The following is a 230686-nucleotide window of genomic DNA, read 5'->3' as shown; positions in this document are numbered from 1 at the left end:
AAAGAGGGAGCTGAAAAGTCTCCCTCTTTTTTTATGCTTTTAACGAAAGCGCCTTATTTTGTTGCCATCCTAATTTCTTTTCATTAATACCCATGCTCAAAGTGTTAAGGTAAAGTTGTTGATGAAACCAATCAGCCACACGCAATGAGCCGGCGAAAAGACCAGTTATCTTAACTGTTATAATTCGGATCAAACTCTACAATCCATTCAATTCCATATTTGTCCCTGAACATGCCGGCATAGGTACCCCATGGGCTATCATCAATTGGTCCTTCTACTTCTCCACCTGCTGATAATCCGTTAAATATTTGATCGGCTTCTTCACGGCTTTCGGCATTCACGTGTATTTTAGACCGGTTTTCATTTTCGCTTACTCGTCCCAAAAATCCCGGAACATCGTTGGCTATTAACACATTGTTTTTGCCAAGCGGCAAACCGATATACATGATTTTATTGGCCTCCTCTTCGGCTACCTGAAAATCGGGACCTGATAAGTCTTTAAAACGGGTAATTTTTGTAAACTCGCCGCCAAAAACTGATTGGTAAAAAGTAAACGCTTCTTCGGCATTGCCATTGAAGTTGATCCAGGGATTAATTGCTCTCATGGTTTTTATTTTTAGTTTATTTTATTGCTTAGCCAATAGTATATAACAGTATATCCTTTAATAGCCTGTAATTCTAATGGGGATGCATAAGCTCCTCAATTAAGGCTTCTGATAAAGGAGATCGTTATTCATTATTAAGCCATTATAAATCAGAAATCAGCTTCATAACCATGACCTCTTTGGCCATAAAAAATCAGCCATCTGGCTAGGGAATAAATAATATGAAGTTGAGATTCGATACTTTCCTCATCGAAAGTCTCAGGTAACTCCCGTTGTACCTTTAGGTATTCCATCCGATTTTCGATCGCAATGGCATCTGCAGCTGCCATAAGCCTATTTCCATAGTCAAGAGCATCTTCTGCAAATTTAGTTTCCCAAGCTTCACCCGCAAGCTCCTCTCCAATCAACGCAAAACAATCTCGCATGAACTCGCCTCTAAAAACATTTCGGTCGTAAGAATTGGAGATGTATTTTGCAATCCCGTCACAATCATCAATAAGATCAAGAACATAATGACCATCCAACTCTTTCCTAAAATCCTCAGCGCTGGATTTTTTTTCACTCTCCTCATACTTCTGAGCGGCCCAAAAATCAGCACTTTTATCTCTACCTACCATTGGTGCACCCAAGCTTTCAAATGAAGAAATCTGTAAATCAAGCCATTGCTGATACAACACAGCTTTGGCATCTACTTTCTTTCCTTTAAACTTATCCAACCAAGAAACTTTCGGCTCCTTAAAATTAATAAGTTCCAAGAAGATTCTTTTAAAATCAGCTTCACGACCAGGCATTGGTTTGCCCATTGGTATCATATCTAAACCCATTTTGTTGCATTATGCTTTGTACAGCTAAAATAATTAATTGAATCGCAGGTTTTATGAAAAAATCAGACAAATATTAAAAAGGTACTTTCAAGAAATTTCGGGCAACAAAACTTTAAGTTATCCTTAAACTCGGATTATCTTCTATTTTATTAAATAACCTGACACTTTTTTCATCGCATTCTCGAAGCCATTTTTCTTTAAGATCATTCGTTTTTATGTGATTAAGATAAATATGGCTGCATCTTTTTAATAGCTTCCATCGTTGCTACAATAACTTGCCGTTCATTGGCATTGTCTTTTGGTATTCTCATCGACAACCGATCATGAGGATCGATTTTACTGAATATTACTAATAATTCTTCGCCATCTACCTTTACGGATTTTGTGAGCCCATTATTTTCTGCATTGTTTGATTCTTCAACTAAAAAAAATTCAAGAGGAGCTATAGAGAGATCTGAATTTAGTGCTCTTTTATCAATCCCCCCATTTCTAACAATTTTCTCTGCATTTAAAGTATTCTCTAATAAGCCCTCAAGCGCGCGTGATAGCCCGGCAGGTATAATGCGATTGAGTAGCATTGTCAAATTGAAAATCGAAAACTCATCAAGGAAACCGTTAAAAACCCCCACGTGATCATCATTTCTAATTGATAGTTGATGGATCCCTTGGTACTTGATTAACTCCCTAAGTGAGAGGGCTCCAGATTTAATCATAGCACATAAAATATAATTATAATACCTAATAACAGAAGCAGACTTGTTTTCATAAATATGAAATTCTTTAGCTGAATCAAGATATTTAAACTTGATACCCGAAATGATTTCGACCATCTGAAAATATAGTTCTTGATCCGGATCAAAGTTAAATGGAGATTTTGAACACAATTTAGATATATAGGCGTTGTAGTTATTTTGAATACCGTATCTATGGAAAAACATCGATCTAAAATTTTCATTGTCTCCTACAAAAATGATATTATCAAAACCGAACTTATTTGTTTGTGTATCCATATCGATATGGGAACTAAATATCGATATGATGCGAAATAAGTGTTCAGGATCTATTCTATCCATATCATCAACGATTAGGACATTTTTTGCTTTTGCTTTATTCGTTAATAGTGTCAGTTTTTCTTGTATGACGGAGGTAATGTAATCGTTGTGGGCGTACTTTTTATACTTTTTTATGGTATTTAAGAATGCCTGTACTGATAGCAATGGATCACTCAATTGGGCATAGACACTCTGGTTTTTCTCAATACTTTTCTCCATTACTTCGGCGACCTCGACTACAGATTTGCCGGTATCACTGAATAAATTGATCATTTTGCCTAATGCCTGATCAATGCTTTGGGATATCGAGAAGACATATTTGGTAAGTTTATCTATATCCGGTTCTTTAAATGCTCCTTTATTTACAAGCTCTAGTATGATGTCATATTTTAGAATCTCAAAAATATCTGAGTTCTCATGCAATACATAGTTTACAGGAAAGACTCTAAATACATTATATTCTTTTCTTGTCTCAAAATAATTTTTCAGGAATGTAGTTTTCCCACTTCCAAAGGTCCTGAAAATAAGATTTGATTGTTGTTCGAATCTTGGAGACTATGTTCGAATTTAGATTCAAGTTTTTTGTAAACAAGAGATTCTTTTAATTGCATTCTAAGATAATTTTGATTTTCAATTTGTTAAAAGTGTTAAATGAAAAACTATTTTACTTTCATTTTTTAAACGGTTGCTTACCATTGGGCTCAGTTTAATGGATATGGTAGAACAGAGAAGATGATTGAAAAAACGATCAAGAGGGGCTATGAAACCAGACTAAAAGTATAATCTGCTTCCCTTTTTAATAGATATATCGAACTGAAGACCTACCTCACCTGCTGCACTTTCGATAACATCATTATCATCAAGCTGAATAGACAATATTTTGGCAACCTGAATAGTATCGTTATATATAACTATAAGCTCAGCATTAACTTTTACTTTAGGTTCATCTTCCATATCGAGAATTACCACTGTATTATTTTTAAAATATTCTTTTGGATGACCTAAGTATTTCTTACACCCTGAGATAAATTCAATGTATCCTGTCTGATAGAAACAAGCGCGCACCTCCTCTTTTGTAAGTATCTCTTTCTTCACCAGCGTAAATACATTAAACAACTGCCAAGTGGTTAACATCCCTCGCTGTTCATTCACCGCATCATTCATCTGATTGGAATTGAAGGGGGGATTTAGCCGTTTATCTGCTGGAAGATGCCGCTGATGATTAACAATATAAAGTGGAAACACGTTAAAATCATTGCGTTGTTTAGCTCTGCGAAATCTTACTTTACTGATCTGACTGCATTCAGAGTCCGTAGAAGTCCCACCTATTCCCTTCACCTCTATAATGATAAGTCCTTTATCAGTTTCAATCTGGATATCCTCTTCCAAAACCCCGGCTTCTGATTCGAGTGTATCTGCATCAATGGCAGTATCAAAACCCAACCAGTGTAGAAATTTTATTACCGCGGCTACCAATGCCTTATCCGTTCCAGTGAGTAAGTCTTTTAGAAACCCATATTCCAAATTATTATGCTCGATTTCCAAATCTTTTTCCTTAAGCTTTTCTTCGAACTGTTCAACAATCTCTAGACGTTCAGTGAGTAGCTTTTCTTGGTTAGGCAAATTATAGCGTTTATTTTCCAACCATTTATCTTTTATCTCATTGGGAAAAAGACTCGGTAACAACTCAGGAGCAGCCTGGGTAAAAAATTCCTTTAAAAAAAGACCTTTATTTTCAATATCCGGAAAAAAGAAAATTCCGGATTTACCATCAAGAATAAAAAAACTCACAACCTCATCATCATGTGAATACATCAGAGGAAAATAATTATCTACAAGTTTCGGTTTGCCATCATTGTAAGTCTGTGGCAAATCGAACGTGACATGATATTTAGCCCCAGATGTATATCTTCTCACAAGATTATAAACCTCATTTTTACCTAATTCTGGCTTCAGTATTTCCCCTTGGCGATTATCGATATTAGGAAAGTTTGGGAGAAAGGAATATATATGCCTTTCATAGCGAGATCCCTGCTCACCATTCAAATGATATTCAATCAGTTCATTCTTTCCACAAAAAACTATTAATAATGCACCCTGCTGCAAAGCATTGTTCAACTTATTTTGAAGAAGACTGAGTACTGCAGCTGTCGGATCGAAAATCGACTGAGGCTCATAACACTCTAAGTATGTTTCACGGTGGGACTTCTGATCTTTTATTTTGTGATCTTCGGATCTATAATCTACGATAGTCTCTGTAGTCAGGTCAATAATGATCTTACTATATTCGTGCAGATTCTTTGGTATATCAGCTTGCGGATTTACCCTTAAGCTTCGAACATAATGCGGATATTTCATTCGCACCTGTTTTCCCAGGCTACCGGGATAAATGCTGATGCTTTCTTGATTCAAGTACTCGATTGTACCGCCTGACAAATTCAAACCACATATTTTGTTTTCTCTCATTAATTGAAATTGGAGCGTAAACTGCTAATATAAATCATTTCCCAATAAGAAGTAAAATACTACCTGAAAAATCCCCTTACTTTTTTAAAGCAAAAAATCATATGGAAAATAAAACCTAAGAAATCTATCAAAATCTTAAAACACTCGTAAAATTTTTCACAAAAAATAGGGACGATAAAATAATCTTATCAGACTCTTGATTTGACAGTTATCGGAATAGTTCTTGGTTGTATTCTTTATCTTACAGGCAAAAGATATTTCTGACATAAGAAAAGCAAAGAAGGATTTAAAAAACACGGAAAAAGCAGAAAGAGGCTGAAGAAGTGTCGCATTTCTATAAAAAGTTTGTCAAACTATATCCCAGCCAAATATTTGGATTATCAAAATAGCAGTTTTGTAAATAAGGGTAAGCATTGATGAACAGGCTGAGAAGTTATCTGGGTTTAACAACTTCACGATAAGAAAGTTCATAAATAAAGCCTATCCTACAAAAAGCCGTTAAATTTAAATAGCTCAAACAACATTTAGAGGCACTTGAAACAAAAATTCCGGCTCCAACAAAAAACCCCTTCAAGTTATTCTTAAAGGGGTTTAAAGCAGTGGGCCCACCTGGGCGTTTCTCGAACTATTTCCTATCTGATTTGCATTTAATCGAAGATTTAGCAAAAAATATAGTATAGTATTCAACACTTATTTATTGCTCTATTTCTGCTTAATGATTTGCTGTATAGTTTCAAAATACTATACAGTATTGTTGATCAGGTTTGTGTGTTAATTAAATAGTATCTTTTTATTTTCAGAATGGCAAAAGAAATCATCAGACAGCCCACACTTGCCCACACTACATTTTGGATACCGTAGGATGCAATAACTTGTCCGCACAGAAGAGCTCCCACTGTAACGGCAAAAATTTCAGCAGGAGGTGAAGATACTATTTATAAATCCGGGAGAATCTGGTGTCGAAGAATTTCACTGATGGCTTAAATGGAAAAGGATTTAATTTTGTAAATCCTAATGTCAGCTGTGGTTGTGGTGAAAGTTTTTCAGTATAAATTTAACAGCAAAAAGAAAGCGGCTTGGGAGATTTTCCTAGCCGCTTTCTTTTTTATTTGAATTGGGATGCTTTACTGCTAATGCTATTTCTTTCGGTAATCATAGCTGTTTTGCTATTAAAATCTGTAGGTACAGAAATATAATCGCCATCAAAGGCAACTCTGCCTTGCCCCTCTGCAATGGTATTAGGTCCGGTGTGAGAATCATCGATGTTTATGATACCTGCAATTCCGTTTTTAATATTATTGCCATCTTTTTCTCCAGACATTAAAAAAGCGTAAAAATTATAACCACCGTTTCTGTACGCTTTTACCTTTCCGTAAACGGTAAATTTATTTCCACTTCCACTAATGGCGGTTACTACACTGGTATCTGCTGTACCAATAAAGTTTTTGCCCAACATTTTTATGCTGAAATCGCTGGTACTTTGCTCATAAAGTTTAACTACGCCGTCAATAAGCACATAACCAGGCTGATAGCTATCGTATGGTATATTACTGCTTTTTATGGTGAAAGGCTTAAATAAATAAGAACCATCGATATTTGGGGGCGTAGTACCCTTATTTATAGTAAAACCCAGTTTGGTCAAGCTATCTACATACTGTTGCGGAATAATATCTTCTATTTTCTTACTCAAGATTTCTTCATCGGTCGGATTAATATCTTTGTTTTTAGAGCAAGCCGCAAATTGCAGCACGACACCTACTATTAATGCAAATGTACATCCTTTGACTACCATAGTTAAGTTTGTTGTTGTTTTTTTCATTATGCAATTTTTAATTCTAAATTTTAAAATACCCAGATGCAACTGCAGTGCCAATATCCAATAATTTGGCTCAAATAGATTAAAACAACTATAAACCACTATATAGATCTACCTAAAACCAGGTATTTCCATTAATTTTTAAACAAAACTGCTGTCCTTTTTTCTTACGGTCTTTTTGTAATTGCTTAAATTTTTGAAAAGCAGACTTTATTGATTTTGATAAGGTCTGAAAATGTTATCCAAGTGGATATAGGAGGGAATATATATAAGTGAGTAGCAGTTCTACTATTGCAGAAAACAGCCTTTAAATAACCTGTAGCATAGTTTCCTGCGCAACAAAAAACCCCTTCAAGTTATCCTTAAAGGGGTTTAAAGCAGTGGGCCCACCTGGGCTCGAACCAGGGACCAAAAGATTATGAGTCTTCTACTCTAACCAGCTGAGCTATAGGCCCGGAAAAAAGGTTATCCTTTTTTGCGAGTGCAATGTTACAAATTTGAATTGAATTTTCGAAAATGTTTTCGGCATTTTTTCATAAAAAGGAAGAATATAAACTCATTTTCAAGCGCTTAATTTTACTTTTCATTTTACCGAGCTTCTTTTCAGATTAAAATTGTGGATAAAACGCCTGTTTATCTATCCTCAAATCCATTTCGAATAGGTTAATTTTGTAATTGATATGAATACGCCCGATCCGGACAACCAGCTTCTTTTAGATTTTTTAGCCACCACCAACCAGCCAGTTTTTTTAACCGGTAAAGCCGGAACGGGTAAAACTACCCTCCTGCGCAAGATTAGGGATACCACCAAAAAGAATTTCGCTATTGTTGCCCCTACAGCTGTTGCGGCAATAAATGCCGGAGGTGTAACGCTTCACTCCTTTTTTCAGATTCCTTTCGGCCCTTTGGTTCCGGTTGTTGATGAAAATGCGGAAACGAACTTTAAATACTCTGACGAAAAAACAAGGTTATTACGCTGCCTCGATTTATTGATTATTGATGAGATTAGTATGGTTAGGGTTGATCTGATTGATTTTATCGACCGTACTTTAAAGCGTGTTAAAGGCTCTAACCGCCCCTTTGGTGGCGTGCAGGTGTTAATGATTGGCGATCTCTACCAGCTCTCTCCTATTTTTCATGATGCCTGGCATATACTGGGCAGTTATTATTCCAGTCCCTATTTTTTCGACAGCCTGATTTTCAGGTCTACGCCAATGCTTACGTTTATCTTAGATAAAGTTTATCGCCAGTCAGACCCCATATTTCTGGATATTTTGAACGGCATGCGCGAAAACAGTCTTGATGCGGGTTTACTAGCGAAACTGAATGAGCGTTACGATCCATCTTTAGATCAGGAATGGAAAGATGATTACATTACTTTAACCACACACAACCAGCTGGTTAACGAAATTAACCAGGGCTGTTTAGAAAAATTACCTGGAGAAATTTTCGAATTTAATGCGGAAGTAAGTGGCGATTTCCCGAAGGATGCCTATCCTACCGACGAAAAACTCCAGTTAAAACTGGGTGCGCAGGTCATCTTTATCAAAAATGATTCTTCGGGCAAAAGGCAATTTTACAACGGAAAAGCGGCAAAAATAACGGCTATTAATCAGGATTCGATAAAAGTAACCTTCACCAATGGCGGCAGGGAAATTGAAGTGGAAAAAGAAATCTGGCAAAATGTTAAATATAGCCTGAGTGACGAAGAAAATAAAATCGACGAAACCAGTACCGGATCATTTTCACAATACCCTTTTAAACTGGCCTGGGCCATTACCGTACATAAAAGCCAGGGATTAACCTTCGACCAGGCGATCGTGGATGTAAGCACTGCATTTACCCACGGACAGGCGTACGTAGCACTCAGCCGTTGCAGAAGCTTAGAGGGGCTCATCCTAAAATCGCCTGTGGTTGCCGAAAACATCATTACCGATGCCAAAGTAATCAGTTTTACAAAAGCCACTCACCAGGATAAACCTACGGCTGAACTGCTGGCACGTTATACGCAGCAATATGCCTGGGGATTGATCCATGAATTGCTGGATTTCTCGTTGGTTGCCAAAGACTGGGAAAAACTGGGCCAGTCTAAACTGATCGACAAAGATGAAAAGAATGCCTTTTTATCCATTTATGAGCAAGGCAATCAGATCCTTCAGCACGAAATCTTTAAAGTGGCCAGGAATTTTATCGCCAAGGAGTTTTCGAAGATAAGCACCGACGAAAATCCGGCAAATGAAAGTGCTTTTATGGAACGTTTACAGAAAGCATCTGATTATTTCGTTCCAAAACTCGAACAGCTCATTAGCTTAATGACAAGAATTGTGGCCATCAACTTTTATAATGATACCCACTCTGACAAACTGCTTACGGTATTAAACGACTGTAAAGATGCACTGCAGATAAAACTGGCCTTATTTAAAATTTCGTGGAATCCATTTTCGATCAAAGATTATATCCATACTTTGCACGCGGCAGGCAATAAACAACCGGAGAAAAAATCAGTTAAATCGAGCATCAAGCCAAAGGAGATTTCCAATCCACAGGTTTATAAAAACCTGGTCGAATGGCGCAAAACAATCGCGCTGCAACGCGGTACGCAAGATTATGCTGTACTTTCAGATTTAGCACTGCTTTCCATTGCAGAAAAAATGCCCAGAACTACCGATCAGCTGGCAGCACTAAAAAGCGTAGGAATTGGCAATGCAAAAGAACTTGGCCAACAGATTACCCGCATTGTAAACGCCCATTTGGGTACAAGTGAGTTATTTTAATCTTCGGCTAAGCATTTATAGCTTTTACAATAAAGAAAATATTTAAAAGAAGGTAAACGGTTAAAAGCGAGATGGAGAAAAACCGATCAAACCTTTCCGCTTTTTTCTCCTCTCCTCTTTTGATCATTTTTAAGGAAAAGGCTGTTAGTACAATCACGATCAAAATAAATACCAGGGTAATTCCGTGTAAGGTATCTACCAATGTAAAAGTGGTCGATTCGGGGAGCGAACCATCTATAATGTATTTATTACCGATTACGGCAAAAAGAGAACCTACACTTAGTCCAAAGCGCGAATCGATGCTATCGGCGTGGATATAAAAGCACATATAAGCGATAAAAAAAGCAACATACATACCTAAAAACATTTTCCAGAATAGTCCAAAAGCATCTCTGCTAATCCCGATCCTCACCTTATAACTACTGTATTCGGTTCTTGGCACTTTTATACCTGGATCGCCAAAAGCTGTTTCATAAATTTTATTGGCTGCAGAAGTTTTTAAACTGTCGATATTCCATCCGCGAAGGGTAAACCGCGGATCAAATTGTTTGCCCAGGGTATCAGGAACAAATACCAAAGCTGCTGAATCAAATTGAGAATTTTCTACAGAAAGCCTCAGCAACTGGTGATCGAACGGAAAATTATTGATCGACCACGAATCTTTCATTACACATTGCAGCTTCATGAGCATATACACTTCATTACCACTGCTATCGATCGTAGAAAATGATTTGCTAACCGTTTTGGCCTGCGGTATCTCCAGGTTATCGGCAAAATTAAATTCCTTGTTTTTATATTTTAGCCATAGCCAAAAATTAACGGTGTATTCTTTGTCTTTAAAATCTATATCGTGGATGCTCGTTACATAAATTCCTGTCTTTACAGTATCAGGTATATTTTTTTGAGCGAAAGAAACAGGATTGATGCAAAAAAGCTGGAAAATTAAGCCCAGTAAAAAGAGTATAGTAGTTTTCAACTGTGATTTAATTTAAAGCGTGAATGTTTTTTAAATATAGTGAATAAGGTTTTATATACAAGGTATATTTTAAGCTTAAAAAGCTTTCAGGCCTCGCTTTTTTTTAATACTTTCGCAACCCCATTTTAGCCCCCAACCACAACATACCCGGCCATGAGTAAGTTTTTATACGGAATCGATTTTGGAACAACCAATTCGGCACTTTCTATTTATGATGAAGAAAAGAAAGAAATTGTAGATACGATTTCTATCCCTTCGTTGATCTATTTTACCGAAGTAAAAAGCATGGTTGATGGTGAAAGCCATATTGTTGGCGAAAAAGCAATAGATGCTTACCTGAATGACGGCATGAAAGGCCGCTTTATCAAATCCATTAAACAGATCCTTTCGAGAACTACTTTTACCGAAACCCGTATTCACAATAAAAGATATACAGCATCTGATCTGGTTACGCTCATTCTTAAAGACCTGAAAGAAAAAGCGGATCTGATTACGGGCGAAGATTGCCACAAAGCCATTATCGGCCGGCCGGTTTTCTTTGACGATGATAATACCATGAAAGATACCCTGGCGCAGACCAGGTTAAAAAAAGCCGCTGAAAGTGCAGGCTTTAATGATGTGCGTTTTCAATTCGAACCTATCGGGGCGGCCTTTGCCTACGAAAAAACAATCAAGAAAAAAGAACGCGTATTAGTAGCCGATTTAGGTGGGGGTACAACAGATTTCACCTACCTGATCCTCGATCCGGATAAAGTTGGCAGCAAAGACCGTAAAAATGATATGATAGCCTCGGGCGGTATATACATTGGTGGCGATAGTCTGGATTCCGCTTTCATGTGGGATAAAGGCACACCATATTTTGGGAAGAACACCATGTATGAGGCTACCCCTGGCAAAGTTTTAAATGTGCCGAAATCGCTTTTTGCCAATATATGCACCTGGGATAAAATGAACTTTTTTAATGGTTTAAAAATCCAGAAAGAGATTGAGGAGTATTATTATTACTCTGGAAACGATCCGAAATTTAAAAACCTGATCACCTTGATCGAAAATAATCTCGGTTATTCCTTGTTCAGATCGATTGAGAAAACGAAAATCGAACTTTCTGACCAACCTGTTTCTAAATTTGCCTATAGCAATATGGGGATCGAGATTGATGAAAATATTTCGCTCGGACAATACAATGCGATTATAGAAAAAGACATCAACAAAATCGATGCTTACCTGGATCAGTTTATGGAAACCTATAAAATCAAGCCAGCGGAAATTGACTGTTTATTTTTAACCGGAGGAACATCGATGGTTTCGGCCGTACAAAATCTGTTTAAATCCAAATTCCCACACATTCCATTAAACTCTGGCGATAATTTTAAAAGTGTAGCCAAAGGATTGGCATATAGCGGCTATCTATTTGAGGATTAAAAATAAATCTTCAACATAACAGCACTGTCTGCGTACCTCATAGGCCCAGGAGAAGAAAAACTGATTTGGATTTGTAGCGCAATGCCTTTGCAAACATTCTTTCTTCCCGTTTTCCGCTTCGCTTCCTCCTATCTCGTTGCTGCAGGGCAACGCTCAATGTCATTAAGTTAAGCATAGTGGTCGTCAGTCTGTCCAAAGGACTCCTGTGGAGAGCGTAGTCGAAGACTTCCTGAGATCGATAAAACGCAAATAAATGCCCTTCGACTACGCTCAGGGTGACATCTTTTTTATAATTTATCTCTTAACTTAATGACATTGGAGTAACGCTTCAACCGGGGCTAGTGGACAAAAACAGTATTTCTTTTTTACGGTTGCAAGGTGCAGCCCCCTGTTCCTAAACCCGATTGCAATGAATCCCGACGTTAAGTCGGGAGTAATGTAAAGCGGGGCTGCAAACCGCCAAGAACCACAAACCACTCATTTTCTGTTAATTAATGAAAATAACTACCCCTCCACTATACTACCCATATCAGATAAAAAAAAGGTTGGTGAGACACCAACCTTGGAATTCATTTTACAATGATTTTTTAATCTGTTTATCGCCGAATGGGCTAACGTTACCCGTCGCTTTTATACCAAAGCGTGATGGCAGATTAGACGAACAACACGCCGCGGGCTTATATTTCACTTTCACTTGAGTATTCTGCTTCAACGTACCATTTTTACAGGCAAAAATCAAAGTACAGCTCAAAACCAGCATTGGCTTAATCCTCTTCATCTATTTTTCAATTTCCGACCAATCAAAACGTGGATTTTCTGAAGGTGTTTTAGCCTGTTTCATTAAAGCATAAAGCGCCTTTACCGTATCAGGGTTTTTGGCTGCTATATTATTTTTTTCACCAATATCAGCTTTTAGGTTATACAGCTCCAGCTTTTCGGCCGTGCCTTTATTTTTAAACCGGATCAATTTCCAGTCGCCTTTGGTTACAGCTTCTTTTAGACCGTCTTCGTTAAACTGCCAGTAGAAATATTCATGTTCTTTAACTGCTTTTTTTCCACTTAACAATGGAGAGAACGACAGTCCATCAATATTTTTTGGCGTTGCTGTTCCGCTAAGTTCGCCAAGGGTTGGCAATACATCCCAAAATGCCCATGGTGTTGGATTAACCTGCCCGGCTGCAATTTTACCCGGTGCCCTTACAATTAACGGCACGCGGATCCCACCTTCATACAGATCTCTTTTTACTCCCCTAAACTCGCCACTGCTGTTAAAAAACACGGGGTCGGCACCACCTTCTTTGTGCGGACCATTGTCACTGGTAAAGAAAATGTAGGTATCGTTATCCAAACCTAACTTTTTGATCAGGGCTACAATAGTACCCACATCAGTATCAAGTTTATTTACCATGGCAGCAAAAGCAGCATGTGGCTGCGCCTGACTATCGTAGTTTCCTTTTTTCTCAAAAGGAGTTTCAGGTGGAAATTTACTCGAACCATCTGCATGCTGGAATTTCTTCAATAGTTCTGCAGGTACTTTCAGTTCCGCATGTGGAACCGTTAAAGGCAGATATAAAAAGAAAGGCTGATCTTTATTGGCATTGATAAAATCTACTGCTTTATTTACAATCAGGTCTTCGGTATATTTTGTGGTATCAACAGGCACCTCAACTGTTTTACCGCCAACAATTTCGTACAAACGATTGGTATAATAATCATGCGCATGCGATTGATCCAGATAACCGTAAAAACTATCAAACCCTTTTAAATGTGGTGCACCTTTGCTGTCTTCATCGCCTAAACCCCATTTACCAAACATACCTGTTTTATAACCGTTTCCTTTTAAACGTTCAGCCAAAGTAGTATCCTGTGCACGTAAAGCCGCAAGTCCGTCTTTTGCTTTTGCATTACCTCTAACCCAGGCATGGCCCATGGTGTAACCCGTCATCAAAGCACATCTTGAAGGGGCGCATACCGTGTTTCCGGAATAGAAACGGGTAAACTTAATACCTTCTTCAGTGAGCCTATCCAGGTTCGGTGTGGGGATTTTAGAATTCGGGTTAAAACTGTGTACATTACCATAGCCAAGATCATCAGCCAGGATAAAAATAATATTGGGTTTCTTTTTGCTTTGTGCCTGTGCCACAGCTACACTGCCCATCATTGTAGCAAAAGCTATAAATTTTAATACATTTTTCATTTCTATTTATTATAGTTGGGATTCTGTTTTAATGCTGGATTATTCTGGATTGCTATTGAAGGCACGGGCCATAAATAATCTTTATTGGCATCGAACAGGCGGCTATCAATCCTTGCACCTGCACTGTTGGTAATATTTCCATTTAATAACTGGTCGGCAATTCTCCACCTGCGTATATCGTAATAATATAAACCTTCTCCTGCCAGCTCTACTCTCCGCTCATGCCTAATCTCCGCCCTCAGTTCTTCCTGACCTAAGGTAGATGAAATATTTGGCATCTTAGCTCTTGCTCTTATTAAATTCAAAGCATCAAAAACCGATTGATCTGGCCCAGTATCTTCATTTTTTGCTTCAGCATACATCAAGAGCACATCAGCATACCGAAGTAAAATTAAATTCAATTCAGAGGTTCCGCTGGTTGGTGCCGCTACAGGTTTTTCATTGTCTTTAAAAATAGTATATTTTTTTAATCCATAACCTGTACTCGGGTATTGAATAGCGGTTACCGTAGCCCCTTTAAATGTTGTACCGGGTAAAATTACCGTTGCCTGCAATCTGCTATCGCGGTTTTCGAAAGGTTTTGCGGCATTGTAAACGGCCGAATTGCTGATTGGCTTACCATCAGTTGCATAATAAGTATTGACCAGATCGGGCAAGGGTGCTGAACCCAATTGTTGATCTAAACTGATATCGAGCGAATGGGTAAACTCGGGGTATTTATATTGCACATCAAAAATGACTTCGGCATTGCCTTCGTTTTCCAGATAGAACAAACCGCGGTAATCGGGAAACAAGCTATATGTTTTTAAATCGATAACTGCTTTTGCAGCTTCTGCAGCTTCTTTCCAACGTTTGGCATATAATAAAACCCTTGCTTTTAACGCTAGGGCCGCGCCGCGTGTTGCTCTTCCTTTATCAGCACCAGAGTAGGTTAAAGGCAATGCAGTTCCTGATGAGGCTTCGGTTAAATCTTTTAAAATCTGCGCCAGCAATTCATCGGCCGTGTTTCTTGGCAAATTGGCCTGGGTTTCGTAATTGGTGGCATCGGTAATTAATGGCGCCCCACCAAATAAGTTCCATAGGGGAATATAATATAAGGCACGCAGGTATTTAGCTTCAGCTTTATACCTTTCTTTTAAGGCGCCATCCATACTCACTTTATCGATATTGGCCAATACATTATTGGCCCTGCCTATACCTTTATAACTCCCATTCCAGGTTTCGTTAAAATAAGCAGTTGCCGCATTGTGCAAGCCTCTCGAAATGATGTTATAATCGTTATTGTACTGGTAAGTATTCGGACTTAAGGCATCCAAATAGATGGAATTGGCAGCATAAACATTATAGTAAATTGCGGCATAGGTTCCGTTCAGCGCCGCTTCTGCCTGAACTTTTGTATTCCAATAGGTGTCTTGCGTAAAACGATCGGTTGGTGTTACATCCAGATAATCTTTACAGCTAAACAAGAACACCGAAATTGATATAAATAGAATATATTTTCTCATGACCTGTTATTTAAATGATACATTAATTCCCGCACTGATTGTTTTCGCATTCGGATATTCGATTAGATCGGCTCGGGTTAAATTCCTTTCCGGGTCGCTAAACTTGAAGTTTGAAAAGGTTAAATAGTTTTGCGCATTAACAAATACCTTTAACACGTCAATTCCGGCTTTATTTAACCATTTATTAGGGAACGAATAACTGATCTGAACATTTTTGAGCCTGAGATAAGAAGCGTCCCTTACCCAAAAGCTCGAAGTCTGGAAGTTTTGCGGATAGCCATTTGATGTAGTTAAACGCGGTAAAGATGCGCTGGTATTGGTTGGAGTCCACGAATCGGTGAGCCAATCGTTGGTTACTCCTGCACCATTTTTAAACGGCTGCGCTAAATTTCCGGTTAAATAAGTATCCACATCCTGCAGGCCCTGGAAGATGAAACTGAAATCCCATCTTTTATAGCCAAAACCACCAGAAAAACCATACACGAATTTCGGAATACTGTTACCGATTACCACACGATCGTTATTATCAATCACACCATTACCATCTACATCTTTATATTTCAAATCGCCGGCAACCGTACCTGCATTTTGAAAAGCATGCGCTTTCACCTCGTCTGCAGTTTGGAAAATTCCTTCCGCTTGTAATCCAAAAAAGCTATCAATTGGCGATCCTTCCTGAATAATGGTATTACCGCTATAATATTTCTGACCGTTTACATTGGTTACTTTATTTTTTACATAGGTAAGGTTCGCATCGATGTTGTAGCGAAAATCTTTTACCGAATCTTTAAAGCCAAGCGTGATTTCGAAACCACGGTTGTTTACTGCCCCAATGTTTTTTACAGGTCCGGCTAAATTACCCACCTGCCCGGGTACACTGATCTGTCTTAAGATTTTCGAAGTCTGTTTATCAAAAAAATCGACTTCAAAAGTTAACTTGCTTCTAAAAAAGCTACCTTCTAAACCGATATCGCTCATGGTAGTTGTTTCCCAGGTAATGTTTGGATCGCTTAACTGCGTAATGGCCGCTCCACTAACAATGGTTCCATTAAAATTATAATTCTGTCCCAGTGCGATGGCATCTACATAACTGAATAACGACACATTTTGGTTACCCAACTTGCCGTATGATGCCCTAAGTTTTAAATTACTAAAAACATTTAAGTCTTTAACAAAATCTTCTTCACTGGCTCTCCATCCGGCAGAGAATGAAGGAAAAAAGCCCCACCTCTTATCTTTGGCAAAGCGCGACGAACCATCATACCTAAAATTGGCCTCGAACAGGTATTTTTCGTTGTAATTATAGTTGAAACGGCCAAAGTACGATTGTAACCTCGAAGCCCCCGAAGTACCCGTAACCTGAGGTGATGTACTTCCCGCATTAAGTTCTGTTAAATCGTTGCCCAGATAGCCCTCGTTATAAGCAGAAAAGTTACCATCGTCAAAACGTTCTAAACTAAAGCCCGCCAAAACACTAAAATGATGTTTATCCAGCGAACCTTCCCAGTTTAACGTATGAAAGTTGGTAATATTGATATTGTTCTGACTGATTTGCCGAACCCCTCGCGCAGGTGTATTGCCAATTGGACTTACTACGCCAGTTTTTGGATTGGTTAAGTTAATGGCCGGATAAGAATATTTGTTGATACCATAAAGCAGGTTTGCCCCCAAAGTGGTTTTATATTTGATATTGAATGGCAGTTGATATTCTAAAAACACATTGGCCAGGGTGCGGTACTGGTTATTTTTGTTAAAACCTTCGTTTGCCAAGGCAACAGTATTTCTGAAAAAGTTATGCCCAGGTACCCGAATCCACTGATCGGCATAGGTACCATCTTGTGCATATGGTGTTTGAAAAGGCAAACCACGATAGGTTAAACCCATTAAACCACCTTCGCCATTACCATCATCTGCACTATAGGCACTTTCTTTACTGTTCCAAAAATTAGCGGTTAAACTTGCACCTACCCTTAGTTTTCTGGTAATATCGGAGCTGACATTCAAATTTAAGGAGTAACGTTTACCAGATGAAGCAATTAAAATACCATCCTGATCTAAATAACCCAGCGAGATAGAAAAAGCTGTTTTTTCCGAACCACCAGAAATACGGAGATTATGTTCCTGTATGGCTGCATTTCGGAACATAATATCGAACCAATTGGTATTTGGATAAATAAAGGGATCAGTACCGTTTCTAAATTCGTTAATCAGTGCTTCACTACTTTCAGCGGGTTTGCCCTCATTAGCCAGGGCCCGGTTTTTACCGATCATGTAATCAACCGTATTGCTTACCACATCAGGAAACTTTGTAGCCTTTTGTACGCCTGCATAAAAGTTATAATCAATAGAAAATGTTCCTCTTTTGCCAGTCTTCGTTTTTACTAAAATCACGCCATTTGCTGCTCTGTTACCATAAATGGCCGCAGAAGCTGCATCTTTTAAAACGGTTACACTCTCAATATCGTTTGGGTTAACATCGCCCAAGGGAAATTCAATCCCATCAACCAATACCAAAGGGTTGTTGTTATTTAAGGTACCTGCCCCGCGGATGCGGATGGTAGCTGCATCGGCACCAGGCCTGCCTTTGGTTTGATTGGTAAAAACACCCGGCACATTTTGAAGTGCCTGAGTAGCATTGGTAATCGGTCTGTTGGCCAATGTTTTGGCATCTACTGTGGCCAACGATCCGGTAAGGTTAACCTTTTTCTGTGTGCCATAACCTACCACAACCACATCATCCAGTGGATTGTAGTCTTCTACAAGTTCAACCGTAATCTGACTTTGCGTTACCACCACTTCGGTTTGTTTATACCCGACGAAATTAACCAGTAAAGTAAAAGGGAACTTTTGCCCGGTAATTAAACGGAATTTGCCTTCCCTATCAGTTGATGAGCCATTGGTTGTCCCTTGAATTTTAACTGACGCGCCAATTAAGGTTTCTTTGGTTTTTGCATCGATTACAGTTCCTGATAAAGTAGCATTGATTGTAGGTTCTGTTGGGGTTTGTGCCTGCAACAGCAGCGGTAAGTATAAAAATAATGCAGGTAATAAAATGCGGCATGTTTGCCAGAGGTACAACCGAAAATTGAACGTAATACTTCGTAAAGCCAAAGCCCCTTGTACAGGATTGACTTTCTCAAAATTTTGCATAACTTTGAAATAGGTGATTTGAACTGATCTGAAACAGGTGCAACGCCAATTGAATTCCTGTTTCGTTAATTTTGCCTAGGGAAAATACTTTTGTATTTTCCTTTTTTTTGCCTACTGCACCAGCAGAAACAAACTATTCTTTTTAGATCAACAGCAACAGTACATCCTATTTAACGCTATAAATAATGGGCCCTGTACGAGAAAAAATTTCGTAAACTCTTGTTTCATAATGATTATATTTTTGGCAAATATAATTTTTTTTGAATAGACTACAAATTCACTAGACTTTTTATTTTACCCGCTCAGAATTAACGTAGATGCAGGGTTGTAAGCGCTTAAATACAGCTATGTAACATTATTAAGAATATTTTTTTTCTTTAGACCAAGATTTTATAATTTAGCCAATGCAAAATTGGTGCGGCTGATAAAATAGATGCAGTAAGCAAAACTTTACGCGTTAGGCGTGCAAGCAATTAATGTAGTGAGGTCTGGAAACCTGTTTTCTAGAAGAGATGAAATCGAACTGACGGACATTTCTTTGGCAGAAGCACCAATTTTTCAGTCAATTTAAGTTAGGCGGCTAAATTGAAGTACAGACATGCCTTTATGCCGTTTAAAACTGGTGCTAAAATTAGTGGTTTGTTCAAACCCCAAGAGTTCGGCTATTTCATCAACTGTATAATCGCTATGTAGTAACAATTCTTCCGCTTCGCGCATAATCCGATCTTTTATTAGTACTGTTAAGCTTTTTCCAAGTACACGGTCTAAAAACTTATTCAATTTGCCGGTGCTCATCCCCATGCCCTCCGCATAAAACTGAATGGACCTTTCTCGCTTATAAAATTGCTCCAAAATGGCCCTAAACCGTAATACCTGCTGTAAATCATCTAAGGTTAAAGCGGCAAGATAACCATCTAACCCAGCCGTAAAACCTAGAAACAATGATAAGTATTGCGCTAAAAAGGGCATATCTTTTTTGATATTGATTTCTTTTTTTAGCTGATCGAGTAAACTATAAGTTTTAGTTGATTTGTGCGAATCGAGATCCCTGAAAGACAAATTTAAGAAGAGATTCTTAGCTTGGGGATCTAAGTGCTGAAGTAAAAATTCGGCATATAATAAACTGCTAAAACTGAGCCAATAACCTGAGGTTATTTCTCCTTCGAGCCTAACCAGACCTTCTTCCGGAATAAAAAATACCCTGCCATTTAACAAGGGGTAATCGCCAGAATTCATGCACAAAAAACCATTCCCCTCACGTACAATCAACATACGCATAGGGTATATTGCCTGCAACGCACGTTCTCTTTTAAAAAAACCGGTAATTGGCTCGAGCTGTATCATACACTTAAGAATAAACAACAGTAAGACCAAAGTTATCAGATTTGGTTACAAGTTGCTAAAATAATCTATCATAATGATTAAATTCTATCTGTAATACAGGCTATAAGAATCAAAAACATTGAACAATTATTAATCTTTTGGTTCAATAATCAGCACATTCATTGCAATTGATAATATTTGATGCAATTCGAAAGAAACCTTTAAACCCTTTTTTAAATCAGCTCCATTTATTGGGCCGCTTTGATAAAACAGAACTTCTTCTCCAATATCGCTCCTGATTTTCCCAAAGCCTTCAGTTTCACTATAATAATCTATTGTTCCCATTTCTTTTGTCACCATTTTGATCCTTTTGCGTTAACTAATATATAGCTAAGCCAAAAAACTGTGCCAAATATTAACAGATCGGTAATACGATACAAAAAGAACTTTCTTTAAATGGCCTAACTATGCAGATAGCACCATCACCTTAATGGCCTCGATGCCACCTTGTGTAAATTCAATATCAAACTGAACAATATTATTGGGCTTTATCGGATCGATTACACCGCGGGCAAAAACACTCACTTCGCGCCCACCATTTGATGGTGTAATACTGCCAACACCTTCTTTAGGGTTATAAAACTTTACTGTACCTAATCTCATTGCAGCGTTAAATCAGTTTAACATTAACAGCATTGGGACCTTTTTTTCCTTGAGCGATTTCGAACTCTACCCGATCGTTCTGGCTTATTTTATCAACCAAGCCTGTAACATGAACAAAAAGTTCTTCGCCGTCTTCTGTTATAATGAAGCCAAAACCTTTAGATTCATTGTAAAATTTCACTGTTCCTTGCATTTAATTTAGATTTAATACAACAAACATACAAAAACTCAAAAAGTTTTGGCAATTAAATAGATTTCGATACTCAATCTATAGATTAAGCGACAATTAATGATGATTTTGACATCTGAGCAAACAAAGCACCTCTAAATAAAAAAAGTCGCGAACTGAATCAGTAATTTCTCTATTTTATTGCGTTACACTAAGCGTAAAGCTGACGAAAGCAAGTACGCTTTACCAGCATCGATATTGCAATTGGCACAATAAGGTAATACAAGGCCTTAACAGAATAAATTTTGTAAAAACTGCTCCTATTAATAAGCACTCAGCTTACATTTTATTTTTGCACATTCCAAACAACCCTAAATACTACAAGGCTGTCGTAAATAACAGAAAATGAATTCTTTTTTTTTATTCGGATACCGAATTTTGCCGCATCATCAAAATAAACCATTCGAAGAGAAAAATTTCTCTTGAAAAAAGTATTTGAAAATTGAACTAACCCTTTTTTCCGCTAAAAATCACAAAGAAAACACTAAAACCACCCAAAAGGAAAACTATTCCAAGAATCAAATTTACTTTATCGCCCATTCTGTAAGTTACAGATTAAAATCAGAATGACAATAGGCTGACACAAAATAATTCAAAAAACAACTTGAAGTTGTATGATTTTTAATTTTTGTAGCTTTTTACACTGATTGAGATAAGGCCGGCCGATTTTAAATCGAATCTTTATATTAAACTTTTTGGCCTCACTTTAAGTTTAGTTATCCCCATTATATTCTTAGCGACTACTCCTCTTTTCGCAATAACAGTATCAAATTCGACAGTACTTCCAACATACAAACCTTTCGCTTTGCAGTCTACTATATCAAAATAGATGCTTTCTAAAACCAAATATTGAGAGATTAAACCAAAACCTCTTTCTTTATTGTAAGCTGTTATTACTCCGGTCACGGTAATATTTTTAGAGTTTATACCTATATAAAACTAACATTACCAGCACAATACCTATTGAACAGTAGAGATTCTTAAACAAAAAATAGATCATCTCAATAAATTTGTTGATGTATGAATTTTGGCCGAAAACTTCTTATCATTTCATTTTGAACCTATTCAATATACAACTCGATCATCCAATCCTATTTCGACCTGATTCGCATAAATTTTGATACAATACTGCAGGCTATAAAACTATATCCTATATTTATTCAAAATACTTTAATCAAATAAATGAAAACAACTTTTACCCTGCTGTTATCTGCGATAGCATTTGTATTAATATCGGCAACAACACTAAACAAAAACATTTACGAAAGCAATGCTTTCGAATTTTTCCCTAAAAATACAATAGATACACCAGATCAGGACCGTTTTGTAAAAGTTACACTTGCGCAAGGCGAATTTACAGAGCCTACCGAAATGACCATCCTCCCTAACCTGGATATTTTGGTAGCACAGCGCAGAGGTGAAGTATTGATTTATAAAAACCAGACAAAAAAAATTAAAGAAGCTGGTAAACTTGATGTTTATTTTAAAACCAGCAACCCTAATGTTAATGCAGAAGAAGGTTTATTGGGTATGGCCACCGACCCAAAATTTGCAGTTAATAAATATATTTATCTTTTCTATAGCCCTTTTGATAAATCGGTAAACCGATTATCCAGATTTAAGTTAATTAACGACCAGATTGTAAAAGAATCAGAAAAAATCATTTTAGAATTTTATTCTCAACGCGAAATCTGTTGCCATACCGGAGGATCTATCGCCTTTGGATCTGATAATTTATTGTATGTTTCGACAGGTGACAACTCTACTCCTTTTGATGTACCCAAAGAACAATATGTGAACAAAGGTTATGCCCCGCTCGACAACAGAAAAGGTTTAGAACAATACGATGCCAGAAGATCTGCAGGAAATACCAATGATTTAAGGGGTAAAATTTTAAGGATCAAAGTAAATGAAGATGGAACTTACAGCATCCCAGAGGGTAACCTTTTTCCGAAAAATGATCCAAAATCTAAACCCGAAATTTATGTAATGGGTAATAGAAATCCTTACCGCATTTCGGTAGATCAAAAAAACAACTTTTTATATTGGGGAGAAGTTGGCCCCGATGCCAGTAACGACGATGCTTTAAGGGGCCCCAGGGGATATGATGAAGTAAACCAGGCCCGCAAGGCCGGTAACTTTGGCTGGCCGCTATTTATAGGTAATAACTATCCATATAAAGCTTACGATTATACCAACGGAGCCAATGGCAATGCTTTTGATCCTGAAAAGCCAATTAACAATTCGCCAAACAATACAGGTTTAGAACAACTTCCACCTGCACAACCTGCTTATATCTGGTATCCGTATGGCGAATCGGCAGAATTTCCACAGGTAGGTTCAGGTGGGCGTACCGCAATGGCTGGACCAGTTTATTATGCAACTGCAAACTCACCTTACCCTGCTTATTACAACGGAAAACTGATTATTTACGAATGGGTACGTGGATGGGTTAAAGCCGTAACCATGAATGCACAGGGTGATTACCTGAGCATGGAACCCTTTATGTCTAATGTTTCTTTGGCTGCACCTATTGATATGGAATTGGGGCCTGATGGGAAATTATACATCCTCGAGTATGGTAAAGGTTGGTTTACTAAAAACCCTGATGCCGCAATTACGAGGATTGATTATTTAAAAGGAAATCGACCTCCATCAATTGAAAGTTTAAATATTGCGAAAACAAGTGGATTACTCCCTTACAAATTAACCGCAACTGTTACGGCTAAAGATCCAGACGGAGATGCCTTGACTTACATTTGGAACCTGGGAAAAGGAATTACTAAAACTACTACCACACCAAATTTACAATACACCTTTACTAAAGCAGGCGAATATCCGGTAAGTGTTACCGTAATGGATAAAAGTAAAACTTCGGCGAAGAGCCAGGTAGTATCGGTTTTTGCTGGTAATGAACACCCTAATGTAAGTATAGATTTAGCAGGCAATAAAAGTTTTTATTTCCCGAATAAACCGGTTGATTACAAAGTTTTAGTGAGCGATAAGGGTGCAAAAGTGAATAATAGCCGCATTTATATTTCCAATACCTACACCGAAGGAACCGATTTAGCAGGCGCGCAATTGGGCCACCAGCAAGCAGCACAAACCCTTGTAGGCAAAACATTAATGCTAAAATCTGACTGTAGCACTTGCCATAAAGAAGCAGCTGCTTCCATTGGTCCTGCGTTTAACAAAATTGCTGTTAAATATAAAAACGATAGCAAAGCGGTTGATTACCTGGCCTCGAAAGTGATTGGCGGGAGCCATGGCGTGTGGGGAGAAGTACCGATGCCGGCGCATACCGCAATGAAAGAAGCCGAAGTGAAAAAAATTACAGAATGGATTATGACTTTGGGCAACAAGGAAGCCGTTAAAGCATCACTTCCAACAACCGGAAAAATTGTTCCTCCTGCAACTACTGATAAAAAGAAATCGGTGTTAACCTTAAAGGCCACTTATACTGATGCAGGTGGTACAGGTTTAAAACCTTTAACTACAACCAACGCCATCAATCTTAAAAGCAGTATAATTGATGCTGATGACATTAAAGTTTTTGAAGGTTTTCAGCGAAAAGATATTTACGGCGGTGAAAAACTTGTCCTATCCAAAGAAAGTGGCTGGATAGCAATTAAAAATGTTGATTTAACTGGTATTTCAGGATTTGGTTTTTCATTTTTAAATCTTGATCCTGGATCAGATGGCGAAATCGAGATCAGGTTAGATGATAGCAAAGGCATTATGATAGGCAAATCTACCTTTAGGAAAAGTATCCCGATCAACATGCTTTCAGATGGAAAATTCCATTCCATTTATTTTGTGTTCAAAGAGTTAAAAACAAGTGATAAAAAAAATAGACCAATTATTCAATCGATAACGGTGGAACCTAAATAGGTCTATAAATAAAATCATTTTGATGTTGCATCATTCCCACGAAGGCGAAGATGCAATATCATGGAGTTAAGCACAGTTGCTGTCAGTCTGAGCTTGTCGAAGACCTTTTGGTAGCGAAAACAAAAAACATTTGTCCTTCGACAGGCTCAGGATGACAATGTTTTTTGTTTTCTCCTTCATTTAATGACATTGAGCGGAAATCTTAATGCAAATAGAAAATACCACTAAAGCATTAAGATTATCTTTGATGAACACTTCGTGGTTCCCAATCACCCCGATAGCTATCGGGGTGGGAATGGCCACATCGCAAGATATTATGCCCGAAACTTACTTACAATAGGTTTCGGGTTTTTTATTGTAAAAAAATGCCGTTTAATACCCGCCATTAAATCAGCAATAATATCTTTGCAGCAAATGCTAAAGGATTTCCATGCAAAACATTAAAAACATTATTTTCGATTACGGAAACGTAATATTTGATATCGATTTCAGAATTGCGCAAGCATCTTTTCAAAAGTTGGGCATTACCGACATCGAAAATTTCTTTGCCCATAAAGCTCATAACCGATTATTTGATGACTTTGAAACCGGGGCAATCTCTCCTGCCGAATTTAGAGCAGGAATTAGGAAAGCCGCTAATAAACCCGAATTAACCGACCAGCAGATTGATGATGCATGGAACAGTTTATTAATTGGCACCATACAGGAAAATCACGACTTACTGCTTCAGGTAAAAGAAAAATACCGTACATTTTTACTGAGCAACAACAACGAAATCCACTACGACTGGATCATTGATTACCTGAAAGCAACCTTCCAGATCAATAATTACGATGCTTATTTTGAGAAAGCCTATTTCTCTCAGCATATGAAACTGCGCAAACCCAACACCAATATCTTCGAACAGGTATTAAAAGACAATAATTTAAACCCTGCTGAAACTTTATTTATTGACGATAGTCCGCAACATATTGAAGGCGCAAAAAAAGTAGGATTAAATGCATTATTAATGACCGAAAAACCAGCGCAATTGGGTACCTTTTTAAAAGCGAACGGAATTTTGTAAATTAGTGTATGTCAGAAAAAAAGTTTAAGTCGCTTAAAGAGTTCTACCCTTTTTACTTGTCAGAACACACCAATACCACATCACGTATTTTACACTTTATTGGTACGGGATTGGTTTGTCTTGCTTTTTTCACAGGATTTTTGTTTCACAACTGGCATTTCTTTTTGGCAATTCCAATACTTGGATATGGTTTTGCGTGGGTTGGTCACTTTTTCTTTGAAAAAAACAAACCTGCAACTTTTCAATACCCCGGTTATAGTTTAGTAAGCGATTTTATATTGTTCTACGATCTCTTGACCGGGAAACAGTCTTTTGTAGTGAAGAAATAATGCTGCGTGATTAAAAACAACCGCTCAACCTAAACTCGATCCGATAACTATCGGATGAAGCGGCATCCTTTTTGGCTGTCACCCTGAGGGGTAATTTATTTTATAAAAATCAATATAAATGACGTTTAAATTTCAAGTGGTATATATTCCCCTCTTTTAGAGTGGTGTCCGCAGGACGGGGTGTTTTATTAGTCCTAGCCGGACAGGCTTCTTTCTTTTTGATGTCGAAAAGAAACAAAAAACACCGGCTGAAAATTTATTCATTTGTTGTTTATAACTTTCAGCTGCATTCATGAGGGCTTCGCCGTTTTCTTTCGAAGCTAGTAGATTGGCTTGGGCAGTGCAGCCCGAAAAATTTGTTAGGCCGGATTTATTAGAACGGGGATATGGTGCTACGGCCTAGTTGGGTGGAAATACGAAATCGATATAAATTATTCATATTTAATCGATTACAAAATAACGTCAATGGTAGCGAAGCCGAAGGGCAGCCAAAAAGAGATAGCGTAAAGCGAGACTGCATGCCCCGAAAAGCTACTGCATGATCATTTCAAAAAAAATAACGGATCAATTATAAACCGTGATAGATGCTGAAATAAATTCAGCATGACGCACAAGAAGAAAAAAACAGTTGACAATTTTCAGTCGGCAGTATCAATCACCATCCAAAACTGAAAATTACCAACTGTTAACCGAAAAACAACTACAGTTTCCTTCTTTTTAATTCTCTTTCAATCAAACCCAGCTCACGGCCTGTTTGCCCGGCAACAGATGTATTTTCCTGTGCTCTTCTGAACAAATAAGGCATTACCGCTTTAATAGGCCCGTAAGGAACATATTTTGCTACATTATAATTCGAATCGGCAAGGTTAAAGCTCAAGTTATCACTCATCCCTAACAACTGGGCAAAATATACATGAGGGTGATTATGTGTAATATTTTTTTCCTCCAAAAGATAAGTCAATAAACGGCTGCTATCTTCATTGTGCGTTCCGGCAACGATGGCTATTTCTTCGATGTGATCTACACAATAACGTAAAGATTCGTTATAATCACGATCAGACGCTGCTTTATCTGGCTGAATTGGAGATGGGTAACCCATTTCTGCAGCGCGTTTACGTTCTTTTTCCATATAAGCACCACGAACCATTTTCACGCCCAAAATAAAGCCATCAGCTTTGGCAATTAAATGGTCGGCTTTCATATCAGCCAGTTTATCATGGCGGTACATTTGGTAGGTATTGTAAACAATAATACGTTCGCGGTTAAATTTACGCATCATATCCAAAGCCAGTTCATCAATGGTATCCTGGATCCAGGTTTCTTCTGCGTCGATCATAATCGGCACACCTTTATCGAAAGCCGTTTTACAGATCATTTCGCAACGAAGTTTTACTTTATTGTATTCTGCCTGTTCTGTTTCCGTTAAAACTTCTTTGGCATCAAGCTTCTGCAATAAAGCAAAACGGCCAATACCCGTTATTTTGAAAACCGTGATCGGAATTTTGGTATCACCATCAGCACGAACAATTGTACGGATAATTTCTGCACAGGTTTCATCAAAAACCTGTTCTTCCTCTTCCCCCTCAACCGAATAATCTAAAATGGTACCTACACCGCCTTTATGTAATTGTTCAATGGCTTTATCACATTCGGCAATGGTTTCGCCTCCACAAAATTGTTGAAATATAGTGGCTTTTATTGCACCTTGAATTGGCAAACCGATATTTAAAAAGAAATTGGTAATGGCTGGACCAACTTTGGTAAGGAAATTACTGCCAATCATTTTAAAAAGCCAATATGCTTTTTTTAGTTCGTTGTTAGATTTTTGACGGAAAGCAATTTCCGTATTATCGAAATTTGGTTGTTTGTTGGGGGATAAATCCATTTTTATTTATTAATAAGTCAGATTGGTGCAAAATTATAAAAAGCATTGGTTGTTAAAACTAAAAACCTCTAAATAATCGTATTTTTGCACAAAATGATACAATTCAAATTAGAGGGCGAATTTATTCCATTAATCCAGCTGTTAAAAGCAAGCGGATTAGTTGGGAGTGGCGGCGATGCCCAAACCGTGGTAGAAGATGGTTTAGTAAAAACTAACGGCGAGGTTGAATTTCGTAAACGTTATAAGGTTAGGGTTGGCGATATTATTACTTTTGGCGAAAACAAAATAGAAGTTATTTAATGGAACCACTAACAAGCGCAGGTCACACCTTATATTTCGAAAGTAATTTAAAAGCGCTAAAAACACTTTTGGAAAGCAACAAATACAGCAAAGTTTTTGTACTTGCAGATGAACATACCAGCGAAATCTGCTTACCGCTTTTTCAATCATTTTTAGATGATTACGCTGAATTTGACCTGATCGAAACTTCGGCAGGTGAAGAAAACAAAAACATCGATTTTTGTATCGGAATCTGGAAAACGCTTTTGGATTTTGAAGCAGACCGCAAAAGTTTAATGATCAATTTAGGCGGCGGTGTAATTACCGATATGGGCGGATTTATTGCCTCTACCTATAAAAGAGGAATCGATTTTATCAATGTACCCACTACCCTTTTATCGCAGGTTGATGCCTCGGTAGGCGGCAAAACAGGGATCGATATCGACAATGTAAAAAACATGGTAGGTACCTTTACCTTACCACAAATGGTTTTTATCGAAACTGCATTCTTAAAAACATTACCACAGCGCGAGCTTTTATCAGGCTTTGCCGAAATGATCAAACATGGCTTGATTTATGATAAGCCATATTACGAAAAATTAAAAGAAAGCAATTACCTAACCCCTTCGGCACAAGATATTTACCGATCAGTAGAAATTAAAAACGAGGTGGTTACCATCGATCCGCATGAAAAAAACCTGCGTAAGATTTTAAACTTTGGGCATACCATTGGACATGCTATAGAGGGGTATTCTCTGGCGAATGACGAAAATCCGTTAACACATGGTGAGGCCATTGCCATCGGTTTTATTTGTGAGGCTGCATTATCAATCAAAAACAGCACCTTAACTCAGGAGGAATTGAAGGATATTAGTGGATATATTTTATCCTTATACCCTAAATACCACATTAAAAAAGAAAGTTTCGATACACTTTTGGAACTGATGCAAAGTGATAAAAAGAATGAAGATGGAAACATTCTCTTTTCACTTTTAGAAACAACAGGTAAATGCACATTTAACTGCCGTGTAAGTACCGCCGATATTTTGAGCAGTTTAGATTATTACAATAGTTTATAAAATGAATTTTACCGGAAGCGATATTTCTGTTGTAGGCCTATTTGGTTTCGTAATCGTTTTAACCCTGGTTGAAATGTATTTCAGCTATGCGCACGACAGAAAATTATATACCAAACGCGATACGTGGACCAATATCTACCTGATGACGGCCGCTATTGTGATTAATTTAGCAACAAAAACAGGTACTTTTTTTCTGTTGCAATACTGTTATCAATTCCGTTTGTTCCAAATCCCTAATATTTGGCTTTATTGGTTTGTTTTGATTTTAGCGCAGGATTTTCTGTATTGGTTTTTACATACTGTTGGCCATTATGTACGCTTTTTCTGGGCGATGCATGTTACACATCACTCATCTGAACACTTTAACCTAACTACTGGTTTCCGTTCAACCGTTTTTGAACCACTATACCGTGTTTTCTTTTATCTGCCCTTAGCATTTATGGGTTTCACCGCTGTTGATATTCTTTTTGCTTACCTGGTAACCCAAATTTACGGCAACCTGGTGCACACACAATACGACATTAAACTTCCAAAATGGTACGGGTATATTTTCGTAACGCCATCACACCATCGGGTGCACCATGCCAGCAATGTACGTTACTTAGACAAAAACATGGGTATGGTTTTAATTCTTTGGGATAGATGGTTCGGCACTTTTCAAGAGGAATTACCAGAAGACGTAGTTAAATACGGTTTAACTACTCAACCAGAAGATACTGGTGCGGTTAACATTATTTTCCATGAGTTTATTGCATTGAGTGCTGACGTTAAAAAAGCACCAACTTTTACAGATAAAGTGAAATACATTTTTAACCCGCCGGGATGGAGCCATGATGGAAGCACCAAAATTGCTAAAATTATGCAACAGGAATTGCGCGAGGAGGAACAGAAAAGATATGAAACCTTACAACAGGATAAAGTAAAAGGGCTTAACGATAGAGGTGAATTAAGTTCTACAGGATAAAAAATATTAATTTGTTTAATCTAAAGGTCTGTGTCTCCACAGACCTTTTTTTTGTTAACATTTCATATACTTTTTTAACCACAGATGCACACAGATAAACACTGATGAAGTTTTCATATTCGAGTATCGTCATTGCGAGAAGGCTTTTTCAGCCGACGAAGCAATCTTTAGCGCAAGGATCACTGGCATGAAAGATTGCTTCGTCGTTCCTCCTCGCAATGACGACTTTTCTTTTGGAATCTTCATGCCCAATCATTTTTTGGTGCCTCACCAAACAATATTTTTAATCAAGATATAATCCGCCCTTCAAAATAAAATTTATTTAAAATGAGAGATTAATAACCAAGTGCTACATAAACTACCTGACACAAAAACCATGTTACAACAATCTTTTCTACTAGCTTTATCTAACCGACTCAAACATTACATACTCACTTCAAAAACAGTCCAAATCAAACAAAATTAAATTTTATTAAAAATATTTTCAATTTCCTATTGACAAATAAAATTTTGTTACTACATTTGGCTCAACAAAAAAAGAAATGCAAACTACAAACACATATTACTTTGGTTACTTTTACTATTTTAGTGAGAGCCGGGGCTAATATGCAAAAAGATATATAACAATATTAAAATGTATAAAAAAGTCCCGGCAAACAGCCGGGACTTTTTTGTTTTAACGCAAAAATGGAAACGACAAAACGAGTAGCAATTCAGGGTATTAAAGCATCTTTCCACGAGGAGGCCGCCTACAAATTCTTTGGTAAAGACATTGAAACTGTTGAGTGTAATTCTTTTAAAGAAACCTGCGACAAGCTAGAGAAAAACGATGCCGACTTCGTAGTAATGGCGATCGAAAACTCTATTGCAGGCAGTTTATTGCCAAATTACACACTGATCAGAGATTTTGGCTTTTCGGTTGTAGGCGAAGTTTACCTGCCTATCCAATTGCACTTAATGGCGCTACCAGGCGTAAAGTTTGAAGACATTAAAGTGGTTACTTCTCACCCTATTGCCATCCGCCAGTGTATCGATTTCTTTTACGATTATCCACAAATTAAAATCGTGGAGAGCAACGATACTGCTGCTTGTGCAAAACGCATCCAGGAAGAGCAATTAACGGATACCATGGCCATTGCAAACAGTCTAGCTGCTGAGCTTTACGGCTTAAACATTTTAGAACGCCGGGTAGAATCGAACAAGAAAAACTATACCCGTTTTCTGATCCTTAAAAAAGACAAAACGGATGAAGGAAAAAAAATAAACAAAGCATCAATCTGTTTTCAGGTTGGGCACAAAGCAGGCTCGCTGGCCACAGTGTTAAACATTTTCGCCGAACAGGATGTAAGCTTAACAAAAATACAATCTATGCCGGTTTTAGGTAAGAGAAATGAGTATTACTTTTACGTCGATTTAGAATGGCCAAGTACAGAAAAATACGATAAAGCCATTAGAAAGGCATTAAAATATACATCGAACTTTAACATATTAGGAGAATATCAGAAGAACGATAAAGTATAAAGAGTCGGGAATACGAAGTCAGGAGTCCGCAGGCAAAGTGAACATTCAAACTTGTAAATAAAATAATTAAAATATAACTCCGGACTTCCGACTGCGGACTAAGGACTTAAACACCCCCATCATCATGAAACTTAATTTAAACATCCAACCCTTAAACACCTGGTTAAACGTAAACAACGAACCATTAATCATTTCTGGTCCTTGTAGCGCAGAAACTGAAGAACAATTATTAACTACAGCACATTTATTGGCTGCTACCGGTAAAGTATCGGTATTGAGAGCTGGTATCTGGAAACCACGTACCCGTCCGGGAGAATTTGAAGGTATCGGAAGTATTGGTTTAGAGTGGTTAAAACGTGCTAAAGCAGAAACTGGTTTACCAACGGCAGTAGAGGTTGCAAATGCAAAACACGTTGAAGAGGCTTTAGCAGCTGGTGTAGATATCCTTTGGATCGGTGCACGTTCTACTGTGAACCCTTTCACTGTTCAGGAAATTGCTGATGCTTTAAAAGGCCATGATGTTCCGGTATTGATCAAAAACCCGGTTAACCCAGATTTACAGTTATGGATCGGTGCAATTGAGCGTATCAATGGCGCGGGAATTACTAAAATCGGTGCTATTCACCGCGGTTTCTCATCATTCGAGAAAAGTTCTTTCCGTAACGAACCAATGTGGGAACTTGCTATCCAATTAAAAACACTTTGCCCTGAATTACCGATCATCAACGATCCAAGTCACATTTGCGGTAACCGTGAGTTAATCCCTTACATCTCTCAAAAAGCATTAGATTTAGATATGCAAGGTTTAATGATCGAATCTCACGTAGATCCTTCAGTTGCCTGGACAGATGCTAAACAACAAGTTACACCAGCTGCTTTAGCTGAATTGGTAGATCGTTTAACTGTTCGTGAACCAGAGGTTGCAAACGAAGCTTCTGCTGATAAATTAGCTGAATTACGTAAATCAATCGATAAAATTGACGATATCTTATTGCAGAAACTAGGCGAACGCATGTCTATTGTAGCAAAAATCGGTGAATTTAAACGCGACAACCAGGTAACTATTTTACAGGTTAACCGTTGGGATGCCATCATCCAAAAAGGTCAGGCTTTTGCAAAAGCTTTAAAACTAGACCTAAACTTTACTGAGAAATTCTTAGAATTGGTACATGGAGAATCAATCCGTAAACAAACTGAAATTATGAATGCCGGCAAAGCTGAACAAGGTATTGCTGCTGAACAACATAATGAAGTTAAAGCGTAATAAAGGTGGAGGGTTTAAAGGTTTAGGGTGGAGGGTAAAACCGAAACGCTTAATCAAGCTTAACGCTGAAAAGAGTAAAGCTTAGTGCAACCTCTAATAGCGATGTCATCCTGAGCCTGTCGAAGGACTTATGATAGTTTTCGATAACTCAATATGATATTAAAAAACAAATATAATGTGGTGTCAGGTGTTTCATCTGACACTTACATTTAAGAATAAAAACAGAATAAAATGTCGAAAAATGCCTTAGTTTCTTTTAAAGGAACCAAGAATATTAATACGGAAATCCAATTAACAGGCTCGAAAAGCGAATGCAACAGGGCTTTAATTATTAGCGCTTTAAGCAAGAAACTGATTAAAGTTGAAAACCTTTCCAATGCTGCCGATACGGTAACCTTAAATGGCATCCTTAATAATCTTGAAGAAGAATTAGAAGTAGAAATCCAGGAATCAAAAACAGTTGATGTTGGCCCTGCCGGAACCGCTATGCGTTTCTTATCGGCCTATCTTTCGGCTAAAAACGGCAATTTCTTACTTACCGGAACCGAGCGGATGAAACAGCGCCCTATTGGTATCTTGGCAGAGGCTTTAAAAACCATCGGCGCTGATATTTCTTATGCAGAAGCTGAAGGTTTCCCGCCATTAAATATTGTTGGCCCCTTAAATCAAAAAACAGCTGAAGTTAAAATAAAAGGCGATATCAGCAGCCAATATATTTCTGCCTTGCTGATGATTGCCCCTATCCTACCTCAGGGTTTAACTTTAGAAATTGAAGGCGAGCTTACCTCTAAACCGTATGTAGATATGACTTTAGATATGCTGGCTGAAGTTGGCATTGCGCATTCTTGGAACGGAAATTCAATTTCCATCAAACCACAGGTATTTAAAGCTGGTACTTTGGTTGTTGAGCCCGACTGGAGCGCAGCATCATATTGGTATAGTATTGCAGCATTAGCTGATGAAGCAGAAATTAGTTTACCCGCTTTAAAAGAAAAAAGTTTGCAGGGCGATAGTCAGATCAAAAATATCATGAAGGTTTTTGGTATCGCTACCAGTAAAACCAATAATGGAATAGCTATTAGCAACTTAGGCCTTTCTTTAGATACAAAAGAAGTTTTAGACTTAAAAACCTGTCCGGATTTAGCACAAACTATTGTGGTTATTGCAGCTGCACTAGGTAAAAACATGGCTTTTACTGGCCTAGAAACGTTAAAAATTAAAGAAACAGACCGTATTGCAGCGCTTCAGAAAGAATTGGCTAAAATTGGCGTTACTTTCACAGAAGATAATCTGGTTTATACTTTAAACACAGACAACCTTCATTTTCCGGATAAAGTTACTTTCGCAACCTACGAGGACCACCGTATGGCGATGGCTTTTGCACCACTTGCTTTATTGATTAACGAAGTTGAAATTGAAGAAATGCAGGTAGTAGAAAAATCTTATCCGTATTATTGGGAAGATTTGAAGAAAGCAGGGTTTGATGTTAGTATCAAGTAGCGAGAAGAAAGTATCAAGAACCAAGTATCAAGAACCAAGTATCAAGTATCAAGAACCAAGTATCAAGATTGAGTGTTAAAATCCATTCAATAATTTAATCAATCTATAATTCAATCACTAAATAATGGCAGGCAACTCATTCGGACAACTATTTCGCATCACAACCTTTGGCGAATCTCATGGCGTAGCCATTGGGGTCATTATTGATGGCTGTCCGGCACAATTGGATATCGATATGGATTTTATCCAGTCAGAACTTGACAAACGTAAACCTGGTCAATCCAAAATCACCACTCAAAGAAAAGAAAGCGATACCGTTCAGATTTTATCGGGTGTATTTGAAGGAAAGAGTACAGGTACACCAATTGCACTTTTAATTCCGAACGAGGATCAACGATCAAAAGATTACGGACATAATGTGGATGTTTACCGTCCCAGCCATGCCGATTATGTTTATGATGCAAAATATGGCATCCGCGATCACCGTGGCGGAGGTCGCTCTTCTGCCCGCGAAACTGCTGCCCGTGTAGCTGCCGGTGCTATTGCAAAGCTATTTTTAAAGCAACAGGGCATTGAAATTTTCGCACATGTAACTTCAGTAGGTACAATAGAAGCCCCTAATTTGGAAAGCAATGATTTATCAGCTTTATTACAAATTAGAGAAGAAAATATTGTGCGTTGCGCTGATCCTGCAACTGCACACGAAATGATTGAGTTTATTGATGCGGTTCGCAAAGATGGCGATACCGTTGGGGGAAAAATAGGTTGTGTAGTAAAAGGCTGTCCGGCAGGCCTAGGTGAGCCTGTTTTTGATAAATTACATGCCGATTTAGGTAAAGCGATGCTCAGTATTAATGCTGTTCATGGTTTCGAATATGGTTCTGGTTTTGCCGGAAGTGAATTAAGAGGATCGCAACACAACGATATTCCACAGCCAAAAGCAGCCGATTCAAAAGTTTTTAAAACGACAACCAATTATGCCGGCGGTATTTTGGGCGGCATTTCTAACGGGATGGATATTACCTTCAAGGTAGCTTTTAAACCTGTTGCTACCATTATGCATAATCAACAAACCATCAATGCTGCTGGCGAAGCCTCAGAGATTAAAGGTAAAGGCCGCCATGATCCTTGTGTGGTACCCAGAGCGGTAGTTATTGTTGAGGCCATGGCTGCATTGGTTTTAGCCGATCAGTTTTTAAGAAACAAAGCAAGTATTATTTAATTTTTTGTTAATGAGAATCATCACCTTCTTATTACTATTGATCAGCATAAATAGCTTTGCACAAAGTTATGCTGAACAGATTGCAAAACATCGTGAAACCTATAAACAGGATTTCATTAAAGACGAAAGGTCTCCACTTAAGAAAAACGACCTGCAAAACCTTCACTTTTATGAGGCTGACAGTGCCTATAAAATTTTGGCTGATGTAGAAATCCTGAAAAATGAAAAAGTTTTCAAAATGCCTACTTTTAATGGCTCCAGTAGCGATTACTATAAATATGCACATGTAAACTTCGTTCTGAATGACAAAAAAATTCAAATGACTTTATATAGAAGTGTTGCTTTATCAACCAACCCGGTTTATAAAGATCACCTCTTTCTTCCTTTTACTGACGAGACCAACAATAAGGAAACTTACGGCGGTGGCAGGTACATCGATCTGGATGCAAAAGAAATTATAGCGAACCACATCGAAATCGATTTTAATAAAGCCTATAATCCTTATTGTGCCTATAGTGACGGCTACCGTTGCCCTGTGCCACCAGAAGAAAACGACCTGCCATTGGCCGTAAAAGCAGGCGAGAAATTATATACTGGAGAAAAGAAACACCAGAAATAAAAGTTAATGTTACGTTTATCCATAAAATGATACCTGGATTGTATTATAATCCACATTTTAACGTAAATTACAAACATTAAGTAATAATAAGTGTTCTCTAAATAAATTATATAACCTATCCCTAAATGACCTACAGCTGTTTAATTGTTGATGATAATGAAATTGAAAGAGATGCCATAGAAATGCATCTAAAAAAAATCCCGTCATTAAATATTATCGCAGTCTGTAGTAACGGTATAGAAGCTTCGCAAATTTTATCGAGCACTTCAGTAGATATTGTTTATTCTGATATTGATATGCCAGAGCTTTCTGGTATGGATTTATTAAAAAGCCTAAAAAAACAACCGCTATTTATCTTTATCACTTCATTTAGTGAGTACGCGGCAGAGAGCTTTAATCTGGATGCATTGGATTTTATTGTTAAGCCTGCAACCTTCGAACGCATATTAAAAGCCACCAACAAAGCGATTGAGTATATTGAATTAAGGAAACAGGTAAATAAACTTCCGGTCGAAAACCTAAACACCGACGATAAAAAAGACGACGATTATTTCTTTTTTAGAGAGACCAAAGGCATTACCAAGCTGAAATATAATGATGTGATTTATATTGAAAGTATGGGCGATTTTTCAAAGCTGTTTACCAGTATCGATAAACACGTTATTTTAGTAAGCTTAAAAAATCTAGAAAAACAACTGCCTTCAAAAATTTTCTCAAGGGTACATAAACAGTACATTATTAATGTCAACCACATTGTAACCTTAACCAATCATGAGGTTCATTTAGACCATAGCTTTCTGGTTCCGATAAGTGCTTCTAACAGGCAGGAATTACTGGAAAAATCAATTGACAAGAAAATCCTGTCGAGGTTTTTAAAATAAGTTATTTTTTCAGGATTATTTTAAAATAACTTCCTCCTGCAGGATTAATATCGGCACTAATTTTACCATCCATCAAGCTAATAAAGGTTCTGCAGAGCAATAAACCTAAACCTGTGCCTTTTTCTTTATTGGTGCCTAATGTGCTCACGCCCGCGCCTAAATAACCTGGCTTATTAAAATGCTCAATCTGTACAGGAGTTAAACCGATCCCTGTATCTGAAATTTTAATCTCCAGTACATTTCCGTTATGAGCGGCACTAGTGGTGATTGTACCACCATTTGGTGTAAATTTAATGGCATTACTGATGATATTTCGAATAACCAGCATGAACATATTCGAATCTGCTTTGCAAAATGTTTTGGCTGGCACTAAATTCTGAATAACTAAGCTTTTTTCGTTGGCATTATCCTGCAAAGAAAGAATAACTTCATTAATCAGCCCATGAATATCCAACGATTCTAAATATGGGTTAAAACCCTGCATCTGGCTGGCCGCCCAATTAAGGAGATTCTCCATCATTGTGGAAGTATAGGTGAGGTTGTTTTTTAGTGCCGCGGCATATCTGTTTAATTTATCCTGTTCAATATTCGACCCTTCTAACAACTGCATAAAGGAAATTAATGAATTTACAGGGGTACGCATATCGTGACTTACCACACTAAAAATACGGTCTTTAACCTTACTTAACTGCTCTAACTCCCGTTTTTGGGTATTGATAATTATATTCAGCCTTGTTGTTTTCCGTTGATTAAAAAATATAACAACAGCAATGATCAGAATCAGTGTAGCGGCTATGGTGAGGAATAATTTTACACGTTCATCAAATTTAATCTGTTGTACCTGTTTACTAATCTGCTTATCCTTTATCCCCGCGGCTAACTTTGCCTCAAATTTAGCATTAGCAAATTTACTATCCTGAGCCAAACGCTGAATATCGAGATCAGCTTTTGCCTTTTGAAAAGTTAAGAGATCCAATGCTTTTTCTTTATCACTCAACACTAATTGCTGCCTTTTTAGCTCAAGTTCTTGCTGTTGTCTTTTTAACTCGCCTTCTGTAAGTTTTTGCTTCAATAAATAGTTCCGTTCTTTAATGCCAAAATCAAGCTGCATCTGCCTTCGGGTAATTTCCTTTTCCTTTTCCTGGTCGAAAATCTTATCTCTAACGGCAATATATTGCCTGTAATAGGCTAACGATTTGTTATAGTCCTTTTGTTTTTCATATACCGTACTCAACCCTAAACTAGATTGTTTTTCTATATCTAATAACCTGTTTTCTTCTGCAATTTTTAAACTATTATTGAGTAATGGGATGGCATTTTCAAAATCATTTTCTTTTTGGTAAAAGTTCCCCAATGCGTATAAACTTGCGGCATAGGCTTCTTTATCTTCTCCCGACTTATTTAACTCAACAGATTTTTGATACGATTTTAATGCTGCATCCTTTTGTCCTATTGAACTGTATAAGCCGGCAAGATCTCGTTTAACAGTAGCTATTAAACCTATATCTCCAATGGCTTCCGATACCCGCAACGATTTATTGTAATACGCTAAGGCCAGTTTAATTTTCTGGTTAGGCAATACATTCATCTCGGTTAATTCGCGATCTGAAGCCTCAAAATAATTAGTCCCAATTAAGCCATAAACAACAGCTACACCTCTGCTATTTTCGCCTTCTTTAGCAAAAACCTTCAACGCCATGTTCAAATAAACCAATGCCTGGCTCTGGTTACCCAAACGCTGGTAAATAGCAGAAATATTAGTATAACAACTTGCCATATCGGTTTCGTTACCCATTTTTTCGTAGATAGCTATAGCCTTTTGGTTAACTTCTAATGATTTTACATAATCCGGAATACTGCCATATAAAGCACCCAAATTGAGGTAAGTTCCGGCAACCATATCTAAATTACCCACTGAAGAAAATTCGGCAGCTGCATTTTGATAATTTTCTTCTGCCTTTTGATAATTAGACCTTCCGTGATACATTAAGCCTCTACGGTAATAAGCCATTGCAGAGAATTTTTTCAGATTTTTCTCATGTGAAAGCTGAATGGTTCTATCCACATACTCTTCCGCTTTATCTACATTTTTCATCCTCATGTATTGGCGGTAAACTTCCGTCAATATTTTGATTTTGGTTGAATCTGTTTTTAAATTCTTTTGATTTAAACTCAAAAGGCTATCCAGTTTTTGCTGTGGTGCACTCACCTGGCTAAAAACAGCCATGCATAAAAATGAGAAAAAGAGAAACAGCATGCCTTTCTTAGAAAAACACGCTTTACTAACGAACCGGGCATTTACAAGATAGCGCTTCATTTTCAGATCAAATCAATGATTTGTTTCTTCTAGACGATGAGCATAAAAAACCTTGAGAATGACACCGTTTCATGTCTGGGATGAGATAAAACATACTGAAATAACAAAATAGAGTTTGGTGCATAAAAGTAGTTAAAAAACTAATTAATATGTAACCATTTTTTTACCTTTTCATCAAGAATCCCACTTCATTTAGGCATAAACAAAATAAGAAACTGATTGTAAACCTTTTAAACTATTCAGGCAGTTAAATCTTATGCCCCAGCGGTTGCTTTATTAAAAAAATGAGGGGTACTTAGTTGGATTTGCATCGTGCATCATCTGATAAATGGTTTCAATAACATCATCAACCGATGGTTTACTGAAATAATCACCATCAGAACCAAATGGCGGACGGTGTGCTTTAGCCGATAATGTTTTCGGCTGACCATCTAAGTGGAAATAGCCTTTTTGTTCTTCGAGTACCTTTTGCAGGATATATGCAGATGCACCTCCAGGAACGTCCTCATCTACAACCAGTAATTTATTGGTTTTGGCAAGGGAGTTTACACAAACCTGGGTGGTATCGAAAGGTAATAAGGTTTGTGGATCTATAATTTCTACAGAAATGCCCAATAGGCTCAATTCTTCTGCGGCTTCCTGAACAATTCTTAACGAAGACCCGTAAGATACTACGGTTATATCCGTTCCTTCTTCTAAAACTTCTGCTTTGCCCAAAGGAACCGTAAAATCACCAACATTACTGGGTAATTTTTCTTTAAGTCGGTAACCATTTAAACACTCAATTACTATGGCAGGCTCATCGGCCCTAAATAGGGTGTTGTACATGCCGGCAGCTTGAGTCATATTTCTTGGTACGCATAAATGCATTCCCCTTAAAGCACCTAAAATCATGCTGATTGGTGAACCTGAGTGCCAGATTCCTTCCAATCGATGACCACGGGTACGCACAATAACTGGTGCTTTTTGAATCCCTTTGGTTCGGTATGATAGTGATGCTAAATCGTCGCTAAGTACATTTAGTGCAAAAATTAAATAATCAAGATACTGTATTTCGGCAATCGGTTTTAAGCCCCTCATGGCCAAGCCAATACCTTGCCCCATAATGGTCATTTCTCTAATTCCGGTATCGGTAATCCTCAACTCACCATATTTGGCCTGTAAACCGGCAAAACCTTGATTTACATCGCCAATATTCCCTAAATCTTCTCCGAAAGCCACTAAACGTGGATCGCGGGCAAAGTTTTCGTTAAAACAGGCATTAAGCACTTCCCTACCGTCGACCATTTTCGATTGTTCATCATATGCCGCGGTAACTACTGCAATCATATCCGGACTTTCTTTGCCATCAGTATGCAGTTTAGAATTATAACGGTCGTGATTAAACTTGGCCTGCTGTTTATACCAGGTTAACAGTTCATTGCGTTCCGGAGAATTAAAACCAGCTGATAAACGGATTGCCTTCCTTACAGCCGTAAATACCTCCCTGCGTTGTGCATCGGCAGTTGAGGCCAGATTTGCGGCAATTTTAGCCAGTTCAGGTTGATGTTTAGCTACGCCTCCAATTAGATCAACCACTTGTTTTTGTTCGGGTTTAATGCTATCCAAAAACTCATTCCAAGCCTCTTTTTGTGCATTACGGACAAAAACTTTTGCGTCTTTTTCGACCGCTGCAATTTCCTCTTCGGTTGCTACTGCAGAATCGAGCATCCAGGCACGCATTTTCAGAATGCAATCGTGTTCGGTTTCCCAAGCTAAACGATCTTTTGATTTATACCTTTCGTGCGAGCCAGAGGTAGAATGCCCCTGAGGCTGAGTAAGTTCGGTAACGTGAATTAAAACAGGTACATGTTCGTCTCTACAAACATTTATTGCTTTTTCATACACCTCGCATAAAGCTGGATAGTCCCAGCCTTTTACTTTATAAATTTCATATCCCGGTTGATCAGGCTCACGCTGAAAGCCTTTTAAAACTTCAGAAATATCTTCTTTTGTAGTTTGATATTTTGCCGGAACTGAAATGCCATAAGCATCATCCCAAATCGAGATGGCCATGGGTATCTGTAAAACACCTGCAGCATTAATGGCTTCAAAAAACACCCCTTCAGAAGTTGATGCATTACCAATGGTGCCAAAAGCAACTTCATTTCCGTTAACCGAAAAGTGCTTTAAGTAATCCAGTTCCTTATTTTGCCTAAATAATTTAGAAGCATAGGCTAAGCCAACCAAACGGGCCATTTGGCCGCCGGTTGGAGAAATATCTGATGAACAGTTTTTAATCTGCGTTAAATCGTTCCAGCTTCCATCTTCATTAACTGATTTTGTTGCAAAATGGCAGTTCATTTGCCTTCCGCCTGAAAACGGATCAGCTCCATCGGTGGGATTGGCATAAAGCTGTGCAAAAAATTCTTTAATGGTGGAAATACCGGTAGCAAAAGCAAAAGTTTGATCGCGGTAATAGCCCGAGCGCCAATCGCCGTTTTTAAAAGCTTTCGCCATAGCCACCTGAGGCACCTCTTTCCCATCGCCAAAAATACCAAATTTAGCCTTCCCTGTTAATACTTCTCTACGGCCTAAAACACTGGCCTGCCTACTTTCAAAGGCTATTTTATAGTCGTTTATAACGATAGATTTAAAATCGTTAAAACTGAGTTCAGAAGCATCAATAGTGTTGGTCATCAATTTTTCATTCGGCATAGTAATCAAAGATTGGTTGCGGCAAATATATACAAAATTAAAAGTTTGCCTTTATCCTCCATTGTAAAATTATATATGGATTTGTAAAATATATTTGGAATAGTTTTTGTTTTAATATGAAAACATTAAATTTGTTTTAGAATTTAAAAAATAAATTACAACCACATAACATGAAAAAGATCTTAGTATTATTCGCTTTTGTTTTAGGTTTAGGTATTGCTGTAAATGCACAAACTAAACCTGCAGAGTTTAAATTTGAATCGGAAACGCACGATTTCGGTAAAATCGTTTTAAACAAACCAGTAACTTACGATTTCAAATACACCAATATTGGCGAAGAGCCATTAATTATTACCAAAGCTGAAGCAAGTTGTGGATGTACAGTACCTAAATACACTTCTACTCCATTGAAAAAAGGTGAAACTGGTGTAATTTCGGTAACATTTAATGCTGCTGCTGGTCCATCAACTTTTTCAAAAGCAGTAACCATTACTTCAAATGCTAAAACACCAATTAAAGTGCTTTACATTAAAGGTGAAACGGTTGCCGCAGCTTCGAAATAATTATTTAAACGATAATATTTAAAAAGTCCCGATTTTCATCGGGACTTTTTTATTTTTGTGCCATGCCAAAAATTTCACAAAAAGGTGTGCAGATGCCTGCATCGCCAATCAGAAAGTTAACTCCATTTGCAGATCAAGCTAAAAAAGATGGTAAAAAAGTTTTCCATTTAAATATTGGTCAACCAGATATTGAAACACCTGAAGGAATGTTAAATGCCATCAAAAACATTGATTTTAATGTTTGGGCCTATACGCCATCAGAAGGTACACTTGCATACCGCTTAAAACTTACTGAATACTACAATAAACTGGGTTACAATATTACACCAGAAAATATATTGGTAACAGTTGGTGGTTCTGAGGCCATCACCATTGCCATGCAGACCTGCGTAAACGAGGGCGATGAAATTATCATTCCAGAACCTTTTTATGCCAATTATAATGGCTTTGCCTGCATGAGCAACGTGGTGGTAAAGCCCATCCTTTCTTACATTGAAAATGGTTTTGCTTTGCCTCCGATTGCCGAATTCGAAAAACTGATTACCGAAAAAACGAAAGCAATCATTATTTGTAATCCCAATAACCCTACTGGTTATTTATATTCAAGAGCAGAATTAGAGGCATTAAAAACACTTTGCGTTAAATACGATCTATTTTTATTCTCTGACGAAGCTTATCGCGAATTCTGTTATGATGGAAGAGAATTTATTTCTCCAATGCATTTAGATGGTTTAGATGAAAATGTAGTGATTATGGACACCGTTTCTAAACGTTACAGTGCTTGTGGTGCACGTTTAGGTTGTTTAATTACCAAAAACAAAGAAGTTATTGCATCAGGATTAAAATTTGCACAAGCAAGATTAAGCCCGGGCATGGTTGAACAAATTGCCGGTGCAGCGGCTGTAGATACGCCTGATAGCTATTTTGAAAAAGTAAATACCGAATATACTTTGCGCCGTGATACTTTGGTTAATCGGTTAAATAATATCGAAGGCGTTTTCTGCCCTAATCCGGGCGGCGCATTTTACGTGGTTGCAAAATTCCCGATTGATGATGCGGATAAATTCTGTCAGTGGATTTTAGAAGATTTTACACACAATAACCAAACGGTAATGATGGCACCTGCAACGGGCTTCTATTCTACCCCGGGTTCTGGTAAAAACGAAGTGCGTATGGCCTACGTGTTAAATACTGATGATTTAAACGCCGCGATGGACTGTTTAGAAGTAGCATTGCAACAATATCCGGGAAGAACGGTATAGTTTGCAGTTTACAATTCCGGTTTCCAATTTTAGATGCCAAATAACAGTTTAAGGCTATTATTTGGCATTTTATTTGTATATTTGCATCCGGTTTACAAACTGATTACTCAAACTGTAAACTGAAAAGGGGCCGTTCTTGGATTTGACAGGGTGGCGAAGGTTATGTTAGCATGCAGTGCGTTGTACGGAGAGCACTTAAAGTGAACGTTCACATTTTAGTTGGCGAAAATACTTACGCCTTAGCTGCTTAGTTTAGAACTAACTAGCTTTTGTCCCTCTAACTGCTGCATTGTTGGGTTAGAATCTGGGGCATCGAAACAACAAAGCTGGCTTTAAGGAGATACGACTTAAGGTGAGACAAAGTATCTAAGGATTTAAATAAGGTCGGTTTTCAGCCCGTTTATTTCCCTAAAATCAATTGAAAAATAAGCATGTAGAAGGTATAATTTATCTCACAACTGGACAAGGGTTCGACTCCCTTCGGCTCCACTGGAATCAGTAACAGAAATCACCAAAAAACACTAAAAGCCTGCAAATCAACAATTTGCAGGCTTTTGTTTTTTGGCATTTAGTCGCTTTTTTGACCAAATAACGCATATGCGAGGTGCGTCAAGAGGTGCGTCAAACGAAAAAAATTCTGACGCATCGAATTTGATTATAACTACCTGTAATACAGCTAGTTTACCACGTAAACATCTTGACTTTTTTTGACTGCAATCTTAACTTTATTCACCTTTTAAGATTAATTTATGAAAAGAAATTTCAGTTTACTCTTCTTTCTAAAGAGAAGAAACACAGACCAAAATGGTAGTACATCAGTTTACTTAAGGATAACTGTTGACAAAAAGCGTTCTGAAGCTGCCACTAGCAAACAATGTAGAGAAACAGACTGTGACAATGGTAAATTCAAGGCCGAACGATGACGGCAAAAACATTGAACTTGTATTTATGCCAGCTAGAGCCCAAGGTACACGAGGTACATCGACATCTTTTACTATTGAATGAAGACCTCACGGCACAAAATTTAATGGATGAATTCCTTGGTAGAGGTCAAAAGGTCCAAAAACTTAAGGAGGTATTTACAATGCATAATGAAGAAATGGCTACACTTGTAGGTGTAGAATATACGCCTATGACACTCCTCCGTTATCAAACCGCACTCCGACACATCACTCAATACCTAAAAGAAATATAAAGTCTAAGACATTGAAACCAAGGTGTTGTAAACAAAAAAGGTCGGAACAAAATCTTCCGACCTTTACCAGACAACCCTTGAACGACTATTCAAGAAATCCTTCTTTTGTTATTAACCACAGCAACGGCAAGTAAGTTGTATTATTTCAGTTCAACCTGGGCCAATACCGGAAAATGATCTGAAGGAAATTTACCAAAATAAGTATCAGTCAAAATGCCCCATCTGGTTGCTGTAAATTGTTTGCTCATAAAGATATGATCAATTACAGCTTGCCCACGTGGCGTGCGAAACCCATTTGAAGATGAATTATTCGCATACGGGAACTTAACTTTTGAATGCGTATCTGATAATACACCTGAAGTTGCAATTCTTTGATACCATTCGCTGTCTCTCCCCCCATTCAAATCGCCGGTTAATAAGGCGGGTACAGTGCCAGCAATTTCAGCAATCTTTTTCAAGATCAGTTTACTGCTCTCCCTGCGGGCAACAACTCCCTGGTGATCATAATGCACATTAAAGGTGTAAAATTTCTTTTTGGTTTTTACGTCTTCAAGGAACACCCATGAGCAGATTCTATTGCAGCAGGTGGCGTCCCATCCTTTCCCAGGTTGATCAGGAGTTTCAGATAGCCAAAAATCACCACTTTTAAGCAGTTTAAAACGGTCTTTACGATAAAAAATAGCAGAATGCTCGCCTCCATCTTTACCATCATCTCTTCCCTTGCCGTATCGCGCGTATTCTGGAAGGGCATTAGATATATCATCCAACTGACTCTTTAAACCCTCCTGAATTCCAAGTACATCGAAACCATGAAAGCGGATGAGGTTAGAAACGACAGGTGCCCTATTTACCCATAAATTACCTGAATCAGCAGGGTTATCATAACGGATATTAAATGTACCAATGGTAATCTGCTGCGCTTTCACCATCAATGTGGTAAAGGATAATAAGGTTGCAGCTAATAATAATTTTATTTTCATCTTTATTTATCTGTAAAATCAGTAATTATTCCCAACCTGGATTTTGTTTCAGATTAGGGTTCCGTTGAAGATCGCTTAGGGGAATCGGATAATAATAATTTCGCTCATTCCATTTTCGTGGAATTTCTTTCATCCAGGTAAGTTCGCCAGAACTCCCATTCTTTAATAATTGCGAATTGGCCGCACTACCAATAGTTGCAGAAACATCTACATAAGTTACTCCAGCCACTCCAGGTGTTGGACGGGTACCCTGATAAAATGCAACATCCAGAATACCATCCTCATTTAAATCCATGGGGGTATTTAAAGCTGGCACATAGAATCCATTCCATTCTTGTTCCATTAAAGGGCCTCTTTTCCACCTCAATAAATCAGCATAACGCAGTCCTTCCAGGCTCAGTTCAATACCCCGTTCTCTCCTGATTTCCAATAAAGTGGCATCGGTAATCCCTGGAAAATAATTGGTTGTTAAATAAGGATCGGCAAGGGTTGGTTTGATAACTAAACCTCCGGTAATTCCCGCTCTCGATCGTAGCGCACCAATAGTTAAAGCCCATTCTGCGTCTGTTAAGGTACCTAGCTCAGCTTTTGCCTCTGCGTAATTTAGCAGCACTTCTGCATAACGAAATAATGGAATTGCATTGGTGTTTAGGGCACCTGCATCAAAGTATGTATCATCAAGTGTATATTTGATTGGTTGGTAACCTGTAAAGGTATAAGAGAAAACAGGCGGCGCAGGTACCTGTTGCCCACTACTTACCCTTTTATAATCGCCTAAACGGATGGTTTGTTTTAATCTTAAATCACGATTTTTTACCTCATCTTTAAAAAGCATTGTACTATAACCCGGATCGTTGGTATACGGTGTACCATCCAGTTTCAGGAAAGTATTAATAAAGGTGCGGGTAAAGCTTGCTTTTGCACCATAGGTACCACTGGTCCACCACCAATTGGCCTCGTTTAATACGCCAAGGTTAACATCAGCAACAGCCGCCTGAAGCACTTCGTTTATCAATGGTGCATTGCTGGTAAATACCTGACGGTATGAAATCCCTGCACCTCCGCCCATATTGAGTGAATAACCACCCTTTTTGATAATCTCATCGGCAGCTGAGGCAGCATCTTCCAGCCATTTGTTTGCAGTTGCACCTAAACTTAGCTCGGTATGATATTTCCTATAGGTACCTTCAAAAAGGCAGATCCGCGATTTGTAAGCATAGGCTACCCATTTGGTAATCGTGGTGCGACTGGCATCATTGGTAGCCAGAATGTTTGCACAGGCAAAATTGATATCTGCGAGTACTGAATCCATCACCAGCTCTCTTTTATTTCTCCCTGCATTTAATGCCGGATCATCAATATCTAAGGGCTTGTTGATCCAGGGAACATCACCAAAACGCTTTACCTTTTCCATATAAAAATAGGCACGGAAATAACGTGCTATCCCCAGGTAGTTATTGCGGACTGTTGGAGATACGGCAGGATCGTTACAGTTTTCAATAAAATAATTAATATTCCTTAAATCTCTCCAGGTCCAGCCAGAGCTATTATTAGCGGCAAAACCACCCTGCCGGATAAAATCGGGTACAGATTTAACCGCAAGATAATCGGACATTGCATCCTGACTGGTTGAGTTTTTGGGAAGAAAATCCATACCATAAAAGGAATTGGTATATAATTTAAGTCCGTTCTCTGTACCGAACACCGCTTTTTTAGTTGCTGTGGATTCTGGTTGCTGATCTAACTTTTTGCAGGCTGCGAAAACCAGGCTGGCCAAAAGAATCCAGATATATTGTTTTTTCATCATCTCTATTATTAATAATCAAAAGCTTAAAAACCAATGTTTAAGCCAAAAGAATAAGACTTCATTAAAGGATAGTTATAACCATCACCATTTGTACTATTTGGATTCAAGTCCTGATCCGAAGGCACTGCATTTTCTACATCGATGGTATGTTTTACAATCTTGTACATCGGCGAGTAGGTAAATAGATTTTCACCTGAGAAAAATACCTTCGCACTGCGTGCACCAATCTTATTTATCCATTTTGTTGGCAGGTTATATCCAACCTGAAGGTTTTTCATCCTCAGGTAAGCAACATTCTGCAGATATCTCGTTTGAGCCACGCCAAGTGTACGGTTGGTATTACTCGATGCAGCCCTCGACATTGTTCTTGGGAAATAGGCATCAGTATTCTGTGGTGTCCACATATTGCCCAAATGAAATGTTGGTATATTGTTATATGGCCTGTTATACTGCCCCCAGAACATTTCTGTTTCTGTGCTTGGGTACCATTGTTGTTTGCCTACCCCTTGGAAGAATACAGAAAATGAGATATTATGCCAATCTGCACCGAGATTAATCCCGTAAAGGTATCTCGGTGCCGAATTACCGATTATTTTTCTATCTCCTGATTTCCCCACTTTGTTCTCACCTACGTTGATAAAACCATCTCCATTCAGGTCTTTAAGTTTGATATCGCCGGCGAACCATTTACCCGTTGGAGATGCCCTCATCTGTGGATCCTGTTTGGCATGAGCTGCGATATCAGCATCATCAATAAAGAAACCTTCGGTTTCATAACCCCAGATTTCTCCCAAAGTTTGTCCCTCGTAATAATCGCTCAATAACTTATCCGGATTGTTGTACTTATCGATCTTGGTCTTGTTATCAGAAAGGGTCAGCCTCACATTATATCTAAAGGGCTTGTCCGACCTTCCAATCCGATCATTCCAACCTACCGAAACTTCCCATCCTCTGGTTGTTAAGTCTGCATAGTTGCCTTTGGGAACATCGGCCCCAAACACTGCCGGTGGGGTAAGGCCAAAAGTAAACATGTCTGTAGTTTTACGGATATAAGCATCTCCAGTGAAAGTCAAACGTCCTGAAAGCATGGTCAGATCTAAACCAAAGTTGGTAGTTGTAGAAGTTTCCCAGGTCAAACCGTCTGGCAATACCGCCGGAATTTTGGTTGTTTGTGGCTTTACACCATTCAGAATAACATTAGATTGGCTGATATTGAAGATTTCCTGAAATGCATAAGAGGCAATATTTCCATTTCCAAGAGATCCATATGAAGCCCTTAATTTTAAATCGGAAATAAATTTATCAGATACTTTCCAGAAAGGCTCTTTATTGATCCTCCATCCTGCGGAAACTGAAGGGAAAAACCCATAACGTTGATCTGAAGGGAATTTTGAAGATCCATCATAACGTGCATTCACCTCTACCAGGTAACGATCTTTAAAAGCGTAATTTAATCTGGAGAAACCACCCAAAATTGCCCACTGCTCGTAACCTCCGCCTGTATTAATTGATTGGCCTAAAGCAAGGTTAAGGTCTGTGGCATCTTCAAAAATAATCCCATTGCGCTGGATGGCCACTCTGTTATAAGTAGACTGCTCATAGTTGTAACCTGCCATTACTTTTAGATAATGATCAGCCCCGAAACGATTTTCGAACTCAGCATAAATATTAGTGGCAAGGTAATTGGTTTCACGCTTATCAAACAACAGATCGTTAGTGGTTGTACCCACGTAAGCCGTTACCCCGCGTACATTGCTATAAGGCACTTGCACTCTTTTCTGTTCGATATCGTTATTGGTATTGCGGAAGGTAAAATCGGCATTCACCCTTAATTTATTGTTTAAAAAATTGCTCCTTAAGCCTGTAATATTCCTAAAAACCTGGCGTCGGGTATCAATGCCGTTCTTCCCATAGATAAAATCACCTATGGTATAGGCAGATGCAAAAGTTAATGATCCATCCGGATTAAATAAAGGCATTGTTGGTTTTCCTTCATCGGCAATGTTCCGCCATATACCACCACCCTCACCAACGTTAATTGGATTATGATAATTCATTACAGAATAATCTGCATTGTTTTCAATACTCAGCCAGGGAAAAACCTGAACAGAACCTCTTGCCCGGATATTTTTCATATCATAATCATCGCTGTTATATCTAAACAAACCACCTTGATTTAAAAAACGGCCTGAAACCAGAAACGAAGCTTTATCACCACCGCCACTTACCGACAGGTTATTTTCAAAAGCAGCAGTATTATTTTTATACAGTTCGGCATAATAATCGGTGCTACCATAATAAGTATATTCTCCGGTAGTTGGGTTAACCTCAATCTGATTGTAAGGTTGACCAGATTCTGCTCTTTTCTTAAATTCATCAAGGTATGCCTGCGAGAATTTCTGGGTTTTGTTTGCATTTTGAGGAAAGGCACCGTCTCCATTTACAAAGGCTTCGGCAAACATTTTTGCCCAGGTATAACCGTCAGTTACATAATCTGGAACCTGCAATGGACTTTTTATAGCATAGTTGGATGAATATGAAACACTGGTACGTCCTTTTTCAGCTTTTTTAGTTGTGATCAGTACAACCCCAAAAACGCCTCTTGCACCATAAATGGCCGCGGAGGCAGCATCCTTTAAGATAGATACACTTTCAACATCGTTAGGGTTAAGCAGACTCGGATCTCCCTCAAAACCATCAATAAGGATCAGTGCATTCCCACCCTGGCCGATGGAAGTTGTACCCCTGATATTATAGCTTGGTGACTGTGTGGGCTTACCGTCCATCATTTTCAGGTTTAGGTTAGGAAGAAGTCCCTGAAGCCCCTGTGTAAGGTTGGTAATCGGTCTGTTCTCAATGCTCTTAGATGTAATCTGGTCAACAGCACCAGTTGCATTTTCTCTCTTCTGTGTGCCATATCCCACAACAATCACCTCGTTTAAACTTCCGGTCTCACCTTTAAGGGTAACATTTAGCACTGCTGTTTCGTTACTTTTCACCACAACTTTATTTAGGGTTACTGCAGTATAGGAAATGAAACTTACCTGAATATTATATGTTCCGTCAGGAACGTTTATGCTAAAACTGCCATCGGGTTTGCTCTGCACAACTTTATTTAATTCCTTGATCAGTATGCTTGCACCTGGAAGCGGGTCGCCCTTTTCATCAACGATCTTGCCACTGATGGTCCCTGTGCCTTGTTTTTTTATCGAATGGGCTGCACTAGCATAATAAGCCATAGCATTTACAGGTACGATTGCGCAGGACAAAATACCCGACAATGACACGCATAGCAAAAACTTCCGCTTAAGCAGTAAAGGTTTTTTCATGTTAATTAAAAATTAGAAATCGGCTATAAACCGTTTTAGTTTATATTCTTGGGTCCCTTAGAATGCTGGCAAAGCTACTCAAGCTATGTAAACACTATATTAAATTACCTTGATTTTTAAAGCCGAAACGAATGAGTTGCAAAAGGAGGAAATGTGAGTTATCGCCGATTATTGCAAACGTTTGGAGGGCTATGCATTGACTACAACATGCTAATTAATGAAATTGCGCAGAATTGTAATCCATGAAATTGACAATAGCAGCGAAGAGCACCTGATCAAAATACCGTTAAGCAAACTCAGAAAGGACGTCCTATCGGCGTTAGGTATTTTGAAGTCCCGAGCAAGCACTTAAGCATGTAATAGATATAGGAGGTCTTTTTTTTTACAGAAGATGATCTCCCCTTTTCCTGCCTGAAAAAGTAAGCTACTTTCGCTTGTTTGGATCAAACGCATCTTCAATCTTCTTAACAAGACCATCCCTCAAAGCGTCCTAGACCATATCTGCTACAAAACGCTTTAGGGTTTTTAGATTACCATACGCATTCCCCATGGTATTATTAAAATAAACAAAAACTTCTTTTTTTTCAGATAGCCATTCAGCGATATAACTGGCATATTCTGCAAGCACATCTTCAGGATAACTTCCCCGATAATTCCCGCCTGGCCCATGAAACCTCAGGTAGCGAAAATTGAGATCTGTATTGTCCATGGGGCTCGCTCCAGCCCCCTTATCATGAGTAACCACGCCAAACCCAACTTCCTCCATTAGCTCCATAACCTCTTCGACATAGAGCGAAGCATGCCTGAACTCCAATGCAATCTTCCACTTGTTTTCCGGATCATGTCCGCGCAGGATGCCCATTAAACGGGAGAGCTGGGGAAAATCGGCTATCCTGATACTTGGCGGAAACTGGACCAAAATACATCCTTTTTTATCTCTGGCATTATCAATTACTTCCATAAACTTAGCAATATCTGCAGGATCAAATCCCAATTTTGGAGAATGGGTAATGCCCTTAAAAAGCTTAAAGGTAAAACGGAAACTATCCGGAACCTGTTCGCTCCATTTTCTCACTGTTGACGCTAACGGAATTTTATAAAACGAGCTATTGATTTCAATGCTGTTCATCAGCGAGCCGTAGTAACACAGCCTGGAGCGTTCTTTAAATTCCTCGGGATAATGCAGTTTATTTGGTACAGGCAATATTAGCCCACTCGTACCCAAATAATAACCATCAATTTCTTTTTCCATTATTATGAAGAAAACATCATGATAGGCTAAATTGTTGTATTTAATACATTTTAATAGGCTATTTCGGTAGTATATAGGATACCTATCTACAGGTATCAATTACCAAAGAGATGCTGGCAGGTAAAAATACGTAGCATGCGAAATCTACCTGTTTCGCTCGATATCGATAAGAACCGGACATTCCGGTGGTATGGCTTTTGTAATTTATGACTACACGCTAAAACAAAAACCTATGACACAGAAAGAATTCAGCGACACCATCAGTTTTCACTCGCATTCGCTTAGATCGCACGCGCTCAATTTCACCAAAGATCAGGAAGATGCCAATGATCTGTTACAGGAAACCTTGCTCAAGGCCACACGCTTTGTTTCCAAGTTTGAAGACGGCACCAACATTAAAGGATGGCTTTTCGTGATCATGAAGAATACCTTTATCAACAATTACAAAAAAAACCAAAAAACACGCGACCGCACCGTTCAGGAGGAAGAGATTACTTCTGCCAATCTTCATTATAGCGCAACTACAAATGGTTCGGTAGGTAGTTTTGCCATGCAGGACATCAATCTTGCGCTGTCCATGCTGCCCGAAAAATATGCTGCTCCATTTATCCGCTACTTTGAAGGCTATAAATACCATGAAATCGCCGATGAGATGCAGCTGCCACTAGGAACCGTTAAAACCTATATACATGAGGCCCGGATACTTCTGAAAAAATACCTCAAGCAGTACCAACCATAAACAAAAAGAGGAAAGCAGTCCAAGTAACTGTTTTCCTCTTTTTTATACACCGTGTCAAAAAAAATGAAACAACAATCCCCTTCAAGTGGTAGTGGTAAATACGCATTTTACAGTGACTAATACCTTTATTTCTATCTTTTGTAAGGTCAATAAAGCATAGCCCTGTACTTCTTAACTAATTGGATCTAATTTTTCTTCAGTGCAGTTCTACAATATCCTTAAATTGTCAATTCATTCTACATCAACTAAGGATTCCATTGGTGTATGCAAACCGCATCAGGACTGCGGTATTTTTAGCACCTGTTTTATCTATGAGGCTTTGACGGTGGCCTTCCACAGTCCTACGGGAAATGAAAAGTTTATCTGCAATTTCAGCATTGGTCAACCCCTGACCGATAAGCTCAAGAATTTCAATTTCCCTTGAAGAAAATTCAGATCCATGAATGCCGATAGACGCTGGAAGTGATTTTTCAATCATCTTATCAACCAGCTTAATCGAAAGGCACGAACAGACATAGCGTTCGCCCGAAAAAACTTTTGAAAGTGCGAAAAACAGTTCATTTGAATTTACAGATTTGGTAAGGAAGCCCATTGCTCCCCCGCTCATGGCCTGATATAAATGTGATTCATCTTCAAGCATAGAAACAAACAATACAGGAACGTTAAAACCTTTTTCTTTAATTATCCGTACCATTGTTATTCCATCAACAATGGGCATTCCAATATCAGAAACGATCAGATCTGCCTGGCAGCCCTGATCCAGCGCATCGAGTACCTCCTGTCCGTTCCCTGCGGTAAAAACAATTTGGTATTCGCCTGTAGATTCCAGAAGCATTTTAAGTCCGTCCCTGATGACTTTGTGATCTTCTGCTAAAATAATTTTTTTCATTATGAATTGACGCAATCGGGACAAAGCTGTTTTGTGTTGTCGGAATAGTCATATTCTAAATAACACACTATATTCCATAAAGTTTTAGATCGCGCTGTTCAATTTGCCGAAATTAGAGGCCGTATGCAATAAAGGCCAAACGTTATGATAACGTTTGGCCTAATGGATCCGTTCCGGGAATATTAATCTTTATTGTATTCGCTCCATTGGGCAATACCTTCAGGTTCTGAAGATTTGACTTCGGCACTTTTTTCTTTACTCATTTTAATATTCATCGCCTCTGTTGCCTCAAGTTCTTCTGCCTTACGTTCGGGAAGATCGGTAAGTCCTTCGGTCTCTTTGACAAATGCGACTGGATCTGCTATCAATTCCCATTCTTTACCCATTCCCGGCATTTCACCCTTATTCCAGGTACCTGTAAATGAATTTTCTGGGGAAAGGTTAAAATATTGTTGAGTGAACCGTGGGTCGGCCTGCAGTACACCTGGGGGAAAGTTCGGTTGAATGGTATCCAATGCTGCCTCGAACATCTTAAAATGGGCAACTTCCCTGGTCATCAGAAAGGAAAGGGTTTCCTTCACATATGTGTCATCGGTAAATTTCATCAGGTGTTCATAAACCAGTTTGGCCCGCGACTCAGATGCCAGATTTGATCTCAGGTCAACAGTTAGATCGCCATTTGAATGGATATAAGATGCACACCATGGGATACCCTGGCTGTTTGCCAGTCTGGGCCCACCGCTGCTGAGCATTACAAAATGCGGGTTGGCAGTAAGCGCTGAATGGATGATGTTTTCCTTTGCTGCCTTGCCATCAAGTACCTGCATGATCTCCGAGGAATCTGCAGCATCCTTAAGCTCCCCATTTACGCCCTTTAGTAACATCTGGATGGTTGCACCGACAATTTCCAAATGGGAGAACTCTTCGGTAGCGATATCCATCAGCATATCATATTTATCGGGATGGGGCTGCTTGGCACCAAACGCCTGCGTAAAATATTGCATGGCCGCTGCCAGCTCGCCGTTCTCGCCGCCGAACTGTTCTAATAAAATATTGGCAAAAACCGGGTCAGGCCTGGAAACCCTTGCATTAAACTGTAGGTCTTTTGAATGATGAAACATAAGCTTGCTGTTTTGTTAACTGTTTAAGAAGCCGTTATAATTTCAGCTTCCGCATTAAACACATCAAAAAAAGCAATCTGGTTTGCACTTTTAATAAAACGGGTAGTCTGGCACAGAGCAGGTATCTAACTACCGTAAATACCCGTTTGTGCAATCTAAACCGCTCCTACTCAAGAAAGCAAAACAATACAATAGAAAAATAGGTTTTGTAGGTCAAACAAAACAATTAGGCAATGAAAGGATTATCTCCCTGGGCAATCTCCACGATGGCAGAATTCGAAAACGCTATCCAGATAGGTAAAACAATTATAGGATCAACAATATTCAAGGTATTGCAGACCACCGGTTCGGTATGGATCTCGGTCAGTCGTGGATCTAATGATCCAATATATTTCAGCCCTTGCCCGATAGAAACCGGTGGGATTACAGGCATCAGATCCAAAATACAGGATAGCGCCTTCCATATCAATTTAGTAACAATGATCGGCATTATCGAAATTGATATTAATACCGGAGAAGATGCTTTCCCATTTTTGACTTTTAAAGCTGTACTTACACCAAAAACAGATCTTTATTTTCCTTTCTGCGCACGTGACATCTTAACTGCACAATCTGCATCCGATAGCAGGAAATCATGGGGAGAACTCCACCTAAGCCAAATCGGCACGCGTTCCGGGATAGCCTATTTTAGCAAAGAAAAGAGTATGTTTAGGGTACTCTATCTTCAGAACCTTACTGCGCTATCCCCTTACGCGGAGCAGACTGGAACAACACTCTCAGGGGTTGTTTCCGGGCAATTGCCAGAAATCGGGCTGTCACTTCCCGCGACTACCGAAAAACCATTAAAAAAAGGCCAAAAGGTTGTCATTTCGGATGCCTATATCTGTTTAAAACCGATGGAAGCAAGACAAAGCGACCTCAGCCTTGATTATCTTGATCTACTGGCAGCGGCATATCTCTTAATGCCCCGGCCGGATACCCATTACTTAGAGTGGCCGGAGATCCTGAAAAAAGGGCTGAAAGACCTGATTGAAAATCCAGGCTGCTGGTCGATGGTAGGCGGCAACAGTTACTTCAATGCCTATGTAAGCGACTATGAAACCCCACCTGAGATTATGGTACAGCTTGCCGTTCTTTTGCCACTTATTGATTATGTGGAATGGAGCGGCGAGGACCTTGGAATAATTAAAAGGATCAAAAATGGCCTGCCTGCTTTTTATAGCAAAAAACTTAAAACAATTGTGCGCTGGCATCCCGCAGCAGAGGATAAACTCAAAGGAGATGAAGAGCAAAAGATGCCAATGGTTATGGATTCCTGGTACCTGCACCATCCCCTGCTCAACCTCTCCAGATTAGCACTAAAGGGTGATCACACTACAGAAGGGCTCTTCCTTGATTCCATTGGCTACGCAATTAAGGTTGCCCATAAATTCAAATACGAATGGCCGGTTTTTTATAAAATGGATACACTGGAAATTATCAAAGCAGAAACTGCCGATGGTGAAGGCGGGGAACAGGACGTTCCGGGACTTTACGCCCATGTGATGCTACAGGCTTATGAACTCACTGATGACAAAAAATACCTCAGAGAGGCAGAAAAATCTGCGAAAAAACTTGAAGCTATTGGTATGAAGATTATGTACCAGGCTAATAATACTGCTTTTGCTGCAGGTGCACTCTTAAGATTATATAAGATTACCGGAAATCAACGCTACCTAACCTCAAGTTACAGGTGCCTGGCTTCAATTTTTCAGAATGTGCAGCTCTGGGATTGCAATTATGGTTTTGGAAAACATGTACCCACATTTTTTGCATTATTTCCACTTGCCGACGCACCATATACTGCCGCTTATGAAGAACAGGAAGTTTTCTGCGCCATGCACAATTACTTAAAACATGCGGAAGGCATTGAGATCATGCCAAGTATCAGGCTCCTCTGCACTGAATTTATCCGCTATCTGGTAGAACGTGCACCATATTATTACCCACCGATGCTGCCAAAGGAAATGATATCAGAAAAGGTAAAGACCGGCGAGATTGATCACAAACTCTGGATTGCCCTTGAAGATATCCAGGATGGGAACATGCAGAGCGGCACCATAGGCCAGGAAGTGTACGGGGCGGGAAATGCGTTTGGCATATTGCCACGTCACTTTATCCGCTTGGACAAAGAGGACTTTCTCATCTTTGCCGACTACCCGATAACAGCATTGAGGCACGGGAAGCAGTCGGTCAGTTTCAGGCTGCAGGGTGATGGGCGCATCAGTTGTAGGACGAGGATCGTTCCGGTAAACGGGACAAAGAATTTAAGCGGCATGGATTTTACTTTAGTGGCAGAAGGCAAGGAACTCAAAGCCATTAGAGGCAAAAAGGGAGAACTGGAAAGCTTTGTTCGCGGAAACGCAAAGGTGGGTATTTCCTGGATAAAATAAATTCACAAAAAATGGAGAGGTTATAAATACCTATATGCGAGTGCCAACTACCTGTTTACGCAATTTCTCAAACCATTTCTCTGCTCATCAGGTTCATACTATACAAAATAACTAAACATAAGAATATATGGCAACTCCAACAAAAGCGGCAGCCGCTCAGACAAACGGCAAAACGGCAACAAAAAAAAACAGTGGCAATACCACAGGTAAAATTGAACCTGGTGAATTCCACGAATTCTTCATTGACGAATTAAAGGATATATATTGGGCGGAGAAACACCTGGTAAAAGCGCTTCCAAAAATGAAAAAAGCTGCGACAAGTCCAGAATTGGCCACAGCGTTTGAAAAACATACCCAGGAAACCCAAACTCACATTGATACATTGGAACAGGTATTCGAATTGCTTGATGAGAAACCTGCAGCAAAAAAATGTGATGCGATGGCAGGGTTACTTGAAGAAGCAAACGGCATCATCGAAGATACTGACGCAGGAACGATGATCCGTGATGCTGGTCTGATCCTCGCAGCACAAAAGGTAGAGCATTATGAAATTGCCACTTACGGAACCTTAAAAGTGTTCGCTGAAAATATGGACCGTTCGGACATAGCTGATTTATTGGAACAAACCTTAGAGAACGAAAAAGCAACAGACGTAGCACTTACCGAAATTGCAGTAAGCGCAATAAATGCTGAGGCGGCAGCTGAATAAAAAAATATTGCTGCCACAAAATTTTATTAATACTCTGATATCAGAGCTTTATAATACTTTAACATTATTACATTTGAAGCCGCGAAACTGAAAGTCGCGGCTTTCTATTTGGCTTTTATTTTTTGGTATTAGTGTTTTTTTTGACCAAATAACGCATATGCGAGGCTGTCCGCAACAGCCAATTTACGGAAATTCAAGAAAGTATACCGGCACTGACGCCAAAAGTATTAGCAAAAGAACTTAAGGAACTTGAACAGCATCAATTAATCAAGAAGGTAATAATTGAAGATTACCCCTATAGAAATTGCTTACTATATTGAGCCTTATGCAAATACATTGACACCCATTAATTATGTGAAAGATTGGGGTGTTAACCATCGTGAGAAAATTTTTAAAAATAAAATTACTGGTGGGCGGGTATTTCCCAAGTAGCGGCTCTTCCCCACTTTGGTTGTGAAGGATAATCTTAACTAAAAACTTTAAAGTGAATACTTCCTAAAACACTTCTAACGACCATTCTATTTCCTGAATTTTGCTTTTGAATACGATAGATGCGGAGAGTAAAGGAGATTACCTGAACCTTGCGGCAGTTTTCTATTGACAATTAACAAAATTATACTGATGCAACGGTCTTTCTGTGATTTTTAAATTATTTTAACTTTTTTTCATTTTCTATACCCCCAAAATCATCTTTGGGGGATTATTATCAAAAAAGGGAACTATCTCCAGGTGCCGGTAATAATCCAAAAAAAATAAAACCATGAAAAAAAAACATTTAAATTGGCGTTGCTCTTCATCTTCACATCGGTAGCAATAGCTGGCTGCAAAAAACAAGATCAAGATTCAATGATAGAAAGGCCGGTAAATGAAGTTATTTCAGCAGCCTAAAGATTACACAAACCGGACTTTTGATGAATTAGATATGGAAAGCTTAATAAAGAGTTTCAGGATTTTGATATTTACTATATCAGTCATCTTCTCAGGATGTATATCCAAGAAAAATATTGAGTGTGGTGGATATCGTTATACTTCACTCGAAAAAGTACCCAGAGGAAAAATGGGTATACTTACAGGAAAGGCATATTGGAATCTTCCTCATCATATTGCCGGGCCAACAGCCGATTCATTTTACGTTTATGGTCATTTTGACAGTATCCTTTTCAAAGGTCCAGCTTCGTCAAGCATGTACAGAAAAACCGATATCCGGGCAGCGTCCTGGAAAGCTAAACCCAGCTATGGCAACCTGAATTTTGTTGGCAATTTTAAAGCAGCGCATCTTCCCGGGTTATACGTAAGTTATTATTTTTCAAAAGATAGACGCAATATACTTCAGGCGCTCTACACTAATCCAGGAACATTGGTTGACGCGGCGTTATTTCATAAAGACAGTGTGAACGTTTTGAAAAAACAAGGCATTGTCGTTGAACCTTCACAATAGCCTGATTTCTGGTTAGAAAGGAAAAGCTTATTATTTATCAGCGAACGCTGTGTTGGCTCAAATCGACTTTGGTACATGTGAGCATACCGTTTCGGTAGGGACGCATAGGAAACGGACAAAAAAGCCCGGTTTTCTATGTATTTTCTCGTTTCAGTATCCCTGTAGCGCGCTAAAAATGTGCCGAACTAAGCAATATTCTCCAAATATTTCACAACCTCTTCTTTTTTTCGGCTCGAAACCAATATCCGCTCGTTATTTTGCATCAGTAAATAACCTTCCCGGTAAAACTTTTTAACGTATTTGAAATTTACCATATAAGATTGATGGCATCTCAAAAATCCGAATGGTGTTAATAAATTTTCATATTCCTTTAGGCCTTTAGAAACCAGAATCTCTCTTCCATCTATTAAATGGAAGGTGGTATATCCTTTATCACTCTTGCAAACCACTATATCATCTATCGCAATGATTTCAATGTATTCGAAGGTTTTTAGCGCAATACGCCTGGTAGCACTCAATCCTTGCGCAAGGTAATGGGCTTTGGCAATGGCCAACTGCTGTTGACTAAACTGCTCCTGTTCCTGATGATGATAACATTTATTAATAATTGCGCTCAAAGAAATTTCATCTATGGGCTTCAGCAAGTAACCAAAAGCGCCTAAATTTAACGCCTGAATAGCATACTGATCATAAGCAGTTAGAAAAATAACCTGAAAATCTTTCATTCCAATTTCATCGAAAAGCTGAAAGCTATCGCCATCTTTCAACCGGATATCCGCAAGGATAATATCGGGCACCATACTGGGTATCTCAACTAAAGCTGTTGATACCCTATCGGTGAAACCTACTATTTCAAGATAACTGATTTTCTTTACAATCTGCAAAATATGTTGCATAATTCGCACTTCATCTTCAAGGATATATAACTTCATTTTGTTTTATTCTATTCTTCAATTAAAGGTATGGTGATTTCAGCAATTACGCCCTGCTCCTCTTTTTTATCATTAACGGTAAATGCTGCATGCTGCTCTTCTGACGAAAAAAGTAATGCCAATCGCTCTTTAAGTATAATCTGCGCCAAAGACTGCTTATTTTGGTTTTCTTTATTATGATTAACAATTCCGCTGCCGTTGTCATCCACCTTAATCAACAACATCTTATCTACCTTACTAAATGAGATCTTCAACATACCTTTATGACTGATAAGCCTTAAACCGTGTTCTATGGCATTTTCGACAAAAGGTTGTATCAGCATTGGGGGGATAAGTGTACATTGAGGGCTTAAATCTTCATCTACAATTATCTGGTAATCGAATTCCCCCTCATAACGCATTTGCTGAAGCCTGATATAGTTGGTCAAGGTATTTAATTCTTCACTTAGCTCAATAAAATCCTTTCGGTTTTGCTCTAAAACGCCACGAAGTAAACTCGAAAATGAATTGAGATAACAAACCGGTTCATCCACATGGCCTGAGGTGATTAAACTCTGAAGGTTAGCAATTGCATTGAATATAAAATGTGGGTTTAATTGGGTTTGCAATAGCTTTTGTTCGATGTTTAACCTTTGATTCTCAGACTGCAGCAATCTGTTTTTCTCTTTTAAACGTTGTTGACGGTAAATAAAGTAAAAGAATAAAAAAATAGCCAGAAAAACCAAGGTAAGTAAAATAAGTGTCCAGCGCTGCTGCTTTATAGCGGCCTTATTTGACTTATTAAGCTCATTCAGTTTCTGAATGCTTTGATCCTTTTTCTCCGTTTCGTATTTCTCCTGGAGATCAGCAATCTTAACTGCTTCAATCGCTTGATAATTCCTGAGTTCTATGGTATAAGCAGAATCTGCGGCCTCCATAGCATGTACAAAATCTCCCTTATACTGATAAGCCTCCTTAAGCCCCTGGTAATACAGTCCGTTTTGTTTCTTAAACTGATTCTTCTTTTCGCGCGCAATCCCTTCCCGATAATATTTGATCGCCGAATCGGCCTGTTTATTCCGCATAAAAGCCGTTGCCAAATTGTTGTAAGCGATATCGTTCAGGTTATCATGTTTTTTGAGATAATTGAAATATAACCTACTAAACTCCACCGCTTTTTCATTCTGATGCTGTCTGGCATAAATCTGAGATTCGTTATTGTAACAACGGGCTATGGCAAGGCTGTCGCCAACTTTAACAGCCAGTTCGTGAGCCTTACCATTATAAAATTTCATTTTTTGATCATCATTTAGTCTGGCTGCCAGCAGAAAAGAAATATCATAATAGCGTTGTTTAACAACTGCATGAGTTTTGTATGGATGATTTTCATAATAGAGCACCGAGTATCTGAGCGATTCCTTCTCATTGTTGTTTTGAAAATATGCCTTAGCCAACAAATCGTAAAAACGGTAAGTGATAGGGCTATGAACTCGCTCCGCAATCTTCATGGCAGAAATTATTTTCTCCATTACGCTTGATTCGACGAGTAACCCGTCCCCAAAACTCTGACTTAGAATGCTGTAAGTTTTCAAAAGTTCTACCGCATCATTAGGCGTTTTGCCTTTCATCTGCTTAAATTCAAGCAGAGCACTGTCTGGTTTCCTTTCCAGCAGATATTTTCTTGCCTTAAAATAGTGAAGATAGGAACTAACAGGACCTTGGTCAGCTTTAATAAGATTGTTTTCCTGATTAACTGCGCTTTTGAAGGCCTCATTAGATAAGGTATCCAAGGCTAAAATCGCCCCCAAAGAATCCTTCGCTACACTTGCCCTCTGGCTGTTCTTATGCTGTAATTTAGCCCTTCCCTCTTTATTTTTGCATGCACTGCATACCAGGATTCCACAAAACAGAAGATGAACATATATGGTTAATCTACTACTCATTAATCAAATTATTTTATTTAATATCCTCTAATTCTAATCAACCTGATACCTTAAAAGTTTTCTGAACTGATAAAACACCCTTTCAATTAACCTTAAATCATGTGTTACAATTTCCGCTTTGCCTTTTAACTCCTTGTCAAAAATCAAACTTTCATGATGAGAAGTTTTCAACCCATTAGGGAGCATAACATCTACATAATAATTTCCTTCGGCATCAGTGGTCAAAGATATGTTTTGCACCCTTCCTTCTACAATACCATATTCCTGAAAAGGATAATTTTCTAATTTGATCAGCACTTTGGCGCCTGGATGAATCTTCCCTGAATTGGTGGCTGAAACCAACATCTTCCCGATCAGCTTTTTGTTATTATTGGGCAAAATAGATAAAATCGCATCCCCCTTTTTCACAAATTGATTTTCTCCCCAAAACTGCTGAAAACTTGCCATCCCATCTGTTGAAGAAATAAGGAGATAATCCTGTTCCCATTGTTTTAATGACTTTCTTAATTGTTCAAACAGTTGCAGCGTTTGAGAAGCATAACCGATTTTGTCTTTTTCGGTGTTTATTATAGCACTACTTTTTGTTTTATTAAAATTTGAGATACCTTCTTCTGCCTGAGATATTGAAATATTGATATTTTCTAAACCTTGTTGTGCCTGTAAAAATTTAATTCTTTCGCCTTCGAATTCCATGGCTGAGATAACTTTCAGGCCAAAGAGTTTTTGTGCGCGCTGATAATTTTTTGTCGTGAGCTCGAACCTAGCCCGTTCCAAATCCTTTTGTTGCTTTAACGATACAATTCTTCCTTTATATTCAACTATATTTTGGTCCGCAGCGATATGCTCGGGGGTGTATGGGCGCAGTTTTGTAAACAATTTTTCATCCTGAAATGCTTTTGCAAAGGCATTGTAGTCGCCCTGTAGTTCTCCTAAATTAAAACCTGAGGTCTTTTGAAGGGGAAATGAAAATAGTCGGGATGATGATGTAGCATCCACAATTTTCTTTAATTCAAGCATGTTTTTATAATCGGCTGTAGATTGTAAAACCATTAATACCTCATTTTTGCGCACCTTCTGGTGATCTCTGATGAAAATTTTTTCAACTTTGGAATCCGTTCTTGCCTGAAGCCGCTCTGGTGGATGGTGTGAGGTTACAATAATGGTAGCGGGTACAAATTCAGGATATCTGATCACATAACTCATCATTAAGATCATCAAAATTGCGCAAAATACGATCACATTTCCCCAACGAACCATCCAGTGAGGAGGTTCAGCCAGTACGTCCTGAACACTTTCTGAGCGCAGTTCTATATCGTCTAGCAGGTCTTTTTTAGTTTCCAAGTTCCAGTTGATTTTTGATTAATCGGTAATACTCCCCCTTTTTAGAGACCAGTTCGTTATGATTGCCTTCTTCCACGACCATTCCTTTATCCAATACGATAATTTTATCGGCATGTTTTACGGTAGATAATCTGTGCGCAATGACAATCGCAGTCTTTCCTTTGAAAAACTGCTCCAGGTTTTCTATAATAATCTTTTCGTTATTGGCATCTAATGCACTTGTAGCTTCATCAAAAAAGATATAATCTGGTGATTTATACACTGCTCTTGCAATAAAAAGCCGTTGTTTTTGACCACCGCTTACGCCTAAGCCTTCGTTTCCAATTTTGGTATTATAACTCAAGGGCAAGCTTTCTATAAAGTCTTTAATATTGGCAATATTGATTGCCGTGCGTAACTTTTCTTTATCTATAACATCCTCACCAATACCGATGTTATTGGCAATGGTATCATCAAACACATAACTTTCCTGCATTACAACACCACAGTGGTGGCGCCAAAACCTGGGCGAAATGTTTTTCATGTTGGTATTTCCTATTTTAATTTCACCAGAACTTGGTTCATAAAACTTGGTCAATAGCTTTAGCAGCGTTGTTTTTCCACTCCCACTTGCCCCAACAATAGCCGTTGTTTTTTGGAATGGGATGGTGAGGTTTAAATCTTGAAATACGAAGGAATTTGAACCTGTATACCTGAAAGAGAGGTTATTTAGTTCAATATTTTGTTGCGGTATTTCTGTAGCATATTGCTCACTTGCATGCTCTTCATCTTCCTTATCATGAATCTCTCCCAAACGTTCTAACGATATTCTGGCATCTTGGGCCTGCCTGATAAAATCAATCAATTGCAATAATGGCGCATTGAGCTGGCCAATAATATATTGCACAGAGAGCATCATACCCAAGGTCAGGTTTCCACTTAGCACCAGTTTTGCAGCCAGAAAGCTGACCAGAATATCTTTGATCTGGTTGATAAAACCACCCCCAACAGATTGCCATTGTTCCAGCGAAAGAGACTTTATCTGTACTTTAAACAGTTTGACCTGTAGAAATTCCCAATCCCATCGTTTTTGCTTCTCCGCATTGTGCAGTTTTATTTCCTGCATGCCATTAATGAGTTCAATTACCTTACTTTGTTCACGCGCAGTTTGAGAGAACTTTTTATAATCTAATTCCTTTCTCTTTTTAAGGAAAAAGCTGATCCAGCCGATATATAAAATTGCTCCGATTAGGTAAACGATAAACAACCGGTAATCGTAAATCAACAAAATAACACTAAAAATGATGAGGTTAACCATCGAGAACAGGGTATTGAGCGAGGAATTGGTCAGCAACTGCTCAATTCTGTGGTGATCGTTAATTCTTTGCATGATATCACCTGTCATACGGGTATCGAAAAAGCTGATAGGCAGCCTCATGAGCTTAATGAAAAAATCTGAGATGATCGATATATTGATCCGTGCAGACAGATGTAACATGATCCAGCTCCTAATAATTTCTATGCCCATTTTACCCAGAAAGAGCATAAGCTGAGCGAGCAAGACCAGGTATATAAAATTGATATCCTGGTTCTGAATACCTACATCGACAATACTTTGAGTCAAAAAAGGAAAAATCAGGGACAATATACTTCCTGCCAAAAGACCAATAATCAGTTGGATAATAAGTGATTTATATTTGAACAGATATTTGGATAAAAAAGAAAAGCTTGCCTTCTTTTCTTCGTCGTCAAATTCACTTTTATAAAATGCTGGTGTAGTTTCCAGAATTAACGCAATACCTTCCTCGGTGTGTTCGTCGGCATTTTCACCAATCCAGCTTTTTATAAATTCGGCCCTGGTATATTTAATTAAGCCGTAACTGGGGTCTGATATATAGACGTTTTTTGCTTTATCAATTTTGTAAACTACAACATAGTGATTTTTATTCCAGTGCACAATGCATGGCAAAGGAGCCTCTGCAAGCAGCGTATTAAAATCTATTTTAACACCCAGTGTCCTAAACCCTAAATTTTCTGCTGCATTGCTGAGGCCAAACAAACCACTTCCTTCTCTGGTAGTCTCCGAAAGGGTTCTGATTTGCTGTAAGGGAATGCTTCTCTTGTAGTATTTAGCTATAATCCGCAAGCAGGTAGGACCGCAATCTTTACTGTCGGGCTGTTTATAAAATGGGAAGGACTTCATATTAGATAGACCAGGCTTTTTCAAATTCCTCAGTTAATTTCTCTTGATCAATCGCAATTCCGGATGCAGAAATGGCCACTCCAACATCGCTTAAAGTTCGGTAGCCTGTTTCATCATCCCACTTAGACAGATATGGATTATACCGACATTCGATGTCATGATACCATTTTTCATCACCCTTAAGGGGAACACGACTATCTACACACATATACCTAAACTCACAGTCCGTGCAAACTATAGTATCGTTTTTTTTGATGCTACCTAGTTCCTGAAATGCATCTGAAGAGATGATGGTTAAAAATTGTGCTTTGGTAAGGGAGGGCATGTGGCCATAACTCGTTGCATTCTTTAATCCATTTTTAATATGGCCGGTAGCATCGATGTAGATCTTTCCAAAATAATAGGAATGGTAATTATATGCCTCAAAAAAATGCTCACTATTAATATCGAGTTTATCATAAGTTAGTTTGCTGCTGTAATCCTCAAAGCTTTCTTCAAAAAAATTATAGTAAATATTGTGAATCAATTTTGTTTTCTCAGTTACATCCGTACTGAAAAAATTAACTGAAAAAACCAGCTGATTGTAGCTGAATGCCTCGCAATATTCTTCAAAAAGCTCAGCGTTAAAATTTTCGATGTATAGGTAAATGCCGTCGATTTCTAGTGTAGCTATTTTTTTAACCAACTTTAACAGATCTGCGTTCAATTCATGTGCGATAATGGAAATATTCATTAAATATTTATCGGCCATAAAATCCAGGAGATTTTCATCGATATTGGCATGAACCACCAGGTTGCTGAACTGATTTGGTGTATGTAGATTTCTGTCAAGGGGGATAAACCGTTTCCGCTGGCGGGGATCAGAAAGTTCAAATATGATTTCTTCCTGCATTAAAAAACTAATCAGCTCCTGTCTTTCCCCGGCATCCTTAATTTTAGAAAACTGAATAAAGTCGTTAGTATCCAAAATGGCATGATACTCGTTTGGGATAAAAAAATAATCTTTTCTGAGTAGGTCATAAATAATTGCCCTATTGTAGCCCTTAACGGGAATACACAATTGGTTTCTCAAAAATAGTTTGTTCATAAGGGCGATTTGTAGAAAAGATCCAATTGTAAGTGAGTGGTGTTGAATAAATTTGAGCACCTGGTTTTAATCAGATATTTAGGTTTCTCCTTTTTCAGTAAAGATTTCAGATGCACAGGTGCGGTGCCGTTTTGAATTTCAAGTTTTATTTTCTCCATGTTATAACAATGATGCAATCTCCTTTTCCAGCTGGTAGTTGCAAGGATTTGAAACCATTCCAAATTGACCTATGGGGTTCAGATCCAAAAAATAGTATTGCTGATCTTCCATAGCACAAACCACATCAAATGAAGCACAGTTCAGTCCGATCGCGTCTAATAATTTTTGTATTTTACGTTCATAAGATCTCGGAAACTGATAGGGAGTCAAGCGGTTGGGCTTCGTGTAATCATAGTTCCTAAAATCTACATTGGTATTTTTATTGTTCTGAGAAAAAATAGCCATTGCGTAAAAATGGCCATTGAGATAGAAGGCCCTAATCTCATAAGCCTTAGTGATGTTTTTCTGGAAAAATGTAGGGACAAATTGGTCTGGCAAATCATTGATATCCGCTAAAGTGACTTCTGCGGTATAGGACAAATGAGCAAAATCATCCTCATCAACGATACTGAATGGAGCACTTAAGGGTTTAGAAATCAGTTGTTTTTCCTGATGAAAGAAATTTAATAAAGTATTTTTACAACTGGTAACCAGAAAATTAGGTGCCGGAATAGCATATTTTTTGCAGAGGTTCATCAAATGAAGTTTGTTGATGTCTCGGGTCCTGAAATTGTTTATAGCCGGTATTTTATCCAGCACATAATAAAAGTACTGCACCAAACTGGCAATTTCACTCGACAAGTAGTCTTTGATCAGCGCACTACTGAAGTCTTTCATCAAATATAGTCCACCTCTGCGATACCATATTTTCGTGATTTGTGTACTGCTCACCCTATCACCATCAATTCTTAGTATAAAATCATCTTCCGTAAGTGAAATAATTTCTACATCAGCATTTTCATTTAGCCGAATGAATGCTTTTTTCATATGTATTAACCAATTGATTACCCTACTGGTTGAATAATCATCGTTGACCGAGAAAATTAATATCATAATTGGGTTAGATTATTAGCGGCTGTTTGCATTTTGATTATACCAAATGGAGGACATTGGTCCCCCATTCTGGTTGATAGAGATTTACCAGGTACTTGTGGTTTGGCTCAGCACTTTACCCTCATCGTTGGTCATAGTTGTGACACTGTCACTACAACAATTGCTTGAAGTGTAAGTAGAACATGAGCTAAAAGTTCTGGCCAATTTGCCACCATTGATTTGAGCGTCTTTTAAATCAATTCTTTTTGCGAATAGTGCTTTGTTGTTTTTCATAAGTCTTTTCTTAATTTATAGCTAAGTTTATACGGTTTATTTACAAACGTAATCTGTGCAGGCGCTGATTGGTTCTCCACAGTCGTTTTTAGTCACATACTGGGTGTCGGTACAGCCACCACCGCTAGTCGCTGTTGAGGTTACTGTGCTGGATTCAGCAAGTCTTCCGCCATTAATCTGGCAGTTTTTTAGCTCAATCCGTTTTTCGAATAATCGGTTACTTTTCATAATTGTTTTAAATAAATTTTGATAGATAATTCGCCAACTTACCCTGGCGTATGGGTTGTTGCTAGCAAATTCGGCATACATAGTGACTAGCACAAGGAACAATTTATATCTGAGCGCTTTAAAGCGATATCCGTAGGCAACCAATAAATATTCGTTTTATAAAAACTGACCAGGTACAATCGATTGCTAACTGTTATGAGAAAAGGAGCTATCAACGTAATAGCTGAATAGTTATTTAGCTGCCTCAGCCGCTTGATACTTATCAAAAATTACTGAAATAAATAGAGGCCTAGGAAAAAATCACGAACCAATAGGAAAACAGTAAGATGAACCTTACAACTTCTACGACTATCTTTATAAGAAACCGTCATAATGCAGTAAATTGCAAACAAATTAATGAGCGTCGTTATTCTTTATTAATGCTTTCAACTTTATTATAAAAATTAACTAAAGCATTAAAAGAAAATCATGAACAGTTTGAAGTTCAAAATAAGCCTATTTTTTTTAAGCATGATGACTTTGTTGTCATTAATAGCCCAAGCTCAAACCTATACAGGCTGTGTAATATATGAAGCTTCAGGAGATCCACGTGTTAGTGACGGCATCTATACAACATCATTGGGAACCACTTCCAGTTGCAACGGCTATACTGTTCAAAATTATTCTTCAACACCAGCAACTTCAGCACTATCCAGCTATTGTTATACCCCAGCTTTAGATAATGCTTCTCCTGCATTATTCAGGAATTGCGTAACAGCTGGCAGATGCGGAATTATTAAGACAATTACGATAGTTAACTGCCCAGTAGATGATTATATCATATACCTAACACTTGCATTATCTGCATTGGCCATAAATATGTTGAGAAAGCAGTATTAGGCGATTTCTTTTCTAAAAAGATTACAGACACAGCACAAGATCTGCATCTATAAGTACACCCTATAATTTTTCTAATATCTTGATCATCTTCCAGTACAAAAACCTTAACCATAGCAATAATAAGCCGTAAAGATGATCATGATAGAGAAAACCTGTGCCTACTTTACCTAAAAAATAAGGATTGCTATGGTTAATTCAGGAAAAGAAATTTCATTTACTTTTTTCTTTCTAAAGAAAAGGAAAACAGACCAGGGAGGTAATTCCTCTATCTACATGACGATTACAATAGAAAAGAAAGCGTCGATTCTTGCAACTGGCAAACAGCGTGCAGAACCGACTGGTTTAATGGCAAGATAGTGCGAAGTTCTACCGGGACCATACCGCAAGCTCGTAGCCATCCGGATCAAGGAAATCTACTAACATTATAGAATTCTGTGAACTGCATACCTTGTTTAGCTATGCGATCAAGGTTTGGCGTATTGATTTCCCCTCCATAGCAACCCAAATCAGAATAACCAAGATCATCAGCCTTACCAACACAAAGTTTGGTTTTTTATTTGCTTTCTTTTGAGCAGATGCACCTTTTGGGGATGATAGCGTAAAGCCGGCCAAAAGCCCAAAAACAAATATTAAATTTTTATTAACGCTTATTTTCATCTCTTAAATAATAGGATGGCAAATTACTTTTTTATCCTGTTCTCTTTGTTAACTTTTTGAATACATCAGTCTCTTTCTGATCTATTTAATAAATTGCCGTAGCAGGTAAATCGTTAGGCCAAATAGCCAAGGCTGCTTGGCATACCATGGGTTTACTTTTTCTTTAGACCATTAACTGCTTACATTTTTAGCGCAATCAACTTCCTGAGTGTTCAATGTCCCTGCGCAAATAAACAAGGCAAAAAGCCCGCATAGCATTTCTCAGATCGTTTGATTAATTTTTGAGTTTAGGCAGAGATTCCCACCAGGCAAGCAGTTCGGTTTTTAATTGATTGGTTATTTTAACCTGCTTGGCGCTTAACTCGAGAGTTTCATTTTTATCTTTTACAATATTATAAAGCTGTACGTCAGAGCCATCACTATTCATAAGCAACTTCCACTCGCCAGCGCGCACAGCCAGATTTGGACTTCTATTGGGCTTGGCAGGATATTTAAAAGCTATATCATTTCTGCCGTACTCCCAAAACATATTTTTTTTCCTCAATGATGATTTTCCAGCGAAAACCTTACTCCTGTCTAACCCGTCTCCCTGATAACCTTCAGGTAATTTTACCCCGGCCATATTGGCTAACGATGGCAATAAGTCTATTGCACTTACTTCCGAGTCCACATCTGTTTTTCCCTGAGGAATATGCCCTGGCCAACTAATTAAAAACGGCATTCTGGTCCCCCCCTCATATAAAGATAATTTGCTGCCTCTTAATCCACCAGTCCTGCTCCCTTTAAAGCTAGGCAAAGGGCCGTTATCGCTGGTGAAGATGATGATGGTATTTTTGTCTTCGCCCATTTTTTGCAAACCGTCCATTAATCTTCCAACCTGTTCATCAAGTTCTTTCAGCACCAGTTTAAATGCCTGCTCAGATTCTTGTCCTAAAGGAAACTTACCTGTATATTCATCTCCAACATTGGGTACCCATGGCGTATGAACATCATCTGGCCAAAGATTTACAAAACGTGGCTTATCTTTATTTTCTTTAAAAAATTCAAGTGTTTTATCCACAAAATATTTTGTCCTGTCCCAGCGTTTTATGCTGTCTCTATCCGACCAGATCCAATTTGTGGCAGTTAACAGCGGGTCTGGCTCAGGACTTTCATAGGTACTGGCATGGGCATCGTAACCATATTTTTCAAAACCTGGTGCATCCTTTACATCTCGCCCACCGCCCATGTGCCATTTACCAAAATGACCGGTTGCATATCCGGCAGATTGAAAAATACGGGCAATAGATGGCGCTTTGGGATTTAAGTAATCTGCTTGTTGCGCATTTTTATTATGTTTTTTATTATCCAGATAAGTACTAAAATTCCACCTTCCCGGATACATACCGGTAAGCAGGCTGGTTCTGGATGGCGAACAGATTGGTGCGCCACTGTAATATTGGTTCAGCATTAAACCATTTTTAGCCAAACGATCAATATTAGGTGTGGGCACAAAATTTCCACCAAAGGTGCTTACATCGCTAAACCCCATATCATCAACAAGAATGATAATGATATTTGGGTTTTTGTTTTGGGCGAAACCCGAACAGCTTAATACAAGCAAAAAAAAAGCAACTAACAACTTAAAATATTTCATATTAATCTTTTGATTTATAAATTTTTCAGCATCAGATAGCCTTTGGTTAAGTGAGCAGCCTAATACTTACGCTCACGTTATGGCTCAAAACTGCTGTTGGGGTTCTGGCTGATACCCAGCTTATCAGCGATCTCTTTTGTAGCCCCTCGGTTATTAAATAAATCTATAGTCATTGTCCTAAAAGATCATCAAACACTCGTTTGCTCATCTATTCAAATTTAAAAGTTTCTGCTCAAATCTGACAACTAAATCCCTCTAGTCAAATACAGCAACTCCAGGCCTCTTGATGCAGCGCGCAACAAAACCTCGATCTTTCAACATATGTATCAGAAAAAAAGCCATATGTAGTACCCGCTAACACTTGATTTATTTAAAATTGATTAATTAAATCACTAACCAAATCTACTTATGAGAAACAAAATTTCATGCGTGCTCACTGCAGCACTATTATTTGCTGGTTGTTCAAAAAATGAAATCAACAAAGCAGAACTGTTAATTCCGCAAAAAAAGGTCACAGCGCTGAGATCGGACTCCGTTAAGGGAACCCTGGCAGCTCTCGCCGTACAGGGTACCGCCGAAATTAACGCCTCGACCGTGCAACAGTCTATAAAAGGGTTCGGTGGAGCCAATATTTTAGCATGGACAGGGGACTTAACAAGTGCTCAAAGAAGTACAGCATTTTCACCGACAAACGGCATCGGTTTAAGCATAGTCCGCGTACGTGTCCCTAATTCCTCCACAGAATTTCCTGCCGAAAAAGCAACTATCGACGCATGCAAATCATATGGAGGTTCAGCCATCGCCTCAGCATGGTCAGCACCCGCATCAATGAAGACCAATGGAAGTATAATAGGTGGCAAAATCAAAACAACTTCTTATTCTGCCTATGCCGCACATTTAAGTGCGTTCAATAGTGCAGTTGGCGGCCTTGCCGCCATTAGTCCCACGAATGAGCCTGATTATCAGGTCAACTATGAATCTATGGAACTTACAGCTTCGGAAGTAGCCGACTTTGTTGCTGCACAGGGCAGCAGTTGCGGCGCACCAATTATGGCACCAGAACCATTCCAAATGAACCAGACTTATATTAATACCTATCTCAGCAATGCAACTGCAAAATCAAAAACCAGTTTTGTATGCGGCCACATTTACGGTAAAACACCTTATAACCTGGGGAATATTGGCAAACCGGTATGGATGACCGAACATTATACCAATTCCAGCATAAGTGGGGAAGATTGGCCAAATGCGATGACAGCAGCCAAAGAGATCCACGACTGCATGAACGCAGGATGGAGTGCATATGTATGGTGGTACATCAGAAGAAGTTATGGGCCAATCAGCGAAAGCGGCAATATTCAAAAATTAGGTTATATCATGGCCCATTATGCCAGATATGTGCGCCCGGGATATACCAAAATCAGCTGTACTTCAAATCCAAGTACTGGTGTTTATGTTACCGCATACAAAAGCGGAACAAAATTAGTGCTCGTTATCATAAACCAAAATACATCCGTTACTTATCAGCCCTTTAGCTATACCGGAATTTCAGTCAATGGATTCGACCGCTATTTTACAACAAGCACAACAAATCTTAGCTCAAATAGCTTCACGGTTTCGGGCGGAAGCTTTGGCATCAACCTTTCTGCATCAAGCATTACAACACTTGTATCTTATTAAAATTGCGTTTCCCTGGCCAAATGGTCAGGGAAATTCCCAGTCATTTATTAAATCAGTTCAAGATATTTAACAAGGAACTGTAAGAAATTACGGTTTCACTAACACATGTCCCAATATAATATATTAAAAAAACTAAAGAACCTATACTGAAATGCCCATTCCCATGCAGGTTTCCAAGGAACGATCGAGCTTCATGTTCCAGATACGGGTGTAAGCCCTTTCAAGAACAGGTTCAAAAAGGCTAAAATAGACAGCCCATGAAGGGATACATTTTTATATTCTTAAAACTATTATCGGTCAGGGTTGTTAATTTAGATCGGGTATTAATGTGAATGTACCTTCTTTATTTAAATAATTGCCGCCCAGTATGGACTTAACTTCCCAAAATCAACTGTTTACCTTTAAGTCGATTTTTGAAAGCTTGGAAGACGCAGTAATCTGCCACGACATTGATTTTAACATTACAGCTATAAACCCAGCGGCAGAGCAACTGTTTGGTTTTACCAGGGAGCAGATCGGAAAGCCAGTTTCCGGAACAATGGAAAATGCCGTTTTTGAAGAGTATGAGCGCTTAGTAAATACTGTGCGGAGCGGTGCTAAGATCAATGATATCCGTACCGTACGCCGATCGGTAACCGGGGAATACCTGCATGTTTCTATCACCATCTCAACAATTACTGATGCTGGGCAAAAATTGATCGGCTTTTCCCAAATGATCCGTGACCTTTCAGAGGAGTATGCCGCTGAAGAGCAGCAAGCTACACTGGCAGCCATTATTGAAGGATCCGAAGATGCAATCGTCTCTAAAACGCTGGAAGGTTTTATCACCAGCTGGAACAAGGGAGCACAAGGAATTTTTGGTTATTCTGCATCAGAGGTAATGGGGAAGCATATTACTATCCTCATCCCTCAGGACCGGATACATGAAGAAGATTACATTATCAATAAGGTAAGGGCAGGCCAAAGAATAGAACATTACAAGACAGTACGTTTGGCTAAAGACGGAACTGAAATACCAATATCGCTTACCGTATCGCCCATAAGGAATAGGCAGGGCCGCATTATTGGGGTAAGTAAGATTGCACGTAACATTACAGCCCAAAAACTCGCCGATGAGAAGCAGGCCGCATTGGCTGCTATAGTGGAGAGTTCTGATGACGCCATCGTAAGCAAAACACTCTCCGGCATAATCACCACATGGAATAAAGGAGCTGAAAATATTTTCGGCTATAGCGAAAACGAAGCCGTTGGCCAACACATCTCTATATTGATCCCACCAGACCGTCTTGATGAGGAAGAACGCATTATCAGCAGTATCAAAAGAGGTATAAAGATAGATCACTTCCAAACCATCAGGATAAGCAAGGAAAACAGGGAAATCCAGGTCTCCTTAACAGTTTCTCCAATAAAGAACAGTGATGGAATAATCATTGGCGCCTCAAAAGTAGCCAGGGATATCACTGCCCAGAGAGAAGCAGAAAACGCCTTAAAGAGCAACTCCCAAAAGCTCATGATCCTGAATTCGATAGGCAAGAGCATCAGTGAACAGTTGGATGTTGATGTGATTTTACAGAAAGTGACCGATGCGACAACAGAACTTACCGGGGCTGCATTTGGCGCTTTCTTTTACAATAAAATTAATGAGGAAGGTGAATCTTACATGCTCTATACGCTCTCAGGCGCCCCCCGTGAGGCGTTTGAAAAATTTGGTATGCCCCGTAATACAGCTGTATTCCACACCACATTCAGCGGTGAGGGCGTTGTACGTGTAGACAACATCAGAAAAGATGAACGTTATGGCAAAATGGCTCCCCATTTTGGAATGCCCGACGGGCACCTGCCTGTGGTCAGTTATCTGGCTGTGCCCGTTATTTCCTCATCAGGGACGGTAATCGGCGGGCTTTTCTTTGGTCACCCAGAACCCGGCATATTTGTGCAGGACCATGAAGACCTGGTGGTTGGGGTTGCTTCTCAGGCAGCCATAGCACTCGATAACTCAAAACTTTTTGAAGAGGTTAAAACCCTCAGCCTTAAAAAAGATGAATTTATAGCTTTGGCTTCCCATGAACTCAAAACACCACTTACCTCTATGAGCGGCTTTCTTCAGGTGCTTCAAAAAACAGCTTCAGATGGACTGAACAAAGTTTTTTTAGACAAGGCGATCAAACAGGTGGACAAACTCAATATCCTTATCAACGACTTGTTTGACATTTCCAAGGTTCAGGCTGGCAAATTACAGTTCAATTTTGAACAGTTGGATCTTGGTGCACTGATCGGTGATATCTGCGAAACATTTGAGCAGACCGTTCCCGGACACAATTATATTTATGTACGCGAGGGAGACCTTGTTTTGCTGGGGGATAAAATGAGGATGGAGCAGGTAATTACAAATCTGATTGGCAATGCAGTAAAGTACGCGCCCCACTCCCGGGATATTAATATAACAGCTGTAAACCAAGACCATGAAATAATTATTTCCGTAATAGATTATGGCGCTGGTATTCCTGCCGCCGAACAGGCCCATATATTCAGCCAGTTTTACAGGGTAAGAGAAAAAGACCGGAATATATCCGGACTTGGACTGGGCCTTTATATTACCAAGGAGATTATTGAACGCCATGGAGGGCGGATATGGGTGGAAAGCGAACCCGGTAAAGGTGCTACATTTAAATTTGCGGTTCCCCACCTGCAACACACACATTAAAATCTAATATAACAAAGACAAACACAAATGAGCAAAAAATTAGTTTATGTCCTGGAAGACGATGCGGATATCAGTGAAGTGGTCAGTTATATCCTGTCTGAAGAAGGTTATGAGGTAAATGGCTTCCCTACTGTTGCAGCGTTCAACCAAATGATCTTGCAGAAATTGCCTGATATAGTGATACTCGATATCATGTTACCCGACGGTAACGGACTCGATATCTGCAGACAATTGCGCATGGATGAGCGTACCTCAGTTGTTAATATCATTATGATGTCTGCCAACACAACCAAGACCGAAATTATGGGCTCGGGCTGTGGCGCAGAATTTATAGCCAAACCCTTTAATATCGACCATTTCGTTGCCCGGGTAAACCGGTATGCTTAAATCGGTTTAACTCCATACCTATAACCATCAGGCCAGCGAACTGAAAATTTTTCAGTCTAAAGCTGAAAAAAGTTCAGAATTTATGAAAAATTTTCAGCCAGGGTTTCTAAAAAAGTATTTGAATATGCTTAAAAGCATCATTGGCACAGCACTTGACGTTGACTTTTCAAAACCACTTAGAAGGTTTTAGCGAAAATTAATTAATTAATAGTCCATTTTTTTAAACCATTAAAAAGGAGAACATACTATGACATTGGTTAAATTCAATCCAGAAAAGAAAAACAGTACATTATTGCCAGGCTTTAATGACATTTTCGAATCCGTACTGGGCGACACATTTTTTTCAGACCGCAGAATCAACAGCCTTCCTGCTGTAAATATCTCAGAGTCTAGTGAAGAATATCATATCGAGCTTGCGGCTCCCGGTCTGAAAAAAGAAGATTTTAAAGTTTCGATAGAGCGAGATATGCTTACTATTTCTACCGCACAGTCTGGTGAAAACAACACATCGGAAAAAACCTACAACAGACGTGAATTCAGCTACTCGGCTTTCACCAGGGCATTCACACTTCCTGAAAGCGCCGACGTGGAGCGTATCCAGGCAAGTTATAGCGACGGGATCCTTAAACTCACACTTCCAAAAAAAGAAGAAGCAAAGGCAGTTTCAAGACAGATCGAGATTCGCTAATAAATTTGAAAATGCCGCGCCAAGCGGCATTTTTTTTAATTCCGAAGTATACAGATTATAGAACCTAAACGAAATGGAATCTACATTAGCAATAATGGTGGTGCTTCATTTAAAGGGCACTAAAATTACCTATGGAAAATTTACGCTTGGAACAGACCGGGACACTGCATTTGAAACCTTTAACATGCTCAAAGGAGAAAAGGAATCTTTAGGTGCCTGTATGATCCAGATGGAACTTATCCAGGAAATAGCAGGTCTTCCGGTGCCTTTAGGAACAATATTTTGCAACCTGGAGCAACTAAAGGAAAATGCAGGGATTATTTCGAAAGAAATCTTCCGGATCGCGCAACTCGATGACCTGGAAATCAAGCCGTTGCAATAGGTAAAAAAAGAGGAACTTATTTGCGGGTATGCGCACATATCCGGACGGTGATTGAAGGATTTTCGAAAATATAAGATGTAACAACGAGCAGATTATGGAAACAAAAAAAATATTTATTGTAGAGGACGACCTGATGTTACTGGAAACATTGCAAGAAATTCTTAAGTTGTACGGTTATCAATGCCAAGGCTGTCACGATCCGGAGAAAGCGGTTAAACAGATTGAGCATTACCGCCCAGATCTGTTGATTTTGGACTACATGCTGCCCGAATGGAACGGAGGAGCGCTTTGCAGCGCCATCCGCGCCATCGATGGATTTGAGTACGTCCCCATCATCATTATTTCTGCCTATACTAAAATACTGTTTTCACTCTCTGATTATGGTTGCGATGCGATATTGGAAAAACCATTTTCGATCCAGGAAATCACTGGTCTCATCAGCACCCTACTTTCAGAAAAACGCAGCGACAGCGGTCTTCTTCCAAAGATCAAAACCGTAATAAAAAATATGCTGCAAGAGGTAAAGGCCAAAAGCATTTAGTGGCTTTATTGATTTGCAGAAGCAGGATAAATTAACAAATTGTTAAAAAGCAATGCAGCAAAACAGTGCCGTTTAAATGTGTTCTGTTGAAAAAGATCAAACAACTTACTGCCAAATACTTTAAAGGCAAAGATAAAAACATCAGGCCGGTAGCTGCCCTGCTAATAGGAGGCATATATTACATTACCTAAATTGCTCATACGAATAACGGTCTGATCTGTTGAGTTGATATCAGGAAAGCACAGGCCGAAATAAAGAAGACCGTTAAACAAATCATTGAATGGGCATACCGTTGAATCTTCTATTGTCCGATACAGTAATTCAGTAATTGGAGACTATCAAAGTTTTATATCTCTTCAAGCAAAAAATGTAGTATAAAGCAGTATAAATTTATTCCAAAAATAATTGCAGGTTCGATGCTGGGATTTACATACTATTTATCAATCTTCTTTAGTTACCTTAACATCAGTAAAGTGGCCTAACGTTCCAGGACCTATCCATAACCCGATACTTCCCCGAATATCTTTACCCTGCTTTAAGTCATTTACAATTAAAGTAGGCTGAGCAGCACCGTTAACATACAGCCTGGCAGTTTCATCCTTCACTACAATTTTTATTTTGATCCATTCTGCAGGCAATATATCCACATACGCTTCATACTGTCCTGGTGTTTCCTTTCTTAATTTTTCCCAGGGATATCCCGGAATAGAAATATACTGGGTGGAATGGTTTCTGCGCAATTGATCATTTGCCCGGCCATTGGTAGGGCGTAAATAAAAAACCTCCATTTTTGATGCGTCTAAAGCCGACCTGAACGCAATACCTACAAAGCCACGGGCAGATTCTCCGGCATTTGCAAGTGGTTGTCCACAAATTGTAGCTTCAATTACGCCGTTATGAAATTCGATATCCTTCAAAATTGCAAGCGTATTGTCTCCATTAGCTTCACCTTTTATCTGCATGGCTAAGGCATTTTTACCTTTATAGATAGATTTTTCGACAGTTACCTGAAACGGAATTACATCAGATGGAATTATTGATTTGTGCTGCGCTTTAGATTTCGAACTAAATACTAAGCTTAACACCAAAATAAATAAAAGCTTTCTAGTCATATGGAAAATAATTTTCAGTATTCTAATCAATCTAAAATAAGAAAAATAATGTTTTTCAAATCCATAAAGGCCGATATATCCGCTGCGATGGCCGGTTAATGATATGACTGTAGCTGAAGGAACCTGGCTGGCACAGTTATATTTTTTTGAATAGGTTGCCATAATTTTTGTTTTTTAGTGAGAAAATGTTTGTTCAAAAAAGGATTGCTGTTTATACCGCTATGTTTAAATCCATGCTCCAAACCTAGCAGCTTTATGGCATTGCCACCCCATTTTGAGCTAAAATAAGCTAAATTGGACCAATTTACACGGATAATGAACTAAAATGGACCATTAAGGTTGGCCCGCGCTGCCACAGCCAGACCACTTGTGGCAGCCAGCTTAAGGGCAACATGACCATAAGCGGTGTGCCGGATCGGCCAAAACAGGCATTTGCTTTACCTTTTTGGTAACCAAAAGGTAAAGAATAGGTAAGCCTGGGGTAACCCTGGGGTTAACTTGGTAGCAAGAAAGGGTAAACAACAGGTAAAGAAGGGGTAATCAGAAACAGTCCTTTTCGCTGACTTTCCAGCTAGGCAGTCAGCAAATCTTTCAGATAAAAACGATCGCTACCAGATGGTTTTACGGGCTTAAAAAAGAAAGCTATTAAAAAAAAATTAAATATTACGTAACGTCCTCTACCGGATTAAAAATTACCTGAACTACAGTCTGTAAGAGCGCACATTCAAAAAGAAACAGACCGTAAAAGTCTCTGATGAATATTTCTCCACTTTGCTTCACTTCATAAAAAAACTAATATACTTTCTTGAAATTAAAGGTTTTGACGGTGAACTGCCTAAGCAGATTTCGGCACGATCTAAATCAAAAATAAACGTAAAAAAGACGCTTATAAAAAGCTGCTTTTTCTTATTTAGCTTAACACCTTGTAATAAAACAGGAAAACGAAGAATTTACCCCCTAATTTAGATTAGATTACCCCTCACTACAAGCACATTTTTTATGGTTAATTTGTTTCAACCAAGTATAAAAATCTGGTGAACTGCCAGAAGTATCTTTTACAATTCTTTTAATCGTTACCGCTGTTTAGGCAGCAGCAGTAAGGAACGGGCATTTGATTACAGGATAAACCAAAAGCGTTATAAACCAGCCATTTTAAAAAGCTGAACCTTTTAAAACAAGGTGATTACTATAGTTTATTGATCATAAAAAGAGGGACTCACCTCAAACGAGTAGCATATGTCCTCTTTAAATAACCAAACGAACATGTTCATATGCCTGTTCATTCATTCTTACCTAATTTTATGAAAACAAAATCATTTACTTTACCCTCAGCCAGCATATTGATGCTCGGATTTGTTTTATTTTTTGGCAGTTGCAAAAAAAACGATCTTCCTGATCCAGACAGCACGGATAAACTTTCGTTGAAAGCAAAACTAGGTGCAATACCGCCAAATGAAACCCCATTATCTGTAACCAACGGCACCTTTTATATCGTGAACCGAAAAAGCGGAAAAGTACTCGATGTTGGTGGTTTTCAGACTGCTGACGGCTCGAATGTTTCTCAATATGGCGGTACAGGCGGCACAAATCAAAAATGGAACTTAACCCTGCTTTCCGGTGGTTACTATTCGATTATTGGGGTGCATAGTTCTAAAGGGCTTCAGGTAGACCAGGCGGGAACAGCTGATGGGGATAACGTGAATATATCTACCTATTCGGGCGCTACAAACCAGCAATGGCTATTTACTTCATTAGGCAACGGATATTACCGTATCATTAACCGAAACAGTGGTAAGGACCTCGAGGTTACCAGCCAGTCAATCGCTGATGGTGCCAATGTTGCCCAATGGACTTACAACGGCGGAGAAAACCAGCAATGGTCTTTATTGACGGTCAATGCAAGCGGTCAACTGAATTGGGTGCTTAATAGTACAGATGTACCGGCTGATGTAGTTGCGCGGATTACCAGTGCGATGAATGATGCCTGTGCAAGATATAACGCGGGTGCCAATTGGCCCGCCCGCACACTTACTGTACAATATAACACTGGTGTGGCCACAGCCGATGGCAGTACAAACGGGAATATACGTTTTGGTGCAAATGCCAGTTACCAGAATGTGCGTACGGCAATGCACGAAATTGCCCACACCTATGGCGTTGGCATAAGCACCGGATGGACATCAAATACCAGTACTGGCGATTTCCTTGGCACAAACACAGTTGCACTTGTCAAAATTTTTGATGGCACTAGTGGTGCAATACACACAGGAGGTGGGCATTTTTGGCCTTACGGTTTAAATTATGACAATGAATGGAGTGAAACAAATGCCTTTAGACATGTAAAATTAGTTTTTGCAATGCGATCAGACGGGATGTAGAGCAGCAGATCTGTAGCTAATATTGAATTGAAGAGGGTGTATCATAAATGAAATTTCACCTCAGATTGCTGTCATGTTGAGCCTGTTGAAACACCTTAAAGCGTATTTAAACAGGTCCTTCGACAGGCTCAGGATGACAAATCTATATTTATGATACAACCTCTTTTTAAAAAGATATTGACCATAAAGAACGTTGATATTTTTTCATTTCCCTATGAGTTGGTTAATAACACTCGCTCACTTCAATTCGGGTATTTGTTCTGTTTTTAATTTAAAGGCCTTTATCTTATTGGCCTTCCCTTTTCTGCCCTATATTCAGAGGGCGATACCTTATATTTTGCTTTACACGACTTAGCAAAATAATTACAGGCACATTGACAGACTCCAATAGAGTGGTCGTCTTTCCCGTGCGGGCGGGAACCACGCAGAGCTCAGCGAAGCTAATCTTAAAGTGCATGCTAGTAGCGATAGTTGTAAGATTGCTTCCCCGAAATGTAGGGACAGGCTTTCGGCTGAAAAAAGCCTTCCCAGCAATAACGATTCCTAAGAAAGGTCGCCATCTCCACTACAGAAGATGACGATACTTCGAGATCATTTAACGTGGTTTTATTTGATTTCTACAGCTCAAATACGGTAAAAGAATAAGGTTTTAGTTCGAAAGATTTAAGATTCGAAAAATCCATAGCTGTTTTTACAGGTTGGATTTTGTAATCACCAGGAAGACCGGATATTTCTTTTTTAATTACTTGTTTGTTCACAGCACTTAACTTGGAAAGATCAATATTAGTCTTAACTGCGACTGGAAGCATATTTACAATTTTGATGAATAATTTTCCTGATTTTTGGTCACGCGTAATGGAGTACGCCACACGCTTAATTGCATCTTCTCTCTTCACTGAAAAATCAACCCGTGCAGGAATGAATTCATCTCCTACGTTTTGACCGTAAAGCTGTTGCACATAATATCCGATGGTGGGCTTAACTTCTGTATTATTAAAATAGATCAGATCAGGATTCCACTGCGTATGTTTTTCCTTTGCCAACAGTGGTGCATAAGAGGCCATAGATACCACATCCCCATTGCGCTCCAGGGAGGTGAGATACAAGGCTTCAGCTAAAGCAGTTTCCAGGTTTGTCCTGCCCCCCCCTGGAAGGCTTGCCGCATACTCGCCCAGATAAACTTTCGATTTACTTCGGTCGTATTTGTCATAAAAATCCTGATTGTTTATAAACCAGCCTGGTGGACGATAATAATGTTCATCTATCATGTCAACCTTCATTTCGTTGGCCAGGGCCCAGCCTTCCTCATAATCTGTTCCTTCAAAAAATGGTCCTGAAGTTCCAATAATGGTTATTTCAGGGTGTGCTTTTTTAAGTACTTTATAGATCATGGAAAAATGCTCACGAAAAACGTCTGTTATCTGGTCTTCATTGCCAATACCGATATACTTTAAATTAAATGGTTTCGGATGTCCTGCCGCAGCACGTTCTTTCCCCCACTTTGTATTGGTGGCTCCGTTGCAATATTCAACCAAATCGATGATATCCTGAATATATGCAGGCATATCTGCCATCGGGATTCCGCCCTGCTGCCCGCCCCCATTGGCTCCTGAGTTTTGACAAGGCACTCCAGCGGCAATAACAGGTACTGGCGTTGCGCCGATATCTTCGCAAAACTGAAGGTACTCAAAGTAGCCCAGCCCCACGCTCTGGTGATAGCCCCACAAATTGCGGTCAGGAACCCGGGCCTGTAAGGGCCCGATGGTATTTTTCCATCTGTAAATATTATGGATCCCATCTCCATGGGCCACACATCCACCTGGAAAACGTACAAATCGCGGTTTTATCGCTGCAATTGTATCTGCAAGGTCTTCTCTAAGGCCATTTCGTCGATTTTTGAAGGTGTTTTCGGGAAATAGTGAAATCATGTCGAGATCAATACGGCCATTTTGCAATGGCCACAATTGCAAGCTCACATCAGAGGCTGAAACCGATGATTTGAGCGTTGTTTTTATTTCCTTCCAGGACTTTGAACTGCAACTGATCAATCCTTTCGAAAGCAAACCATATTTTTCACTAACAAGCCTTACTTCAAACGATTTCTTTCCTTCTACAACCCGGATAAAACTGGAGAACAGGTAATTTTCCCCTTTCTTGACCGCAATTCCGTCATAACCAGCATTCGATAATGAACTCCCTTCGACTGTTAAATTTAGTGCCGCATAATGTGGGTTATTCGGGTGTAGTGGCTGCGCTGTTCGAATTGCAAAATCCCCTTCTTTGCCTTTGAATGTCCAGGAATGATTGCTGTTCCATTTTGCATCATGGTTTTCTTTATCTGATGGCTGATATTCGAAATCACGATTTTGAATCAGTTCACCATAAAGCCCGCCATCCGCTGCATAGTTGATATCTTCGAAAAATATCCCTGTTAACAGCTTACTTATGGCTTTAGCTTTTTCAGGCGCTGCCGAAATATACAGCTCGGGCTTTGTTAAGTTTGCAAAACGTACCGGATCTTCTTTGGTTGTCTCCGCGTCTTGCCGTGCTTTGAAATTCCTCAGCTCCGCAGCTTTATTCAACGCTTCAACCACTGCCCATTTAACTCGGTGCAACTGTCCGCTTACCGTATTGTTTTGAATCGTAGTGGTGATGGTATTGCTTTTATAGGCAGAGAGGGGTACCTCCTTTGCTGGACTATAGGTTTTGAAGTCTTTTGTTTCTGTCTGAAAATAGGCGCCCTCGTTATCCGTGTATACAATCTGATAAATGTCGAGATTTTTATGGTAACTAATTACAGGACGAAGGATATTCTTACCTTTTTCAAAAAAGGGGTAACCTTGCGGTCCCCAATCAATCAGATTTCCTGTTTGAGCATGAGCAAATTGCTTTACCCGATCATTTAAGCTCCATACACATTGCCAAACTCCCCCGCGCCCCTGAATCACATATGGAGTAAACATTTTTTTATCTGATCCCCAGCGGCCAAAGTCCGAGCGAAGATAAACCTGTCCTGTTCCAACAGGTGTCCAGTTATTTCGGTCATCGCTCCATGCAAACCGTAATCCATCATTCCCGTATGAAAAAAGGTAAACAGAATCAGCCGCAGCATGTTGCTTTGGTTCTGATGCAAATGAGTTTCTGCTAAATAGCAAAAGCACCAGCACCATAGATAGCTTACTTAATTTCATACAAAACGCAGCTATGTGGTTTAAGATTTACGGTTATCTGTTTTCCATCATTCTGAACAATTTTTCCTGTCCAGCTATCAGTAACTTTGGCTGCTTTAGCTATCCCTAAATCCGAAAGTTTTACCGAAATTTCCTTTAGATCTGGTTCATCAGAAAGATTGAACAGGGCGAGATAATGCTGGCCGGTTTTAGCATTCGTTGATGTTACCGCAACTTTCTTGCGATCGTTAAAGAGAAATTTTACATCGGTACTTTCTCTATGCATCTTAAGTACAGCTTTATTGGTAAGTAGCGAAGTGGTAAAGGGATCTAAACTCGGCATATCACCACCAAACATCAAGGGCGAGCGGAATATGGTGAAGAAGGTCATCAGCACTTGCTGCTCATCCTTGGTCAATCTGCTTGCACGGTCGCCACCTCTTTCTCCGCGAATGGAAATTCTACCCAATGGAATCATATCGCAATCAGGCCAGGTTCCGGGCTTAATATAAGGCGCCCATGGTTGAGCAACATTAATCAGGTGCGTAATATGCGGCCAGGTATCCCATACATCATCCACCATTCTCCACATATTTGCATGTTGCTGAACGTGTTCTGCTTTTTCTATCGGCGTTTCGCCTGGTGAAGTGCTCAGCACAATCGGGCGACCGGTTTTATCGATTGCTTTTCTGATGAGTTCTATTTCTCCCTGATGATAAGGACGGGAGAGATCATCTACTTTAATAAAGTCGACACCCCAGCTGGCGTAAAGTTCCATTATTGAATCATAATATTCCTGTGCACCGGGTTTTGTAGCATCTATCGTGTAATTGTCAGTAAGCCATTTACATTGCAAAGCAGTACTATAGATCTGATCGGCAGTATATTTTGTACCCTTAATGGGCATCTTTTCTTTAACGGCAAGCGTAGGGATGCCGCGCATAATATGAATACCAAATTTTAATCCCTTGGCATGTATATATTTTGCCAGGTTTTTAAAGCCCTGTCCATCTGCTGCCGACGGGAACCGGTTCAGGGCAGGCAGATAACGGCCAAATTTGTCAATTACATATTTTGGATCCGTTTGGTTATATCCCCCTGCTTTATCATTTTCCACAAACCAGCGGATATCTACAACGATATATTCCCACCCAAAAGATTTCAAATTGGAAGCCATATAGTCTGTATTGGCTTTTACTTCAGCTTCTGTAACAGAAGAGCCGTAACAGTCCCAGCTATTCCAGCCCATTGGAGGAGTTTTCGCCCAATTCTTAAAATTCTGTTGTGCGTAAGTTTGCTCAATTGTGAACATTGAACAAAGTAAAATCAATACTAATGTTATTCTTTTCATGCTTTGATATTTGGTCTTTAACAAATATAAATAATAAACGTTAAATCAACGATTATTATTTAGTCATTTAGTGTTTATCAAAATAATATTGCTCAATTCGCAACACCAATGTCGTTAAGTTAAGGGCTTTTAACCTGAGCTCGATACTTAAAAGTCGTCTCCCTGACCTATAGCGCAGCGGAAAGCTACGCAGTAAATTTATTTTATTAGCAGTTTTTATATTATTAAAGGCCTAATAGCTACTTGTAAAACAAGTTCAGCATGATGATGAGATTAGGAATAAACCTTGTCTTATTTTAGCTCGAATCCCTTTTATTGCGCTGTATTCTAAAGGAAGTACCTGGTATTTTTCCCTGAATGCCTTTGCAAAATAGTTAGGGGTGCTAAAACAGACCATATAACAGATTTCAGAAATGGTTTTGCTGCTTTTCTCCAATAAAACCGCCGCTTTCTCGAGCTTAACAGAATGACGATACTTCTAATCGACTCAACTCTTTAAAATTCTCCTGTCATTTATATTGATTTTTATACCCTATATTATTCCTCAGGATGACAAATCTATATTTATAATACAACCTCTTTTTTCACATAACCTCGAGTCAATAGTTTTTAAAAAGAACGATACAATGTGCGAGAATGGAAGGTAAATCTGCTTTCGCACTAAAGGCGCTTAGCAGGATTAATTAATGGTAAACTGAAATAAAAAACCGAGCCCTTTGTTAACTTACTTTCCGCCCATATCTTTCCGCCGTGTCTCTGGATAATCTCGGCAGATAGATAAAGTCCTATTCCAAAACCGGCAACAGTACTCATCCGATTGTTTTCTACCCTGTAAAACCGCTCGAATAGTTTTGGGATATCGTTTTCATCTATCCCCATCCCTTTATCCATTATGCGGAATACCGCCATACCGTCCTCAAGATAACTGTCGATAGTTATTTCACTATCGGCCGGCGAATATTTCACCGCATTGCTGATCAGATTATTGACCACATGCCCAAGTTTGTCCCTGTCTGCGTTCACAAAAAAACCTGGCTGGAATGCAAATTTGATGTTATGGTTGTTTACCGTTGCAATATATTCCTCTACCACTTCCTTAAGCAAGGCAGACATTTCTACGGGCTGGAAATCCATCAGCATTTTTCCCGATTCCAAACGAGAGAGGTTCAGAAAACCATTGATCATGCCGGTCATTTTATTGATCTGACGCTCAGCGCCCTGGAGGGCCTTATCTGCAAAGCCGTTCGGCGTACCCTTGGCTTTCAGCTGCATCACCTGAATATAACCTTTCATGGAAGTAAGCGGTGTCTTGAGTTCGTGACTGACCATCGCAATAAAATCGTTCTTCCGCTGTTCGTCCCTTTTCTGATCTGTCACATCCATCAGAACAGCATAAAAGCTATCAAAATCGCCATAACTGCCCTTTTTTAACTTACCTACTATCCTCATCCAACGGTGCTCACCAGAAATAAGATGTCCGATCGGATAGGTATAATCCAGGGGCTTTCCGAGATTAATGCAGTCGTGAAGAACCCCTTGAAGCGCTGATAGGTATTCAGGACTAACACAGCTCAGCACCATTGTCCAGCTTACCTCCCCCTCCAAGGGCAAACCGCAAAGTTTCCTGAACCGCTCTGATACTTCAACCCGTCCTGTTTTGATATCCAGGTTACAACTGCCAAGCTCTGCGGCATCGAAGGCCGACTGTAAGTTATCTTCGCTCTCCCTCAGCGCATCGAGTGCATCTTTAAGCTGAGCGTTTACTTCTTTCTGAAGATCGTTGACTGCTGCGAGTTTTTCATTGATGGTCTCGAGCTCCTGTGTTCTTAACCTGACTGTATTTTCAAGATTTTCATTGAGTACATCTGCATTTTTTCTTGCGGCTTCAAGTTCCCTGTTCCTGGTTTCCAAAAGCAACTGGTTTTTCTTCAGCTCGCTCAGATCGGTAATAATGACACTTAGTGAAGTGCCTTCATCAAGGTTAAGGGCCTTTAGAGAGAGCTGAACCGCCGAGTAAGTTCCCGAACTGTTGATGATATCTACTTCTGCCCTAGTATCTACTTCCCAGGCTCCATCAATTGTCTCTTTAACAAAGGCCTGATCTTCTGTTGAAAAAAATGTCAAAAAGTTTAGACCGATAACTTTTTCTAAAGGTAAGCCTAAAAGCCTTGCAAATTGTGAGTTGCAATACAGTACCCTATATGATTCATCGAGGGTAAGTGCGCTTTCAGTCATCTGTTCGATAAAGATTCTGTAGGTATGATCAGCACTCTTAAGTGTAAAAAGCTGATGACCATCCTGACCATTAACAATCAGGGCATCAACTTCTCCAGAGCGGATTGCATGGATAATATCGTTGGCCTCCTCGAGCTGGATACGAAGTTCTTCATAGGCCCGCTCGAGCCTGATATGTTCACTTGACTTCTGCATAACTTAATAACTGATACCCAAACCTTTCAATACTTTTTCCTTGTCAGAACAGTCTCCGATCAGCTTTTTGATAGGAACCGGCGATTTTTTGATCAACATCGGGATGGCCGTCACATCTTCCTGCTGCACTAACAAGGGCTGCTGATGTGCATCAATGATATCCAGCTCGTACCTGCCGGCAATAAATTCCTCGCATATTGCGCGGATGTTGACAACTGCCCTTGCGGAAACTGGTGATGCACCTGCAATAAAAAGCCTAAGCGAAAAAAAATCTGCGCTTTGGGTACTATCTGGATGATCCGGGTTTCCTGTCTGCATAACTAATTTTTAATCTTTGCACGTATATCCAGTCCCACCAGAACCTTTTCCTCATTTGAAAGGTCACCTATAATTTTGCGGACCGGTTCAGGCACTTTTTTTACCAGTGTTGGAATGGCAAATATCTGATCACCTTCAGCCAGCTGTGGTTTTTCCAAAAGATCGATCACTTCAATACTATATTTTCCTTTCAGATGCTCCTCGCAGAGCTTTTTCAGGTTTTCCAGTGCAACTACCGATTTATTGGTTTTACCGGCCACATATAGCCGGAGTTCATATGCTTTACCCACTATTTATTTGTTTTTGTGTACATTTTTTTCTTCCCGCCATCATCCCCTCTGCGCAGATTGGCAATTTTGCTTATCGTTTCGCCCATAATCTGTTTTTTTAAAGCCTCTTCAACATAAACTTTATTCAGCTCCTCTTCCGCTGATTCATATTCGGATCGTAGGCTTTCGATTTTTGATTCTAAGATTTTCCGTTTGCGCTCAAGTTCACGGTCCTTGCGGCTGACAGCCTGGGCGTGGATAACCTCGCCGGTCTGCTCCATAAGCATTCTTGCTTCCCTCGCCGAGCCGGTAAGTACGCCTTCTTCAGTAAGATATACATCCACCAGATCCAATCCCTTATCTGTAATCACAAATTCGCGTATCTGGTTTGAATGTTTCATTCCTCTAGACTTCATGATATACAATCCGCGGTTCCGCTCACCGTTACTCTCAATATCACGGATTAAAAGCCAGGCATCAACAAGCGAAGAAACCCCTTCGTCGGTTTGTTCATTGACGATATTATTAAGGGTGAGAGCTGTAAACATTACCGTAATCTGTTCAGCCTGCAGAAAATCGATCAGGCGCACAAGCATTGTTTTCACATCGCTAACCGATCCTATCGTGATCAGGTTGGTGATCGGATCAAGTACAACAACGGATGGCTTAGACTTTTTAATTGCCTTATGGATCGCTACCAGATGCATCTCCAGTCCGTACAGAGTAGGGCGTGAGGCGTAAAATTCAAGCGTTCCTTCCTTAAGGTGTTTTTGAAGATCTATGCCTATAGAACGCATATTTCTGATAATCTGTTTTGGGGATTCTTCGAAAGCAAAAAAAAGGCATTTCTCTCCCCTCAGGCTGGCCGCATTGGCAAATGTTGCTGCGATACTGGTCTTACCCGTGCCGGCCGTGCCTGAAACCAGGATACTGCTCCCTTTATAAAAGCCAGAATTTCCCAGCATTTTGTCCAGCGCGGCAATACCTGAGGGCAAGCTTTTTGTGGAAACCTCATGATTCAGCTCCAGGGAGGTAACGGGAAGCACCGAGATACCCTCATCATCGATCAGAAAGGGATATTCATTGGTTCCATGAACCGATCCCCGGTATTTTACAACCCTGAGCCTCCTGGTAGAGATCTGGTTGATAATCCTGTGGTCGAGTAAAATAACACAGTCTGACACGTACTCTTCTAGGCCCTGACGGGTAAGGCCATTGCCTCCACGCTCACCTGTTATGACCGCCGTAACGCCTTTCGATTTTAAAAACTGAAAAAGTCTCCTGATCTCTGCCCGCAGTACTGCTGTATTATTTAGGCCTGCAAAAAGGTTTTCGATGGTATCAAGTGCCACCCTTTTAGCGCCTATACTGTCAATTGCGTATCCCAGCCGGATAAAAAGCCCCTCCAGGTCATACTCGCCGGTCTCCTCAATCTCTGAGCGGTCAATATGCACATAATCCAACCTTATCTTCTTATCCTTTTCTAACTGTTCCAGATCAAATCCAAGTGATGCTACGTTCGCTTTAAGTTCCTCGGCCTTTTCTTCAAAAGCCATAAATACTCCTGGTTCACCATATTCCATGGCCCCTTTTACAATGAACTCTATGGAAAAAAGTGTTTTCCCAGACCCAGCCTCACCACAAACGAGTGTAGGTCGTCCCGAGGGCAGCCCGCCTAATGTAATCTCATCAAGTCCAGAAATACCAGTGAGTGTTTTAGGAATTGTACCAGTTGAGTGCGTTCCCAGTTGATTTTTTGATTTAGCCATTTATTTTTTAACGCTTAAATCTATTAGATAATAGTAATATTGATTAGTTCTTTTCAAAAACAAACAGGGAATATTAAAAAATGTTTGTAATAAGCGAATATATCGACGCAGGGAAATATTTTGCTTAAATGGATAATAGCTATACATCCGTTACAGGCCAATAATCAAAGCAGTGGAAATATTATACCAGTCTGTTCATCCGACATTACAGGTTATTCCGCAGCTACCCGGCAGGACATATTAAAAGCGGGCATCCATACCGGATGTCCGCTTTTAAGGTGCTAGGCATTTCCGCCCGCATTCCCGGCAAGATCTCCTCCAACATCATCTTCATCATCAATTTCACCGGTAAGCCCCCGTTGAACCTCGTTATCATCAGCTTCTTTTTCTTCGTTGGGACTTATTCGCGACTGTTCATTGCCGTTTTCATCTTCGTTGTCTTCCTCCTTTGGATCGATGTAATTTTTCATAGTATCTGTTTTATTGTAAAACAGATACTTTATAACTATAGTTTCAAAAAATTAGCAAATTGGCACCAGTGCGTTGGCCTGCCCAAAAGCTGGTCGGGATAGGAAGATTCGAACTTCCGACCTCCAGCACCCCATGCTGGCGCGATACCTGGCTACGCTATATCCCGTTTGGTGAATTCCCTTTAGGAAACACGAAAATTGATACAAAGATATATCACATTGCGCTTTTGACAGAAAAATTTTAAAAAAAAGCTGAGGCATTCTTCAATTTTCAACAAAAAATGAGCAGTGCTTTACCTTAAACTTTTTAACAACGCGAATGTTATATAAAAATGGAAAACATAGAACAACTCATTATACCTGCCGCAAGAAAAGGCGATACGGAGGTTTTAAAAGAACTATTGCGCAACGGAGTGAACATAAATTTTCAGGACGATAAAGGTTATACTGCTCTGATTATTGCCTGCTATAACAACCAGCCGGAAGCCGCAGCATACCTGATTGCTTCGGGAGCAGACTTGAATCTTGGAGATCAGGGAGGCAACACCGCTTTAATGGGTGCGGCATTTAAAGGCTATACCGATATTGCAAAATTATTGATTGAAAGCGGAGCAGACCTTAATCTTCAGCATGGAAACGGTGGCACTGCACTGATGTTTGCTGCAATGTTTGGCCGCAATGAGGTATTAAAATTACTTTTAGCGCATGGTGCAAAAACGGGGCTTCAGGATATCAGGGGGCAGCATGCATTAGATCTGGCCATTTTGCAGGGGAACGAAGCCGGAGCAGAACTGCTTGAATTATACAGCAAAAATGCTAATCTTGCAAAAGCGCCTTAACCAGGCCTTTCCACTGCGGATATGAAAAGCCCAGCTTGGCCGCCATACCCACCATAAAATTCCTTCCCTTATCATAAAGGGTGCCATTATCTGTATTTGGCACTTCATTTCTGCCATGTTCTTCCGCAGTTACATATTGTCCGGTTTGTGTAATGATAAAACTTGATGTGGCTTCACTTTTTAAAAAGTGGGCAGTTTCCTTTTTTTGTGACAAAGGATGTGCACAGGGTCTTACCCTCATGCACAAGGTTTGCTTCTTACCGTCGCTTTCTGTTGTGATTTCCTCGATTTGAACCCAGTCATAGCCCATTCCGGCCTGCGTTCCGGGACCGGGAATATCGATCCTGATATAGTCATTTAACTGAGCCTGCCTTTCTGCACGGATGCCTTGCGGATCGATTAATTGGAAAGCGGAGATGCCTGCATAACGGCCCCAATCGTTTACGGACAGTAATTTAGTGCAGGCCCGTTCAAAAACCTCCAACGCTTCTGCAAGGGTGCTGCAGTTTTTGCGTTCTATTACATCCATCTCGCTACCTGTATATTGAGCAGGCACGGTTTCTAAGTTATTTTTATTTTCCATAGCCAATAAATTTGGTGAAGGCTGTTCGCCTTCACCCGGTTTGTTTCTGAAATTATGCAGGTATTTTTCTTTTAACTTCACGCTCCCAAAAGCGGTGCAAGGCAATCATTTCTGCAAAAGTCTTGGTAAGGACATCAATATTCTCAGTAATCAAAATCCCTTCGCGTAATGCATTATCGCTGGTATATTCTGCTGGTAGCTTTTTAGCGAAATAAGTAGATTCCAAAACCTGGAGTGCCTGTTTGTCGGCAGCAATTGCCTTACAATGTTTAAACGCCTCATTTAAGAAATGAATGGCATTGGCCTCTCCACTAAGTGCATGAACTGAATTAGTGCCCCCAGGTACATATACTGCATCGTAAAGGACAGATGCTGCTGTTAGAAGACTTTCATCCACTGCAATATTTTTACCACCTGCCGAAATAATTTCGCCCAATCTTGGTGCTATAATGTGCACCACCGCTCCCTGTGCAACAAGGAAATCTTTAACTTTGCTCAGTGTTTGCTCATTTACTCCATCTGCGGCAAGAATTGCAATTTTTCTTGACTTGATGGTATCTTTGATCGTTGTGGCCATACTTAGCGCTGTGGACCTTGCAAGGCTTCCTTTAGGATTTACAGAAGCATAATCCTTCCTTTTGCCATCAGCTGGCAGGCTATTGTTAAGGTCTGCCAAAGGGATTTTTGGAATCTGCAGGCCAAGTGCCTGCGCAACGGCCCCAGCCAGGTCCTTATCTATCTGGATTAATACAGCCAGCATACGTTCCCGGACAGGAATTGCTTTTACTTTACCGAGTTCAAAGCTAAAGGCATCAATAATGTGGTTCTTTTCGGCATTGCTCTGTGAATTGAGGAATAAGCGGGCCTGCGAAAAATGATCAAAAAAACTCCTGCTCCTTGCACGGATCTTTCTGGCATCAATTGCCTCATTATGACTTACAAAGCCACCTTGGGCAGCAGGTACCTGCCTTGGGTCGTTTGCGGCGAGTCCGTTCGGACCATAGCTGGTTTTACCCCTGTTTATCGTTTGGCGCATATGGCCATCGCGTTGGTTATTATGCACGGGAATTACAGGCCTGTTAATCGGGATTTCATGAAAATTTGGTCCTCCCAATCGGATTAACTGGGTATCGGTATAAGAAAACAATCTGCCCTGCAATAGCGGGTCATTGGTAAAATCGATACCTGGTACAACATGGCCAACGTGGAAAGCGACTTGTTCAGTTTCCGCGAAAAAGTTATCGGGGTTTCTGTTCAGTGTCATCTTACCAATGCGCTGCACAGGAACAAGTTCTTCAGGGATCAGTTTAGTGGGATCCAAAAGATCAAATTCAAACTTAAACTCATCTGCTTCAGGCACGATCTGCACACCAAGTTCCCATTCGGGAAAGGCACCAGCCTCAATCGCATCCCAAAGATCCCTTCTATGAAAATCGGGGTCCTTGCCCGAAATATTCTGTGCCTCATCCCAGGCCACCGAATGTACGCCCAGAAGTGGCTTCCAGTGGAATTTCACAAAACTGGCTTCCCCATTGGCATTTACAAATCTAAAAGTATGTACGCCAAAGCCCTCCATCATGCGGTAGCTCCTTGGTATGGCGCGATCACTCATTAGCCACATAATCATATGCGACGACTCCGGCATTTGAGAAATAAAATCCCAAAAAGTATCGTGAGCCGAAGCGGCCTGTGGCATTTCATTATCAGGCTCTGGTTTTACTGCATGAACAAGGTCTGGAAATTTAACCGCATCCTGAATAAAAAATACCGGCATATTATTGCCTACAAGGTCAAAATTCCCCTCCTGGGTATAAAATTTTACGGCAAAACCCCTTACGTCACGTGCCAGATCTGTCGATCCCCTGGAGCCTGCAACGGTTGAAAACCTGACAAACACCGGAGTTTCTGCTCCCGGATCGCATAAAAATGCGGCCCTGGTTAACTTAGATAGGTCTTCGTATACCTTAAAAACACCATGTGCAGCAGAACCTCTGGCATGCACTACGCGTTCGGGTATGCGTTCATGATCGAAATGTGTAATTTTCTCCCGGAGGATAAAATCCTCTAAAAGTGTTGCTCCTCTTTCTCCTGCTTTGAGTGAATTCTGATCATCGTTAATACCGACCCCATGGTTGGTTGTTAAAAATTCGCCTGTCGAATCTGCTACAAAAGATTCCAGTTTGGCCGTCTTACCATTTTCTGGCTGAGCAGGTTTATTTTTTCTTTTTGATGTTTTCTTGTCCATATTTTTTTTAGCTTACGCCTCTTTTTGGGCTGTTAACAATTATTTTTTCTGCGATTTATTCATTATTGGTTGAGGGAAAAACTATCGGCCAATGTGCCGTTGGCACGGACAAAGTTTATCTTTGCCAATGTATTTTCATCAACAATCTCTGTAATATGGTTCCGCAGTTCCGATGCAAGGGGTTCTAAGGGCTGCTCGTCATCAATCAGAATATCAACTTCCGCTGGTCCCTTTATCGTTAGATCCATAATTCTGTTTCCTAAAAATGCTTTAAGCTGTTCAATGAGTTTTTCCATGTTGTTTAAGGATAGATGCGTAGCTGGATGAAAAATTTAAGTTTCTAAATAGCAATTAAGGTTTTAAAACAACCTTTACACAATCCTCCTCCTTTTCGTCGAAGATCTTATAGCCGTGTGCTGCCTGATCAAGGGGAAGGGTATGCGTAATAATGTCATCAAGCACTACCTTTCCATCATTTACCAAACCAACAAGTTTATCTATATAGTTAAGTACGGGTGCCTGGCCCTGTTTGATGGTAATACCCTTGTCGAAAATTCGAAAGAGCGGAAAGTTATCGTAAGGCGAACCATAAACACCCATAATAGATACGGTTCCCATTCTACGAACAGCTTCAAAGCACATTTCGAGCACTTTTATAGAGCCTTTTTCAAAATTGAAGGTTGCCTTAACCTTATCCATAAAGCTACGTTCGGGCTCAAATCCTACCGCATCTACACATACATCAGCTCCCCGTCCGCCTGTCATTTCCCTTATTGCTTCCACTACATCCACTTTATGTGGGTTCAGCGTATCAACTTTATTTACCGCCTTTGCCTTTTCGAGCCTATAATCTAAGGGATCAATTGCAATTACCCGGCTGGCACCATTTATCCAAGCTGCTTTTTGTGCCATTAACCCAACCGGTCCTGATCCAAAGATGGCCACTACTTCTCCTCCTTTTAACTGCGCCCAATCAATGGCCGACCAACCGGTTGGAAAAATATCGGTAAGGAACAGTGCCTGTTCATCGCTTAAATGATCGGGAACAATACGCGGACTAATATCGGCATATGGTACCCTCACATATTGCGCCTGGCCACCAGAGTAGCCACCATAAAGATCGGTATAACCAAAGAGTGCACCACCCTTCTGGCTCATCATATCACCATTTGGTCCATAGTTTTTAAAGTTCGAATTCTCGCAGGCAGGTGAAGCTTCATGAGTACAGAAAAAACACTTACCACATGCAATGGGAAAAGGAACTACTACCCTGTCGCCTCTTTTCAGGTTCGTAATGGAGGCGCCAACCTCCTCCACTATCCCCATAAATTCATGCCCCATAACCAAAGGTTCTTTTTGCGGAACTGCACCGCTTAAGATATGCAGATCGGAGCCACAGATTGCGGTTGAGGTTACTTTAAGGATTACATCCCTGGGATCAAGAATTTCCGGATCGGGTACATTGTCTACCCGGATATCGCCAGGTTTGTGGAATACTGCTGCTTTCATAATTTAAATTTTATGTAGATAATGAATAAAGCCTTCATAAACAGCCTATGGTACAATAAACAACAATGAAAAATCTGTTAAAGTTTAGCTAATTTGAATTAAAGAATAACAAAAAACATTTTTCGGGCATAATGGGTTGTACAATAATGATGAAGGAAAAAAGAACGGTTGTAATTACAGGCGCTTCAAGTGGCGCTGGCAGAGCAATGGCTACGGTATTTGCTCAGAATGGAGATAAATTGGTAATCTCTTCCCGCAATATGGATGAACTTACAGCACTGGCTAAAGAATGTGAATTATTCGGTGCAGAAGTGTTAACAGTTGAAGCAGATGTATCCGATTATAAACAGGTAATTAATCTGGCAGCGGCTGCCGACAATTTTGGACCTGGAATAGATATCTGGATAAATAATGCCGGCGTACTTGCTATCGGCGAATTTGATGTTACACCAATGGAAGTTTCGGAGCAGGTGTTGCGCACCAATCTGCTTGGCTATATGAACGGAGCTCATGCCGTACTCCCATATTTTAAAGAACAGGGATCAGGTATCATCATCAACAATATCTCCATCGGTGGCTTTCTTCCTGTGCCTTACGGCGTGGCCTATTCTGCAAGCAAATTTGGTTTGAAAGGTTTTAGTGCTGCCCTTCAAACAGAATTATCCAGGTACCCCAATATTTATATCTGTGACACCTTTCCAGCGTTTTTAGATACACCAGGGATCCAGCACGCGGCAAATTATACCGGAAAAAGTTTAAAACCTGCACCACCGGTATACGATCCGATGCGTATAGCACTAAGCATACTTAAACTTTCTAAGCAACCGAAACCGCAAACGATGATTGGAAGCACTTCGATACTGCTTCGCTTATCTTATGCCGTTTTTCCGGCAATTACAAGGGGCATAGCCGGAGCGGTGATCCGTAATTACTTAAAAAATGCCCCTGATATCGAAAAAACAAACGGCAATATTTTCTCTCCACTTCCTTTTGGCAATGCCATACACGGTGGTTGGGGAATGCCTGGAAGACCTAAGGCGCACCGTAAATACCTTGCTGGCGGGCTACTTCTCTTTGTAGGCGCAGTGCTTTTAACGGCCAAAAGTTTATCACAATTGCCCAAGGGATAACCAGGGATTTTACACGTTTAGCGGCCATAAAGTTCGGTTTCTGATTTCAACCAGTTTACGGTTTTTTCGGTAATAAATCCTTCATCCACCCTCCATGCCCAGTTACCGGACGCTTTACCCGGTGTATTCATCTTAGCGTCATCACCTAACTGCATAATATCCTGCATGGGGATTATTGCTATTTCCGCAATTGAAGAATAGCAAAGCCTGATCATGGCCTTGATAATATTCGTTTCATTAATACTGGCACCCACATAGTTCGATAACCGTTTTCTAAGCGCCTCGTCTGTTTCATTTTTAAACCATCCCAAAGTTGTATTGTTATCGTGGGTTCCGGTATAGACAATAAAATTCACCGAATCAAAATTATGCGGAATATGGGGAGAAGCTGCCAGGTCTTCGCCAAAGGCAAACTGTATAACTTTCATGCCCCGCAGGCCGAACTGCATTCTTAAATTGACCACATCTTCAGTAATTTCGCCAAGATCTTCGGCAATGAAAGGAAGTTCGCCGAATTTTCCTTTCATTGATTTAAAAAATTGAGCACCCGGCCCAGGTTTCCATGTACCATTTACTGCATCATCAAAATGAGCTGCAACCTGCCAATAACTCGCAAAAGCCCTGAAATGATCCAGGCGCACAAGATCGTATATCTTTCTACTTTTCTTGAGCCGGTTTTTCCACCATTTAAATCCATCATGTTCCATCCTCTCCCAATTATATATCGGCATTCCCCACAACTGCCCTTTTTCATTAAAATAATCTGGTGGTACAGCCGCAACAACAGTTCTGTTTCCATTTTTATCAAGCAGGAAATTTTGAGGTTCTGCCCATACTTCAACCGCATCGTAATCCAAATAAAATGGAAGATCGCCGATCAATTTTATTCCCTTTTTATTTGCATAGGCTTTTAATTTGTACCATTGACGGTAAAAAATAAACTGGTTCCATTTTGTTTCCTCAAGCTCGGACAGGTAGTTTTTTTCATATTCAACGATAGCTTTTTTATTTTTAGACTTAAACTTTTCTGGCCAGTTAAACCACTCACTGTTTTTATAAAACTGTTTTAAATGGGTATAAACAGAAAAATCAGTGAGCCAGCGCGATTCGGCCTTACAAAAAGAGTTGTAGCTTGCAACCAGTTTCTTGTTACCCGTACTTTTAAAGCGCTGATAGGCCTTATCTAAAATACGCTGTTTCATTTCTGCTGTTTTTTCAAAATCAACTTGTGCTGTTGCGGGTAATAGGAAAGCATCAAGATCACTTTTACTTAAAAGCCCATCCTCGAATAAAACGTCCGGACTAATTAGCATGGTATTTCCAGCCATAGCAGAACTGCTGGAATAAGGAGAATACCCGTTCTCCTTTTTTACCGGATTGAGGGGCAGAATCTGCCAATAGCTTTGCCGCGAAGCATAAAGAAAATCTACAAATTTATATGCCCAGGGCCCAAGATCGCCGATACCAAAATTGGATGGTAAGGAACTGATGTGCATCAACACCCCCGCAGAACGTTCATTTTTTTTGGGGATTAACCTAAGCACCGCCAATTGAACCTCGTTGAACAACTGGCTGATGAGTAGCCCCCTCTGTAATGGATCTTTAGCCCCTTTTTTCCCGGTAAGCAGATTTTCCCATGTTAAGGGGGCCTCATGCGGTAAAATAACTGCAGTATCTTCCCAATCGAAATCGCTAATTGCTACATTCTGGATTTTACAGCACTTGGCAAAACCAAGGGGAACAACGGTTATTATCCAGCGCTGTTTATACCTCCTTGCAAAAGCACAGATATGGTTACTATATTTACCTTCAACCGTTAAAGGAATATAGGTACCCAGTTCAAAAACATCAGTTTCAGATTTTCTGATTAATAGCAAAGTTTTGGTTAACCACATTTTCAACTTTCCAGAAAACCTGTCTTCCCAAAGTTTTTTATAGTCAGCAGGTGTATCCAGCTCTTTCATCATTTTGGATCTGCAGCTATAATCAACAGCTCTTCTATTATCAGGGTCAACAAGGCTTAGATCCCATAATTCGGTTCCCTGATAAATATCCGGAACGCCAGGGCAGGTAAATTTTAAAGTAAGCTGCGCTAAACTATTGATTATTGCAAAGTCGGAAATGCGCTTCAAAAAGTCTTTGATCAATTTTCCGCTTTCCAGCCTTTCGTTTAAAATAACCCTCGAAAACTTATTCAGTTGATGCTCGTAAACCTCATTCGGACTTGCCCAGTCTGACCGTTTCTTGGATTCCCGCAATGCTTTTACAATAAACTGTGCTAAACGGTTATCAATATCCTGTTCATCGTCTTTTAGAAAAGGAAAGGCTCCAATAATGGTCTGCAGGAGGAGATAAACATCATTAACATGTAACTTTTTGTAGGACGGCACCTTATGCTGTAAACGGATAAAATTGTGCTTAAGCTGTTCAACCAGCAGGCTCCACTCCTCAGGAAGATCGCTGAGCACATTCAATCTCGCCCTTACATCCTCCCCTTTTTTAGTATCATGGGTAGAACTCGCATTTATACTTAGTGGCCAGTACTGCTGTCGATTCAGCATTTCATTATGAAAGCCATCGAGCGATATCCCGAATGCATCCGGCGCATCTCCAACTTCGCTGTGGCCTACAAAACGGTTGTAGGTAAACATCAGCGTATCTTCGACTCCTTTGGCCATTAACGGACCGGTAAACTGCATACAGCGCTGAAAAAACTGACCGACTTTTCGTCTATATGCATGATCTGCATTTCGGGGTTTTTCTAAAAATATGGCAGCTAATAATTCTCCTGCTTTACCCAGTTTTTTATCACCAATAAGGGGCATCAGCAGGCTGCTGATTCTCTTTTCATCGATTTCTGCAAGTGGGAAACTATAATTGTAATACCGATATACAGGCATGCGGATGAGGAGCCAGCCAAGCGCCTTTTTCAGTTCTGCATTTTCTACAAAAGAAAAACCAGGCGGTTTAAGTGGCAAAAGCATTTCAAACAGGTTATCCAATTCACCCTGCATATGTTTAAACAATATATTATGTTTTTTTTCATAGATCAGCTGAGATGGATTGAGTTTTTTTCCTGTTACCCGTTTATAAAGTCTGGTAAAAGGTTTCTCGGCCTGCTTATTGGTAAAAAGATTGTTTACCATTGCCATAAAATCATAACCAGTGTTCCCCTGTACTTTCCAGTCCAATGGCATCTGTTCTCCCTGTTCCAGAATTTTTTCCACTACAATGTAAACTTCCTTTCCAACTGACTTCCGGAGGTTTTGTAAATAATCTTTAGGATCGTAAAGTCCATCTACATGGTCGATTCGTAGTCCCTGAAAAACACCTTTATCAATCAGTTCGAAAATATAGCGGTGATAAAGATTGAATGTTTCCTGATGCTGCATGTTGAGGCAGATCAGACTATTGACTGTAAAAAACCTTCGGTAATTGATTTTATGATCGGTTTCCTGCCAATTACACAAGCGGTAATGCTGATCGTTAACTATCTGTTTTAAAACAGCTGTATTGCTGTTAATTTTCCTAAAATCGAGCAATGCCAGCATTTTATGCGTATCAGCATTAACGGGCCAATCGGTTTCACCATAACTCAGGTAATATTCGCCTTTAACTTTCTTGAGTTGTAATTTCTCCAGTTTTATGGCCTCATCGAGCTCCTCACCTAAAAAAGGAACCATTAAGCGTCCATCGCCCTTTTCCAGGTCGATGTCAAAAAAAAGGGCAAAATCTGAAGCACTGCCTTTTTGAAGCACATCCATTAACCAGGCATTACCAGGATGAAAGGCCATGTGGTTGGGAACAATGTCCTGAAGCCATCCAATCCCTGCCGCTTTTAATTTTTTAGACACATTTAACAACTCTGCTTCGGTACCGATCTCAGGATTTATCTTTAATGGATTTACCACGTCATAACCGTGCATACTACCCGGAATGGCTTCAAAAATGGGTGAAGCATACAATGTGCTTATCCCCAGTTCGATGAGGTATGGGATAATACGGTCAAGAGATTTCAGGTTAAAATCTTTGTGAAACTGGATACGGTAAGTGGCGCTTGGTTTATACATCTTTTTTAGAAAGAATAAGAATTGATTCTGGAAATAGGGTAATTTGTTCACCGGGAGCTAAGCGCTTTATTTCTTCGTTTGGTCCATTCCAAACGAGTGAAGAAGAGTTAAGCAATATGGTCCAATCTTGAATTGTTTCGCCAGTTGAAAGGTTTTGCTTTTGATCTGAAAAGTTAAACAGCACCATTATTTTTTGTGCACCCTTCCCCCGTTTTAGCATTAAACATTTTTTTTCTGGGTAGGCCCTTGCCTTAACGTTTTTTCGATCTAAGTCTGCAAGCACCTCGTTTTGCTTTCGGAGTGCAATCAATGTTTTGTAATAAGACAACATTTTAAGATTTAACGGCATTTCAAGTTTTTGCCAATCCAGTTTTGAATGTTGAAAAGTTGATTCGTGCTGTGGGTCGGGCACGGCTTCACCTTCGTGGAAAGCAGAAAACTCCGCTTTTCTGCCTTTTCTAACGGCTTCTACCAGATGGTGATCACTGTGACTTATAAAAAACTGGAAAGGATTGGTTTCTGCCCATTCCTCGCCCATAAATATCAAGGGTAAAAAGGGGCTGCAAAAAACAGCAGCAGCCATCACTTTCAACATTTCAAAACTCACCAATGTAGCAGTCCGTTCACCCAGCATGCGATTACCGATCTGATCATGATTCTGTGAGAAAACAACAAATTTATAACCCGGAACATCTCCTATGGGTTCACCAAACTTTTTCTGTCTATGGGGCGAATATTGTCCATCGTACACGTAAGCGCCGTTAAAAGATTTAGCCAGATCATCCACGCCATTAAAATCTGAATAATAACCTTTTTGTTCCTGACCTGCGCAAACCCGCAGCGCATGGTGAAATTCATCTATCCACTGGGCATCCATACCATAGCCATGCTCCTTTTTCGGCCTGATAAAGCGACCGTCGTTCAAGTCAAGTTCAACAATCAGTTCATAAGTTCTACCGGTTACCCGAGCAAGTTTTTCGGTATGCGATTTAATCTCTGCCAGAATATGAACAGGGCTAAAATCTTTAATTGCGTGTACCGCATCTAGCCTAAGCGCATCGATGTGAAAATCCCTGAACCACATCAGCGCATTTTCGATAAAGAAATCCCTTACCGCATCGCATCCTGCATCATCAAAGTTAATGGCCTGCCCCCAGGGCGTATGGTATTTATCAGTAAAGTATGGACCAAAATCTGCAAAATAATTTCCTTCTGGCCCCACGTGATTAAAAACAACATCCAAGATTACGGCCAGCCCCTTCTCGTGGCAGGTATTAACCAATTGTTGTAATGCTAAAGGACCACCATAGGTATTTTGTACGGCGAAGGGAAATACGCCATCATAACCCCAATTCCTGCCGCCCGAAAATTGTGCAACAGGCATAATTTCTATAGCGGTAATGCCGAGTTTAACAAGATAGTCGAGTTTTGTTTCGATAGCGGCAAAATCTCCTTCAGGTGTGAAAGTTCCGGTATGAAGTTCGTAAATGATGAAATCTTTCAATGCGAGCCCATCCCAATGTTTATCTGTCCAAGGGAAACTTCGCAGATCAAAAGCTGTTGATAGCCCCTGTGGCCCTTCGGCCTGGAGCAACGAGGCTGGATCAGAACGCATAAGTTCTTTTCCATCTTCAGGGGTGCTGATCTTAAAGCTATAACTTTCCAGTGGCTTTATCTGATCGGTTTGCAAAAACCAATACCCATAGCCCTCATTAAACATATCAATAACGGCAGCACTTTCTGTTATTAAAACAGCAACCTGTTCTGCAAACGGTGCCCAAACCCTTATTTCTGCCTCCCCGTTTTCGTTAAAATTTAAACCGATACTTCTTTTTTGTACGTTTACTCCCATTAAAGCCTCTTTTTTAAGAGAACAAAAAAAAACAGGCCAAAGTTTTGACGGATATTGATGAAGAATATGCTGCAATTTGCATAAACCTAAAAGCGAGCTATTATAGCGCTCAGCACGGCTTATCATCTACCGGCTCCTGCATTTTAACTGTTTATACAGTTCGTATTTACTGTCTTAAAAAATTTAATCCTGATGAGGAGTTCAATCATCTTCTGCGCGGCCTGCATCCGAATCCGATTTCTCTGCCTGTTTTGATAATTCTCCGGCAGAAGCCTCGTCCTGATAAGCACTATCTGCATCACTAGCCTCAATCTGTGAATGCGGTACAATACCAACCTTATTTTCATTGTCCTGTTGATCTGTTTTTTTGTTTTCCATTGTTTTAAGTTTAAACCTTCAAAATTATTTCCTGCAAGAAGCGCAACCTTTGTTTTAAAGCATGTACTTCATTAAATAAACAAGGCAAAACTGTGGTAAGTTTGATTTATTTAACGGTTAAAGTATTTGGTTACAACACCGGTTAACACATCAATTAAATATTTTGGTAAACGCAGTATCAACCTGTTTTAATAACTTAAAAAAGGAACACCCTTGTATTTATATTCTCATTACCAGCAAGAGAAAACAAAAACTGAAAACCATCTGAAATTTTCGCCTGTTTATATAAGCAAAAACACTCCTTAGACTTAGTACCAAAGAATATGACAAACAAGCACAACTTTTTTGAGCGTATATCTGACAGGATTACGAATTGGACCGGAAGTGCAGGCGCCTTTATTACAGCTGTTGGCATTGTCGTAATTTGGGGCGTTAGTGGCCCTGTTTTCAATTATTCGGATACCTGGCAACTGGTAATTAATACAGGAACAACTATTATTACTTTTTTAATGGTATTTCTGATCCAGAAAACCCAGAATAAGGATTCGAAAGCCATACAGTTAAAACTTAATGAGCTATTGGCAGCGAGCAGGCATGCCAGTAACCGTATGGTTGATATTGAAGATCTTTCGGAGGCAGAACTGGATGTACTGCACAAATACTATGCGAAACTTTCTGATGTGGCAGAAAAAGAAGAGGATATCCACCATTCCCATTCAATTGATTCTGCAAAAAAACTTTCGGAAGAAAAATTAACAGGAAACCCCAGGATGGTTAAAAATAAAAAAATGGTTAAACATTAGTCGCTCCATTTATAATTTGATAACACATTAATTAATAAGATAAAACAAAGATGAGAGACCTACCCTTAAATAACAACCAAGAAAATCTGCATACAATAAAGAAAAAATTTAATGATGGATTAATTGAGTCATCATGGAGCGAAAACGGAGAATTGACCTATATTATCAACGATGGATTGGATTTAAACGAATATGCTAACCTGGCCAAACAGATTCTGGAAAGTGAAGGCGATATTGCCCATGATTTTACGGGCAAGGTTACCAATAAATCGGGAACCTCATCAGCAAGATTCGAATACAGGTCTGGCTGGTTTTTAGATGGCATGGCTGATGGAGAAATTGAATAACCGGTAGCGGCTATGTGCAAATAAACCGATAACGAAATATGAAATTAGGAAAAGCATTCATCGGCACATCGGGATGGAAATACCGCCATTGGGAGGGCAATTTTTATCCAGATGACCTTAAAAAGAAAGATCAGTTTAAATATTTTGCCGAACATTTCGATACTGTAGAGCTGAACAATTCATTTTATCGCCAACCAAGCATCGATAATTTTAAGCAGTGGCAATTGCAAAGCCCTAAGAATTTTATTTATGCTGTTAAAGCCAACAGATATTTTACCCACCTCAAAAAGTTGAATGTGGAACAGGCCGAAATCCTGGATTTTCTAGAGGCCAGCGAAGGACTGGAAAACAAACTGGGGCCTATCCTTTTTCAGCTCCCACCTAAATGGAAATTAAATACCGAAAGGCTGGAGCGGTTTTTAAAAATGCTTCCTAAAAAGCACCGATATACCTTCGAATTCAGAAATCCAAGTTGGTATCATGATGATGTATTTACACTGCTCGCTAAATACAACTGCGCATTTTGCATTTACGAGTTGGCCGGGCATCAATCTCCCATTTTGTGCACAGCAGATTTTGTGTACATCAGGCTACATGGTCCTGAAGGAAAATATCAGGGAAGTTACAACAACCACAACTTAACAAAGTGGAACAGCATGTTGTTTTCGTGGATAAAAGAAGAAAAAGACGTATACCTCTATTTCGATAACGATCAGGCTGCTTATGCTGCTTTTAATGCACTCGAAATAAAAAAAATGATCGCCTCAGTGTATCAAAAATAATTTAGCAGATAAAAAGTTAAACGAAATTGCCCAAGCTTATGCGGGTTAATTCTCGTTTTGCTTAAAACTTTAATCTGATGGTTCTGTTTATTTTAACAAAGTAAACCGCATTATGGCAAATACTAAAAACGACAGAAAAGACCTTGAGAAAGGCAATGAAAGGAAAAACCAGGAACAGCTGAATCAAATTGCCTTGGGCAATACTGAAATAGAAAACACACCGTTAACCAATAACAACGATCTTTTAAGTTTGCCCAAAACCGATGGCACAGGTTCAAACCCCGCCGCTGCCACTCCCCATTCGCTTATTGTACACGAAGATGAAAAGGAGAAAGACCGGTATGAAGAAGGCAGCAGTGTAGATCAAAAAAATATTGATACCGAATAACTTAAAAACACAATTGCCATTTAATGAACAAAATTTTAGTGTGCAAACTATTTCTTTATGAGTAAACTGATCTGTATACTTGAGGATGATGCAGGGATAAGAGATATATTACAGTTCCTGCTTTTAGAAGAAGGCTACCAAGTAGCGTGTTTTACTACCGTTAATGAGTTTTTTACCAGAAAACATATCAATCCAGACCTTTACTTGTTGGATGTAATGCTTCCCGACGGCAATGGTATGGCGGTATGTAAACTGCTTAAGGCCGACCCCAAAACTGCTGATACACCCGTAGTTATGATGAGCGCCCATGCCGATATTCAACAAATGACCAGCGGATGTAACGCCGAAGAATTTGTAGTTAAGCCTTTTGATATCTTTATATTATTAAAAAAGATTGTCGATCTATTAAATTTAAAAAGTGCTGGAAAGGATACATAAAGTAGCTAATTAAACTTAAATCAATCTGTTTGATATAATATACAGCGAACACCAGAACAATAAGAGCTGGGATGGTATAAACAGCCTTACTTATTTTGTTAAGCCTTGGATTTCATTCAAGTCTGCTTTCCAATGGGCAATTTTTGCTTCTGCCCAGGCCCTCAGATTAGGGTTGAGCAATCCTGTAGAGCCAGTAGCTTTTACATGAAAACCAATCATTTTTTGGTCTGAATCGATGAGCAGTGAGTGTAACTGTTCAAATTGGACCGGATCACGTTGACGCAATAGGGTTAGTTTTTGTACATGTTCTTCTTTAAGCGAAGTTTGTGAAAATTGATCCTGTGTATTTGTATTTGCTGCTAACTGCTGAATATAGGCTTGATTTTCATTTCCTCTCCTGGTGCCTAAACCCTTAATTGCTGGAGCATCCATCTTTTGCAGTTCAAGATTCAACTGCTGCTGATATTGCATTTCAGGATATACGGAGTCAGTAAATTCGCGATCGTGCATGGTAAATTCGGTCTGATCATGCTTACAGCTAAGCAAAAACAGCAAAATGATAAGAAATAAACAAGACTGAGGGTATTTCATGATTTAACTCTTTTTACACACTAACTAATTACCTGTAGATAAACCAGTACAAAATTGTTCGGCTTATTTAATCCGTTTTTTCAACATAAAACAAAGTAAAAAGAGAGATGGTTTTATAAAACCAATAAGTTGATCGAGCAGAAATGTATCAAAATACCAATGGTTGTGTACTGAATATAGACTAAAAAGAAAAATTCATAAAACATTCACAAAAACACCATTGTTTTATTACTGGTATTTTAACAATAATTCTATTCTTATGAAAAAACTTATGATGATGATGCTAGCCTGTTCAATCTGCCTGGCATCGGTTGCACAAACACGACAAGACACCACTAAAAAAAAGACAGAAAAAACAAAGCCTGCAAAAAAAAGCAAGGAATGGCCGTCTAAAAAAGACACCACTAAACGTGACACACTCAAACGTGACACCATGCACAAAACCAATCCCGTACATTAAGCAAAGGCCCAAACGGGCCTTTTTAATGCATTCAACAATTTTTCTAGAAGTTTAAGTTATTTAGACATCAGGTGGCCTACAAGCTCAGCCTCATTAGTCAGATCTAATCGCAATGGCGTAATAGAAACATAACCATGATCAACGGCCCAGCGATCGGTGTCTTCTTCGGCTGGCTCAAGTGGCGTTACAGTAATCCAAAAATGTTTCCTCCCCATCGGATCTTCTCCCGGAACAACATTTCCATCATACAGGCGCACAGACTGCCGTGTCCACCTAATGCCCTTAGGTTCTGGCGGAAAATTAACATTATACAGGGCAAGCTCATTGTTTATAAATAATTCCTCCAGTGAACTAACTACAAAGGCTTTTAATTTTTCGAAATCAGGTTCAGTGTGGCCTACTGGCGTACTTAAAGCAATGCCTTTTACACCCAAAAGAACAGCTTGTTTTGCCGCAGCCAATGTGCCCGAATGCCACATGGAATTACCTAAATTTGGCCCCATATTAATACCCGAAAGTACCACATTGGTATCAGGATATAGGTGCAAACCAAGTGCAACACAATCGGCTGGTGTACCGTTTACACGGAAGGCGTCTATCCCCTCAAAAGCTATTGGTGATTTCTTGTAGCTCAAAGGCCGTGAATGTGTTATGGCATGGCCCATTGATGACTGTTCTACATCAGGGGCAACAATTCTTACTGTACCAAAAGTTTTGGCAATGTTGGCAAGTGCTGCTATTCCGGGGCTGTAAATGCCGTCGTCATTGGTGATCAAGATATTCATTTCTATTTTTTTTACTGTTTATATCTCTTAATAAAACTAAGTCTGGCCTATATTGTTCAAATAAAGATGAAAAAGCCAGCCCCTTTAGTTCATGTAATCCATAATCCTGAAGCAGGACAGCAAAAACATTCAGAAAAAAAACTATCGTCTGCTATTAAGCGTCATGGCTTTTCGATAGATTACGCGTCTTCTGAAAAACGCTCGTTAAAAGATATCCGCCCCGAAACTTCATTTATTGCCATTGCCGGCGGGGATGGGACGATAAGAAAAACAATTATCAAACTTCTTGACAAAAAACTGCGTTACAAACGACCGGTAGCCCTCCTCCCCTTCGGTACTGCAAATAATATTGCAACCTCTCTTGGTATTTCAAGCGATCTGGACCGTAATATAACTTCCTGGTCTAATTACAATCTGCGAAAATTTGATATCGGACAGGTTACCGGAACAGCAGAACCACTGTTTTTTATCGAATCTTTTGGCTTTGGTATTTTCCCTAAACTGATGCAAAAGCTCGAAAGCATGGATACAAAAGCAATCAAAACGGCTGAGGATGAATTCGAAATTGCACTGGATACGCTATTGGCAATTACCGAAACCTATGTTTCATGCACCTGTAGCATAGAGGTTGAGGATAAAAAAATAAGGAAAAAATGTATCATGGTCGAAATCATGAATATTTCGCGCCTTGGTCCTAATTTGAGGTTAAGTGAACACGCTGATCCCAGTGATGGTTTTTTCGATGTAGTAATCGTAGAAGAAAACCAAAGGGAAATCCTAAAAAATTATATTGCAGAAGTTGCAATAGGAAAAGATGTAGTATTTCCAGTGCCGCCGATAAGAACAAAACATTTAAAGATAAAATGGAACGGAAAAGATGCACATGTTGATGACCAACTGATAAATGACATAAAAAAGAGTCGTTTAAAAGTAAACCTAATGCATAGCCTGCTAGAGATAATGGTTGAAAGTAAAAAACTCAAATAAATAACTACTTGAAAATATAGCTGATTTATATAAGCGGTCGTCACCCTGACCTGTAGCGCAGCGGAAAGTTACGCAGTAAACAGAGCATTAAGCGAGCTCACCGAAGGTAATTTATTTCAGGGTCTTAAATGTTAAGATACTGTTATCTCAAGTATACTTCAAGTTTATTTCAGAAAAAGAGGGCTTATTGACTACATTTTTTTTATATTAAAGAAGTAATTTTTGCATGGCATAATAAAAATCAGCCTTTCAACCTAAACTCGATTGAAGAGGCATCCCCCTACCGATTTTACATCGGGCTCATTGGGGATACATCGCAAAGCGAGACTGCTTAACCCGAAGAACAACTGCACACTCATTTTCAAAAAAAATAAAAGATTTGCAGAAATTAATCAGTTTTTTATCCAAAAAGAACAATCATCCTTTTAAGGTAAAAATAAGTCCTATAAAATCGCGTATAATTCAAAAACCTTTGCGCTTTACATCCTGTTTTAACCTAAAAACAGCTTATGAAAAACCATACTGACCTTAAGTCCGCCAGGGACGGAGAAAATGAAAGTCTATGGCAGGTTTCGCATCCGCGCCTGGAAATCAAACCACTCAAAGAAAATACAATTTACGATGTAGTAATCATAGGTGGAGGAATTACGGGCGTAACCACTGCCCTTGAGCTACAGCGAAAAGGTAAAAAATGTATTTTGATAGAAGCGCAAAACCTGGGCTTCGGTACAACAGGTGGTACAAGTGCACACCTGAATACCTTTTTGGATGCCACCTATCCGGAGATAGATAGTGATTTCGGAAAAGAAGCCTCTGCCCAACTTGCCCGTGCTACAAAAGAAATAATAGAAATGATCCGTAGCAATATCAAAGCGCTCGAAATCGATGCAGACTTTGAATATAAGGATGCCTTTCTCTTCTCTCAGAACCAGGAAGAGACGAAACAGCTTAAATCCATCCTTTCCGCTTCACAACAGGCTGGTGTTAACGTAAGTGAAGTATTTGAAAACGGCATTCCGATCGATTTCCAACACGTATTGTTATTTAAAGAGCAAGCGCAATTCCATCCCATAAAATATATACTAGGCCTCGCCAGAGAATTCCTTAAATTGGGCGGAGATATCCTGGAGCATACCTTTGTTGAAAACAGTGTTTATAAAGGCGACGTTCACTATATAAATGCAGGCAAGATAACCGTTCAGGGCAGGCATTTGGTATGGGCTACACACATTCCGCCTGGAATTAATATCCTGTCGCTCAGGAATGCGCCTTACCGAAGTTATGTACTGGCGGCTAAACTTAAAAACGGAGATTACCCCAACTGCCTGGCCTATGATATGCAAGAGCCTTACCACTACTTCCGAAGTCATGAAATAGATGGAGATCAATACCTGTTAATTGGTGGCGCTGACCATAAGACGGGGCACGATGATCCGGAAAAGGCCTTTTCGGCGCTAGAGCAATATGCAATGGAAAATTTTGACATTAGCTCTATTGATTACCGGTGGTCATCACAGTATTATGTTCCCGTAGATGGCCTACCCTATATTGGGCAGTTTCCGGGTGGTGATCCGAACAGCTTTGTAGCAACGGGTTTTAACGGGAACGGGATGATCTTCGGCAGCCTTTCGGCAGTTATCTTAACCGATCTGATATTGGGTATTGAAAACGATCTTGCTAAACTGCTCAGCCCGTCGCGATTGAAACCTATTTCAGGTTTTATGGATTTTGTACAAGAAAATGCTGATGTGGCCTATCATTTTGTTGCTGACCGGTTTGGGACAGAAATTATCCAGTCAACAAAAGAGTTAAAAAACGATGAAGGTAAAATAGTAGAGTTAGAAGGCAAAAAGCTCGCTTTATATAAAGATATAAACGGCAAGGTTATCGCCTTAAGTCCGGTGTGCAAACATGCCGGTTGCATTATTAACTGGAACGCCAGCGAAAAAAGCTGGGACTGCCCTTGTCACGGAGGAAGATTCGCTACTGATGGTAATGTTCTTACCGGGCCACCAAGGAAAGCATTAGAGAAAATAGAAATCAACAAGATTGGACAAGTTTGATAAATAAGCTCAGCTGTAAATCTGAACAAGATTTCAACCTTTACCAAAAGCAGGGCTAAAAAGACCAATGTCCAAACAAATCCATCAACATTAGGGTTGTAATTTTATGGTTCCATTTAATATCCAGATCGATCATGGTGATGATAAAATTACCCTGATTATTATTCCAAAGAAAGATTATTATATAATCGTTTATTTTGGCAGTATCCTTGGCGCCATCAGAAAAATGGGCCTGGACTGGATACTGCTCCAACAGGAAGAGATTGATCCTGGAATGCCAGAATATTTCGACCATAGACTGAATTCTGAAGCGGCACAGGTATCATTAGGTATTCATGAGATTAACCTCATTGCGGGCGAAATTGAAAATCACCTTGTAAATCAGTAATAATAGAAACCTTAGCTAAATCTTCATTTTGTTTATTACAAAAGTTCCGCTCCTGCGCTCCGCCACATAAAACCATTTATCCATAAAGGTTGTTATTTAGGCCAAAAGACCTCCGCACTACCACCATCAGATTCTGCAGAGACCTGCAACTGATCTCTTAATGTTGGGGCCAATAGTCAGATTTTATAATGGATGATAAGATGAAAAATGTAGGCAAAATGCTTATAGGCAGAAACCTCACAATTGCTTTTGCTGAAAGCGCAACGGCAGGCCGGCTTTCAGCAGATTTTTCAATGATAGAAGATGCGGGTAAATTCCTTAAAGGAGGCATTATTTGTTATGATGCCTGTTTAAAGGAAGATCTTTTACAGGTTGACGCTTCATTGATCAAAACCTATACACCTGAATCAATGGAGGTTACACAGGCCATAACGTTAGGACTGTCAAAACTGATCGATGCCGACATCCATATTGGCATCACCGGACTTACTGCTCCAGGAGGAAGTGAAACCCAGGAAAAACCGGTAGGCACCATGTTCATCTACGCTACCCACCACAACGAGCTGGCTTTTTCAGAAAGGCTTAATTTTACTGGTAGTCGCGAGGAAATTGTTACCGCAACTGTATTGGCTTGCGCAACTATGTTAGCAGATTACCTCAGCTTCCTGGATAACCCATAAATAGATATGAAAGCAAAGAAAGCATTTCCAAAAAAGACCTGGCTGTACCGGAACGGACTTTCGGTAACCTTTATCAGCCTATTTGTTTTTACACTCCTGGCACAGGCAATTACCGGCTGGAAAGAACATAATAGCGAACTGAGCGACCAGGGAGCTTCGCCAATCTCTTTTAATAATTATCTTCATACCGGGCATTTTATTTCCGCCACTTTCGAAAATTTTGAAAGCGAGTTTCTGCAGATGGTTCTTTATGTGCTGCTAACCGTAAAACTGCGTCAGATCGGTTCGGCCGAATCTAAAAAACTTGATGAAGAAGAAGCGGTAGACCGCGAGCCTGTTGCCTCGAAAAATGCCCCATGGCCCGTACGCCGGGGCGGGCTGATTTTGAAACTGTATTCCAACTCGCTTTCTATTGCTTTCTGCATCCTTTTTCTGGTGAGCTGGTACCTCCATTTTTATGGTAGCTGGCTAGATCACAACACTGAGCAAATATTAAAAGGTAAAGCAACAGATACGATGACCGCCTATCTGGGGCAGGCCAACTTCTGGTTCGAAACCTTTCAAAACTGGCAGAGCGAATTCCTCTCGGTAGCTGCTATCGTGGTATTAACCATTTTCTTAAGACAGAAAGGCTCTCCGGAATCTAAACCAGTAGATGCGCCGCATATGGAAACCGGGAAATAGAAATATTAAAATTGACCATAATGGATAGATTTATGCCAAGAACTTAAAATAAAATACATAAAACCATTTGAAATTTCAACCTGTTCTATAGCTATCAAAAACCTATAAAAATTATAATTATGGCAACAACAAAAACAGCAGGCAACAAAGCCTCAAAATCTACATCAAAAACAGGAAAAATAGAAAATTCTGAATTCCATGATTTTTTTATTGATGAATTAAAGGATATTTACTGGGCAGAAAAACACCTTGCTAAAGCGCTTCCAAAAATGCAAAAAGCGGCCACTAGCCCTGAGCTTGCAGCAGCTTTTGAAAAGCACACCACGGAAACTCAACAACATGTGAGCACACTGGAAGAAGTTTTTGGGCTTTTAGGTGAAAAACCAGTAGCTAAAAAGTGTGATGCAATGGCAGGTTTGCTGGAAGAAGCCGATGGAATTATTGCTGATACCGACAAAGGCACGATGATAAGAGATGCAGGACTTATCCTGGCAGCTCAAAAAGTGGAACATTATGAAATTGCAACCTATGGTACGCTTAGAGTATTTGCCGAAAATATCGGACACAACGATGTAGCCGAACTACTTTCTCAGACCCTTGACAATGAAAAGGCAACCGATGTCGCGCTCACTGAAATTGCTGTCAATGCGGTTAATGAAGAAGCCGTTGCAGAATAAAAAAGGATGTATCATAAAGGCTGTCATGTTGAGCCTGTCGAAACACCTTAAAGGGTATTTAAGCGGTTCCTTCGACAGGCTCTCCACAGAAGTCCTTTGGACAGGATGACAAATCTATCTTTATGATATAACCTCTTTTACAAAAGAAATCTATAAGATCACATCCATCCAACAATAACGGGTATATAAGTGTTATTTATTATGCAAATGATATGATTAACACCGGAAATCCTATATTCAGCCACAAATTCACTTCTGATCCAACTGTTTTGGTATACGATCAGAAAGTATATTTATACACTGGACATGATGAAGCACCACCAGGGGTGCATAATTATATCATGCGTAACTGGCTTTGCTTTTCTTCTACAGACCTGATCAACTGGGAAGAACATCTGATACCATTACAGGCAAAAGATTTTAGCTGGGCAAGCGGGGATGCATTTGCATCCTGTGTGGTTTTTAACAAACAACAGTTTTATTGGTTTGCTGCAGTCTCCCATCGCGATATACCTGGAAAAGCAATTGCGCTTGGAATATCAGAAACACCTACAGGTCCTTTCCGTGATGCAATTGGATCAGCACTGATCACAGGAAATGATATCCCTTTCGACAAAAATCCAATGGCAAACCTTGATCCTTCTGTAATCATAGATACAGACGGGCAGGCTTATATCTTCTGGGGCAACCAACAGTGCTATTTCGCTAAACTAAGTGATGATATGCTCAGTATGCAGGGCAAAATCAATGCGGTTGAACTACCTGGTTTCTCGGAAGGTGCTCATGTTTTTAAACGCAACGACTGGTATTATCTGACTTACGGTTATGGCAGCCCGGAAAAGGTAGCCTACGCCATGAGCCCGAGTATACATGGACCATGGATATTTAAAGGGATATTGAACGAACTGGCTGGAAACTGTGAAACAAACCGTCCTGCCGTTGTCGAATTCAAAGGAAAGTACTATTTCTTTTATCATAACGGCGCACTAAAAGGCGGAGGCAGTCACAGGCGTTCGGTCTGCCTGGATCATCTTTATTATAATCCCGATGGGACAATCAAGCGGGTGCTCATGACAAGCGAAGGATTACGGTAGCACTCCCTGACCTAAGAAAGCTAGATGCCTGCAATTGAACATCAATTTTACTGAAATATCTCCCACAAATTTTATATTAACACCCTATTTGGACTAGACCCCAGAGCAAACGAACAACAAAATACCATTCTAATACCCTTTATTACTCTAATCCAGATTGTTGCAATTTCATTTACCAGGGAAGCACAAAACAAACAGGTACTACCAAAAAAAACACCCGATTGTTCAAATGTACTAGTAAAAATGACGAAATAAACTATTCTCATAGCCACAATCCAAATAATTTAGCCTGCTGATCATCAAGCCAAATTATGAGCCGAAAGCCGAATAAATTACCAGTGATTCTGCTATTCCTTTCCTTAGGAATTCTAACCTTAAGTGCATACAAAAGCGCCAGCGGGCTAAAAGATTATTATAAAAATTATTTCCCCATAGGTGTTGCCGTCAAACCAAGCGACCTCCATAACCAAGAAAAGGCGCTGATCTTAGCACATTTTAATAGTATTACTGCAGAAAATGCCATGAAAATGGGACCAATACATCCTTATGAAAATAGATTTTTCTGGCAAATAGCTGATTCAATTGTTCAATTTGGATTAGAGAATAAGATAAAAGTAAGGGGGCACTGCTTAATCTGGCATGCACAAACACCACGATGGCTATTTAAAGATGCTACAGGAAACCAGGTAACTAAAGAAGTATTACTTTCCAGGATCAAAAATCATATCAACACTGTTGTATCCAGGTACCGTGGGAAAATTTATGCCTGGGATGTTGTGAATGAGGTGATTGCAGATGATACCAGCACTTTCCGAAAATCTCAGCTGTATAATATTGCCGGAGAGGAATTTATTGAACAAGCATTTAGGGATGCACATGCGGCAGATCCAAAAGCATTGTTGTTTTATAACGATTACAATACAGAAAATCCTATCAAACGGGATAAGATATATCGGATGCTTAAAACGCTGTTAGCCAAAGGAGTTCCCATCCATGGTGTTGGATTACAGGCACATTGGTCTATCAGTAACCCTACCCGCTCCGAACTTGAAAAATCTATTGAATTGTTTTCATCTCTTGGTCTTCAGATCCAATTTACCGAGCTGGATGTTTCCGTGTATTCGGGAAGACAGGGCGGCCAGATGATTACCGGAGAAAAAGGCGTTAATGCAGCTGTTTTTACACCAGAAATGGAACAGCAGCAATTGGAAAAATATAAGATGGTTTTTGAGGTGTTCAGAAAATATAAAAAAAACATTACAGGTGTTACCTTTTGGAACCTCTCAGACCGCTACAGCTGGCTCGATGGCAGAGGCAGGAAAAATTTTCCATTATTATTTAATGCCGATTTAAAACCTAAAAAAGCATACTACGAGGTTACAAAATTTTAAACAAACAACAATTTGATGATTAAGACAATATGTACTGCTAAATCATCAGCTATTAAGCGCAACAATACAGCAATTACGATCAACTATAACCAAATATGACTAAACTCCGTGCCATCTTTACATGCGCAGCTTTATTGCTGATCAGCATCCCCTCATTTTCACAAGATTCGAATTTTTATATATTTCTGTGTTTCGGACAATCGAACATGGAAGGTGCCGCCAAATTTGAAACACAAGATACTACAGCAGTTGATCAGCGGTTTCGCCTTTTGGAAGCCGTTAATTGCGATAACTTAAACCGTACAAAAGGCAACTGGTATACTGCTGTTCCCCCGCTAACACGATGTAAAACGGGACTGGGCCCGGTAGATTATTTCGGTCGGACACTTGTTGCCAGCCTGCCCAAAAACATTAAAATCGGTGTAATCAATGTCGCCATAGGCGGATGTAAAATTGAACTGTTCGATAAAGAAAATTACCAATCTTACACGGCAACAGCGCCAGATTGGATGAAGGGTATGTTAGCTGAATATGATGGAAACCCATATGCCCGTATGGTAGAGATGGCTAAAATTGCACAGCAAAGTGGTATAATCAAAGGAATATTGTTGCATCAGGGAGAATCAAATACAGGCGACAAAGCCTGGCCAGAAAAAGTAAAGGGTGTATATGAAAACCTGCTGAAAGACCTAAAATTAGAAGCTAAAAATACTCCATTATTAGCTGGAGAAGTGGTAAACGCCGACCAGGGTGGCGTTTGTGCCAGCATGAACGCCATTATTGCAACCTTGCCACAAACCATTCCCAACGCACACGTTATTTCTTCTGCGGGCTGCCCCGATGGGCCGGACAATCTTCATTTTTCTGCCGAAGGCTACCGTATGTTAGGCAAAAGATATGGAGAAAAGATGCTGAGCTTACTCGGCAAAAAATAATCAAATGGCCTATAATTTTCCAAATTGATCAAAATACAATGAGTGCCAAAAATATATTTTCAAGCTATACCCTATTTCTATTCTTCGTACTGGGCTTTGGAGGATGTAAAACGGGTCAATCGCTTTCCAGTTATCAAACAGATACCAGGGGTTTAAAAGATTTTTACAAAAATTACTTCCCCATTGGTGTTGCCGTTGGCAAAAGAAATCTGAGTGGAGAGGAAGGCGCGTTGATTAAAAAACATTTTAACAGCATTACAGCAGAAAACGACATGAAAATGGAGTCAATGCAGCCTGTAGAAGGGAAATTTAATTGGCGGGAAGCCGACTCGATTATCAGCTTTGCAGCGCAAAATAACATCAAAGTACGTGGCCATAATTTATGCTGGCACGAGCAGGCGCCCTCATGGTTTTTCACAGATAAAGCCGGAAAGGAAGTAAATAAAACAGTTTTGCTACAACGATTGAAGGCACATATTGATGCCGTAGTTGGGCGATATAAGGGAAAAATATATGCCTGGGATGTTGTAAATGAGGCCATTGACGATGATTCTACAAAATACTTACGAAATTCGAAATGGTACCAAATCTGCGGTGAAGACTTTATCATTAAAGCCTTTGAATACGCGCACGCCGCCGATCCCGATGCAAAGCTTTATTACAATGATTACAATACCGAACGACCAGAAAAAAGAGAACGCGTTTACAGGTTACTCAAAAGCCTGAAAGACAAAGGCGTACCTATAGATGGCGTTGGCCTCCAAGCGCATTGGTCTATTTATGAACCTACTGAAAAGGAACTCGTTACAGCAATTGAACGCTATTCATCTTTAGGCCTTAAAATACAATTTACCGAGTTGGATCTTTCCATTTATCCATGGGAGAAAAATAAACGTGCCAAACGTGCGAATGAAAACGATGCTTATACCGCTGAACTCGAGGCCAGTCAGGTTGCAAAGTACAAAATGGTGTTCAACGTTTTCAGAAAGTATAAAAATGTAATCACCAACGTTACATTCTGGAACATTTCTGATCGCCGTACCTGGCTGGATGGTTATCCGGTACCTGGCCGCAAAAATTATCCCTTACTTTTCGACACGCAATTAAAACCAAAAAAAGCCTATTGGGCCGTTATTAAATTTTAAATAATGAAGAAAATATTTCCGTTAGTCTTACTCCTTTTCAACATCGCCATTGTAGAAGCCGCTGGGCTCGGTCCAATTATGGTAAATACTTATTTGCCCGGAAGTTTTGCTGTGGTGAGCAAAGGTAAGGTTCCTTCCATTTTGATAAATGCTAACGAATGGCCAGGTGCTATACGTGCCGCCAAAAATCTTCAAAACGATATAAAAAAGGTAAGTGGACTTGAAGCCGAATTTTTAACGGATAAAACAACCAGCATGCCTATCATCATCGGCACGATCGGCAACAGCAAAATTATCGACGAAATGATCCGGAACCATAGTCTAAATGTCTCTGATATTGCCGGAAAATGGGAAGCCACATTAATTCAGGTGATAAAAAACCCAATTAAGGGCATAGATTCTGCTTTAGTAATTGCCGGAAGCGATAAGCGGGGAACAATATATGGAATATACGAGCTTTCTGCTCAAATCGGTGTTTCACCATGGTATTATTGGGCTGATGTTCCGGTAAAAAAAAGCAGTTCGGTTTATGTTATTGGAGGGCGGCATATCATTTCTTCACCTGCGGTAAAATACCGTGGGATATTCTTAAATGACGAAGCGCCAGCACTTTCCGGATGGAGCAGAAAGGAATTTGGAGGGTTTAACCATAAGTTTTATGAGAAGGTGTTCGAATTGATTCTTCGCTTAAAAGGAAATTATTTATGGCCAGCCATGTGGGGAAATGCATTTAACGACGACGATAAACTCAACCCCGTTTTAGCCGACGAATACGGTGTAGTAATTGGAACTTCTCATCACGAACCCCTAACACGTGCCCATGATGAGTGGAAAAGATATAAAGGTGGCAAATGGAACTATGATCAAAATCCAGAACAGTTACGTGCATTTTGGGAAAGCGGGCTGCAACGTGTAGCCGATAAAGAACAGATCGTTACAATTGGCATGCGTGGCGATGGCGACGAACCCATGTCAACCGGCACAGCTACCGCCCTATTGGAAAAAATTGTAAAAGATCAACGTGAAATTATTGAAAAAGTAACAAAAAAACCTGCAGCGCAAACCCCACAGCTGTGGGCCCTCTATAAGGAAGTTCAGGATTATTACGACAAAGGGATGCGCGTTCCCGATGATGTAACTTTACTTTTATGCGATGATAATTGGGGCAACATCAGAAAATTGCCAAGTTTAAGCGAAGCGCACAGAAAAGGCGGTTATGGGATTTATTATCACTTCGACTATGTGGGTGGGCCCAGAAACTACAAGTGGGTAAACACCAACCCTATCCAAAAAATCTGGGAACAAATGCGATTGGCTTACGAACATGATGCCAATCAGATCTGGATCGTAAACGTAGGTGATTTAAAACCAATGGAGTTCCCCATCCAGTTCTTTTTAGATTATGCCTGGAATCCTGACGCCATCCCAGCCGACAAATTAATGGACTACACAATTAATTGGGCGGCCAACCAGTTTGGTAATGAACACGCCACAGCAATTGCCAGCCATATAGACACTTACCTAAAATATGCAGGTAGAATTAAACCAGAACTGCTTCATGCAAATACCTATAGTTTAAGCAACTATAACGAGTTCGAACAAGTTACCGCTGATTTCAAAAAACTTGCACAACAAGCTACCAGCACCAATAATCAGTTAGCTGACAATCAAAAAGATGCCTATTATCAATTGGTTCTTCACCCCATTGAGGCTGTGGCTAATTTATATGAGATGTATCTCGCTGTAGCCAAAAACAAACGATATGCCAGACAGGGCAGATTTTCTACGAATAGCTTCGCCAGGAAAGTTGATTCTTTATTTAAGCGGGATGCCGAAATCAGCACTTACTACAACAAAACAATGGCTGGAGGAAAATGGGACCATATGATGGATCAAACGCATATTGGCTACACTTCCTGGCAACAGCCTGATAGCAATATTATCCCTAAAACTACGCTGATTAACAATGCGACCACCACCCTTGGTATTTCACTTGAAAACTCGGAGCTCCACTTTACTGGAAAAACAAAGATAGCGCAGGGCTTCACTTTTTCAGCGCTTGCAAATACATCACATACGCTCGAAATTTTTAGAACAGGTGCAGGTGAACTGAAATACGAGATCAAAGCGCCTGATTTTGTAATGTTAAGCAGCAAAAAGGGAACACTTCACGATGATCAGAAAATCCAGATCAGCATCGATTGGAATAAAGCGCCAAAAAACACTAAAACAAGTGAAATTCTCATTTCTGGCAGTGATAAATCGAGTATCAGCATTCCCATTATAACCAAAAATTTTATACCAACCGACTTACCTGCCAATTTATTCCTCCCTGATAAGGGCTACATCTCGATGGAAGCCACAAGTTATAGCAGCGCGGTAAACAGCAGACCTATTTTTTGGAAAACCATTCCAAATTACGGAAAAACCAGGAACGGTGTAATTGCAACACCTGTAACTTCACCAATTCAACAACCTGGTAATAGCTCACCACATTTGGCTTACGACATTTTTGTAACTGAAACGGGCAATTTTACCTTAAACACCTTTATTTCGCCCACAATCGATTTTACCGGGAAAGATGGACTAAAGTTCGCTGTTTCATTGGATGAGCAACCTCCTATAGTCGTTAATATCAGCAAAGATTACACTACGGATTATGCCTGGGGACAATCGGTAGCCAGCAACATCAAAATTTTTAAAACTCCCCTTGTCTTTAGCAAAACCGGAAAACACACCATCAACTATTGGATGATTAATCCAGGCGTGGTGCTGCAAAAATTAGTACTGGATCTGGGAGAATTAAAACCAAGTTATTTAGGACCGCCAGAAAGCATTAAAAGCATACGAAATTAAATTAACCAAACCATGAACAACATGATTAACGAATTAAAAAAAATCACCCTTTTTACATCCATTATGGGAATGGCTATTGCCAGCTCCTGCCAGCAGGCAAACCAAAAAACAGAAAAGGAAACGGCGAAAAAATCCAGCTATTTATCACAGCCTATAATCTCTAAAATTTATACGGCCGATCCGTCTGCGCACGTTTTTAATGGAAAAATTTATGTTTATCCTTCCCATGATATCGAGGCAGGCACTCCGGAAAATGATAATGGTGATCATTTTGACATGAGAGACTACCACATCTTGAGCATGGATAGTATTAATGGTAAAGTTACCGACCACGGTGTGGCATTAAGCATAAAAGATATTCCATGGGCCGGCAGACAGCTTTGGGCACCCGATGCTGCCTTTAAAAACGGAACCTATTATCTGTATTTTCCGGTTAAAGATAAATCTGATGTATTTAGAATAGGTGTTGCCACATCAAAAAATCCGGCAGGACCATTTAAGGCTGAACTTGAACCCATTAAAGGGAGTTATAGTATTGATCCGGCAGTATTTACAGATACTGATGGTACCAGTTACATGTACTTTGGTGGAATTTGGGGCGGGCAGCTACAACGCTGGAATAACGGAAAATACGATGCCAATGGATCTAAAACAGATTCACAGAAAGAAAATGAACCCGCATTGAGTGCTAGAGTAGCAAAACTGAGCAGCGATATGTTATCCTTTGATGGTGAGGTAAAAGATGTTCAGCTCGTAGATAAACAAGGAAAAGCATTACTCACTAATGACCACGACAGACGTTTTTTTGAGGGTGCCTGGATGCACAAATTTAATGGAAAATATTATTTCACGTATTCAACAGGCGATACCCATTTTTTAGCTTACGCAATTGGCGATAAACCTTATGGACCATTTGTTTACGAAGGCACTTTTATGAAGCCTGTTCAAGGCTGGACTACCCACCATTCTATTTTAGAGATAAAAGGCAAATGGTATATCTTTTACCACGACACCCAGCTTTCGGGCAAAACACACCTTAGAAATGTGAAAGTGACCAACTTGAAGCATAATGCCGATGGAACAATCCAAATGATTGAACCATGGGTTGAATAAGTATAAGTTGAAAATAAGGTTGTTATGGATAATTGAAGCAATTGATGAAATTAATCATGGTTATCCTATTATTCCCCAGGTTTCGGGAATTGAGAAATCTGGGGACAAAAAAACGCAATACAGCTAGAATTAAAGCTCAACAGGCGGCCTTGCAAAATTGACGTGCTTTTGAAAACCGTTATTTTCCGGCTCCTCTTCAGCTTATCGATGGAGATTTAACTTAAATATTAAATTTCCATCGATAAGTAACAATTACTTACTTACAAACAGCAACTGAGAAAAATTAAACAGATCATTTTTCCAAACTTTAAAATCGTGCTTTCCGGGTTCTTTGTAGAAAATATGCGGCACTTTGTGTTCAACCATGTAATCGCGGGTGCGTTCGCTGATGGTTAAAAGCCTGTCTTCATCACCACAGGAAATCCAGAGCAGTTTTATCTTATCTCTTGCTGTTTCCGGATTGGGCAATAACTGATCTGGCATTTTGGTATTTGGCGCCGATGAAAACCCGCCTATCCAGGCAAACTTATCTAAATTTCCCAATCCAAAATTTAAGGATTGCCCACCTCCCATAGATAGTCCGGCAATAGCTCTACGTGCTCTGGTCGTTTCTGCAGGATAATTTTTTTCGATGTATGGAATTAGATCATCTAACAGATCGCGTTCAAATGTTGCAAAAGCTGCCACTTTATCTGCAGCCATGATATTGCCCGAAGCGCGATCATCGGCCATTGCCCTTCCGTTAGGCAATACAACAATCATATCTTTCACTTTTTTTTGCGCATAAAGATTATCGAGTATACGTTCCGGCCGTCCTTGATTTAGCCACTCAAATTCATCGCCACCAATACCATGTAAAAGATAGAGCACTGGATATTTTTTAAGCTTTGAATAGTGTGGCGGCAGATAAACAACGGCCTTTCGTTTCACCCCAACAGTTTTCGAATTGTACGTGATGGTATCTAATTTACCATGGGCAATAGCAGGATTTAATTCGTCAAATCCTGCGGGAGCCAGGTTGGTTTGCGCATTTGCTAATCCTACAAATAGACAGAGGTTTAGCAAGAACAATAGCGGTTTTTTCATATATATTTAGTTTTTAATATTTGTGTTTAGCCAAGCGAAATGACCATATTTAGGGTAAGATTAGGCTGGAGCTATTCTATTTTGCTTCAACCCTAAAATAATCGAAGTCAACATATCCTCCGGCATTTTCAGTGGCGTAATTAAACAGTCCGAAACGGTAGCCCATAAAATGGGGAAGCGTATACGACATTTGCAACGGCTCTCCTATCGGTTTCCAGGTTTTTCCATCAAAGCTGTAAAAAAAATAACCTTTATCTGTTCGGTTCTCAAAGTCACATCTTGCTTTGAGATAAATGGTTTGCTGTCCAGCTGGAACATCTTCGCCATTAACAGTGCCACTTTGGGCGCTTACTGTTACCACCGTTTTCTTTGACCCCGTGTTTTTTACACCAACCCAACCAAATTTGCGTTGCAACAGCATCAATCCAGCCTGGTCTCCGGTTTTCATATTGGAAATATCGATTGAAGTGATTGCGGTTGATACGGGCCCGATGGTACGCTGGGTTAATGTATTGCGGGCAAGAAGAATATTAGTATCCAATCTGGAAGTGCTAATCCGTAAAAATCCCGGACGTTTAGTCAGCGACCAATATGCATGGTCTGGATTGTGGTTCCATTGCCATACCAGTGGAAGCGCGGGCTCACCTTTTTTGCGGGCAAATTCATCTGATGCTACAATGCCGGGAATTAAGCCGCTACTAACCGGAAGTTCGAGTGTTCCGGGAACTTTACCATCAACACCCAACACCGGCCAGCCATCTTCCCAGGTAACCGGAACCAGATATGGAATACGTCCAACGGATCTAAAATCTCTAAAAAGGTAAGAAAACCATTTTCCTTCTGGCGTACTGATTAAACCACCTTGCGCAACACCTTTATCTTTAAGGGCTACCCGCCCTTCATATGGCCCCATAAGTTTGTCGGAACGGTGTACCACAACGGTACGCATCCCATTTCGTGGCCAGGTAATGTTAAAAAGGTAATATTTGCCATTAATTTTAAATAATTGGGCGCCCTCAGCTGGTAATCCGGCACCCGTACCTGTAGGAAGACTTGCGTTTTCGATAATCGTTATGGGTTTCGTATTGGGTTTTATTCCAGATAAGTCTTCCTTTAATTCCACCAAAGTAATTTTGCCGGCACCGTATACCATGTAAGGTTTTCCATCCTCAAAAAACAGGGAGTGATCATGGAGCGAAGGTTTAAAAGACCTAAGTTTCCACGGGCCTTTTTCGATATCTTTTGTACTGTAGATATAAGTTTTTCCGGTGGTACCAGAAAAAGTACTGACATAATAAATGCCCTGATGAAAACGAAGGCTACTTGCCCACGATCCCCGTCCATAATCCCATTTTCCATTGGACAAAGTTAATTCATCAGCATTTCCGAGGGTATCGTAAGCGTAACTTACAATTTTCCAGTTTACCAGATCGGCTGATTTCATGATGGGCACACCTGGATTCATGTGCATTGTGGTGCTGCTCATATAATACACTTTCCCTACTCTGATCATCGAAAGATCGGGTACATCGGCAAAAATGAGCGGATTTGTCGCTTTTTGTGCATCAACACCAACTGTATTTAGCAAAAAAAAGAGCAATAGTGTAAATAATTTAAGATTCTTCATACAGGTTTAGTCAGTTTCTCAACTTGCGATGTGTTTATATTTGGTACTCAAAGCTATTCAGAAATATGAAGATCAGCGAACTGCTTTGTTCAAATCTATGTTACAAATGTTTCTAATTCAATCAATCCCGTTACAGAAAAACAAGCAAACTAACCAAATGTGCTAGTAAAATTGACGAAATAAAGTAGTTGCTGACTAGGGTTCTCAATAATTTAGCAGCATTGATTGAAATTAACCAAATTATCTTTATGAACCTTAAATCCATCCTAGCCTTCTGCGCTTTTCTATTTCTTCTTACAACCACTCAGATCAGCTCCGCCGATGAAGTTATTGTCGGTTACCGTCATTTGGCAGACCCTGGCACCCTTGTTTACAACGGAAGAGTTTATCTCTATGCATCCAACGACGATGAGAACTCCTACGATAAAAATAGCGGATACAAAATGAAATCGATCGTTTGCATTTCGAGCAGCGACATGAAAAACTGGACAGACCATGGTGTGGTATTTGAAGCACCGAGAGATGTAGCCTGGGCTGGCAGAACCTGGGCTCCGGCAGCAATTGCCCGCGACGGCAAAATTTTTCTATACTTCGGAAATGGTGGCAATGGCATCGGCGTAGCCACTTCGAGCAGTCCGACAGGGCCATTTAAAGATCCAATTGGAAAAAAACTCGTTGAAACTCAAACGCCAGGTGTACTTCCTGCGCCAAACATGTGGTTATTCGATCCGATGACCTTTATTGATGATGATGGCCAGGCCTATATGTACTTTGGTGGTAATGGCGAGAGCAACGTTCGGGTAATTAAACTTAACCGGGATATGATCAGCGTAGATGGCCCTGCAACTTCTATTACTGCTCCTGCCTTTTTTGAAGCTTCGTGGATGCATAAGCGCAATGGGATTTATTATTTCTCTTACTCAACCAACCCGAAAGCACAAATGCGCATCGATTATATGATGAGTAAAAGCCCAACAACCGGATTTACCTATGGAGGAATCGTTGCCGCGCAACCGCCAAAAAACAATAACAACAACCACCAGGGAATCTTCGAATTTAAAGGACAGTGGTACCACGCCTACCACAACAGGGCCGTAGCATACAAATTGGGAATCCCCACAGAATTTAAAAGAAATCTGGCTGTTGAAGTACTCAATTACAAAGCCGATGGCAGTATCGAGCAAGTAACCTACACGGCAGATGGAGTGCCACAGGTGGAAGGATTAAATCCCTACATGCGGGTGGAGGCCGAAACGATGAATGACCAACAAGGTGTTAAAACTGAAACATGCAGCAAAGGTGGTTTAAATGTTACGCATATTAAAAACGGGGATTGGATAAAAGTTAGGGGTGTAGATTTCGGCAAAGGAGCAAAACGATTTTCGGCTTCGGTAGCCAGTATTGGAAAAGACAATAAAATTGAACTCCGATTAGGCAGCCCTGACGGAAAAGTGATCGGAACACTGGCTGTGCCAAATACTGGTGATGCGCAGGCCTGGAAAGAAGTAAGCTGTAAAGTTAATGGTGCAACAGGAAAACAAGATCTTTTCCTAACCATTAAAGGAACAGAAAAACCGGAAGTAAATATCGATTTTTGGACATTTTCGGCGAAATAGAATTTTACCCTATGTTTAAAAAAAAATAATCTCGCAGGTATTGTATCTGCGAGGTTATTTTTTATAACTAATCAACCTGAAAGAAATTTTCTCAAGTGGCCTAGGTAACGTCAACTATTTTTCAATAGGTTTCTGGCGATAAGATCATCAGAAACCTATATTATCTATTTTTGCTTGTAAATGGCATCATTACCGCTATAATCTAACCATTTAAAGGAAGCTGTACTTTTAGTATTTTCTCCGGATGAAGTGGCGTAAAGCGCGTAAAGTGAGCCGACAAAACCTCCTGCGGTTTCAGTACTCAAAAACTTTCCGTCCACATTATCCTTTAATGTTTTCCATTTGCCCGGGCTTTCAGCGTAGCGGAAATTATAAAGCCCTCGATCAGCTTCTATTTTAAACTGCAGGGTTTTAGCTTTTACCGGAGTTTCAATAATCAAGTCCATACCCTTAGTGCTTCGGTTTCCTTTGTAAAGCTGAACCACCTGCTTGCCATCTTTTATTGATTTGCAGATGTAGTAAAAATTATATTCACCTTGAAAGATAAGCATCCCTGCTTTTTCATTTGGCTGCACCGCCATAAAAGTCATCTCCGTTGAAGCGCTACCAGTTAAATGCTGCTGTCTTTTCCCGATAAATGCCGGATTTCCTAGTCCCATACACGTTTCAGGCAGTAACTTCATGGTTAAGCCATTTTCTTTATCTAACCTATACCAGCTGGTATCATTGGTTCTTAAAAACAATAACGATTGATCTAGTTTTTTATCGAACGTAGTTCTGTAGGCAAAGTTTCCACTTTGTGGCGGGGCAATCTGTTTTACTTCCTTAAAATCAGCAGTATAACTATATTGAACTTCTTTTTGGTCTGGATTGATGATTGGCCAGCCATCTACCCATTTAACCGGAGCGATAAATGTTTCTCTGCCAGTATTATAATGATTGCCTTCATAAGGCCTTACAGCCAGGAAAATGGCGTAAGTTTTACCATCTGGACCGTCAACCAATTCTGCATGACCGGTAGAGGTAATCGGGTTTTTACGGTTTGGGTCTAAATCGCGTTGTGTCAATATCGGGTTTTTCTCATAGGGAACATAAGGTCCGGTGGCTTGTTTACTTCTTAAAATTACCTGTGAGTGGTTAACGGAAGTACCTCCTTCGGCAGCACAGAGATAATACCAATCGCCACGTTTAAAAATATGCGGTCCTTCAATCCAGACTGGTTTTTTGCTGATGTCTACCCCACCATTTACCAGCTGAATTTCTTCACCCACTACTTTTAAACCCACTGGATCGAACTGAAAAGTACGGATGGTTCGGTGCCCCGGATATAGGGGTTTATTATCTGGCGCATCGCTGTTATAAACGATGTAGGCTTTGTCCTGATCAAAAAACAGTGACGGGTCAATCCCTCTCACTTGTGGGAGCCAAACCGGATCACTCCATGGTCCTTCAGGTTTTTTTGACGTCATTACAAAATTTCCGCGCTTATCGATATTGGTACAGGTCATGTAAAATGTGCCTTTATAATAATTGATTGAAGGTGCAAAAAGCCCTCTTGAGGTACCATCACCGAAGAAAGTCATTTGCGATGGGCGATCGATCACATTGCCGATCTGCTTCCAATTTTTTAAATCCTTACTATGAAACACCGGAACCCCCGGAAAGTAGGCGAAGGTTGAATTAACAAGGTAATAGTCGCTTCCCACCTTGGTTACACTGGGATCAGGATAAAACCCTGCCATAATCGGGTTTGTAAATGTAATTTGTCCGTAAGAATAGCCAGTATAAAGAAAGGCCATAAAGAGAAGAAGTTTTTTCATAAAGTGCACGTTGATTATGCTCAAAACTAACATCTACGGCCTTACTGTCATGAGCCATTTGTTCAAAAGAAAGCTCCAGATGTTTGTTTTTAAATAAGAAAATTCTACTGAGCAGGATTTTAAATCTTCACGCGTTTATCTTTTCGTTTTGCATTGATATATTCGGAAGGAAGCATATTAAACTGCGCTTTAAAAAGCTTAGAAAAATAGCTCGGTGTACCAAAACCGGTCATGTATGCAATTTGGGCAACATTGTAATCACTTTTCTCCAAGAATTCTACTGCCCTTTCCAGTTTTACCGATCTAATGTATTCGATTGGCGTTAAACCGGTGATTTCAAGCAGTTTATGATAGAGAGAGCCTCGGCTCATGCCCACATGCCGGCTTAGTTCCTCTACTGAGAGTTCTGGATTGTTAAGTTTTTCATCAATGTACTGGACGATTTTATTCAACAACTTAACTTCGCTAGACTCAATTTCGATTTCTTTAGCCTGTACCTGCACCTGTTTGGAATACGCATTTTTTACGGAGCGATTAAACAACAATAAGTTGTCGATTTTTGCATGGAGAATGTCAAAATTAAAAGGTTTGGTGAGGTAGTCGTTGGCGCCTGATTTCAGGCCTTTAACCTGGTCTTCTTCTCCACTGATTGCGGTCAGCAGGATAACCGGGATATGGCTTGTTCTTTTGTCTGCCTTTATTTTCTGGCTTAGCTCAATGCCATTCATCTCCGGCATGCTGATGTCGGTAACAACTAATTGCGGATGTCCGGAAAGCATTTTTTGCCAACCTTCTTTACCATTTGACGCCTCTATAATATGATAAAAAGGCTGCAGACTATCTTTTAGGTAAAATCTAAATTCCTCATTGTCTTCAACCAAAAGGATAGTGGCCATCTTGACCTCGTTAGTTGCTGGCTCAGTAACGGATTCGTCCAGTTCTTCGTTCGTAAAACTATAGGCTGTATCGTCAACCTCCTGATCATTTTCTTCATCCACTATCTCAACTGGCATCGAAACCAAAAACGCGGTTCCTTTTCCAAGTTCACTTTCTACGGTAATCTGCCCCCCGTGCAGTTCTACAAACTCCTTTACAATCGATAATCCGATTCCACTACCTTGATTTAAGATAGAACTTACATTGTTATCCATAAAAAAACGATCGAACACCCTATCTTTACTTTGATTTGCAATACCTATCCCGGTATCTGAAACCTCGATACAAAATACAGGCTTAGTTTGATCGGTAGCGGCTCTTAAGAACATGTTAAGAGATACTTCTCCACCTTCTTTTGTAAATTTAAATGCATTAGAAAGCAGATTAAATATAATCCTTTCCATTTTATCCTGATCAAAATGCGTTTTCAGATTCTTAATATCGCTGTTAATACGAAGTGAAATTTTCTTGCGCTCGGAAAGGTCCTGGAATGCTTCTGCGGCTTCGCTGATAAAAGTAATGAGATCGGCCTCGTTCAGGTTCAACTTCAGCTCCTGTTCTTCCATTTTTCTAAAATCGAGCAGTTGATTGACCAGATTTAACAGTCTTCGCGCGTTTCTACGGATCATCTTTACCTGGCCAGCTACAGCAGACTCCTGTTTAACGGCAAGCAACTTATCAACGGGTGCCAAAATCAATGAAATCGGCGTTCTAAACTCATGGCTTAAATTGGTGAGGAATTTGATCTTTTGTATATCCAATGCATGGGCACGTTCGGCATCCCTTCGCTGCTGTAGTATCCTTTGTTCAGCATTGATCTGGGCTTGTTCAATAGCAAGTTGCTGTTTAATGCGCTGAATTCCCCGTCGCCTAATGGCAAACAGGATTGTACCGATTAAGACTACATAAAAAACATAAGCATAAATAGTCCTCCAAAAAGGTGGTTGTATATGAACAGAAATTGAAGTGATTTTATCACTCCAAACGCCGTCGTTGTTACTTGCCCTTACCTGAAAAATGTAATCTCCCGGGTCCAAATTTGTATAATACGCTGTTTTCTCTTTACCAACTTCATTCCAGCCATCATCCAAACCAACAAGGCGATAGGAATAGTGGTTTTGTTGCGGCGCTGTGTAATTTAGCGCTACATAACTAATTGAGAAATTTTGCCCATAGCTTAGCTTAATCTTTTTTGCGAAGCCAATTTGCTCTTGAATAGGTGATTTTTCACCCGGAAGTACAACAGTATTGGCTACCTTTAGTTCGGTAAGCAATACATTTGGAACCACATTATTAGAGGGCAACTCAAGCGGATTAAAATAGTTGAAACCGTCTTGCCCGCCAAAATAAAGCTCGCCATCTGAAGTGCTGATTCCTGAACCCAATATAAAAGGACTGTCTTGCACTCCATTGGGTCGTCCAAAGTTTTTTATTTTTTTTGTTTCTGGATCAAGACAACTGATGCCATTATCGGTACTGAACCAAATCAGTCCGTCTCTTCCTTCCAGTATTCTGTAAACAATAGCATTAGGCAATCCATTTGTTTCGTTAAAATTGGTGAATTTTCCTGTACGGCGATTGAAAAGATCGAGTCCGGCACCATCGGTTCCGGCCCATACATTCCCCCTACTATCACATAACAAACTCAATACCACATCATTAGAAATCCCACTATTTGCTTTTCGGTATACTTTAAATTTTCCGTTTTTACGTTGAAATACGGCTATTCCCGTTCCGCTGGATGATATCCACATATTTCCGTAAGGATCTTCGACAATTGCACGTATAAAACCATTGCTAGGGAGCACCATAGGTGGCGAGGATTGGGTGCCGTAACGGGTAAATGAATTCGTCTTATAATCAAATACATTCACTCCAGTTCCGTTTGTACCAATCCATATTAAACCCTTGCTATCTTCTTTGATCGCGAAAATTTCGTTTTGGCTAAGATCAGTTGCCGATGGTCCGGCCAGGTATTGTTTGTAAGTTTTGGTTTTGGAATTATAGGCAAATAAGCCATGTTGGTAAGTGCCCACCCAAAGCGTGCCCCTGGAATCGAGCATTAATGTAAGTATGGTCAATGGATTTCGGGAAAAATCTATTTTGCTCTTAAGGTCGATATGTTCAAACACGCCTTTATCACGATCGAAAAAGTGTAAGCCTCCACCATCTGTGCCCACAAAGATTTTTCGTTTTGAGAATTCGGCAAAGGAAGTGACAATGGGCGATGAAAGTCCTTTAGGATCAAATGGGCTGCTACGCTTTAGGTTAAACAATGCTAAATTTGGATCAAACTTATTAACGCCGCCTTGGTAGGTACCTAGCCAAATAATGCCATTATTGGCCATACAAATGCTTCTAACCGACTTATGGCTAAGGCCAAAGGTTTCGCGTTTGTTGGGACGAATGTTTGAGAAAACCTCGGTGGCGGTATCAAAAATAGTTACGCCATCTTCGGTCCCTAACCACAATTTACCTCCTTTTTCCAATCTGGCAGAATAAATAATGTCGTCTGAAAACAGCTTATCACCCGATTGCAAAAAGGATTTGAAATGCTTTTCATCATCCAACAACATATTGAGGCCATTGTAGGTACCAAAAAATATCCGCCCCTTTTCATCCTTCACCATAGTTTTAATGAAATTATCAGTGAGGCCTGATGGGTCATTGGGGTGATGGATAAACTTCTCGGTGGCACCGCTGGTTAAATTAAGGGCCAAGAGCCCTAAATTGGTACCTATCCATATCTTATTGCCACTACCCTGAAGAAAAGAAAGCACACTGGAACCGTTGCCCATCAATGCGCTGATACCTACATTTTTTACCTTAAAAGTTTTGGTATTGATTACCCGGTAGCCGCCAAAAGTGCCTACCCAAATATTTCCGGTTCGATCTTCGTAAAGTGTTAATACATTAAACGGGACATTACGGTTTGGGATACCTTCACCTATAAATGATTTAAATGTATTTTGCTTAGCATCATAATAAGCCAAGCCCCCTCCGTTTGTACCCACCCAGAGCCTTCCTTTTCGGTCTTCTAAAAGTGCCGAGATATTGTTAGACGGAATGCTCGTACTATCGCCACTTTTAGTGGTATAAACGGTAAAATTGGTACCATCGAACTTATTCAGTCCATCGCTGGTACCAAACCATACAAGGCCATTATGATCCTGCAGGATGGTATTTACAGTATTTGAAGAAAGGCCATTTTTAGTATTAAGCGTAATGAAATTGGGGTTACTTTGCCCCTTTACAATAGTGTACGTTAATAACAATATCCCTAGAAGTGACATTGCGCTTATACCTGATACTCGTTTTAACATCATAACAATAGATTCACGCTTTAGCGATCTGGATTGTGATTGTACTAGTGCAGGGCTCGCTTAGCTTACCTTGGTACACTTTGGATTTATATTTGCTTTGTGCGTAAATATAGTTAACACCCCTAATTTAAGCTATTTTATTTCAGCCTCGAATGGAGATGCCGGCAAGCCCTCCACGTTATACAAATTTGCACCGTCGGGATTATCCGCCCAGGCATATCGAACAGTAACAGGGCTGGAAATGCTATCGTTCCAAACCGTTACGGTGTTGCTTTCAATTTTAGCCTTTGCCCAAACATATTTTTTATCGGCACCTGCAATGGCGAAATGATAAAGTTCAGGTTCACCTTTTGCAGTTAGTCCACTTCCTACATGATCAAAATTCAAAATTACTCTATTACCCTGCACCGTTGCCGATCTGTAGATCGGACCTGAGTAAACGATGTTTTTTTCACCATAAATCAGCTTTTGGCCCCATAAAGCCAAACGTTCGCCAATTGTTTTTTTGTTCAGGGGATGAATATCATTCCATTCGCCGGCACCGAGCCCAACAGCCATTCCGGTATTTGGTACTTTTAAGGTTTGGAGTTGGCTCTGCCGAAGTTCCGCCCAGTCGCTCTCAACGGGAACATAATCAACCTCCATATAATTGGGCAGTTGTGCAAATAAAAACGGAATATTGCCTAAATCCCATTTACTCCTCCAATCGTTAATTAATGCAGGTAGCAGTTTGGCGTATTCTCTTGGCTTGCCTGCATTTGTTTCACCTTGATACCATAAAAAGCCACTTATACTATAATTGATTGCAGGAGCAACCATGGTATTGTAAAGTCCGGTAGGGGAATTTTGCGCCACAATTGGCTGGACAATTTGTTGCCCTGAGGGGGAATAGCTTGGTTTAGGAAATACCTGGTTCACCTGGTAATCCCATTCGCCCCTTAAATCAATTATTTGCCCGTTGGCCTGTAGCGAATAATTTTTATCAGGCACAAAGCCACCTTTGCCCATTGTATTGGTAACTTTAACTAAAATGGTATTTTTTCCCGCTTTTAACAGATTGGCTGGCACATTGTATCTTCTTGGAGGATACTGATAAGTGATATTGCCAACAAAAATGCCATTTACGAAAGTGGAATCAGCATCGATAATACGCCCCATAAAAAGTTTTGCCTGCACGCCTGTCATCCCCGCAGGAACATCAATTTCCTTTTTAAAGTACAGGATGCCATTCAGGTTTCTCACGCCCTGATCTACCCAATAGCCCGGCATCCAGAACTTATGCCATGGTTTTGGCACATAGGATGATTGCAAGCTTTTATCTGGCATAGGTAGCCCCTGTTTTTTTAGGCTGTTCATATAAGTCGTATCCCGAAAGTTTTTGATCTGGGCTTCAGCTGCAGGAAAATCCTTAAATGCATCCATACTCATCCAGGCCTCTATTGGTGTTCCGCCCACACTGGAATTAATGATCCCAATGGGAATTTTGTATTTTTGATAGAGTTTTTTTGCGAAGAAGTAAGTAACTCCTCCAAACTCAAGCAATTCTTTACCTGATGCCAACTTCCACTCTCCTTTTGGCAGATCCAGTGATTCTTTGGAGACATCAGCTTTTGTAGGCACAAAGAAATTCCTGATCTGTGGAAAATTGTCGTTCTTAACTTCGTTTGGATAATTTTCTTTCAGTCTTTCCATTGCTAACACCATGTTAGATTGGCCAGCACAAAAATATACGTCTCCAATTAAAATATCGGTTAATGTAATCAAATTCTGCCCTTCAATGGTCATGGTATATGGGCCTCCGGCTTTCATTTTAGGAAGCATAATCAACCACTTCCCATCGCTGCCGGTAATTGTCTCAAAATTTCTATCGTTAAAAGAAAGTTTAACTTTCTCATTTGCACTGGCCCAACCCCAGATCTTTAAATCTGTATTTCGTTGTAGCACCATTCTATTACTGATTAGCTGTGGAAGTTTTACCTCAGCTTTTGTTTTTAGGTTGGTGAACAAAACTGTAACGAGCAAAGCGCAAAGCGGAAGATAAGATTTTACGGTCATGCTTATAAAGTCTGGAAAATATGGCAATCGATAATTTTCGGGGAAATGAAGACGCTTACCATTCTTCCCCCTGTTTCATCACAGAAATACATCGTTTAAAGTGTTAATATTTGGTTATTCTTTTTATAAAAATTATACTCATTTAAAGCCCATAGCTGAGTAATTTCTACCCGAATATATCATTTATTTTTCAAAAAAAACAATCGGTTGCATAACTATACTAAATTTGTTATAATTGAGGTTGGTTAAAGGCGACCGGAAAAATGAAATGGTAATTACTCAGATGGAAGAGATGGTATAAACTGCAATTAGCCACTGGTCAGCTTTACTGGTAATTTCCAATAAAAAAGCCAGGAAAACGGTTAACGTTGTTCCTGGCTTTAAGCGTGTAGTAAATTTATTTATTCTTCAAGCCTTCGGCTGTGCCAACATAGGCCGGTTTTCGCACAAAACCTTCTGTCCATAAGCCAATTGGCTCCCCTGCCCTCCAACTTGAAGTAGCTGGACTATCCTGAGGTGCCCATATGGTAATTCCATATTGCTGAGCTGCCGGAATAAGCTCAAAGTATTTCTTGATTACATATTTGTACATCTCAGATTGAGCTGCATATTGCTCAGGTGTTGCCTGTGCCGTTTTTATATTTCCTGTAAAACCCATATCCAACTCTGATATTTTGATCAGTTTACCAGTTGCAGCCAATAATTTGAACATTTCTTCAATTTTGGCTTTATCAGAAGTGGCTACAATGTGCATTTGCGTACCAATACCATCTATTTTTGCGCCCTTGCCTTCTAAATACTTTACGTAATCAATTAATCCTTTGCATTTATCAATGCTATACTCCAGGTTATAATCATTAATAAAATGGATATCAGTTGCATTACCATACTGCCTGGCCAATTGAAATGCCTTTAACGCATAATCCTTCCCCAGGTAATCTTGCCAAAAGAATTCGTCAGCCGCAATGGATGTTCTGCCCGCAGCAGTTTTAAGCTCAGCTGGCTTTGCATCATCCATTGGTTCGTTTACCACATCCCAAGCTTTAACATAATCTTTTGAAGCGGTAACTATACCTTTAATCCAGGTATCTAGTGCAGCGGTTAAAATAGTCTTTTTCTGCTCTGCAGTTTTTTCTACAATTGTAGTACCACCAAGCGGATTGTATTTTTTAAGCGTGATATTATCGAAATAAAAATTTGTTGCTGTTTTACCTAGGTTAAAAGCCAAAGCACCGCTTGTTGCAATGTCTGCAGTAACGGTAATTTCTTTGGTATAGGTTGTCCAGGTTGGTGTTGAAGAAATTGCGCCAAAAAAATCATAAAATTTGTAGGCGCCGGGCGTAGTATGGGCCTGTGTAGGGTAAGATGCTGCTACATCAGAACGCACATTCATTTTAAGCTCATATTTCTCTCCAACCGCTACCGCTGGAAACTTAAGAAATAATTGTGCATCGTAATCGTTGGTTCGTACTGCCGAGTTGCTAATTTTCAAAGCCCGTCCTGTACCGTTAAAGCCTTCGCCAGCTGCAGTAAAAGAGGCAACTGCATTGGTATTGGATTGATAAACCGAGGCGTTGTCTGTTTCAAAATCGGCTCCGATGACCAGGTCCCAGGTAGGGCCACCGCTTGAAGGAATAACCACTGGGGCAATCAGCCCTTTTAAATATGTTGCATTTTGATTGGCATGCCAGGCCAGGGTATGCCCAAACACGGTGATGCCGGCTTTAGATGCTGTTTCCAATAGGTTTTTCACATTGGTTAAGGCCAAACTTCCATCAGCCTGTACAACGGCACCGTGTTTCATTTCATAACCTAGTGTAATTTCATCAAAATTACTGTTAATGAGCCTGTAAATTACGCCTTTGGAGAGATAAGGTTGCAGGCTGGCTCCGGCACCAAATTTAAATTTAGGATTTGCTGTTCTATCAATATAGGTTTTTAATGGCTGATAGGCATCAATCTGCTCTTGAGCCACGAAGCTTGCTGGCTTGGCTACTTGAAATTCGAGTGCTTCATATTTGTGGCAAGACGCAAGCAACATTGCCCAGGAAATACCAAATGCTATTTTGTATAATCGTTTCATTTTCTCGATTGTTAGATTAAATATTAATTATTTGACCGGCGTAAATGTTTCGGCTTTCACACCGCGGTCGCGCATGACCAGGGTATCTAAGCTATTCACCGTTCTATCGTTAAGATCGATCTGATAGTTTAGGTAAAGGGCATCGCGATCCTGGCTGCCCCAGCTGTTTTTCTCTCCCCGTTTAACGAATTTTCCGGTGCCACTCGCCGTAAAACTGGCATCACCAGCTGCAATTGTACAGTTGCCCGTGTTATCAAAAGTTAACAATAAGGTTCGGCTGATACTGGTTCCGCCTGTTACTTTAAACGTGACAGGAAACTCGGCCTGGGTTAGCGAACGCGTGTTTAACTTGTTGATTTCATCATTCTCCACATATTTCATATGGCGAACTACGGATTGATTGAGTGAAGTATTGCCGTTTTTTCCGGTAAACACATCCTTCCCTCTGCGAAGGTAGAAACCCTGCCAGGTATTGATATACTTTACGGCATACAAGGTGTATTTTTTTTCGGGCAAGATTTTTTTGTTCTGATCAACACTGGTCATTGTTAAAGGGATCACATAAGTGGTATTTATAGCCAATGGGTCTGCGAAAAAAGCATCAGTGAGCTGAACATCTACTCCACCGATCAAACTTCCTTTCGGGATGACAATTTTGTTCGCTGCAAGTGTATAATAGTTAGCCGGCATGGGTCTTACGATACCGCTGTAAGGCGATGGAAAAGATAATCCCTGCGTTAACGCGTTATCTACACTGATGCCTATGGTAATATCTTCCTTATTTGAGTAAACTCCACCAACAGTGCCCATAATCTGAAGTCGGTGTTGGTTATCAAGTGAAGTATCAAAAATATCTTCGCCCATGGTGAGGGTCCGGATCGGCCCCTGATAGGCAAAATAAACGGTTTGACTATCATTATCTGGAAATGCCCATTCTTCGTTTTTGCAAGCGCCAAGTGTTAAAACGAGCGCAAGTAAAATATATATTTTATTTTTCATGATGTTATTGGTTATAGTGAATGAATATTACCATCCCGTGTTTTGTTGCAAAGCATTGTACTTTAATGTTTCGCTGTAAGGAATTGGTCCGAATCTCATATATTCCTGATAGCTTCTTGCTTCTACATTGATTTCCTGATAGTTGCCCTGCGAGATACTCAACCCCTTTACCGGTTCGGTTAATGCTGCGTTCCATCTACGAAGATCCCAGAAACGAAATCCTTCAAAAGCCAATTCTAACCTACGCTCGTTCCTGATCAATGTTCGCATGGCATCTTTATCTCCTTTAATCGATTCGAGGTAAGCATCACCGTTTGTAGTTCCAACGCCGGCCCTGGCACGAATAGCTTTAATAATATCATAAGCAGAATAGGGATTGCCGCCATTGGCTGTAGGACCCCAGGCCTCATTTGCCGCCTCTGCATAGATCAGGAATATTTCCGTATAGCGGATATGCGGCCTATAGTGTTTCTGATTATTTATGGTTGGTGTACGACTAACATCCTGCCTTAACAATTTTTTCATGTAGTAACCGGTTCTTGTAGAAACTTCTTTTCTATTCAGCCCATCATCATTCGTTGCTACATCTGTTGTGGTATTGATTGCCTTGTTTGTTGGCCCGATGGTATTTCCGTTGTACACTATAAATTTTGCTAAACGCGGATCTCTACCCGTAAATGGAGCGGCAGGATTGTATCCGCTCTGTGGTGTATTGGCAATTGGATAACCGTTTTGCATCGGGAATGCATTAACCAGATTTTGCGTAGGGTTTATGCGGCCCTGTCCAGACAAAGTTGGTGGATAATTAGCAGCTTCTAAATCACTGTTTGATCCAACATTTGTACGCCAAAGCACTTCTTTGGGACTAGCGCCAGAAGCCAATGCATCAATTTCTGCTTTGTTATCATACCAGGTAACACCATTAGGATCTAAATTAGCTAACCAGTTATTAAGTGAAAGTACCTGTGCTGCATAGCTGGCGGCATCGGCCCATGTGGTAGAATTACCTGTGCTGAAAGCCGGACTTGCGCCCATTAGTGCTACTCTGGCACGAATGGCTTTAGAAATACGGCCCGTCATTCGCTGATTAAAAAACTTACCGAAAACCCGGTTATAGGTCTCTACATTAACTCCCGCATATTTTGCAGGAATCTGGCTGGTGCTATTGATATCAGCATAATCTAAAGGAAGCAATTGTTCTGCCTTATCCAAATCACCATAAATCTGTTTTATACAGGCATCAAATGTGGCCCTTGGCTGGTTAAAGTTAGAAGCCGGTGTTTCGGGTTCTAGCACAATAGGGAACCCATATAAATTACCCCCTACTTTTCCGGCATGTGCCTGTAGCATATACGACATTAGGTAGGCTCTCAAAGCATATGCTTCACCTTTTTGCCTATCATTAAACATTCTGCTCAACACCGGGTCTTTAGAATCCCAAAGCACCTTATCTGTCTCTGCTAAAAATAAGTTGATATACTGTATTCCTGCTCTTGCATTGGTCCATTGATCTAATGGATTAAATTGAGCCGACCATTGTCCGGTGGCAATTCTCCTAAAATTATTATTGATATCATTACTTACCGCATCATCTGTAGCTACATCATTAAAAGACCAGCCATTTGATGGAAGCCTTGTATAACCATTTAGCAATAACCCATGGGCAAGTGCGGGTTCTGTATAGATGTTCTCAAAATCTCCATTATTTTGTGGAGCAGGGTCAGTAAACTTTTTACAGCCCGAGAGCATCACAACGACAACTATAAATTGTATTAATATTCTGTTCATCTTTTCTAATCTAATATTCAATTAAAACATTGCCTTTACGCCCAGGTTATACATCCTTGTTTGTGGGGCACCTCCTAAGTTCAGCTCCAGTATTTCTCTTTCCTTCGCTATTGTTAAAAGATTAAATCCGGCTACATACAGCCCCAGTTCTTTCAATACTTTACTTTTGAACAACTTATCGGAAACTGTGTAGGAGATCTGAACTTTAGATAAATCAAACCGGTCTGTGCTGTACAACCAGAAATCAGACGCTCTGAAATTATTATCGCCATTTAAAGTGGTAAGTCGCGGGAAGGTTGCCGTATTTTTTGTTTGAGGCGTCCATCTGTCGCGTACCACTGCCGAATACTTATCGCTTCCGTTAACCCAAAAATAGTTATCGCTTTTCATGGCACTTGCACCGAAGCGGCCTGTACCCAAAACAAACAGGGTAAGATTTTTCCATTTGGCCGTTACGTTCAATCCTGCTGTAAACGGAGCGCCGAACCATCCACCGCGACCAAGATATACCTGATCCTTATCGTCGATGATTTTATCACCGTTCTGATCAATATATTTGATATCGCCAGGAGCCAATGCAGACCCAAATGCAGGTTTTGCACTATTAACTCCATCGGCCGCTGCAACTTCGCTGGCATCCATATAAAAACCATTGCTTTTTAGTCCCCAGATCGCATCAAGTGGTTTGCCGGCACGGTATTGATAGCTATTTTCGTAAGTTAACAGATCGGCACGTTTAGTTGCTCTGGTGGTATAATATGTTCCTGAGGCTCCAAAAGTCCAGTCAATAGCACCAATGCGTTTGTTAAAATTTAAGTAAAAATCCAAACCGGTTCGCTGATCACTATTATAATTGCTGTAAGGAACAAAAGAAGAACTCGGAAACCCGGTAGTGAAATAGTTTGGATAAAGAACATTAATCTGACCGATAATCCCGGTGATGTTATTTCTAAAAACATTTGCTCCGAAATTAAACTGATTTTTGAACATGCCACCTTTTATCCCGATACTGATTTCTTTCCTTTTAGCGAAAGTTAAATCCATGTTGGATCCGCGGCGCGAATCTGTAGACTGTGTACCTGTACCATCGTTCCAGCCATACCAGTTACCCCCTGTGCCTGTATAAATACTTTCATAGGCATAATACTCATCAAAATCAAGATCGGTATTTAAAATACCTGCCGATGCGGTTAGTGTTAAGTCGTTAATGAACGAAACTTTTTTCAAAAATGGCTCTTCGCTAAGGTGCCATCCAATAGAAGCTGCAGGAGAAAGTGCAATCCTGTTTCCAGGCGGCATTTTTGGCGAGCGTACCACAGCTCCGGTAATTTCGGCAAAATACTTACGGCTGAAATCGTAATTTAACTGCAATCCTAAATTAGAATTTGTTGTTGGCTGGTAGATTTCAGATTGCGATTGACGATATGCCGCAGCCAGCAATACTGCAGAGATATGATGATTATTACGGATGGTAGTATTGTAGTTAAATTGACCAGATAACGAAATAGTCTGTCTATAGTAACTATCTGCAATGTTCTGAACTCCGGTTTTAGTATCTTCTCCCCAGCGCGTTAAGCTCCCGATCAGCGTTGTACCAGAGTAGGTTGTCCAATTGGGCTGGTAAGTTGCATATCCGTTTCGATAACCCTGATTATAGCTGTTCAGGTAATCAACCCCCATAGTGGTACTAAAGGTAAGTCCGTTCAAAATCCCTTTCAAATCAGCATCAATACCAGTGGTAAACTGAAACTGGCGTTGTACGAATTTATTATTACCACCTGCATAAATGGCCGCAAAGGGATTAGTCTGATCTAATTGGGTACCACCCAGGATGTATTGTCCATCAATAATTGTTGCATTTTTAATCATCGCCCTGCTCACCTCGTCGCTCTGTTCCAATAAATTAATTGGGATTAAAGGTGTAAATAAATGGGGACGCAGGGTTGCAGCGTTAGCCCAGTAATTCGTATTTACGCCGCCGCCGCTGGCAAACACCGCACTTGCGTCTATCCGCGCTTTTAGCGCTTTGGTTAGCTGCATATCAACATTTCCGCGGATATTAAAGCGTTCTGATGTATTATTTTCTTTGGCTTCGCCGAAATTAAGCAGCGAACCTGTAGATACAAACCCAACGTTGGTGTAATAACGGGCACGGTCATTCCCTCCCGAAATTTCTGCCACGCCATCATAGCGTGAAAAACTATTTTTGAGGTATTCTGATGAGTAATAATCTACACTTGGATAACGATAAGGGTTGACACCGGAGTGATTATAAATAGTTTCTGGCGTGTAAGCCGCCGCTAAACCATCATTAGATAAAGCCTCGTTATACAAAGTCATGTACTCGGAAGAGCCCAGATATTGAGCGAATCTTTTCGGTATATTTAATCCGATGTTGGAACGCACGTTTATTTTTTGCTTAGTTGGCGCGCCCCTTTTTGTGGTGATCAAGATTACTCCTTTTGCACCGCGGCTGCCATATAGGGCAACGGCCGAAGCACTCTTGAGAAAAGTGATCTCCTCAATTTCATTTGGTGTAACACTATTCACATCCCTCGGTATGCCATCAACCAATATTAACGAGGTGTTCATGCCCCAAAGGTTGTTGCCATTAAAACCAGGGGCAAAAGCTTCTATCCCGTCCAATCCATAGGTTATAAAGTTTTTCTCAAAAAGCTGAGCCAGATTAACGCTTGAAACGCCAGCAGGAAGATTACTTTCGGTGGCATTTTTAAAGCCCACATTTATCAGTCTATCCTCTTTGGTTAAAGTAACTTGCTTTAAGTTGGCTAATGCGATTACCGGCAATGTTTTATAACCTTTAGCATTTACCGTAAATGTGCTGTTCTCCTCTATCGATAGAGAGAATTCACCTGCCTGGTTTGCGATGGTGAGCACGTCGTTTCCTTCAATAGTGATGGATGCCCCTTTTATCGGATTTCCATTGATATCCCGAACAACAGCTTTTATAGGTATCTTAACGGCGTCCTGACCTTTGATTACACCGACAAACAGCGTAAAAAAGACACACAGCGCCAATGCATTTCTTAAAAATTTCATCATTCTTGTCTTTAATTATTTGTGATCATGAACTACCTTACCATCCAGGGTTTTGCGCAAACTCCTTATACATATTTACATCTGCCCGTTTAAGTGGCAACCAATAATGCTTTTCACTAAACGGACGTTGTAATATTAATCGCTCGCGATAGTTTACAACCTTGTTTAATTTGGTGTCGACCGCAGGGTTTAAAGGAGCAGCACGATCAAATTCGGCGGCTGTTTTTAAGGTATAAGGTATCTCAGCTAGCAAATGCCAGCGGCGAAGATCATTAAACCGATGTCCTTCAAAGGCAAGTTCAACAGCACGTTCGCGTCTTACTTCTTTCATAAACTCTATTGTAGATACCAAGAACTGTGCGGCAACACGCCCAACACCAGCACGATCTCTGATCACGTTGATTGCATCTACGGCAGTTTTGCTAAATCCCTCTGCGGTTGCACCTGGAGAGTCGTACCCTGTTGCAACCGATTCTGCGTACATCAGGTAGATATCGGCCAAACGCATATATGAAACCTTAATATTCAGGTTCTGTCCATAATTCCAGCCCTGATCAAAGTTATTGGCAGTTCGGGGCACAAATTTGAACATCATGTATCCTGTACGGCTACCAGAACGTTCATCTCTATAACTTCCGTTTGTGAACAGATTTGCATATCGGTGTGGTTCCATGTTCGCTGCCAAAGTTCCCTGTACCACTTTAACTCCATCATAAATAATATCATTATAGAACCTTGGATCGCGATCGCGCCAGGGAAATTGCGGATCATATCCTGAGCCAGTAGGATCGGCCTGGGCAGAATTCGAAATGGGCAAACCATTTTTCATCCCATAATAATTAACATAATTTGCGGTAGGCGCAAATACCAGCGCATCGGCACCTACAATTGCTGGTGTATATTGTTTTGCAGTGCCATAGGTTGAACCATGTGCACCCCAATATGGTCCTGTAAATATTACTTCGGTACCTCCAGGCATTAAGAAATTTTGACCAGTTGTATAAAAATTGGTGCTGTATTGTGCAAAAGGTAATAATTTATGAGGAGCAGCGCCACTTTCTGTTAGTTTCAATAACTCTGCAAATGCAGCAGCCGCTTTTTTACTCAGCTCTACATTGTAGGTTTTGCTACCGGTAGATTCTAAGTTCATTAATGGACTAGCGGCCCACAGATAGTTTTTACCTAAATAGCCTAATGCCATGATTTTATTGATGCGCAACTGGTTTTTACCCAGGGTTTGGATACCGGCTGTTGTATTATCCCAATTGATTGGCAAAAGATCGGCAGCGGCCCTTAAATCCAGGGCTGCCTTAGCTGCACATTCCTGATACTTTAGTCTGGGCAACCTCAACTCTTCATCGGCAGGCAATACCTTATCAATGTATGGCAGCCCCCCAAAATATTGCATGAGCTGGAAATGGAACCAACCTCTAAAAAACAATAGCTGACCTCTGATCAGGTTACGTTCTTCGTCTGTTGCGTTTACCATCAGGTTTAGGTTCTCGAGGCCTAAATTTGCTTTACGAATGCCATACCAGGCCAGTGGATACAGGCCCTTGGTAAAACGATCGTTATTTGTATTCGCGTTGGCATTGTCTAAAAATCCTGCTCCCCATCCATCAAACTCTCTCTGCCAGCCCCAAAAATCGCCGTTATCTACTTTGTTAACGAAGTGGAAATTTTGAACTGTAGACTGGATTTCATCTTCACCCCAGTTGAAACTGTTGGTCCAATACCTATTTGTAAAATCTGGAATACAATTATACAGTTCCTCGGTAAAGCCCTGAAAACTACGAAAGTCTTTGAAGGCAGATTCTGCTGACACAGTTGCTTCAGGATCTCTGTCTAAATATTTTTTACAAGATACCATGCCGGTTCCTGCCCAAATCATTCCTATTAATAATAGGCGTGTTATATATTTTTTCATAATGATCATGTTTAGAAGATGAAATTAGCGCCTAGATTATACCGTTTTACAGTAGGATAAGCACCCTGTGAGGCCCATCCTTGTCCGCCAGCGCTTTGATAGTTTGCTTCACGGTCATCCGGCATCTTAGTCCACACGTATAAATTGTTTCCGTTTAGGAATATACGTATACTCGAAATTCCTGCTTTTTTAACCCAGTCTTGCCTAAACGTATAAGCAATCTCTGCATTTTTTAAACGCAGATAAGAAGCATCATAGAAGTACCTGTCTGCCGTGTAAAAACCCGCTGGTGTTGTTTCCCAACGTGGCATCGGACCATCAGGGTTTGTATTGTCTTTTGACCAATAACTTCCTTCATCATAGGCAACTGTATTTTTTCCGGAAAATGTTCCGAATACAACCTGGCGGGTAACATTGTTCACACCGTAAAACTGAGCAAATGCACTAAATCCTTTCCATTCAAAGCCTATAGTCGCATTGTAGGTGTTTTCAGGAGCGCCAGAATAACCGTAAGGAATGTTATCATTTGCATCAATTATCCCATCTGCATTGTAATCGACCAGGTGATAGTTTCCTGGGATTTTCAATTGGTCATTGGCATTGTGCATGGTACTTCCATAAAGCTGATCCCAAGTATTGTAATAACCAGCGCTCACATAAGAATAAGCCTGTCCAATCTGTTTATCAATAGGCTTAGCATATAACGGCAGTAATCCGGCAACATCAGCATAGATAACTTTGTTCTTGGCATGAGTATAATTGATATTGGCCCATGCAGTAAAATTGCTGGTGATTTTTTTGTTGAACCGGATATCAATTTCATAACCTCTGGACCGCACCTTACCAACATTAAACGTAGGTGGTGTGGCGCCATAGTAACTTGGAACAGCACGAGTGTTGGTAAGGATATCGCTCCTGTTGTCCTGGAAGAAATCTACACTTCCAGAGATCATGTTTCCAAAAAATCCAAAATCAAGCGCAATATTCTTCTTCACAACCTTTTCCCAACGTACGTTTGGATTACCTACAGAAGTTTCCCTATACCAATTGTAAGGACTATTCTCTGCAGCTTCACCGGTGGTTCCCAGTGGCGTAGTGCCTCCAAATGCCCAATTCGTCAAAAAGGCAAACCTAGGAGAACCACCATCATCACCAATTTCACCATACGATCCACGTAATTTCAATGAATTGATGAATTTGATCGGTTTCATGAATTTTTCTTCAGAAATCATCCATCCAAGTCCTCCAGAAGAAAAGAAATCAAAACGATAGGCAGGTGCAAATCGCTCAGAACCATTATAAGCTCCATTATATTCTACACTATACTTACCTGCATAATTGTACGTGGTACGGAAAACCCAGTCTTCACGGTAAGAAGGGATAATACTTCCCGTGGCAGTATTATCTCTGCTCCAAAGCCCCATAGCCGTTAAATTATGATTTTGAGCAATTGTTCGGGCATAATTGATCTGCATTTGAGAAAACATTCTGCGGTAGGTTGCGCCATCGTTAACGTCGCCTGCCCGGCTTGCCCATCTTACACTTTCCCTCCATTCCAGCTCTGTTGCCGCATCCTTGGTCTGTGAATAACTTACTACTCCTGTTTCAGGGTCGATGTATTTACTTAATGTCCCATTATTCCGGTCATCAATTCCACGACCAGCTTCAATAAATGTATTATCAATAGAAAGTGTTCCTTTTAAACTCAATCCCTTAACAAGAGAATTTAAGCTCTGATCCAAGGTAAAGTCTGTGGTGATGCGGGAAGTTGTGGTTGTTTGAAGACCACTGGTAGACAAAATCCTCACAGAGTTTAAACTTTGTTGTTCATTGGGCTTGTAGTACCCCCAGGTACCATCCGAATAGACAGGGAGATAGAGATTTGGTGCTGCAGAATAAGCCGCTGTCCAGGTATTGTAAGGGTTAACATCAATCCATGGCCGCTCCGATGTACCTCTTGAACCAGAGATATTTGTTCTGAATACCGTTGATGGTGTTAATTGAAAATCCAGGTTACTCCTTACATTCAGTCTTTTGAAACTGTAGCCGCCGCTATAACCGCGATCGTTACCAAACCTTCTAAACAAATCTCCTTCATCAAGGTAATCAACAGCAGAAAAATACTTCACAAACGATGTTCCACCGCTCACATTAAGGTTGGCATTATAAGACATTGCATTATCTCTAAACAAGGTATTTACCCAATCTACGTTTGGATAGCGTTCAGCTTCTTCGAGATTGGCGGGCGAGCGATATTTTTGCATCACAGCTTCTGGAAGATATGAACTCCAGGCACCCGGAGCGAGTGCCAATTCATATTCGATTGTTCGGTTACGCATCTGGAACATATCATAAGAATCGAGCTTACCAGGCAATTTAGATGCTGATTTAATAACTGTATTAGCAGCTGCCCTGATTTCTGCCTTCCCTTCACGCCCCCTTTTAGTGGTAATCAAGATTACGCCGTTTGCTCCTTTTACCCCAAATACCGCTGTGGCTGAAGCATCTTTAAGTACAGATACTGAGGCTACAGAACTGATATCGATGTTATTCATCGATCGTTCAACCCCATCTACTAAAATAAGCGGACTGGCATTGTTCCAGGTGCTGCGGCCCCGAATAAGAATCTGAGGATCTTCATCCCCGGGCATTCCAGTGCTGGCGGTAGTAATTACCCCTGGCAAATTACCAGTTAATGCTGCACCTAAACTAGATACACCACCTGTTCGTTCCAATACCTCGCTTGTGGTTTGTGTAATTGCGCCAACAACACTCTGTTTCTTTTGAACGCCGTACCCTACAATTACTACATCACCCAGTTGATCAGCGTTGGATTTCATGGTTATGTTTACCGTATTTTTGCCGGCAATGCTCACATCCTGAGTCTTCATTCCTATATATGCAACGGTAAGCGTCTGTCGATCAGCAGGCACCTCTATAGCAAATTCTCCATTTGTGCCAGTTTGCACTTTAGAACCAGTACCTTTTATAGTAATAGTAACTCCTATTAATAGCTGCTTTTGTTCATCAACTACCGTCCCGGTTATTTTTCGCCTTTGTTGTGCGGCAGCTGTATCAATTAACAGCGCGGAGATAATCAGTGTTAAATAGATCACGAGTAATAACTGCTTTGCTCCCCGATATCTGGAGCGCACATTATTACCCATATTGGTTATTTTTTCCATTATTTAAAATCATTTAAAGAGAAATAGATTTGGATAATTGTATGCCAGTCCTAGTTAGTTAGGATCACTAAAACAGATTTTTCAACTATTTTAGTTAGCATAGAGCGGTGTAACCCCTCTTCGAAGTAGTAGTAGTTTTTAGTCATAAAATTTGGTTTATTTTGGTTAGGATTAATATTCGATACCATTGAACGAATTCAATCTGTATCGGCGTGAGATCGATTTGGATTTAACCAGGTGCTTTCATGAGCGTTTGTTCAGTTTGGTTCATATTTATTTGGTTAGCCCCTTAAATAAAACCAATTTTAGCTTTCCTGATCATTGAACAATCTGCCTTTGGCATCGCACTGAGATTTAAGATCAGCGTTAAGCACGCTTTGGGTAAGTTTTGGTCGTACTTACTTCAGCATCATGTTCAAACGGAAAGGTAATGGTTTTACCTGTATTGAGTATTCGAAGCTAAGACAACTGCAATTTTAAGGATAGCACAATTGTTTAAATTTATACCCAGTTTGTTTAAGTGGTGTAGAAAGTGTCTTTGGGTATCAAAAAAGGCACTAAAGCGATAACATCCATTTTATTTAAGACACAATTGTCTTATCCATATTAGCATATAGGTAGGGCATAAATCTAATGTGTATCCTCTTTTAGCTATTATACGTCACGCTGTTTTCCATTTGATAACCATTGAGACGCATAAAAAATGCAAAAGTATAATTGAGAAAGCGTATCAGATCTTTCCCTACGCAACAAGGTAGGATTATCATCATAGTCATCATTTTTTTGTGGCATAAGCCATTAATCCACCGGTGCATGCTTCAAGGATTAAGTGATAACCAGATTGGTTATATCATTCAGTTACCTGACGGCCGAATGGTTTTTAAAACAATTGGCAATATTAACATCAATAAAAATATTGAGTTTAATGGTTAAAACCGACCTGATATATCTGTTTCTTATATATACTGGGTGCCATGCCGGTTAATTTTTTGAAGGTTTTAGAAAAGTAGGAAAGGTTATCAAATCCGGTCTGGGCACAAATCTCTGAATATGACATTCTGCTTGTCGCCATTAAATACTGTGCCCGTTCAACGCGTTTTTCGTTTATATAATTTAAAGGCCTGGTTCCGGTATGCTGTTTAAACAGCCTTGAAAAATAATCGGGATTTTGATTTACACGAGAAGCAAGCTGATATACAGAAAGGTCTGTATGTAAATTGATAAGGATATAATTTAAAGTTTCCGCAATTTTTACCGGTATAAGTTTATGTTCCGGACTTTTGAAAAGCTGGGGGTTTAGGAACCTGGCCGTTAATAGCATCAGAATCCCTTGGGTTTCCAGATAAGACGAAGTGTTCTGCTGGTTGTTAAGTTCCTGATATTCTTTATAATAAATATCTTTCTCGTAGATTTTAGGATTATCAGACCGGTTAATTCCTCTTCCAGGGTTAATCTGGAGCAGCCTGTCAAAAAGATTAAGATCTATTTCAGTGGCCGCTGTTTTCAATACATTTCTGTTATTGGCAAAAAGTGAACTTCCATCTGTCGAATCCTCAAAAAACTGGACAAAATACTGGCCCAAATAATGCTCACAATTTAAATTACATAACGTGAAACTGGGAACAATATACAAATAGCCTGGCTCTAGCTTTAGCAAGCTTTGAGCGTCTGATATTTCACCTTCTCCTTCATCTATATAGTAAATGCGGTAGTACGGACTGATCACATTCCTATAATTCCATTTGGAGTTAAGTCGCACATAGTCAACATTAAGAAGTGAAAAGCTATGCTGTAAATTTCTTTTGATCATCTCAATTACAAATATGCAAACTACTTTAATATCTTTAAACGTGTGCGTAAGATTTAAAATCTAATAAAAATCGGTTTTTTACAATTACTAGCTGGCACGAATACTAATTGCTTTCTGAACAATTAGCAGCTTGCCAAGGCGCGGGTTATTTCGCTATACATTAATTGCTGTGTATAAAGTTTAATGTAAAAATAATACAGGTATTTTGGCAGTCAATACTGTAAAGCACAGGCGAATCAAACGTTTGCGCAGTCTTTATCCTTTTACATCAATGTAATTATGGATACATTGTACTGACATTTTAAACAGACTTACACCACCTGTTTTAGAATAAACTGGCTAACTAAACATTACAAATGTAATTACTACCATAATCCATTTATTGGAATATGGCTACCTATAACCAAATATTAACAAAAACCTAAAAAATGAAAAAGAAACTATTACTCTTAACCGTGTCGGCAATTGTAGGCCTTTCGGCCTGTAAAAAAACGGCTGTATTACAAGAAGAAGTTGTAAACAGCAAAAAAACTATGAGTGGCGCCAGCGTGCAATCCCTCACTCAGACCAATGTTTTTAATGTCACCGAAAAAATTAATGCATCAATTGAAAGGGACCGCTTAAAAAATGGATACTATTTAACCGATTTTACTGCAACCGGTTTATACATGGCTCCAGGTGCTACTTTAGATATCACCGTAGAACAAACCACAGGAACCCGCCTGCCAAAATTATTAATTGGTACCTATTCTCGATATGGCACCTGGAACACCCAGCCCACAGCCGTGCAGTTAACAGCGGGCACCAATACCATTACCAACGCTGTTGGTGGCTTATTATGGATCAGGTACACCAATTCTACAACTGGCTCTACCGCTAAAGTAACTTTTAACAGCGGTTACCAATACGCTCCATATTACAAACTTGGCGTAACCACCAATTCAGACTGGATTAATCAATTACAAACCTACACCACTCCTGATGTGGTTCTAGAAGGCTCAAATTGCTTTATCGTAGTATCAAGAACTAAGGCAATACAATACCAAGCAGAAGACCAGAGTGCTATATTGAACAAAATTACGCAGGTTATTGCGCTAGAGGATGATTTGAACGGCTTAGACAACTCTTTGCCTGCACATGCGAAAAATGTACATACCTATCTTTTAACGCAGCATGAAGATCCGGCTTATTATTTTTTCGCTTATGATTACCGTACAGCCTATATCACCTCAGATGTGAATGCCATTTTAACTTTAAGCGCAGTAGGCACCAATGGTTGGGGATTATGGCACGAACTGGGCCACCAGCACCAAATGATGTGGCGTTGGGGAGCTTTGGGTGAGGTTTCGGTAAATCTATATAGTTTATACGTGCAACGTACCCTTACCCCTTCTATCAACAGGTTGGTAAACGATGGTGTGTGGCCAAAAGCTTTTACCTATTTAGGAAAACCTGCCGGTACCAAAGATTATAACGGATCAACAAGTTATACCAATCCTTTAACCGATCTGTTTATCAGGCTCTGCATGTTTCAACAATTAACCTTAGCTTATGGTGATAATTTTTATAGAACCCTGGCTAAGGATATGCGTGTTGAAAATCCAACTTTAGCTAATGATGATGCCAGGATGCGTTATTTCATGCTGAAGGCTTGTAGTATATCGGGCAAAAACTTAAGTAACTTCTTCCAAAAATGGGGATTGAATTTATCTACTTCAGCAGCTACAACGCAAATATATGCAGATATGGCAGCATTGGGTTTACCAGCGCCAGGCATTGATCCCTCTACCCTGCAAGACAATGTTGCACCTTTAAGCGAATTAAGTAAAACTGGCTGGAGCATCAATTCTTTCAGCTCTGAAGAAACCAGTGGCGAGGGAGCTATCAATGGCAGGGCTGCTACTTTAATCGATGGTAGCCACAGTACATTCTGGCACTCACGCTGGACCACTTCTGCAACAAGTTATCCGCATCAGATTGTGATTGATTTAGGATCTTCGAAATCGGCAAACGGCTTAAGTTTAGTGCAAAGAAGCGGATTGAGCCGTGCGATTAAAAACTTTCAGGTTTTAACAAGTACCGATAATATAAATTTTACATCGGTAAACAATTACGTAGCTCAAAATGCTGCAGGAGTGCAATATTTTGCATTTGGCAGCACCAAAACCTTAAGATACCTTAAGGTAATTATGAACTCTGCACAAGATGGTCTGCAGTTTGCATCCCTGGCAGAACTGGGATTATACAATTAACGATTTGATAAAAAAGAGGGCCAATATTTGGTCCTCTTTATTTATCACTGTACACATTGCCTTTTTGATTTTATTCAAAATCGAAAAAATGTTATTGGTATAACAGAAACAGCATTTTAATGATGTGCCTGATGGACAGGCCAATTAGAACCGACAAATCGGTTTATAGGCTTATAGGTTATTTACTTCAAAACCGCGATAGCTAAGCATTTCGGCATTATGCGATACGATCAGGCGAAGTTTTAATCTTTCGATTAGTGCTCTGGCTTGAGCAATATTTCTTTGCATATCGTTTATTCCCCTGATTTCGATCCCGCCAGCCATGAGTTTAAATTTACTGGGCTCAAACTTATCAATAAACTGCTGTAGATCCGGGCTAACTGTTACCTGATTGTTTTGCATAATCAATTATTAATTCTTTTGCCACAAAGCAAGACAAAGCATTTTAACTTATCAGCGCTTTCATATTAACTTATTAAGAAATGTTAACAAAGGGATGTCACCAACATGATCATTCTGTTATTTAGGCTAAACGGCTACAAAAAATAGTGCAATTGCAGTTATAACCGATTAAATTAATGTTTAAATTTAAAATTAATCGATAGTGTAGAATATATGGTGTATTTTATTGCACTTGAGCTGAAAATGCAATAAATTAGCTTAGAAATCAAAGCCGATCACATTTGGCTCGTAGCGAACCTCTTCCTAAAAAATAGATGATGCCCAATAACAAAGTATACCCGCTAAGCTTGCTGTTCCTGACGCTTTTATTCAGCTCTTTATCTTCAATAGGGCAAATTGTACTCAAGGATAAAAAATTTCGTGTAGACACTAAAGTATTCTCGCAAACAGATTCAGGCACGTTAAAGTTAGATATTTATTACAGTGGTAAAATAACAGAAACTAAGCCAACAGTGCTTTTTATATTCGGTGGTGGCTTTGTTATGGGCCACAGAGACAGTAAGTTATTTGATCAATACTTTAATACTTTGATAGGTCATGGTTTTAAAGTAGTGTCTGTTGACTATCGACTGGGCCTTAAGGGAAAGAAATTTCCCAGTCCATTTAATACTTCAAATTTAAAAGCAGCTATTGATACTGCTACGACTGATGTTTTCGACGCAACAGCTTATCTGCTTAAAAATGCAAAAGAACTCGGTATAGATACGGCTATGATCATCCTATCGGGATCGAGTGCGGGCGCTATTACTGCTCTACATGCCGACTATAACAAGCGGAATGCGACAGCGTTATCGGCTAAACTTCCACAGCATTTTCAATATAAAGGTGTAATTTCTTTCGCGGGGGCAATATTAAGTTATAATGGTGCACCAAAATATGCCGTACCACCAGCACCTACAATGCTTTTCCACGGCACAGCTGATAAACTTGTTCCCTACAACAAAGTGAGGTTACTTAACAGGGGCTTTTTTGGTTCCAGGTATCTTGCACGCACCTTCAGAAAAAACGGGTATCCGTATTACTTTCAGTATGTGCAAGATATGGGGCACGAAATAGCAGGTTCTCCAATGGTGGAAAACCTGCCTGATATTTTATGGTTTATTGAAAATTACATCGTTAAAAAAAAGCGCTACTTTATGGAAGTAGACTTTAAAGATGCTGACAAAAAACCCACCTTCAGCATACCTCCTGCTTTAAAAAAGAGGTAGCGTAAATCGTATGGTTTCGCTATTTTTTCAATTCGAGCACGGCAACGATAGGCAAATGATCTGAGGCATAGCGTTCAGGAATAACTTCGTGGGAAATAATTTTAAAAGGATTTCCGGTTTTAAAACCTATATGATCAATGGTTTTCCGTGGGTTGATCACAGGAATGGTAAAACCACAATCGCTACATGTTCTGGTAAAATTCGAATCGAATATTTTAATGCTTTCGGAACTTGGATCGGCGTTCAGATCACCTGCAACAATTAGCGGCAGGGTTTCTTTTGCTGTTAACCGATTAATCTCCTTAGCTTGAAGGATGCGGTTATCTTCCGGGCGTTGCGCATCAAGATGGGTTGAAGCAAAGCGGATAAAAACTCCTTTGGCAATTTCGGCAGTTGCAATGGCCAAAACTCTTTGTTCTGCTTTGGCATCATTATTTTTAGGTAACATAAAAGTCTGCTGTGCAGACAGAGGAAAGCGCGATAAAATAGCTACGCCATAGTCACCCCCATCGTGATCTATCGCTTTACCAAAATAAAAATTCATCTTCAACTTGGTGGCCAGCAAAACGGCCTGGTTAATAGTGCCCGATCTTTTGGTATTCACGTCTACCTCTTGTAAAGCCACAAGATCAGGTTTTTGTTGTGCTATCGCTTTTGCAATGGCATCAATATCAATAAGGCCTTCTTTCTCTTTTGATGGCGGGTTACAATGGTGAAGGTTATAAGACATGATGCGCAGTGCATTACTGCTTTTCGATTCAGCTTGTTTGCTGATTTTTGGTGAACAAGCACCTAAAAAACAAATACCTAGTATTAAAAAAGAGTATAATTTCATATTGGTTAAATAAATAAAACCAGGAAGTATTATAAGATTTAAATTTCGGTTCGAATGTACCCACGTTTAACTTCCCCATAAATTGGGCAGCTACGGGATTACAGTTTCAGATTAATAATATAATATAGTGCTTCTTTACCTTAAGGTTAATATCAAAAACCATCTCTTTATCTTAATGGGTTAGTTTTCATGCTCTCCGGCCTCACCGGTAAGTATCCTTTCCATTTCTATCATCATCTGCTCGGCCAGGCGTTGTTTAGCTTGCAATTTCGACAGGTAAGCATCTGCAAATGTTACTTCAAGTTCATCCATAATAAAGGCATATTTTGCCTTAAGTTCTATAAGATCAATCTGAAGTTTCTTGGAAAGATTTTGCATGGTACAAAGCTAAAAAAAGCGAGGCTATATTCCTGATAAAGGTTTTATTTTTCTTTTTTTAAAAAAAACACACTAAATAAACAAACCCGGCAAAACAATCTCCTAATTCTTTCGTTTATAAATTGATTCCGGCGTGGTTTCCGGAATAGTTTGTTTGGTTAGTTGATTAGGGATCACTCCCAAAGTGAATCCCTTTTCTTTTTTACAAAGCTTTTATCGATTGAGCATAGTTTCCAGACAATATTTTCTAAATTCAGCTTTCAAATAGATTATACAATGGAAGAAATCAGATGGGGCATTATTGGTTGTGGAGATGTGACCGAAGTAAAAAGCGGACCAGCATTTAATAAGGTAGCCAATTCTAAATTGGTGGCCGTAATGCGCCGCGATGGTACCAAAGCAGCAGATTATGCCAAACGGCATCAGGTACCCAAATGGTATAATGATGCTGCTCAACTGATCAACGATCCGGAAGTTAATGCCATTTATATTGCTACCCCACCTCTCCAACACGAAGCTTACACCATAGAGGCCTTAAAAGCTGGTAAGCCGGTATATGTAGAAAAACCTATGACTTTAGATGCTGAAGCTGCTCAACGCATGACTGATGCCGCCAATCAGCTAAAGGTGAAGCTCTGTGTGGCGCATTATCGCCGTGCCCAACCAATGTTCTTAAAAGTTAAAGAACTATTGGCTGCTAATACCATTGGTGATGTTCGTTTAGTCCGCTTAAAAATGCTCCAGTCGCCAAACCCTGCGCTAATCGCCAAAACAGCTGATAATTGGCGGATCAATCCAGCCATTTCTGGTGGTGGTTTATTTCATGACCTGGCTCCTCACCAATTAGATCTGATGACTTATTATTTCGGTGCAGTTAAAAACGCTATGGGCATCGCCACCAGACAACAGGAAAACACCAAGGTGGATGATCTGGTTGCAGGAAATATCCTTTTCGAAAATGGAGTTGTGTTCAGCGGTACCTGGTGTTTCTCCGTTTCGCCACAAGACCAGGCCGATAGTTGCATGGTTTATGGCTCAAAAGGCCACATCAGTTTCCCCATGTTTGGCAATAAAGTCACGGTTACTACCCATCAAACGGAAGAATTTATATTTGAGCCTTTGCAGCATGTGCAACAACCTATGATCGAAAAAGTAGTTGATTACTTTTTAAACAAAGGAGAAAACCCATGTAGCGGTGAAGAGGCATTGATTACGATGAAGTTAATGGATGATTTTACACGGAAGTAAACATAGAACATTGTATTGGCTTACTTGCCAAAGCTGCACAGGGAATTGATACCATATTGGGTGAAAATGGGATGAAGCTATCTGGAGCCAAAAAACAGTGGATCCCTATAACAAGGGCATTATTGAGAAAAAACAAGGTTGTTGATCTCAAAGAGATTATCACACATTCAATAACACCTTGTTGCTCAAGAAATTACACAAACTAATAGCCAAAAAAAATTATTTTTGGAGCGCAATACCTGTGCAGTTAGGCAAATTGGTACCCGTGTTACGCTTTTACACTTCGGCTTCGTACCTCAGCCTGCAGGATAACACTTCACCCAGGGCTAAATGGCTAAAACAGCATTTCATTTTTGGGGTTGCAAGGTGCAAAACGCTGTTCATTAACCTGATTGACGGGGAAAGCTCCCGATTCTTTACCGATAAATCGGCACTAAATTAGCATCGGGACTTGTACCAAAAGCAGGACTGAAGTCCGCTAAGAGTTTCTGTCCTTCCATTTCCAAACAAAAATGGACATGGCCTATCGATCATCTAAATATAGGTTAAAATGTCACCTCAAAACTATAAAAAAATGATGCTATACTCTACCTAAAGTTTCGAAAGCAAAAGTTTTACAGAGGCTCTTTTTTGATAGTTGGGATCAAAATGAACATACTTAACTTTCCCTGAACGATCGATGATATAGGTTGCAGGAACAGGTAAAGTATGTCGGGTATTGCCATTGTTGTCTTCTAAATTTATACCATAGCCCTTGTATTTGGTAAAGGTTGCCTCGTCCATCATAAAGTTAACCTTGTAGGCTTTCATAATCTCATCGTCTTTATCCTGAAGGATAGAAAAACCAGCGCTCGTTTTTTTAATTGTTTTATCAATGTTTTCTTTCGTTTCAGGTGTAACACCGATAACATAAGCATCTTTCCCGCTTAACAAACTTAAAGAATCTTGAAGTTCTTTAATGTGTTTGTTACAGTAAGGGCACCACTGACCGCGATAAAAAAACAATACCACAGAACGGTGCGCTTTAAGTGCACTTTTCAAACTCACGGTTTTGCCGTTTTGGTCCACTCCGCTAAACATTGGGGCTTTATCCCCTTCTTTTAATCCTTTTTGTGCTTTTACCTGAAAGGATAATGCAACAATTAAGGTAACAAATAGTATAATTCTTTTCATTTTATATTTATTTAACAAAAGGCAGGGAGCAAGCTTCCCTGCCTAGTTTTTTTACATTTTACTTTTCGACATTTTTCCTTTAGCCATTTTAGATTTCTCCATTTTGGCTTTTTTCATCGAATCGGTTTTCATTTTGTCCATCTTGTTCTTCTCCATTTTATCCATTTTCTTCTTCTCCATTTTGTTTTGTTTCATTTTAGACATCTTTTCCTGTAAGGAACTGTTAACCGAAGCAAAACTTGGTAACGAAAGGCTAGCCACAACTAAAGCAGCCATAAACAATTTTCCTGCTGATTTTAAAATTAGATTTTTCATGTTTTTATGCGTTTTGTTTATCCCTTAGTCGAAGCGATAATTAAAACCTTACAAGAAAAATCAATTTTTATTGATTTCTTTTTCAATCTTCTCCGTTAATGTTTTTTTAAAGGATTCATCCAGTTTAAAATCAGTGTTTTCAAACCCTACAAATACCCTGTTAATCAATATACTCTGTTGCTGATAAATTTTGCATACCGAACAGCCCGCCAGATGTATATGCAATTGTAGTGTTTCGGCAGCTGTAATTTTTCCGGCAATTCTTTTTTCGATCAAAAAAGTAGCTTGTTTACAGTTATAAATTATATTTCTTAGCGCGCTCGTCATATCAGTTCCAGTTTTTTTGAAGGCATGCCCTCAGGTTAAGTTTTGTGCGGTGCATAATTACCCAGAAATTGGCCGCGGTAAGTTTAAGTTCGGTACAGATCAGTTCCGATGACAGATCATCCATATGTTTCATCGAGAATACTGAAAACCATAATCCAGGGAGTTTAGCCAAACATTCATTTAATATACTGCCCAGTTCTTTAATCATCAAAGGATTGTCTACCTCCAAACCAAAGGCCTGTGGACGGTATTTTTCATTCCAGTGCCCTGATTCGGTGTCAAAGAAATCCTGTTGCTCGCCTTCGGCATCTGTTAGCTTTAAATCTCTTAGCCCGTTTGAAGATCGTTTCCGGTAAAAATCTGCAATCTTGTTTTTAAGGATGGCCGTTAACCATGTTTTTTCCTCACTATTCCCTTCAAAACGGTCTACACGTTGTAATCCCGCCAAAAAGGTATCCTGCACCATATCTTTGGCCACATCTTCATCCCTTAATCTCAACATGGCAAATCCATAGAGGTAATCGGCATATTTTTCAACCCAGCTCAATGGATCTGAGTGAAGACTTTTGGGAGCAATACCTTTGTCCGTTTCGTTTTGCATTTTTTACGTATGTTATATAAATATAGTGCTTAATTGATTAGTCGCGAGAAAAGAAACATCCTTACACTTTTTTTTATTTTTTCTGTAAGGATTATAAATCAAAAACGACTAAGCATAAAATTAGCAACCATGATCAGAAAAATAGTATTACCTTTTTTGGTGATAAACCTTCTCAGTACTGCCTTTATTGCAGATCATAAAACCATCCCTAAACCTATAGCCAAATCAGGTTTTGCAGTTATAGAACTTTTTACTTCAGAAGGTTGTTCGAGCTGCCCTCCTGCAGATGCCTTGTTGGCTGAGATCGAAAAAGAAAATCAAAACAAACCTGTATACTTATTGGCCTTTCATGTAGATTATTGGGACAGACTGGGCTGGAAAGATCGTTTTAGCAACGCAAAATTTTCTGCAAGACAAAACCAATATGCAGATTGGCTTAGCCTAAAAACCGTTTACACACCACAGGTTGTGGTAAATGGAAGCAAAGAATTTGTAGGCTCGGAGGAAAGCATCCTCCACAATAGCATTAAAACAGCACTTGCCACTCCATCTATGGGAAATTTAGATATTTCAACGGGCAAAACCGGCAATGGTAACCTCATACTAAATTATAATACCAATCAACCAACCGATGGTTATTCGCTGGCGGTGGCTTTGGTAATTGCAAAAGCAAGCAATCAGGTTTTAAGGGGTGAGAATAAAGGCAAGACTTTAAGCCATGTACAGATTGTAACTCAGTTCGAAACCTTTGTCCTGGGAGGAAAAACCAATGGGTCAGTAAATGTGCAAATGAACCAAGTGAACGGGGAACAGCCCACAGAATTAATTGCTTTTTTGCAAAACAATAAAACAGGTAAGATAACTGTGGCAACAAGTTTAAGCCCGCTGTTAGATCATAAGTAAGTCGTAAATCCGAACGATAAGCCCTAGTGTTTATCACATCAACAGCCTCACAATGAAAGTAATTAAAGAAAAACATTCGCTCTTAATGCGGTGGACACACTGGATTAATTTTCCGGTTTTGGCGGTGATGATCTGGAGCGGACTTTTTATTTACTGGGCCAATGATGCTTATGGCATTTCAATATTTGGCTTCAGTCTGATCAAATTTTTTCCTGAATGGTTTTACGATTACTTCCACATTTCGGGGAGGCTGGCAGAAGGAATGGCATTTCACTTTCTTTTTATGTGGTTCTTTTTCATTAATGGCTTGCTCTATATCATTTACACTGTTTTTTCGGGTGCCTGGCGAGCGCTATTACCAAATAGATACGCTTTTAAAGAAGCCTGGCTCGTACTCCTTCACGATCTGCATATCCGTAAAACTATTCCACCACAAAAGAAATACAATGCCGCACAACGCATAGCCTATACGGCCATTATATTTATGGGTATTGGTTCCATCGCAACAGGCCTGGCCATTTACAAACCTGTACAGTTTTACTGGCTCTGCTGGTTATGTGGTGGTTATCACTTCGCCAGGATTCTCCACTTTGCATTAACCATTGGATATGTCTTTTTCTTTTTGATCCATATTGTTCAAGTAGTGCTTGCCGGATGGAATAATTTCAGGGCGGTGGTAGCTGGATTTGAAGTGGTGGAAGAAGAGCCTCAACTTAAACACAAACCCGCAATACCTCGAAAAACCGAAGATAAAGATGAAAGCAAACTATAAAAAGAAGATTAAGACGCCATTAACAGTTGAGCAGAAAATCAAAAGGCGAACCTTTATTTCATTTGGGGCATTCGCAGCACTCGGAGTTGGTACTATTACTGGCTGGAAGTGGTTTTTAAACACTCCTGAAGAAACACCTGGCATTACTGGTGGTACCCGAGCTCCCTTACGCAGGGCACTAAATAAAACTGAACTCTTTTTCCGCAATTTCTTCAGCAACAAACACCTGGTTAAAACCTATCCGATAACGGAAGCTGCAAAAAACCCAAGGGTAAACAGCCTGATCGGTATTGAAGATGACGAGGGTTTTGATATTAGCAGTTGGAAACTCATTGTAAAACTTAAAAACCAAAAAGATCGATACATCAGCATAGACGCACTAAAAGCATTACCCAAAACAGAGATTGTTTACGATTTTAAATGTGTTGAGGGTTGGGACGAAATCCAACATTGGGCAGGTGTTAGATTAAGTGATTTTTTAGCACATTTTAAGCTTCAGGGAGAAGCTAAAAAACAATATATGGGCTTAGAAACGCCAAATGGAGCTTATTATGTAGGATTGGAAAGAGAAAGCATCATGCATCCGCAAACCTTACTGGCTTATGAAATGAACGGCAAACCAATCAGTATTGACCATGGAGCACCCTTAAGGCTAATTGTGCCGGTTAAATATGGTATTAAAAACCTGAAAAGAATCGGGACCATGAGTTTTAGCGATAGCAGACCTAGAGATTACTGGGCAGAACAAGGTTATGATTACTATTCAGGTTTATAAACTGACCTTACATCTTAAATTCTGGCTTTAGATAGGAATATGGCAGGGAAATTCCTTACAAATGGTTAAACTTAGGCTGAATAAAGCAAAATCAGAATTGAGAACAGCTTAACTAAGCCTGTTTTGGTACCTCAGGTTTTTCTTCTTCCTGCCCGGCTTTAAATTCTTTTATGCCTTTACCTAATCCTTTCATTAATTCAGGGATTTTTTTGCCGCCAAACAATAATAAAACAGCAACTCCAACAATAATCATTTCAGGGCCTCCAAGCAAGGCAGCGATGGTTGTATTCAACATTTTGTTTTTAATTATGGATATGTTACACTTACGCATAAACCAGAGCCTTGGTTCTTTTACAGCAAAATTTAAAATAGTTTAAAAAACCTACTTGTATTTAAAGTAATTTCTAAAGTTGTACGTCTACAGTTGCAACAAACCTAAAAACTTTTCTATATGATAGCCGTTTTCAAAACAAATGTATCCACGGATAGCGAGTTAAACGTAATCAGTCCATTGCTGAACAGCCAGTTCAAAGAAATTAAATGGAATATCGATTTATGGGATTCTGATAAAATCCTCAGGGTAGATTCGCCAAGAGATTGGACAAAAGAAATCACCGAGCTCTTTAACAGTATTGGTTTGCGCTGTATTAACCTCGAAATTTTTCATTCCGAGCCTTTTTAAGCCTAACATTTAAATTTCCGTCAATTATTATGGATATTATTTGCTGGTGGGAGGGTATATCATAAAGGCGATTTCACCTCAGTTGCTGTCATGTTGAGCCTGTCGAAATACCTTAAAGCGTATTTAAGCGGGTCCTTCGACAGGCTCAGGATGACAAATCTATATTATGATACAACCTATTGAATTTCGTTTTCAGAGATAATAAGCATTGGAGTTGCTATTGCAATTCAACATTGGAATTTACTTTATCAGTGAGATGGTAACATCTGACTGCACAAATAAAGGGTACATCTTCCTTTTGCTTTGGCTATTTGTAATAGATTATCATTAAATTGCATCATCTATTGCATCAACCCCTAATGAAAGAAATTACCGATATCATAAAGGCATATCAAAAAGCAAAGAAGGAAAAGAAAAAAGCAGCCCTTGCAACGGTAGTTAAGGTAGAGGGTTCCTCTTACCGCAGGCCCGGCGCCAGAATGCTGATTACTGAAGATGGCCAGTTAACAGGTGCCATTAGTGGCGGTTGTTTAGAAGGCGATGCGTTGCGAAAAGCACTTTCGGCAATTGTACAGCAAGAAAACAAGCTCATTACGTACGATACCACCGATGAAGATGATGCCAAATTTGGCGTTCAGCTGGGCTGCAATGGTATTGTACATATTCTGTTCGAACCCATCATCGAAATGGATGGCTTAAATCCAATTGCTATTTTAACCGCATTGCAAGGTAAAAGGGAGCATGCAGTATTAGCAACACTTTTTTCCCTAACAGATAAGCTGCAGTTGGGTACAAGCATGCTTTTTAGAAATGAACCCATTCTATCTAAAATTCCTAAGGCGATCTTCAATGAAACAATTAAAGATATCCTCGAAGTTTCTGAACATAAGACTACAGCAATTAAAGTGTATAATCTTGACAACCAACAGATTGATGCCTTTCTCGAATTCATCCCCCCCCCAATTTCATTAATTATAGCAGGTGCAGGCAATGATGCACAGCCTTTAGCCGAAATGGCTTACCTTTTGGGCTGGGAGATAACGGTGGTAGATGGAAGACCTACGCATGCTACGCCACAACGTTTTGCAAACGCAACCAAGGTTTTGGTGAGCAAACCCGAACATGTATTAGCTCAAATTCAGATAGATGAACAAACGGCTTTTGTGCTGATGACCCATAATTACAATTACGACCTCGAACTACTTAAATATTTATTAGCCACAAACGCAGCCTATATTGGTTCATTAGGGCCAAAGAAAAAACTAGTTAGGATGTTAGAAGAACTGGATTTGGCAACGCCGGCAAACCAAACACGTGTGCATGGTCCGGTTGGACTGGATATTGGTGCAGAAACGGCAGAAGAAATCGCCATTTCTATCCTCGCCGAAATCAAATCTGTTTTTACAGGTGCTTCGGCCATGTTTTTAAAAGAGAAGAAAAAACCAATCCATGTTTACGAATTAAAAAATAACTAAGCGTTGAAAACGGGCATTATCATATTGGCAGCAGGTAGTTCCTCTCGTTTGGGAAGACCAAAACAGCTTTTGGATTACAAAGGAAAAACGCTCTTACAAACCGTAATAAATGAAGCTTTAGAAACAAGCTGCAGACCTATTCTCGTTGTTTTAGGTGCAAATGCTAAAGAAATAGCCAGCCAGCACCACAATGATCAGGTTAATTTCGTTATTAATGAAAGTTGGGAAAATGGAATGGCATCGAGCATTGTAGCCGGACTTTCAACTATGATCAAAAATAATAGCGAAATTGAAAGTATCATTATTGCTGTAGCCGACCAGGCTTTTATAAAAATGAGTAACTTTAATAACTTAATAGAAAAGCAGAGAGAAAAAGGTAAAAATATAATTGCCAGTACCTATGCCGAAACGATAGGAACTCCTGTCCTCTTCAGAAAAGATTATTTTGAGTCACTTTTATCGCTCACAGGAGTAGAAGGAGCAAAAAAGATACTCAAACAGTACCCTCTGGATGTAGAAACAGTTGTTTTCGAACACGGAGAAATTGATATTGATACAGAAACAGATTACAACAATTTAATTAGCCAGCAATGATAGCAGATTCTTTTGGAAGAATACACGATTACCTGCGGATATCGCTTACCGATAACTGCAATTTTCGCTGCTTTTATTGCATGCCTGAAGAAGAGTACGACTTCACTCCTGCCTCCCGGCTCATGCAAACCGACGAAATTATTAAACTGGCAGAAGTTTTTGTGGCCAATGGCGTAAAAAAAATCAGGCTTACAGGTGGTGAACCATTAGTGCGAAAAGATGCAGCTCAAATTATTGCGGCATTGGGTAAACTTCCAGTCGAGCTCGTAATTACCACAAACGGAACCCGCATTGCTGAAATGTTGCCTGTATTAAAAGAGGCAGGGATTAAAACCATCAACATCAGCTTAGATACCCTTCAGCCAGAAAAATTCTTTATGATTACCCGAAGGGATGTTTTCCATCAGGTACGGAGTAATATCGAACTGCTTTTACAGCATAAAATCAAGGTGAAAGTAAATATGGTGGTGATGAAAGGCCTTAACGACAATGAGATCGGCGATTTTATCAGTTGGACCAAACATAATCCCATCCAGATCAGGTTTATTGAGTTTATGCCGTTTAGCGGAAACAAGTGGACGAGCAATAAGATGTTCTCTTTAGATGAAATCCTATCCGTGGTTGAAAAAGATTTCACCGTATTACCTGTTAAAGGAGAAGCACACGATACAGCCAAAAGTTTCATGATTCCTGGTCATGAAGGTTCGTTTGCCATTATCAGCACCATGACCAATCCTTTTTGTGATACCTGTAACCGCATGCGATTAACAGCAGATGGCAAACTCAAAAACTGCCTTTTTTCGGATAGTGAAACCGATCTGCTTACGGCATTGCGGAAAAATGAAGAGGTGCTCCCACTAATTCAATCGGCCATTTGGAGCAAAAAGAAAGCCTTGGGTGGGCAACTGGTAAGCGATTTCGAAAAAATTGATGCCACTACCATTCAAAACAGAAGTATGATTACCATTGGAGGATAAAATTTTCATGATTAGCGTTAAAGAAGCAAAACACCTCATTTCTCAACACATCATAGCATTAAATTCCATTTCAATTGATTTGGCCAAGGCATCGGGACACATTCTTGCAGCCGATATTTATGCTAAATACGATATTCCTGCATTTAGTCAATCATCCATGGATGGTTATGCCATTAAGTTTGAAGATCACGAACAAGAGCTCACCTTAATCGGCGAGATGGCCGCAGGAACAGCAACAACTATTACCATCCAAAATGGCCAGACCAGCAGGATATTTACAGGTGCTCCTTTACCGGAAGGTGCCGATACTGTGGTGATGCAGGAAAAAATCACACGTACAGATGAGAAAATCACTTTGCAAGATCCCAATTTAAAGCTTGGCTTGAACGTACGCGATAAAGGTTCAGAAATTAAGGGCGGAGCATTGGCAATGGAAAAAGGAAGCCTGCTCAGTCCTGCGGCTATTGGCTTTCTGGCTGGGATTGGTATTAACGAAGTTAGTGTTTATCCCATGCCAAAGATTTCGATTATTGTAACAGGGAAAGAATTACAACAACCAGGAAAAACACTCGAATTTGGGCAGGTGTACGAATCAAATTCCTATTCGCTTTCTGCAGCTTTAAAATATGAAGGCATTGAACAAATTGCCGTTTACAAAGCCGATGATGATCTCGAGATCCTTAAAAAAGTATTACAAACTGCAATAAAAAACAGCGATGTTGTGCTGCTCACCGGAGGCGTAAGTGTAGGCGATTATGATTTTGTAATCGAAGCCGCTGCGCAATGTAGCATCAAACAGATTTTTCATAAGGTAAAGCAGAAACCAGGCAAACCTTTGTTTTTTGGCACAAAAGATCAAAAATTAATATTCGGACTTCCAGGTAACCCATCATCTGTACTCAGTTGCTACTATAATTACGTATTGCCATCCATCAAATCCTTATCGCATAAAAGCAATAGTGTAATTGAGGTTCAGGCAGCACTTACACATCCTTATTCAAAAGCTGCAGGGCTAACACATTTCCTGAAAGGCAAATACGAAAATGGGCTGGTTACCCCGCTCAGTGCACAGGAATCGTACCGATTAAGCTCATTTGCACAGGCCAATTGCCTGATCTGCCTTGATGAAACCCAAGAGCAATTTAAAAAAAGCGACAGCCTAACCGTAATGATTTTACCAAACTAAACCATGCAAGAAAGTTTTATCCTCTTTTACTGCTTACTTTTTATTGTTGCCTTTTTATATGCATCAGTAGGGCATGGCGGAGCAAGCGGCTACCTTGCACTGATGGCTATTTTTGCCATTTCTCCAGCCATCATGAAACCTACTGCGCTATTACTCAATCTGTTTGTTTCCTCCACTTCCTTTATCCAGTTTTACCGTGGCGGCCATTTCAAGTGGAAAACCTTTTGGCCTTTTGCGCTTGCCTCTATCCCCCTCTCTTTTGTGGGCGGTATGATGGTAATCGAAAGTTCCATTTACAAAAAGATTTTGGGTGTGCTTTTACTCATTCCCGTCATTCGTTTTTTCTTCTTTAAAAATACCGATCCAAAAGATTTCAAACCATCAAATATTCCGTTATCGCTTGCCATTGGTGGTATTATCGGCTTACTTTCGGGCATGATTGGCATTGGCGGCGGCATTATCCTTTCTCCTATCCTGTTGCTTTTAAAATGGACCGATCAAAAACAGACCGCAGCTATTAGCGCAGCATTCATCTTTGTTAATTCGGTTGCTGGTTTAGGCGGCCAGCTCATTAAAGGCTTCGAATTTAACAGCCACATGCTCGCTTATGTTGGCGTAGCTTTCGTAGGCGGCATTTGTGGGGCTTATTTTGGTGCCATAAAATTCCCGCAAACCGTTTTAAAAAATGTGCTGGCCTGTGTATTGGCGCTGGCCGCTTATAAATTACTTTTTACACATGCATAACATGAAATACCTGATCATCGCCTTATTATTTTTAAGTTTTACTGTGAGTGCTCAAGAAAGCAAGCAATTTGTAATCGAAGGAAAGGTTAAAAAGCCATTAACAATTACTTTAAACAATTTAAGCACCTATAAATCCGTTAATTTGGATAGTATGACGATTTTTAACCACTTGATGCAGCGTAAAAGCAGCATCAAAAACATTAAAGGTGTGCTTTTGAAAGATATTTTGGCCAAAGTAGAAATAGATGCTGCTTCACCAAAAACATTAAGTGAATATTTTCTGGTTTTTACTGCAACTGATAATTATAAAGTGCTGTACTCGTGGAACGAAATTTTTAATTCGCCTACGGGAAATCAGATATTGGTTTTAACAGGTTATGATACCGATCCTGCAAAGGCTGAAAAGGGAAATATCGCCGTTATTACGCCAAGCGATTTCGCTACCGGAAGAAGATTTGTAAAAGGATTGAGTAAAATCAGCATCTTACAGGTAAATTAGCAGCATGAAACCATCATGAGCAAACACTCACAAACGGTAATAAACCGAGCCTGCGAGCGCTTGAACACAAAAATCAAATAGAAACTTGTGAAACCATCATGAGTTTACAAGTCACCAACAGAAATGCATATAAACTCATGATAGCTTCATAATAATTAAAAAACAAACATATACTGATGAAAAATATGCTCATGATAGCTTCATCACCGATAAAAAACAAAAATATACAGATGAAAATCGAATTGATCAGTTTTGGCAAGATAGCCGAGTTTATCAACAATCAAAATATTGAGCTTGATGGCATTGCTGATACCGATGCTTTTAAACAGTACCTCGAAAACCAGTTTCCTGCTTTAAAAAGCATGAAATATAAACTTGCCCTGAACAAAAATATCGTTCAGGAAAATACAGAAATTATCAATAATGCTACAATAGCCATAATGCCACCTTTTTCCGGAGGATAAACAATATATGAGTGCAGAGCGATACAACAGGCAGATTATCCTTAAAGGATTTGGGGAGGAAGCACAACAGCAGCTTTTAAGGGCAAAAGTATTGGTAATTGGTGCCGGTGGCTTGGGCTGCCCTGCCTTGCAATACCTGGCCGCTGCCGGCATTGGCCATATTGGTATTGTTGATGACGATACCATTTCACTATCCAATTTACACAGACAGATTCTTTTTACGACGGCTGATATCGGAAAGCTGAAAGTAGAGGTTGCAGCAAAACGCCTGCAGGAAATGAATACCCAGATCGGGATTATCCGCCACCCGATCCGTTTGCAGAAAAACAATATTCTCGATATTCTATCCAGATACGATTACATATTGGATGGTACAGACAATTTCGAATCCAGGTACCTGATTAACGATGCCTGTGCATTATTGAACAAAGCACTTATATTTGCTGCAGTTTCAGGTTTTGAGGGTCAGCTGGCCATATTTAACACTCCTGATCATTTAACCCCCAGCACCAATTATCGCGATCTTTTCCCCATTCCGCCCGATAAAGGAGAAGTAGCAAATTGTGCCGAAAATGGCGTTCTAGGTGTATTGCCGGGTATATTGGGTACCATGGCAGCCGCAGAAACCATTAAATTGATTGCCAAAATCGGACAGCCGCTCACCAATAAAATTTTAAGTTACAACTTACTTACACAAGAACAATACACCATCAACATCAGTCATGGAGGCGGTTATACCCTACCCAAAACTGTTGATGAATTTTTAAATATGGACTATCAGGATACGAGCGAAGGACCGCAGGGATATATAGAAATTGATGCCAGCGAACTGGTTAAACTTCAACAGTTAGAATCGACAATTTTAATCGATGTACGCGAAAGGCATGAAGTACCTATATTGGATAAACAGATCTTTACACAGGTACCAATGTCGGAGTTTGGCGCTTTCATGAGCAAAGAATTTTACCAGAAACATGTAGTGCTCATCTGCCAGCACGGTATCAGAAGTGTAGCCGCAGCAGAAGCCATGCAGGAAAAATATGGCGATGCAAAAAAAATATACAGTTTAAAAGGTGGCATTGTAAAATGGAGAGATCATTTTCTCAAACCCTAACATGAGCAAAAAAAAGATAAAGAACATATTTGTAGATGGCCCGATCGAACCTGCTTTTATAGCCGACAGTATTGCCAAACACAACAGCAAAACAGCTATTGGTGGCCATAGTATTTTTATGGGACAGGTAAGAAAAGATGAGATTGAAGGCAAATTTGTTGCTGCGATTGAATATACTGCCTACAATGACCTTGCGCTCGAAAAAATGCAGCAGATCAGGGAACAAATCTTTGATAAATATCCACTCAATTGCATGCATATCTATCATAGCCTGGGCACAGTTAAAACAGGCGAAATATGCCTTTTTGTTTTCACCTCGTCGGCACACCGTAAACCCGCAATGGCAGCCTGTACTGAAGTGGTAGACCGGTTAAAAGCAGAATTACCGATCTGGGGAAAAGAAATATTCGAAGACGAAACCCATCAGTGGAAAGAAAATATTTAATATGGTAAACATCACAAGAAAATCCAACACCTTAAGGATTGCCATTGCAACCGCTACTGTAAAGGTATCGAAGCAAGAGACTATTGATGCTATTGAACAGCGTAAAATACCCAAAGGCGATGTATTTGAATTTGCCCGTGCTGCAGGCCTATTCGGCGTAAAAAAAACCAGTGATGTAATTCCGGATTGCCACCCGCTTCCTATTGAGTATACCGCTATTACCTACGAAATTGTGGGGTTAACCATCATTATTACGGTTGAAGTACATACCATTTACAAAACAGGTGTAGAAGTTGAAGCCATGCATGGTGCCTCGGTTACGGCTTTAACCATGTACGATATGTTAAAACCAATTGATAAAGGCGTTGAAATAGAAAACATTAAGCTTTTAAAAAAATCGGGAGGAAAATCAGACCTTAAAAATGCCAGATTCCCTGAGTTAAAAGCTGCTGTTGTAGTTTGTTCGGACTCTATTTTCGAAAACAAAGCTCAGGATAGCGCTGGCAAAGCGATTATTTCGAGATTAGCTCAATGGGATATCAATGCCGGGAAGTATGAAATCGTACCCGATGAAATCAATATCATCCGGGATAAAGCCCGCGAATTAAGCCAAGGAGGCTACCATTTAATTATTTTTACCGGGGGAACTGGCCTTTCACCCCGGGATGTAACCCCAGAAGCCATTGCTCCCTTAATCGACCGCAATATTGATGGCCTGATGGAAACTGCCCGACGTTACGGACAGGAGCGCATGCCTTATGCCATGCTTTCGCGCGGTGTAGCGGGTTTTATCGGAGAAACACTGGTGCTTACCTTCCCTGGCTCTAAAAGCGGCGTAGAGGAAAGCATGGACGCCTTGTTTCCGCAGGTTTTGCATTTATTTAAGGTGATTAAGGGCGAAAAACATTAGATTGAGTTAAATCGTCATTTCGACTGAAGCGCAGTCCCGAACCTTCGGGAGAGAAATCTATTACCTATTCCATAAACATTGTTTAAAGATTTCTTCACTGCGGTCGAAATGACGACTGATTTTTAGAATCCATTAGTAGTAACTTGTTTGGAATCGTAATGCCTCAGCAATAGCTTTATTTTGCATTAAGATTTCCGCCTGCGCGGGAAAGGCGAATTCGTTTAAACCAACAAATATTAAATCTAAACAGCAAAAATGTTTTTTGTGATAAAAAATTAAGTCCTATTTTTGCGGCATGTCGTCTAAATATAAGATTTTATACTTTTTCCAAAATTCTGATACTGCTATTCTAGAAATTCAACGTCTAGGTCTGCCCGACAATGCAGATGCAGAAGCGACCTACCACTGGCTTTACTTTGATAAAATTACAGGATCACTGATTAAACTATGGTTCAGATCGATGGATTCTTCTACCGAAATTGAAGAACGTTATTTTGAGCAGGGTTATCTTAAATTCAATAAAACAGAGGCTACATACATCGAAAAGCACAATTCTTCGCAACAAAAACTCAATAACATGGGCAATAGAGCTATTGGAGATGAAATAAGTGTTTTATTAGAAAATTACCTGAAATAATTTAGGCCATTTCTGGCAGTTCTGATTCTAAACCTGCTTTACTCAAAGGATAACGAGAGGCGTGGAAATTTTGTAGCGACTGGCAAAAACCAGTGTACCATTCTTGTTTTTGCATGCTTTCTAAAAGCTGCGCACAGGCGAGTACATCTGCATCAGCCTGATGCAGTGCATGGGCAACAAAATTAACCACATCCCAAACGCCTTCCATCATAAAAAACCTAAATGTAGATAAGATTGCCGACCATTGTACTTTTTTAGCCTGAAGCAAAAAAAAACGTGAAACAGGGCTGCATAAACGTTTAAATGCCATGTAATCCTCTTCAGCGCCTTCTAAGTTTAAAAGTCCATCGCTATAAGGGAGATTTACAATTTCTGCTGCAATTTTATCACGGCCGTGGAAATAAACACTTCCTGCACAGATGGAAGATATCGATATCAGGGATAAATGATCGTAGATTTCGGGATGCATTTTCAACTTTCCATTACGTACAAATACCAGTCCACCCTTTTTAGCTGCTCCAACCTGTGTATTCATGGCCGATAAACTTAAGAGCTCAAATTCGCCCGCAAAATTAAGTGCCGTTACAAACTGTGCCGCAGCCATAAAAGTACCCCGATCAAGAGGTTTGTCGTTTATAACAGGTTCCTGAATTGAAAAAATAGAAAGTTGCAAAAATATTTAATTTGTTTGGTTCCGGTCGACTTGATCGACATTAGCAAAAATAAAAATCCCATTCAGAAAACAACTATATAGATAGCGGGTAAAGCGGGTCAGATTGGTAATCCGCTAGAAATGAGAACGAAATTTTTTCAACCTTTTTGTTCAGTTATTGATGTACCCGGTTTCGATGGCGAAATACAAAATATAAAGGCAAAAAAAAGCAGGACTAAATCCTGCTCAAAATCTTTTGGGGAAGAATTAAACAACTCTTACTTTCACTGCATTAAGGCCTTTTTTGCCTTCTTGAACTTCGTATTCAACTGTATCATTCTCTCTGATTTCGTCAATCAGGCCTGATGCATGCACAAAAATCTCAGATCCGCTCTCTTCTTTAATAAAGCCAAAGCCTTTTTCTGAGTTAAAAAATTTTACTGTTCCGTTTTTCATTATACTGGATGTTTTTAAATTAAAAACCAAAAATAGGATTAAAACCCAAAAACCAAAATTACTGGCAAACAAAATTGCGAATTATGCACAAAAAGATTTACAACTGTAAAGATTATGGCTACTATTTTACAGTTAAAGGTATTAACCACGAATGTTTATGAGCATTAAAAAGATTTTCCTTGTGTAATGGAAGAATACCAATTAATTGGGTGCGACCTTAAGTTCATACCGTCACTCTCAATATGATACAAGATAATTGGCATACTAAAATCGACAAAACGTTCTACCTGTCTGGAAAGTTTACCGAGAAAATCCATACTCGATATGCCTTCCTTTAAATGAACATAAATCACACTGCCTGTTTTAAACTCAAAGCGTTCTACCACTCCTGGCCACTCTGCTTTTATCCTGGTGAGGAAAGCTTTGATTTTGGTTTCTTCTTTTAGATTTTCCATAAGCTTATCAGGTTTTTTAATATATGCTAATTTAAAAAATTATTCCAAATAAGATTAATTGTAACAGGACCTATACAATTCGCGTTAAAAACCAATAAAAAACAAAAGAGCTGCATAATGCAGCTCTTTTAATGATAATTTTTCAACTAAAACGACAATTACCCATCAATAACACACTTAAAATCAATTATTTGAACCAAAAATCTGTTAATTTTAACTTTATATACTAAATAAAGATATATTTGATATGAAAGATTACTTTAGGGAAACAATTTCCAAACCTTCACTCTTTAATTCTTTTCCTTTAACATTTAATTGTATCGTCCCGCCTTTCTTATCTGATTGTACCACCACCACCAGTTTTCCACTGAATAATTTCATGGTTGGTTTTACAAATGATTCCAAAGAAGTAGCATCGCCATTACAAACCGCTTTAAATGTCCCCGCTCCTTTTACTTCAAAGTTTAAAGCATTGGTAGCTGTTGGACAAGGTATACCGTTTTGATCAACTACTGAGACGGTTACAAAAGACAGATCTTTTCCGTCGGCCGTAATATCTTTTCTATCCGGTGTTAACACAATTTTATAAGGTTTACCTGCTGTAGTTATCTTTTCTTCGGCTACGGGGTTTCCATTGCTGTCAAAAGCTATAACCTTTAAGGTTCCTGGTTCGTATTTTACATCCATCCACATCAACCTATAGCGGTTTTGGGGTGTTGATTTATCTTTTTTACGTACACCCAAACTTTTACCATTCAAGAAAAGTTCGGCACTATCATAACTGGTGTATACAAAAACTGGCGTAGTTTGACCTTCTCTTCCCTCCCAGTTCCAATGTGGCAGTAAATGTAATGTTGGCGCAGCTTTATTCCAACGGCTTCTGTACAGGTAATAACGGTCTTTGGGTAAACCAGCCAGATCAGAAATCCCAAAATAAGAACTTCTTGATGGCCAACTGCTATCGTAAGGGGTTGGCTCGCCAAGGTAATCGAAACCTGTCCAAACAAATTCTCCGATTACCCATGGTTTATCGTCCTGCATCACAAAATCATCGTCAGGTACATTAGACCAGCTACAATATTCAAGATCATAAGAAGAAGACTGAAAATCAGGATATTGTTTATCAAATCCTTTTACAACCGGAAATTTATATATCCCGCGGGAGCTTACCGTTGAGGCTGTTTCAGATCCCAAAATAAAGCCCTGTGGAAAAACCTTATTGGCTTCTTCGTAAAGATGTACCCGATAATTTAAACCCGGTATATCCATCAATGCACCAAAACCCGATTGCATGGTTGCCTTCACCTGATCCATCCCTACGGTAACCGGACGTGTAGGATCTTCTCGGTGGAAAATTTCCTGAAGCCATTTAGCCCTTTTAACACCTTCTGAACCAAACTGATCAGGCACTTCGTTTCCTGAGCTCCACATCACAATACAAGGGTGATTTTTATTGGCCTGTACCAGATTTACAATATCTTTTTCGGCATCGGTATTAAAATAAAGGTGGTAACCGTTTTCTACCTTGGCTTTTGCCCATTCATCGAAACTTTCGGCAAGGAACATGAATCCCATTTCATCACACAGTTCCAATTGCTCGGGCGAGGGCATATTGTGCGAACTTCTAATAGCATCGCAGCCCATTTCTTTTAAAATCGTTAATTGTCTTCTTAATGCAGCGGTATTAATCGCAGCGCCAAGCGGACCAAGATCGTGGTGCAGGCAAACGCCTTTAAACTTTCTTACCTGACCGTTGAGGCTAAATCCTATTCCTGCACTGAAATTAATCGTTCTGATCCCAAATCGCGTTTTCACTACATCTTTCAATGTGTTCCCTTCATACACGTTCGATACCGAAGTATACAGATAAGGTCTTTCGGGGCTCCAAAGTTTGGGATTGCTGATTTCTATATTTTGATCGGCTTCGTTTCCAAAGATCGATTTCGCTGTATCAATAGCCACCTGCTTACCTAAGCTATCTAAAATCTGCGTAACCAAACGAACACCTTTACCTGTTAATTTTGTTTTGATATTCACTTTGGCAAATTCTTTCTTTACTATTGGGCTTGTTACTGTAATCCCCCATTGTTCGATGCTTTTTTCGTCTTTGATGATTAAATGCACATTGCGGTATAAACCTGCCCCAGGGTACCAACGAGAGGATTTTGGCATATTTTTAAGATGGATAGCCAATAAATTACCGGTTGTTTTTAAGTCGTTAGTGATGTCTATATAAAAGTAATTGTAACCATAATTCCATTGTCCAACCTGTTTCCCGTTGAGGTACACACGAGGTTCGCTCATGGCGCCATCTATCTGAAGCAGCACTTTCTGGTTTGGTTTAAGCGCCTGGAGGTTAATTTTTTTTCGGTACCAGCCTTCTCCAATATACGGTAAGGCTCCTGTTCTACCCGTTTTTTCAGTAGCCCTGCTTTCGCCATTCTGAGTAATCGCGGTTACCTGTTTGTCTATTTCCTTATCAAAAGGTCCGCTAATGGCCCAATCGTGCGGAACAGCAACCGTTTCCCAGCGGGTATCATTAAAAGTAGCCTCGGCAGCATTCGGAAAATTTCCTTTTGAAAATTTCCAGCCTTCATCAAGTAAAATTTCGGTTCGTTGTGCAAAGGCATTTAAATAAGCCAGGCTAACCATAAAAATGGTAAAAAGTATTTTCTTCAATCGGAACATATAATTGATGGTTATTTTAAATAGATAGATTCGATAATAATATGATTTGGTTTAGTGGGGTTTCCATAACCAAATGTAACTTCAAGTTTTTCAGCATTCTTCAAACTAAAGACAGCTTGAGTTGGCGATTGAAAATAAAGTGGTAAAAAACCAGGATAAGGACGTGGAAGCAACAATTGCGCATCGTTTTTAAGCTGATTTAAAGAGATTTCTATCAATTTAAAATCTTTTCCGGCGAGAATTTCTGTCGCGAAGAAATGTGCATCAGTATCAGTTAAACCGATTTTAATCTTTGTGTTTTCGGTATTTGCTTTAATCTTGATCACCAATGTTTTTAAATTGTTCAATTCTGTAGACCTCCCAGCCATTTTATCAGCAAAGAAGCTTTGAAACCCCATCAATTGATTAGTTTTTGGCTTACCCATGGAGAGTTTCAGGTTCAGTACCGATGGATTTTCTTCTGAAACATATTCAATTTTATTGTTTCCCCAATCAGGATTATAGATATTGATATTTTTGCCGTCTTTGCCTGCATTGAAAATTTCTACAATGGCATCTTTAGCGGCCACATAGGTCTGGTAACTTTCCGTTTCAAGCTTATCCCATACATTGGGATTTCCTTTTACATTTGCCGGAAAAGTGATGTAATCGCCATTTGCTTTATGAACGATGATCTGATATTTCAGCACACCATTTTTCACCAGTTCGGCCGGAATTGTTGCATGATATTGGTATTCCTGATTTTTTTCTAGCGGAATATTTTTCCAGCGGTTGGCAGCATTCAATTGAATAAATGCTGAATCTTTTGCACCTAAGCCTGTAATTTGTGCATTGATTGGTAAGGCTATATCTTCTGAAACCGTTGTTAAAGCCTCATGTTTAACAAAAATATCCTCATTGGAAGCTTTTGGTGCAACAAATTCACCTAAGGCTATATGCTGACTAATGCTTTGAGCGTTCAGATTGGTTTTTAAGTTTTTCTTAATCAACAGATAAGCACCAGGAGAAACACTAAAACGATGTTCAACAGCAGCTGAATTAAAGGTATTGCCTTGATTTAATCCTTTGACTGTAAAGCCAGCACCCAGATCGGGAAGATCAATATCGATTGGTAAAGTAGACCAGATAATCTTTGTGACCTCTTTTTGTGGTGAAGCTTTTTCAAAAGGATCTCTGATGGCGATTGCATCTGGCATTACTTCCAAACGCCACACCCCGGTAGCCACCTGATCTATAAAATAGGCTCCCCTACCCTGATATTGAACAATTTTAGAGCTGCCCACACCTGCAATATGTTTTAGTTTTTTTGCATTGATTAGTTTTGAGGTGGTGCTATTGGTATAATAAAATTCTTCAGCAGTATTCATTTCGCTCAACGAATTTTTGTAATCAATTTTAAACGGGCCAAAAGTATTGCCGTTGTTTAAAGTATCTAAACGGCCAAATTGATGGAAAACCTTCGAAGCAATTAACATACTGATTGCTTTTGATGGCGTATAAGCGAGGTTTAAATAATGAGTTTGATACTCGGTATTGGCATAAGCAGTTGCCATCGGGTCGTAGGCAAACTGGGTTGCCCATTGAAAACCTGCAGCCCTAAAACTCCTGGCCATTGCAGGGTACATCATCGGCGCCATTACGTCACCGGCATCAAATTCGTAAACTACTTTAGCCCGGTTTTTAAATGCAGGAATGCTATCGAAAGGGATTTTATACCGGGCTACATTTGGAAGGTAATTTCCTTGTAAAGTATGCCCGGCAACCAAACCTGTTGGATACCATTGAAAGCTATGCCCCTGAACAGCTGCTTTTACAATGGCATCAGCGTACCAGGGCGATTCGCTGATGTTATAGAAAACAGGTTTTGTCCAACCCGTACTTTTTATAGCGGCAGTCATGCGGTTAACGTATTCTGTTGCCCTTTCCTTTGGTCCGCTGTGATGCGGTTCGTTATTGATCTCGGTGGCTAAAATATCTACATCCTGTTGGTAGGTTAAACCAGTGTAAGGGTTTTTATGCTTAAAAAACTGTTTCAGGTAATTTTCCTGTGCTTTAAAAGCTTCTTCATTTACTACAGATTTATCTTTACCATACTTATTGGCAAAGCTTCCGGTATTTTCATCTTTCTCCGGATAACCGTTTCCCCAAAAGGCAATTGGCGTAACCAGGGTTTTGATTTTGCGTTTCTTAAGTTCTGCAAGCAGAAAATCAAAAAGACGTAAATGTTCGTTATTGATCAGGTTTCCTTCAGCATCTGATATTTCCTGATCCCAGACATGTACACGGAAAGCATCTAAACCCAATCGCGAGAAATGATAAACATCGTCTTTTATGGCTTGTTCGGCAGTTATACCCATTTTTAAAATGGCCCGATTGCCATAGGCAAAGGGTGCGGTATAATTGGTACCGAAAAAAGCAGCTTCCTTATTATCTTTCTCCCAGCGGATTACACCTGATGCATCTACATCAATACCTTGTTTATTTTGCGCATGGGTAACGATTGCCATAAGGGCAAAAGCAACAGAAAGAGACAGTTTTTTGAGTAAAATCATAAATAAAAAATTGTTCATTAACTGCGGATTTAAAATCCGCTTCCCGCCAGGTAAGGATTACAAATCCTGACCAACTGCCAAGTTAAGGCAGAAACGCATCCATTGCAACCGTTGGTTTGCCCGTATCATCAAAAGCACCCAATTTATAACCACTCCAACTATTGTAAGATTGCGGCTCCCAATAGAAAACCCCTAATCCTTTGTTATTTGGCAACGATTTATTCTTCGCGATTAAATCTTTAATAAAAGCTTTGCAGGCTACCGCTTCTGAAACTGGCATTCCCAATTCACAGATCATTACTTCCGATCCGTAACGGGAAACCATATCCGTCATGTTGGCTAAACACTGGGTGTTTTTTGCCGACCAATCTGTAGCTGTAGGATACATTGACATCCCGATTACATCCCATTTGGCACCATTATTTTTTAATCCATCGAACATCCACCTGAATAGACTGTTATCATAACCATTAGAAATATGCACCACCACTTTCGAAGTTGGATTTACTGCTTTCACACCATTATAGCCAGAAAGCACCAGATCTGCAAAGTTTTTCATGTTTGTAGATGCTTTTCCATCATTCCATAACATGCCATTATTGGTTTCGTTACCCACTTGCACCCATTCAGGTATAATTTTATTGGTTTTTAAAACGGTTAAAACCTCAACGGTATGGTTGTAAACCGAAGTTTTTAAGCCGGCAAAATCCTGTGTTGCCCATGCGGCAGGTTTGTTTTGCTGCCCTGGATCTGCCCAAGAATCGCTGTAATGAAAATCGATCAACAAACGCATGTTCATGGCTTTTGCCCTTTTTGCCTTGGCTAAAACGTCGGCTGTATTGCAATAACCTGCAGCTGGATTTACCCAAACCCTAAGGCGAATGGTATTGACCCCTTTATCTTTTAAAATTTTAAGCAGATCTTGTTGCTCTCCTGCAGTATTGTAAAACTTTTTACCTGCAGCTTCCATTTCGGTCAGCCAGCTTACATCGGCTCCCAAGGCATAAGTGCCCACAGGATCTGGCTCAGGATAAATTTGTGTTTCGCCTTTAACTGATTTTTTACATCCGGCACCTATCATTGCCAGCAATAAAATAAATCCCAGCCATTTCATGCTGTTTATGCTTATATTTTTTAACATCTCTAGCCTATTTAATTGAATATGTATAATTTCCATCACCAGCGCTTAAATCTAAAGTAACGGTGAAAATGCCTGTTTTGGTAACCGGGATATTGATACCGCCCCAGGTTGGTGCACCAGCATAAACTAAGGCCCCATTGGCATCTACTTTGTAACTGATATCGTAACCACCATTACAGGTAAACACAAAAGTTTTGCCTGCAGTTAATGAAACATTCGCCGCAACCCACTTGCCTGTTGCTGCATTGTAAATCAATGGTGTGGATGAAGTACTCCAGGCGTTATCATCGCCAGAGATAAAAAATTTAACAGGTGTATAGGTGATCGTCAATGCATCTACATCGGCATTTACTTTCATATAAGCCGGAGCTGGTGTAAGGTACAAATTACCTCCTGTTAAGCTCATCGTAGTTGAAGTGCCTCCCCAGCCGTAAACCTTGCTCGCATCTTTTGTAGATACCAATTGAAAAGCATCGCCACCATAACCATCGGCGTTTGGCAGATTAAGATAACCTTCGTATTTCGAATTGAATTTAGCAGAGGTTAGCACAAAACCATTGGTTCTTGCGGTTGGTGTTTTCCAGGAATTACCTCCTTTTATCATCAAAGCAGGATATTCTATGGTGGCTTTGTATGGATTAACCGTCATGGTTAAACTCGAATAAATTGGTTTAATGGTTGAGGCTGTCCCGGTATTTTGGGTCACTTCTGCTTTCAATCTCACCACTACGGTACTTACCACACCTGTTGGCAATAACAGCTGATTGGCTAAAAGTGAATTAAAATCGGCACCCAGATAAGCTTTTTCAAAAGTACCGGCAGTAAGTTTAACGATTACCGCATTGGCCCAGGCATTTGTACCTACAGTATCTGCAGGCACATCAAATTCCAGTGAATAGGTTGGAATAACACTTGCACCAAAGTTTGCGGCTTTAAAACTAAATGTCGCCACCTGAGCAGCATCATTCGCTGAGGTTAATACTACATTGGCTACCGAACTTTTAAAAGCAAGGCTACCTGCATTTGGTGGCGTAACGATGTTTGTACTTTCTTCTTTTTCGCAGCCAAAGAACAGACTGATTAAAAGCAAAGTATATATGATCTGAATTGATAACTGTTTCATAATTGTTTTGGATTAATAACCTGTATTCTGACGAAGGTTTGGATTAGCCGAAAGATCGGTTGGCGGCAATGGATAAAGGTTGTACTTGCTATTTACGGCTGCACCGCCTTTAACGCCACCTTTCCACGCCCATAAATAAGCAGCGGTGGTAAACTTTCCAAAACGGATCAAATCCGTTCTGCGGCTTGCCTCGTACCAAAGTTCGCGCCCGCGTTCATCTAAAATAAAATCGGTAGTTAAAGCGCTTGAGGTGATGTTTCCGGCTACGCTTCCGTTATATGCACGGGTACGCAACTGGTTAATGTACGTTAATGCCTGTGTTAAACTACCGCCTGAGCCACCCCGTAAAACAGCTTCAGCATAAGTTAAATAGGTTTCACCTAAGCGGAAAAGCGGGAAATCGATATCCGAAAAGTCTTTGGCTACATCCTGATGTGGCGCCGGCCCACCTGAGCGGGTTTTATTACGGAATTTAGTGCTGGAGTAACCATCGTTAGAAGTATACAGATCGTTCACCTCCAAATTTTGTCCCGACATATAAAACTGAGCCCTTTTATCTGTTGCACCTGTTTTATCGGTAAAAAGATTTACAAATTGTTGGGTAATCCTTAATCCACCCCAATCGCCGTTGGATCCTGAAACTTCTGCCGGTACGTGTGCCGGACCATGCATCAGGTAAGTAGTACCCCCAAAATTCTGGGTATTTGTGCCGTCGTAATTAATGGTAAAGATGTTCTCGTCGGTATTTAAGTGATTATCGGCAATAGTTAACTCACGGTAATTGCCATGAAGCGTATAACCTGCGGCCGTAATTTTGTTGCAATAGGTAATCGCGTCGGTATATCTGGCGGTACCAGTATATACTTCTGCATTTAGATAAATCCTCGATAACAAAGCCCATGATGCAGTCCTATCAGCACGGCCATATTCGTTTGCTTTTGGCGCAGCAAGATCATTTTCAATGGCCTTAAGTTCTGATTCTACATAGGCGAATAAATCTTTACGGGCAATCTGTTTCGGCAAATCTTTACCCCCAATTTCGGTAGTTTCGGTAACCAGTGGCGGGTTTCCATAAATATCCATTAATACCGCATATTGATACGCCCTGATAAAACGGGCTTCAGCCTTAAACCTGCGTACCTGATCGGCATCAGCGCCAGTAATTCCCCTTTTGCTTAAATTATCATCTGAAGATTGATTGATAAAATCGTTGCAAAGTGTAATCTGAAAAAATGAACGGTAGTATAAACCATTGATGATGGAATTGATTGATGACCAGGTCATTTCGTGCAGTCCCTGGATACCCGCATCGTTTTGCCATGACCAAACAGCCTCATCAGTAGTTAATTCCTGCAAGTTCCAGTATAAACGAAGGAAATCGGAATTACCTTCATCTTTAATAATCTCTACCGGAATATCGGGCTGACCAACGGATGCATTTCCGGTAAGGGCAAAAGCACCGTACACCTTGGCTAATGATTGTTTATAACCGGCAGCTGTGGTATACACTTTATCGGCCGTAAGATCGTTTGTGGGCACTAAATCCAGTTTGTTGCACGATGTGATCAACATCCCGATGGCACAAACTAGCGTGAATAATGGTAAAACACGTGGTTTCATATATTTTTTGTTAAAGCAGTTCATCATCTTAGAAATTAACATTTAAGCCTAAAGAGAAAATACGAGGTCGTGGATAGATATTGTTATCCACTCCTGACGCCACCTCTGGATCCAATCCCTTGTATTGGGTAATTACAAATACGTTCTGTACGCTGGCCGTTAGCTGTACGTTTGCTTTGGTTTTAAGGATCTGACCGAAAGCATAACCCAGATTAACGTTATCCATTCTTAAAAAAGAAGCATTTTGAACATAATAATCGCTCAATAACTGCTGGGTTTTAAAATTGGTGGTCAGATAATTGGGCGAAGCATTCAAAATAATTGCAGTTCCTAAAATCTGGTTTAAATTACCGCTTTGGCTATAGTTATTGTTGTAAACGTAGTTACCTAAATTTGCCCTCAAGGTGAATGATAAGTTCCATTTTTTGTAACTCAGGTTATTACTAAAACCCAGGAAAACTTTAGGATCTGCTTGTTTTCCTTTTTTGAAATCGTTCTGATTGATTACGCCATCACCATTCTGGTCTATATAAACACCCTCAATTGGGTTTCCGTTCTGATCATAAGTCTGTTCAAACAGGTTGAAGGTATTTTTCGGTCCGCCAACCGCGTTGATAAAGGCATTTTGTCCACCAACCCCACCGGCAATGGTTCCACTCGGAAAGCCCGCATAATTTGGATCATTTGGTACTACCGTTAAATTGGTAATGGTATTTTTGTTATAAGTGGCATTAAAGCTAAAATCCCAGTTGAAATCTTTCTCTCTTATTGGGTTAAAATTCAGGGTTAACTCTGCTCCTTTGTTTTCCATATCACCAACATTCACAATTGCTGTTGCAGCGAAATTGGTTCCGGCTGGCTGAGGAATTAAATTCAACAGATCGCTGGTTTTCTTGCGGTAAACTTCCAGGGTACCCGTAATGCGGTTATCCAAAAATCCGAAATCCAAACCAATGTTGGCTGTTGCAGTTTCTTCCCACTTGATGTTTGCAATGTAAGCGCTTGGACGGTACATCTGATAAAAGGTATTGCCAAACTGGTAAGAGGCATTTAAGGCACTCAAACCATAGGTAGACATATATCCGTAATTGCCAATCCCATCCTGCTGACCGGTTATACCATAACCTACACGTAGTTTTAATGCAGAAACAATTTTACTATCCTTCAGAAAAGACTCATTTTTAATGGTCCAAGCTAAGGCCGCAGATGGGAAAACGCCATATTTAAAAGAAGGCCCGAAACGGGATGAGCCATCACGACGTACCGTTGCGGTTAATAGAAAACGCTCATCGTAGTTGTAATTTAATCTTCCAAAATAAGAGATTAAACGATATTGAGGTTTGTTAAAAGCAAAAGCAGGATCTGAGTTTACAACTTTAGTTCCATAAGCATCAAAACTGGGATAGTTGTACTGTGTAGTTAAATAATCATTGTAAGAATAACCTGCGGTTGCATCAATCCTACTTTTAATCGATTTAAATTCTTTAACATAGTTCAGGTAAAAATCCAGAACCGTATTTCTTCTATTTTGTTTGTATTGATTGTTTACGCCGTTGCTCAAAATCGATTCTGCAGCATTTGGATCTACATAAACCGTTCCTTTGCCCGAAGCCACATCATAAGCAGCGTTTAAATTAGCGTGCAGTTCTGGCAAAAAGTGAAAACTATAATCCAGTTGCAGGTTACCGATACTCCGCATTGGTTTCGCACGGTCTTCTCTTTGTTCCAATAAGCCAACCGGATTACGGCCAACTAAATTAACCAGACCGGTCGGTGTAGTTGAATCTAACCACTCCCAATAACCATTATAGTCTGGCCTGTTCGTATAAGTAGCTTGTGTTGGATCAAAACTCACTGCACCACCAATAGCGGATGTATTTGCAAAACGTGTTTTCTGCATACTTCCTTTCAGATTGATATCGAGTTTTAAGTGATTATCAAAAAACCTTGGATTAAAAACAACGGCAGCTGAAGTTTTCTGCAATTCATCCGTCCTTAACACACCTGTTTGATTCTGATAACCAATTGATAAACGGTAGGGCAATTTTTTGATTCCGCCACTAATGCTGATATTGTTATCGGTAGAAAAACCATCCTGATAAATCAGATCTTGCCAGTTGGTATTAAATGTACCCAATTGTGCTTTTTGCGTTGCCGTTCCTTTAGAATTCACAATCGCACGGATTTCATCAGCATTTAAAACATCCAACGGTTTGCTTAATTTAGAAACAGAATTTACCGAATTGAAAGTTACTTTTAAGGCATCGCCCAAACCTTTTTTTGTGGTGATAATGATTACACCATTTGATGCTCTTGCACCATAAATGGCTGCTGCCGATGCATCTTTTAAAACCGTAAAGGTTTCAATATCATTCGGATTGATGAAACTCAAAGGATTTGATGCGCCTGAAACGCCACCGCTTTCTAAAGGTACGCCGTCTATCACAAACAACGGATCGTTACTTGCGTTTAATGATGAACCGCCACGGATACGGATGGTACTTCCACTTCCCGGCTGACCGCTGTTCGAAGTAATCGAAACCCCCGAAACCTTACCCGATAACATCTGCTCTGGCGTACTAATACTTCCCTTTTGGAAATCCTTTACACCAACAACTGCTACAGAACCCGTAAGATCTTGTTTTCGGGTGGTTCCATAACCCACTACAACCACATCATTTAGGGTAGAAGCATCTTCTACTAAGGTTATGTTTAAGGTTGTGGTTTTCGAAACCGGGACCTCCCGGACTTTATAACCTACCGAAGTAAATTCGAGCATACCGGCCTTAGCAGGAATCTTGATACTAAAATTTCCATTTGCATCAGTAGAGGTGGCAATCGCCGTTCCTTTTAAGCGAACACTTACACCCGGCATACCTAAATTATCGGGCGCTGATTTAACAACACCGGTAATGGTTGCCTGCTGTGCAAAAAGATATCCATGGGTAAAAATCAGAAGTAAAAGCATTAACATTCGCTTGTTACCTTTGAAGAAAGATGTAAAAATGTGCATAGAATATTATGGTTAGAATTAACGATACAAATGAAGGATTTATCGCATTGTCCGCCTTGTGCTATTGTTCATTTCTTTTGTGCTAATCGACATATTATTGCTTTAAATTGCTTTCAATCCGTCATTCCTCATGTATCATTCCCGCGCAGGCAGAAACCACGAAGTGCTCAGCAAAGCTAATCTTAATGAATAATGCAAGCCTGGCTAAGGTTTCGAAATTCCCAATCAAGTTGTGAATGAGGTTGCGAGGATAACCATCGTTTATAATTCCGACGATTACCCATCCTCTATAATAAGGTTGATAAAAAATCAATTATCTTTATCGGCTCAGAACTGTCTGCATAAACTGTCAAATGAACACGTTAACGAAAACTTTTTTCCTGCTCCTCTTTATTTTTTCGATAGGAAATGTTAGCGCACAAAATTTAAAATTTAAGCATGTTAGTGTAGAGGATGGACTATCGAACAGCACCATTGAATGCATCTTTCAAGACCATCGGGGTTTCATCTGGTTTGGTACACGCGATGGTTTGAATAAATACGATGGCAATCAGATTACTGTTTTTAAGCACAACAAAAACGAAAATAGCATCAGTGATAATTTTATCAGGTGCATCTTTGAAGATCAAAACCATACCCTTTGGATCGGCACTTCGGATGGACTGAACAGGTTTAATGCCGAGAAAAACAATTTCTTTACCTACAGGGCCAAAAACCAAAAGAACCAGACCAACATTGTTACCTCAGTTAAAGAAACCAGCAAAGGAATCTGGGTAGGCACTTATGGTGGTGGACTGAACCTGCTCGACAAAACCTCGAATACCTTTAGCCGATATCAATATCAATCCGATGTGGCAAAAACCGACCGAAAAGATTACATCAATGATCTGTATTGCGATGCTTCAGGAAATATCTGGATGGCTACCGATGCTGGTATTCATATATTAGACCTTAAATCAGGTAAAGCAGCAATTATTAAAACATTAGAAAATGAATCCTTTAGGGTGATTAAAAAAGATTCAAATGGCTCTTTTTGGTTTGGAACAGAAGAAAATGGCCTAATCTATTACGATCCTGGCAAGAATACCATTAAAACATACCAGCACCAGGAAAAAAACAGCAATAGTATAGGAAGCAACCTGATAAGGGCAATTGTTTTCGATAAGCATAAAAACTTATGGGTTGGTGGTATCAATGGTGGCTTAAACCTTTTTAACCCTAAAAATGAATCATTTACACATTATCAGAACGAGCCTGGCAATGCCTTTAGTTTATCGCAGCGCACCGTTTCGGCACTTTTCGTCGATCAGCAGGATAATTTGTGGATTGGTACCCACCGGGGAGGAATAAACCTCTATAGCCCACAGGCAGAAAAGTTTAAATTGGTGCGCCAGGAGCCCAACAAAAACAGTTTAAGTTACAATGATGTACGGGCCTTCCATGAAGATAAAGCCGGCAACATTTATATTGGGACTGATGGTGGCGGACTCGATATTTATAACAAAATCAGTAAAACCTTTATCCATCACCGCTATAATCCCTTCAACCTCAATAGTATTGGTGCTGATGCCGTTTTAGATATTACCGCAACAAAAAGCGGTTTGTTATTAGTCGGCACCTGGGCAGGTGGCTTAAACCTCATGCACAACGATGGCTCATTTACCCGTTTTAACCACAATGCCAATCCTACTTCCATTTCTTCGGATTATGTACAAAAATCGTTCGAAGACAGCAATGGCAACCTTTGGATCGGCACTTATTATGGTGGTTTAAACCTTTTCGATGCACAAAGCAAACAGTTTAAACGCATTACCGAGGGGAAAAATGGCAGTAAATTAACAGGCAATAACATTGTTTCCCTTAATGAAGACCAATACAAAAACCTTTGGATTGGCACCGATGATGGCGGTTTAAACTGTTATAACCTCAATACCCAGGTATTTACCCATTATTTTATGGGCGGTGGAAAACGACCGGATTTAAGGGTAATCTTTATAGACAGTAAAGGAAACCTTTGGATCGGGCAGGCTGGTCTTTACCGCTTTAACCGTGCAAAGAACAAATTTGAACTTTACACCACCAAAGCAGGTTTATCAACTGAATTTATAAAAGGAATTACCGAAGATGAAAAAGGCAATTTCTGGATCTCGACTGCCCATGGCCTTACGAGATTTAATCCACAAAACCAGACTTTTAAAAAATATAATACAGCTGATGGTTTGCAGGGACTTGAATTTGAAACCAATGCTTATTTAAAAGCCCGGAATGGGGAAATGTTTTTTGGGGGAATAAACGGTTTCAACACGTTTTTCCCTGATGATATTCAGACCAACAAATTTATCCCACCTGTTTACCTTACCGAATTTCAGATCTTCAATCAAAAAATCTTACCAAACACAGCAGGTTCTGTACTCGAAAACGACATCAGTTACACCAAAGAACTTCAGCTGGATTATGATCAGGCTTCAATATCGTTCCGTTTTGCCAGTTTAAATTATGTGGCCAACGAAAATAACAACTATGCTTACCGCTTAGAAGGTGAAGATAAAGACTGGGTTTTTGCCGGCCATGTGAAACAGGCCTTTTACACCAACCTCGATCCGGGAACTTATACTTTTAGGGTTAGGGCATCGAACAACGATAATGTTTGGAATACCAACGGAACTGCTGTGAAAATCATCATTTCTCCACCTTTCTGGGCAACCTGGTGGTTTAGGTTAATCGTTATTGCAACCGCTCTTTACTTAACCTATTTAGCGCTGAGCTTTAAACGTAGATTGGAAATCAGAAAAATAGAGGAAGAAAAAAGAGAAGAAATGCACCAGACACAGCTTCAGTTTTTCACCAACATTTCGCATGAGTTCCGCACACCGCTTTCGCTAATATTGGGGCCAATAGAACGCCTGTTGAGGGAAGATACACAAGAAAGTTTCCAAAGTTATTACCATACCATTCACCGCAATGCCAATCGTTTATTGAGGCTCATTAATGAACTGATGGATTTTAGGAAAACAGCTTCGGGGGCTTTAAAACTCAATGTGATAAACGGTAACCTGAACCTTTTTATTGATGAGGTTGCCGAAGAATTTTCGGAAATGGCTGCTGAAAAAGGAATCAGCTTTACCGTAGAAAAAGAAAATCTCCCAGCCGATATCTGGTTCGACAGACAGGTAATTGAAAAAATTATCCTCAATCTGATTAATAACTCCATTAAATATACTAAAGCTGGTGGAATACTCAAACTTCAGGTTTTCAACGAACCGATCGGTTATAAACTACAATTTGAAAACCAATTGGTGATCAAAAGTGACTATGAGGCCAAAGCTTACATCTATTTCCGCGTGATTGATAGTGGAATTGGGATTTCTAAAGATTCTATCCAGCATTTATTTGAGCGCTACTACCGGATAACCGAAACGCATCTGGGCTCGGGAGTGGGATTGGCTTTCGTAAAGAGCTTAACCTTATTGCATAAAGGATTAATTCAGGTATCGAGCCAGCGGAATGAAGGAACAGAAATTATTATCGGCATCCCAAGCAGCAAGGCAGATTATACGCAAAATGAACAGTTCAGCCAAAATAACGAGCCTGGTGGCACAAGGCTCGAAAGTATCAGCTACCGGTCGGAAACTGAAGTTATCCAACCGGGAACCGAACAAACACCTGCGAATACTAAAACCAGTATCCTAATTGTAGATGACAACGAAGAACTGAGAACTTTTTTAAAGGATACGCTAAGTCCTTTTTATGCCATTATTGAAGCTTCAGATGGCCACTCAGGGCTTGAACAGGCTCGAAAAAATTTACCTGACCTGATTATCAGCGATGTGATGATGCCTAGCATGAACGGAACAGAATTTTGTAAGCGCATTAAAGAAGATATTGAAACAAGCCATATCCCGTTTTTAATGCTTACCGCTAAAAACAGTGTGGAAGCTGAAATTGAAGGTGCCGAATCGGGCGCCGATCTTTATTTCACCAAACCCATCAACATTAACCTGTTACAGCTTACCATTAAAAATATTTTTGAGCAACGGCAAAAACTGAAAGACCATTATTTAAAAAATAAAGATACTGAGCCCAAAGCGCTTGCCCATTCTGAAAGAGACAAGGCTTTCCTCACCAAATTATTATCGATCATTGATGCGGAAATGATTAATCCTGAAATGGATATCGATTACCTCTGCAAAGAAATTGGAATGAGCAGAACCAAACTTTACCAGAAAATAAAATCAATCACAGGACAATCTATTGGTGAGTTTGTAAGATCAGCTAGACTCAGAAAAGCCATTGAGATCATGAAAAGTGAAGATGTTTTGATGACAGAGGTTATGTACAGGATCGGTATTCAAACACAATCATACTTTACAAAAGCATTTAAAAAAGAGTTCGGCGTAACGCCAACCGGCTACATGCAGAACCTAAAACCTTAAGGATGGATTAAAGTAAAAAAGCCCTTCAATCCTGAGAGGGCTTTTTCATAGTCGTCTATCCCTATAAGTAGGAATCCAAAACTAATTAATGCCTTTAATATTTTTAGGGGTTGAATAAACTGAACAGAAAAAATTTTCACATTAATTCATTCTTAGTTTTTTCGGCTTTATATGCCCTTAAATGGCTATAACAAACTATTACTCCACGCCCTTTGCATTCGTTGGAATAATGTACAGCGATTTTGAAGCCGTAATAAAAAGCATGTTTTTGTTTTTTCCGCCAAAACAAATGTTACCACACCACTGTTCAGGCACTTCAATATGACCGATTTGTTCGCCTGTAGGTTTATAAATATTTACCCCTTTACCGGTTACATAGATATTTCCATCGCTATCTAAAGTCATCCCATCAGAATGCTGATTAAGGATGAGTTGCCTGTCTGTTAATTTGGCATCGGCACCAATACGATAACGATAAGTTTTATTGGCACCCATATCGGCCACATACAAAAATTTACCATCCGGAGTACCTACTATGCCATTAGGCTTGATAATATCATCTGCCACGACAATCGCTTCTTTTTTTCCTTTCGGAAGATAATATACCTTTTGCCCTTGAATCTCAGGCGATTTTCGGGTCCAGTAATCGCGCTGATAATAAGGATCAGTAAAATAAATACCTCCTTTGGCATCTAACCAGATATCGTTTGGTCCGTTTACCTTTTTGCCTTCATAATCACTGAAAAGCACTTTTATCTTTTTGTTTTTATCTATAGACCAGATCTGGTTATCCTCATCCGCACAAACAATCAGGTTGCCTTTTTTATCGAAATAAGTACCGTTTGCCCTTCCCGATTTGTCCATATACAGGCTCAGTTTGCCATCAATACCATATTTCCAGATTTTATCATTAGGCTGATCAGTAAAAAACACGTTTCCCTGTTTATCAACTGATGCACCTTCTGTAAACTTAAATTGTGAAGAAATCAACTTTAAACTATCCTGAACAAAAAGGTTTTGCCCTGCACTTTGCGCAAAAGAGATGAGGCTTAAGGCTGAAAGCGCCAAAAAGAAGAAATATTTTTTCATTTGTATTTTTTTTAAACTATCAGTTTCAAAAATCTATCAGGTTTGTAAAAGTATTAACTTACCCGTTTCCCTTTCAGTAACATATTTAATGCATCATTCAGCGTTCCGGCTTTTTGCACTTCACCTTCATTTACAAAATAAATTTCATCAGCGTTTTCGATGGTATTTAAACGATGTGCAATAATAACAAGCGTAGTTTCTTTCGACAATTTATTTAAAATACTACCCAAAAGTTGTTCGGTTATGGTATCGATGTTGGCCGTAGCTTCATCAAGGATTAACAGTTCAGGATTTCTGAGCACCGCACGCATAAAGGCAATCAGCTGTTTCTGGCCTAAACTTATACTGTCCGATCCGGAAGTAATCTGTGTATTTAACCCTTCATCAAATATGGCTAAAAGTGCATTCAGATTGGCTTCTTCAATTATTTTCTCCAACTGCGTGTCACTTACCTCCTTATATTGACTATTACCATACAAGATATTCTCTTTTACCGTTCCGGTAAATAAAAATGGTTCCTGTAAAATGAATCCGATTTTTTGTGTTCTCTCCGCTGCAGAAAATGAACGGATATCTTTACCATTTAATAAAACTGTTCCCTTTGTGGCATCGTATAAACGCGAAATTAAAGAAGCAGTAGTGGTTTTCCCTCCTCCGGTTGGTCCAATTAAAGCATAAGTTTTTCCTTTTTCGAACCTCAGGTTAATGTTATGGAGGATTTCTTTACTGTCATCATAAGAGAAATGCACATTTTTAAATTCAAGCAAAGCATCAGAATTGATATTTCCCTCAACTTCTATCTGTTTTAGGTCACTCTCCAACGATAAGATCTGCGATATCCTGTCCCAACTGGCCATAGCCACCTGAAAGCTTGTCCATAGTGCAGCCAATTGCCTTAACGGATTATAAAAATTAGTGGTATAAGCTATATAACTCACCAATAAACCCAAAGTAAAGTTTCCGGTAGAAATCAGGTAAATGCCAAACAATAAGGTAATCAGCTGTGCTATGCTTGATAATAAACCATAAACGGGAACAAAAATATTGTTGGCCAAACCTGCACCTATTGCTGTTTTATAGTTTTCAGTATTGGCTTCATTAAAACGTTTCCTAAAATAATCCCTGCGGTTAAAGGCAATAATCACTTTAAAGTTGTTCAGGCTTTCCTGTATTTCGGCACTCATTCCACCAACGCTTTTTAAGTTTTTGGCATTTTTCCCTTTTACCCAGGGTGATAAAGCCATCGTAAAGATAACGATCACCACCGCAGGCGAAAGTGTTGCGGCACCTAGTTCTAAATTAATCGAAAGCAAGAAAATACCGGCACCGATCATGGTTACAATACTGCCTATAAACTGCATTAAGGACTGTGAGAAAAACTGGTTCAACTTATCGGTATCATTATTTACCCTCGAAATCAGATCGCCAGCTTTGTTCTGATTAAAAAATGAAACGGGCAACTCCTGTAGTTTATTAAAAATGGCATTGCGTAAGGTGTATAACATTCGCTGGCCTACTCCACCCATCAACCTGGTTTGGGTGTAACCTGTAACCATGGCAATCATATACATCACTAACAGTATGCCACCAAAAATAAGCACACCATGAAACTGTTTGGTGCGGATGTAGGTATCAACAGTATGGCCTACCAGTAATGGACCCAAAAGCAACAGACCTGAGTTAACCAAAATGGCAATCAGCGCCAGCCAAAGGTTCTTACGTTCAGCCGAGATCAGTTTAAGCAGGCTTTTCAGCGCCTTAAAAGTAGATTGCTTTTCCTGCCCGGTGTTAAGCTGGTTAAGATTGTAGTTCATAATTACTGGTGCTCTGTTGTGAATTGTAAATCTGAACATATTCGGGACTGCTTTTTAGCAATTCCTGATGGGTTCCTTCTGCAATGATTTCGCCCTGCATCAGCAAGATCACTTTGTCGTAATGTTCAACAGAAGCTATTTTTTGTGTAATGGAAAGTAAAGTTAAACCAGGATAATTTTGTTGGATGTTCTCCAAAATCCTTTTCTCGGTATTGGTATCAACGCGGGCTGTAAAATCATCAAGCAATAAGATCTTCGGATTCACCGCTAAAGCCCTGGCCAACATAATACGTTGTTTCTGTCCACCCGAAAGGCTGTTTCCACGCTCTGAAACAATAGTATTCAACTGATCAGGCAAAGCATCTACAAAATCTTTAAGTTCGGCAGTAGCTATGGCTTTGGCCAGTGATTCATCTGTAACGGTATCGCTAAAGGCAATATTTTCCCTGATGCTCATGTTGAACATAATGCTGTCCTGAAATACGAAGCCAACCTGTTGGTGAAAACTCTCCTGGTTGTACTTTTTAATTTCTTCGTTATCAAACAGCACCACACCAGCATCTGCTTCAATAAGACCTGTTAAAATATAAAGTAATTGTGTTTTACCCGCAGCAGTAGGGCCGATAATAGCAGTTTTAGAACCTGCCTTGGCAGAAAATGAAACCGATTTTAAAACTGGTTTTTGTCCGAAACTTAGACTAAGATCTTTTGCCTCCACATCCCCTATCAATTGTGTAGTCAGCGTGCCTGGATGTTTGATCTCAGCAGCATTCAGCACACTTTCTATCCTTTGGTAAGATGCTGTAGCCTGCGCAATTACATTGCTCATAAAACCGATTACCAAAATGGGAAATATAATGAGGGTGAGGTAACTGCTAAAAGCGGTAAATTCTCCCAGGGTCATCGAATTGGTGATGACAAAGTGACCACCCAGTACCAGAATGCACAAACCAGATAAATTGGCTGTAAAAACAATAACCGGAATCAGTGCCGCAAACATACGGAGAATGGAAATTCCTAAATCTCTTGCTTTGGCATTTGCATCTATAAATTTATTGTATTCTAAAGCTTGTGAATTAATTACCCGGATTAAAGCCGAGCCTAAAATACTTTCGCTGATTACCTTGTTCAGCCAATCGATCACTTCCCTACTCTTTTTGAAAAGCACTTTTACCTTGCTTAACACGTAGAAAAATGCCCCACCGATTATCGGCACAATAGCAATCACACAAAGTGCCAGTTTCCAGTTAATTATCAGGAGCAGAATACTTGCCCCAACAATTAAAAATATAGACGAGCAGATAGAAACGATAGCCTGCGAAACAAACATTTTAATCGAATCAGCATCGGCTGTAAGATTGGTTAACAGTTTTGAGGGATTAGCCTGAATAATATAGGCATGGCTCTGTCGCGAAATCTGATCAGATAACCTTGTTCTTAAGTCTCTAGCTACACGTTCAGAAGCATAGGTCTGTACAATACTTTGCAAATAAGTAAAGATAAAAACCAGTACAATAGCCAGTGAAAACTGAAGCAGAATGGATTGAAGGTTGAAAGTTTTGTTGGTATAAGAATCGATACCGCTTGCGATAATCTTTGGTAAGAGTAAGTTGATACCGTTACTGAGCAACGCAAACAGGATCAGCATAAAAATTAAGCCGCTGTAGTTTCCAAGTAAACTGAAAATACTCGGCTTTTTGGCTCCTTTGGTTTTTTCCATATCAATGAAGATACCTTAAATTGTAGGCTTCAAATTTAACCCAAAGAAATGATTAAATGACTAAATTATTGAATGAGAGAATATAATTTATTCGAGGGATATGCTCGGTCAATAATTCAATCATTCTCTCATTCAATAATTATCCTACTTGCTTTCCTTCAAAACCATATCAATGGTAATGGCAGTGGCCACAATTGCAACTTTTTGATTGCTTTCGGCATAACTGGGATCGATAGATACATTGTATTTATCGGCCGTGGTGAAAACTTCTTTCAAAGCACCAGCCCACTTTTTGTTTATTTTGCCCATTTCGGCACCTGCGTTATTGGTGATACTAAAATTCCATGCTTTCCAATCGCCAGATATTTTTGCGATCTCTTCTCCAGATGTTGGGCTCGAAATGGTAAAAGTTGGCTTGAAGAATTTAAATTTTTGTTTTATAATCCCCACTTCAACACCAAGCGGATCGGTCACAATAATTTTCGACATCCAGAATGTCCACCCTCTTGTAATGGTGGCCTGTAACTGATCGTTGGTATCGGTAATTTCTAATTTAAAAGGCATCATTCGCTTATCAACCAATAAGGTTAAAGCTTTTTGCCAGCCAGAAATACGCTGTTTAATAATCCCGATCTGAGCGCCCTGATCGTTATAAACCTTGTACTCGTTCGCAAACTTTAAAAAGTTTACTTTCTCATCAATAAAATATTCGTCGCTTAAAAAAAATGGAGGAATCTGCTTGTTCATACTGTAGATTAAATATTAGATAAGTTGCTAAAATATATATTTTTTTTCATTGCAGGTTCAAATAGCGGTGATAGATCATCATTGATAGCTCCCATTTAATAGATCTCTCCACTCCGCGTTGCTTCGGTCGAGAGGACGACCGCTCTAGCCGAGTCAGTCAATGATAATCTGGCTAAAAAGAAACATGAGGTTAGTTTTTTCACCACAGATGCACACAGATCTTAGTATCAGTGTGCATCCTTTTTATCTGTGGTTAAAATTATTTCAACTGATTTAAAAACTAATTTGCAGCTAAACATTGCTACCTTTGCAGCAAAAGCCATTGAAGAAAATGGTTAAACCCAAACACATGATTGAAATAGGAAAATACAACGAGTTAAGGATTTTAAGCAAAACTGAAGCTGGATTAAACTTAACCGATGGCGATAAACTGGTCATCCTCCCTTACCAATACGTTCCGAATGGCGTAGAAATTGGCGATAACATTACCGTTTTTGTTTTTGTACAAAAAGATGGTCGCTTAACTGGCACTACCCAGAAAGCTTATGCCGAAGTAGGCGATTTCGCTTTTTTGAAAGTGGTTTCTGATGGTGATGATGGCGTTTTTATGGATCTTGGGATCGATAAAGATGTATATGTACCAGACCGCGAGCAAAAAAGGCCGATGCAAAAAGGCTATAAATATGTGGTTTACCTGTATTTAGACGAAAGTAACGACCGCTTATTGGCTTCTTCTAAGCTATACGATTTTGTTGAAGAAGACGGTTTTGATTTTGAAGAAGGTGATGAGGTGAGCTTATTGATTACAGAAGAAACTGATCTTGGTTTTAACGCCATTATCAACAATACATATATTGGTTTACTTTATAATAACGAGGTTTTTGATAATATCCAACCGGGCGAGATGCGCAAAGGCTGGATCAAGAAAATCCGTGTGGAAGGTAAGATCGATTTAACCCTGCAGCCAAGTGGTTACGGCCATATTCTCGATTCGAAAGAGATGATGTTGAGAGAGCTTAAAAAGAGTGGTGGTGTAATTGAACTGGGCGATAAAAGTTCTCCGGAAGATATTTATCACCGTTTCCAGATCAGTAAAAGCGCTTTCAAAAAAACCATTGGCTCACTATATAAGGAGCGTTTAATTGTACTTTCTGACGATTCGATCAGACTGATTACAGACGACGAAGCAGAATAAGATCGCCACAGATCAAAAGGATAAGCACAGATTATCTATAATTAGCCATGGAAACGCAGATTAACACGGAATAATTTTCAGTGATTTCCGTGCCTCCGTGACCAATATATAAATCGTCATTCGACTGAAGCAAAGCGGAACGGAGAAATCTTTTAAAAAGACTTGGGAATACTGCGATCGAGATGAAGGACCAATTTCCGTGATTTCCGTGCCTCCGTGGCCAATATATAAATCGTCATTTCGACTGAAGTGAAACGAAATGGAGAAATCTCTCTAGATAGATCTCTCCATTCCACCGCGTTCCAGTCGAGATGACGACGCTTTTTATTAGAGTATTTCATTGATAGCATAGTTGAAGGATCCCCGCTATGATCGAGATAACGAAATTTTCTTTGTGTCTTCGTGGTCAATCCTAATACGAGAGGTTAAAACCTAATTCAGATTAAACTTTTCACTCTGCACCTTCACTGCATTCGAGGCCGAAACAATGGCCACGATCATAATTCCGATTACAATAGCCAAAATAACCTGCAAGGTAGAATATACCTTCGTTCCCGAAACAAAGATCTTTGAACCTTTAATCAGATCATTACCAACTTTAGATTGTATTTTAATCAAGGCCGAAAGTTTAACCAGTGTTTCATCAACGGCATTTTCCCCCATCGACTCATAAATTATCCTTCCTTCAGCACCCGCTATGTTTATTATTTTCGCCTCCAATCCCTGTTGAACAGTTAATGCTTTTTTAAGATCGTTTAAAAAACTTTTCTCCTGTTCTACCAATAAAGTAAGTTCATATTTATTAATGACCGAATCTATTATACGGTTGTGTTTATTCATTTTCACCATACCAGTTGAGGGATGAACAGCACCATTACCTAACAATATTTCCTGAAGGATTTGATTTTTATAATATAGGTTTTCAGCAATAAAGTATAAATCTGTCGCCGGAACAAGTCTATCATTATACATTGAAATAAAAGATTCGTTAATCTTCTCTACACTTTTATCTTCCAAAAAGCGGATCAACAAGGTGCAGCACATGATGCAGAACAGCAAAAAAGCAATTTTCAGCTTGTTTTTAAGACTAAAGGCAAATTTCATATATAATTGGTTAGTATGTTCACCACAAGGGTACAAAGAAAATCAATCTGTGCAATCCTTAAATCTGTGTAATCACGTTCTAAAAGTAATCCTCCTGCGCGGTCTTCGCGAAAAGCTGAGGCGCAAAATTGACTAAATATAACTCTTTTTTTGCTCGCGTTACCGCAGTATATAACCAGCGGAGAAAATCGAGATCGATCATTTCTTCAGTCAGGTAACCCTGATCAGCAAAAACAGCATCCCACTGTCCACCCTGTGCTTTATGACAGGTTACCGCATAAGCAAACTTAATTTGCAGGGCATTATAAAAAGGATCAGCCTTAATGGCCAACATCCGTTGTCGTTTATTGGCAATATGTTCATAATCTTCATTAAGCCCGTCAAAAAGCTTTTTATTCTGTTCATAAGGCAGATTAGCACTTTCTAAATTGAGGGTATCCAACATTACTTTGCAGCTAATCTGTCCTGCAGCGGGGAAATCCATAAATTCTAAAGTGGCATCGGCAAAACGGAATCCATAACGTTCTTCTTCACCCCTCACGCGGATAACCTTTGCCATATCGCCATTGGCAATAAAAGCAGTATCCTCGTTCTCAGGCAGCCAGAAATAATTGTTCCGCACCACCATAATCTGATCGCCTCCTGTTAATTCTTCTTCGCGGTAAAGCAATCTTGCCCTGATCTGCTGGTTATATACATTGGCCGATTTATTGGAACGGCAAACCACCAGGGTATTTTCCATGCCAAATTTGCGGTAAGCATATTCCAGCCCTTCAACCAAACGCGCACCAGGCATATTATAGATATCGGTATAACTTTTAGTCAGGAATTTAGGCATCGGATTTTCAGGATTTTTAGCAATCTGATTTCTCAACATCGTAGCATTGGCCAAAATACCCGATTTTTTTCCTTGCCTAACCACTTCCTTTAACTCGACAGATGACACGGTTAAGGCAAATTTATCTTTGAGGTACTGTTCGTTCAATGCCGGACTATCTAAACTCCCCACAGGGGGCAGCTGCGCGGTATCGCCCACAAAAAGCAAAAAGCAGTTCTTGGTATTATATACAAACTCCAGCAGGTCTCTCAATATTGAAGAGCCTGTTTCGTTAAATTCATCGGCAATCATCGAGGCCTCATCGATAATAAACAACGTATTTTCCGAGAGGTTAGGAGCCAATTGAAACTGCATTTCGGGCGATGCTGCAGAGCGCTTGCGGTAAATCCGTTTATGTATGGTTAAAGCTTTTCTGTATGAATACTGGCTCATCACCTTTGCTGCTCTTCCAGTTGGCGCCAGCAGTTCACTACGCAGATTAAATTGTTTCAAAACCTTCACCAAGGCCGCAACAGAGGTGGTTTTACCCGTACCAGCATAACCCTTAAGCACAAAACAGCGGTACTCGTCATCCTGTTGCAAAAATACCGACATCCGCTCGCAAAAAAGCAATTGCTCCTTGGTAGGCGTATGTTCGTATGCTGAAGCGATAAGCTGGCTTTTATCCGGGATCATTAATGGTTAATTGTTTAAATGGTTAATCGGTTAACTGTTTTCAGGGCGCATGAATAAAACCTGGGTTTTTAGCATCGGCCCAAGTTAACTAAACCGTATTGAAGCGATATCTCCCGATCTAATCGCCTGCTTGTTTTTTGCAAAGGTTTTGATCGGGAATTTAGCGGAAAGACGGACTGTAGCAACCGACTGGCATTACAGTACCTTTTCAAACCAATACAAAGGTTTATGCTCTCTGCGCTGCCAATTACAAAAGTAAGGTTTCGATGCGATGTGCCATTACCATATTTTGTTTTTTACTATAACTAAAAATGGTAAAATGACCATCCTGAGAGGCAACCAAACCAATAGACTGCGGCTGATCGTTAACAAACTGGGCCACAGAGAAGTGCCTGGTCCCTCCGAGCTGTCCGGGATAAAGGATTTTATCTTCGCCACCTACAATGGGCTCCGAAAATGCAATCTGTTCTACGGTTGGTTTGCCTTTAGCACGGCCGATTTTTGCACCAAACGCAATTAGGTCAAATTCTTCATTAATGATCGTTGCACCGTCAACAGCTGTTAAACCGGCTAAATGCTCAACTTCGCGGCGCACAGCCCCCTGAGAGAAAATTTCGCTCTGATTACCGCTTTGTTTCGCCAGATTGGATAATCCACAGAATGGGGGTTCTACCAAATACTGTATCGGGTGGATAATAGATTCTTCCCATTTCGTATCGCCTTTAGGTACAATCAATAAGGCTCCGCCACGGCCATGGGCACGCATAGAAACAGAAAACTGGATCAGGATATTAATGGGGTCGTTCCAGCTGGCTAAAACAGTAAGATCTAATAAGGCCTGCAAAATAGGCGGACAATCTTTATTTGCACAACTGGTATCATCAACAATACGGATCTGCTCTCCTTTAAGTACGGCAACATTGGTAAACTTACCGATGCCATAAATCCTTCGGTGTTTAATTACGATTAATCCAGGCTCAGAAACATCAACAACAAAACAAAAGTTCGGAATGTTAAGGGTTGTGCCCCATATATAGAGTTCGCCATCCTCTTCCCAAACGCCTAAGTGAATCCCGGAACGTTCAATCCCAGGCGCAATTTTGGTCAAGGTATTGGCATTTAACGCAAGTTTTTTCGCAAAACGCAATGGTTTCGATGTTTGTTCTGGCGGTAAAAAAGCAATCGAAATCCGTGGCGAATGCCCTTCTTCCTTACGCAAGCTGCTCCAAAAAGCAACATCAATTATCGCTTCAATTATTTTTCGATCCGGTTGAGTAGCCAAATCTATCTCACCCTGTGCAATTGCATTTTTATGCAGTTTAACAAAATGTTGCTCAATAGTTGCTGCAATCGTGTTTGCCGCTTTGTAGGTAGGCTTGTAACTCATGTTCCGAATTTAAGCCGAATATTTCGATTTTTGAATACCCGAAAGGTTTGATTTTGGTAAAAAAACACAGACATTTTTACCACAGATCTTCAAAGATAAACACAGCTATTTTTGATGTTCTTTTAACCGCAAAGCGCGCAGAGATAAGATTAAGCACAAAAGCGCAAAGAACCCAGAGTTAACTTCATATTTTGGTCGAATATCAATTCACTCAGGTTTCCGTGAACGCCGCGTTTCCGTGGCAAAAAAACAAAGCACCCAAAAAATTAACCTCATCTTACTGTTAATCCTTAAAAAAGTCTATTTTTGTTTCAATGAGTAACAATAGTCTCTTATTAGTCGACCCGAATTTTAAAGCTGATGCATCTGCAAACTGCCATTTATTGTTAAAAATAACGAATGACAGCTTTTCTTATGCTGTGGTAGGTAAGGATACAGAAGAGATTAATATCATTTTTGATAAACAAGGTTGTGACGATGTACAAAAAGAACTGAAATCTGCCTTTGAAACCGATAGTTACCTATCATTAAACTATGCAACGGTAAAAGCCGCAATCCATACCTCAAATTTTATTTTTATCCCTGATGAATGGTTTGATGGTGAAAAGCTGGCTGTTTATGCTAAGTATTTAGGTTCTGATGCCAAAGTTTACACCAAACACAACGATAAGCTAGGTTTTAATACTGTTTTTTGTTTAGATGAGGATTTAAAAGCAAATCTACCCGAGAAAACAGATTTATTTCCCCAGTCTGAACCATTAATGGTTTTATTTAATCATTTGGCAAACGAATCTTTATTAATCGATTTTACGGCAGTCTCTTTTAATGTACTCTACATAAAAGATAAAAAGGTAGTTTTTCAAAACCATTATCAATCAGAAAACGCTGAGGAATTTAATTATTTCCTGTTGCTGATGATCGAACAGCTGGGCTTAACTGATGCCATCCCTGTTTATTTACAAGGTATTATAAACGAAGATGACGAGCATTATAATTGCTTATTAAAATACTTTAACCAACTTTATTTCTTCTTTCCTGCTGGAAAACAAAGTAGCGAATTATTGGCCGATATGCCTAAGCACTATTTCAGCGGTCTCCTTGCTTTAGATTTATGCGAATAATTGGTGGCAAATTAAAGGGTATCCGTTTGCAGCCCCCTGCAAATTTACCGGTACGCCCAACTACGGATATGGCCAAAGAAGCACTTTTTAATATCCTCAACAACAAATATGATTTCGAAACCTGTTCTGTTTTGGATTTATTCTGTGGTACCGGAAATTTAACTTTTGAGTTTGCCTCACGCGGTGCAGAAAGTATTTTAGCCGTTGATATGGATTACGGCTGCGTAAATTGGGTTAAAAACACCGCAAAACAACACCAGTTTGATCAAGTTGATGTGCGTAAAGGCGATGTATTCAAATTATTAAAACAAATGACTGGCGTTTACGACCTGATCTTTGCCGATCCGCCTTACAATATGCCTAACATTCCACAGATCCCGGTGATGGTAAAGGAACAACAATTGCTTAAACCTGACGGTCTGTTAATTGTAGAACACCAAAGTAACATGAAACTGAACAGCCAGCCCGGCTACACCGAAACCAGAAAATACGGCAATTCATCTTTCAGCTTTTTTGAGTTATAGTAGTTCAATTGTTCATTGGTCATTAGTTCATTGGTTAATGGCGCATAGTTAATTTATTTTTAGAATTGAGCACACAGCGTGTTGTGGCAGCCTTCAGTCCTGCTTTTCATTGCAAGTCCTCACCCGATAAAGGATCGGGTTCCGGGCTTTCCATTGCAATCAGGCTTAAAATGAACGGTCTGCTCCAGTATAGTGCCATAGATCACCTTAATGTTCTAAATTTCTTAATGGTAGCAAATCCTAACCAAAGACTATTCCGTGCAATCTGTGTTTCCGTGGCAAAAAATACCGAAGCCCCTGAATCGTCATGCTGAATTTGAGATGAATCCAACTTCGTCCTTTCGCTATAAAAATCTATATTTGAATCATGAAGATAGCACTATTTCCAGGCTCATTTGACCCGATCACTATTGCGCACGTAAACATTTTACAACGTGCTACTCCGCTTTTCGATAAAATTGTAGTGGGTATCGGACTAAACAGTTCTAAACAGAATTTCTTAAGTGCAGAGCAGCGTCTTCAGATTTTACAGACTGTTTTTAAAGGCTATCAGAATATAGAAATCCAAACCTATGAAGGCTTAACTGTAGATTTCTGCAGAAAAATAGATGCCACATATATGGTGCGCGGTATCCGTTCAGCTGCTGATTTTGAGTATGAAAGAGCCATTGCGCAGATTAACCAGACCATGATGCCCGAAGTAGAAACCATTTTACTGTTAAGCAAACCAGAATATTCGGCCATTAGCTCTACCATTGTGCGCGATATTTTAAGAAACCATGGCGATGTGAGTCCATTTGTACCTAAAGAAGCACTTAGTTTTTTATAGTTTTAATAATGTGCTGTCAGGTGTTGCCACCTGACAGATAGATGCATTTATGTTTCTAATTTGCATTTAATTTATTTGTGTCAGATAGCGATATCTGACAACACGATCGCCATCATAAACTTCAGCCAATTAAAAAAAATGCCAGTCTGAGCAGAGTCGAAGACTTTTAGTCTATCCTTGTTCATCCTCCTTTACAGTAGTTTAATATTATTTAAATTTAAAATGTAACGTTTTAAAAAATCTGTTACCAATTGGTTATAATATTAAATGAAAGAAACAGAAAACATATTCCTCACCCTGATCAATCAGCACAAAGCCATTATACATAAGATTTCTAAAATGTACATGAACGGTGCCGAAGAACAGCGCGATCTGTTTCAGGAAATCGTATTACAGCTATGGAAAGCCTACCCTACCTTTAGAGGCAAGTCCAAATTTACCACCTGGATGTACCGTGTATGTTTAAATACAGCTTTAATTTACTTTAAGAAGGACAATAGAAAAGTAGATAAAACACCATTGGATGAAAATATTGATGTAATAGATGTAAACGAAAGCGAAGGAAAAGAAGAGAAGCTGGCCTATCTGTACACTGCCGTGCAAGAACTGAATGTGATAGAAAAAGCATTGATATTTCTCTTTCTCGAAAACCAGTCGCATCGCGAAATTGCCGAAAACCTGGGTATTAGCGAGGTAAATGCACGGGTTAAACTTAACAGAACTAAAGAAAAATTACAATCCATCATAAAGAAAAACGGTTATGAATTTTGACGATATAAAAAATGAATGGAATGCTGAGAATCCTGAAGGAAACAACATTTCTACAGATATGCTTAAAATAAAACAGGCACATACCCCAATAGATAAAATAAGGGGAAAAATGAAACACGAGTTTTTTTATCAGATCTTCTTTTTGATACTCATGGCCTTTACGCCTTACTTTTTTGGGTTTTCATCGGTAATGAATCAGGTGTTTTTAATGTTTTATGCCATCACCTGCGGATTTACCGCTTATTATTTTTTTAAGTTTTATCTGTTCTATAAAAACTCTTACGATATGAGTTTGGATACGCGCAAAAACATCCTTTGGTTTTTCTACGAAATGAAGCTGAATATCGAACTTTATAAAGCCCTGACCTATATTGTTGCCTTTATCGGCGTCGCGTTCATTGCAATATATTTGTTTATAGAAAAGGCTTCCATTTTCAATAAAATTTTAGCTAAGCTTTCATCGGTATACATCTTATTAAACTGTTTTATTACCATTCTGATTATAGGCGTAATTACCGAGTTATGGGCATGGTATTATTATGGCAAGTATTTAAAACAAGTAAAAAAAGTAGTTGATGAGTTGGATTATGAATAATCTGTGCGGTCAGATATCTGTGCAGTCAGATGTTACCATCTGACTGTTAAAGCACCAATTCCTTAATTTTTAGATAAATTTAGATGTGTCAGATAGAAATATCTGACACCACAAGATAAAGATGCTGAAACAAGTTCAGCAGGACGATCTCTGGATAGAACACTTATAGTATTCCTCCGGCCCTCAGCACATCCATAATTGATGGAAAAGTATTTTTAACTACTGGCGAAATGTGGTTTTTATCTAACCAAACGGCTTCATCAATACCTTCTTCTTTTTGAGGTACCAATTTTGGCTCGCCTTTAACCTTCATTTTGTACCAATTGGTTTTCTTGATCACCATTTTTGTGCCAATGGGATAAACGTGATAGGTTTTACAAAGTTTTTCTTCGCGTTTAAAAACCCTGATTCCGCACTCTTCTTCTACCTCACGAACAGCAGTTTCCTTCATTTTTTCACCTTCCTCCAGCTTTCCTTTGGGCAGATCCCATTTTTTATTTCTAAAAATAAACAGAAAATTGCCATTTGCGCTCTCTACCAAACCACCGGCGGCTTTAATAATGGTACAATCTTTCTTTAACTTTTTGAAGGTCTCCTGAGGGTTTTTTGTCAAGAAAATATAGCTCTTTTTAGAACCATTTTTTAGTTTTTTGTAGAATGTTTGCAGATTAAAATCCTGAAATTCCAGTTGTTGAATTTTTTCTTTTTGCTCTGGCAAAAAATCTGAGATATACAAAGTGTTATCGTTGATATAAATTCTATAATTTCTTGGCATATATTTTTAACACACATTAAATAGAGAATGATGCTTTTTAATAGCAACCCGCTCCTTTCCCGATTACATTTAAAGAGTTCTTTCTGCGAAACCTATATATTTTGCAATGCTCTAAAAGTAGAAAAATTGTTGAGTTATTTATAGGATATAAAAAAAGGTTACAACAATTAATGTTGTAACCTTATCTAAATTAACGCTCTCAATCAAAGATTGATGCAAGGCTCTCACCCCTTGCTTGCTACAAATATAGAATAATTTATTAAAGAGTTAAAAAAAATTAATATTTAATTCAACAATAAGCCTAAATAGCTAAAAGTCATATACACTAGAATGTAAAAAAAATGGTTAATAATCTGTACAGGAACATACAATTGAAAAACAATGATGAATAATTCCCTTAACGATAATATTTTTTTATAATTTTAACCTTTTAATCTGCCATGCCCATACCTTCATTATCCGAAACAGATCTGGAAGCATACCGAAACGATCTTTCTAACCCAGAAAAATCAACTGGAGCGCTCTTTATCACATTAACTGGGCTTTATCAGCGTTTTGCCGGCAATGAACAGTTATTGGCCAATTTCGAGCACGCATCCGAACTACAAAGTTTAGAAAATAGTTACGCTTCGAAAAAAGAGCATTACAATAAAGAAATTGCAGAGCTTAAAAGGCAGTTTAAACAATTGGATAACCGTATTATTGCTGCAGAACAAAAGCTACGTCATGGTATCCCCGACGATTTGATGGTAATGGATAAAATTATAGCCGAGCAAGAATCTATCGTAGAAGATCAGGAAAAGCTTAACAATGCCGAATCATCCATCGTAGAGCAGGTTAGAATAATAGATATAGCGCATGGAAAAGACCTTCAGAAGCTAGAACAACAACAAAGCAATAGAAATAAACCGCTAAACAGTAAATTCTCTGCTTTTAATGAACAGCTAAAACAAGCAGAAAAACGTATTACATTAAAAGCAAGTGCAATCTCGATTATTGCCATTATAGGCATTCCTTTAATAATAGATATGAGCTTGGTTTCATTAGGATTGCCTGCCTTAAGCAAGAATACCAATAACCTGATCTTTACGCATTATATCTTTTTAATCACACTGATCCTGACCGAATTGTTCCTGGCCGAAAAGATCAGAAGCAGGATTTCGCGGGTGTTATCCATCTCTTACCTTAAAGATTCGCTAGGTACGCTCCAAAATCTGCTGTTGGACAATAAAAAACAGATTTCCAAAGTAGAATCTGATCATAACATCTCCATATCAGAATTTGTAAAGCAAAATTATACGGCCTAGGAAGTTGATCTGTCTGATAAACAAATAGGGGTTTAGAAACCTTTTCAGCCCCAAACCCCTTATTGTTAATGTTATCTGATATTTAGATCTACAAAGTAGCCATATCAATTACAAAGCGGTAACGTACATCGCCTTTTTCCATACGCTCGTAAGCCTGGTGGATATCTTTGATATCAATCAATTCGATATCAGATACGATATTGTTCTCGGCACAGAAATCTAACATTTCCTGAGTTTCGGCAATACCTCCAATACCCGATCCGGCAAGACTTTTTCTACCGCCAAGCAAACTAAAAGCAGCAATTTCTGCCGGTTTAGGTGGAACACCTACACAAATGTGTATACCATTTGTTCTCAGCAAGGACAGATACATGTTAAAATCGTGCTCAGCAGATACTGTATCTAAAATAAAATCGAATGTACCTCTGGCAGCTTTAACCTGTTCAGGATCAGTAGTTACCACAAAGTGGTGGGCACCAAGTTTTTTGGCATCTTCTTCTTTCTTTGGTGAGGTACTCAATACCGTTACTTCGGCACCAAAGGCTACACCAAATTTCACAGCCATATGGCCTAAACCACCTAAACCAAGTACCGCCAGTTTATGACCTTTCCCTACTTTCCAGTGTTTTAACGGAGAATAAGTGGTAATACCTGCACATAGCAGCGGTGCCACAGCGGCAAGATTTAATTTATCCGATACATGCAGTACAAATTCTTCTCTTACTACAATTGTATCCGAATAGCCACCATAAGTTGGTGTTTTACCATCTCTTTCTAAACTATTGTACGTTTGCGTATTTCCTTCTAAGCAATATTGTTCTAAATCTTGCTTACAGTTTTCGCAAACCTGGCACGAATCTACCATACAACCTGTCCCGGCAAGATCACCTACCTTAAATTTCTTAACATGATCTCCAACCTTTACTACCCTGCCCACAATTTCATGACCAGGAACCATCGGGAATATCCCAGGAAACCAATCATTTTTTATCTGGTGCAGATCTGAATGGCAAACCCCACAGAAAAGTATCTCGAACTGAACATCGTGAGGTCCTACTTCCCGGCGCTCAAAATTCCAGGGTGCAAGATCTGTCTCGGCATTTTGTGCCGCATATCCTTTTGTTGCTATCATAAAAATTCAAATTTATTTTACCATAACAAATGTAAACAGCACTTTGTTAAGAACAATTACGCAAATCAAATAAATCATTGCAAAATTCAAACAATGCTGTTACAACATCAGCCCATTTAGTAAGGCGTATTGAAGAAGCATAATCGTTTTCCCATCTCTTATTTCACCACTTTTTACCATCTCCAGGGCTTTTTCAAATGGTAATTCCAAAACTTCTATATCTTCATTTTCTTCTTTAAGGCCACCGCCACAATGCAATTTCATTTCGCTCGAATATGCAGCCACAAAAAAGTACAATAATTCGGTAACCGAACCCGGAGACATATAGGCTTCGAAAACTTTTTCTACCTGATCGATCCTAAATCCAGTTTCTTCTTCAGTTTCCCTCCTGATGCAATCCTCAGCATTATCCTGATCCAACAATCCGGCACAACATTCAATCAGATAACCTGTGTCATTTCCGTTAATAAAAGTCGGAATTCTAAATTGACGGGTAAGCACAACTGTTTTATATTGCTTATTATACAATAAGATTGTGGCACCGTTCCCCCTATCATAAGCTTCACGCGCTAAAGTAGATTTAGCGCCATTAGTTCCCGTCATCTCGAAACTTACCTTTTTAAGCGTATACCAGTTATCGGATAAAATTTGAGTGTCCAGGATATTAATATTTTTCATATTTGATCATTATTGATTTATTATGATTAATTTTGATCAAATTAAATCATTATTTATGACTTTTCAAAAAAGAGCACATAAAATCCTAGAACTTTTAGAGGAGCTTGGCGAAGTAGAGATCAGACAATTGGCAGCAGAAATAGGTGTTTCTGAAGTTACCATAAGAAGGGATCTTGCAAATATGGCAACAAACGGACTGCTGTACCGTACACATGGTGGGGCCATGAAAGTAAGTGAGTTAATAAAACCAGTATCATTTATTAATAAGGCAGCAATTAATTTTAAAGCTAAAGATGCGCTCTGTAAAAGGGCTGCAGAAGATATTAATGATGGCGATGTTATATTCATCGACTGTGGAAGTACAGTTTTTAGGTTATGCCAATTTATCAGAAACAAAAAAATAAAAGTAATTACCAATTCCATACCTGTAGTTAATGAGTTGCAAAATAGTGCCGTAACCATTAACCTGATTGGTGGTGAAGTTGATCCGATCAGGCAGGCAGTTCATGGAGCAATGTCACTTGAGCATATAGGCAGATATCGCGCTTCAAAAGCTTTTTTAGGTGTGGATGGAATTACTGCCGAGGCACTATATGCCGGAAGTGAGCACGAAGCTTCGAATACTTTGGCTATGGCATCGCAAAGTGATTGTACTTACATGTTATGCGATGCCAGCAAAATAGGAAAAACTTCATATCTAAAGTTTAATGATTTATCATTGGTAAATATTTTGGTTACAGATTATAATGGGCCTGAAATAACAGCATTCCAGTCAAAAGGGATCTCAGTATATGCTGTAACGCATTAATATTATAGGGGTCTCAATTATTAGGAGAAAAATCCATGTGTGATTTCTACAACCGCATCATCAGCATAAAAAAAGATGGTAAAGAAGCTTGGAGCCTGCGTAATTACTAAAATATCTTCACGTTTAATATGGTTCTCGTTGATAAAAAGGGTAAGGCGCTCATGCGAACTGAAATAATCAGATTTTAAAACAATCATAACTTTAAGATTTTTATTAAGATGGCTAGATCCAATCAATGTTACAATGTCCACACGGATTAAAGGTAATTTCCAGCTAAGGCAAATAGCTTTGCAAGAATCGTTTCCTGTTTCAAAATGTATCGTGAGTTTTAATTTTCCATATCCCCACTGGGAAATACTACATCCTCAAAAGTCGAATCGGCATCCGACTTGAAAATATAATAATGCCTGATATAAGGTTTTAAGGGATCTGAAGGTAAAAACTGTTTAAATTCCATATATGCCAATTGATTACAAGATCGTAAAATTAGGGCAATTCCAAGCCCCAAGATTGTAAAAATCGGAACAAATTATACCTTGTTGAGACCATTAAGTGCTGTAATCAAAGTGTCGAAGCTTAAAAATAATCCTTTACCGCAACAACATATCTCTAAGATATTTTAAGCCCTGATATTCTTTATCACACTGATTTACAAGGAGTGGCAAGAAATAGCTTTTACCATCCATCAAAATTTCCGATATTTGTATCATTTAGAAGTCGTGATTAAATTCAAATCCCGACATTTTCTTTCCCCGCTAAAACAAGTGGGGCTTAATAAACGTTATGACAAACACAAATAAATCTGTAATTTTGAGCCATGTATAATAAAAGTGATATTGAATTAAAGGTAGCGGAATTTTTATTACAGATAAAAGCAATCAAATTACAGCCAAATAATCCTTTTACCTGGGCATCTGGCTGGAAATCGCCAATTTATTGCGACAACAGAATTACCCTTTCCCATCCTCAGGTTAGAACTTACATCCGTCAGAAACTTGCACAGGCCATTCAGGAAGAGTTTGGTTCGGTAGATGTTATTGCCGGTGTTGCAACCGCTGGAATCCCTCAAGGTGTTTTAGTAGCTCAAGAACTTGGCTTACCTTTTATCTACGTAAGAGCGAAGGCTAAAGAACATGGCACTGGAAGTTTAATTGAAGGAGAAGTGGTAGAAGGTCAACGTGTGGTGGTTATCGAAGATTTAATCTCAACCGGAAAAAGCAGTTTACAAGCTGTTGATGCATTAAGAGCTGCAGGTTTATCGGTAGCCGGCTTAGCCGCAATTTTCACTTATGGTTTCGAAAAAGCAGACGAAAATTTCGCAGCTGCAAAATGTCGTTACTTAACCTTATCAAACTATGGCGCTTTAATCGATTATGCTGCCGAGCACAGCATTATTGCCAAAAGTGATATGGAATTATTAAGTAAATGGCGTTTAAACCCTTCAGAATGGGGACAAGGACAAGTTTTAAGTTCGGAGTCTTAAGTTTGGAGTAAAAATCAAAAATCTATAAAAATATATAATGACTGTTATTGAAAGCGCAGTAGAGATAAATAAACCAGTTGCAGAGGTTTATACATTTCTATCTAATATGAATAATCATCAGCAACTGATGCCAGAAAATATTTACAACTGGGAATCTACAGAAGATGATGCACGGTTTACCATCCAAAATATGGCAAAATTGGCGATTAAGATTTCGAGCCGTATCGAAAATCAGGAAATAACAGCAATTCCGAGTGAAAAAGCACCTTTCGATGTAGAATTAAAGTGGACTGTAGCCGATAACGGAAACGGAACAACTACAGCTAAACACATTATCTCAGCTGATTTGAACATGATGATGAAAATGCTGGCATCTGGTCCGCTACAAAAACTGGCCGATCACCAAACAGAAAAACTGAAAGAAATATTAGGGTAATTGATTACACCGATTTAATTGATTACACAGATAAATGAGACGAGTTAAACCTCGTCTTTTTTTATGCGTAAAAATTCCATTGCGTTCTTTTATCAGCACATTATTTTAATACCTTAGTTTTAGAATAACCTTTAAACTATGAACCTCAGATTTTTCCAGGTAACTGCTTTATTTCTTGCCCTTGCTCCTATTTCCAAAACACTTGCTCAATCCGTTACAGCCTTAAAAACCGAATATTTAGTTAACCCAATCGGTTTAGATAATCCAAATCCGCGTTTTACATGGCAAATGAACGATGCCCGCCAAGGAGCTAAACAAACGGCTTACCGTGTTCTGGTAGATACCGATTCGGCTTCGCTTGTTAAAACCAGTGCAAAACTTTGGAATACTGGCTGGGTTACATCAGCTGATAACCTGGTTATTTATTCGGGCCAGCTACTAAAACCTTTTACTAAATATTATTGGAGGGTTGATATTGCTGATGGAAGCCAAAAAAAATCAGACAACGCTTATATCGCCAGCTTTGAAACCGGCATGATGAAAATGGAAAACTGGCAAGGTGCATGGATTTCGGATAATGAAAATACCAAGCTTAAGCCTGCGCCCTATTTCCGAAACACCTTTACTACGGTTAAAAAGATCAAATCGGCCAGGGCTTACATCGCTGCAGCTGGCTTGTACGAACTATCCATCAATGGCAAAAAAATCGGCAACCACCGCATGGACCCCATGTATACCCGTTTTGATAGACGAACATTATACGTTACCTACGATGTGACCCATGCCATTAGCAAAGGCAAAAATGCTATTGGCGTACTGCTGGGCAATGGTTGGTACAACCACCAATCAACTGCCGTTTGGTATTTCGACCGCGCCCCATGGCGCAATAGGCCAACTTTTTGTCTTGATGTGCGCATTACTTACGAAGATGGCACAACCGAAACCATTAAATCGGGTAAAGAATGGAAAACAGCTTTAAGCCCGATTATTTTTAATAGTATTTATACCGCCGAACATTACGATGCCCGTCTGGAAAAAGCAGGCTGGAACATGCCAGATTTTGACGATACAGATTGGAAAAATGTGATGTACCGTTCAGCGCCATCTAAAAATATTGTTGCACAGGCCATGCACCCCATCCGCAATGTTGAAGAAATAGCCAGCAAAAGTTTAAGAAAGTTTAACGATACCACTTACCTCTTCGATCTGGGCAGAAATATTTCTGGTGTAAGTAAAATCACGGTAAGCGGACCGGCAGGAACTGTTCTAAAACTGAAACATGGCGAGCGTTTATACCCTAACGGACACGTAGACATCTCGAATATTGATGCCCATTATCGTCCAACCGATAATACTGATCCATTTCAGACGGATATCCTGATTTTGAATGGGAAAGGCGAACAAAGTTTTATGCCACATTTCAATTATAAGGGTTTTCAATATGTAGAAGTGAGCAGCTCTGCTCCTATTGAATTGAAAAAAGAAAATCTTACAGGTTATTTTATGCACAGTGATGTGCCAGTTGTTGGAAATGTTAAATCTTCAGCTCCGATCATCAATAAAATCTATTACGCCACCAATAATTCTTACCTATCAAATCTTTTTGGCTACCCTACAGATTGTCCGCAGAGAGAGAAAAACGGCTGGACAGGCGACGCACAGATTGCGATAGAAACAGGGCTTTATGGTTTTGACGGCATTACCATTTACGAAAAATGGCTCGCCGATCACCGCGATGAGCAACAGCCGAATGGTGTTTTACCTTCCATTATCCCTACCGATGGCTGGGGTTACGAGTGGGGCAACGGCCCCGATTGGACGAGTACAATTGCCATTATCCCATGGAATGTTTACCTGTTTTATGGAGACAAAAAACTGCTTGCCGATTGTTACGGAAACATCAAAAAATACGTGAACCATATTGATGAAACCTACCCAACTGGTTTAACCACCTGGGGTTTGGGCGATTGGATCCCAGTAAAATCTAAATCTCCTGTCGAACTTACCTCTACCTGTTACTATTATGCTGATGTGCTTATTTTGGCCAAGGCAGCAAAAATTTTAGGTAAAAACGATGATTATGAAAAATACATGGCCCTGGCTAAAAAAATTAAAGATGCTTTTAATGCCAAGTATTTGAATAAAGAAAAAGGAATTTATGCTTCTGGTGTACAGACTGAAATGAGTGTTCCGCTTTATTGGAAAATTGTTCCGGAAGAATCGGTTGCCTTAGTGGCCCAAAATTTAGCCAAACGAGTAGAAGCCGATGGTTTCCACCTAGATGTGGGATTATTGGGTACAAAAGCTATTTTAAATGCGCTGAGCGAAAATGGTTACAGCGATATTGCCTACAAAGTTGCTGCTCAAAAAACCTATCCGAGCTGGGGCTGGTGGATGGAAAACGGAGCCACCACTTTATACGAGAACTGGCCCATTGATGCAAAATCGGATATATCGATGAACCACATTATGTTCGGAGAAATTGGTGCCTGGTTATACAAATCGCCAGGTGGTATCAAACCAGATGAAAAACAGCCTGGCTTTAAACATGTAATATTGGATCCGCACATTATGGAAGGCCTAAATTCTTTTGAGGCTAGCCATATTGGTCCGTATGGTAAAATTATAAGTGCATGGAAAAGAGTTAATAACGGAATCAGGTACGATATTACCATTCCTGCCAACTCCACCGCTACCTTTAATGTACCGAATACAAGTGGTATGAGTGTTTATGTCAATGGTAAAATGACTAATAACACCAAAATAGATTTAGCAGCTGGTAAGTATGTAATTGAGCATAAAACCCAACAATAATTCAGACCTCGTAGGTTTTTGAAACCTGCGAGGTCTAAACCTACAAGACTAATTAATCACATACCTAGATCCAATGAGGTGACTTAGGTAGTCAATATTTTTTTTTAGAAAAGCAGGGTTCGGTGCTTTTAGGTTATGAAAGTCCTGCTATACCTCCAAGTCCTCACTCATTCTTCGCTCCGGGCTTTCCGTTCTATCAGGTTTATTTAACAAATTCAGTGGTTTTTGGCCATACATCATGCAGGCCTCGATATATCTTACAACGGTAAATACCGCGTTAGGGATTGTAAGGGTTCAGTAACGATCCTTCATCGGTACCGGAGCGCAGCGCAGCCCTGAAAAGCCCGGGCCCTTGCGCAGCTTGGGTAACGCCCAAATCAGTTAACAGTTGGCAATTCACAACACAAACTCCCAATACGACAAATTTTCAGTATAAACAATTAATTATCAGTAATTTAGTCATTAAAAACAAAATCTGACCGACAAAATTTCCGATTGTAAAATCAAAACCGCTGTGGCATTTGTTTTGACTTAAACGGGAATATGAACTTCAACAATTTTACTATAAAAGCCCAGGAAGCAGTTCAACAGGCTTCTGAAATAGCCCAAGGCAATCAGCAACAGGCTATTGAAACGGCACACCTGCTTAAAGGTTTGCTTACTGTTGATGAAAACGTTGTTTCTTATGTTTTAAAGAAACTGAACGTTAACCTAAATTCACTAAATCAAAACTTAGATGCAGAGATTGCTAAGTTCCCGAAAGTGAGCGGAAGCAATGTCTATCTGTCATCTAATGCCAATAGCGCCCTGCAGAAAGCGCAAACATTTTTAAAAGAATTTAAAGATGAATTTGTGTCTGTAGAGCATTTATTGTTAGGCATATTAGCCGTTAACGATAGCACTTCGAAATTATTAAAAGAACAGGGCGTTAACGAAAAAGACCTTAAAAAAGCCATTGTAGAATTGCGTGGCGATAATCGTGTAACGGATCAAAACGCCGAAGCTACTTACCAGGCCTTAAGCAAATATGCAAGGAATTTAAACGAATATGCCGAGAGCGGAAAGCTTGATCCGGTGATCGGCCGCGATGAAGAAATCCGCCGCGTGATCCAGATTTTATCGCGCAGAACCAAGAACAACCCGATTTTAATTGGTGAGCCTGGTGTGGGTAAAACAGCCATTGCGGAGGGAATAGCTTTTAGGATTATTAAAGGTGATGTACCTGAAAATTTAAAGAGCAAAGTGGTTTACTCCCTTGATATGGGTTCACTTATTGCAGGTGCAAAATATAAAGGCGAGTTCGAAGAACGTTTAAAAGCTGTGGTTAAAGAAGTTACCCAGAGCGATGGCGAAATCGTACTGTTTATTGATGAGATCCACACTTTGGTAGGTGCTGGTGGTGGCGAAGGTGCAATGGATGCAGCGAACATTTTAAAACCTGCCCTTGCCCGTGGAGAATTGCGTGCCATTGGTGCGACAACTTTAGATGAATATCAAAAATATTTAGAAAAGGATAAAGCACTAGAACGCCGTTTCCAAAAAGTAATGGTTGAAGAACCAGATACGCAGGATGCGATTTCTATCCTCCGTGGATTGAAAGAACGTTACGAAACACACCATAAGGTAAGGATTAAAGATGAAGCAATTATTGCAGCTGTAGAAATGAGTCAGCGCTATATTTCAGACCGTTTTTTGCCAGATAAGGCCATCGATTTAATGGATGAGGCTGCATCTAAATTGCGCATGGAGATGGACAGTGTGCCAGAAAATGTGGATGCTTTAGACCGTGAAATTATGCGTTTAGAGATTGAACGCGAAGCCATTAAGCGTGAAAAAGACGACAGGAAAGTTAAAGAGCTTTCAGAAGAAATTGCCAACCTATCGGCCGAACGTGATGAATTTAAAGCCAAATGGCAAGGTGAGAAAGACCTGGTAGATGCAGTAAACAACGAGTTAGAGCAGATTGAGCACTATAAATTAGAAGCTGAGCAGGCAGAACGCGCAGGCGATTACGGTAAAGTAGCCGAAATCCGTTACGGAAAAATTAAAGAGGCCCAGGATAAAGTTGAAAAACTGAAAGCCGATTTAGAAAGCCAGCAAAGCGATAGCCGTATGCTTAAGGAAGAAGTTACAGCTGATGATATTGCAGGCGTAGTTGGCCGCTGGACAGGCATTCCGGTTACCAAACTGATTGCCAGTGAACGCGAAAAACTACTTCATTTAGAAGAAGAATTACACCAGCGTGTGGCTGGGCAGGATGAAGCAATCGAAGCCATTTCTGATGCGATCCGTCGCTCGCGTGCAGGCTTGCAGGATAAACGTAAACCAATCGGCTCTTTCATCTTTTTAGGTACAACCGGAGTGGGTAAAACAGAACTAGCGAAAGCATTGGCAGAATTTTTATTCAACGATGAAAATGCATTAACACGTATCGATATGAGTGAATATCAGGAACGTCATGCAGTTTCACGTTTAATTGGAGCGCCTCCGGGCTATGTTGGTTACGATGAAGGCGGGCAGTTAACCGAGGCCGTTAGGCGTAAACCTTACTCTGTAGTATTGCTTGATGAGATTGAAAAAGCGCATCCGGATGTATTTAATATCCTGCTACAGGTGTTGGATGATGGACGTTTAACCGATAATAAAGGAAGGACGGTGAATTTCAAAAACACCATCATCATCATGACCTCAAACATTGGCGCACATTTAATTCAGGATAACTTTAAAAACTTAAGCGATGAAAACCGCGAGGAAGTAATTGCGAAAACCAAAAACGAATTGTTTGAAGTATTAAAACAGACCATTCGTCCGGAGTTTTTGAACAGGATTGATGAGCTGATTATGTTTACACCGTTAAACCGTAGCGAAATCAGAAATATTGTAAGCTTGCAGTTTAAACATGTACAGCAAACATTGGCCGAAATGGGCATAGAAATGGATGCCAGTGATGAAGCTTTAGATTGGTTGGCACAATTGGGTTACGATCCACAGTTTGGTGCCAGGCCGTTAAAAAGAGTTATCCAAAAAAGAATCCTAAATGAGTTGTCGAAAGAGATATTGGCAGGTAAGATAGATAAAGACAGCAAAATTAAGTTGGATATGTTCGATCATAACTTTGTGTTCCTGAACCAAAACGTTGATTAATACATACTGATCAAATCCCGTCTCAATTAAATTGGGGCGGGATTTTTTTTGTTATAAATTTTAAAGGCTTAGGAAAAAGACCAGGCATATTTTAGCTTTTTTTAACAAATAGCCTGTTGTGACAGCAGTTTTAGATGCTTAAAATTGTAACCACAACCTCTTAAAGATGAATCTAAAAACCTATCTGCTCTTTATTTTGATGTGCTTTTCGACTCAAAGTTTTTCGCAAAAATTTCAAAAATCGGCACTTTTAAAAAATATCAATACCCTACCTATGCCTGATACAGGCAAATTTGTTTCTGCGTTCTTTAGCACAAATGAAGAACCTAATATCGTAGCCACACATTTGCTTGCCCCGCAGGTTGATGCTTTGGCAACTATAATTATGACTAGCACCCTGGGTAAAGGACAGATTTTTGCCATAGGCTCATCCGAGTATTTTGAAAGCAAATTATTGAGCGATCAAAATGTCCAAAAACTATTAAAAAACATACTCGAAAATGTAAGCACTCACCATAAAAAACTTAAAGTAGCTGTAACCAAAACAGCTGATGCGGCGTTGCTCAATGCATTAAAAGCCAACAAGGTTAAAGTTTACATAGCCCATGGGAGTAAATTACAGTCAGGTACTGACATTTACTTTTTAACAAATGATGTAAAGGATACAACGGAACTTAAAGCCATTGAAAAATACATATCTGATGGTGGAAGTTTGGTATACGGTTCCCCCTATCCGGGTATTTTTAAACATCGTGACCAAACTAAATCCTATCTCAACGACCTGGTTAAAATAAACAGTTTGCTAAGCAAGGCGGGCATATTTAATGCCTATACTTTGTTAATGGCTAAACATCCCAAAGATAGTTTGATACTAAAAAATGAACCTTTTTATCTGCTATTGAAGAATATACTGAGTGAGTTGGCAAAATCTTCTCCTAAAGAGACCACCCCTACCGAATATGCTTATGGTATAGAGCCTACGCTCGACCTGACTTTTTCAAACCATGCGGATACCAGTAGGATTACCAAGAAAATAAAATCGATCCTTTCAATTAGCGACTCACTTCCTATACCAACATTAAAAAGACCACTTGATATTTCAACACCCGCTAAAAAAGCGGGCTATAAATTTTCAAAATATCTTTTTGACAAAAGCCATAATATAGATAAAGCAGCAGATTTTGTTTACCCGGAAAGTAAATCATTTCCAGGCGAAGTGCCTAAAAACGCAAAAAGAACTGTTGAGCAGATCAATATAGATGTTAAAGTAGGCTCGCAGGGATTAGCAGACCCCTATCCGGATTATTATAGGCTGCACAGTACCGGAGTTTACGTACCAGCAGGTGAGAAAGTCAGCATTGTGGCCGATCCTAAATACAAAAATCAACATTTAAAGGCTCAGATAGGTATCCACAACGACGATTTAAAACACATGGATAATCTGGTAAGGGCCGGTTTTGATTTAACCAGATCATTCGAACTGGATAAAGATACGACAAACGTTTTTTCACCTTATGGCGGACTGCTATACATCAGAATTCCAGACAGTTCTACACTTAAATCAATTAATGTTACCGCAAGTGGTGTGGTTAAAGCACCTTATTACAAGTTAGAAAAGAATACACTTGCCGAATGGGAAACGATCAAAAATAACCCTGCGCCATGGACAGAGCTGGCTACAGATAAGATTATACTCACCGTACCAACCTATCGCATTAAAAACTTGGAAAATCCAGAATCGTTAATGAAATTCTGGGATCAGGTTATGGATGCTGATGCCGATCTGGCCATCATTAACAGGAACAGAACACATCCCGAAAGGATAATCATTGATAACCAGGTTGCCTACGGCTATATGTATACCGTTTGGGATAAAATTGTGGCACCCGACGATGAAAGTTGCGAATGGATGCTAAACGAAAAAATACTGAAAGAAAAAGGAAGCTGGGGCCATTTCCACGAGTTAGGCCATCGCCATCAATTTTGGGGTCTTGATATGGATGAAGTTAGTGAAATAACCACTAACCTTTATACAATATATGTATATGATAAAGCATTAAAAAAGGGCTTATATAATCACGATGGAATTGCAAGTAGAGATAAAGTAAAGGAGAAAATCCATAATTATCTTCAAAACCAGCCTACTTTTGAAAAATGGGGAAAGAGCCCCTTTACCGCTTTATGCATGTACATCCAAATTATTGAACATTTTGGATGGGAGTCTATTATCAAAGCCAATAAAATATACCGCGAAATGGATCCTAGCAAATACTACGACTATCCGCTGAGTAACCAACAACGGATAGATCTCTGGTATACAACGATCTGTAAAACCACTGATGCCAATTTATCTTCCTTTTTTGAAGTCTGGAAAATACCGGTGAGTGAAAAAGCAAAAAGCGATACACGCAGCTATAAAACCTGGCTCCCAACCGAGCTTGTTACTTACCTTCCACATTAGGCAACAGTTAGTCATATTAAATCCCATAGAATCAATTTCTTTGGGATTTTTCTGTTTACTTTTTCAGCCGGCGTTTTATTAATGGTTTTCTATTGTTTTCATTTGTATTAATGAGTTCGGCAATGCCTCGGTTTTGGTGCTTTTTGACGCCAAAAAGAAGGAGCCCTTCGGCGGCGACGAACCGAGGCAAGACTATCCGGCAGAACAAAATAAAATATCTTTATACATCATTCATATTGATTTTTATGCAATAAATTTAAACTCAAAATGACGATTTTTGCATGAAGATCCTTCGACTACGCTCAGGATGACAACTTTCAATAGCAAAATATCATCTCAACTGAATCGTTGCCTGGATGGATTTAGCTGCGCTGAGCACTTAGGTAGTTCCCGGCTATGTTGCACCCGATAGCTATCGGGTCCTCGCGAAATGACAGCGGCGTATTGATCCCTCATTCAAAAATACATTTTAGGTAACTAACATGATAGTTCATTTTCTTGCTTTTTGTTTCAATAATGATTATTATTGATTACACACAAAAACACAAATAAAATGAAACCTAAATTAATCATCATGGCGCTGCTATGCGCTGTCAGTTGGCGCAGCTATGCCCAAACTGAAAAGGGCTCTGGCTTTATAGGCGGAAGCATCAGTTTCGGAACCTCTAAACAAAACAGTTCGTCGCCCAGCTTAAACACGTTTACCTTAACGCCAAGGGGAGGCTATTTTTTAGCCAATAATTTTGCAATAGGCTTAGAAATTCCTTTAAACCTGTCGAAGCTTAGGGGCGAAAGTTATATCGCATGGAATGAAGAATACGGATATTACGAAGACCGCTATGGTCCAAAGGAATTTAGCTTCGGCTTCTCCCCATTTGTACGCAAATATGTGGATGTTAAAAATCGGTTTAAGTTTTTTATGCAAGCTAACCTATTGCTCCAGATCAATACTTTTAACAGGATTGATGAAGAAGGTTACCTGATCCGAACAGATGCCAAAATAAAGGGATGGGGCGCAAGCATAAGCCCTGGCTTTAGTTATTTCCTATCCAGACATGCAGCCTTGGAGTTTTCATTGCCAGTTGTATCTTTCTTCCATCAAAATTATTATGCCGAAGAATCGCTCTACAATTACGACAAAACCAATAACCTGAAACTGGCTCTGCAAAACTTTACCCCAACATTTACTTTCAACTATCACTTTTAACAGCTTAAAAATGAAAAATATATTCACCAAAACATTAAGCTTAATCAGCATCAGCTTATTATTTCTTTTAAGCCTTTCCAACCAGGCAATTGCTCAACGCTTTCGTGGTAAAATAGAATATTACAGCAGTATATTCCCTTCTGAAGATGGAAAAATCAAGTCTATTAACGGCACTAAAATTGAATACTACAATTCGGTTTTTAAATCGGAAGATGGAAAAGTAAAAACAATAGGCGATAAAAGAGTGGAATACTATAATAGTGTATTCCCTTCTGAGGATGGAAAAATTAAAGCTATTGGCGATATCAGAATTGAATATTATAATTCCGTTTTTAAATCGGAAGACGGAAAAATTAAATCAATCGGTCATATCAAATTTGAGTACAATAATACTGGCTCGCAAAAAAGTGATGGTAAAGTAGAATCAATCACCAATGAAAACGACGATTCCGAATCGGAAGACGCATTAGACACCTATTATTTTATTGAAAGACTCAACTGTCAATAATTTACAATCCCATAAACATTTGAATCCAGATTAATATTTAGTCTGGATTTTTTTATTTACTGACATTCAAAAAATTAACATAAAATTAACTAAACATATAGTTTTATATTGTTTTTTTATTCTATCATTGAATACACAAAAAACACAAATGAAAATGAAAAAACAATTATTAACGTTGGTAGCACTATGCGCTATCGCCATGGCAACTCATGCCCAAACAGAAAAAGGAGATAACTTAATCGGGGGAAGTTTTAATATTTCTTCTTCAAAAACTGAATCGCCAAATTACGAAAAAAGAAATTTTTACGGCATCAATCCGAGTTATGCACATTTTTTTTCTAAAAACTTAGCAATTGGATTAACTGCGGGTTTTAGCTATAGTAAAAATTTTAATAGCAATTTTGATTCTAATTTCAACACAACCTCTACAAGAACAAGTAAACAAAAAAGTTTTTCAGTGGGGCCTGTAGTGAGATATTATGTAGATATTGTTGACAAACTTAAAGCATTTGGACAGTTTAGTGGAACGATTGGTATTGTAAAAACTAATGAAACCAGTACCTATGCTTATAATTATCCACTTAGTTCAAAATTCACACAATATCATGCATCTATACAACCTGGACTAGCATTTTTTCCAACTAAAAAACTGGGCATAGAGCTTGGTTTCCGTTTATTATCATACAATAAAATTGATTACGACGGTAAAGAGCCTTCAAATATTTGGTACGAAACAGAAGCATTTGATTTTGGGTTTAACACTTTTAGCCCATTTCTTGGATTTAACTTTCACTTTTAAAATCATAGAAGCTGTCCTATAAAGTTAATTTTAAATCGAATCTGTCACGCTGTCCAAAGGACTCCTACGGAGAGCCTGTCGAAACGCTAAAACATATATTTTGGCTAGTCCTTCGACAGGCTCAGGATGACAAAATCAATACTAATGAGACAGTCTCTTTTATTTCTTTTTCGTTTCAATATTCGGCAAGAACCCTGTTAACAAACCGATTATAGGCAGAAATGCACAAATATTAAATACATATTCGATACTGGTAGAATCGGCCAATTTGCCCAACAAAGCCGATCCGATGCCACCCATGCCAAAGGCAAAGCCAAAAAATAGCCCTGCAACCAAACCAACTTTCCCAGGAATCAACTCCTGTGCATAAACAAGTATTGCGGAGAATGCGGATGCCAAAATCATCCCGATGGGAACAATAAGTACCCCTACCCAAAACAGGTTGGCATGTGGCAGTAATAATGCAAATGGAGCAGTTCCTAATATAGATGCCCATATTACATATTTCCGTCCTATTTTATCGCCTATTGGTCCGCCCAGCAAGGTTCCGGCAGCTACCGAAAATAAGAATACAAATAAATAGATCTGCGAGGTTTGCACTGAAACATGGAATTTATCGATCAGGTAAAAGGTAAAATAATTGGTCAGACTCGCCATGTAGAAATACTTCGAGAAAATCAACAAGAGTAAGATACAAACAGAAAAAATCACCTTAGTTCTCGAAAATTGATTCACAACAGTTTGAATATTGATTTTTTTACTTCTTGAAAGCATAAATCCCCTGTACCAATTGCCTACATAGGTTAAAATAATAATGGCCAAAAGTGCAATTACCGAAAACCAGATTACGCTGAACTGTCCGTATGGAACAATGATCCAGGCAGCCAACAACGGACCCAAAGAACTCCCTGCATTACCTCCTAATTGAAAAACAGATTGAGCCAATCCCCTCTTTCCTCCTGATGCGGCGTGTGCCATACGTGACGCCTCGGGGTGAAATATAGAAGAACCTATCCCAATAAAACATACAGAAAGCAATATAGTGTAGAAATGGGTTGATTGTGAAAGCGAAATTAACCCGATCAGCGTAAAACCCATCCCTACTGCCAGTGAATATGGCTGAGGCTTTTTATCTGTATACAAACCCACAAATGGCTGTAATAATGATGCCGCCAATTGAAAGGTCAAAGTAATTAAACCAATTTGCGAAAAACTTAAATGATAACTGGTTTTGATGATGGGGTAAATCGCAGGAATTAGCGATTGTATGGTATCATTAAGTAAATGCGAAAAACTTAATGCGAAAAGTATCGGGAAAACGGTTTTTTCAATAATGGTAGTGGTCGTGCTATTCTCAGTCATATCGGTAAATTATGCTGCCAAAAATAGTGATTATAAATTTTTAAACTACTCCGTTTGTCCTTGCGAAAACCAAACATTTTTATAAAGTTCTGGTTTTATAGCTATGGAAAAGAACAGAAAAATTGTCGGCTTATGCGGAAGTTTAAGAAAAGGATCGTACAATGCCATGCTACTTAAAGTTGCAGGCGGTTTAATCCCTGAAGGTATCCAATTTGAAACGGTGACTTTCGATGATATTCCCATTTACAACGCAGACCTCGATTTACCAGAAACAGAAGAAAGGCCCGAAAGTGTATCAAAATTCAGAGATGCGCTCGCCAGTGCCGATGCTTTTATTATTGTTTCTCCCGAATATAACTATTCTATTCCCGGTGGATTAAAAAATGCCATCGACTGGGCCAGCCGTGGAAAAGATTCGCCTTTGATGCATAAACCGGTTGCCCTGATGGGCGCAACACAGGGCATGTGGGGAACAGTTAGAATGCAAACTGCATTTTTACCTGTTTTTACCTTCCTGAATATGAATCCGGTTTTACAACCAGAAGTGTTAGTTGCCCAGGCTCAAAATAAATTCGATGCTGAAGGAAATCTGATCGACGAGAAAACCATTGGTATCATCAAAAAGAAAATAGAAAATTTAATATCTGCCTGCAAAGTTTAATTCAAAACGGCAAAGATCCCTATCCAAAACCTGCCATTTAAGACACTTCAAAATCTGACATTTATACAAAAAAAGTCAGATTGTCAATTTGTCATGACCAAAAATTAATCAATCGATTAATTTTTGGTCATGCGAAAATAATATTGGCTTAACACTAATTTTATATCTGTTTATCAATTAAGCAGTTGACCAAAAACTGATTTTTTGATGACGCTAGACAAGTTTTTTGGCACAAGTGTTGACTTTTAGGCAAATATAGTCAGATATTAAAAAAGTAAAATTGACTATATTTTTATAACAAATAAATAATAAAAAAGATGAAAAAACTATTATTATCTTTAGTAGCAGTAGCAGGTTTAGTTTATGGTGCACAAGCACAAACTGAAAAAGGAAATTTTATGTTAGGTGGTAATGTAGGTGTAAACTCTACAAAAGTTGACGGCGCTCCAAAAGCAGATTTCAACTTTAGCGTATTACCAAGTGTTGGTTATTTTATCAGCAACAATTTTGCAATCGGTACAGGTGTTGGTTACGAATACAATAAAGAAGTAAGCAACAAAACTAAGGATGGTGCTTTTAAAGTTGCTCCATTCGGACGTTACTATGTTGGTTTATCTGATCAATTCAAATTCTTCGGACAATTATCAGTGCCATTGGCATTTGGTGAGTTAAAAGCAACTGATGCTAACGGCGATAACGCAGTTAAATTGGGTACTACTACTAAAATCGGTGTAGAACTTGCTCCAGGATTTGCGTTTTTCCCAACAAAAAGAATCGGTATCGAACTTTCGGTTAAAGGTTTAAGCTACGAAAATTATACTGTTAAAGCTGAAGGAACTGGCGCTAAAGTTAAAACCAACACTTTTGGCCTAAACGCTGATACTTTCGCACCAAGATTAGGTGTACAGTTCTACTTTTAATTAAACCTTCCTTCGGGAAATGTTTAATAAATGACTTTTTTTCAAGAAGCGTCCCGGTTTACCATCGGGACGCTTTTTGTTTTACTTCTTTTCTCTAATGGCTTTAAATTCAGATCCGTTTTTCCATTTCGGATAAGAATCTTCATTACTGATGCGGTAGCCCATATCAAAGAGCATTCTTACATCTTCTACAATACCTGATAAATCCCATGTTTTGGCATCGAAATTATCCTGTGGTGAATGGTAACGGAACTTTGTAAAATCGGCCACTTGTTTTAATCCCCATGTCCTGCCGTTTTTAATGTTATCTACGCCTGAACCTGTAAACAGTGAGGGTACACCAACCTTAGCCAAATTAAAATGATCGGAACGGTAATACAAGCCCGATGATGGTACAGGATCTGGCACGATTACCCTTCCCTGTTTTTTAGCCGCCGCTGTAGCATAATCTTCCAGTTCTGACTGGCCAAAGCCGTACACCACAATATCTTTGGTTTTACCGGCTATACCCATCATATCCATATTGATATTGGCGACGGTTTTGGCTAGTGGAAAAACAGGATGTTTGGCATAATACTCAGAACCTAAAAGGCCCTGTTCTTCAGCCGTATAAGAAATAAATAAAATAGTACGCCCTGGTGCTTTAGGCAACTTTTTAAAGGCCGAAGCAATTTCGAATAAAGCGGCTACACCTGTTGCATTATCAACCGCTCCGTTGTAAATCGAATCACCCTGTATTTTCTCTCCTACCCCTAAATGATCCCAATGTGCGGAATAAATAATAGCTTCATCTTTACGTTTATCGCCAGGTATTTTAGCCAGAACATTATAAGTAACCGATTTTTTGATGGTATTTTTAACCTTTACTGAAGTTGTAATGTTTAAATCGACAGCTTTAAAACCTTTTTTCCGAGCACCTAAAGCCAATTGATCGAATGATTTACCATCCAGTGCAAATAGCAGTTTCGCCTTATCTAAAGTAATCCAGCCTTCTACTACAGCCCTGCTCATTCCATTGTCTTCGCTTTGCAGGGTAAGTTTAGATTTCGACCAGCCACTTCGAACAACTGTCCAGGGATAAGCCGCTGGTTCGGTATCGTGTACGATGATGATCCCTGTTGCACCCTGACGGGCAGCTTCTTCGAACTTATAGGTCCATCTGCCATAGTAAGTCATATTTTTCCCTTTAAACAAGGTAGAATCGGCAAAGCCAGGGTCATTAATCAACACCACTACTGTTTTTCCTTTTACATCAAGGTTTGCATAATCGTTCCAGCCATACTCGGGCGCAACAATGCCATACCCGGCAAAAACCAGTGGCGAGTTATTCATGCTTACTTCATCTTGCACGCGGCGGGTACCGGCTACAAAATCAGTTAGATAATTTAAGGTTAAAGATGCTGTTTTGCCTTTAAACACCATTTTATCTTCAGGCACCGATTTAATCTCAACCATAGGAACCTCCTGAAAGAAACTGTCACCATTGCCTGGCTGTAAGCCCAATTTTTCGAACTGAGTTTTTAGATATTTAATGGTTTTGGTTTCTCCATTTGTAAAAGGCTTTCGCCCTTCTAAACTATCAGCTGCAATTACCGATAAATATTGAGTTAAACTCGAGTCATTAATGGCCTTGATGGCTAAAGAATCGGCATCAGCATCAGTGCTTTTTGCGCCTTGCTTGCAGGAACCAAAGAAAAGGAGCGCATAACTGGAAAGCAGAAGGAGTTTTTTCATTTATAAAGGATTGTTTTTTGATAATTAATCGCATTTGCTGAAAAATACGAAGAAAATGGCAAATTCTTACAGGTATTTATGAAACGTATCGTCATCTCGACCGCAGTGGAGAGATCTGAGTAAGGAAAAATTATTTCTTAATCAGCTTAAATTTCTTTAACTGCTGCCCATTTTTATTGATCACACCTACATAAACACCTGTAGATAAAGCATTAAGGGCAAATTTATTAGAACTTGTGGCCTTTTCTTCAAAAACCTTTTGTCCTAAAATATTAAAAATAGATAAATTATAATCTTCGAACGATCCGCTCAGAATGGTTAAATAATCGGCTACGGGATTAGGGAAGAAAGAAAATTCATTCTCTTTAAGGAATACAACAGATACCAGATCGCTCTGCACCTGACTGTTGGCCGTTTCGAAAGTAACGCGATAAAACTGGATGCCAGCTTTCGGCTTATCGTCAAAAATGGTATAATCGAGTTGATTCTGAACAGGTTGGGTTTGCTGTAAAACGGTGTAAGTATTAACTCCCGTCTGTTTTTCCCAAATGATATTTTTTAAATCCAAAGTACTTCCAATACTCAGATCGAGTTTTACTTTATCCTCACTTACAGATGCCGATAAATTCTTCACATAACAGGCAATGCCTTGTTGTGTATAATCGATGGTATAACTTTTTAAACCTGTAAAATCTACTCCGTTAGCTGCTATCGCAAAATATTTGCTATTAATCTTGCTTGCATCAAGCTTAACTATGGTATCAGTGAGGGTTAACACGGGAGAAAGCATATTATCTACGATATTGTACAAAGTATAATCTTTTGCCCCAGGCTGTGGATTCCAGTTGAGCACCGCCCCGTCTTTACATACATAGCCAACTTTCAATACCCTTGGACTAGAAATCGTAAATGATTGACTCAATATTACATTTCCCTCCACTTCCATTTTTATCATTGCTTTAGCAAACAAATCTGGCGTGTCCCAATGGTAAAAACCTTTACTTAAATCGATCCCCGAAGCAATTGATTTCCATGTAGTCCCTCCATCATAGCTCACCGATAAGTTTCCGGTTTTACTGGTGTAAGTATTTTCCCACCTGATGTAGTTTTGTTCATTGGCAAAAAACTGTTCGTTTTTTTCGGGATTGATGAACGAAAAAGTGTTTTTGAGTGTATAACGAAAAGCCATCGCAAAGCGCTGGCTATTGCCCTGTGCGATCCTGTTACCCTTAACATGAATCTTATAAGCACCCGCCGAGGGATTATCAAGGCTAACCTGCTGAATGGTATTGATAACGTCGGCTTTACGCACCGCTGGCTTCGAGAGGGAATCTAAATGAGGAAAGCTGCTTAACACCCAGGGCAGCGTTAAATTTCCGGCAGGATTTTCTAGACTTAAATCCAACCCATTAACCAAACTTTGTGCTGCATTTACCACAGCAGGAGGATCGTTCCAGGTAATGGTTAGTTTCACTTCAGCTACATTTGCCGGAATTGCCAGGGGAATAAGCAAATCCTGATTTTTGGCCACTTCGTACAAAGACACCCTGTTTTCATCTAAAGTTTTTAACGACTGGGCGACATTCAATTTTCCATAGCCATATAAAAAATCTAGTTGTGGTGTTCCCAAGTCATCAGCCGAATTAATTACTGTTGCTCTAATTAATGAAGCAGAAGCCGCTTTTTTATATTTCTGCCGATAAAATTGTTCTAACAAAGCGATTGATCCACTGGTAATTGCAGCAGAGCCCGATGTTCCGTCTTCGCCCAAGGCAACAAGTTCAGGTTTTACGCGTCCATCATATGCAGGACCTTTGCTGCTCAGGTTTTCAGAAATATTTTCTCTATTAATCCCCCCTATCACCAATAAGTTTTTAGCCTGCTTAAAATTGCCTGTTAAATTGGCTCTGGCGGTTATCCCTTGATAAAAACCAACTGATGGCGTTGCTGTTCCTTTATTTCCGGCAGAAAAAATATGGATCAAAGTATCAGTTTCGTAAATCTGCTTATCATACGCAGCCGCTTCCATTCCGTAGTCATTGTCTATATCGGTACCATATGAATGGTTTTGAACCTTAATCTGAAGCCGGTTTAAATCAGTCACCAAATCTGGCATTAAATTAGAAAAATCAGAATATGCCAGTTTGGATTTAGGCGCGGCACCTAAACCACGGATAAAGGAATTGCCGTTTCCTAATGCCAAAGTAGCCATAATGGTCGCGTGGGAGGTTGGCGTTTTGCCTATAATCGCACCAGGTAAAGTTTTACCTAATAGATCAAGATCGGTCGCATCGTACATCCCTTCTTTAAATGAAACATTTATTCCCGCACCATCAATACCAGGAAAAAGACTGTGGGCATTAGAAATTTGGTTTAAGCCCAGGTCGAGTCCATTAATTACCACCTCCTCTTTAGCAACAGGTAAAACATCAGCGTATAAAACGTCATCCTGCTCCAATATCAACATTAAATCAGCCGGCAAAATATAAAGCATAATCATGTTGTTGATATCATCTATTGATTTTATGCTTAATTTTTTAGTTGAACCAGGTAAAGCATTTATATTTTTAAAGGATAACCTGACCATAATGGAATCGTCCTTTTTTGTAGACCTGGCAAGCACTTTGATTAACCGATCGCTGGCCTTCCATAGTCCGTTAGCTTTTTCTTGATAAATTACATGATTGGAGAGGCTGGAAACAGCCGATTTTTCGACAATAAAATAATCGCCGGCAAGTTTCTTTTTAGGATGCAATAACTGAATTTCGGTAGCCGTTAACTTACGGTTGAACCGAACCAAAATGAGGCTTTCGGTACTTAATTTTTGCGAATTGCCCGTTTTGGAAATATATTTCTCAAAATATTTTTCTATTCCACCAGGTTGTACTTGTGCGTTTAAACAAAACACAGACAGACAAAAACATATAACTAAAAATACAGTAGCGACTCTCAATATTTATTTTATTGTAAAATTTTGTTTACATCATTTATCTTCCCTAAATTAGGATTTATAAGGTAATCCACAAATTTTATTAACTAACTTATTTAACCTAAACTAATTTAATTTTAACTAAGATGAAAAGAACAAAATTTTTATCGATTGCAGCAGCATGCCTTCTACTCACGAATTTATACTCATGTAAGAGTAATAATACAGAAAATGCAGTAGAAAACAAAACTGATATTTCAGCAGACAAGTTATCACAGATCAAATCCTTAGGCTTCAGTACCGACAATATCCGTAAGATAGATGAAGGTTATTTGGTAGAGGGAGATATTCTTTTAACTGACGACAATTTAGCTGAACCTTCTACTGGTGCAAATTTAAACATTGCCGAAACTGAACAGTACCGAACCACAAACATTGTTAAATCATTACCACGCGTAATTACAGTGTCGGTAACCAATTTACCTCAGGTATATAGCGATGCGGTTAACACCATGATTTCGAGATACAACTCATTGGGTTTACGTATTACTTTCCAAAGGGCTAGCGCAGGTACAACCGGAAATATTAATGTTGTGGGTTTTAACGAAGGTCCAAGTGGTGGCTTTATTACCTTAGGCTCTGCGGGCTTCCCTACTTCTTCAGGTCAGCCTTTTAACCAGATCAGAATGAACACCAATACAGCGGCATATGGTACCAATCCTAATTTATTGTATCTGGCTTCAGTTATCCAGCACGAAGTTGGCCATTGTATCGGTTTCCGCCATACAGATTATATGAACCGTGCCTTTAGCTGTGGCGCAAGTGGCGCAGGTAATGAAGGTGCATCAAACGTAGGCGCAATTAGAATCCCAGGAACGCCTTCAACTCCTGATGCAGGCTCATTTATGCTAGCTTGTTCTAATGGTGGCAACCGTACTTTCAACGCAAATGATGTGATTGCAGTAAATTACCTTTACAAATAAAAACATTAACGGATTACCTTAACAGATCAGAAGCCCCGAAAATTTCGGGGCTTTTTTGTTTATTAACCACAGATGGACACTGACAAACACGGATTGAATCTGTGTTCATCCTTTTTCTCTGTGGTTAAAAATAACAAAATGGTTTGTGAGGACACAAACCATGGAAGAGAAGGAAAAATTTGTTTCCCTAAAACAATAGATGGTTAATAGGAAAATGGTTTAACCACAGATGAACACTGACAAACACGGATGAATCTGTGTTCATCCTTTTTATCTGTGGTTAAATAAATAACAAAATGGTTTGTGAGGATACAAACCATGGAAGAGAAGGAAAAATTTGTTTCCCTAAAACAATAGATGGTTAATAGGAAAATGGTTTAACCACAGAT

The 230686-nt window shown here is 39.5% G+C and carries 182 protein-coding genes, 2 tRNA genes, 1 other RNA gene and 2 pseudogenes; 91 read left to right on the top strand and 96 right to left on the bottom strand.

Going from position 1 to position 230686, the window contains the following annotated elements; genetic code table 11:
* Nucleotides 1–170 precede the first annotated feature (170 nt).
* The 4 genes from AC07VK_RS02785 to AC07VK_RS02770 all read right to left on the bottom strand — a co-directional run bounded on the left by AC07VK_RS02785 (nt 171) and on the right by AC07VK_RS02770 (nt 4947).
* On the bottom strand, nt 171–605 hold the full coding sequence (locus AC07VK_RS02785; RefSeq protein ID WP_492958182.1) for a VOC family protein: 435 nt from the start codon (nt 603–605) through the stop codon (nt 171–173).
* A 149-nt stretch (nt 606–754) separates the two neighbouring features.
* A complete protein-coding gene (locus AC07VK_RS02780) occupies nt 755–1429 on the bottom strand; it encodes a hypothetical protein (protein WP_492958180.1) in 675 nt (224 codons plus the stop codon).
* 221 nt (nt 1430–1650) lie between these two features.
* On the bottom strand, nt 1651–2904 hold the full coding sequence (locus AC07VK_RS02775) for a hypothetical protein (protein WP_492958178.1): 1254 nt from the start codon (nt 2902–2904) through the stop codon (nt 1651–1653).
* Nucleotides 2905–3252: 348 nt separating this feature from the next.
* A complete protein-coding gene (locus tag AC07VK_RS02770) occupies nt 3253–4947 on the bottom strand; it encodes a hypothetical protein (protein ID WP_492958176.1) in 1695 nt (564 codons plus the stop codon).
* A 965-nt stretch (nt 4948–5912) separates the two neighbouring features.
* Here AC07VK_RS02770 and AC07VK_RS02765 point away from each other — a divergent pair.
* A pseudogene (locus AC07VK_RS02765) lies at nt 5913–5999 on the top strand (iron-sulfur cluster assembly accessory protein); the annotation flags it as partial.
* A gap of 53 nt (nt 6000–6052) precedes the next feature.
* Here AC07VK_RS02765 and AC07VK_RS02760 read toward each other — a convergent pair.
* Nucleotides 6053–6766, bottom strand: a complete 714-nt coding sequence (locus tag AC07VK_RS02760) for a hypothetical protein (protein WP_492958174.1) — start codon at nt 6764–6766, stop codon at nt 6053–6055.
* 378 nt (nt 6767–7144) lie between these two features.
* Nucleotides 7145–7218 (bottom strand) — tRNA-Ile (locus tag AC07VK_RS02755).
* A gap of 225 nt (nt 7219–7443) precedes the next feature.
* Between AC07VK_RS02755 and AC07VK_RS02750 the strand changes: the two genes are divergently transcribed.
* On the top strand, nt 7444–9537 hold the full coding sequence (locus tag AC07VK_RS02750; RefSeq protein WP_492958172.1) for an HRDC domain-containing protein: 2094 nt from the start codon (nt 7444–7446) through the stop codon (nt 9535–9537).
* Between the two features lie 7 nt (nt 9538–9544).
* Here AC07VK_RS02750 and AC07VK_RS02745 read toward each other — a convergent pair whose 3' ends face one another.
* Nucleotides 9545–10513: a ligand-gated ion channel gene (locus AC07VK_RS02745; protein ID WP_492958170.1), complete on the bottom strand. Its 969-nt coding sequence runs from the start codon at nt 10511–10513 to the stop codon at nt 9545–9547.
* 153 nt (nt 10514–10666) lie between these two features.
* Between AC07VK_RS02745 and AC07VK_RS02740 the strand changes: the two genes are divergently transcribed.
* Nucleotides 10667–11935: an Hsp70 family protein gene (locus AC07VK_RS02740; RefSeq protein ID WP_492958168.1), complete on the top strand. Its 1269-nt coding sequence runs from the start codon at nt 10667–10669 to the stop codon at nt 11933–11935.
* A 778-nt stretch (nt 11936–12713) separates the two neighbouring features.
* Here AC07VK_RS02740 and AC07VK_RS02735 read toward each other — a convergent pair.
* The 8 genes from AC07VK_RS02735 to AC07VK_RS02700 form a co-directional block, all read right to left on the bottom strand.
* Nucleotides 12714–14132, bottom strand: a complete 1419-nt coding sequence (locus AC07VK_RS02735; protein ID WP_492958166.1) for an arylsulfatase — start codon at nt 14130–14132, stop codon at nt 12714–12716.
* 2 nt (nt 14133–14134) lie between these two features.
* The gene (locus AC07VK_RS02730; RefSeq protein WP_492953161.1) at nt 14135–15637 is read right to left on the bottom strand and encodes a RagB/SusD family nutrient uptake outer membrane protein; all 1503 of its coding nucleotides are present in this window, start codon (nt 15635–15637) and stop codon (nt 14135–14137) included.
* Between the two features lie 6 nt (nt 15638–15643).
* The gene (locus tag AC07VK_RS02725) at nt 15644–18787 is read right to left on the bottom strand and encodes a SusC/RagA family TonB-linked outer membrane protein (protein ID WP_492958164.1); all 3144 of its coding nucleotides are present in this window, start codon (nt 18785–18787) and stop codon (nt 15644–15646) included.
* A 567-nt stretch (nt 18788–19354) separates the two neighbouring features.
* Nucleotides 19355–20131 (bottom strand): AraC family transcriptional regulator, encoded by a 777-nt coding sequence (locus AC07VK_RS02720; protein WP_492958162.1) that lies wholly within the window; start codon nt 20129–20131, stop codon nt 19355–19357.
* Nucleotides 20132–20260: 129 nt separating this feature from the next.
* Entirely contained in the window at nt 20261–20470 is a 210-nt protein-coding gene (locus tag AC07VK_RS02715) for a S1 domain-containing protein (RefSeq protein WP_492958160.1), read from the bottom strand.
* Between the two features lie 105 nt (nt 20471–20575).
* Nucleotides 20576–20773, bottom strand: a complete 198-nt coding sequence (locus AC07VK_RS02710; protein WP_492953157.1) for a cold-shock protein — start codon at nt 20771–20773, stop codon at nt 20576–20578.
* 7 nt (nt 20774–20780) lie between these two features.
* Nucleotides 20781–20966 carry a cold-shock protein gene (locus AC07VK_RS02705; RefSeq protein WP_492953156.1) on the bottom strand — a complete coding sequence of 62 codons (186 nt, stop codon included), beginning with the start codon at nt 20964–20966 and terminating at the stop codon, nt 20781–20783.
* Nucleotides 20967–21683: 717 nt separating this feature from the next.
* Nucleotides 21684–21908, bottom strand: a complete 225-nt coding sequence (locus AC07VK_RS02700; RefSeq protein ID WP_492958158.1) for a cold shock domain-containing protein — start codon at nt 21906–21908, stop codon at nt 21684–21686.
* 276 nt (nt 21909–22184) lie between these two features.
* Between AC07VK_RS02700 and AC07VK_RS02695 the strand changes: the two genes are divergently transcribed.
* From AC07VK_RS02695 to AC07VK_RS02685, 3 genes are all read left to right on the top strand, one after another.
* Complete coding sequence (locus AC07VK_RS02695; RefSeq protein ID WP_492958156.1) at nt 22185–24893, top strand: PQQ-dependent sugar dehydrogenase; 2709 nt, start codon at nt 22185–22187, stop codon at nt 24891–24893.
* Between the two features lie 430 nt (nt 24894–25323).
* On the top strand, nt 25324–25959 hold the full coding sequence (locus AC07VK_RS02690) for an HAD family hydrolase (protein WP_492958154.1): 636 nt from the start codon (nt 25324–25326) through the stop codon (nt 25957–25959).
* A gap of 8 nt (nt 25960–25967) precedes the next feature.
* Entirely contained in the window at nt 25968–26288 is a 321-nt protein-coding gene (locus AC07VK_RS02685) for an Mpo1-like protein (protein WP_492958152.1), read from the top strand.
* A gap of 700 nt (nt 26289–26988) precedes the next feature.
* Here the strand turns inward: AC07VK_RS02685 and AC07VK_RS02680 are convergent.
* A complete protein-coding gene (locus AC07VK_RS02680) occupies nt 26989–28173 on the bottom strand; it encodes a proline dehydrogenase family protein (RefSeq protein ID WP_492953150.1) in 1185 nt (394 codons plus the stop codon).
* A 93-nt stretch (nt 28174–28266) separates the two neighbouring features.
* Here AC07VK_RS02680 and AC07VK_RS02675 point away from each other — a divergent pair, with 93 nt between their 5' ends.
* The 9 genes from AC07VK_RS02675 (at nt 28267) to AC07VK_RS02635 (ending at nt 37502) form a co-directional block, all read left to right on the top strand.
* A complete protein-coding gene (locus AC07VK_RS02675; protein WP_029275915.1) occupies nt 28267–28473 on the top strand; it encodes an RNA-binding S4 domain-containing protein in 207 nt (68 codons plus the stop codon).
* Nucleotides 28473–29531: a 3-dehydroquinate synthase gene (aroB, locus tag AC07VK_RS02670; protein WP_492958150.1), complete on the top strand. Its 1059-nt coding sequence runs from the start codon at nt 28473–28475 to the stop codon at nt 29529–29531. Before AC07VK_RS02675 ends, aroB begins: the two co-directional genes overlap by 1 nt.
* A gap of 1 nt (nt 29532) precedes the next feature.
* Nucleotides 29533–30495, top strand: coding sequence for a sterol desaturase family protein (locus AC07VK_RS02665; protein ID WP_492953148.1), 963 nt, complete (start codon nt 29533–29535; stop codon nt 30493–30495).
* A gap of 687 nt (nt 30496–31182) precedes the next feature.
* The gene (locus tag AC07VK_RS02660; RefSeq protein WP_492953147.1) at nt 31183–32016 is read left to right on the top strand and encodes a prephenate dehydratase; all 834 of its coding nucleotides are present in this window, start codon (nt 31183–31185) and stop codon (nt 32014–32016) included.
* 124 nt (nt 32017–32140) lie between these two features.
* On the top strand, nt 32141–33280 hold the full coding sequence (locus tag AC07VK_RS02655) for a chorismate mutase (RefSeq protein WP_108201600.1): 1140 nt from the start codon (nt 32141–32143) through the stop codon (nt 33278–33280).
* 231 nt (nt 33281–33511) lie between these two features.
* A complete protein-coding gene (gene aroA, locus AC07VK_RS02650; RefSeq protein ID WP_492958148.1) occupies nt 33512–34780 on the top strand; it encodes a 3-phosphoshikimate 1-carboxyvinyltransferase in 1269 nt (422 codons plus the stop codon).
* 124 nt (nt 34781–34904) lie between these two features.
* Nucleotides 34905–36002: a chorismate synthase gene (gene aroC, locus AC07VK_RS02645; RefSeq protein ID WP_029275921.1), complete on the top strand. Its 1098-nt coding sequence runs from the start codon at nt 34905–34907 to the stop codon at nt 36000–36002.
* A gap of 10 nt (nt 36003–36012) precedes the next feature.
* The gene (locus tag AC07VK_RS02640; RefSeq protein WP_492958146.1) at nt 36013–36621 is read left to right on the top strand and encodes a DUF1684 domain-containing protein; all 609 of its coding nucleotides are present in this window, start codon (nt 36013–36015) and stop codon (nt 36619–36621) included.
* Nucleotides 36622–36746: 125 nt separating this feature from the next.
* Nucleotides 36747–37502, top strand: a complete 756-nt coding sequence (locus AC07VK_RS02635) for a LytR/AlgR family response regulator transcription factor (protein ID WP_492953144.1) — start codon at nt 36747–36749, stop codon at nt 37500–37502.
* Nucleotide 37503: 1 nt separating this feature from the next.
* On the opposite strand, the gene AC07VK_RS02630 is transcribed toward AC07VK_RS02635, so the two are convergent.
* Both AC07VK_RS02630 and AC07VK_RS02625 read right to left on the bottom strand, forming a co-directional pair.
* A complete protein-coding gene (locus AC07VK_RS02630) occupies nt 37504–39729 on the bottom strand; it encodes a tetratricopeptide repeat-containing sensor histidine kinase (RefSeq protein WP_492958144.1) in 2226 nt (741 codons plus the stop codon).
* A gap of 366 nt (nt 39730–40095) precedes the next feature.
* A complete protein-coding gene (locus tag AC07VK_RS02625) occupies nt 40096–42516 on the bottom strand; it encodes an alpha-ketoacid dehydrogenase subunit alpha/beta (protein ID WP_492958143.1) in 2421 nt (806 codons plus the stop codon).
* Nucleotides 42517–42686: 170 nt separating this feature from the next.
* Here AC07VK_RS02625 and AC07VK_RS02620 point away from each other — a divergent pair, with 170 nt between their 5' ends.
* From AC07VK_RS02620 to AC07VK_RS02605, 4 genes are all read left to right on the top strand, one after another.
* Complete coding sequence (locus tag AC07VK_RS02620; RefSeq protein ID WP_057934084.1) at nt 42687–43079, top strand: DUF1573 domain-containing protein; 393 nt, start codon at nt 42687–42689, stop codon at nt 43077–43079.
* A gap of 62 nt (nt 43080–43141) precedes the next feature.
* Complete coding sequence (locus tag AC07VK_RS02615) at nt 43142–44341, top strand: pyridoxal phosphate-dependent aminotransferase (RefSeq protein WP_492958141.1); 1200 nt, start codon at nt 43142–43144, stop codon at nt 44339–44341.
* Between the two features lie 126 nt (nt 44342–44467).
* Nucleotides 44468–44833, top strand: a transfer-messenger RNA (tmRNA) gene (gene ssrA / locus AC07VK_RS02610).
* A gap of 257 nt (nt 44834–45090) precedes the next feature.
* Complete coding sequence (locus tag AC07VK_RS02605; protein WP_492958139.1) at nt 45091–45264, top strand: hypothetical protein; 174 nt, start codon at nt 45091–45093, stop codon at nt 45262–45264.
* Between the two features lie 412 nt (nt 45265–45676).
* On the opposite strand, the gene AC07VK_RS02600 is transcribed toward AC07VK_RS02605, so the two are convergent.
* The 4 genes from AC07VK_RS02600 to AC07VK_RS02585 form a co-directional block, all read right to left on the bottom strand.
* A complete protein-coding gene (locus AC07VK_RS02600) occupies nt 45677–46516 on the bottom strand; it encodes an endonuclease/exonuclease/phosphatase family protein (protein WP_492958137.1) in 840 nt (279 codons plus the stop codon).
* A gap of 25 nt (nt 46517–46541) precedes the next feature.
* Nucleotides 46542–48323, bottom strand: a complete 1782-nt coding sequence (locus AC07VK_RS02595) for a RagB/SusD family nutrient uptake outer membrane protein (protein ID WP_492958135.1) — start codon at nt 48321–48323, stop codon at nt 46542–46544.
* Nucleotides 48324–48346: 23 nt separating this feature from the next.
* A complete protein-coding gene (locus AC07VK_RS02590) occupies nt 48347–51652 on the bottom strand; it encodes a SusC/RagA family TonB-linked outer membrane protein (protein WP_492958133.1) in 3306 nt (1101 codons plus the stop codon).
* Nucleotides 51653–52142: 490 nt separating this feature from the next.
* Entirely contained in the window at nt 52143–52904 is a 762-nt protein-coding gene (locus AC07VK_RS02585) for a DUF72 domain-containing protein (protein WP_492958131.1), read from the bottom strand.
* 232 nt (nt 52905–53136) lie between these two features.
* On the opposite strand from AC07VK_RS02585, the gene AC07VK_RS02580 reads away from it, so the two are divergent.
* On the top strand, nt 53137–53643 hold the full coding sequence (locus tag AC07VK_RS02580; RefSeq protein WP_492958129.1) for an RNA polymerase sigma factor: 507 nt from the start codon (nt 53137–53139) through the stop codon (nt 53641–53643).
* 241 nt (nt 53644–53884) lie between these two features.
* Here the strand turns inward: AC07VK_RS02580 and AC07VK_RS02575 are convergent, their stop codons facing one another.
* Together AC07VK_RS02575 and AC07VK_RS02570 are read right to left on the bottom strand one after the other, a co-directional pair.
* On the bottom strand, nt 53885–54532 hold the full coding sequence (locus tag AC07VK_RS02575; RefSeq protein ID WP_492958127.1) for a response regulator transcription factor: 648 nt from the start codon (nt 54530–54532) through the stop codon (nt 53885–53887).
* Nucleotides 54533–54714: 182 nt separating this feature from the next.
* Complete coding sequence (locus AC07VK_RS02570; RefSeq protein ID WP_492958125.1) at nt 54715–55653, bottom strand: manganese catalase family protein; 939 nt, start codon at nt 55651–55653, stop codon at nt 54715–54717.
* A gap of 233 nt (nt 55654–55886) precedes the next feature.
* On the opposite strand from AC07VK_RS02570, the gene AC07VK_RS02565 reads away from it, so the two are divergent.
* The 4 genes from AC07VK_RS02565 (at nt 55887) to AC07VK_RS02550 (ending at nt 60232) form a co-directional block, all read left to right on the top strand.
* Entirely contained in the window at nt 55887–58085 is a 2199-nt protein-coding gene (locus AC07VK_RS02565) for a hypothetical protein (protein WP_492958123.1), read from the top strand.
* Nucleotides 58086–58212: 127 nt separating this feature from the next.
* On the top strand, nt 58213–58794 hold the full coding sequence (locus AC07VK_RS02560) for a YciE/YciF ferroxidase family protein (protein WP_492958121.1): 582 nt from the start codon (nt 58213–58215) through the stop codon (nt 58792–58794).
* Between the two features lie 155 nt (nt 58795–58949).
* Nucleotides 58950–59114: a winged helix-turn-helix transcriptional regulator gene (locus AC07VK_RS02555; protein WP_492959838.1), complete on the top strand. Its 165-nt coding sequence runs from the start codon at nt 58950–58952 to the stop codon at nt 59112–59114.
* A gap of 545 nt (nt 59115–59659) precedes the next feature.
* Nucleotides 59660–60232, top strand: coding sequence for a hypothetical protein (locus AC07VK_RS02550; RefSeq protein ID WP_492958117.1), 573 nt, complete (start codon nt 59660–59662; stop codon nt 60230–60232).
* A gap of 185 nt (nt 60233–60417) precedes the next feature.
* Here the strand turns inward: AC07VK_RS02550 and AC07VK_RS02545 are convergent, their stop codons facing one another.
* The 8 genes from AC07VK_RS02545 to AC07VK_RS02510 form a co-directional block, all read right to left on the bottom strand.
* Nucleotides 60418–61164, bottom strand: a complete 747-nt coding sequence (locus AC07VK_RS02545; RefSeq protein WP_492958115.1) for a LytR/AlgR family response regulator transcription factor — start codon at nt 61162–61164, stop codon at nt 60418–60420.
* An 11-nt stretch (nt 61165–61175) separates the two neighbouring features.
* Nucleotides 61176–63086 carry a tetratricopeptide repeat-containing sensor histidine kinase gene (locus tag AC07VK_RS02540; protein ID WP_492958113.1) on the bottom strand — a complete coding sequence of 637 codons (1911 nt, stop codon included), beginning with the start codon at nt 63084–63086 and terminating at the stop codon, nt 61176–61178.
* Nucleotides 63087–63119: 33 nt separating this feature from the next.
* The gene (locus tag AC07VK_RS02535; RefSeq protein ID WP_492958111.1) at nt 63120–64427 is read right to left on the bottom strand and encodes an HlyD family secretion protein; all 1308 of its coding nucleotides are present in this window, start codon (nt 64425–64427) and stop codon (nt 63120–63122) included.
* Nucleotides 64417–66609, bottom strand: coding sequence for a peptidase domain-containing ABC transporter (locus AC07VK_RS02530; protein WP_492958109.1), 2193 nt, complete (start codon nt 66607–66609; stop codon nt 64417–64419). Before AC07VK_RS02530 ends, AC07VK_RS02535 begins: the two co-directional genes overlap by 11 nt.
* Before the next feature lies 1 nt (nt 66610).
* Nucleotides 66611–67696: a hypothetical protein gene (locus AC07VK_RS02525; RefSeq protein ID WP_492958107.1), complete on the bottom strand. Its 1086-nt coding sequence runs from the start codon at nt 67694–67696 to the stop codon at nt 66611–66613.
* A gap of 159 nt (nt 67697–67855) precedes the next feature.
* Nucleotides 67856–68788: a grasp-with-spasm system ATP-grasp peptide maturase gene (gene gwsG, locus AC07VK_RS02520; protein ID WP_492952956.1), complete on the bottom strand. Its 933-nt coding sequence runs from the start codon at nt 68786–68788 to the stop codon at nt 67856–67858.
* A gap of 84 nt (nt 68789–68872) precedes the next feature.
* Nucleotides 68873–69061: a hypothetical protein gene (locus AC07VK_RS02515; RefSeq protein ID WP_145954256.1), complete on the bottom strand. Its 189-nt coding sequence runs from the start codon at nt 69059–69061 to the stop codon at nt 68873–68875.
* 36 nt (nt 69062–69097) lie between these two features.
* Entirely contained in the window at nt 69098–69289 is a 192-nt protein-coding gene (locus AC07VK_RS02510) for a hypothetical protein (RefSeq protein WP_145954257.1), read from the bottom strand.
* A 510-nt stretch (nt 69290–69799) separates the two neighbouring features.
* On the opposite strand from AC07VK_RS02510, the gene AC07VK_RS02505 reads away from it, so the two are divergent.
* The gene (locus tag AC07VK_RS02505) at nt 69800–70168 is read left to right on the top strand and encodes a hypothetical protein (RefSeq protein WP_492952955.1); all 369 of its coding nucleotides are present in this window, start codon (nt 69800–69802) and stop codon (nt 70166–70168) included.
* Nucleotides 70169–70571: 403 nt separating this feature from the next.
* On the opposite strand, the gene AC07VK_RS02500 is transcribed toward AC07VK_RS02505, so the two are convergent.
* Nucleotides 70572–70673: a hypothetical protein gene (locus AC07VK_RS02500; protein ID WP_492958105.1), complete on the bottom strand. Its 102-nt coding sequence runs from the start codon at nt 70671–70673 to the stop codon at nt 70572–70574.
* Between the two features lie 426 nt (nt 70674–71099).
* A complete protein-coding gene (locus AC07VK_RS02495) occupies nt 71100–72461 on the bottom strand; it encodes a sulfatase-like hydrolase/transferase (RefSeq protein WP_492958103.1) in 1362 nt (453 codons plus the stop codon).
* 408 nt (nt 72462–72869) lie between these two features.
* Here AC07VK_RS02495 and AC07VK_RS02490 point away from each other — a divergent pair, with 408 nt between their 5' ends.
* The 6 genes from AC07VK_RS02490 to AC07VK_RS02465 all read left to right on the top strand — a co-directional run bounded on the left by AC07VK_RS02490 (nt 72870) and on the right by AC07VK_RS02465 (nt 78843).
* Nucleotides 72870–74141, top strand: a complete 1272-nt coding sequence (locus AC07VK_RS02490; RefSeq protein WP_492952952.1) for a glycoside hydrolase — start codon at nt 72870–72872, stop codon at nt 74139–74141.
* A 367-nt stretch (nt 74142–74508) separates the two neighbouring features.
* The gene (locus AC07VK_RS02485) at nt 74509–76845 is read left to right on the top strand and encodes a sensor histidine kinase (protein ID WP_492958101.1); all 2337 of its coding nucleotides are present in this window, start codon (nt 74509–74511) and stop codon (nt 76843–76845) included.
* A 27-nt stretch (nt 76846–76872) separates the two neighbouring features.
* Complete coding sequence (locus AC07VK_RS02480) at nt 76873–77232, top strand: response regulator transcription factor (protein WP_492952950.1); 360 nt, start codon at nt 76873–76875, stop codon at nt 77230–77232.
* Nucleotides 77233–77479: 247 nt separating this feature from the next.
* Nucleotides 77480–77920 carry an Hsp20/alpha crystallin family protein gene (locus AC07VK_RS02475; RefSeq protein ID WP_492952949.1) on the top strand — a complete coding sequence of 147 codons (441 nt, stop codon included), beginning with the start codon at nt 77480–77482 and terminating at the stop codon, nt 77918–77920.
* A gap of 73 nt (nt 77921–77993) precedes the next feature.
* Nucleotides 77994–78302 carry a hypothetical protein gene (locus AC07VK_RS02470; RefSeq protein WP_492958099.1) on the top strand — a complete coding sequence of 103 codons (309 nt, stop codon included), beginning with the start codon at nt 77994–77996 and terminating at the stop codon, nt 78300–78302.
* 94 nt (nt 78303–78396) lie between these two features.
* Nucleotides 78397–78843 (top strand): response regulator, encoded by a 447-nt coding sequence (locus AC07VK_RS02465; RefSeq protein WP_492952947.1) that lies wholly within the window; start codon nt 78397–78399, stop codon nt 78841–78843.
* 440 nt (nt 78844–79283) lie between these two features.
* Here AC07VK_RS02465 and AC07VK_RS02460 read toward each other — a convergent pair whose 3' ends face one another.
* The gene (locus AC07VK_RS02460) at nt 79284–80117 is read right to left on the bottom strand and encodes a hypothetical protein (RefSeq protein WP_492952946.1); all 834 of its coding nucleotides are present in this window, start codon (nt 80115–80117) and stop codon (nt 79284–79286) included.
* A 1139-nt stretch (nt 80118–81256) separates the two neighbouring features.
* Here AC07VK_RS02460 and AC07VK_RS02455 point away from each other — a divergent pair.
* Nucleotides 81257–82333: an RICIN domain-containing protein gene (locus AC07VK_RS02455; RefSeq protein WP_492958097.1), complete on the top strand. Its 1077-nt coding sequence runs from the start codon at nt 81257–81259 to the stop codon at nt 82331–82333.
* Between the two features lie 617 nt (nt 82334–82950).
* Here the strand turns inward: AC07VK_RS02455 and AC07VK_RS02450 are convergent.
* From AC07VK_RS02450 to AC07VK_RS02410, 9 genes and pseudogenes are all read right to left on the bottom strand, one after another.
* A complete protein-coding gene (locus AC07VK_RS02450) occupies nt 82951–85524 on the bottom strand; it encodes an alpha-L-arabinofuranosidase family protein (protein WP_492958095.1) in 2574 nt (857 codons plus the stop codon).
* Nucleotides 85511–86854: a glycoside hydrolase family 27 protein gene (locus tag AC07VK_RS02445; protein ID WP_492958093.1), complete on the bottom strand. Its 1344-nt coding sequence runs from the start codon at nt 86852–86854 to the stop codon at nt 85511–85513. Before AC07VK_RS02445 ends, AC07VK_RS02450 begins: the two co-directional genes overlap by 14 nt.
* A 256-nt stretch (nt 86855–87110) precedes the next feature.
* Nucleotides 87111–87317: pseudogene (locus AC07VK_RS02440) on the bottom strand (helix-turn-helix domain-containing protein); the annotation flags it as partial.
* Nucleotides 87318–87514: 197 nt separating this feature from the next.
* A complete protein-coding gene (locus AC07VK_RS02435) occupies nt 87515–89284 on the bottom strand; it encodes an ATP-binding protein (protein WP_492958091.1) in 1770 nt (589 codons plus the stop codon).
* 3 nt (nt 89285–89287) lie between these two features.
* The gene (locus tag AC07VK_RS02430; RefSeq protein ID WP_492952941.1) at nt 89288–89602 is read right to left on the bottom strand and encodes a circadian clock KaiB family protein; all 315 of its coding nucleotides are present in this window, start codon (nt 89600–89602) and stop codon (nt 89288–89290) included.
* Nucleotides 89603–89604: 2 nt separating this feature from the next.
* A complete protein-coding gene (gene kaiB / locus AC07VK_RS02425; RefSeq protein ID WP_492952940.1) occupies nt 89605–89892 on the bottom strand; it encodes a circadian clock protein KaiB in 288 nt (95 codons plus the stop codon).
* Nucleotides 89892–91640, bottom strand: a complete 1749-nt coding sequence (kaiC, locus tag AC07VK_RS02420; protein ID WP_492958089.1) for a circadian clock protein KaiC — start codon at nt 91638–91640, stop codon at nt 89892–89894. The genes kaiB and kaiC overlap by 1 nt, the downstream gene beginning before the upstream one ends.
* Before the next feature lie 281 nt (nt 91641–91921).
* Nucleotides 91922–92110: a hypothetical protein gene (locus AC07VK_RS02415; protein WP_230151409.1), complete on the bottom strand. Its 189-nt coding sequence runs from the start codon at nt 92108–92110 to the stop codon at nt 91922–91924.
* A gap of 90 nt (nt 92111–92200) precedes the next feature.
* Nucleotides 92201–92277: transfer RNA gene (locus tag AC07VK_RS02410), tRNA-Pro, on the bottom strand.
* 165 nt (nt 92278–92442) lie between these two features.
* On the opposite strand from AC07VK_RS02410, the gene AC07VK_RS02405 reads away from it, so the two are divergent.
* Nucleotides 92443–92949 carry an ankyrin repeat domain-containing protein gene (locus AC07VK_RS02405; RefSeq protein WP_492952938.1) on the top strand — a complete coding sequence of 169 codons (507 nt, stop codon included), beginning with the start codon at nt 92443–92445 and terminating at the stop codon, nt 92947–92949.
* Here the strand turns inward: AC07VK_RS02405 and AC07VK_RS02400 are convergent.
* From AC07VK_RS02400 to AC07VK_RS02385, 4 genes are all read right to left on the bottom strand, one after another.
* The gene (locus AC07VK_RS02400; protein WP_492958087.1) at nt 92927–93613 is read right to left on the bottom strand and encodes a hypothetical protein; all 687 of its coding nucleotides are present in this window, start codon (nt 93611–93613) and stop codon (nt 92927–92929) included. The genes AC07VK_RS02405 and AC07VK_RS02400 overlap by 23 nt on opposite strands.
* Nucleotides 93585–95777, bottom strand: a complete 2193-nt coding sequence (locus AC07VK_RS02395) for a catalase (protein ID WP_492958085.1) — start codon at nt 95775–95777, stop codon at nt 93585–93587. Before AC07VK_RS02395 ends, AC07VK_RS02400 begins: the two co-directional genes overlap by 29 nt.
* Before the next feature lie 62 nt (nt 95778–95839).
* On the bottom strand, nt 95840–96073 hold the full coding sequence (locus AC07VK_RS02390) for a hypothetical protein (RefSeq protein ID WP_492952935.1): 234 nt from the start codon (nt 96071–96073) through the stop codon (nt 95840–95842).
* A 55-nt stretch (nt 96074–96128) separates the two neighbouring features.
* Nucleotides 96129–97286 (bottom strand): zinc-dependent alcohol dehydrogenase, encoded by a 1158-nt coding sequence (locus AC07VK_RS02385; protein ID WP_492958083.1) that lies wholly within the window; start codon nt 97284–97286, stop codon nt 96129–96131.
* Nucleotides 97287–97432: 146 nt separating this feature from the next.
* Here AC07VK_RS02385 and AC07VK_RS02380 point away from each other — a divergent pair, with 146 nt between their 5' ends.
* Nucleotides 97433–98416, top strand: coding sequence for an SDR family oxidoreductase (locus AC07VK_RS02380; RefSeq protein WP_492958081.1), 984 nt, complete (start codon nt 97433–97435; stop codon nt 98414–98416).
* A 17-nt stretch (nt 98417–98433) separates the two neighbouring features.
* Here the strand turns inward: AC07VK_RS02380 and treY are convergent, their stop codons facing one another.
* The 3 genes from treY to AC07VK_RS02365 form a co-directional block, all read right to left on the bottom strand.
* Nucleotides 98434–102486: a malto-oligosyltrehalose synthase gene (treY, locus tag AC07VK_RS02375; protein ID WP_492958079.1), complete on the bottom strand. Its 4053-nt coding sequence runs from the start codon at nt 102484–102486 to the stop codon at nt 98434–98436.
* Nucleotides 102479–104338 (bottom strand): malto-oligosyltrehalose trehalohydrolase, encoded by a 1860-nt coding sequence (gene treZ, locus AC07VK_RS02370; protein WP_492958077.1) that lies wholly within the window; start codon nt 104336–104338, stop codon nt 102479–102481. Before treZ ends, treY begins: the two co-directional genes overlap by 8 nt.
* 201 nt (nt 104339–104539) lie before the next feature.
* The gene (locus AC07VK_RS02365) at nt 104540–104716 is read right to left on the bottom strand and encodes a hypothetical protein (RefSeq protein WP_492958075.1); all 177 of its coding nucleotides are present in this window, start codon (nt 104714–104716) and stop codon (nt 104540–104542) included.
* 323 nt (nt 104717–105039) lie between these two features.
* Here AC07VK_RS02365 and AC07VK_RS02360 point away from each other — a divergent pair, with 323 nt between their 5' ends.
* The 5 genes from AC07VK_RS02360 (at nt 105040) to AC07VK_RS02340 (ending at nt 107474) form a co-directional block, all read left to right on the top strand.
* The gene (locus tag AC07VK_RS02360; RefSeq protein ID WP_492952929.1) at nt 105040–105519 is read left to right on the top strand and encodes a low affinity iron permease family protein; all 480 of its coding nucleotides are present in this window, start codon (nt 105040–105042) and stop codon (nt 105517–105519) included.
* 50 nt (nt 105520–105569) lie between these two features.
* The gene (locus AC07VK_RS02355; protein WP_492958073.1) at nt 105570–105866 is read left to right on the top strand and encodes a hypothetical protein; all 297 of its coding nucleotides are present in this window, start codon (nt 105570–105572) and stop codon (nt 105864–105866) included.
* A gap of 38 nt (nt 105867–105904) precedes the next feature.
* Nucleotides 105905–106648 carry a DUF72 domain-containing protein gene (locus tag AC07VK_RS02350; RefSeq protein WP_492952927.1) on the top strand — a complete coding sequence of 248 codons (744 nt, stop codon included), beginning with the start codon at nt 105905–105907 and terminating at the stop codon, nt 106646–106648.
* 112 nt (nt 106649–106760) lie between these two features.
* Nucleotides 106761–107036 (top strand): hypothetical protein, encoded by a 276-nt coding sequence (locus tag AC07VK_RS02345; protein ID WP_492958071.1) that lies wholly within the window; start codon nt 106761–106763, stop codon nt 107034–107036.
* Between the two features lie 57 nt (nt 107037–107093).
* Nucleotides 107094–107474, top strand: a complete 381-nt coding sequence (locus AC07VK_RS02340) for a response regulator transcription factor (RefSeq protein ID WP_492952925.1) — start codon at nt 107094–107096, stop codon at nt 107472–107474.
* A 90-nt stretch (nt 107475–107564) separates the two neighbouring features.
* On the opposite strand, the gene AC07VK_RS02335 is transcribed toward AC07VK_RS02340, so the two are convergent.
* Nucleotides 107565–108065, bottom strand: a complete 501-nt coding sequence (locus tag AC07VK_RS02335; RefSeq protein WP_492958069.1) for a hypothetical protein — start codon at nt 108063–108065, stop codon at nt 107565–107567.
* A 259-nt stretch (nt 108066–108324) separates the two neighbouring features.
* On the opposite strand from AC07VK_RS02335, the gene AC07VK_RS02330 reads away from it, so the two are divergent.
* Nucleotides 108325–108525 carry a hypothetical protein gene (locus tag AC07VK_RS02330; RefSeq protein ID WP_492952923.1) on the top strand — a complete coding sequence of 67 codons (201 nt, stop codon included), beginning with the start codon at nt 108325–108327 and terminating at the stop codon, nt 108523–108525.
* 56 nt (nt 108526–108581) lie between these two features.
* Here the strand turns inward: AC07VK_RS02330 and surE are convergent, their stop codons facing one another.
* Complete coding sequence (surE, locus tag AC07VK_RS02325; RefSeq protein ID WP_492958067.1) at nt 108582–109310, bottom strand: 5'/3'-nucleotidase SurE; 729 nt, start codon at nt 109308–109310, stop codon at nt 108582–108584.
* A 66-nt stretch (nt 109311–109376) separates the two neighbouring features.
* On the opposite strand from surE, the gene AC07VK_RS02320 reads away from it, so the two are divergent.
* From AC07VK_RS02320 to AC07VK_RS02265, 12 genes are all read left to right on the top strand, one after another.
* Nucleotides 109377–110297 carry a diacylglycerol/lipid kinase family protein gene (locus AC07VK_RS02320; protein ID WP_492958065.1) on the top strand — a complete coding sequence of 307 codons (921 nt, stop codon included), beginning with the start codon at nt 109377–109379 and terminating at the stop codon, nt 110295–110297.
* Between the two features lie 509 nt (nt 110298–110806).
* The gene (locus AC07VK_RS02315) at nt 110807–112360 is read left to right on the top strand and encodes an FAD-dependent oxidoreductase (protein ID WP_492958063.1); all 1554 of its coding nucleotides are present in this window, start codon (nt 110807–110809) and stop codon (nt 112358–112360) included.
* A 106-nt stretch (nt 112361–112466) separates the two neighbouring features.
* Entirely contained in the window at nt 112467–112748 is a 282-nt protein-coding gene (locus AC07VK_RS02310) for a hypothetical protein (protein ID WP_492952919.1), read from the top strand.
* A 200-nt stretch (nt 112749–112948) separates the two neighbouring features.
* Nucleotides 112949–113428 (top strand): CinA family protein, encoded by a 480-nt coding sequence (locus tag AC07VK_RS02305; RefSeq protein WP_492958061.1) that lies wholly within the window; start codon nt 112949–112951, stop codon nt 113426–113428.
* A 6-nt stretch (nt 113429–113434) separates the two neighbouring features.
* Nucleotides 113435–114112 (top strand): DUF6766 family protein, encoded by a 678-nt coding sequence (locus AC07VK_RS02300; protein WP_492958059.1) that lies wholly within the window; start codon nt 113435–113437, stop codon nt 114110–114112.
* 119 nt (nt 114113–114231) lie between these two features.
* Nucleotides 114232–114789 carry a YciE/YciF ferroxidase family protein gene (locus AC07VK_RS02295; RefSeq protein ID WP_492952916.1) on the top strand — a complete coding sequence of 186 codons (558 nt, stop codon included), beginning with the start codon at nt 114232–114234 and terminating at the stop codon, nt 114787–114789.
* A gap of 212 nt (nt 114790–115001) precedes the next feature.
* On the top strand, nt 115002–115883 hold the full coding sequence (locus AC07VK_RS02290; protein WP_492958057.1) for a glycoside hydrolase family 43 protein: 882 nt from the start codon (nt 115002–115004) through the stop codon (nt 115881–115883).
* 311 nt (nt 115884–116194) lie between these two features.
* A complete protein-coding gene (locus AC07VK_RS02285; protein ID WP_492958055.1) occupies nt 116195–117274 on the top strand; it encodes an endo-1,4-beta-xylanase in 1080 nt (359 codons plus the stop codon).
* 95 nt (nt 117275–117369) lie between these two features.
* On the top strand, nt 117370–118209 hold the full coding sequence (locus AC07VK_RS02280) for a sialate O-acetylesterase (protein WP_492958053.1): 840 nt from the start codon (nt 117370–117372) through the stop codon (nt 118207–118209).
* A gap of 38 nt (nt 118210–118247) precedes the next feature.
* Entirely contained in the window at nt 118248–119354 is a 1107-nt protein-coding gene (locus AC07VK_RS02275; RefSeq protein WP_492958051.1) for an endo-1,4-beta-xylanase, read from the top strand.
* 3 nt (nt 119355–119357) lie between these two features.
* Entirely contained in the window at nt 119358–122210 is a 2853-nt protein-coding gene (locus tag AC07VK_RS02270) for a glycosyl hydrolase 115 family protein (RefSeq protein ID WP_492958049.1), read from the top strand.
* Nucleotides 122211–122231: 21 nt separating this feature from the next.
* Nucleotides 122232–123323 carry a glycoside hydrolase family 43 protein gene (locus tag AC07VK_RS02265; protein WP_492958047.1) on the top strand — a complete coding sequence of 364 codons (1092 nt, stop codon included), beginning with the start codon at nt 122232–122234 and terminating at the stop codon, nt 123321–123323.
* A 252-nt stretch (nt 123324–123575) separates the two neighbouring features.
* On the opposite strand, the gene AC07VK_RS02260 is transcribed toward AC07VK_RS02265, so the two are convergent.
* Both AC07VK_RS02260 and AC07VK_RS02255 read right to left on the bottom strand, forming a co-directional pair.
* The gene (locus AC07VK_RS02260) at nt 123576–124409 is read right to left on the bottom strand and encodes an alpha/beta hydrolase (RefSeq protein WP_492958045.1); all 834 of its coding nucleotides are present in this window, start codon (nt 124407–124409) and stop codon (nt 123576–123578) included.
* A gap of 76 nt (nt 124410–124485) precedes the next feature.
* Nucleotides 124486–126036 carry a glycoside hydrolase family 43 protein gene (locus AC07VK_RS02255; protein WP_492958043.1) on the bottom strand — a complete coding sequence of 517 codons (1551 nt, stop codon included), beginning with the start codon at nt 126034–126036 and terminating at the stop codon, nt 124486–124488.
* A 248-nt stretch (nt 126037–126284) separates the two neighbouring features.
* On the opposite strand from AC07VK_RS02255, the gene AC07VK_RS02250 reads away from it, so the two are divergent.
* The gene (locus tag AC07VK_RS02250) at nt 126285–127652 is read left to right on the top strand and encodes a glycoside hydrolase family 43 protein (protein ID WP_492958041.1); all 1368 of its coding nucleotides are present in this window, start codon (nt 126285–126287) and stop codon (nt 127650–127652) included.
* Between the two features lie 164 nt (nt 127653–127816).
* Here AC07VK_RS02250 and AC07VK_RS02245 read toward each other — a convergent pair whose 3' ends face one another.
* The 10 genes from AC07VK_RS02245 to AC07VK_RS02200 all read right to left on the bottom strand — a co-directional run bounded on the left by AC07VK_RS02245 (nt 127817) and on the right by AC07VK_RS02200 (nt 150638).
* A complete protein-coding gene (locus tag AC07VK_RS02245; protein ID WP_492958039.1) occupies nt 127817–129472 on the bottom strand; it encodes a glycoside hydrolase family 43 protein in 1656 nt (551 codons plus the stop codon).
* 119 nt (nt 129473–129591) lie between these two features.
* Nucleotides 129592–133734 carry a hybrid sensor histidine kinase/response regulator transcription factor gene (locus tag AC07VK_RS02240; protein ID WP_492958037.1) on the bottom strand — a complete coding sequence of 1381 codons (4143 nt, stop codon included), beginning with the start codon at nt 133732–133734 and terminating at the stop codon, nt 129592–129594.
* 129 nt (nt 133735–133863) lie between these two features.
* Nucleotides 133864–135786, bottom strand: coding sequence for a sialate O-acetylesterase (locus tag AC07VK_RS02235; RefSeq protein ID WP_492958036.1), 1923 nt, complete (start codon nt 135784–135786; stop codon nt 133864–133866).
* Between the two features lie 397 nt (nt 135787–136183).
* Nucleotides 136184–137869, bottom strand: coding sequence for an endo-1,4-beta-xylanase (locus AC07VK_RS02230; RefSeq protein ID WP_492958034.1), 1686 nt, complete (start codon nt 137867–137869; stop codon nt 136184–136186).
* Between the two features lie 27 nt (nt 137870–137896).
* Nucleotides 137897–138868, bottom strand: coding sequence for a DUF5627 domain-containing protein (locus AC07VK_RS02225; RefSeq protein WP_492958032.1), 972 nt, complete (start codon nt 138866–138868; stop codon nt 137897–137899).
* Between the two features lie 27 nt (nt 138869–138895).
* Nucleotides 138896–140656 carry a RagB/SusD family nutrient uptake outer membrane protein gene (locus tag AC07VK_RS02220; protein ID WP_492958030.1) on the bottom strand — a complete coding sequence of 587 codons (1761 nt, stop codon included), beginning with the start codon at nt 140654–140656 and terminating at the stop codon, nt 138896–138898.
* 21 nt (nt 140657–140677) lie between these two features.
* Nucleotides 140678–143719 (bottom strand): SusC/RagA family TonB-linked outer membrane protein, encoded by a 3042-nt coding sequence (locus AC07VK_RS02215; RefSeq protein WP_492958028.1) that lies wholly within the window; start codon nt 143717–143719, stop codon nt 140678–140680.
* Nucleotides 143720–143753: 34 nt separating this feature from the next.
* Nucleotides 143754–145643, bottom strand: coding sequence for a RagB/SusD family nutrient uptake outer membrane protein (locus AC07VK_RS02210; RefSeq protein ID WP_492958026.1), 1890 nt, complete (start codon nt 145641–145643; stop codon nt 143754–143756).
* 11 nt (nt 145644–145654) lie between these two features.
* Nucleotides 145655–148828: a SusC/RagA family TonB-linked outer membrane protein gene (locus AC07VK_RS02205; RefSeq protein WP_492958024.1), complete on the bottom strand. Its 3174-nt coding sequence runs from the start codon at nt 148826–148828 to the stop codon at nt 145655–145657.
* A gap of 922 nt (nt 148829–149750) precedes the next feature.
* Nucleotides 149751–150638 (bottom strand): helix-turn-helix domain-containing protein, encoded by an 888-nt coding sequence (locus AC07VK_RS02200; protein ID WP_492958022.1) that lies wholly within the window; start codon nt 150636–150638, stop codon nt 149751–149753.
* Nucleotides 150639–151066: 428 nt separating this feature from the next.
* Between AC07VK_RS02200 and AC07VK_RS02195 the strand changes: the two genes are divergently transcribed.
* Entirely contained in the window at nt 151067–152890 is a 1824-nt protein-coding gene (locus tag AC07VK_RS02195) for a M60 family metallopeptidase (RefSeq protein WP_492958020.1), read from the top strand.
* Between the two features lie 171 nt (nt 152891–153061).
* Here the strand turns inward: AC07VK_RS02195 and AC07VK_RS02190 are convergent, their stop codons facing one another.
* A complete protein-coding gene (locus AC07VK_RS02190; RefSeq protein WP_492958018.1) occupies nt 153062–153292 on the bottom strand; it encodes a hypothetical protein in 231 nt (76 codons plus the stop codon).
* Nucleotides 153293–153606: 314 nt separating this feature from the next.
* Here AC07VK_RS02190 and AC07VK_RS02185 point away from each other — a divergent pair, with 314 nt between their 5' ends.
* Nucleotides 153607–154560 (top strand): alpha/beta hydrolase, encoded by a 954-nt coding sequence (locus AC07VK_RS02185; protein ID WP_492958016.1) that lies wholly within the window; start codon nt 153607–153609, stop codon nt 154558–154560.
* A 19-nt stretch (nt 154561–154579) separates the two neighbouring features.
* Here AC07VK_RS02185 and AC07VK_RS02180 read toward each other — a convergent pair whose 3' ends face one another.
* Together AC07VK_RS02180 and AC07VK_RS02175 are read right to left on the bottom strand one after the other, a co-directional pair.
* The gene (locus tag AC07VK_RS02180) at nt 154580–155395 is read right to left on the bottom strand and encodes an endonuclease/exonuclease/phosphatase family protein (RefSeq protein WP_492958014.1); all 816 of its coding nucleotides are present in this window, start codon (nt 155393–155395) and stop codon (nt 154580–154582) included.
* Nucleotides 155396–155575: 180 nt separating this feature from the next.
* Nucleotides 155576–155773 carry a hypothetical protein gene (locus AC07VK_RS02175; RefSeq protein WP_057933338.1) on the bottom strand — a complete coding sequence of 66 codons (198 nt, stop codon included), beginning with the start codon at nt 155771–155773 and terminating at the stop codon, nt 155576–155578.
* A 276-nt stretch (nt 155774–156049) separates the two neighbouring features.
* On the opposite strand from AC07VK_RS02175, the gene AC07VK_RS02170 reads away from it, so the two are divergent.
* Nucleotides 156050–157021: a Gfo/Idh/MocA family protein gene (locus AC07VK_RS02170; RefSeq protein WP_492958012.1), complete on the top strand. Its 972-nt coding sequence runs from the start codon at nt 156050–156052 to the stop codon at nt 157019–157021.
* Nucleotides 157022–157612: 591 nt separating this feature from the next.
* On the opposite strand, the gene AC07VK_RS02165 is transcribed toward AC07VK_RS02170, so the two are convergent.
* The 4 genes from AC07VK_RS02165 to AC07VK_RS02150 are packed head-to-tail and all read right to left on the bottom strand — an operon-like array spanning nt 157613 to nt 159437.
* Complete coding sequence (locus AC07VK_RS02165) at nt 157613–158194, bottom strand: peroxiredoxin family protein (RefSeq protein WP_492958010.1); 582 nt, start codon at nt 158192–158194, stop codon at nt 157613–157615.
* A 51-nt stretch (nt 158195–158245) separates the two neighbouring features.
* Entirely contained in the window at nt 158246–158509 is a 264-nt protein-coding gene (locus AC07VK_RS02160; protein WP_426324741.1) for a hypothetical protein, read from the bottom strand.
* 60 nt (nt 158510–158569) lie between these two features.
* Complete coding sequence (locus tag AC07VK_RS02155; protein ID WP_492958008.1) at nt 158570–158836, bottom strand: zf-HC2 domain-containing protein; 267 nt, start codon at nt 158834–158836, stop codon at nt 158570–158572.
* Between the two features lies 1 nt (nt 158837).
* Entirely contained in the window at nt 158838–159437 is a 600-nt protein-coding gene (locus tag AC07VK_RS02150) for a sigma-70 family RNA polymerase sigma factor (protein WP_492958006.1), read from the bottom strand.
* Nucleotides 159438–159566: 129 nt separating this feature from the next.
* On the opposite strand from AC07VK_RS02150, the gene AC07VK_RS02145 reads away from it, so the two are divergent.
* The 3 genes from AC07VK_RS02145 to AC07VK_RS02135 are packed head-to-tail and all read left to right on the top strand — an operon-like array spanning nt 159567 to nt 161887.
* Complete coding sequence (locus AC07VK_RS02145) at nt 159567–160340, top strand: DUF1223 domain-containing protein (RefSeq protein ID WP_492958005.1); 774 nt, start codon at nt 159567–159569, stop codon at nt 160338–160340.
* 52 nt (nt 160341–160392) lie between these two features.
* Nucleotides 160393–161112 (top strand): cytochrome b/b6 domain-containing protein, encoded by a 720-nt coding sequence (locus tag AC07VK_RS02140; RefSeq protein WP_492958003.1) that lies wholly within the window; start codon nt 160393–160395, stop codon nt 161110–161112.
* A complete protein-coding gene (locus AC07VK_RS02135; RefSeq protein WP_492958001.1) occupies nt 161096–161887 on the top strand; it encodes a molybdopterin-dependent oxidoreductase in 792 nt (263 codons plus the stop codon). The genes AC07VK_RS02140 and AC07VK_RS02135 overlap by 17 nt, the downstream gene beginning before the upstream one ends.
* Before the next feature lie 112 nt (nt 161888–161999).
* On the opposite strand, the gene AC07VK_RS02130 is transcribed toward AC07VK_RS02135, so the two are convergent.
* Complete coding sequence (locus tag AC07VK_RS02130) at nt 162000–162182, bottom strand: Sec-independent protein translocase subunit TatA/TatB (RefSeq protein WP_426324746.1); 183 nt, start codon at nt 162180–162182, stop codon at nt 162000–162002.
* Between the two features lie 156 nt (nt 162183–162338).
* Between AC07VK_RS02130 and AC07VK_RS02125 the strand changes: the two genes are divergently transcribed.
* The 12 genes from AC07VK_RS02125 to AC07VK_RS02070 all read left to right on the top strand — a co-directional run bounded on the left by AC07VK_RS02125 (nt 162339) and on the right by AC07VK_RS02070 (nt 171614).
* A complete protein-coding gene (locus AC07VK_RS02125) occupies nt 162339–162569 on the top strand; it encodes a hypothetical protein (protein ID WP_086547003.1) in 231 nt (76 codons plus the stop codon).
* 359 nt (nt 162570–162928) lie between these two features.
* Complete coding sequence (locus AC07VK_RS02120; RefSeq protein ID WP_492957999.1) at nt 162929–164044, top strand: XdhC family protein; 1116 nt, start codon at nt 162929–162931, stop codon at nt 164042–164044.
* A 3-nt stretch (nt 164045–164047) separates the two neighbouring features.
* On the top strand, nt 164048–164638 hold the full coding sequence (locus AC07VK_RS02115; protein WP_492957997.1) for a nucleotidyltransferase family protein: 591 nt from the start codon (nt 164048–164050) through the stop codon (nt 164636–164638).
* Complete coding sequence (gene moaA / locus AC07VK_RS02110; protein WP_492957995.1) at nt 164635–165615, top strand: GTP 3',8-cyclase MoaA; 981 nt, start codon at nt 164635–164637, stop codon at nt 165613–165615. The genes AC07VK_RS02115 and moaA overlap by 4 nt, the downstream gene beginning before the upstream one ends.
* A gap of 7 nt (nt 165616–165622) precedes the next feature.
* Nucleotides 165623–166801 (top strand): molybdopterin molybdotransferase MoeA, encoded by a 1179-nt coding sequence (locus tag AC07VK_RS02105; RefSeq protein ID WP_492957993.1) that lies wholly within the window; start codon nt 165623–165625, stop codon nt 166799–166801.
* Nucleotides 166802–166804: 3 nt separating this feature from the next.
* Nucleotides 166805–167545, top strand: a complete 741-nt coding sequence (locus tag AC07VK_RS02100; RefSeq protein WP_492957991.1) for a sulfite exporter TauE/SafE family protein — start codon at nt 166805–166807, stop codon at nt 167543–167545.
* A 1-nt stretch (nt 167546) separates the two neighbouring features.
* Nucleotides 167547–168044, top strand: coding sequence for a molybdopterin-binding protein (locus AC07VK_RS02095; protein WP_494939776.1), 498 nt, complete (start codon nt 167547–167549; stop codon nt 168042–168044).
* Nucleotides 168045–168274: 230 nt separating this feature from the next.
* A complete protein-coding gene (locus tag AC07VK_RS02090; protein ID WP_492957987.1) occupies nt 168275–168508 on the top strand; it encodes a MoaD/ThiS family protein in 234 nt (77 codons plus the stop codon).
* A gap of 7 nt (nt 168509–168515) precedes the next feature.
* Entirely contained in the window at nt 168516–169622 is a 1107-nt protein-coding gene (locus tag AC07VK_RS02085) for a ThiF family adenylyltransferase (protein WP_492952883.1), read from the top strand.
* A gap of 1 nt (nt 169623) precedes the next feature.
* Nucleotides 169624–170067 carry a molybdenum cofactor biosynthesis protein MoaE gene (locus AC07VK_RS02080; protein WP_492957985.1) on the top strand — a complete coding sequence of 148 codons (444 nt, stop codon included), beginning with the start codon at nt 169624–169626 and terminating at the stop codon, nt 170065–170067.
* Between the two features lies 1 nt (nt 170068).
* The gene (moaCB, locus tag AC07VK_RS02075) at nt 170069–170977 is read left to right on the top strand and encodes a bifunctional molybdenum cofactor biosynthesis protein MoaC/MoaB (RefSeq protein ID WP_492957983.1); all 909 of its coding nucleotides are present in this window, start codon (nt 170069–170071) and stop codon (nt 170975–170977) included.
* 295 nt (nt 170978–171272) lie between these two features.
* On the top strand, nt 171273–171614 hold the full coding sequence (locus AC07VK_RS02070; protein WP_057933355.1) for a hypothetical protein: 342 nt from the start codon (nt 171273–171275) through the stop codon (nt 171612–171614).
* A gap of 1 nt (nt 171615) precedes the next feature.
* Here AC07VK_RS02070 and AC07VK_RS02065 read toward each other — a convergent pair whose 3' ends face one another.
* The 9 genes from AC07VK_RS02065 to AC07VK_RS02025 form a co-directional block, all read right to left on the bottom strand.
* The gene (locus AC07VK_RS02065) at nt 171616–172287 is read right to left on the bottom strand and encodes a hypothetical protein (protein WP_492952880.1); all 672 of its coding nucleotides are present in this window, start codon (nt 172285–172287) and stop codon (nt 171616–171618) included.
* 246 nt (nt 172288–172533) lie between these two features.
* Complete coding sequence (locus tag AC07VK_RS02060; RefSeq protein ID WP_025142821.1) at nt 172534–172722, bottom strand: cold-shock protein; 189 nt, start codon at nt 172720–172722, stop codon at nt 172534–172536.
* 164 nt (nt 172723–172886) lie between these two features.
* The gene (locus AC07VK_RS02055) at nt 172887–173177 is read right to left on the bottom strand and encodes a hypothetical protein (protein ID WP_057933358.1); all 291 of its coding nucleotides are present in this window, start codon (nt 173175–173177) and stop codon (nt 172887–172889) included.
* Between the two features lie 255 nt (nt 173178–173432).
* Nucleotides 173433–175856, bottom strand: a complete 2424-nt coding sequence (locus AC07VK_RS02050) for a DUF4982 domain-containing protein (RefSeq protein ID WP_492957981.1) — start codon at nt 175854–175856, stop codon at nt 173433–173435.
* A 20-nt stretch (nt 175857–175876) separates the two neighbouring features.
* Nucleotides 175877–178435 (bottom strand): membrane or secreted protein, encoded by a 2559-nt coding sequence (locus AC07VK_RS02045; protein WP_492957979.1) that lies wholly within the window; start codon nt 178433–178435, stop codon nt 175877–175879.
* A gap of 64 nt (nt 178436–178499) precedes the next feature.
* Nucleotides 178500–179558: a glycoside hydrolase family 53 protein gene (locus AC07VK_RS02040; RefSeq protein ID WP_492957977.1), complete on the bottom strand. Its 1059-nt coding sequence runs from the start codon at nt 179556–179558 to the stop codon at nt 178500–178502.
* 7 nt (nt 179559–179565) lie between these two features.
* Nucleotides 179566–180681 carry a SusE domain-containing protein gene (locus AC07VK_RS02035; RefSeq protein ID WP_492957975.1) on the bottom strand — a complete coding sequence of 372 codons (1116 nt, stop codon included), beginning with the start codon at nt 180679–180681 and terminating at the stop codon, nt 179566–179568.
* A gap of 12 nt (nt 180682–180693) precedes the next feature.
* Entirely contained in the window at nt 180694–182301 is a 1608-nt protein-coding gene (locus AC07VK_RS02030; protein WP_492957973.1) for a RagB/SusD family nutrient uptake outer membrane protein, read from the bottom strand.
* Between the two features lie 28 nt (nt 182302–182329).
* A complete protein-coding gene (locus AC07VK_RS02025; RefSeq protein WP_492957972.1) occupies nt 182330–185314 on the bottom strand; it encodes a SusC/RagA family TonB-linked outer membrane protein in 2985 nt (994 codons plus the stop codon).
* Between the two features lie 353 nt (nt 185315–185667).
* Between AC07VK_RS02025 and AC07VK_RS02020 the strand changes: the two genes are divergently transcribed.
* Complete coding sequence (locus AC07VK_RS02020; protein WP_492957970.1) at nt 185668–189747, top strand: hybrid sensor histidine kinase/response regulator transcription factor; 4080 nt, start codon at nt 185668–185670, stop codon at nt 189745–189747.
* Between the two features lie 198 nt (nt 189748–189945).
* Here AC07VK_RS02020 and AC07VK_RS02015 read toward each other — a convergent pair whose 3' ends face one another.
* The 4 genes from AC07VK_RS02015 to AC07VK_RS02000 form a co-directional block, all read right to left on the bottom strand.
* Entirely contained in the window at nt 189946–190836 is an 891-nt protein-coding gene (locus AC07VK_RS02015; protein WP_492957968.1) for an SMP-30/gluconolactonase/LRE family protein, read from the bottom strand.
* Between the two features lie 53 nt (nt 190837–190889).
* On the bottom strand, nt 190890–192650 hold the full coding sequence (locus tag AC07VK_RS02010; RefSeq protein WP_492957966.1) for an ABC transporter ATP-binding protein: 1761 nt from the start codon (nt 192648–192650) through the stop codon (nt 190890–190892).
* Nucleotides 192634–194370 carry an ABC transporter ATP-binding protein gene (locus AC07VK_RS02005; RefSeq protein WP_492957964.1) on the bottom strand — a complete coding sequence of 579 codons (1737 nt, stop codon included), beginning with the start codon at nt 194368–194370 and terminating at the stop codon, nt 192634–192636. The genes AC07VK_RS02010 and AC07VK_RS02005 overlap by 17 nt, the downstream gene beginning before the upstream one ends.
* 144 nt (nt 194371–194514) lie before the next feature.
* A complete protein-coding gene (locus AC07VK_RS02000; RefSeq protein ID WP_057933366.1) occupies nt 194515–195117 on the bottom strand; it encodes an LURP-one-related/scramblase family protein in 603 nt (200 codons plus the stop codon).
* Nucleotides 195118–195466: 349 nt separating this feature from the next.
* On the opposite strand from AC07VK_RS02000, the gene AC07VK_RS01995 reads away from it, so the two are divergent.
* Nucleotides 195467–196312, top strand: coding sequence for a CvfB family protein (locus tag AC07VK_RS01995; protein WP_057933523.1), 846 nt, complete (start codon nt 195467–195469; stop codon nt 196310–196312).
* 432 nt (nt 196313–196744) lie between these two features.
* Here the strand turns inward: AC07VK_RS01995 and AC07VK_RS01990 are convergent, their stop codons facing one another.
* The 3 genes from AC07VK_RS01990 to AC07VK_RS01980 all read right to left on the bottom strand — a co-directional run bounded on the left by AC07VK_RS01990 (nt 196745) and on the right by AC07VK_RS01980 (nt 200316).
* Complete coding sequence (locus AC07VK_RS01990; protein WP_492957961.1) at nt 196745–197416, bottom strand: MCP four helix bundle domain-containing protein; 672 nt, start codon at nt 197414–197416, stop codon at nt 196745–196747.
* A gap of 79 nt (nt 197417–197495) precedes the next feature.
* Nucleotides 197496–198929, bottom strand: a complete 1434-nt coding sequence (locus AC07VK_RS01985) for an ATP-dependent DNA helicase (protein WP_492955886.1) — start codon at nt 198927–198929, stop codon at nt 197496–197498.
* Nucleotides 198930–199176: 247 nt separating this feature from the next.
* Nucleotides 199177–200316, bottom strand: coding sequence for a putative sensor domain DACNV-containing protein (locus AC07VK_RS01980; RefSeq protein ID WP_029279299.1), 1140 nt, complete (start codon nt 200314–200316; stop codon nt 199177–199179).
* Between the two features lie 314 nt (nt 200317–200630).
* Here AC07VK_RS01980 and AC07VK_RS01975 point away from each other — a divergent pair, with 314 nt between their 5' ends.
* From AC07VK_RS01975 to AC07VK_RS01955, 5 genes are all read left to right on the top strand, one after another.
* Complete coding sequence (locus tag AC07VK_RS01975) at nt 200631–201437, top strand: DUF3822 family protein (protein WP_492957959.1); 807 nt, start codon at nt 200631–200633, stop codon at nt 201435–201437.
* Nucleotides 201428–201961: a 16S rRNA (guanine(966)-N(2))-methyltransferase RsmD gene (gene rsmD, locus AC07VK_RS01970; protein WP_492955884.1), complete on the top strand. Its 534-nt coding sequence runs from the start codon at nt 201428–201430 to the stop codon at nt 201959–201961. The genes AC07VK_RS01975 and rsmD overlap by 10 nt, the downstream gene beginning before the upstream one ends.
* Nucleotides 201962–202328: 367 nt before the next feature.
* Entirely contained in the window at nt 202329–202790 is a 462-nt protein-coding gene (coaD, locus tag AC07VK_RS01965; RefSeq protein WP_029279302.1) for a pantetheine-phosphate adenylyltransferase, read from the top strand.
* Nucleotides 202791–203057: 267 nt separating this feature from the next.
* Nucleotides 203058–203561, top strand: a complete 504-nt coding sequence (locus AC07VK_RS01960; RefSeq protein ID WP_492955883.1) for an RNA polymerase sigma factor — start codon at nt 203058–203060, stop codon at nt 203559–203561.
* Nucleotides 203551–204156 (top strand): hypothetical protein, encoded by a 606-nt coding sequence (locus tag AC07VK_RS01955; protein ID WP_492955882.1) that lies wholly within the window; start codon nt 203551–203553, stop codon nt 204154–204156. The genes AC07VK_RS01960 and AC07VK_RS01955 overlap by 11 nt, the downstream gene beginning before the upstream one ends.
* A gap of 163 nt (nt 204157–204319) precedes the next feature.
* Here the strand turns inward: AC07VK_RS01955 and AC07VK_RS01950 are convergent, their stop codons facing one another.
* Entirely contained in the window at nt 204320–204931 is a 612-nt protein-coding gene (locus AC07VK_RS01950) for an NUDIX hydrolase (protein WP_492957957.1), read from the bottom strand.
* Nucleotides 204932–205371: 440 nt separating this feature from the next.
* Between AC07VK_RS01950 and AC07VK_RS01945 the strand changes: the two genes are divergently transcribed.
* Nucleotides 205372–206238 (top strand): hypothetical protein, encoded by an 867-nt coding sequence (locus AC07VK_RS01945; RefSeq protein ID WP_492957955.1) that lies wholly within the window; start codon nt 205372–205374, stop codon nt 206236–206238.
* Between the two features lie 88 nt (nt 206239–206326).
* Here the strand turns inward: AC07VK_RS01945 and AC07VK_RS01940 are convergent, their stop codons facing one another.
* Nucleotides 206327–207370, bottom strand: coding sequence for an NAD(P)-dependent alcohol dehydrogenase (locus AC07VK_RS01940; RefSeq protein WP_492955879.1), 1044 nt, complete (start codon nt 207368–207370; stop codon nt 206327–206329).
* A gap of 99 nt (nt 207371–207469) precedes the next feature.
* Entirely contained in the window at nt 207470–208048 is a 579-nt protein-coding gene (gene nudK, locus AC07VK_RS01935; RefSeq protein ID WP_492957953.1) for a GDP-mannose pyrophosphatase NudK, read from the bottom strand.
* A gap of 55 nt (nt 208049–208103) precedes the next feature.
* Here nudK and AC07VK_RS01930 point away from each other — a divergent pair, with 55 nt between their 5' ends.
* Entirely contained in the window at nt 208104–208856 is a 753-nt protein-coding gene (locus AC07VK_RS01930; RefSeq protein ID WP_492955877.1) for a DeoR/GlpR family DNA-binding transcription regulator, read from the top strand.
* Between the two features lie 20 nt (nt 208857–208876).
* Here AC07VK_RS01930 and AC07VK_RS01925 read toward each other — a convergent pair whose 3' ends face one another.
* Nucleotides 208877–209053, bottom strand: a complete 177-nt coding sequence (locus AC07VK_RS01925; RefSeq protein WP_492957951.1) for a hypothetical protein — start codon at nt 209051–209053, stop codon at nt 208877–208879.
* 620 nt (nt 209054–209673) lie between these two features.
* Between AC07VK_RS01925 and pyrE the strand changes: the two genes are divergently transcribed.
* The 8 genes from pyrE (at nt 209674) to AC07VK_RS01885 (ending at nt 221708) form a co-directional block, all read left to right on the top strand.
* Nucleotides 209674–210339, top strand: a complete 666-nt coding sequence (gene pyrE / locus AC07VK_RS01920) for an orotate phosphoribosyltransferase (protein ID WP_492955872.1) — start codon at nt 209674–209676, stop codon at nt 210337–210339.
* A gap of 37 nt (nt 210340–210376) precedes the next feature.
* A complete protein-coding gene (locus AC07VK_RS01915) occupies nt 210377–210775 on the top strand; it encodes an SRPBCC family protein (RefSeq protein ID WP_492957947.1) in 399 nt (132 codons plus the stop codon).
* A 138-nt stretch (nt 210776–210913) separates the two neighbouring features.
* Nucleotides 210914–213589: an alpha-L-rhamnosidase gene (locus AC07VK_RS01910; RefSeq protein ID WP_492957945.1), complete on the top strand. Its 2676-nt coding sequence runs from the start codon at nt 210914–210916 to the stop codon at nt 213587–213589.
* 543 nt (nt 213590–214132) lie between these two features.
* Entirely contained in the window at nt 214133–216733 is a 2601-nt protein-coding gene (gene clpB, locus AC07VK_RS01905; protein WP_492955869.1) for an ATP-dependent chaperone ClpB, read from the top strand.
* Between the two features lie 166 nt (nt 216734–216899).
* Complete coding sequence (locus AC07VK_RS01900; protein WP_492957943.1) at nt 216900–219194, top strand: M60 family metallopeptidase; 2295 nt, start codon at nt 216900–216902, stop codon at nt 219192–219194.
* 553 nt (nt 219195–219747) lie between these two features.
* Nucleotides 219748–220401, top strand: coding sequence for a hypothetical protein (locus tag AC07VK_RS01895; RefSeq protein WP_492955867.1), 654 nt, complete (start codon nt 219748–219750; stop codon nt 220399–220401).
* A gap of 10 nt (nt 220402–220411) precedes the next feature.
* Nucleotides 220412–220909, top strand: coding sequence for a hypothetical protein (locus AC07VK_RS01890; protein ID WP_492957941.1), 498 nt, complete (start codon nt 220412–220414; stop codon nt 220907–220909).
* 154 nt (nt 220910–221063) lie between these two features.
* Nucleotides 221064–221708, top strand: a complete 645-nt coding sequence (locus AC07VK_RS01885) for an outer membrane beta-barrel protein (RefSeq protein ID WP_492957939.1) — start codon at nt 221064–221066, stop codon at nt 221706–221708.
* Nucleotides 221709–221867: 159 nt separating this feature from the next.
* On the opposite strand, the gene AC07VK_RS01880 is transcribed toward AC07VK_RS01885, so the two are convergent.
* Nucleotides 221868–223070, bottom strand: a complete 1203-nt coding sequence (locus AC07VK_RS01880; RefSeq protein WP_492957937.1) for an MFS transporter — start codon at nt 223068–223070, stop codon at nt 221868–221870.
* A gap of 103 nt (nt 223071–223173) precedes the next feature.
* Between AC07VK_RS01880 and AC07VK_RS01875 the strand changes: the two genes are divergently transcribed.
* Both AC07VK_RS01875 and AC07VK_RS01870 read left to right on the top strand, forming a co-directional pair.
* Nucleotides 223174–223731 carry an NADPH-dependent FMN reductase gene (locus AC07VK_RS01875; RefSeq protein ID WP_492957935.1) on the top strand — a complete coding sequence of 186 codons (558 nt, stop codon included), beginning with the start codon at nt 223174–223176 and terminating at the stop codon, nt 223729–223731.
* 317 nt (nt 223732–224048) lie between these two features.
* The gene (locus tag AC07VK_RS01870) at nt 224049–224651 is read left to right on the top strand and encodes an outer membrane beta-barrel protein (RefSeq protein WP_492955862.1); all 603 of its coding nucleotides are present in this window, start codon (nt 224049–224051) and stop codon (nt 224649–224651) included.
* Nucleotides 224652–224732: 81 nt separating this feature from the next.
* Here AC07VK_RS01870 and AC07VK_RS01865 read toward each other — a convergent pair whose 3' ends face one another.
* Nucleotides 224733–226385, bottom strand: coding sequence for a M28 family metallopeptidase (locus AC07VK_RS01865; protein ID WP_492957934.1), 1653 nt, complete (start codon nt 226383–226385; stop codon nt 224733–224735).
* Nucleotides 226386–226515: 130 nt separating this feature from the next.
* Nucleotides 226516–229293, bottom strand: a complete 2778-nt coding sequence (locus tag AC07VK_RS01860) for a S8 family serine peptidase (RefSeq protein WP_492957933.1) — start codon at nt 229291–229293, stop codon at nt 226516–226518.
* Nucleotides 229294–229460: 167 nt separating this feature from the next.
* On the opposite strand from AC07VK_RS01860, the gene AC07VK_RS01855 reads away from it, so the two are divergent.
* Nucleotides 229461–230297: a M57 family metalloprotease gene (locus tag AC07VK_RS01855; protein WP_492957931.1), complete on the top strand. Its 837-nt coding sequence runs from the start codon at nt 229461–229463 to the stop codon at nt 230295–230297.
* The last annotated feature ends 389 nt before the right edge of the window (nt 230298–230686 follow it).

The sequence above is a fragment of the Pedobacter sp. GW821-FHT01D05 genome, from assembly GCF_059422505.1.
This window is presented reverse-complemented; position numbering and strand designations above follow the sequence as displayed.

Excerpts from the sequence above, each read along its gene's own strand:
- AC07VK_RS02445 (WP_492958093.1), bottom strand. The coding sequence starts at position 86,854 with ATGAAAAGAATAACATTAGTATTGATTTTACTTTGTTCAATGTTCACA.
- AC07VK_RS02195 (WP_492958020.1), top strand. The coding sequence starts at position 151,067 with ATGAAAAAGAAACTATTACTCTTAACCGTGTCGGCAATTGTAGGCCTT.
- AC07VK_RS02705 (WP_492953156.1), bottom strand. The coding sequence starts at position 20,966 with ATGCAAGGAACAGTGAAATTTTACAATGAATCTAAAGGTTTTGGCTTC.
- AC07VK_RS01960 (WP_492955883.1), top strand. The coding sequence starts at position 203,058 with ATGAAAGAAACAGAAAACATATTCCTCACCCTGATCAATCAGCACAAA.
- AC07VK_RS02675 (WP_029275915.1), top strand. The coding sequence starts at position 28,267 with ATGATACAATTCAAATTAGAGGGCGAATTTATTCCATTAATCCAGCTG.
- AC07VK_RS02565 (WP_492958123.1), top strand. The coding sequence starts at position 55,887 with ATGAAAGGATTATCTCCCTGGGCAATCTCCACGATGGCAGAATTCGAA.
- AC07VK_RS02585 (WP_492958131.1), bottom strand. The coding sequence starts at position 52,904 with ATGGAAAAAGAAATTGATGGTTATTATTTGGGTACGAGTGGGCTAATA.
- AC07VK_RS02000 (WP_057933366.1), bottom strand. The coding sequence starts at position 195,117 with ATGAACAAGCAGATTCCTCCATTTTTTTTAAGCGACGAATATTTTATT.
- AC07VK_RS02770 (WP_492958176.1), bottom strand. The coding sequence starts at position 4,947 with ATGAGAGAAAACAAAATATGTGGTTTGAATTTGTCAGGCGGTACAATC.
- AC07VK_RS02190 (WP_492958018.1), bottom strand. The coding sequence starts at position 153,292 with ATGCAAAACAATCAGGTAACAGTTAGCCCGGATCTACAGCAGTTTATT.
- AC07VK_RS02525 (WP_492958107.1), bottom strand. The coding sequence starts at position 67,696 with ATGAACAAACTATTTTTGAGAAACCAATTGTGTATTCCCGTTAAGGGC.
- AC07VK_RS02540 (WP_492958113.1), bottom strand. The coding sequence starts at position 63,086 with ATGAGTAGTAGATTAACCATATATGTTCATCTTCTGTTTTGTGGAATC.
- AC07VK_RS02460 (WP_492952946.1), bottom strand. The coding sequence starts at position 80,117 with ATGGCAACCTATTCAAAAAAATATAACTGTGCCAGCCAGGTTCCTTCA.
- AC07VK_RS02655 (WP_108201600.1), top strand. The coding sequence starts at position 32,141 with ATGAAACTTAATTTAAACATCCAACCCTTAAACACCTGGTTAAACGTA.
- AC07VK_RS02335 (WP_492958069.1), bottom strand. The coding sequence starts at position 108,065 with ATGAAATACCCTCAGTCTTGTTTATTTCTTATCATTTTGCTGTTTTTG.
- AC07VK_RS01855 (WP_492957931.1), top strand. The coding sequence starts at position 229,461 with ATGAAAAGAACAAAATTTTTATCGATTGCAGCAGCATGCCTTCTACTC.
- AC07VK_RS02470 (WP_492958099.1), top strand. The coding sequence starts at position 77,994 with ATGGAATCTACATTAGCAATAATGGTGGTGCTTCATTTAAAGGGCACT.
- AC07VK_RS02295 (WP_492952916.1), top strand. The coding sequence starts at position 114,232 with ATGGCAACAACAAAAACAGCAGGCAACAAAGCCTCAAAATCTACATCA.
- AC07VK_RS01995 (WP_057933523.1), top strand. The coding sequence starts at position 195,467 with ATGATTGAAATAGGAAAATACAACGAGTTAAGGATTTTAAGCAAAACT.
- AC07VK_RS02270 (WP_492958049.1), top strand. The coding sequence starts at position 119,358 with ATGAAGAAAATATTTCCGTTAGTCTTACTCCTTTTCAACATCGCCATT.
- AC07VK_RS02250 (WP_492958041.1), top strand. The coding sequence starts at position 126,285 with ATGAACCTTAAATCCATCCTAGCCTTCTGCGCTTTTCTATTTCTTCTT.
- AC07VK_RS02160 (WP_426324741.1), bottom strand. The coding sequence starts at position 158,509 with ATGAAAAATCTAATTTTAAAATCAGCAGGAAAATTGTTTATGGCTGCT.
- AC07VK_RS01925 (WP_492957951.1), bottom strand. The coding sequence starts at position 209,053 with ATGATTGTTTTAAAATCTGATTATTTCAGTTCGCATGAGCGCCTTACC.
- AC07VK_RS02490 (WP_492952952.1), top strand. The coding sequence starts at position 72,870 with ATGAGAAACAAAATTTCATGCGTGCTCACTGCAGCACTATTATTTGCT.
- AC07VK_RS02695 (WP_492958156.1), top strand. The coding sequence starts at position 22,185 with ATGAAAACAACTTTTACCCTGCTGTTATCTGCGATAGCATTTGTATTA.
- aroC (WP_029275921.1), top strand. The coding sequence starts at position 34,905 with ATGGCAGGCAACTCATTCGGACAACTATTTCGCATCACAACCTTTGGC.
- AC07VK_RS02315 (WP_492958063.1), top strand. The coding sequence starts at position 110,807 with ATGAAAAACCATACTGACCTTAAGTCCGCCAGGGACGGAGAAAATGAA.
- AC07VK_RS02355 (WP_492958073.1), top strand. The coding sequence starts at position 105,570 with ATGAGAGACCTACCCTTAAATAACAACCAAGAAAATCTGCATACAATA.
- AC07VK_RS01930 (WP_492955877.1), top strand. The coding sequence starts at position 208,104 with ATGACTTTTCAAAAAAGAGCACATAAAATCCTAGAACTTTTAGAGGAG.
- AC07VK_RS02145 (WP_492958005.1), top strand. The coding sequence starts at position 159,567 with ATGATCAGAAAAATAGTATTACCTTTTTTGGTGATAAACCTTCTCAGT.
- kaiC (WP_492958089.1), bottom strand. The coding sequence starts at position 91,640 with ATGGCTAAATCAAAAAATCAACTGGGAACGCACTCAACTGGTACAATT.
- AC07VK_RS02515 (WP_145954256.1), bottom strand. The coding sequence starts at position 69,061 with ATGAAAAACAACAAAGCACTATTCGCAAAAAGAATTGATTTAAAAGAC.
- AC07VK_RS02200 (WP_492958022.1), bottom strand. The coding sequence starts at position 150,638 with ATGATCAAAAGAAATTTACAGCATAGCTTTTCACTTCTTAATGTTGAC.
- AC07VK_RS02595 (WP_492958135.1), bottom strand. The coding sequence starts at position 48,323 with ATGATGAAAAAACAATATATCTGGATTCTTTTGGCCAGCCTGGTTTTC.
- AC07VK_RS02710 (WP_492953157.1), bottom strand. The coding sequence starts at position 20,773 with ATGAGATTAGGTACAGTAAAGTTTTATAACCCTAAAGAAGGTGTTGGC.
- AC07VK_RS02330 (WP_492952923.1), top strand. The coding sequence starts at position 108,325 with ATGAAAAAACTTATGATGATGATGCTAGCCTGTTCAATCTGCCTGGCA.
- AC07VK_RS02215 (WP_492958028.1), bottom strand. The coding sequence starts at position 143,719 with ATGATGAAATTTTTAAGAAATGCATTGGCGCTGTGTGTCTTTTTTACG.
- AC07VK_RS02415 (WP_230151409.1), bottom strand. The coding sequence starts at position 92,110 with ATGAAAAATTACATCGATCCAAAGGAGGAAGACAACGAAGATGAAAAC.
- AC07VK_RS01895 (WP_492955867.1), top strand. The coding sequence starts at position 219,748 with ATGAAACCTAAATTAATCATCATGGCGCTGCTATGCGCTGTCAGTTGG.
- AC07VK_RS02100 (WP_492957991.1), top strand. The coding sequence starts at position 166,805 with ATGCAAGAAAGTTTTATCCTCTTTTACTGCTTACTTTTTATTGTTGCC.
- AC07VK_RS02665 (WP_492953148.1), top strand. The coding sequence starts at position 29,533 with ATGAATTTTACCGGAAGCGATATTTCTGTTGTAGGCCTATTTGGTTTC.
- AC07VK_RS01990 (WP_492957961.1), bottom strand. The coding sequence starts at position 197,416 with ATGAAATTTGCCTTTAGTCTTAAAAACAAGCTGAAAATTGCTTTTTTG.
- AC07VK_RS02590 (WP_492958133.1), bottom strand. The coding sequence starts at position 51,652 with ATGAAAAAACCTTTACTGCTTAAGCGGAAGTTTTTGCTATGCGTGTCA.
- AC07VK_RS01870 (WP_492955862.1), top strand. The coding sequence starts at position 224,049 with ATGAAAAAACTATTATTATCTTTAGTAGCAGTAGCAGGTTTAGTTTAT.
- AC07VK_RS02380 (WP_492958081.1), top strand. The coding sequence starts at position 97,433 with ATGATGAAGGAAAAAAGAACGGTTGTAATTACAGGCGCTTCAAGTGGC.
- aroB (WP_492958150.1), top strand. The coding sequence starts at position 28,473 with ATGGAACCACTAACAAGCGCAGGTCACACCTTATATTTCGAAAGTAAT.
- AC07VK_RS01980 (WP_029279299.1), bottom strand. The coding sequence starts at position 200,316 with ATGAGTTACAAGCCTACCTACAAAGCGGCAAACACGATTGCAGCAACT.
- rsmD (WP_492955884.1), top strand. The coding sequence starts at position 201,428 with ATGCGAATAATTGGTGGCAAATTAAAGGGTATCCGTTTGCAGCCCCCT.
- AC07VK_RS02125 (WP_086547003.1), top strand. The coding sequence starts at position 162,339 with ATGATAGCCGTTTTCAAAACAAATGTATCCACGGATAGCGAGTTAAAC.
- AC07VK_RS01865 (WP_492957934.1), bottom strand. The coding sequence starts at position 226,385 with ATGAAAAAACTCCTTCTGCTTTCCAGTTATGCGCTCCTTTTCTTTGGT.
- AC07VK_RS02360 (WP_492952929.1), top strand. The coding sequence starts at position 105,040 with ATGACAAACAAGCACAACTTTTTTGAGCGTATATCTGACAGGATTACG.
- AC07VK_RS02005 (WP_492957964.1), bottom strand. The coding sequence starts at position 194,370 with ATGGAAAAAACCAAAGGAGCCAAAAAGCCGAGTATTTTCAGTTTACTT.
- AC07VK_RS02210 (WP_492958026.1), bottom strand. The coding sequence starts at position 145,643 with ATGAAAAAATATATAACACGCCTATTATTAATAGGAATGATTTGGGCA.
- treY (WP_492958079.1), bottom strand. The coding sequence starts at position 102,486 with ATGTATAAACCAAGCGCCACTTACCGTATCCAGTTTCACAAAGATTTT.
- AC07VK_RS02725 (WP_492958164.1), bottom strand. The coding sequence starts at position 18,787 with ATGCAAAATTTTGAGAAAGTCAATCCTGTACAAGGGGCTTTGGCTTTA.
- AC07VK_RS02010 (WP_492957966.1), bottom strand. The coding sequence starts at position 192,650 with ATGAACTACAATCTTAACCAGCTTAACACCGGGCAGGAAAAGCAATCT.
- AC07VK_RS02310 (WP_492952919.1), top strand. The coding sequence starts at position 112,467 with ATGGTTCCATTTAATATCCAGATCGATCATGGTGATGATAAAATTACC.
- AC07VK_RS02530 (WP_492958109.1), bottom strand. The coding sequence starts at position 66,609 with ATGAAGTCCTTCCCATTTTATAAACAGCCCGACAGTAAAGATTGCGGT.
- AC07VK_RS02660 (WP_492953147.1), top strand. The coding sequence starts at position 31,183 with ATGGAAACGACAAAACGAGTAGCAATTCAGGGTATTAAAGCATCTTTC.
- AC07VK_RS02285 (WP_492958055.1), top strand. The coding sequence starts at position 116,195 with ATGAGCCGAAAGCCGAATAAATTACCAGTGATTCTGCTATTCCTTTCC.
- AC07VK_RS02560 (WP_492958121.1), top strand. The coding sequence starts at position 58,213 with ATGGCAACTCCAACAAAAGCGGCAGCCGCTCAGACAAACGGCAAAACG.
- AC07VK_RS02180 (WP_492958014.1), bottom strand. The coding sequence starts at position 155,395 with ATGAAATTATACTCTTTTTTAATACTAGGTATTTGTTTTTTAGGTGCT.
- AC07VK_RS02130 (WP_426324746.1), bottom strand. The coding sequence starts at position 162,182 with ATGTTGAATACAACCATCGCTGCCTTGCTTGGAGGCCCTGAAATGATT.
- AC07VK_RS02265 (WP_492958047.1), top strand. The coding sequence starts at position 122,232 with ATGATTAACGAATTAAAAAAAATCACCCTTTTTACATCCATTATGGGA.
- AC07VK_RS02235 (WP_492958036.1), bottom strand. The coding sequence starts at position 135,786 with ATGACCGTAAAATCTTATCTTCCGCTTTGCGCTTTGCTCGTTACAGTT.
- AC07VK_RS02345 (WP_492958071.1), top strand. The coding sequence starts at position 106,761 with ATGGCAAATACTAAAAACGACAGAAAAGACCTTGAGAAAGGCAATGAA.
- AC07VK_RS02545 (WP_492958115.1), bottom strand. The coding sequence starts at position 61,164 with ATGAAGTTATATATCCTTGAAGATGAAGTGCGAATTATGCAACATATT.
- clpB (WP_492955869.1), top strand. The coding sequence starts at position 214,133 with ATGAACTTCAACAATTTTACTATAAAAGCCCAGGAAGCAGTTCAACAG.
- AC07VK_RS02120 (WP_492957999.1), top strand. The coding sequence starts at position 162,929 with ATGAAAGAAATTACCGATATCATAAAGGCATATCAAAAAGCAAAGAAG.
- AC07VK_RS01955 (WP_492955882.1), top strand. The coding sequence starts at position 203,551 with ATGAATTTTGACGATATAAAAAATGAATGGAATGCTGAGAATCCTGAA.
- AC07VK_RS02085 (WP_492952883.1), top strand. The coding sequence starts at position 168,516 with ATGAGTGCAGAGCGATACAACAGGCAGATTATCCTTAAAGGATTTGGG.
- AC07VK_RS02640 (WP_492958146.1), top strand. The coding sequence starts at position 36,013 with ATGAGAATCATCACCTTCTTATTACTATTGATCAGCATAAATAGCTTT.
- AC07VK_RS02605 (WP_492958139.1), top strand. The coding sequence starts at position 45,091 with ATGAAAAGAAATTTCAGTTTACTCTTCTTTCTAAAGAGAAGAAACACA.
- AC07VK_RS02780 (WP_492958180.1), bottom strand. The coding sequence starts at position 1,429 with ATGGGTTTAGATATGATACCAATGGGCAAACCAATGCCTGGTCGTGAA.
- AC07VK_RS02365 (WP_492958075.1), bottom strand. The coding sequence starts at position 104,716 with ATGGAAAACAAAAAAACAGATCAACAGGACAATGAAAATAAGGTTGGT.
- AC07VK_RS01945 (WP_492957955.1), top strand. The coding sequence starts at position 205,372 with ATGCCCATACCTTCATTATCCGAAACAGATCTGGAAGCATACCGAAAC.
- AC07VK_RS02070 (WP_057933355.1), top strand. The coding sequence starts at position 171,273 with ATGTCGTCTAAATATAAGATTTTATACTTTTTCCAAAATTCTGATACT.
- AC07VK_RS02225 (WP_492958032.1), bottom strand. The coding sequence starts at position 138,868 with ATGAAAAATAAAATATATATTTTACTTGCGCTCGTTTTAACACTTGGC.
- AC07VK_RS02060 (WP_025142821.1), bottom strand. The coding sequence starts at position 172,722 with ATGAAAAACGGAACAGTAAAATTTTTTAACTCAGAAAAAGGCTTTGGC.
- AC07VK_RS02505 (WP_492952955.1), top strand. The coding sequence starts at position 69,800 with ATGATGACTTTGTTGTCATTAATAGCCCAAGCTCAAACCTATACAGGC.
- AC07VK_RS02720 (WP_492958162.1), bottom strand. The coding sequence starts at position 20,131 with ATGATACAGCTCGAGCCAATTACCGGTTTTTTTAAAAGAGAACGTGCG.
- AC07VK_RS02690 (WP_492958154.1), top strand. The coding sequence starts at position 25,324 with ATGCAAAACATTAAAAACATTATTTTCGATTACGGAAACGTAATATTT.
- AC07VK_RS01910 (WP_492957945.1), top strand. The coding sequence starts at position 210,914 with ATGAACCTCAGATTTTTCCAGGTAACTGCTTTATTTCTTGCCCTTGCT.
- AC07VK_RS02480 (WP_492952950.1), top strand. The coding sequence starts at position 76,873 with ATGAGCAAAAAATTAGTTTATGTCCTGGAAGACGATGCGGATATCAGT.
- AC07VK_RS02220 (WP_492958030.1), bottom strand. The coding sequence starts at position 140,656 with ATGAACAGAATATTAATACAATTTATAGTTGTCGTTGTGATGCTCTCG.
- AC07VK_RS02760 (WP_492958174.1), bottom strand. The coding sequence starts at position 6,766 with ATGAAAAAAACAACAACAAACTTAACTATGGTAGTCAAAGGATGTACA.
- AC07VK_RS01950 (WP_492957957.1), bottom strand. The coding sequence starts at position 204,931 with ATGCCAAGAAATTATAGAATTTATATCAACGATAACACTTTGTATATC.
- AC07VK_RS02685 (WP_492958152.1), top strand. The coding sequence starts at position 25,968 with ATGTCAGAAAAAAAGTTTAAGTCGCTTAAAGAGTTCTACCCTTTTTAC.
- AC07VK_RS02615 (WP_492958141.1), top strand. The coding sequence starts at position 43,142 with ATGCCAAAAATTTCACAAAAAGGTGTGCAGATGCCTGCATCGCCAATC.
- AC07VK_RS02140 (WP_492958003.1), top strand. The coding sequence starts at position 160,393 with ATGAAAGTAATTAAAGAAAAACATTCGCTCTTAATGCGGTGGACACAC.
- treZ (WP_492958077.1), bottom strand. The coding sequence starts at position 104,338 with ATGGGAGTAAACGTACAAAAAAGAAGTATCGGTTTAAATTTTAACGAA.
- AC07VK_RS02025 (WP_492957972.1), bottom strand. The coding sequence starts at position 185,314 with ATGCACATTTTTACATCTTTCTTCAAAGGTAACAAGCGAATGTTAATG.
- AC07VK_RS02715 (WP_492958160.1), bottom strand. The coding sequence starts at position 20,470 with ATGGTGACAAAAGAAATGGGAACAATAGATTATTATAGTGAAACTGAA.
- AC07VK_RS02510 (WP_145954257.1), bottom strand. The coding sequence starts at position 69,289 with ATGAAAAGTAACCGATTATTCGAAAAACGGATTGAGCTAAAAAACTGC.
- AC07VK_RS02580 (WP_492958129.1), top strand. The coding sequence starts at position 53,137 with ATGACACAGAAAGAATTCAGCGACACCATCAGTTTTCACTCGCATTCG.
- AC07VK_RS02090 (WP_492957987.1), top strand. The coding sequence starts at position 168,275 with ATGAAAATCGAATTGATCAGTTTTGGCAAGATAGCCGAGTTTATCAAC.
- AC07VK_RS02600 (WP_492958137.1), bottom strand. The coding sequence starts at position 46,516 with ATGAAAATAAAATTATTATTAGCTGCAACCTTATTATCCTTTACCACA.
- pyrE (WP_492955872.1), top strand. The coding sequence starts at position 209,674 with ATGTATAATAAAAGTGATATTGAATTAAAGGTAGCGGAATTTTTATTA.
- AC07VK_RS02450 (WP_492958095.1), bottom strand. The coding sequence starts at position 85,524 with ATGAAATTAAGTAAGCTATCTATGGTGCTGGTGCTTTTGCTATTTAGC.
- AC07VK_RS02170 (WP_492958012.1), top strand. The coding sequence starts at position 156,050 with ATGGAAGAAATCAGATGGGGCATTATTGGTTGTGGAGATGTGACCGAA.
- AC07VK_RS02015 (WP_492957968.1), bottom strand. The coding sequence starts at position 190,836 with ATGAAAAAATATTTCTTCTTTTTGGCGCTTTCAGCCTTAAGCCTCATC.
- moaA (WP_492957995.1), top strand. The coding sequence starts at position 164,635 with ATGATAGCAGATTCTTTTGGAAGAATACACGATTACCTGCGGATATCG.
- AC07VK_RS02245 (WP_492958039.1), bottom strand. The coding sequence starts at position 129,472 with ATGAAAAAACTTCTTCTCTTTATGGCCTTTCTTTATACTGGCTATTCT.
- AC07VK_RS02625 (WP_492958143.1), bottom strand. The coding sequence starts at position 42,516 with ATGCCGAATGAAAAATTGATGACCAACACTATTGATGCTTCTGAACTC.
- AC07VK_RS02205 (WP_492958024.1), bottom strand. The coding sequence starts at position 148,828 with ATGGAAAAAATAACCAATATGGGTAATAATGTGCGCTCCAGATATCGG.
- AC07VK_RS02630 (WP_492958144.1), bottom strand. The coding sequence starts at position 39,729 with ATGGCTGTTTTTAGCCAGGTGAGTGCACCACAGCAAAAACTGGATAGC.
- AC07VK_RS02730 (WP_492953161.1), bottom strand. The coding sequence starts at position 15,637 with ATGAGAAAATATATTCTATTTATATCAATTTCGGTGTTCTTGTTTAGC.
- AC07VK_RS02475 (WP_492952949.1), top strand. The coding sequence starts at position 77,480 with ATGACATTGGTTAAATTCAATCCAGAAAAGAAAAACAGTACATTATTG.
- AC07VK_RS02575 (WP_492958127.1), bottom strand. The coding sequence starts at position 54,532 with ATGAAAAAAATTATTTTAGCAGAAGATCACAAAGTCATCAGGGACGGA.
- AC07VK_RS02735 (WP_492958166.1), bottom strand. The coding sequence starts at position 14,132 with ATGAAAAATGTATTAAAATTTATAGCTTTTGCTACAATGATGGGCAGT.
- AC07VK_RS02455 (WP_492958097.1), top strand. The coding sequence starts at position 81,257 with ATGAAAACAAAATCATTTACTTTACCCTCAGCCAGCATATTGATGCTC.
- AC07VK_RS02150 (WP_492958006.1), bottom strand. The coding sequence starts at position 159,437 with ATGCAAAACGAAACGGACAAAGGTATTGCTCCCAAAAGTCTTCACTCA.
- AC07VK_RS02390 (WP_492952935.1), bottom strand. The coding sequence starts at position 96,073 with ATGGAAAAACTCATTGAACAGCTTAAAGCATTTTTAGGAAACAGAATT.
- AC07VK_RS02320 (WP_492958065.1), top strand. The coding sequence starts at position 109,377 with ATGAAAAAGCCAGCCCCTTTAGTTCATGTAATCCATAATCCTGAAGCA.
- AC07VK_RS02495 (WP_492958103.1), bottom strand. The coding sequence starts at position 72,461 with ATGAAATATTTTAAGTTGTTAGTTGCTTTTTTTTTGCTTGTATTAAGC.
- AC07VK_RS02680 (WP_492953150.1), bottom strand. The coding sequence starts at position 28,173 with ATGGATTTATCCCCCAACAAACAACCAAATTTCGATAATACGGAAATT.
- AC07VK_RS02045 (WP_492957979.1), bottom strand. The coding sequence starts at position 178,435 with ATGAACAATTTTTTATTTATGATTTTACTCAAAAAACTGTCTCTTTCT.
- AC07VK_RS02035 (WP_492957975.1), bottom strand. The coding sequence starts at position 180,681 with ATGAAACAGTTATCAATTCAGATCATATATACTTTGCTTTTAATCAGT.
- AC07VK_RS02290 (WP_492958057.1), top strand. The coding sequence starts at position 115,002 with ATGATTAACACCGGAAATCCTATATTCAGCCACAAATTCACTTCTGAT.
- AC07VK_RS02305 (WP_492958061.1), top strand. The coding sequence starts at position 112,949 with ATGAAAAATGTAGGCAAAATGCTTATAGGCAGAAACCTCACAATTGCT.
- AC07VK_RS02465 (WP_492952947.1), top strand. The coding sequence starts at position 78,397 with ATGGAAACAAAAAAAATATTTATTGTAGAGGACGACCTGATGTTACTG.
- AC07VK_RS02260 (WP_492958045.1), bottom strand. The coding sequence starts at position 124,409 with ATGAAAAAACCGCTATTGTTCTTGCTAAACCTCTGTCTATTTGTAGGA.
- AC07VK_RS02030 (WP_492957973.1), bottom strand. The coding sequence starts at position 182,301 with ATGAAACCACGTGTTTTACCATTATTCACGCTAGTTTGTGCCATCGGG.
- nudK (WP_492957953.1), bottom strand. The coding sequence starts at position 208,048 with ATGAAAAATATTAATATCCTGGACACTCAAATTTTATCCGATAACTGG.
- AC07VK_RS02405 (WP_492952938.1), top strand. The coding sequence starts at position 92,443 with ATGGAAAACATAGAACAACTCATTATACCTGCCGCAAGAAAAGGCGAT.
- AC07VK_RS01915 (WP_492957947.1), top strand. The coding sequence starts at position 210,377 with ATGACTGTTATTGAAAGCGCAGTAGAGATAAATAAACCAGTTGCAGAG.
- AC07VK_RS02020 (WP_492957970.1), top strand. The coding sequence starts at position 185,668 with ATGAACACGTTAACGAAAACTTTTTTCCTGCTCCTCTTTATTTTTTCG.
- gwsG (WP_492952956.1), bottom strand. The coding sequence starts at position 68,788 with ATGATATTAATTTTCTCGGTCAACGATGATTATTCAACCAGTAGGGTA.
- aroA (WP_492958148.1), top strand. The coding sequence starts at position 33,512 with ATGTCGAAAAATGCCTTAGTTTCTTTTAAAGGAACCAAGAATATTAAT.
- AC07VK_RS02175 (WP_057933338.1), bottom strand. The coding sequence starts at position 155,773 with ATGCAAAATCTTTCCAAGAAACTTCAGATTGATCTTATAGAACTTAAG.
- AC07VK_RS02785 (WP_492958182.1), bottom strand. The coding sequence starts at position 605 with ATGAGAGCAATTAATCCCTGGATCAACTTCAATGGCAATGCCGAAGAA.
- AC07VK_RS02430 (WP_492952941.1), bottom strand. The coding sequence starts at position 89,602 with ATGCAGACAGGAAACCCGGATCATCCAGATAGTACCCAAAGCGCAGAT.
- AC07VK_RS02155 (WP_492958008.1), bottom strand. The coding sequence starts at position 158,836 with ATGACGAGCGCGCTAAGAAATATAATTTATAACTGTAAACAAGCTACT.
- AC07VK_RS02040 (WP_492957977.1), bottom strand. The coding sequence starts at position 179,558 with ATGTTAAAAAATATAAGCATAAACAGCATGAAATGGCTGGGATTTATT.
- AC07VK_RS01940 (WP_492955879.1), bottom strand. The coding sequence starts at position 207,370 with ATGATAGCAACAAAAGGATATGCGGCACAAAATGCCGAGACAGATCTT.
- coaD (WP_029279302.1), top strand. The coding sequence starts at position 202,329 with ATGAAGATAGCACTATTTCCAGGCTCATTTGACCCGATCACTATTGCG.
- AC07VK_RS02750 (WP_492958172.1), top strand. The coding sequence starts at position 7,444 with ATGAATACGCCCGATCCGGACAACCAGCTTCTTTTAGATTTTTTAGCC.
- AC07VK_RS02185 (WP_492958016.1), top strand. The coding sequence starts at position 153,607 with ATGATGCCCAATAACAAAGTATACCCGCTAAGCTTGCTGTTCCTGACG.
- AC07VK_RS02485 (WP_492958101.1), top strand. The coding sequence starts at position 74,509 with ATGGACTTAACTTCCCAAAATCAACTGTTTACCTTTAAGTCGATTTTT.
- AC07VK_RS02165 (WP_492958010.1), bottom strand. The coding sequence starts at position 158,194 with ATGAAAAGAATTATACTATTTGTTACCTTAATTGTTGCATTATCCTTT.
- AC07VK_RS02230 (WP_492958034.1), bottom strand. The coding sequence starts at position 137,869 with ATGAAACGATTATACAAAATAGCATTTGGTATTTCCTGGGCAATGTTG.
- AC07VK_RS02275 (WP_492958051.1), top strand. The coding sequence starts at position 118,248 with ATGAGTGCCAAAAATATATTTTCAAGCTATACCCTATTTCTATTCTTC.
- AC07VK_RS02740 (WP_492958168.1), top strand. The coding sequence starts at position 10,667 with ATGAGTAAGTTTTTATACGGAATCGATTTTGGAACAACCAATTCGGCA.
- AC07VK_RS02395 (WP_492958085.1), bottom strand. The coding sequence starts at position 95,777 with ATGGACAAGAAAACATCAAAAAGAAAAAATAAACCTGCTCAGCCAGAA.
- AC07VK_RS02105 (WP_492957993.1), top strand. The coding sequence starts at position 165,623 with ATGATTAGCGTTAAAGAAGCAAAACACCTCATTTCTCAACACATCATA.
- AC07VK_RS02280 (WP_492958053.1), top strand. The coding sequence starts at position 117,370 with ATGACTAAACTCCGTGCCATCTTTACATGCGCAGCTTTATTGCTGATC.
- AC07VK_RS02340 (WP_492952925.1), top strand. The coding sequence starts at position 107,094 with ATGAGTAAACTGATCTGTATACTTGAGGATGATGCAGGGATAAGAGAT.
- AC07VK_RS02435 (WP_492958091.1), bottom strand. The coding sequence starts at position 89,284 with ATGCAGAAGTCAAGTGAACATATCAGGCTCGAGCGGGCCTATGAAGAA.
- surE (WP_492958067.1), bottom strand. The coding sequence starts at position 109,310 with ATGAATATCTTGATCACCAATGACGACGGCATTTACAGCCCCGGAATA.
- AC07VK_RS02080 (WP_492957985.1), top strand. The coding sequence starts at position 169,624 with ATGAGCAAAAAAAAGATAAAGAACATATTTGTAGATGGCCCGATCGAA.
- AC07VK_RS02550 (WP_492958117.1), top strand. The coding sequence starts at position 59,660 with ATGAAGTTATTTCAGCAGCCTAAAGATTACACAAACCGGACTTTTGAT.
- AC07VK_RS02350 (WP_492952927.1), top strand. The coding sequence starts at position 105,905 with ATGAAATTAGGAAAAGCATTCATCGGCACATCGGGATGGAAATACCGC.
- AC07VK_RS02635 (WP_492953144.1), top strand. The coding sequence starts at position 36,747 with ATGACCTACAGCTGTTTAATTGTTGATGATAATGAAATTGAAAGAGAT.
- AC07VK_RS01880 (WP_492957937.1), bottom strand. The coding sequence starts at position 223,070 with ATGACTGAGAATAGCACGACCACTACCATTATTGAAAAAACCGTTTTC.
- AC07VK_RS02255 (WP_492958043.1), bottom strand. The coding sequence starts at position 126,036 with ATGAAGAATCTTAAATTATTTACACTATTGCTCTTTTTTTTGCTAAAT.
- AC07VK_RS02385 (WP_492958083.1), bottom strand. The coding sequence starts at position 97,286 with ATGAAAGCAGCAGTATTCCACAAACCTGGCGATATCCGGGTAGACAAT.
- AC07VK_RS02240 (WP_492958037.1), bottom strand. The coding sequence starts at position 133,734 with ATGATGTTAAAACGAGTATCAGGTATAAGCGCAATGTCACTTCTAGGG.
- AC07VK_RS02620 (WP_057934084.1), top strand. The coding sequence starts at position 42,687 with ATGAAAAAGATCTTAGTATTATTCGCTTTTGTTTTAGGTTTAGGTATT.
- AC07VK_RS02570 (WP_492958125.1), bottom strand. The coding sequence starts at position 55,653 with ATGTTTCATCATTCAAAAGACCTACAGTTTAATGCAAGGGTTTCCAGG.
- AC07VK_RS01890 (WP_492957941.1), top strand. The coding sequence starts at position 220,412 with ATGAAAAATATATTCACCAAAACATTAAGCTTAATCAGCATCAGCTTA.
- AC07VK_RS01975 (WP_492957959.1), top strand. The coding sequence starts at position 200,631 with ATGAGTAACAATAGTCTCTTATTAGTCGACCCGAATTTTAAAGCTGAT.
- moaCB (WP_492957983.1), top strand. The coding sequence starts at position 170,069 with ATGGTAAACATCACAAGAAAATCCAACACCTTAAGGATTGCCATTGCA.
- AC07VK_RS01885 (WP_492957939.1), top strand. The coding sequence starts at position 221,064 with ATGAAAAAACAATTATTAACGTTGGTAGCACTATGCGCTATCGCCATG.
- AC07VK_RS01900 (WP_492957943.1), top strand. The coding sequence starts at position 216,900 with ATGAATCTAAAAACCTATCTGCTCTTTATTTTGATGTGCTTTTCGACT.
- AC07VK_RS02095 (WP_494939776.1), top strand. The coding sequence starts at position 167,547 with ATGAAATACCTGATCATCGCCTTATTATTTTTAAGTTTTACTGTGAGT.
- AC07VK_RS02055 (WP_057933358.1), bottom strand. The coding sequence starts at position 173,177 with ATGGAAAATCTAAAAGAAGAAACCAAAATCAAAGCTTTCCTCACCAGG.
- AC07VK_RS01875 (WP_492957935.1), top strand. The coding sequence starts at position 223,174 with ATGGAAAAGAACAGAAAAATTGTCGGCTTATGCGGAAGTTTAAGAAAA.
- AC07VK_RS01985 (WP_492955886.1), bottom strand. The coding sequence starts at position 198,929 with ATGATCCCGGATAAAAGCCAGCTTATCGCTTCAGCATACGAACATACG.
- AC07VK_RS02135 (WP_492958001.1), top strand. The coding sequence starts at position 161,096 with ATGAAAGCAAACTATAAAAAGAAGATTAAGACGCCATTAACAGTTGAG.
- AC07VK_RS02300 (WP_492958059.1), top strand. The coding sequence starts at position 113,435 with ATGAAAGCAAAGAAAGCATTTCCAAAAAAGACCTGGCTGTACCGGAAC.